General features: G+C 65.9%; 199 protein-coding genes, 5 tRNA genes and 1 pseudogene (1 of these 205 only partly in view). 78 read left to right on the plus strand and 127 right to left on the minus strand.

Features of this window, described 5'->3' with window-relative positions; genetic code table 11:
• Positions 1 to 17: 17 nt before the first annotated feature.
• Complete coding sequence (locus A7W11_RS16285) at positions 18 to 203, minus strand: hypothetical protein (protein WP_066415195.1); 186 nt, start codon at positions 201 to 203, stop codon at positions 18 to 20.
• A 252-nt stretch (positions 204 to 455) separates the two neighbouring features.
• Here A7W11_RS16285 and A7W11_RS16290 point away from each other — a divergent pair, with 252 nt between their 5' ends.
• A complete protein-coding gene (locus A7W11_RS16290; RefSeq protein WP_082887288.1) occupies positions 456 to 1,832 on the plus strand; it encodes an aminotransferase-like domain-containing protein in 1,377 nt (458 codons plus the stop codon).
• Between the two features lie 46 nt (positions 1,833 to 1,878).
• Here A7W11_RS16290 and A7W11_RS16295 read toward each other — a convergent pair whose 3' ends face one another.
• The 3 genes from A7W11_RS16295 to A7W11_RS16305 all read right to left on the minus strand — a co-directional run bounded on the left by A7W11_RS16295 (position 1,879) and on the right by A7W11_RS16305 (position 5,194).
• Positions 1,879 to 2,310 carry a DoxX family protein gene (locus A7W11_RS16295; RefSeq protein ID WP_066415204.1) on the minus strand — a complete coding sequence of 144 codons (432 nt, stop codon included), beginning with the start codon at positions 2,308 to 2,310 and terminating at the stop codon, positions 1,879 to 1,881.
• Between the two features lie 12 nt (positions 2,311 to 2,322).
• Positions 2,323 to 4,329, minus strand: a complete 2,007-nt coding sequence (locus tag A7W11_RS16300; protein ID WP_082887289.1) for an amidohydrolase — start codon at positions 4,327 to 4,329, stop codon at positions 2,323 to 2,325.
• Between the two features lie 211 nt (positions 4,330 to 4,540).
• Positions 4,541 to 5,194 (minus strand): hypothetical protein, encoded by a 654-nt coding sequence (locus A7W11_RS16305; RefSeq protein WP_218188607.1) that lies wholly within the window; start codon positions 5,192 to 5,194, stop codon positions 4,541 to 4,543.
• Positions 5,195 to 5,266: 72 nt separating this feature from the next.
• On the opposite strand from A7W11_RS16305, the gene A7W11_RS16310 reads away from it, so the two are divergent.
• Positions 5,267 to 5,467: a hypothetical protein gene (locus A7W11_RS16310; RefSeq protein ID WP_066415205.1), complete on the plus strand. Its 201-nt coding sequence runs from the start codon at positions 5,267 to 5,269 to the stop codon at positions 5,465 to 5,467.
• Between the two features lie 277 nt (positions 5,468 to 5,744).
• Here A7W11_RS16310 and A7W11_RS16315 read toward each other — a convergent pair whose 3' ends face one another.
• The 3 genes from A7W11_RS16315 to A7W11_RS16325 form a co-directional block, all read right to left on the minus strand.
• Positions 5,745 to 6,512 (minus strand): SDR family NAD(P)-dependent oxidoreductase, encoded by a 768-nt coding sequence (locus tag A7W11_RS16315; RefSeq protein ID WP_066415208.1) that lies wholly within the window; start codon positions 6,510 to 6,512, stop codon positions 5,745 to 5,747.
• Positions 6,513 to 6,626: 114 nt separating this feature from the next.
• Positions 6,627 to 7,430: an NADPH-dependent F420 reductase gene (locus A7W11_RS16320; RefSeq protein WP_066415221.1), complete on the minus strand. Its 804-nt coding sequence runs from the start codon at positions 7,428 to 7,430 to the stop codon at positions 6,627 to 6,629.
• A 76-nt stretch (positions 7,431 to 7,506) separates the two neighbouring features.
• A complete protein-coding gene (locus tag A7W11_RS16325) occupies positions 7,507 to 8,208 on the minus strand; it encodes an NADPH-dependent F420 reductase (protein ID WP_218188608.1) in 702 nt (233 codons plus the stop codon).
• Between the two features lie 156 nt (positions 8,209 to 8,364).
• Here A7W11_RS16325 and A7W11_RS16330 point away from each other — a divergent pair, with 156 nt between their 5' ends.
• Positions 8,365 to 9,267, plus strand: coding sequence for a LysR family transcriptional regulator (locus tag A7W11_RS16330; RefSeq protein ID WP_066415226.1), 903 nt, complete (start codon positions 8,365 to 8,367; stop codon positions 9,265 to 9,267).
• Positions 9,268 to 9,562: 295 nt separating this feature from the next.
• Positions 9,563 to 10,183, plus strand: a complete 621-nt coding sequence (locus tag A7W11_RS16335; RefSeq protein ID WP_066415228.1) for a glutathione S-transferase family protein — start codon at positions 9,563 to 9,565, stop codon at positions 10,181 to 10,183.
• Between the two features lie 79 nt (positions 10,184 to 10,262).
• On the opposite strand, the gene A7W11_RS16340 is transcribed toward A7W11_RS16335, so the two are convergent.
• Positions 10,263 to 11,153 (minus strand): methylenetetrahydrofolate reductase, encoded by an 891-nt coding sequence (locus A7W11_RS16340; protein ID WP_235816892.1) that lies wholly within the window; start codon positions 11,151 to 11,153, stop codon positions 10,263 to 10,265.
• A 29-nt stretch (positions 11,154 to 11,182) separates the two neighbouring features.
• Positions 11,183 to 12,094 (minus strand): LysR family transcriptional regulator, encoded by a 912-nt coding sequence (locus A7W11_RS16345; RefSeq protein ID WP_066415236.1) that lies wholly within the window; start codon positions 12,092 to 12,094, stop codon positions 11,183 to 11,185.
• A 165-nt stretch (positions 12,095 to 12,259) separates the two neighbouring features.
• Here A7W11_RS16345 and msuE point away from each other — a divergent pair, with 165 nt between their 5' ends.
• From msuE to A7W11_RS16360, 3 genes are all read left to right on the plus strand, one after another.
• Positions 12,260 to 12,841: an FMN reductase gene (gene msuE, locus A7W11_RS16350; RefSeq protein WP_066415238.1), complete on the plus strand. Its 582-nt coding sequence runs from the start codon at positions 12,260 to 12,262 to the stop codon at positions 12,839 to 12,841.
• Between the two features lie 66 nt (positions 12,842 to 12,907).
• Positions 12,908 to 13,894, plus strand: a complete 987-nt coding sequence (locus A7W11_RS16355) for a DUF1852 domain-containing protein (RefSeq protein ID WP_066415243.1) — start codon at positions 12,908 to 12,910, stop codon at positions 13,892 to 13,894.
• 28 nt (positions 13,895 to 13,922) lie between these two features.
• Positions 13,923 to 14,951 (plus strand): methionine synthase, encoded by a 1,029-nt coding sequence (locus A7W11_RS16360; protein ID WP_066415246.1) that lies wholly within the window; start codon positions 13,923 to 13,925, stop codon positions 14,949 to 14,951.
• A gap of 88 nt (positions 14,952 to 15,039) precedes the next feature.
• On the opposite strand, the gene A7W11_RS16365 is transcribed toward A7W11_RS16360, so the two are convergent.
• From A7W11_RS16365 to guaB, 5 genes are all read right to left on the minus strand, one after another.
• The gene (locus A7W11_RS16365; protein WP_066415248.1) at positions 15,040 to 16,320 is read right to left on the minus strand and encodes a type II toxin-antitoxin system HipA family toxin; all 1,281 of its coding nucleotides are present in this window, start codon (positions 16,318 to 16,320) and stop codon (positions 15,040 to 15,042) included.
• Positions 16,320 to 16,688 (minus strand): helix-turn-helix domain-containing protein, encoded by a 369-nt coding sequence (locus A7W11_RS16370; protein ID WP_066415252.1) that lies wholly within the window; start codon positions 16,686 to 16,688, stop codon positions 16,320 to 16,322. The genes A7W11_RS16365 and A7W11_RS16370 overlap by 1 nt, the downstream gene beginning before the upstream one ends.
• A 195-nt stretch (positions 16,689 to 16,883) precedes the next feature.
• The gene (locus A7W11_RS16375; protein WP_066415254.1) at positions 16,884 to 19,094 is read right to left on the minus strand and encodes an OsmC domain/YcaO domain-containing protein; all 2,211 of its coding nucleotides are present in this window, start codon (positions 19,092 to 19,094) and stop codon (positions 16,884 to 16,886) included.
• A 243-nt stretch (positions 19,095 to 19,337) separates the two neighbouring features.
• Positions 19,338 to 20,930, minus strand: a complete 1,593-nt coding sequence (gene guaA, locus A7W11_RS16380; protein WP_066415255.1) for a glutamine-hydrolyzing GMP synthase — start codon at positions 20,928 to 20,930, stop codon at positions 19,338 to 19,340.
• An 86-nt stretch (positions 20,931 to 21,016) separates the two neighbouring features.
• On the minus strand, positions 21,017 to 22,477 hold the full coding sequence (guaB, locus tag A7W11_RS16385) for an IMP dehydrogenase (RefSeq protein ID WP_066415258.1): 1,461 nt from the start codon (positions 22,475 to 22,477) through the stop codon (positions 21,017 to 21,019).
• A gap of 222 nt (positions 22,478 to 22,699) precedes the next feature.
• Here guaB and A7W11_RS16390 point away from each other — a divergent pair, with 222 nt between their 5' ends.
• Together A7W11_RS16390 and A7W11_RS16395 are read left to right on the plus strand one after the other, a co-directional pair.
• Positions 22,700 to 23,551, plus strand: coding sequence for a class I SAM-dependent methyltransferase (locus A7W11_RS16390; protein WP_066415260.1), 852 nt, complete (start codon positions 22,700 to 22,702; stop codon positions 23,549 to 23,551).
• A 272-nt stretch (positions 23,552 to 23,823) separates the two neighbouring features.
• A complete protein-coding gene (locus A7W11_RS16395; RefSeq protein ID WP_066415261.1) occupies positions 23,824 to 24,168 on the plus strand; it encodes a CCDC90 family protein in 345 nt (114 codons plus the stop codon).
• Positions 24,169 to 24,192: 24 nt separating this feature from the next.
• On the opposite strand, the gene A7W11_RS16400 is transcribed toward A7W11_RS16395, so the two are convergent.
• Together A7W11_RS16400 and A7W11_RS16405 are read right to left on the minus strand one after the other, a co-directional pair.
• Positions 24,193 to 24,756, minus strand: coding sequence for a DUF1415 domain-containing protein (locus A7W11_RS16400; protein WP_066415264.1), 564 nt, complete (start codon positions 24,754 to 24,756; stop codon positions 24,193 to 24,195).
• 33 nt (positions 24,757 to 24,789) lie between these two features.
• On the minus strand, positions 24,790 to 26,256 hold the full coding sequence (locus A7W11_RS16405; RefSeq protein WP_066415268.1) for a M20 family metallopeptidase: 1,467 nt from the start codon (positions 26,254 to 26,256) through the stop codon (positions 24,790 to 24,792).
• Between the two features lie 130 nt (positions 26,257 to 26,386).
• Here A7W11_RS16405 and A7W11_RS16410 point away from each other — a divergent pair, with 130 nt between their 5' ends.
• Together A7W11_RS16410 and A7W11_RS16415 are read left to right on the plus strand one after the other, a co-directional pair.
• Positions 26,387 to 27,550 carry an esterase-like activity of phytase family protein gene (locus A7W11_RS16410; RefSeq protein WP_082887292.1) on the plus strand — a complete coding sequence of 388 codons (1,164 nt, stop codon included), beginning with the start codon at positions 26,387 to 26,389 and terminating at the stop codon, positions 27,548 to 27,550.
• Positions 27,551 to 27,714: 164 nt separating this feature from the next.
• Complete coding sequence (locus A7W11_RS16415; protein WP_066415270.1) at positions 27,715 to 28,107, plus strand: CCDC90 family protein; 393 nt, start codon at positions 27,715 to 27,717, stop codon at positions 28,105 to 28,107.
• Between the two features lie 184 nt (positions 28,108 to 28,291).
• Here A7W11_RS16415 and purL read toward each other — a convergent pair whose 3' ends face one another.
• Positions 28,292 to 32,347 (minus strand): phosphoribosylformylglycinamidine synthase, encoded by a 4,056-nt coding sequence (gene purL, locus A7W11_RS16420; RefSeq protein ID WP_066416131.1) that lies wholly within the window; start codon positions 32,345 to 32,347, stop codon positions 28,292 to 28,294.
• Between the two features lie 922 nt (positions 32,348 to 33,269).
• Here purL and A7W11_RS16425 point away from each other — a divergent pair.
• The 3 genes from A7W11_RS16425 (at position 33,270) to A7W11_RS16435 (ending at position 36,197) form a co-directional block, all read left to right on the plus strand.
• Positions 33,270 to 33,803 (plus strand): TRAP transporter small permease, encoded by a 534-nt coding sequence (locus tag A7W11_RS16425; protein ID WP_066415275.1) that lies wholly within the window; start codon positions 33,270 to 33,272, stop codon positions 33,801 to 33,803.
• Positions 33,800 to 35,098 carry a TRAP transporter large permease gene (locus A7W11_RS16430; RefSeq protein ID WP_066415278.1) on the plus strand — a complete coding sequence of 433 codons (1,299 nt, stop codon included), beginning with the start codon at positions 33,800 to 33,802 and terminating at the stop codon, positions 35,096 to 35,098. The genes A7W11_RS16425 and A7W11_RS16430 overlap by 4 nt, the downstream gene beginning before the upstream one ends.
• Before the next feature lie 67 nt (positions 35,099 to 35,165).
• On the plus strand, positions 35,166 to 36,197 hold the full coding sequence (locus A7W11_RS16435; RefSeq protein ID WP_066415280.1) for a DctP family TRAP transporter solute-binding subunit: 1,032 nt from the start codon (positions 35,166 to 35,168) through the stop codon (positions 36,195 to 36,197).
• A 154-nt stretch (positions 36,198 to 36,351) separates the two neighbouring features.
• Here the strand turns inward: A7W11_RS16435 and A7W11_RS16440 are convergent, their stop codons facing one another.
• From A7W11_RS16440 to A7W11_RS27525, 4 genes are all read right to left on the minus strand, one after another.
• Positions 36,352 to 37,131: an alpha/beta fold hydrolase gene (locus A7W11_RS16440; protein WP_066415282.1), complete on the minus strand. Its 780-nt coding sequence runs from the start codon at positions 37,129 to 37,131 to the stop codon at positions 36,352 to 36,354.
• A gap of 145 nt (positions 37,132 to 37,276) precedes the next feature.
• Complete coding sequence (greB, locus tag A7W11_RS16445; protein WP_066415284.1) at positions 37,277 to 37,828, minus strand: transcription elongation factor GreB; 552 nt, start codon at positions 37,826 to 37,828, stop codon at positions 37,277 to 37,279.
• Positions 37,829 to 37,934: 106 nt separating this feature from the next.
• Positions 37,935 to 38,768, minus strand: a complete 834-nt coding sequence (locus A7W11_RS16450; RefSeq protein ID WP_066416133.1) for a 3',5'-nucleoside bisphosphate phosphatase — start codon at positions 38,766 to 38,768, stop codon at positions 37,935 to 37,937.
• A gap of 424 nt (positions 38,769 to 39,192) precedes the next feature.
• Complete coding sequence (locus A7W11_RS27525) at positions 39,193 to 39,936, minus strand: HNH endonuclease (protein ID WP_235816893.1); 744 nt, start codon at positions 39,934 to 39,936, stop codon at positions 39,193 to 39,195.
• A gap of 332 nt (positions 39,937 to 40,268) precedes the next feature.
• On the opposite strand from A7W11_RS27525, the gene A7W11_RS28035 reads away from it, so the two are divergent.
• On the plus strand, positions 40,269 to 40,808 hold the full coding sequence (locus A7W11_RS28035; protein ID WP_156523117.1) for a hypothetical protein: 540 nt from the start codon (positions 40,269 to 40,271) through the stop codon (positions 40,806 to 40,808).
• Between the two features lie 206 nt (positions 40,809 to 41,014).
• On the opposite strand, the gene A7W11_RS16455 is transcribed toward A7W11_RS28035, so the two are convergent.
• From A7W11_RS16455 to A7W11_RS16465, 4 genes and pseudogenes are all read right to left on the minus strand, one after another.
• Positions 41,015 to 43,687, minus strand: coding sequence for a TrlF family AAA-like ATPase (locus A7W11_RS16455; protein WP_082887293.1), 2,673 nt, complete (start codon positions 43,685 to 43,687; stop codon positions 41,015 to 41,017).
• 232 nt (positions 43,688 to 43,919) lie between these two features.
• Positions 43,920 to 44,178: pseudogene (locus tag A7W11_RS28810) on the minus strand (amidase family protein); the annotation flags it as partial.
• A 24-nt stretch (positions 44,179 to 44,202) separates the two neighbouring features.
• Positions 44,203 to 45,183, minus strand: coding sequence for a Bug family tripartite tricarboxylate transporter substrate binding protein (locus A7W11_RS16460; protein WP_066415287.1), 981 nt, complete (start codon positions 45,181 to 45,183; stop codon positions 44,203 to 44,205).
• A gap of 119 nt (positions 45,184 to 45,302) precedes the next feature.
• Positions 45,303 to 46,448, minus strand: a complete 1,146-nt coding sequence (locus tag A7W11_RS16465; RefSeq protein WP_066415290.1) for an NAD(P)/FAD-dependent oxidoreductase — start codon at positions 46,446 to 46,448, stop codon at positions 45,303 to 45,305.
• A gap of 141 nt (positions 46,449 to 46,589) precedes the next feature.
• Between A7W11_RS16465 and A7W11_RS16470 the strand changes: the two genes are divergently transcribed.
• A complete protein-coding gene (locus A7W11_RS16470) occupies positions 46,590 to 47,204 on the plus strand; it encodes a helix-turn-helix domain-containing protein (protein WP_066415293.1) in 615 nt (204 codons plus the stop codon).
• Positions 47,205 to 47,213: 9 nt separating this feature from the next.
• Here the strand turns inward: A7W11_RS16470 and A7W11_RS16475 are convergent, their stop codons facing one another.
• The 9 genes from A7W11_RS16475 to A7W11_RS16515 all read right to left on the minus strand — a co-directional run bounded on the left by A7W11_RS16475 (position 47,214) and on the right by A7W11_RS16515 (position 57,901).
• A complete protein-coding gene (locus tag A7W11_RS16475) occupies positions 47,214 to 48,155 on the minus strand; it encodes an alpha/beta fold hydrolase (protein ID WP_082887294.1) in 942 nt (313 codons plus the stop codon).
• Positions 48,156 to 48,325: 170 nt separating this feature from the next.
• Entirely contained in the window at positions 48,326 to 49,189 is an 864-nt protein-coding gene (locus tag A7W11_RS16480; protein ID WP_066415297.1) for an amidohydrolase family protein, read from the minus strand.
• A 9-nt stretch (positions 49,190 to 49,198) separates the two neighbouring features.
• Positions 49,199 to 50,284 (minus strand): ABC transporter ATP-binding protein, encoded by a 1,086-nt coding sequence (locus A7W11_RS16485; RefSeq protein WP_082887295.1) that lies wholly within the window; start codon positions 50,282 to 50,284, stop codon positions 49,199 to 49,201.
• Between the two features lie 40 nt (positions 50,285 to 50,324).
• On the minus strand, positions 50,325 to 51,962 hold the full coding sequence (locus tag A7W11_RS16490; RefSeq protein WP_235816894.1) for a phytoene desaturase family protein: 1,638 nt from the start codon (positions 51,960 to 51,962) through the stop codon (positions 50,325 to 50,327).
• Positions 51,898 to 53,571: a class I adenylate-forming enzyme family protein gene (locus A7W11_RS16495; protein WP_082887296.1), complete on the minus strand. Its 1,674-nt coding sequence runs from the start codon at positions 53,569 to 53,571 to the stop codon at positions 51,898 to 51,900. The genes A7W11_RS16490 and A7W11_RS16495 overlap by 65 nt, the downstream gene beginning before the upstream one ends.
• 1 nt (position 53,572) lies before the next feature.
• Positions 53,573 to 54,391 (minus strand): ABC transporter permease, encoded by an 819-nt coding sequence (locus tag A7W11_RS16500; protein ID WP_066415305.1) that lies wholly within the window; start codon positions 54,389 to 54,391, stop codon positions 53,573 to 53,575.
• Entirely contained in the window at positions 54,388 to 55,230 is an 843-nt protein-coding gene (locus A7W11_RS16505; protein ID WP_066416143.1) for an ABC transporter permease, read from the minus strand. The genes A7W11_RS16500 and A7W11_RS16505 overlap by 4 nt, the downstream gene beginning before the upstream one ends.
• 66 nt (positions 55,231 to 55,296) lie before the next feature.
• The gene (locus tag A7W11_RS16510; protein ID WP_066415307.1) at positions 55,297 to 56,370 is read right to left on the minus strand and encodes an ABC transporter substrate-binding protein; all 1,074 of its coding nucleotides are present in this window, start codon (positions 56,368 to 56,370) and stop codon (positions 55,297 to 55,299) included.
• A gap of 43 nt (positions 56,371 to 56,413) precedes the next feature.
• The gene (locus A7W11_RS16515; RefSeq protein ID WP_066415310.1) at positions 56,414 to 57,901 is read right to left on the minus strand and encodes an aldehyde dehydrogenase; all 1,488 of its coding nucleotides are present in this window, start codon (positions 57,899 to 57,901) and stop codon (positions 56,414 to 56,416) included.
• A 123-nt stretch (positions 57,902 to 58,024) separates the two neighbouring features.
• On the opposite strand from A7W11_RS16515, the gene A7W11_RS16520 reads away from it, so the two are divergent.
• Complete coding sequence (locus A7W11_RS16520) at positions 58,025 to 58,918, plus strand: LysR family transcriptional regulator (protein ID WP_066415313.1); 894 nt, start codon at positions 58,025 to 58,027, stop codon at positions 58,916 to 58,918.
• A gap of 78 nt (positions 58,919 to 58,996) precedes the next feature.
• Here the strand turns inward: A7W11_RS16520 and A7W11_RS16525 are convergent, their stop codons facing one another.
• Positions 58,997 to 61,423 (minus strand): DNA internalization-related competence protein ComEC/Rec2, encoded by a 2,427-nt coding sequence (locus tag A7W11_RS16525; RefSeq protein WP_066415316.1) that lies wholly within the window; start codon positions 61,421 to 61,423, stop codon positions 58,997 to 58,999.
• Between the two features lie 401 nt (positions 61,424 to 61,824).
• Between A7W11_RS16525 and A7W11_RS16530 the strand changes: the two genes are divergently transcribed.
• On the plus strand, positions 61,825 to 62,115 hold the full coding sequence (locus A7W11_RS16530; protein WP_066415319.1) for a DUF4148 domain-containing protein: 291 nt from the start codon (positions 61,825 to 61,827) through the stop codon (positions 62,113 to 62,115).
• 32 nt (positions 62,116 to 62,147) lie between these two features.
• On the opposite strand, the gene A7W11_RS16535 is transcribed toward A7W11_RS16530, so the two are convergent.
• Complete coding sequence (locus A7W11_RS16535; protein ID WP_066415322.1) at positions 62,148 to 62,831, minus strand: GntR family transcriptional regulator; 684 nt, start codon at positions 62,829 to 62,831, stop codon at positions 62,148 to 62,150.
• A 322-nt stretch (positions 62,832 to 63,153) separates the two neighbouring features.
• Between A7W11_RS16535 and A7W11_RS16540 the strand changes: the two genes are divergently transcribed.
• The 8 genes from A7W11_RS16540 (at position 63,154) to A7W11_RS16575 (ending at position 71,948) form a co-directional block, all read left to right on the plus strand.
• Positions 63,154 to 64,056: a dihydrodipicolinate synthase family protein gene (locus A7W11_RS16540; RefSeq protein WP_066415323.1), complete on the plus strand. Its 903-nt coding sequence runs from the start codon at positions 63,154 to 63,156 to the stop codon at positions 64,054 to 64,056.
• 66 nt (positions 64,057 to 64,122) lie between these two features.
• Entirely contained in the window at positions 64,123 to 65,502 is a 1,380-nt protein-coding gene (locus A7W11_RS16545; RefSeq protein ID WP_066415326.1) for an MFS transporter, read from the plus strand.
• A 34-nt stretch (positions 65,503 to 65,536) separates the two neighbouring features.
• On the plus strand, positions 65,537 to 66,070 hold the full coding sequence (locus A7W11_RS16550; RefSeq protein WP_066415329.1) for a hypothetical protein: 534 nt from the start codon (positions 65,537 to 65,539) through the stop codon (positions 66,068 to 66,070).
• A gap of 10 nt (positions 66,071 to 66,080) precedes the next feature.
• Entirely contained in the window at positions 66,081 to 67,328 is a 1,248-nt protein-coding gene (locus tag A7W11_RS16555) for a metal-dependent hydrolase family protein (RefSeq protein WP_066415332.1), read from the plus strand.
• Between the two features lie 30 nt (positions 67,329 to 67,358).
• A complete protein-coding gene (locus A7W11_RS16560) occupies positions 67,359 to 68,357 on the plus strand; it encodes a 4-hydroxyproline epimerase (protein ID WP_066415335.1) in 999 nt (332 codons plus the stop codon).
• 87 nt (positions 68,358 to 68,444) lie between these two features.
• The gene (locus A7W11_RS16565; protein WP_066415345.1) at positions 68,445 to 69,689 is read left to right on the plus strand and encodes an NAD(P)/FAD-dependent oxidoreductase; all 1,245 of its coding nucleotides are present in this window, start codon (positions 68,445 to 68,447) and stop codon (positions 69,687 to 69,689) included.
• A gap of 137 nt (positions 69,690 to 69,826) precedes the next feature.
• On the plus strand, positions 69,827 to 70,780 hold the full coding sequence (locus A7W11_RS16570) for a tripartite tricarboxylate transporter substrate binding protein (protein ID WP_066415350.1): 954 nt from the start codon (positions 69,827 to 69,829) through the stop codon (positions 70,778 to 70,780).
• A gap of 268 nt (positions 70,781 to 71,048) precedes the next feature.
• A complete protein-coding gene (locus A7W11_RS16575) occupies positions 71,049 to 71,948 on the plus strand; it encodes a LysR family transcriptional regulator (RefSeq protein ID WP_066415351.1) in 900 nt (299 codons plus the stop codon).
• A gap of 241 nt (positions 71,949 to 72,189) precedes the next feature.
• Here A7W11_RS16575 and A7W11_RS16580 read toward each other — a convergent pair whose 3' ends face one another.
• From A7W11_RS16580 to A7W11_RS16595, 4 genes are read right to left on the minus strand one after another with little or no spacing between them, the layout of a single operon-like run.
• Entirely contained in the window at positions 72,190 to 73,221 is a 1,032-nt protein-coding gene (locus A7W11_RS16580; RefSeq protein ID WP_066415352.1) for an XdhC family protein, read from the minus strand.
• Positions 73,222 to 73,260: 39 nt separating this feature from the next.
• A complete protein-coding gene (locus tag A7W11_RS16585; RefSeq protein ID WP_066415355.1) occupies positions 73,261 to 75,441 on the minus strand; it encodes a xanthine dehydrogenase family protein molybdopterin-binding subunit in 2,181 nt (726 codons plus the stop codon).
• 21 nt (positions 75,442 to 75,462) lie between these two features.
• Entirely contained in the window at positions 75,463 to 76,455 is a 993-nt protein-coding gene (locus A7W11_RS16590) for an FAD binding domain-containing protein (protein ID WP_066415360.1), read from the minus strand.
• On the minus strand, positions 76,442 to 77,254 hold the full coding sequence (locus A7W11_RS16595; protein ID WP_066415363.1) for a 2Fe-2S iron-sulfur cluster-binding protein: 813 nt from the start codon (positions 77,252 to 77,254) through the stop codon (positions 76,442 to 76,444). Before A7W11_RS16595 ends, A7W11_RS16590 begins: the two co-directional genes overlap by 14 nt.
• 254 nt (positions 77,255 to 77,508) lie before the next feature.
• Here A7W11_RS16595 and A7W11_RS16600 point away from each other — a divergent pair, with 254 nt between their 5' ends.
• The 3 genes from A7W11_RS16600 to A7W11_RS16610 all read left to right on the plus strand — a co-directional run bounded on the left by A7W11_RS16600 (position 77,509) and on the right by A7W11_RS16610 (position 81,674).
• Positions 77,509 to 78,018: a sigma-70 family RNA polymerase sigma factor gene (locus tag A7W11_RS16600; protein ID WP_066415366.1), complete on the plus strand. Its 510-nt coding sequence runs from the start codon at positions 77,509 to 77,511 to the stop codon at positions 78,016 to 78,018.
• 13 nt (positions 78,019 to 78,031) lie between these two features.
• Entirely contained in the window at positions 78,032 to 79,087 is a 1,056-nt protein-coding gene (locus A7W11_RS16605) for a FecR domain-containing protein (RefSeq protein ID WP_173678825.1), read from the plus strand.
• 136 nt (positions 79,088 to 79,223) lie between these two features.
• Positions 79,224 to 81,674, plus strand: coding sequence for a TonB-dependent siderophore receptor (locus A7W11_RS16610; protein WP_082887297.1), 2,451 nt, complete (start codon positions 79,224 to 79,226; stop codon positions 81,672 to 81,674).
• A 48-nt stretch (positions 81,675 to 81,722) separates the two neighbouring features.
• Here A7W11_RS16610 and A7W11_RS16615 read toward each other — a convergent pair whose 3' ends face one another.
• From A7W11_RS16615 to A7W11_RS16645, 7 genes are all read right to left on the minus strand, one after another.
• Complete coding sequence (locus tag A7W11_RS16615; RefSeq protein ID WP_066415375.1) at positions 81,723 to 82,298, minus strand: restriction endonuclease; 576 nt, start codon at positions 82,296 to 82,298, stop codon at positions 81,723 to 81,725.
• 43 nt (positions 82,299 to 82,341) lie between these two features.
• Complete coding sequence (locus A7W11_RS16620; protein WP_066415377.1) at positions 82,342 to 82,587, minus strand: RNA-binding S4 domain-containing protein; 246 nt, start codon at positions 82,585 to 82,587, stop codon at positions 82,342 to 82,344.
• 79 nt (positions 82,588 to 82,666) lie between these two features.
• Positions 82,667 to 83,425 (minus strand): iron ABC transporter ATP-binding protein, encoded by a 759-nt coding sequence (locus tag A7W11_RS16625; RefSeq protein WP_066415381.1) that lies wholly within the window; start codon positions 83,423 to 83,425, stop codon positions 82,667 to 82,669.
• The gene (locus A7W11_RS16630) at positions 83,422 to 84,381 is read right to left on the minus strand and encodes an iron chelate uptake ABC transporter family permease subunit (RefSeq protein WP_066415387.1); all 960 of its coding nucleotides are present in this window, start codon (positions 84,379 to 84,381) and stop codon (positions 83,422 to 83,424) included. The genes A7W11_RS16625 and A7W11_RS16630 overlap by 4 nt, the downstream gene beginning before the upstream one ends.
• 1 nt (position 84,382) lies before the next feature.
• On the minus strand, positions 84,383 to 85,372 hold the full coding sequence (locus A7W11_RS16635; RefSeq protein ID WP_066415391.1) for an ABC transporter permease: 990 nt from the start codon (positions 85,370 to 85,372) through the stop codon (positions 84,383 to 84,385).
• A gap of 27 nt (positions 85,373 to 85,399) precedes the next feature.
• Positions 85,400 to 86,347: a siderophore ABC transporter substrate-binding protein gene (locus A7W11_RS16640; RefSeq protein WP_082887298.1), complete on the minus strand. Its 948-nt coding sequence runs from the start codon at positions 86,345 to 86,347 to the stop codon at positions 85,400 to 85,402.
• Between the two features lie 23 nt (positions 86,348 to 86,370).
• Positions 86,371 to 88,386 carry a ligand-gated channel protein gene (locus A7W11_RS16645; RefSeq protein ID WP_066415394.1) on the minus strand — a complete coding sequence of 672 codons (2,016 nt, stop codon included), beginning with the start codon at positions 88,384 to 88,386 and terminating at the stop codon, positions 86,371 to 86,373.
• Between the two features lie 216 nt (positions 88,387 to 88,602).
• Here A7W11_RS16645 and A7W11_RS16650 point away from each other — a divergent pair, with 216 nt between their 5' ends.
• Both A7W11_RS16650 and A7W11_RS16655 read left to right on the plus strand, forming a co-directional pair.
• Positions 88,603 to 89,319 carry a response regulator transcription factor gene (locus A7W11_RS16650; RefSeq protein ID WP_066415395.1) on the plus strand — a complete coding sequence of 239 codons (717 nt, stop codon included), beginning with the start codon at positions 88,603 to 88,605 and terminating at the stop codon, positions 89,317 to 89,319.
• Positions 89,320 to 89,327: 8 nt separating this feature from the next.
• Positions 89,328 to 90,767 carry an ATP-binding protein gene (locus A7W11_RS16655; protein WP_235816896.1) on the plus strand — a complete coding sequence of 480 codons (1,440 nt, stop codon included), beginning with the start codon at positions 89,328 to 89,330 and terminating at the stop codon, positions 90,765 to 90,767.
• Between the two features lie 64 nt (positions 90,768 to 90,831).
• Here A7W11_RS16655 and A7W11_RS16660 read toward each other — a convergent pair whose 3' ends face one another.
• From A7W11_RS16660 to A7W11_RS16675, 4 genes are all read right to left on the minus strand, one after another.
• Positions 90,832 to 91,644, minus strand: a complete 813-nt coding sequence (locus A7W11_RS16660; protein ID WP_066416163.1) for a TatD family hydrolase — start codon at positions 91,642 to 91,644, stop codon at positions 90,832 to 90,834.
• Between the two features lie 61 nt (positions 91,645 to 91,705).
• The gene (locus A7W11_RS16665) at positions 91,706 to 92,431 is read right to left on the minus strand and encodes an ABC transporter ATP-binding protein (protein WP_066415401.1); all 726 of its coding nucleotides are present in this window, start codon (positions 92,429 to 92,431) and stop codon (positions 91,706 to 91,708) included.
• Positions 92,424 to 93,704 carry a lipoprotein-releasing ABC transporter permease subunit gene (locus A7W11_RS16670; protein ID WP_066415408.1) on the minus strand — a complete coding sequence of 427 codons (1,281 nt, stop codon included), beginning with the start codon at positions 93,702 to 93,704 and terminating at the stop codon, positions 92,424 to 92,426. Before A7W11_RS16670 ends, A7W11_RS16665 begins: the two co-directional genes overlap by 8 nt.
• Before the next feature lie 3 nt (positions 93,705 to 93,707).
• Positions 93,708 to 95,024, minus strand: coding sequence for a lipoprotein-releasing ABC transporter permease subunit (locus A7W11_RS16675; protein WP_082887299.1), 1,317 nt, complete (start codon positions 95,022 to 95,024; stop codon positions 93,708 to 93,710).
• A gap of 198 nt (positions 95,025 to 95,222) precedes the next feature.
• Here A7W11_RS16675 and A7W11_RS16680 point away from each other — a divergent pair, with 198 nt between their 5' ends.
• The 6 genes from A7W11_RS16680 (at position 95,223) to A7W11_RS16700 (ending at position 101,882) form a co-directional block, all read left to right on the plus strand.
• Positions 95,223 to 96,269, plus strand: a complete 1,047-nt coding sequence (locus A7W11_RS16680; protein WP_066415415.1) for a hypothetical protein — start codon at positions 95,223 to 95,225, stop codon at positions 96,267 to 96,269.
• Positions 96,251 to 97,951 (plus strand): single-stranded-DNA-specific exonuclease RecJ, encoded by a 1,701-nt coding sequence (gene recJ / locus A7W11_RS16685; protein WP_066416165.1) that lies wholly within the window; start codon positions 96,251 to 96,253, stop codon positions 97,949 to 97,951. Before A7W11_RS16680 ends, recJ begins: the two co-directional genes overlap by 19 nt.
• Positions 97,952 to 98,156: 205 nt before the next feature.
• Positions 98,157 to 99,261, plus strand: a protein-coding gene (gene prfB, locus A7W11_RS27535) for a peptide chain release factor 2 (RefSeq protein ID WP_156523118.1) whose coding sequence is annotated in 2 segments (ribosomal slippage) — positions 98,157 to 98,237 and positions 98,239 to 99,261 — 1,104 coding nt in all. Because the reading frame shifts where the segments join, the coding sequence is not laid out codon by codon here.
• 34 nt (positions 99,262 to 99,295) lie between these two features.
• Positions 99,296 to 100,051, plus strand: coding sequence for an SDR family oxidoreductase (locus tag A7W11_RS16690; RefSeq protein WP_066415418.1), 756 nt, complete (start codon positions 99,296 to 99,298; stop codon positions 100,049 to 100,051).
• A gap of 7 nt (positions 100,052 to 100,058) precedes the next feature.
• Positions 100,059 to 101,576, plus strand: coding sequence for a lysine--tRNA ligase (gene lysS / locus A7W11_RS16695; protein WP_066415421.1), 1,518 nt, complete (start codon positions 100,059 to 100,061; stop codon positions 101,574 to 101,576).
• Between the two features lie 12 nt (positions 101,577 to 101,588).
• Positions 101,589 to 101,882, plus strand: a complete 294-nt coding sequence (locus A7W11_RS16700) for an LPXTG cell wall anchor domain-containing protein (protein ID WP_066415424.1) — start codon at positions 101,589 to 101,591, stop codon at positions 101,880 to 101,882.
• A 27-nt stretch (positions 101,883 to 101,909) separates the two neighbouring features.
• Here A7W11_RS16700 and A7W11_RS16705 read toward each other — a convergent pair whose 3' ends face one another.
• From A7W11_RS16705 to A7W11_RS16720, 4 genes are all read right to left on the minus strand, one after another.
• Positions 101,910 to 102,737, minus strand: coding sequence for a penicillin-binding protein activator LpoB (locus A7W11_RS16705; protein WP_156523119.1), 828 nt, complete (start codon positions 102,735 to 102,737; stop codon positions 101,910 to 101,912).
• A gap of 11 nt (positions 102,738 to 102,748) precedes the next feature.
• Positions 102,749 to 103,348 carry a penicillin-binding protein activator LpoB gene (gene lpoB, locus A7W11_RS16710; RefSeq protein ID WP_082887301.1) on the minus strand — a complete coding sequence of 200 codons (600 nt, stop codon included), beginning with the start codon at positions 103,346 to 103,348 and terminating at the stop codon, positions 102,749 to 102,751.
• 62 nt (positions 103,349 to 103,410) lie between these two features.
• Positions 103,411 to 103,824 carry a YcfL family protein gene (locus tag A7W11_RS16715; RefSeq protein ID WP_162270282.1) on the minus strand — a complete coding sequence of 138 codons (414 nt, stop codon included), beginning with the start codon at positions 103,822 to 103,824 and terminating at the stop codon, positions 103,411 to 103,413.
• 26 nt (positions 103,825 to 103,850) lie between these two features.
• Entirely contained in the window at positions 103,851 to 105,221 is a 1,371-nt protein-coding gene (locus A7W11_RS16720) for a COG3014 family protein (RefSeq protein ID WP_066415435.1), read from the minus strand.
• Between the two features lie 321 nt (positions 105,222 to 105,542).
• On the opposite strand from A7W11_RS16720, the gene A7W11_RS16725 reads away from it, so the two are divergent.
• Complete coding sequence (locus tag A7W11_RS16725) at positions 105,543 to 106,682, plus strand: helix-turn-helix transcriptional regulator (protein ID WP_066415437.1); 1,140 nt, start codon at positions 105,543 to 105,545, stop codon at positions 106,680 to 106,682.
• A 126-nt stretch (positions 106,683 to 106,808) separates the two neighbouring features.
• Here A7W11_RS16725 and A7W11_RS16730 read toward each other — a convergent pair whose 3' ends face one another.
• The 3 genes from A7W11_RS16730 to A7W11_RS16740 form a co-directional block, all read right to left on the minus strand.
• A complete protein-coding gene (locus A7W11_RS16730) occupies positions 106,809 to 107,744 on the minus strand; it encodes an isocitrate lyase/PEP mutase family protein (protein WP_235816897.1) in 936 nt (311 codons plus the stop codon).
• Entirely contained in the window at positions 107,741 to 108,685 is a 945-nt protein-coding gene (locus A7W11_RS16735; RefSeq protein WP_082887303.1) for an SMP-30/gluconolactonase/LRE family protein, read from the minus strand. The genes A7W11_RS16730 and A7W11_RS16735 overlap by 4 nt, the downstream gene beginning before the upstream one ends.
• 94 nt (positions 108,686 to 108,779) lie before the next feature.
• A complete protein-coding gene (locus A7W11_RS16740) occupies positions 108,780 to 109,757 on the minus strand; it encodes a Bug family tripartite tricarboxylate transporter substrate binding protein (RefSeq protein ID WP_066415454.1) in 978 nt (325 codons plus the stop codon).
• 139 nt (positions 109,758 to 109,896) lie between these two features.
• Between A7W11_RS16740 and A7W11_RS16745 the strand changes: the two genes are divergently transcribed.
• Positions 109,897 to 110,616, plus strand: coding sequence for an IclR family transcriptional regulator (locus A7W11_RS16745; RefSeq protein ID WP_066415456.1), 720 nt, complete (start codon positions 109,897 to 109,899; stop codon positions 110,614 to 110,616).
• 114 nt (positions 110,617 to 110,730) lie between these two features.
• On the opposite strand, the gene A7W11_RS16750 is transcribed toward A7W11_RS16745, so the two are convergent.
• Together A7W11_RS16750 and A7W11_RS16755 are read right to left on the minus strand one after the other, a co-directional pair.
• Positions 110,731 to 111,456 carry a PIG-L deacetylase family protein gene (locus tag A7W11_RS16750; RefSeq protein ID WP_066415459.1) on the minus strand — a complete coding sequence of 242 codons (726 nt, stop codon included), beginning with the start codon at positions 111,454 to 111,456 and terminating at the stop codon, positions 110,731 to 110,733.
• A gap of 36 nt (positions 111,457 to 111,492) precedes the next feature.
• On the minus strand, positions 111,493 to 112,482 hold the full coding sequence (locus A7W11_RS16755; RefSeq protein WP_066415463.1) for a tripartite tricarboxylate transporter substrate binding protein: 990 nt from the start codon (positions 112,480 to 112,482) through the stop codon (positions 111,493 to 111,495).
• Between the two features lie 129 nt (positions 112,483 to 112,611).
• Between A7W11_RS16755 and A7W11_RS16760 the strand changes: the two genes are divergently transcribed.
• Positions 112,612 to 113,547: a LysR family transcriptional regulator gene (locus tag A7W11_RS16760; RefSeq protein ID WP_066415466.1), complete on the plus strand. Its 936-nt coding sequence runs from the start codon at positions 112,612 to 112,614 to the stop codon at positions 113,545 to 113,547.
• Between the two features lie 33 nt (positions 113,548 to 113,580).
• On the opposite strand, the gene A7W11_RS16765 is transcribed toward A7W11_RS16760, so the two are convergent.
• Positions 113,581 to 115,698, minus strand: a complete 2,118-nt coding sequence (locus A7W11_RS16765; protein WP_082887305.1) for a TonB-dependent siderophore receptor — start codon at positions 115,696 to 115,698, stop codon at positions 113,581 to 113,583.
• 187 nt (positions 115,699 to 115,885) lie between these two features.
• Here A7W11_RS16765 and A7W11_RS28040 point away from each other — a divergent pair, with 187 nt between their 5' ends.
• Complete coding sequence (locus A7W11_RS28040; protein ID WP_156523120.1) at positions 115,886 to 116,149, plus strand: glutathione binding-like protein; 264 nt, start codon at positions 115,886 to 115,888, stop codon at positions 116,147 to 116,149.
• Positions 116,150 to 116,207: 58 nt separating this feature from the next.
• Here the strand turns inward: A7W11_RS28040 and A7W11_RS16770 are convergent, their stop codons facing one another.
• The 11 genes from A7W11_RS16770 to uvrB all read right to left on the minus strand — a co-directional run bounded on the left by A7W11_RS16770 (position 116,208) and on the right by uvrB (position 125,923).
• Positions 116,208 to 117,095, minus strand: a complete 888-nt coding sequence (locus tag A7W11_RS16770) for a methylglyoxal synthase (protein ID WP_066415468.1) — start codon at positions 117,093 to 117,095, stop codon at positions 116,208 to 116,210.
• A 253-nt stretch (positions 117,096 to 117,348) separates the two neighbouring features.
• A complete protein-coding gene (gene iscX / locus A7W11_RS16775) occupies positions 117,349 to 117,543 on the minus strand; it encodes a Fe-S cluster assembly protein IscX (protein ID WP_066415475.1) in 195 nt (64 codons plus the stop codon).
• A 2-nt stretch (positions 117,544 to 117,545) separates the two neighbouring features.
• The gene (fdx, locus tag A7W11_RS16780) at positions 117,546 to 117,887 is read right to left on the minus strand and encodes an ISC system 2Fe-2S type ferredoxin (protein WP_066415478.1); all 342 of its coding nucleotides are present in this window, start codon (positions 117,885 to 117,887) and stop codon (positions 117,546 to 117,548) included.
• A gap of 6 nt (positions 117,888 to 117,893) precedes the next feature.
• Positions 117,894 to 119,771, minus strand: a complete 1,878-nt coding sequence (gene hscA, locus A7W11_RS16785) for a Fe-S protein assembly chaperone HscA (protein WP_066415480.1) — start codon at positions 119,769 to 119,771, stop codon at positions 117,894 to 117,896.
• A gap of 77 nt (positions 119,772 to 119,848) precedes the next feature.
• Complete coding sequence (gene hscB / locus A7W11_RS16790; protein WP_066415482.1) at positions 119,849 to 120,361, minus strand: Fe-S protein assembly co-chaperone HscB; 513 nt, start codon at positions 120,359 to 120,361, stop codon at positions 119,849 to 119,851.
• A 3-nt stretch (positions 120,362 to 120,364) separates the two neighbouring features.
• Positions 120,365 to 120,688: an iron-sulfur cluster assembly protein IscA gene (iscA, locus tag A7W11_RS16795; protein WP_066415491.1), complete on the minus strand. Its 324-nt coding sequence runs from the start codon at positions 120,686 to 120,688 to the stop codon at positions 120,365 to 120,367.
• Between the two features lie 4 nt (positions 120,689 to 120,692).
• Positions 120,693 to 121,136, minus strand: coding sequence for a Fe-S cluster assembly scaffold IscU (iscU, locus tag A7W11_RS16800; RefSeq protein ID WP_066415493.1), 444 nt, complete (start codon positions 121,134 to 121,136; stop codon positions 120,693 to 120,695).
• 33 nt (positions 121,137 to 121,169) lie between these two features.
• Entirely contained in the window at positions 121,170 to 122,381 is a 1,212-nt protein-coding gene (locus A7W11_RS16805) for an IscS subfamily cysteine desulfurase (protein WP_066415495.1), read from the minus strand.
• Between the two features lie 18 nt (positions 122,382 to 122,399).
• On the minus strand, positions 122,400 to 122,933 hold the full coding sequence (gene iscR, locus A7W11_RS16810; protein WP_066415506.1) for a Fe-S cluster assembly transcriptional regulator IscR: 534 nt from the start codon (positions 122,931 to 122,933) through the stop codon (positions 122,400 to 122,402).
• Between the two features lie 217 nt (positions 122,934 to 123,150).
• Positions 123,151 to 123,642: a low molecular weight protein-tyrosine-phosphatase gene (locus tag A7W11_RS16815; RefSeq protein ID WP_066130280.1), complete on the minus strand. Its 492-nt coding sequence runs from the start codon at positions 123,640 to 123,642 to the stop codon at positions 123,151 to 123,153.
• A 250-nt stretch (positions 123,643 to 123,892) separates the two neighbouring features.
• Positions 123,893 to 125,923: an excinuclease ABC subunit UvrB gene (gene uvrB, locus A7W11_RS16820; RefSeq protein ID WP_066415509.1), complete on the minus strand. Its 2,031-nt coding sequence runs from the start codon at positions 125,921 to 125,923 to the stop codon at positions 123,893 to 123,895.
• Positions 125,924 to 126,025: 102 nt separating this feature from the next.
• Here uvrB and A7W11_RS16825 point away from each other — a divergent pair, with 102 nt between their 5' ends.
• From A7W11_RS16825 to A7W11_RS16865, 9 genes are all read left to right on the plus strand, one after another.
• Positions 126,026 to 127,228: an amino acid aminotransferase gene (locus A7W11_RS16825; protein WP_066415518.1), complete on the plus strand. Its 1,203-nt coding sequence runs from the start codon at positions 126,026 to 126,028 to the stop codon at positions 127,226 to 127,228.
• Between the two features lie 205 nt (positions 127,229 to 127,433).
• Positions 127,434 to 128,087, plus strand: coding sequence for a transcriptional repressor LexA (gene lexA / locus A7W11_RS16830; protein ID WP_066415521.1), 654 nt, complete (start codon positions 127,434 to 127,436; stop codon positions 128,085 to 128,087).
• Positions 128,088 to 128,330: 243 nt separating this feature from the next.
• On the plus strand, positions 128,331 to 129,305 hold the full coding sequence (locus A7W11_RS16835; protein ID WP_066416186.1) for a tripartite tricarboxylate transporter substrate-binding protein: 975 nt from the start codon (positions 128,331 to 128,333) through the stop codon (positions 129,303 to 129,305).
• Positions 129,306 to 129,770: 465 nt separating this feature from the next.
• Positions 129,771 to 132,125 (plus strand): type VI secretion system Vgr family protein, encoded by a 2,355-nt coding sequence (locus A7W11_RS27540; protein WP_082887306.1) that lies wholly within the window; start codon positions 129,771 to 129,773, stop codon positions 132,123 to 132,125.
• A gap of 10 nt (positions 132,126 to 132,135) precedes the next feature.
• Complete coding sequence (locus A7W11_RS16845) at positions 132,136 to 132,558, plus strand: hypothetical protein (protein ID WP_066415529.1); 423 nt, start codon at positions 132,136 to 132,138, stop codon at positions 132,556 to 132,558.
• A 51-nt stretch (positions 132,559 to 132,609) separates the two neighbouring features.
• On the plus strand, positions 132,610 to 133,032 hold the full coding sequence (locus A7W11_RS16850) for a DUF3592 domain-containing protein (protein WP_066415532.1): 423 nt from the start codon (positions 132,610 to 132,612) through the stop codon (positions 133,030 to 133,032).
• A 5-nt stretch (positions 133,033 to 133,037) separates the two neighbouring features.
• A complete protein-coding gene (locus tag A7W11_RS16855; RefSeq protein WP_066415534.1) occupies positions 133,038 to 135,785 on the plus strand; it encodes a DUF2169 family type VI secretion system accessory protein in 2,748 nt (915 codons plus the stop codon).
• Positions 135,782 to 136,846 (plus strand): pentapeptide repeat-containing protein, encoded by a 1,065-nt coding sequence (locus A7W11_RS16860; RefSeq protein ID WP_066415544.1) that lies wholly within the window; start codon positions 135,782 to 135,784, stop codon positions 136,844 to 136,846. Before A7W11_RS16855 ends, A7W11_RS16860 begins: the two co-directional genes overlap by 4 nt.
• 13 nt (positions 136,847 to 136,859) lie before the next feature.
• Entirely contained in the window at positions 136,860 to 137,249 is a 390-nt protein-coding gene (locus tag A7W11_RS16865; RefSeq protein ID WP_066130302.1) for a DUF4150 domain-containing protein, read from the plus strand.
• A gap of 184 nt (positions 137,250 to 137,433) precedes the next feature.
• Here A7W11_RS16865 and lon read toward each other — a convergent pair whose 3' ends face one another.
• The 4 genes from lon to tig all read right to left on the minus strand — a co-directional run bounded on the left by lon (position 137,434) and on the right by tig (position 143,554).
• Positions 137,434 to 139,875, minus strand: coding sequence for an endopeptidase La (gene lon / locus A7W11_RS16870; RefSeq protein WP_066415546.1), 2,442 nt, complete (start codon positions 139,873 to 139,875; stop codon positions 137,434 to 137,436).
• Between the two features lie 259 nt (positions 139,876 to 140,134).
• Positions 140,135 to 141,439 carry an ATP-dependent Clp protease ATP-binding subunit ClpX gene (clpX, locus tag A7W11_RS16875; protein ID WP_066130306.1) on the minus strand — a complete coding sequence of 435 codons (1,305 nt, stop codon included), beginning with the start codon at positions 141,437 to 141,439 and terminating at the stop codon, positions 140,135 to 140,137.
• A gap of 150 nt (positions 141,440 to 141,589) precedes the next feature.
• Positions 141,590 to 142,243: an ATP-dependent Clp endopeptidase proteolytic subunit ClpP gene (clpP, locus tag A7W11_RS16880; RefSeq protein WP_066415548.1), complete on the minus strand. Its 654-nt coding sequence runs from the start codon at positions 142,241 to 142,243 to the stop codon at positions 141,590 to 141,592.
• Between the two features lie 3 nt (positions 142,244 to 142,246).
• On the minus strand, positions 142,247 to 143,554 hold the full coding sequence (gene tig / locus A7W11_RS16885) for a trigger factor (protein ID WP_066415551.1): 1,308 nt from the start codon (positions 143,552 to 143,554) through the stop codon (positions 142,247 to 142,249).
• Positions 143,555 to 143,737: 183 nt separating this feature from the next.
• Here tig and A7W11_RS16890 point away from each other — a divergent pair, with 183 nt between their 5' ends.
• Positions 143,738 to 144,307 (plus strand): TIGR00645 family protein, encoded by a 570-nt coding sequence (locus A7W11_RS16890; RefSeq protein ID WP_066415553.1) that lies wholly within the window; start codon positions 143,738 to 143,740, stop codon positions 144,305 to 144,307.
• A gap of 86 nt (positions 144,308 to 144,393) precedes the next feature.
• Here the strand turns inward: A7W11_RS16890 and A7W11_RS16895 are convergent, their stop codons facing one another.
• From A7W11_RS16895 to A7W11_RS16920, 6 genes are all read right to left on the minus strand, one after another.
• A complete protein-coding gene (locus A7W11_RS16895) occupies positions 144,394 to 144,600 on the minus strand; it encodes a cold-shock protein (RefSeq protein WP_066130312.1) in 207 nt (68 codons plus the stop codon).
• A 424-nt stretch (positions 144,601 to 145,024) separates the two neighbouring features.
• On the minus strand, positions 145,025 to 145,228 hold the full coding sequence (locus A7W11_RS16900; protein WP_066130314.1) for a cold-shock protein: 204 nt from the start codon (positions 145,226 to 145,228) through the stop codon (positions 145,025 to 145,027).
• 333 nt (positions 145,229 to 145,561) lie between these two features.
• Positions 145,562 to 145,882, minus strand: coding sequence for a hypothetical protein (locus A7W11_RS16905; protein ID WP_066415556.1), 321 nt, complete (start codon positions 145,880 to 145,882; stop codon positions 145,562 to 145,564).
• Positions 145,883 to 145,923: 41 nt separating this feature from the next.
• Entirely contained in the window at positions 145,924 to 146,205 is a 282-nt protein-coding gene (locus tag A7W11_RS16910) for a hypothetical protein (RefSeq protein ID WP_066415558.1), read from the minus strand.
• Positions 146,206 to 146,444: 239 nt separating this feature from the next.
• Complete coding sequence (locus A7W11_RS16915; RefSeq protein WP_235816898.1) at positions 146,445 to 148,046, minus strand: GGDEF domain-containing protein; 1,602 nt, start codon at positions 148,044 to 148,046, stop codon at positions 146,445 to 146,447.
• 10 nt (positions 148,047 to 148,056) lie between these two features.
• Positions 148,057 to 148,142: transfer RNA gene (locus A7W11_RS16920), tRNA-Leu, on the minus strand.
• Between the two features lie 45 nt (positions 148,143 to 148,187).
• Between A7W11_RS16920 and dapC the strand changes: the two genes are divergently transcribed.
• The 6 genes from dapC to A7W11_RS16950 are packed head-to-tail and all read left to right on the plus strand — an operon-like array spanning position 148,188 to position 154,663.
• On the plus strand, positions 148,188 to 149,384 hold the full coding sequence (gene dapC / locus A7W11_RS16925) for a succinyldiaminopimelate transaminase (RefSeq protein ID WP_066415570.1): 1,197 nt from the start codon (positions 148,188 to 148,190) through the stop codon (positions 149,382 to 149,384).
• A gap of 48 nt (positions 149,385 to 149,432) precedes the next feature.
• Positions 149,433 to 150,254, plus strand: coding sequence for a 2,3,4,5-tetrahydropyridine-2,6-dicarboxylate N-succinyltransferase (gene dapD, locus A7W11_RS16930; protein ID WP_066415578.1), 822 nt, complete (start codon positions 149,433 to 149,435; stop codon positions 150,252 to 150,254).
• Entirely contained in the window at positions 150,251 to 151,393 is a 1,143-nt protein-coding gene (gene dapE / locus A7W11_RS16935; protein ID WP_156523131.1) for a succinyl-diaminopimelate desuccinylase, read from the plus strand. The genes dapD and dapE overlap by 4 nt, the downstream gene beginning before the upstream one ends.
• 6 nt (positions 151,394 to 151,399) lie before the next feature.
• Positions 151,400 to 152,293, plus strand: a complete 894-nt coding sequence (gene prmB, locus A7W11_RS16940; protein ID WP_066415591.1) for a 50S ribosomal protein L3 N(5)-glutamine methyltransferase — start codon at positions 151,400 to 151,402, stop codon at positions 152,291 to 152,293.
• Positions 152,290 to 154,221 (plus strand): ABC-F family ATP-binding cassette domain-containing protein, encoded by a 1,932-nt coding sequence (locus A7W11_RS16945; protein WP_156523122.1) that lies wholly within the window; start codon positions 152,290 to 152,292, stop codon positions 154,219 to 154,221. Before prmB ends, A7W11_RS16945 begins: the two co-directional genes overlap by 4 nt.
• Before the next feature lie 49 nt (positions 154,222 to 154,270).
• A complete protein-coding gene (locus A7W11_RS16950; protein ID WP_066415594.1) occupies positions 154,271 to 154,663 on the plus strand; it encodes a barstar family protein in 393 nt (130 codons plus the stop codon).
• A gap of 61 nt (positions 154,664 to 154,724) precedes the next feature.
• Here A7W11_RS16950 and A7W11_RS16955 read toward each other — a convergent pair whose 3' ends face one another.
• The 11 genes from A7W11_RS16955 to A7W11_RS17005 all read right to left on the minus strand — a co-directional run bounded on the left by A7W11_RS16955 (position 154,725) and on the right by A7W11_RS17005 (position 164,940).
• Positions 154,725 to 156,611 (minus strand): potassium transporter Kup, encoded by a 1,887-nt coding sequence (locus tag A7W11_RS16955; protein WP_066415596.1) that lies wholly within the window; start codon positions 156,609 to 156,611, stop codon positions 154,725 to 154,727.
• A complete protein-coding gene (locus A7W11_RS16960) occupies positions 156,608 to 157,732 on the minus strand; it encodes a sensor histidine kinase (protein WP_082887307.1) in 1,125 nt (374 codons plus the stop codon). Before A7W11_RS16960 ends, A7W11_RS16955 begins: the two co-directional genes overlap by 4 nt.
• Before the next feature lie 67 nt (positions 157,733 to 157,799).
• A complete protein-coding gene (locus A7W11_RS16965; protein ID WP_066415600.1) occupies positions 157,800 to 158,471 on the minus strand; it encodes a response regulator transcription factor in 672 nt (223 codons plus the stop codon).
• 61 nt (positions 158,472 to 158,532) lie between these two features.
• Positions 158,533 to 159,015 (minus strand): ExbD/TolR family protein, encoded by a 483-nt coding sequence (locus A7W11_RS16970; protein ID WP_066415603.1) that lies wholly within the window; start codon positions 159,013 to 159,015, stop codon positions 158,533 to 158,535.
• Positions 159,015 to 159,893 carry a MotA/TolQ/ExbB proton channel family protein gene (locus A7W11_RS16975; RefSeq protein WP_066415606.1) on the minus strand — a complete coding sequence of 293 codons (879 nt, stop codon included), beginning with the start codon at positions 159,891 to 159,893 and terminating at the stop codon, positions 159,015 to 159,017. Before A7W11_RS16975 ends, A7W11_RS16970 begins: the two co-directional genes overlap by 1 nt.
• A gap of 1 nt (position 159,894) precedes the next feature.
• Positions 159,895 to 160,704: an energy transducer TonB gene (locus A7W11_RS16980; RefSeq protein ID WP_066415608.1), complete on the minus strand. Its 810-nt coding sequence runs from the start codon at positions 160,702 to 160,704 to the stop codon at positions 159,895 to 159,897.
• A gap of 452 nt (positions 160,705 to 161,156) precedes the next feature.
• A tRNA-Val gene (locus A7W11_RS16985) sits at positions 161,157 to 161,232 on the minus strand.
• Positions 161,233 to 161,342: 110 nt separating this feature from the next.
• The gene (locus A7W11_RS16990; RefSeq protein WP_003812968.1) at positions 161,343 to 161,615 is read right to left on the minus strand and encodes an HU family DNA-binding protein; all 273 of its coding nucleotides are present in this window, start codon (positions 161,613 to 161,615) and stop codon (positions 161,343 to 161,345) included.
• Positions 161,616 to 161,915: 300 nt separating this feature from the next.
• Positions 161,916 to 163,160, minus strand: coding sequence for a cystathionine gamma-synthase family protein (locus tag A7W11_RS16995; protein WP_066415610.1), 1,245 nt, complete (start codon positions 163,158 to 163,160; stop codon positions 161,916 to 161,918).
• Positions 163,161 to 163,196: 36 nt separating this feature from the next.
• Positions 163,197 to 163,934 carry a 23S rRNA (guanosine(2251)-2'-O)-methyltransferase RlmB gene (gene rlmB / locus A7W11_RS17000; protein ID WP_066415611.1) on the minus strand — a complete coding sequence of 246 codons (738 nt, stop codon included), beginning with the start codon at positions 163,932 to 163,934 and terminating at the stop codon, positions 163,197 to 163,199.
• 157 nt (positions 163,935 to 164,091) lie between these two features.
• Positions 164,092 to 164,940: an SDR family oxidoreductase gene (locus A7W11_RS17005; protein ID WP_066415613.1), complete on the minus strand. Its 849-nt coding sequence runs from the start codon at positions 164,938 to 164,940 to the stop codon at positions 164,092 to 164,094.
• Positions 164,941 to 165,037: 97 nt separating this feature from the next.
• Between A7W11_RS17005 and A7W11_RS17010 the strand changes: the two genes are divergently transcribed.
• A complete protein-coding gene (locus tag A7W11_RS17010) occupies positions 165,038 to 165,496 on the plus strand; it encodes a winged helix-turn-helix transcriptional regulator (RefSeq protein ID WP_082887308.1) in 459 nt (152 codons plus the stop codon).
• Between the two features lie 97 nt (positions 165,497 to 165,593).
• Here A7W11_RS17010 and rnr read toward each other — a convergent pair whose 3' ends face one another.
• Complete coding sequence (rnr, locus tag A7W11_RS17015; RefSeq protein ID WP_156523123.1) at positions 165,594 to 168,053, minus strand: ribonuclease R; 2,460 nt, start codon at positions 168,051 to 168,053, stop codon at positions 165,594 to 165,596.
• Positions 168,054 to 168,221: 168 nt separating this feature from the next.
• Here rnr and A7W11_RS17020 point away from each other — a divergent pair.
• Positions 168,222 to 168,306, plus strand: a tRNA-Leu gene (locus tag A7W11_RS17020).
• 153 nt (positions 168,307 to 168,459) lie between these two features.
• Here the strand turns inward: A7W11_RS17020 and A7W11_RS17025 are convergent.
• The 4 genes from A7W11_RS17025 to A7W11_RS17040 all read right to left on the minus strand — a co-directional run bounded on the left by A7W11_RS17025 (position 168,460) and on the right by A7W11_RS17040 (position 171,352).
• The gene (locus tag A7W11_RS17025; protein ID WP_066415626.1) at positions 168,460 to 169,389 is read right to left on the minus strand and encodes a phosphatidate cytidylyltransferase; all 930 of its coding nucleotides are present in this window, start codon (positions 169,387 to 169,389) and stop codon (positions 168,460 to 168,462) included.
• A 16-nt stretch (positions 169,390 to 169,405) separates the two neighbouring features.
• Positions 169,406 to 170,032, minus strand: coding sequence for a lysophospholipid acyltransferase family protein (locus A7W11_RS17030; RefSeq protein ID WP_066415630.1), 627 nt, complete (start codon positions 170,030 to 170,032; stop codon positions 169,406 to 169,408).
• A complete protein-coding gene (locus A7W11_RS17035) occupies positions 170,029 to 170,643 on the minus strand; it encodes a CDP-alcohol phosphatidyltransferase family protein (protein ID WP_235816899.1) in 615 nt (204 codons plus the stop codon). The genes A7W11_RS17030 and A7W11_RS17035 overlap by 4 nt, the downstream gene beginning before the upstream one ends.
• Positions 170,644 to 170,725: 82 nt before the next feature.
• A complete protein-coding gene (locus A7W11_RS17040) occupies positions 170,726 to 171,352 on the minus strand; it encodes a tRNA-uridine aminocarboxypropyltransferase (RefSeq protein WP_066415642.1) in 627 nt (208 codons plus the stop codon).
• A 131-nt stretch (positions 171,353 to 171,483) separates the two neighbouring features.
• Between A7W11_RS17040 and A7W11_RS17045 the strand changes: the two genes are divergently transcribed.
• The 3 genes from A7W11_RS17045 (at position 171,484) to A7W11_RS17055 (ending at position 174,022) form a co-directional block, all read left to right on the plus strand.
• Positions 171,484 to 171,568 (plus strand) — tRNA-Leu (locus A7W11_RS17045).
• Positions 171,569 to 171,982: 414 nt separating this feature from the next.
• Entirely contained in the window at positions 171,983 to 172,741 is a 759-nt protein-coding gene (locus A7W11_RS17050) for a c-type cytochrome (RefSeq protein ID WP_082887309.1), read from the plus strand.
• Between the two features lie 12 nt (positions 172,742 to 172,753).
• Positions 172,754 to 174,022, plus strand: coding sequence for a c-type cytochrome (locus A7W11_RS17055; protein ID WP_066415653.1), 1,269 nt, complete (start codon positions 172,754 to 172,756; stop codon positions 174,020 to 174,022).
• Positions 174,023 to 174,046: 24 nt separating this feature from the next.
• Here the strand turns inward: A7W11_RS17055 and A7W11_RS17060 are convergent, their stop codons facing one another.
• Positions 174,047 to 174,487, minus strand: coding sequence for a GNAT family N-acetyltransferase (locus A7W11_RS17060; protein WP_066415662.1), 441 nt, complete (start codon positions 174,485 to 174,487; stop codon positions 174,047 to 174,049).
• A 106-nt stretch (positions 174,488 to 174,593) separates the two neighbouring features.
• On the opposite strand from A7W11_RS17060, the gene A7W11_RS17065 reads away from it, so the two are divergent.
• From A7W11_RS17065 to A7W11_RS17075, 3 genes are all read left to right on the plus strand, one after another.
• Entirely contained in the window at positions 174,594 to 175,874 is a 1,281-nt protein-coding gene (locus A7W11_RS17065; protein WP_066415666.1) for an arsenic transporter, read from the plus strand.
• Between the two features lie 78 nt (positions 175,875 to 175,952).
• Positions 175,953 to 177,179, plus strand: a complete 1,227-nt coding sequence (locus A7W11_RS17070) for a YeeE/YedE family protein (RefSeq protein WP_066415671.1) — start codon at positions 175,953 to 175,955, stop codon at positions 177,177 to 177,179.
• Positions 177,180 to 177,318: 139 nt separating this feature from the next.
• The gene (locus tag A7W11_RS17075; protein ID WP_066415674.1) at positions 177,319 to 178,998 is read left to right on the plus strand and encodes an FMN-binding glutamate synthase family protein; all 1,680 of its coding nucleotides are present in this window, start codon (positions 177,319 to 177,321) and stop codon (positions 178,996 to 178,998) included.
• A 141-nt stretch (positions 178,999 to 179,139) separates the two neighbouring features.
• Here A7W11_RS17075 and A7W11_RS17080 read toward each other — a convergent pair whose 3' ends face one another.
• Together A7W11_RS17080 and A7W11_RS17085 are read right to left on the minus strand one after the other, a co-directional pair.
• Positions 179,140 to 180,510, minus strand: a complete 1,371-nt coding sequence (locus A7W11_RS17080) for a phospholipase D-like domain-containing protein (RefSeq protein WP_235816909.1) — start codon at positions 180,508 to 180,510, stop codon at positions 179,140 to 179,142.
• Positions 180,511 to 180,533: 23 nt separating this feature from the next.
• Complete coding sequence (locus tag A7W11_RS17085; RefSeq protein WP_066415677.1) at positions 180,534 to 181,163, minus strand: hypothetical protein; 630 nt, start codon at positions 181,161 to 181,163, stop codon at positions 180,534 to 180,536.
• Positions 181,164 to 181,503: 340 nt separating this feature from the next.
• Between A7W11_RS17085 and egtD the strand changes: the two genes are divergently transcribed.
• The 3 genes from egtD (at position 181,504) to A7W11_RS17100 (ending at position 184,072) form a co-directional block, all read left to right on the plus strand.
• The gene (gene egtD, locus A7W11_RS17090; RefSeq protein WP_066415678.1) at positions 181,504 to 182,469 is read left to right on the plus strand and encodes an L-histidine N(alpha)-methyltransferase; all 966 of its coding nucleotides are present in this window, start codon (positions 181,504 to 181,506) and stop codon (positions 182,467 to 182,469) included.
• A 29-nt stretch (positions 182,470 to 182,498) separates the two neighbouring features.
• Positions 182,499 to 183,842, plus strand: a complete 1,344-nt coding sequence (gene egtB / locus A7W11_RS17095) for an ergothioneine biosynthesis protein EgtB (RefSeq protein WP_082853281.1) — start codon at positions 182,499 to 182,501, stop codon at positions 183,840 to 183,842.
• A 153-nt stretch (positions 183,843 to 183,995) separates the two neighbouring features.
• A tRNA-Met gene (locus A7W11_RS17100) sits at positions 183,996 to 184,072 on the plus strand.
• Positions 184,073 to 184,128: 56 nt separating this feature from the next.
• On the opposite strand, the gene A7W11_RS28045 is transcribed toward A7W11_RS17100, so the two are convergent.
• From A7W11_RS28045 to A7W11_RS17145, 10 genes are all read right to left on the minus strand, one after another.
• Positions 184,129 to 184,341, minus strand: a complete 213-nt coding sequence (locus A7W11_RS28045) for a hypothetical protein (RefSeq protein WP_156523125.1) — start codon at positions 184,339 to 184,341, stop codon at positions 184,129 to 184,131.
• Between the two features lie 19 nt (positions 184,342 to 184,360).
• A complete protein-coding gene (locus tag A7W11_RS17105; protein ID WP_082853280.1) occupies positions 184,361 to 184,966 on the minus strand; it encodes an RNA polymerase sigma factor in 606 nt (201 codons plus the stop codon).
• A 100-nt stretch (positions 184,967 to 185,066) separates the two neighbouring features.
• Positions 185,067 to 197,684, minus strand: coding sequence for a filamentous haemagglutinin family protein (locus A7W11_RS17110; RefSeq protein ID WP_218188609.1), 12,618 nt, complete (start codon positions 197,682 to 197,684; stop codon positions 185,067 to 185,069).
• A gap of 250 nt (positions 197,685 to 197,934) precedes the next feature.
• Entirely contained in the window at positions 197,935 to 198,924 is a 990-nt protein-coding gene (locus A7W11_RS17115; protein ID WP_066416220.1) for a FecR family protein, read from the minus strand.
• Positions 198,925 to 199,008: 84 nt separating this feature from the next.
• Complete coding sequence (locus A7W11_RS17120) at positions 199,009 to 199,515, minus strand: RNA polymerase sigma factor (RefSeq protein WP_066415680.1); 507 nt, start codon at positions 199,513 to 199,515, stop codon at positions 199,009 to 199,011.
• Positions 199,512 to 200,216, minus strand: coding sequence for a secretin and TonB N-terminal domain-containing protein (locus A7W11_RS17125; protein ID WP_066133534.1), 705 nt, complete (start codon positions 200,214 to 200,216; stop codon positions 199,512 to 199,514). Before A7W11_RS17125 ends, A7W11_RS17120 begins: the two co-directional genes overlap by 4 nt.
• Before the next feature lie 428 nt (positions 200,217 to 200,644).
• Positions 200,645 to 201,427 carry a DNA/RNA non-specific endonuclease gene (locus A7W11_RS17130; protein WP_235816900.1) on the minus strand — a complete coding sequence of 261 codons (783 nt, stop codon included), beginning with the start codon at positions 201,425 to 201,427 and terminating at the stop codon, positions 200,645 to 200,647.
• Positions 201,428 to 201,564: 137 nt separating this feature from the next.
• The gene (gene blaOXA, locus A7W11_RS17135; protein ID WP_066416225.1) at positions 201,565 to 202,398 is read right to left on the minus strand and encodes a class D beta-lactamase; all 834 of its coding nucleotides are present in this window, start codon (positions 202,396 to 202,398) and stop codon (positions 201,565 to 201,567) included.
• Positions 202,399 to 202,414: 16 nt separating this feature from the next.
• Positions 202,415 to 203,500 (minus strand): AI-2E family transporter, encoded by a 1,086-nt coding sequence (locus tag A7W11_RS17140; RefSeq protein WP_066133531.1) that lies wholly within the window; start codon positions 203,498 to 203,500, stop codon positions 202,415 to 202,417.
• A 59-nt stretch (positions 203,501 to 203,559) separates the two neighbouring features.
• Positions 203,560 to 204,267: a DUF3053 family protein gene (locus tag A7W11_RS17145; protein ID WP_066415682.1), complete on the minus strand. Its 708-nt coding sequence runs from the start codon at positions 204,265 to 204,267 to the stop codon at positions 203,560 to 203,562.
• A gap of 573 nt (positions 204,268 to 204,840) precedes the next feature.
• On the opposite strand from A7W11_RS17145, the gene A7W11_RS17150 reads away from it, so the two are divergent.
• Positions 204,841 to 205,122, plus strand: a complete 282-nt coding sequence (locus A7W11_RS17150) for a hypothetical protein (protein WP_066415684.1) — start codon at positions 204,841 to 204,843, stop codon at positions 205,120 to 205,122.
• Positions 205,123 to 205,200: 78 nt separating this feature from the next.
• Positions 205,201 to 205,890: a cytochrome b/b6 domain-containing protein gene (locus A7W11_RS17155; RefSeq protein WP_066415685.1), complete on the plus strand. Its 690-nt coding sequence runs from the start codon at positions 205,201 to 205,203 to the stop codon at positions 205,888 to 205,890.
• Positions 205,891 to 205,918: 28 nt separating this feature from the next.
• On the opposite strand, the gene A7W11_RS17160 is transcribed toward A7W11_RS17155, so the two are convergent.
• On the minus strand, positions 205,919 to 206,374 hold the full coding sequence (locus A7W11_RS17160) for a c-type cytochrome (protein ID WP_066415687.1): 456 nt from the start codon (positions 206,372 to 206,374) through the stop codon (positions 205,919 to 205,921).
• A 110-nt stretch (positions 206,375 to 206,484) separates the two neighbouring features.
• Positions 206,485 to 207,861, minus strand: coding sequence for an adenylosuccinate lyase (purB, locus tag A7W11_RS17165; RefSeq protein ID WP_066415690.1), 1,377 nt, complete (start codon positions 207,859 to 207,861; stop codon positions 206,485 to 206,487).
• Positions 207,862 to 208,124: 263 nt separating this feature from the next.
• Here purB and A7W11_RS17170 point away from each other — a divergent pair, with 263 nt between their 5' ends.
• On the plus strand, positions 208,125 to 208,736 hold the full coding sequence (locus tag A7W11_RS17170) for a glutathione S-transferase (protein WP_066133513.1): 612 nt from the start codon (positions 208,125 to 208,127) through the stop codon (positions 208,734 to 208,736).
• A 183-nt stretch (positions 208,737 to 208,919) separates the two neighbouring features.
• Here A7W11_RS17170 and A7W11_RS17175 read toward each other — a convergent pair whose 3' ends face one another.
• From A7W11_RS17175 to A7W11_RS17185, 3 genes are all read right to left on the minus strand, one after another.
• Positions 208,920 to 209,720 (minus strand): sulfite exporter TauE/SafE family protein, encoded by an 801-nt coding sequence (locus tag A7W11_RS17175; RefSeq protein ID WP_412778739.1) that lies wholly within the window; start codon positions 209,718 to 209,720, stop codon positions 208,920 to 208,922.
• Positions 209,721 to 209,844: 124 nt separating this feature from the next.
• Positions 209,845 to 210,960, minus strand: a complete 1,116-nt coding sequence (gene mnmA / locus A7W11_RS17180; protein ID WP_066415694.1) for a tRNA 2-thiouridine(34) synthase MnmA — start codon at positions 210,958 to 210,960, stop codon at positions 209,845 to 209,847.
• Positions 210,961 to 211,007: 47 nt separating this feature from the next.
• Complete coding sequence (locus tag A7W11_RS17185; protein WP_066415695.1) at positions 211,008 to 211,967, minus strand: LysR substrate-binding domain-containing protein; 960 nt, start codon at positions 211,965 to 211,967, stop codon at positions 211,008 to 211,010.
• A 215-nt stretch (positions 211,968 to 212,182) separates the two neighbouring features.
• On the opposite strand from A7W11_RS17185, the gene A7W11_RS17190 reads away from it, so the two are divergent.
• From A7W11_RS17190 to A7W11_RS17215, 7 genes are all read left to right on the plus strand, one after another.
• The gene (locus A7W11_RS17190) at positions 212,183 to 213,166 is read left to right on the plus strand and encodes a Bug family tripartite tricarboxylate transporter substrate binding protein (protein ID WP_066415698.1); all 984 of its coding nucleotides are present in this window, start codon (positions 212,183 to 212,185) and stop codon (positions 213,164 to 213,166) included.
• 88 nt (positions 213,167 to 213,254) lie between these two features.
• A complete protein-coding gene (locus tag A7W11_RS17195) occupies positions 213,255 to 214,130 on the plus strand; it encodes an N-formylglutamate amidohydrolase (protein ID WP_066415700.1) in 876 nt (291 codons plus the stop codon).
• 159 nt (positions 214,131 to 214,289) lie between these two features.
• On the plus strand, positions 214,290 to 214,448 hold the full coding sequence (locus A7W11_RS28050) for a hypothetical protein (protein WP_156523126.1): 159 nt from the start codon (positions 214,290 to 214,292) through the stop codon (positions 214,446 to 214,448).
• Positions 214,449 to 214,570: 122 nt separating this feature from the next.
• A complete protein-coding gene (locus tag A7W11_RS17200; RefSeq protein WP_235816901.1) occupies positions 214,571 to 214,831 on the plus strand; it encodes a type II toxin-antitoxin system death-on-curing family toxin in 261 nt (86 codons plus the stop codon).
• Between the two features lie 134 nt (positions 214,832 to 214,965).
• Positions 214,966 to 216,084, plus strand: a complete 1,119-nt coding sequence (locus A7W11_RS17205; protein WP_066415704.1) for a Re/Si-specific NAD(P)(+) transhydrogenase subunit alpha — start codon at positions 214,966 to 214,968, stop codon at positions 216,082 to 216,084.
• 41 nt (positions 216,085 to 216,125) lie between these two features.
• Positions 216,126 to 216,449 (plus strand): NAD(P) transhydrogenase subunit alpha part 2, encoded by a 324-nt coding sequence (locus A7W11_RS17210; RefSeq protein ID WP_066415707.1) that lies wholly within the window; start codon positions 216,126 to 216,128, stop codon positions 216,447 to 216,449.
• The gene (locus A7W11_RS17215; protein ID WP_066415710.1) at positions 216,446 to 217,888 is read left to right on the plus strand and encodes an NAD(P)(+) transhydrogenase (Re/Si-specific) subunit beta; all 1,443 of its coding nucleotides are present in this window, start codon (positions 216,446 to 216,448) and stop codon (positions 217,886 to 217,888) included. The genes A7W11_RS17210 and A7W11_RS17215 overlap by 4 nt, the downstream gene beginning before the upstream one ends.
• 32 nt (positions 217,889 to 217,920) lie before the next feature.
• Here the strand turns inward: A7W11_RS17215 and A7W11_RS17220 are convergent, their stop codons facing one another.
• From A7W11_RS17220 to A7W11_RS17270, 11 genes are all read right to left on the minus strand, one after another.
• Complete coding sequence (locus tag A7W11_RS17220) at positions 217,921 to 218,655, minus strand: amino acid ABC transporter ATP-binding protein (RefSeq protein ID WP_066415713.1); 735 nt, start codon at positions 218,653 to 218,655, stop codon at positions 217,921 to 217,923.
• Positions 218,652 to 219,332 carry an ABC transporter permease subunit gene (locus tag A7W11_RS17225; protein WP_066415715.1) on the minus strand — a complete coding sequence of 227 codons (681 nt, stop codon included), beginning with the start codon at positions 219,330 to 219,332 and terminating at the stop codon, positions 218,652 to 218,654. Before A7W11_RS17225 ends, A7W11_RS17220 begins: the two co-directional genes overlap by 4 nt.
• 10 nt (positions 219,333 to 219,342) lie before the next feature.
• Positions 219,343 to 220,077, minus strand: coding sequence for an amino acid ABC transporter permease (locus tag A7W11_RS17230; protein WP_066415717.1), 735 nt, complete (start codon positions 220,075 to 220,077; stop codon positions 219,343 to 219,345).
• A gap of 104 nt (positions 220,078 to 220,181) precedes the next feature.
• Positions 220,182 to 221,078, minus strand: a complete 897-nt coding sequence (locus tag A7W11_RS17235) for a transporter substrate-binding domain-containing protein (RefSeq protein ID WP_066415720.1) — start codon at positions 221,076 to 221,078, stop codon at positions 220,182 to 220,184.
• Positions 221,079 to 221,600: 522 nt separating this feature from the next.
• On the minus strand, positions 221,601 to 222,824 hold the full coding sequence (gene glcF / locus A7W11_RS17240) for a glycolate oxidase subunit GlcF (protein WP_066415723.1): 1,224 nt from the start codon (positions 222,822 to 222,824) through the stop codon (positions 221,601 to 221,603).
• A gap of 7 nt (positions 222,825 to 222,831) precedes the next feature.
• A complete protein-coding gene (glcE, locus tag A7W11_RS17245; protein ID WP_066415726.1) occupies positions 222,832 to 223,929 on the minus strand; it encodes a glycolate oxidase subunit GlcE in 1,098 nt (365 codons plus the stop codon).
• A gap of 9 nt (positions 223,930 to 223,938) precedes the next feature.
• Positions 223,939 to 225,441, minus strand: coding sequence for an FAD-linked oxidase C-terminal domain-containing protein (locus A7W11_RS17250; RefSeq protein ID WP_066415737.1), 1,503 nt, complete (start codon positions 225,439 to 225,441; stop codon positions 223,939 to 223,941).
• A 105-nt stretch (positions 225,442 to 225,546) separates the two neighbouring features.
• Positions 225,547 to 226,956: an FAD-binding oxidoreductase gene (locus A7W11_RS17255; protein WP_066415739.1), complete on the minus strand. Its 1,410-nt coding sequence runs from the start codon at positions 226,954 to 226,956 to the stop codon at positions 225,547 to 225,549.
• Positions 226,957 to 227,024: 68 nt separating this feature from the next.
• Positions 227,025 to 228,098 (minus strand): 3-deoxy-7-phosphoheptulonate synthase AroG, encoded by a 1,074-nt coding sequence (gene aroG / locus A7W11_RS17260; RefSeq protein ID WP_066415741.1) that lies wholly within the window; start codon positions 228,096 to 228,098, stop codon positions 227,025 to 227,027.
• Positions 228,099 to 228,556: 458 nt separating this feature from the next.
• On the minus strand, positions 228,557 to 230,017 hold the full coding sequence (gene tldD, locus A7W11_RS17265) for a metalloprotease TldD (protein ID WP_066415752.1): 1,461 nt from the start codon (positions 230,015 to 230,017) through the stop codon (positions 228,557 to 228,559).
• An 11-nt stretch (positions 230,018 to 230,028) separates the two neighbouring features.
• Positions 230,029 to 230,686: the 3' portion of a carbon-nitrogen hydrolase family protein gene (locus tag A7W11_RS17270; RefSeq protein ID WP_066415756.1), read on the minus strand. 164 nt of this gene lie beyond the right edge of the window; the window shows 658 of its 822 coding nt (coding positions 165-822); the start codon falls outside the window, past its right edge — the gene reads right to left on this strand; it ends in the stop codon at positions 230,029 to 230,031.

The following is a 230,686-nucleotide window of genomic DNA, read 5'->3' on the forward strand; positions in this document are numbered from 1 at the left end:
TCGCGGCGTCGCTCCCTCTAGGGTCCTTTCATCTCCTCGGCCTTCGCCTTCGCTGCCTTCTCTTTCTCCAACCTTGCCCCATCGTAATGAGACTTGACGGCAAAGAACAAACACGTGCCCAGCACGATGAGCTTGAACGCACCTAAGACTACAGGGACCCAAAAATCCATCATTTCCTCAACACGCTGCTTCAGCAGCTTCATTCACAACCCGTGGACACAAACGACCGATCGCCGTGAGGATCACGCAAGGCATCCGCCCGATGCCGAACCACTTCAAGGATGAACGGGGCGGGCGCTATAATCCATACAAGAGTTCGAATTCTACTTCCAAAATCCATACAATAATTTGAAATTCTTAGTTTTTGTATGGACTCCGCCTCTGCGCTGAAATTGCCGAAAATCCATACATCAAGGGAAGACATGTCTCTCACGCGGCGCCTGAAAAGAGCAAACATGTCTTGGGTGCGCCCCCTTGGCGTGGGCGCGGGCGCTCGGTACCAGCAGATCACCACGCAGATCGTTACCGCGGTCGAGGACGGCGTACTTCGGCCCGGCGACCGCCTGCCCACACAGCGCGAACTGGCCCAGGCACTGGGTGTCGACCTCACGACCGTCACCCGTGCCTACACGGAAGTGCGCCAGAAAGGGCTCCTGGAAGCTCAAGGAGCCGGCGGGACCTATGTGGCCTATTCCGGATCGGATACAGCGGGGACGATCGATCTGGGAATGAACATCCCGCCGTTGCTCGGCAATGCGGAGTTTTCGCACATGCTTGCGCAGTGCAGCGGCGCGGCTCAAGCCACCGCAAGCTCGATGGATCTGATGAGCTATCACGTGGGCGCAGGGGCGAATCGGCATCGTGCCGCAGGGGCGAAATGGCTACGGCCCATGACTGGCGACACGGACCTTGACCGGATCGTGGTGTGCCCTGGCGCTCAGACCGCCATCGCGGCACTGCTGCTGGCCAAGAGCCAGTCTGGCGATGCCATCGCCTGCGATGAATTGACGTACCCAGGATTCCTGGCCGCGGCCCGCTTGCTCCAGCGCCAGGCCGTCGGGGTGAAGTCGGATGAACTTGGCATGGATCCTGCCGACCTCGAACGCGTGTGTGCGGAAAACCTCCCCGCCCTGTTGTACTTGAATCCGACGATTCAGAACCCGACCGCCCTGACGCTCTCGACCGAGCGACGAACCGAGCTGTTGCGTGTCGCAGAGAAATACGCGCTGCCAGTCATTGAAGACGATCCCTACTGGCTGTTGGCCGAACGTCCGCCGAGCACGGTGTTCTCATTGGCCGCCGGCACGTCCTCCACGCCGGTCTATTACGTCTCGACGCTATCGAAATGCATAGCGCCAGGCCTTCGAACCGCCTATTTGGTCGTCCCCACTGGCGAGCCGTTAAGCCCGGTGCTCGATGCCCTGCGTTCGCTGGCCCTGATGCCCACGCCCTGGATGACTGAAATGGCGTCGACCTGGATAGAATCGGGTGCCGCCGTTCAATGGCTGGCGCAGGTCAAGAGCGAGATGCAGCAGCGGCAAGTCATCGCGGCGTCCATCCTGCCAGGGGCGATTCAGGCCGACCCCAATGGGCTGCACCTCTGGCTTCAGTTGCCGCGCCATATCGACGTATACCGGCTCACGCAGACAGCGCTGCAACAAGGCCTGAGTGTCACCGACTCGGAGTCGTTTGCCACGGGGTCGTTCACCCCCGCAGCGCTTCGCGTCTCATTGGGGGGAGCGATTGATCGGATACGCCTGACGCAGGGCCTGACCCGGTTGGCCGAACTGCTCAAGGGCGATCTGGGCAGGCGGGTTTCAACCGTTGTCTGACTGAGCCTAGGACGGTCCACAACGGCGCGAACCCGCTGCGCCTTCCCTATTGCCGCCGCTCGTTCAGATCCTGCCAGATCACCAGCAGGAATCCTCCCACCAGGCCCAGATGTTCGAAGAACGAGTTCCCCGCGAAGAACCGGGCCTGCCCCACGGGCATCGTCCAGAACTGCAAGGCCACGAAGGTGGCCATCAAGGTGAACACGGCCAGCGCCAGCGCGCCGATCCAGCGGTACCAGCCGACAAGGATCATGACGGATGCGGCGATCTCGAGCACGATCACCACCACCGCGAAGAACGGCGCCGGCGCCAAGCCGAAATGCGTCATCTCGGCGATGGCGCCCGGGAAGTCGGTCAACTTCACCAGGCCGCCCTGCAGATACGCCGCGCAAAGCCCCAGATAGGCGATGAAGCGCGCGAGACGCCCGCCCAGCACGGGCCGCGCGACGTTGGACAAAGAGGTCGAGAGATTGGACATGGCTTCGATCCTTTACACAGCCCAGCAGGAGCAACCCAGCGCGCCGAAGAACGACTTGTGGTCTGCCGCCGGCACGCTGGACGCCCAGGCGTTCACATGGCTGTGGCCATGCAGGCCGCACGCGCTGGCGCACCCGCACGCCGCCGCGAAGCGCTTGTATTCCAGCGAGTTGCGGCCCGCGCCCTCGGGGTCGCCCCAGGCCGCATAACCGCCGAACAGCCGCGTGGGCGACCAGTCGGGCATGGCGGGCGGTGGCGCATTTTCATCCAGCGCCGCGAAGTCGCCGGCGCCGAAAACCACATGGCCGCCCACGATGGTCAGGTCCGAGGTCAGGAACGAGATTTCCTCGTCCGCCACGGCGAAGAAGTCCTTGGACGGCACGATCATGTCCGCGAACTGTCCCACCTGGATACGGCCGCGCTTGCCCTCGTCGTTCGAGAACCACGCCACGTTCTCCGTCCACATGCGCAGCGCGGTCTCACGGTCCAGCAGGTTCTTGTGCGGATACAGCGGCATGCCGCCCACCGTCTTGCCCGTCGTCATCCACGACAGCGATATCCACGGGTTGTATGAAGCCACCCGCGTGGCATCCGTACCCGCCGAGATCTTCACGCCCTTCTCCAGGATGCGCTTGACCGGCGGCGTGGCCTGGGCAGCTTTGGCGCCATATCGCTCGACGAAGTACTCGCCTTGGTAAGCCATGCGGTGCTGGACGGCGATACCGCCGCCCAATGCGGCGATGCGGTCGATCGACTTGTCCGAGATCGTTTCCGCGTGGTCGAAGAACCAATTGATGCCGGTCAGCGGCGTATCGCGATGCACCTTCTCGAACACGTCCAGCGCGCGCGAGATCGTCTCGTCATACGTGGCGTGCAGGCGCCAGGGCCACTTGTTCTGCACCAGCACGCGCGCCACCTCTTCCAGCTCGCCCTCCATCTCCGGCGGCATGTCGGGCCGCTCGACCCGGAAATCCTCGAAGTCGGCGGCCGAGAACACCAGCATCTCGCCCGCCCCGTTGTGGCGGAAGTAATCGTCGCCCTGCTTGTACTTCACGGACGATGTCCACTTCAGGAAGTCCTCCTTTTCCTGTTTCGGCTTCTGCGTGAACAGGTTGTAGGCCAGGCGCACCGTCATCTGGTCGTCGTCCGCCAGCTTCTGGATGACCGCGTAGTCGTCCGGATAATTCTGGTAGCCGCCGCCAGCGTCGATCACGCCTGTCACGCCCAGGCGGTTCAGCTCCCGCATGAAATGGCGGGTGGAGTTCAACTGGTAATCGAACGGCAGCTTGGGGCCCTTGGCCAGCGTGGAATACAGGATGGTGGCGTTGGGCCTGGCCAGCAACAGGCCCGTCGGATTGCCGTTCGAATCACGGATGATCTGCCCGCCCTCGGGATCGGGCGTGGTCTTCGTATAGCCCACCACCCGCAGCGCGGCGGCGTTCAGCAGCGCGCGATCGTACAGATGCAGCAGGAAGACCGGCGTGTCGGGTGCGACGGCATTGATCTCTTCAATGGTCGGCAGCCGCTTCTCGATGAACTGATGTTCGGTGAAGCCCCCCACCACGCGCACCCACTGCGGCGCTGGTGTGTTGGCAACCTGGCGGCGCAGCATGTCCATGGCGTCGGCCAGCGAACGCACCCCGTCCCAGCGCAACTCCATGTTGTAGTTCAAGCCACCGCGCACTACGTGCGTGTGGTTGTCGTAAAGGCCGGGCAGCACGCTCTTTTTCTTCAGGTTCACCAGACGGGTGTTCGTGCCGGCCAGGCGCAGTACCTCTCGGTCGCTGCCCACGGCCACGAAACGGCCGGCCTTGACGGCGACGGCGCCCGCGTCGGGATTGGCGCGATCCAGCGTGGTGAAGCGGCCGTTGTAGAAGATGACGTCCGGCGGACCTTCCGGCAGCGGCGCGCCGGGCGCGGTCAGCGAACCGGCGATTGCCCGGCCGCCCAGCACGCCATTCAGCGCGAATGCGGATGCCAGCGTAGATGCCGCACCCAGGACTTGTCGACGCGAAGCCATGCCACTCTCCTCATGTATTTAGCGGCATGTAGGTTTTCATGGTGGCGCGTCGCGGACAATCGCACCTTGGGTGGGCGACCCTATACCAACGGCGTATAGCGAAGCAAGGGCCGAAAAGGGTAAACCGCCCCCCACAGATGGTTTCCCTCCGACTTCCCGGGGGCAGCCCCTATGGCTTCGGCCTTTTGCCTATGGGGGAGTGTTTACCGCGTCAAGCGCAGCCTTCCACGTAAGCCAGCACAGGCATCGTGCCGACGTGTATGAAGCTCACCTTTCCGTCCTGGCCTATCTCGAACCGCAAGGCCGAACTGCCATTGGGCGCATTCGGCGCGGTCAGGTACTTGGCTGGCGCGCTTTCGTACTTGTGGGGTTCCGAGCGGAAACCGGCGAACCACTGATTCACTTCCTTCTCGGTGGCGCCGGTGCCGATACCTTCGGCCAGTTTCACATCCGATCGTTTGCCGACCGTGATGCGCTGGACCTTGCCATCGACAACCATGCCGTACACGCCGGGATAAGCAGGCGAGCTGACGGTGCGGCATTCGGCACCCGTCTGCGCGCCGCGCTCGGCCCATGACGTGCCTTTGGGCACGGGTTGGCCGATGCGCAAGTCGCCCAGGCCCTCCAGGCCGATGACTTTTGCGGAAGCGGCGGGAGTCGAGCTGGCGGCGGCAGGCGCCGGTGCGGCGGCTTGCCCGGCGGTGGACGGCGAGGCCGACCCTTGCGCGACGGGCTTGCTGCCGCTTGCCGGGGCCGCAGCCGATTTATCCGTGTCGGCTGAACACGCGCCCAATGCGAAAACCAGGGAAATCGCCGGGGCCAAGACTGCCAGGCGTCCGTGCTTCATGGGTTTCACGCTGCGCATCGGAGTGCTCCTTCAACTGATTTCAGACCACGTCATCTTAGCCGCCGCGGACAGGGCTCCTGGGGACAACGGATGACAACTGGAAAGCAACAACTGGCCGCGTTCACCCAAACACAGAAGGTCGCCATCCTCCAGTCCGGCACCCCGGAAGCGATCTTCGATGCCGGATTTTCCGGGGCTTACACGCGGACCCTGGCACGCCTGACCAAGGCGGGCGAGCAAGAACGGGAACTGACCTGCCGGCCGCTGAGGGCCATGGCCGGGCAACCTTGACACACGGTGCGCGTGCTCATCAAACGTGTGATGAGCACGATCCTATGATCCGAGCGCCCATTCGGCCCGCACGCGTTCTTCATGATCTTGGGGCTCGTCAGCCGGTGCCACGGCGGTCACCCGCCCGGCCTCTGTCCGGCAGACCTGGGCACGGTAGACGAAGGCATTCATCGCGGCATGGATGTCCAGCCGACGCTTGGGATGACTGTGCCGGACTCGCGGCCGCGCAGAAAAGTGGCCCTTGTCTACAGGCGCTCAGCCCCCCGCGCATCAAAAATCAGAGCTTATAGCCGCCGCTCGCTTCGATCACCTGGGCCGTCACCCACCGGCTTGCGTCGGATGCCAGGAACGCCACCACCGCCGCCACCTCCTCGGGCTCCCCGAAGCGACCCAGCGCGGTGTCCGATTCGATGGCCTGCACCATGCCTGCACTCTCGCGAACCGCGGCATTCATGTCTGTCCGTATCCATCCCGGCGCCACGGCATTCACCGTGATCCCACGCGGCCCCAGTTCCGAGGCGAGCGAATGGGTCAGGTTGTTGACGGCAGCCTTGGCCATGGAATAGATCGGCACGACCGACAGCGGTCGCGCGCCGGCCCCCGACGAGATGTTGATGATGCGGCCGCCATCGGCCAGACGGCCCAGCGCGGCCTGCACCATGAAAAAAGGCGCCCGGGCATGCACGGCGAACATTGTGTCCCACGCATCAGGCGTCGCGTCCGCCAAGGCGCCCCACCCTGAATTGCCGGCATTGTTGACCAGGATATCGAGCGATCCGCTTCTTTTTCTGTCGGCAAGTTCGCGATCGAATTGTTCGAACAAGGCGGGGATGGCGTGGGTATCGAGCAGGTCCGCCTGAAGCGCGAAACCGCTGCCCCCAGCCTCCTGGATGGCCGCGACCGTTTCATCAGCGCCTGTGCGGCTCTGGCGGTATGTGATGGCGACCGTCGCGCCATCGGCTGCCAGCCGCTGGGCGATCGCGCGGCCGATGCCGCGCGATCCGCCGGTCACCAGTGCCGTTTTGTCGGCGAGCGTCTTCAACATGGATGATTCCTTGAAAGCCTCCGCGAAATGGGCGGAAGAAGAGTTGGCGCCCGGCGGCGCGATGTGTCGATCATGCCGCCGGGGATGGAATGGCGGCGTCAGGTGACGCATGCCTCAGCGCTGGACGGTGGCGGCGCTGGCAAGCTCGAGGAACAGGGCCACGTGGATCGGCGGCAGCCCTTCCAGCGTTCCCCCGATGGGTGACGGGCGCTGGGTCTGGGCGATCAACGTTTGTGCTGCCTTGGCGGACAAGGGTTCGCCCGGCTGCAGATAAGCCGTCTTCGCCTCGCGATCCGTCAACCCCTCGGGAATCGACGGCGTGTACGGCCAGAAGTAGATGGGCGTATTGGGCTCGATGCGCCAGCTTTCGGCCAGCGAGCCCGCATCCACCACGTCGTAGCCCACCGCCTGGATGAAGCGCGTGACGGCCTGCTTGGCGGCCGCATCGTCACCAGCGACAGGCAGCGTCGTCCGTTCTGCATGCCCGGGGGGCCGGGCGTTGTACTGCATGTGGTGCCAGCCCAGGTTGTGCATTCCCTTGACCACCTTCGCGCCCCGAAGGCGGCGCTGCACCAGCTCGCTGGACGTCAGTTCGCCCGCATCGAGATCCGCGCGGCGGAAGTTGCCGATGCCGGGGTAGTAGTTCGTCTGATCCAGGACGACCTTGCCGGCCAGCCTGTCGGCGGGCAAGCTCTCGTACGCCGCCAGGGGGATGGCCAGCGACACGATGTCGCCCGCCGCGATCGCTTCCTCGACCAGACCTGCGCGGGCCAACGGCCCCAGTTCCTCGATCAGCCCCGCGAGAGACCCGGGGCCGCGCGAGTTGCTGATCACGACCCGATAGCCGGCCGCGACGGCCAGGTGCGCGACGGCTTTGCCGACGAGGCCCGCGCCAATGATTCCGATGGTTTGCGTCATCTTGCCTATCCTTTTGTAGAAACGCGGCGGAAAACCCGCCTATGCAATGCAACGTGCATGCGGCGCACGCCGCGGTTCAGGCGATCCGTTCGCGAACGACGGGACCAGGGTTCGCCTCGATGATCGACACGCCCAGGCGGATCAGCTCCGCATCGCCACGGAATTCGTTGAGCGCGACGTGATGCAGCAGCACGCCCAACTGCTCCAGTTGGCGGGCGGCCTCGAGTGGACCGGCATTCACCGGCCTGAAGCCCGCGTCCTCGATCAAGCCCCGCACGACCAGCCCGGCGTCGGCATCGTCCGTCGCGTAGAGCACGCTGGGCTTGACCGGAGCGGCGGTCCAGGCGGCGGCCTCGAGCACCGGGGCGGCCAGCAGGCTGAACGCCTTCACCACCCGCGCGCCGGGCAGGCGCTTCTGCAGATAGTGCGCGGTCGAGTTGTCGCGCATGAAAGCCCGATCATGGAAATGGACGAAGTCGGCAGTGACGCCCAGCGGATTCATGGTCTCGATCACCACCTTGCCGTCCAGCGCCTTGCCGACGGCGTCGATCACAGCGTCCACCCGTGGCCAATAGACCGAGAACAGCGCCGCCTCGCCGAAGGCGGCCGCCTGCTCGATGGAGCCCAGGCGGGCGCTGCCGCCCAGCTCGGCCAGCAGCGGCGCGAGCTTGCGGTCCTCGCCGTCCTTGGCCAGCACCAGGCTATGCCCCGCCGCTGCCCAGGCCCGCGCCAGGCGGCTGCCCACGTTTCCGGTATTCAGGATTCCTATCTTCAACACGTCCTCACAGTTCGATCTTTCAATTTCCAGGGGCCGGCGGCGGGCCTGCCCGGGCCGGTCTTGCGGCGGCTCGGATACAGCTGCCGCCTGATGGATCGAACTGTAGATTTGGCGTCGATATTGATAAATAGGCCGAATAGCCACACACTGTTGTCCATGAATACATCAATCGACCTGTCCGAGATGCGGGCATTCGTGGCGGTGGTGACCGACGGCTCGTTCACGACGGCAGCCGAGCGGCTGGGCACCGACAAAGCGCGCGTCAGCCGCATCGTGCGGCGCATGGAGGAAAAGCTCAGCGCCCGGCTGCTTACCCGCTCGACGCGGCGGCTGAGCGTGACCGAAGTCGGGCGCGATTACTTCGAGCGCGCCGTCTGCATCCTGAGCGCCGCGGAAGCGGCCGAGGCGGCGGTGGCGCAACAGGCCAGAGAACCCAAGGGACTGCTCAAGGTCACGGCGGGCAGCGAATTCGGCACGATGGTCGTCGACGGATGGATCGCCGACTTCCTGCGGCTGGCGCCGAAGGTGGCCGTGGAAGCGGAGTACACGAACCGTATCGTCGACATCATCCACGAAGGCTTCGACGTTGCGATCCGCGTCGGCGCGTTGCCGGATTCGGGGCTGTCGGCGCGCAAGCTCGGCGAGGTGGACTATGGGTTGTATGCGGCGCCCGGCTACCTGAAGCGCGCGCCGGCGTTATCCGGGACGAGCGACCTGAAGCACCACGATCTCATCATGAAGACGCTGCGTGGGCGGTCCAGTTGGGCGCTGGTGAACGGACCGGATACGCACACCATCGAGGCCGCGCCGCGCGCGGCGGTCAACAGCACGATTTCCGCGAAGAACCTGGCGCTGGCAGCCGTGGGCGTGGCGCAGTTGCCCAGGTTCATCGCGCGGCCGTATGTCGAGCAAGGATCATTGCGCGCCGTGCTTCCAGGATGGGCCGAAACGCCGGCCCCCGTGCATGCGGTGTTCGCGTCCAGCCGGTATATGGATCCGAAGGTGCGGAGGTTCGTGGATTACTGCCTGGAGGCGTTCACGGGCGGCGCCGAACGTTAGGGCATCGACGGGACGCACCACGCCTTCTTCGATCAGCTTTTCAAGGCTGCGCCGGGGCACGCGGGCAGCGCGTGGATTCGCCGGAGTTGGCGCAGACGGTGTTCGCGCCCCACCAAGGGGGGACGCCGTTTGATGGGGATGTGATCCGGTCGCTGTATCTGTAGAAAACAGCGCGGCGCAACAGAACAGATGGAAGCTAAGCTGGGCGCCGCGAACCCCGCACGGAAGAAGTGATCTTCCGTGCGGGGTTCGCGGATCTTTCGTCGTGTCCAAACATCCCCCTCTCACGAACATCATGCTCAAGATTCTCGGTAAACGATCATCCATCAATGTGCGCAAGGTGATCTGGACCTGCGCGGAACTGGATCTGCCGTTCGAGCAGGAAGACTGGGGAAGCGGGTTCCGTGACGTGAACACGGAGGCGTTCAAGGCGCTGAATCCCAATGCGATGGTGCCGGTGCTGATCGACGGAGATTTCGTGCTCTGGGAATCGAACAGCATCCTGCGCTACCTGGCCAACCAGTATGGCGATGGGAAGCTGTATCCTCAGGACGCCAGGGCTCGCGCAAGAGTCGATCAATGGCTGGATTGGCAGGCGTCGGATCTGAACCGGGCCTGGAGCCATGCCTTCATGGCGCTGGTCCGGAAATCGCCGGATCACCAGGATCCAGCGCAGATTCAGGCCTCGTTGAACGCCTGGACACGCTTCATGTCCATCCTGGATGGCAGGCTCGGTGAAACCGGGGCATACGCCGCGGGCCCTGACTTCAGCCTGGCCGACATCGCCCTCGGGCTGTCCGTGCATCGCTGGTTCGGGACGCCGTTCGATCATCCTCGGCTCGAAGCCGTCCAGGCGTATTACCAGAAGCTCGCCAGCCGTCCTGCCTTCGCCGCGCATTGTGCGGCCCACCCCTGACGCCCCCAGGACCGCGCCTTTCGCTTCGCGGCCATCGCCCACATCGCGAACGCTCGGCCCCGGCAAGCTCGACCCGGCCTTACGCCATGGATGTGTTGGTGAAGCGAGGCGGCTCGGCGCGAGCGCGGTACTGCTCTATCCACTTCACCGACTGCGCGATGCCCCCAAATGGAAAGAAATGCAGGCTCACCTTTCCATGCGCCGGCGTCAGACCCGCGGCCAGCCGATCGACAAAAAGATCCGGCCCCGCCGTGCCAAGCAGCTTGCCGATCGAGATGCCGTACTTGGACCACATCGATGCGCACGCGCTGACGCCGCACAACGCGGCGTAGCGCGCCAGCACCGCAAGGCTCGCCGGGCCCGGCACGCCCACGCGCACGGGATGTTCGATGCCTCGCTCGCGCAGCGCTTCCAGCCACCTCAACACGATGTCCGCATCGAAGACGAACTGCGTGAAGATCAAGGGCGCCATGCCACGCATTTCGATGCTGCGGCATTTGCGTGCCAGCACCTCCCATTGCTCGGCCAGGCTCATTGCCGAATGGCCTTCCGGATGGCCACCCACGCCGATGACCGTGATGCCCGCGCGCTCGAAGACACCCGTTTCGATCAGGGAGGCACTATCGGAAAACGGCCCGATCGGCGTAGACGGATCCCCGGCGATCACCAGGCAGCGTTCGACGCGGGCCTCGTCGGCTGCGCGCTCGACGAACGAGCGAAGCTGCCCCAGCGAGGCGATGCGGCGCGCGGAAAGATGCGGCATGGGCTCGAAGCCGAGTCCGCGCACGGCGCGCGCCGCGGCCAGTCGGACGTCATCGTCCTCGCTTGCCAGATAAGGAATGGAAACGGTCGAGGCAGGCAATATCCGGGGCGCCGCGGCGGCCAGCGCGGGAAGGTCCTTCGTGCTGGCTTCGAACGAGTAGTCCTCGGTAATGCGGCTTGCAGGTCTGGGCTGATCGGGTTGAATCAAGGGACTTGCCGTCGCTGGCGAACGTGCCATCACTTGGCACCCTGCGCAAGGGCGGCGAACGCAGGCTGACGCGCCAATTCGATGAAAGCCCGCACATAATCAATGCCGGTCTCCGACTCGCGCGCGCCCAGGAAGATCTGCTTGGCGATGCCGCGCACGCCCAGCCTCACGGGCACCACGTCCATCCTGGCCGCATACTCCTCGACCAGCCAGCGCGGCAGCGCGGCCACCCCGCGGCCGCTGGCCACCATCTGCACCATGATGTCGGTGGTCTCGATGGCCTTGTGGCGCTTCGGCGTGACGCCGGCGGGCAACAGGAACTGGTTGTAGATGTCCAGGCGCTCGATATCCACGGGATAGCTGATGAGCACTTCCTGCGTCAGTTGCTGGGGCTTCACGTACGCCGCCGACGCAAGCGCATGCCCCTTGGGCACGACCAGCACCTGCTCGTAGTCGAACACCGGCTCGAACTTCAGCCCTGGCTTGAACAAGGGGTCGGGCGTGACCAGCAGGTCGATCTCGTAGCCAAACAGCGCGCCGATCCCGCCGAACTGGAACTTCTGCTTCACGTCCACATCCACGTCGGGCCACGCGGCCAGATAGGGCGAGACCACTTTCAGCAGCCACTGGTAGCAAGGGTGGCACTCCATGCCGATGCGCAGCGCCCCGCGCTCGCCCTGCGCGAACTGGCCCAGGCGCTCTTCGGCCAGATCCAGTTGCGGAAGCACCCGGTTGGCCACCGCCAGCAGATATTGCCCCGCCTGCGTCAGGCGCAGGCTGCGCCCTTCGCGCAGCCAGATGTCGGTGCCCAGTTGCTGCTCCAGCTTCTTCATGCTGTGGCTCAGGGCCGATTGGGTGAGGTTCAGCACGCCCGCGGCGGCCGTCAGCGACCCCTGCTTCTCGACCTGCTGCACGATGCTGAGATGGATGCGCTCAAGCATTCAAATGAACCAAATTCATGGATTTGTGAAATAAAACCATTTTACTTCATCGTGACCGATCTTTACCATGCGTCCCTGTTGTGCGTTTGCTTGAGTACGAAAAGGCTCAGGGCGAGGTCGGCCGGACTTCCCGGCGCCGCACAGATCCACCCTATGAGAGCAAACATGACACGTCCACTCCGTCTCGTAGCCGTTTCCGGCGGAATGCAACGCCCCTCGAAGGCCGCGGCCCTGGCGGAACACCTGCTGGACCTGATGGCCGGCGAAGTCCCGTGCGAACAACGCCTGGTCGAACTGGGTCACCTCGCCCCGCAACTTGCCGGGGCGGTCTGGCGGTCCCAGTTGCCCGATACGGTGGAGCGCGAGCTTGCGGCGGTCGAACAAGCGGACATCCTGGTGGTGGCCACGCCGGTCTACCGCGGCTCGTACACGGGACTGTTCAAACACTTCTTCGACTTCATCCACCAGGATGCCCTGATCGACAAACCGGTCTTGCTGGCCGCCACCGGCGGCAGCGAGCGCCATGCCCTGATGATCGATCACCAGTTGCGGCCCCTGTTCAGTTTCTTCCAGGCGCGCACATTGCCGCTGGGCGTCTATGCGACCGACAAGGATTTCGTCGATTACCGCCTGCGGGACGAGGCCCTGATCCAGCGGGCCAGGCTGGCGGTCGAACGGGCCTTGCCATTGATCGGATTGACGCTGGACGCAAGATTTTCCGCCGCCGAGGAAGCGGTCGCGGCCTGAAGCAAGGCCCATTCCAAAAAACAAACAGCTCCGACTTTATTGCGGGAACCAGAGCGTCAGAACACCATGACCCAAGCATTCACCTTCAGCATCAAAAGCCTCCGCTTCGACGAAAACTACCAGCCGTCGGACAACACGCGCATCACCACCAATTTTGCCAATCTGGCCAGGGGCACGAGCCGCCAGGAGAACCTGCGCAACACCCTGCGCATGATCGACAATCGATTCAACAGCCTGGCAAATTGGGACAATCCGAACGGGGACCGCTACGCCGTCGAACTCGAAATCATCTCCGCCGAGATGACGATTGGCGCTGAAGGGGGAAACGGCGTCTTCCCGCTGATCGAGATCCTGAGACCCAATATTCTCGACAAGAAGACCAACGAACGCATCGAAGGCATCCCGGGGAATAATTTCTCGTCCTACGTGCGCGACTACGACTTCAGCGTCGTGCTGACGGAGCACAACAACAACAAGCCCGCCTTCAGCATGCCGGAGGATTTCGGCGATCTGCATGGCAAGCTGTTCAAGCACTTCCTGAACTCGGATGCCTACAAGGCGCGCTTCAGCAAGTCGCCTGTCATCTGCATCAGCGCCTCGAGCAGCAAGACCTATCATCGCACCGAGAACCGGCACCCCATCCTGGGGGTCGAGTATCTGCAGAACGAGTTTTCGTCGACGGACCAATACTTCGCCAAGATGGGGCTGCAGGTCCGCTACTTCATGCCGCCCGGCAGCGTTGCGCCCTTCGCCTTCTACTTCCGTGGCGACCTGCTGGGCGACTACACCAACCTGGAACTCATCGGCACCATCAGCACGATGGAGACCTTCCAGAAGATCTACCGCCCCGAGATCTACAACGCCAACTCGGCAGCGGGAAACCTCTATCGGCCGAGCCTGAAGAATCAGGATTACTCATTGACCCAGATTGTCTACGACCGCGAAGAGCGTAGCCAACTGGCCGTCAAGCAGGGAAAGTTCACGGAAGAGCACTTCATCAAGCCGTACCGCAATGTGCTCGAGCAGTGGGCCGCCGCCAACCCCTCCCTGTGACCAATCAATAAAACCAGGATCATCCGTCATGAAAAAATTGTTGCCCACCTCCACCGCCGGCAGCCTGCCCAAGCCCTCCTGGCTGGCCCAGCCCGAAAAGCTCTGGTCGCCCTGGAAGCTGCAGGACGAGGAACTGCTCGAAGGCAAGCACGACGCCCTGCGCCTGTCGCTGCAGGAACAGCAGCACGCCGGCATCGACATCGTCAGCGACGGCGAGCAGACCCGCCAGCATTTCGTCACCACGTTCATCGAGCACCTGAGCGGCGTGGATTTCGAAAAGCGCGAGACCGTCCGGATCCGTGACCGCTACGACGCGAGCGTGCCGACCGTCGTCGGCGCCGTCAGCCGCCAGAAGCCGGTGTTCGTCGAAGACGCCAAGTTCCTGCGCCAGCAGACCAAGCAGCCCATCAAGTGGGCCCTGCCTGGTCCCATGACCATGATCGATACGCTGTACGACGCCCATTACAAGAGCCGCGAGAAACTGGCCTGGGAATTCGCCACGATCCTGAACCAGGAAGCGCGCGAACTGGAAGCCGCCGGCGTCGACATCATCCAGTTCGACGAACCCGCCTTCAACGTCTTCTTCGACGAAGTGAACGACTGGGGCGTGGCCACCCTGGAGCGCGCGATCGAGGGCCTGAAGTGCGAAACCGCCGTGCACATCTGCTACGGCTACGGCATCAAGGCCAACACCGATTGGAAGAAGACGCTGGGCTCGGAATGGCGCCAATACGAGGAATCCTTCCCCAAGCTGCAGCAGTCGAACATCGACATCGTCTCGCTGGAATGCCACAACTCGCATGTGCCGATCGACCTGATCGAACTGATTCGCGGCAAGAAGGTGATGGTGGGCGCCATCGACGTGGCCACCAACAACGTCGAAACGCCCGAGGAAGTCGCCAACACGCTGCGCAAGGCGCTGAAGTTCGTCGATGCCGACAAGCTCTATCCGTGCACCAACTGCGGCATGGCGCCCTTGCCTCGCGCAGTGGCCAGAGGCAAGCTGAGCGCGCTGAGCGCGGGCGCGGAGATCATCCGAAGAGAACTCTCGGCCTGATGCCGATGTGAAGCCGCAGCGTGTCAGGAGGAATCCAGAACACGCGCGGCATTTTTTGCGTTGTACGCCACCAGCCTTGCAAGACGGATCACGCCAACGCCCGCCCAATCTCGGCCAGTCGCCTGACGATGGGATCGATCACTGCGGCACGCGCCCCCAGTTGCTTGGCAATGGCGCCGAACCGTGGCGCCAATGACAGCATTCCATCGATGATGCCGGACGCCTGCGCAGGTTCGATCCGATAGGAATCGGCCAGGCGCAGCAGATCGGCCCTTACCGGATCCCTCGAACTTCCGCCGGCAAAGGTAAGCGTGTGATAGCCGCCCGGCCCTTCCATGTAGGTCAGGTCATAGGCCGGCGAAATCGCCCAACGCTGCCGCCCGTCGAGGATGAAGGCGAAGTTCTTGGCGTGATCATCGCGAACACTCATGGCGGCATTGAAGACTGCACGCGTATAAGCCTGCAGGTAGTCGCTTTCAGGCACTCCCAAACGAGCCATCACCTCCGCGATATTGACGTAGTCCAGGCCAATCTCGCGATGCGAGAAGTGGATCATCCCGCCAAGCGTGTGGCAATGCGTGCGGCACTGCCCCATACGATCAAAACGGCGTGTGGCGAACGCGGGCTTCCCATTGATGTCCAGCAAGCAGCTATCCATCACATCTAGCCCCGCTTCCCGTGCGCACTCCATGTAGGCCTGCTCCAGCACAGGGGCATCCACAGGCTCATCCCTGGCCGCGAACTTGATAAGCCAGGAGGAATAGCCCGCAGGCGCAATTCCGGTGGTTACCCTTGCCCGCCGCATGCTTGCGTCCAGATCCACCATGATCTTTGGCCGAGCGCCTTGAGGGGAACTGCCCGCGGTCAAGAGGGCCCTGGAAACGTCTGCCAGCGCACCATCGATCGCGGCCTCCACCTCGTGGCCCAGCGCATCCAGGGAGATCTCACCCTCCGCGGCGCTCTCCATGACCGGCTTGAAGCTCAATGCGCCCCACGCCCGGTCGGCGATGAAAGCCAGGCGGGCCGCGGGCGAGATGAAGCGCGGATCGATCTCCTGCCGGACGATTGCCTTATCCATCAGGTACCGGCCCCAACCATCAGGAAGGGCGTCATTCAACAGCCCGGGCAAGCCTTCGAAATCCTGCGGGAGACTGCGCTGTTGCGCGCTCGACCAGACACCCTCGACGGTCGGCAGCACAAGGGGCGACAAACGGAGGTCCTGCGCGATGGCCTGATCGCTCCATTCAAAGAGGGTGCGCCGTGCAGAAACTTCATGGTTCAGGTGCCCCGCCAGCACGGGCTGCGCCAGATAATGAGCCCAGACCTGCACCCGATGAATCGGAGACGCCAACCAGGCTTTATCAAACATCAGTTCCCCGCCTTGCTTCTGACTCGTTTATGGAGAGACGTTACCGACCCACCCATCTCCACATAGCGTTGGTGGGAATCGAGGTCAGGGAAATGAGGGGATTCGAGCATCCTGATAAGGTCGGAGCCATGCCCGAATGCAAGCAGCAGGCGCAGAAGGCTTTCACCTGAGATAGGGTCTCCCTTCTCCACGGCTTTGACGGTCTGCACCGAAACGCCAGCACGCTCTGCCACGTCGGCTTGCCGCCAGTCGAACGCCACGCGCTGTCGGCGCAGGCGTTCTCCGATCTGCTGCGAGACCTCTGGCATGTCGCTCAGGGTCGGCTCGTAGCCCTGATCCGCCCGCAAAAGATCATCTAGTGTCTTCATAGACGGCATGGTATTCCCCTCAACAAGGTATTTCAACAGATACCTTATGGGGATCAAGGCTGATACCCATAGGAGCAAGAGGCAGGAGTTTGATTGAACTCGCCACTAACGTTTGATCGAGCAGACCGGACCCGCTACCGCCAATTCGATTTCCGTTCTTCTCTTTCAGCCCCTTCCACCACCCGCGCCGACTGCTCAGTCCTGCACCGCGCTCCCCGCCGCGGCGGCCCGCGCCACGTGCAGCTTCCTGTAGCTGTCGATCAGGCGGTGGTGCCTGTCCAACCCTTCCAGCTTCATGCTGGTGGGCGTCAAGCCGAAGAAGCGCACCGAGCCGTCCACGCTGCCCATGACCGCGTCCATCCGGCCGCGGCCGAACATGCGGCGGAAGTTGACCTCGTAGTCGTCCAGCTCCATCTCGTCATCGAGCACCACCTCCAGCACCACGTTCAAGGCCTGATAGAACAGCCGGCGCTCGACCGTGTTGTCGTTGTATTGCAGGAAGGCTTCGACGAATTCCTTTGCTGCCTCGAAGTCCTTCAAGGCCAGTTGGATCAGCAGCTTCAGCTCTAGAACGGTCAATTGGCCCCAGACGGTGTTCTCGTCGAACTCGATGCCGATCAGCGTAGCGATGTCCAGGTAGTCGTCCAGGTCGTTGGACTCCAGGCGTTCGAGCAGCGCGGCCAGGGCCGCATCGTCCAGACGGTGCAGGTTCAGGATATCTTCGCGGAACAACAGCGCCTTGTTGGTGTTGTCCCAGATCAGATCGTCCACCGGGTAGATCTCGGAATAGCCCGGCACCAGAATCCGGCAGGCCACGGCGCCCAGTTGGTCATAGGCGGCCGTGTAGACCTCCTTACCCATGTCCGCAAGAATGCCGAACAAGGTAGCGGCTTCCTGGGCATTGGAGTCTTCTCCCTGGCCCGAGAAATCCCACTCCACGAACTCGAAATCGGCCTTGGCGCTGAAGAAGCGCCACGACACCAGGCCGCTGGAGTCGATGAAGTGCTCGACGAAGTTATGCTCGTCCGTCACCGACTCGCTGGAGAAAGTGGGCGCCGGCAGATCGTTCAGGCCTTCGATGCTGCGGCCTTGCAGCAGTTCGGTCAGGCTGCGCTCCACGGCCACTTGCAGGCTGGGGTGCGCGCCGAACGAGGCGAAGACGCCGCCCGTCTTCGGATTCATCAGGGTGACGCACATGACGGGATAGGTTCCGCCCAGCGACGCATCCTTCACCAGCACCGGGAAGCCTTGCTCTTCCAGGGCCTGGATGCCAGCCAGGATGCTGGGGTACTTGGCCAGCACCTCTTGCGGCACGTCGGGCAAGGCGATCTCGCCTTCCAGGATTTCGCGCTTGACCGCCCGCTCGAAGATTTCGGACAGGCACTGCACCTGCGCCTCGACCAGCGTGTTGCCGGCACTCATGCCGTTGCTGACGAACAGGTTTTCGATCAGGTTGGACGGGAAATACACTGTCTCGCCGTCCGATTGCCGCACAAAGGGCAGCGAGCAGATGCCGCGCTCGGTATTGCCGGAGTTGGTGTCGTACAGATGCGTGCCCAGCAGCTCGCCATCCGGGTTGTAGATGTCCAGGCAGTACTCATCCAGGATCTCTGCGGGCAGCTTGCCCTTCTTGCCCGGCTTGAACCAGCGCTCGTTCGGGTAATGCACGAACGGTGCGTTGGCGATGTCCTCGCCCCAGAACACGCCCGCGTAGAAGTGATTGCAGTTCAGGCGCTCGATGTATTCGCCCAGGGCCGATGCCAAGGCGCTTTCCTTGGTGGCGCCCTTGCCGTTGGTGAAGCACATCGGCGAGTGCGCGTCGCGGATATGCAGCGACCATACGTTGGGGACCAGGTTGCGCCACGAGGCGATCTCGATCTTGATGCCCAGGGCCGCCAGGATGCCCGTCATGTTGGCGATGGTTTCTTCCAGCGGCAGGTCCTTGCCGGGGATGAAGGTGCGGGCTTCGGCGTCGGGCTTGATCGTCAGCAGCGATTGAGCGTCGGCATCCAGGTTCTCGACTTCCTCGATGACGAAGTCGGGGCCGGCCTGGACCACCTTCTTGACGGTGCAGCGCTCGATCGAGCGCAGGATGCCGCGGCGGTCTGCCTCTTCTATGTCCGCCGGCAGTTCGACCTGGATCTTGAAAATCTGCTGGTAGCGATTTTCCGGATCGACGATGTTGTTCTGCGACAGGCGGATATTTTCGGTGGGGATATTGCGCGTGACGCAGTAGAGCTTCACAAAGTAGGCCGCGCACAATGCCGAGGATGCCAGGAAATAGTCGAACGGTCCCGGCGCCGAGCCATCGCCTTTGTAGCGGATCGGCTGATCCGCCACGACCGTGAAGTCGTCGAACTTCGCTTCGAGACGCAGCTTATCGAGAAAATTGACTTTGATTTCCATGGTGAAACTCTGAAAGTGGTGCGGGAAGCGCCTGTCCGTATTCTGGTGCTCGGGGCGGTCAAAAATTGCCAGACGCGAGTGCTCGCAGCACCATGGCGCCCCTCTCATTCAAATCAAAAGGGCCGAGACCTGTGTGATACAGGACTCAGCCCAGTCTCGCTTAGCCTTGACTACCGAACGTTATGAGTCCGTTCATGGCACGGCTTTCATGGTCGATCCACCAGCGAGTATTGCTGCGGGAAGTTATTCCCACTCAATCGTCGCCGGCGGCTTGCTCGACACGTCGTACACCACCCGATTGATCCCACGCACTTCGTTGATAATCCGCGACGACACCTTCGCCAGCAACGCATGCGGCAACGGCGCCCAATCAGCCGTCATGAAGTCGAACGTCTGCACGGCACGCAGCGCAACCACGTACTCATACGTACGCCCATCCCCCATCACCCCCACCGACTTCACCGGCAGGAACACGGCAAACGCCTGCGACGTCATGTCGTACCAGCTCTTGCCGCTGTTCTCATCGATGGTGCTGCGCAACTCTTCGATGAAGATCGCATCCGCACGGCGCAGCAGATCAGCGAATTCCTTCTTCACCTCACCCAGGATACGCACGCCCAACCCCGGGCCCGGGAACGGATGGCGATACACCATCGACGGCGGCAGGCCCAGCGCCACCCCCAGCTCGCGGACTTCGTCCTTGAACAGCTCACGCAGCGGTTCGAGCAGTTGCAGGTTCAGCGTATCCGGCAACCCACCCACATTGTGGTGCGACTTGATGGACGTCGCCTTGCCCGTCTTGGCGCCAGCCGACTCGATGACATCGGGATAGATCGTGCCCTGAGCCAGCCACTTGGCGCTCTTGAGCTTGCCCGCCTCGGCCTGGAACACCTCGACGAACTCACGCCCGATGATCTTGCGCTTGGCTTCCGGATCCGCCTGACCCGCCAGCTTGCCCATGAACTGCTCGGTGGCATCGACGTGAATGATCTTCACGCCCATGTTCTCGGCGAAGGTCTGCATGACCTGCTTGCCTTCGTCCAGACGCAAGAGGCCGTGGTCGACGAACACGCACGTCAGCTGGTCGCCGATGGCCTTGTGGATCAGCGCGGCGGCGACGGACGAGTCCACGCCGCCCGACAGGCCCAGGATGACTTCGTCGGCACCGACCTGCTCGCGGATGCGGGCGACGGCTTCCTCGACGTAGTCGGGCATGTTCCAGTCGCCCGTGCATCCGCAGATGTCGTTGACGAAGCGGCCCAGCATCGCCTTGCCCTGGACGGTGTGCGTGACCTCGGGGTGGAACTGCACGGCGTAGAAGCCGCGGTCTTCGTCGGCCATGCCGGCGATGGGGCAGGACGGCGTGGAGGCCATCAGCTTGAAGCCCGGCGGCAGTTCGGTGACCTTGTCGCCGTGGCTCATCCAGACCTTCAGCATGCCGTGGCCTTCGGGCGTGGTGAAGTCGGCCAGGCCTTCGAGCAGCTTGGTGTGGCCCTGGGCGCGCACTTCGGCGTAGCCGAATTCGCGGTGGTCGGAGTAGCTGACCTTGCCGCCCAATTGGTGCGCCATGGACTGCATGCCATAGCAAATGCCCAGCACCGGCACGCCCAGTTCGAACACGGCGGCGGGCACGCGCAGCGAGCCTTCGTCGTAGGCCGAGGCATGGCTGCCCGACAGGATGACACCACGCACGCCGGCTTCCTTCTGGGCACGGACGAAGTTGTCGTCCACGTCGCCGGGATGGATCTCGGAATAGACGCCGGCCTCGCGGACGCGGCGGGCGATCAACTGGGTAACTTGCGAACCGTAGTCCAGGATGAGAATGCGCTGGTGCATGGTGACTCTGCCGGTTGTAAATGAAGCGCACCGGCCAGAACGGTTGTCCTGCCGGTGCGTGAGTATTGCGTAAGGATAGACTGGGATCAGTCGGCGCGGTAGTTGGGCGCTTCCTTGGTGATCTGGACGTCGTGGACGTGCGACTCGCGGAAGCCCGCGGAGGTGATCTGCACGAACTCGCTCTTGGTGCGCATGTCGTCGATCGTGGCGCAGCCGCAGTAGCCCATGGAAGCACGGATGCCGCCGACCATCTGGTAGATGATGGCCAGGACACTGCCCTTGTAGGGGACGCGGCCTTCGATGCCTTCGGGGACCAGCTTGTCGGCGTTGTTGGCCGGATCCTGGAAGTAGCGGTCGGCCGAACCGTCGGCCATGGCGCCCAGGCTGCCCATGCCGCGGTACGACTTGTACGAACGGCCCTGGAACAGCACGACTTCGCCCGGCGCCTCTTCGGTGCCGGCGAACATGCCGCCCATCATGCAGGCGGACGCGCCAGCCGCCAGGGCCTTGGCGATGTCGCCCGAGTAACGGATGCCGCCGTCGGCGATGAGGGGGATGCCGGTGCCTTCGAGGGCGCTGGCCACGTCGGAGATGGCGGTGATCTGCGGCACGCCGACGCCGGCGACGACGCGGGTGGTGCAGATGGAGCCGGGGCCGATACCGACCTTGACGCCGTCGGCGCCGTGGTCAGCCAGGGCGCGCGCGGCGGCGGCGGTGGCGATGTTGCCGCCGATGACTTCGACCTTGGGGAAGTTCTGCTTGACCCAGCGCACGCGGTCGAGCACGCCCTTGGAGTGGCCGTGGGCGGTGTCGACGATGATGACGTCGACGCCGGCGGCGACCAGCTTCTCGACGCGCTCTTCGGTGCCGTCACCCACGCCGACCGCGGCGCCGACGCGCAGCTGGCCCAGGGCGTCTTTGTTGGCGACCGGGTGTTCGGTGTTCTTGACGATGTCCTTGACGGTGGCCAGGCCGCGCAGCTCGAAGGCGTCGTTGACGATGAGCACGCGCTCCAGGCGATGCTTGTGCATCAGGGCCTGGGCTTCGGTCAGCGTGGCGCCTTCCTTCATGGTGATCAGGCGTTCCTGCGGCGTCATGATGTTGCGCAGGGGCTGGTCGAGGCGGTCTTCGAAACGCAGGTCGCGGTTGGTGACGATGCCGACCAGCTTCTTGCCCTCGACGACCGGCAGGCCGGAGAAGCCGTGCTGGCGCTGCAACGCGATGGCGTCGCGGACCTTCATGTCGGGCGACACGGTGACAGGGTCGATGACGATGCCGAACTCGTGGCGCTTGACGCGGGAGACTTCGCGCGCCTGGGCGTCGGCCGACAGGTTCTTGTGGATGATCCCGATACCGCCTTCCTGCGCCATGGCGATGGCCAGGCGCGCCTCGGTCACCGTGTCCATTGCGGCGGACACGAGCGGAATATTGAGGGTGATGTTGCGGGTGAGACGGGTAACGAGGGAGGTGTCGCGCGGCAACACCTCGGAGTAAGCAGGCACCAGCAACACATCGTCGAAGGTGAGCGCTTGTTGGACGAGACGCATGGGGAACTCCGGGCGCAAAGCAGGATTATACGCCCTGGCGATGTTTTTTCTAGGTGTTCTCCCTAAGATCGACAGGGGTGTTGCCCGGATTGCGTCGAAATGTTGGCGGGACGCATCACGCTGACGGGAGCATGAACGCCCTTCCTCCTGCCCGGCCGCCGAATCGCCCCGGTTACACTGCCAGCTTTACGCGCCCGCGCGGCGCCCCGCGTTGCGTCCCCGATGTCTTCCGATACCCACGAAATCCGCCCTGGCCAATCCATCGAGCTGCTGAAGGCGCTGCACATCCTGACGCGCGACGGCAAGATGAACCAGGACAGCCGCCGCAAGCTCAAGCAGGTCTATCACCTGTTCCAGTTCATCGAGCCGCTGCTCAAGGAAGTGAAGGACGCCCAGGGCACGGTCAGCCTGGTCGACCACGGCGCGGGCAAGTCGTACCTGGGCTTCATCCTGTACGACCTGTTCTTCAAGGACTTGAAGGACGATTCGCACATCTACGGCATCGAGACGCGCGACGAACTGGTGCAGCGTTCGCGCGAGCTGGCCCACCGCCTGGGCTTCGGCGGCATGTCGTTCCTGAATCTGTCGGTGGCGGACTCGATCGAGTCGAAAGCCCTGCCCGTCAGAATCGACGTGGTGACGGCTCTGCATGCCTGTGACACGGCCACCGACGACGCCCTGCGCTTCGCGCTGAAGAAGCAGGCGCGCCACATCGTGGTGGTGCCATGCTGCCAGGCCGAAGTGGCGGGCGTGCTGCGCCGGCACAAACAGACGGCGCTGGCCGATCCGCTGGCCGAGATCTGGCGTCATCCGCTGCACACGCGCGAGTTCGGCAGCCAGATCACCAACGTGCTGCGTTGCCTGCAACTGGAGGCGCACGGCTATCAGGTCAGCGTGACCGAGCTGGTGGGCTGGGAGCACTCGATGAAGAACGAGCTGATCGTGGCGCAGTACAAGGCGGACCGCCCGCGCCGCAAGCCAGCCGAACGGCTGGCGGAGATCCTGGACCGGATCGGGCTGCAGGAATTGAAGGATCGGTTCTTCGTGCCGCAAGCGGCGGACAAGGCTGCTTGAGAGCGCCGGGAACGGGACACCCGACGGTCCTGCCCCGTTTTGTCCACCCTGTTCTTCGCTACGCCGGGTGCATCAGTCCGATAAGTTCATTGCGACCATCGCAATGTTGTCACTGACGGCTACGCTTGGCTGATCCGTGCTTGGTGCGCGCACACCGCAGGCGACGCCGGTAGTGTCGTGAAAGTGTCCCTTGGCCGGCTGACTGCCGCAACGCTCGGCGCTAATCTGCACGCCTGCCGAATCACTTTCAGGACGTCGCCGTGCCACGAACCATGCCAGCCTTCGACACACTGCAGTATGCAAACCGTCTGTCCCAGGCAGGTGCCAGCGAACCTCAAGCCAATGCCCAATCCGATGCACTCGCGCACGTCCTGGAGACCGCCATGCAAGATCTTGCCACCCATCAAGACCTCGAATCCGCCACCGCCACGCTGCGGGCCGAAACCAAGCAGCTGGCCGCTGAACTTCGTGGCGAAATGAAGCAACTGTCGGCGGAGCTGCGCGGCGAAATGAAGCAACTGTCCGCGGAACTCCGCGGCGAACTCGGCGCGGTGCGATGGATCCTCGGCACCCTCTGCACGGGGGTCGCCGCCCTGATCGTCAAATCGTTCATCTGACGACCAGGCGACCCGACACGCCTTTCAAGCGCCCGCCATCAACTTCTTCCACCCTTCCAGGCCCAGCTGCTGCATCGTCTCGATGTTCTTCTCGTAGATGCTTTCGGGCTCGGGGAAGGCGTCCACCGCGCGTTCGACGCTGTCTTCCCGCAGCAGGTGCAGGATCGGATACGGTGAACGGTTGGTGTAGTTCTCGATGTCGTCGACGTGGGTGTCGGCGAACTGGAACCGGGGGTGGAAAGTGGCCACCTGGAGGGTGCCCACCAGGCGCATGCGCTTCAACAATCTGTCGGACAAGTCCTCGAATTCGTTGAAGTCGAGAAAGTCGTCCAACGCGTCGGGCAGGATGAGCAGCGTCGTGTCGACGGTCTCGGGGTCGGTTTCATGCAGGCGCAGCAGTTCGTCTTCCAGGTCGGTCAACACGCCTTCGGCGTCAATGGCTGCGCTTACGGCGTAGCGCACCTGGTCCTTCACGTACACCGCCTTGGCGAACGGACAGAGGTTCAGGCCGATCACGGCCTTTTCCAGCCAATGGCGGGTGGCGTCGGCCACCTCGCGGGCGGTCACATCATCGGGGGGCAAGATCATGCCGGTTCCTTGGTGCAGCGATTGAACACGGCATCAACCCGGCATGGCCGCCATGGTCTGCGCCACGGCCGCGGTCAGCTTCTTGCCATAGGGCACGTGCAGGAATTCGTTGGGACCGTGCGCGTTCGAACGCGGGCCCAGCACGCCGCACACCATGAACTGCGCCTTCGGAAAGCCCTTCTGCAGCATGCTCATCAGCGGAATGGTGCCGCCCTGCCCGATGTAGCCGCACGGCGCGCCGTAGTACTGCTGCGAAGCCTTGTCCAAGGCATCGGACAGCCATTGCGCCGAGGTCGGCGCGTTCCAGCCGGTGGCCGAGCCCTCGCGGGGGTTGAAGATCACCTTGGCGTTGTAGGGCGCATCGGCTTCCAGCAATGCCTTGATCTCTTCGGCAGCGGCTACGGCATCGACCAGCGGCGGCAGGCGCAGCGACAGCTTGAACGCGGTACGCGGACGCAGCACGTTGCCCGCCGACGACAACGGCGGCAGGCCTTCGGCGCCGGTCACCGACAGCGTCGGACGCCAGGTGCGGTTCAGCAGCGCTTCTTCCGGTTCGGTGGTCATGGGCAGCACGAAGCCGCCCTCGGCGCCGCAGCTCCACGGAAACCGGCGCCACACCTCGTCGCCCAGGATCTTGGCGGTGGCGTGCACCTGCTCGATACGGTCGGCGGGAATCTCGCAATGCAGGCTTTGCGGCAGCAGGCGGCCGGTGGCGCTGTCTTCCAGGCGGTCCAGCAGATGGCGCAGGATGCGGAACGACGACGGCACCACGCCGCTGGAGTCGCCCGAATGCACGCCCTCGTCCAGCACCTGCACTTCCAGCGTGCCGGCCACCATGCCGCGCAGCGAGGTGGTCATCCACAGCTGGTCGTAATTGCCCGCGCCCGAATCCAGGCACACCACCAGGGCCACGTTGCCCAGGCGGTCGCGCAGCGCATCGACGTAAGGCAGCAGGTCGTAGCTGCCCGACTCTTCACAGGTCTCGATGATGCCCACGCAGCGCGGGCGCGGCACGCTCTGCTTGTCCAGCGCCATGATGGCGGTCAGCGAGGCGTACACGGCATAGCCGTCGTCGGCGCCGCCGCGGCCATACAGCTTGCCGTTCTCGTACTTGGGCGTCCACGGGCCCAGGTCGTGGCGCCAGCCCGAGAATTCCGGCTGCTTGTCCAGGTGGCCGTACAGCAGCACGGTGTCGCCGTTGTCGGCGCGGGTGGCCGGCGCGTCGAAGAAGATCACCGGCGTGCGGCCCGGCAGGCGGATCACTTCCAGCTTCAGGCCGCGCACTTTCTGCGACTCGACCCAATGGGCCGCGTCGCGCACCACGCGGTCGATGTAGGCGTTCTTCTCCCAATCGGCGTCGAAGGCCGGGCTCTTGGCGGGAATGGCGATGTAGTCGGTCAGCGCGGGGATGATGCGGCTGTCCCACATGTCATCGACGAAAGCCTGCAGGGATTGCGGGTCGAGGGGCGGCAGGGCTTCTTCGGGAATTCGGGCGTTCATGGCGGCTCCGGCGTCGTGCAAGGGCGGAAAACGGCAATTTTATTACTACGCCAGCCGCCTGGGCGGCGATGCGTACCTTCATGCGTATCGCCTATCATCGTCGGTTATTCAATCGTCTTGCGACATCGCCATGGCTTTCGTGAATTTGCGCCCGCTCGTCTCGCTTTGCCGTATCGCGGCGCTCGCTTTCACCTGTGCACTGACCCTGCTTCCCGCCGGCGCGCAGGCCCGGCAGGCGCCGGATCGCACCGTCGGCTCGCTGCGTTTCATCGGCGAACAGCGCCTGGCCCACAAGCAGCCCTTCCAGGACACCTCGGTAGGCGGCCTGTCGGGCATCGACTACGACCCACGCAGCGGCACCTGGGTGATGATCAGCGACGACCGCTCCGACTTCGGTCCGGCGCGCTGGTATTCGGCCTGGCTGCGCTACGACGCACAGGGGTTCAACGGCATCGACCTGACCGGGATGACGCCTTTGCTGCGGCCCGATGGCACGCCTTATCCCAGCCGCCTGCTCGGTGGCCGCGTGCCGGATTCGGAATCGATACGCGTCGATCCCCTGGACGGCACCCTTTGGTACGCGAGCGAGGGCGACCGGCTGCTGGGCCTGGACCCGATGGTGCGCCACGTCGCGCGCGACGGCAGCCTGCTGGCGGAACTGCCCACGCTGCCCATGTTCCAGACGCATCTGTTCGGCAGCAAGGGCGCGCGCAACAACCTGTCGTTCGAAGGGCTGACGTTCGCGCCCGATGGCCAATCGCTGTGGGTGGGCATGGAAGGCCCGATCTTCCAGGACGGCGAGCCCCCCACCCCCGAGCATGGCGCGCGGGTGCGCTTCACGCAATACGACCGTGCGGGCAAGGTGCTGCGGCAGGTGGCGTATCCGGTGGACCCCATCCCTGCCCACCCCGGGCAGGGCAAGTACGCCGACAACGGCGTATCGGAAATCCTGATGCTGGATGCCACTGGCCTGCTGGTGCTGGAGCGTTCGGGCGTACAGGCGGCCGACGGCAAGTTCAGCAACTACATCCGGCTGTATGAAGCGGACGTGTCGCAGGCGACCGACGTGACGGGCATGGAATCGCTGGCCGACGCGAAGATCCAGCCCACCGCCAAGCGGCTGGTCCTGGACCTGAACGCATTGGGCCTGCCCCGGCTGGACAACATCGAAGGCATTGCCTGGGGACCGAAGCTTGCCAACGGCCACGACACGCTGGTCTTCTTGTCGGATGACAACTTCAACACCGAGCAGGTCACGCTGTTGCTGGCGTTCGAGGTGATGCCCGCGCGATGACGGGTGAGGCGTGTAGGACTCGTCTGGTTCGTGTCGAAGCGCGCTGTTTTTGCGGCATCTACGTATAGCCTGTCGATGGGGATGAAGGCACCATGAAGGTACTTCAGCGGGCCCGGCACACAATGCTGGTGCCTGTATCCCCCCCCTTCGTTGACGAGAACCGCATGACAGCCATGGCCATCAGATTCAATACCCTTGAAGTTGTCGAACGACTGGAGCGTGGCGGCTTTTCCGCCGAACAGGCGCGGGCCCAGGTTGAAGTGCTTGCTAGCGTCGTCAATACCGACACGCTGGATGCCGCCACGAAGACTGACTTGGCCACAGTGGAAGACAAGCTCGACACGCGCATCACACACGTAGAACACCGACTGGAAGCCAAGCTGGATGCCGTCGAACGGCGGCTGGACGCACGCATCACGTCGGTGGAGCACAAGCTCGAGCAGTTTCGACGAACCAGCGAAGGCCAGTTCAACCTGTTGCGCTGGATGGTGGGCTTCGTGCTGGCAGGCACCAGCGGGCTGTTCTACAAGATTTTCCTGGGCGCGGCGGGTGGGTGATGGCCCTGCATGGCCACCCTCCCCTGGCTCTGCCTGACGACAGAAGCGGTCGGGCGCGAGGCGCTCGTACGTCGGCGTAGGGCGTGGCCTCCCTCCGCCCACGACAAAAGACTGAGCCCCGCTGCCCGGACATTCGTCCAGGTCGCGGGGCTCATGTCAATCGACCGGCCTGTTCAGCGTCGGTTTAACGCAGCCACACCCGCGCGTTACGGAACATGCGGATCCACGGGCTGAACTGGCCGCCGGTATCGGCCTCGCCCCAGGTCTGCGGCGCCCAAGACATCATGGCGTTGCGCGTCACGCGCTCGGGATGAGGCATCATCACCGTGAAGCGGCCGTCGGCCGTGGTCACGCTGGTCAGGCCACCCGGGCTGCCGTTGGGGTTGAAGGGATACGTTTCGGTGGTCGCGCCGCGGTTGTCCACGAAGCGGGCCGCCGCCAGCACCTTCGCCGCATCGCCCTGCAGACCGAAGTTGGCATACCCTTCGCCGTGCGCCACCGCCACCGGAATGCGCGAGCCCGCCATGCCGGCGAACAGGATGGACGGCGAATCCGCCACTTCCACCATCGACAGGCGCGCCTCGTACTTGGCCGACTGGTTGTGGGTGAAGCGCGGCCAGTGCTGCGCGCCCGGAATCATCGGGGCCAGTGCGGCCATCATCTGGCAGCCATTGCACACGCCCAGCGCGAACGTATCGGGACGCGCGAAGTACGCGGCGAACTGGTCGGACAGGCGGCTGTTGAAGCGGATGGTGCGCGCCCAGCCCTCGCCGGCGCCCAGCACGTCGCCGTAGCTGAAGCCGCCCACGGCCACCAGGCCATGCATGCCCGACAGGTCGATGCGGCCCGACAGCAGGTCGGTCATGTGCACGTCGATGGAATCGAAACCGGCGGTGTCGAAGGCCCAGGCGGTTTCCACCTGGCTGTTGCAACCCTGCTCGCGCAGGATCGCCACCTTGGGACGGCGGCCGGTGCTGATGAACGGCGCGGCCACGTCTTCCTGCGGGTCGAAGGACACGCGCGGCTGGAAGCCGGGATCGGCCGCGTCGTTCCACATGTCCAGCTCGGCCTTCGCGCAAGCGGGATTGTCGCGGCGCGTCATGATGCCGTGGCTGACTTCGCTCCAGGCGCGGCCCAGTTCGGCGCGCGGGGCGCTCCAGACCTTGCGGCCGTCGCGGAAGAATTCGACGACGTCGTCGCCGTTCAGGCCGCCGATGACGTGCGAATGGGCCGACAGGCCCGCGCCACGCAGCACCTGCATGACGGCATCGCGCTGCGACGCCGGCACCTGGATGACGGCGCCCGCTTCTTCGGAGAACAGCGCCTTGAGCGTCAGTTCGTCGCGCTGCACGGCCACTTGTTCCGGGCGGATCTTGTAGTCGCCCCAATCGGCCGAGTTCGGATCGATGGTCAGCATGTCGAGGTTGACCGAGATGCCGGTGTGGCCGGCAAAGGCCATTTCGGTCAGGGTCGAGAACAGGCCGCCATCGGAACGGTCGTGGTAGGCCAGCACGATGCCGGCTTCGGCCAGCGTGCGGATGGTGACGAAGAACGTGCGCAGGTCTTGCGGGTGATCGATGTCCGGCACCTGTTCGCCGACCTGGCCATAGGCCTGCGCCAGGATGGAGCCGCCCATGCGATGGCGGCCACGGCCCAGGTCGATCAGGATCAGCACGGAGTCGCCCGCATCGGTGCGCAGTTGCGGCGTCAGGCTGGCGCGCACGTCGGTCACGGGCGCGAACGCCGTGATGATGAGCGACACGGGGGCCACGACCTGGCGCGACTCGCCCTCTTCCTGCCACGACGTCTTCATGGACAGGGAATCCTTGCCCACCGGAATGGACAGGCCCACGGCCTGGCAAAGCTCGCTGACGGCCGACACGGTGTCGTACAGCGCGGCGTCCTGGCCTGGCACGCCGCAGGCGGCCATCCAGTTGGCGGACAGCTTGATGTCCTCGATGCGCTGCACGTCGGCGCAAGCCAAGTTGGTCAGCGCTTCGGCCACGGCCATGCGGCCCGAGGCCGGGGCGTCGATCACGGCCAGCGGCGTGCGTTCGCCCATCGACATGGCTTCGCCACGGAAGCCTTCGTAGTCGGCCAGGGTGACGGCGCAGTCGGCCACCGGCACCTGCCACGGGCCGACCATCTGGTCACGGCTGGACAGGCCCCCGACGGTACGGTCGCCGATGGTGATGAGGAAGGTCTTGTTGGCCACGGTGGGGTGGCGCAGCACGCGGTAGGCGGCTTCGGTCAGGTCGATGCCGGCGAAATCGATCGGGCCGCTGGCGCCGGGCAGGCGCTGCACGTCGCGCGTCATGCGGGGCGGCTTGCCCAGGATGACATCGATGGGCACGTCCACCGGACGCACCTCGTCCGCACCCTGCGGACGGCCGGTATCGATGCCGGGCAGGCCCTCGCCGTCGACCACGCGCAGTTGGCGCTCCTCAGTAGCCACGCCCACCACCGCGAACGGGCAGCGTTCGCGGCGAGCAATGGCTTCGAAGCGCGCGAGGTCTTGCGGCAGCACCGACAGGACGTAGCGCTCTTGCGACTCGTTGCTCCAGATCTCGGCGGGCGACATGCCCGACTCTTCGACCGGCACGCGCTTCAGGTCGAACACGGCGCCACGGCCCGCGTCGTTGACCAGCTCGGGGAATGCGTTGGACAGGCCGCCCGCGCCCACGTCGTGGATGGCCAGGATGGGGTTGTCGGCGCCCTGCTGCCAGCAGCGGTCGATGACTTCCTGCACCCGTCGTTCGAGTTCGGGGTTGCCACGCTGCACGGAATCGAAATCGAGGTCGGCCGAGTTGCTGCCCACGCCCATGCTGGACGCGGCGCTGCCGCCCATGCCGATGCGCAGGCCGGGGCCGCCCAGTTGCACCAGCAGCGCGCCGGGCGGAATGACTTCCTTCCTGGTCAGGCCGGCGTCGATGGTGCCCAGGCCGCCCGCGATCATGATGGGCTTGTGATAGCCCCAGCGCGTGCCGCCGGCCGTTTGCTCGAAGCTGCGGAAGTAGCCCAGCAGGTTCGGACGGCCGAATTCGTTGTTGAACGCAGCACCGCCGATGGGGCCCTCGATCATGATGGACAGCGGGCTGGCGATGCGGTCGGGGATGCCGTGATGGTCGGCCTCCCAGGGCTGCGTGGCGTCGTCGAAGCGCAGGTGCGACACGGTGAAGCCCGTCAGGCCGGCCTTGGGCTTGGAGCCGCGGCCGGTGGCGCCTTCGTCGCGGATCTCGCCGCCCGCGCCCGTGGCCGCGCCGGGGTACGGCGCGATGGCGGTCGGGTGATTGTGCGTCTCGACCTTCATCAGCGTGTGCATGGTGGCCGCACGGCGGCGGTAGGCCGCCGCATCTTCCCCACCCTGCCCGCCATCGACCGGCACGCCGGCTTCGAAGCGGTGCGCATCGCCGCCTTCCATGACGGCGGCGTTGTCGGAATAGGCAATGACTGTGCCCTGCGGCTGCGCCTTGTGCGTGGCGCGGATCATGCCGAACAGGGTTTCGGACTGCGGCTGGCCGTCGATGACCCACTGGGCATTGAAGATCTTGTGGCGGCAGTGTTCGCTGTTGGCCTGCGCGAACATCATCAGCTCGACGTCGGTCGGGTCGCGCTTCAACGCGCCGAAGGACTCGGCCAGGTAATCGATTTCGTCTTCGGACAGCGCCAGGCCCAGGGCGGTGTTGGCCTCGACCAGCGCGGCGCGGCCTTGCGCGCCCACGGGCACGGTGCTCATGGGTTTGCCGGCAAGCGGGGTGAACAGCGCCTGGCCGTCGAAGCCGGCGTCGACCACGGTTTCGGTCATGCGGTCGTGCAGGCAGGCGGCGGCGCGGGCCAGCACGTCGGCGTCGAAGGACTTGGCGCCCAGCAGCCCGCGCTCGGGCGTCAGCACGTAGCGGATGCCGCGCTCGATGCGGTGCACGGCGTCCAGGCCGCAGTTGTGCGCGATGTCGGTGGCCTTGCTGGCCCAGGGCGACACGGTGCCGGGACGGGGAATGACCAGCAGTTCGAGCTGGTTCTTGGCGGCGGCGCGCTCGGTCTGGGGCGTGCCGTAGTCCAGCAGTTCGTTCAGGCGGCGCTGGGCGTCGGCATCGAGCGCGGTGTCCAGGCTGATGAAGTGTTCGTACCGGGCCGAGACGTCGGCAACCGGCAGGCCGGCCGCTTTCAGCTGGGCCAGCAGACGCTCACGACGAAAGGCGGACAGGACGGAAGAACCGGGCAGATGCTGGACAAGTGACACGATGAAAGGCAACCGGGCTGAAAGATAAACCGGAATTTTACCTTTTCGTGGCGGGGGGGACTGTCTCGGTTCTCCGGCAGGGAGATCGCTCGGGTGGTAAGTGTGCTTTTCCTGCGATCTCCCGGATGCTTTTTAGAGGAATTCTCATTTAATTCAATGATTTGAGTTCTTTAGCGCCGGGGGCACAACTGCGAATTCTCGTCCTCGCGCTGCGAGCGCAGCTTTCGCGCTCCGGGCGCGAACTCTCCGTCATGCCCCCGGCTCGAGCTGTCTCCCATCCACGAGAGATTTAAACCCCTTCTCTCTTTGAGACGCTCGCCCGCTTCGGCGAAGGTTGTCCGCTCCCCTCCAGACTGCTGCGCCACATTTCAACCACTAACGCGATAGTCAATCACGATTGTATTTTCCCAGGACAGAGCGACGAAGTGCTAAGAGAGGCATGTCGCTGAATGAGATGAAGAGAAGTGGCTAGGACGGGCTTCCGGTTCAGGTCTAGGGGAATCGGAAAACACGCTCGGATAGGTCCTGCCGCCGAATTGCGCTGCTGCGAGCCGTAGGCGTGTCGGAGAAGTCGCGCCCGCAGCGCGAGAGCGCGAGGACGAGACTTCGCAGATACGGCTACGGCGTCCAGAAGAACCCAATACGCCGCCTGCCCTGCACAGGCCCCTAACCAACGCCCCAAGTTACAAAAAAATTCCCCGACGCATCAGCACGAATGCTGCATCGCAAGAACCTTGCAGCTTCCTTTCAGCACAGCCATCTAGCCCTTGCCCCATGCCAATTCGCCGCACCGTTTATTGCCCCGCAGCATGTTGCTCCCATCCTGCACTGCGGGAAAACACGAGGTAACGGGGCGGCATGGCGTGGTTAGGATGCGTCCATTCTGTAGTCGCGCCGCGGCGCTTTCCCCATACGTTGTCTGATGCATCCCTCTGACGATCCGGCCGAACCCGTCGAACCCATCATTGCTCCGGAGCCGGAACCGGCCGTCAAGGTGCCGCTGGCCATCGAAGACTGGCTGGCCGTGATCGTGCTGGCCGCGCTGGCATTGATTACGTTCGCCAACGTGCTGGTGCGGTACTTCACCGACCAGTCGTTCGCCTGGACCGAGGAAATCTCCATTTTCCTGTTGATCGTGCTGACCATGGCGGGCGGCGCGTCGGCGTTCGTGCGCAACCACCACATCCGCATCGAGATCCTGGCGGACAAGGGACCCGCGCGGCGGCAGAAAATGATGGCGCTGGCGGCCAACGGATGCGTGCTGGGGTTCTTCATGCTGCTGACCGTGCTGTCGGCGCGGCTGGTGTACGACGAGTTCATCTACGAAGAGACCTCGCCCGCCATCGGCGTGCCGACCTGGTGGTATTCGATCTGGATGCCCATCATGGCCGGCGCCATTTCGCTGCGCGTGCTGGGCATGGTGCGCCGTCTGCTCCGTGAGCCCGCGAAGCCATGATCGCCGGGATCCTGTTCGCGCTGTTCGTTGCGTTGATGCTGATCGGCACGCCCGTGGGCGTGGCGCTGGGCATCTCGGGCACGGTGGCCATCGTGCTGTCGAACCTGGACGTGACGTGGTTCGGGTTGCTGGCCGTGCCGCAGAATTTCTATGCCGGGCTGGCCAAGTATCCGTTGCTGGCGATTCCGATGTTCGTGCTGGTCGGCTCGATCTTCGACCGGTCCGGCGTGGCGCGCCGGTTGGTGGACTTCGCCATCGCCATCGTGGGACGCGGGCCCGGCATGCTGCCGATGGTCGCCATCATGGTGGCGATGTTCCTGGGCGGCATTTCAGGTTCCGGCCCGGCCTGCGCGGCCGCCGTGGGCGCGGTGATGATCGCCGCCATGTCGCGCGCGGGCTATCCCGGGTCGTTCTCGGCGGCGGTGGTGGCGGCTGGCGCGGCGACCGACATCCTGATTCCGCCGTCGGTGGCGTTCATCATCTATTCGGTGCTGGTGCCTGGCGCCTCGGTACCCGCGCTGTTCGCGGCCGGCATGGTGCCCGGCATCCTGACCGGCCTGGCGCTGATCGTGCCCGCCGTGTGGCTGGCGCGCCGCCACAAGCTGGGCACGCTGGAAGCGCACCTGCCCCGTCCGCCGTTCTGGGCCAGCCTGCGCGACGCGCTATGGGGCCTGGCCGCGCCGGTGCTGATCCTGGGCGGCATGCGCATGGGCTGGTTCACGCCCACCGAGGCGGCCGTGGTGGCGGTGTTCTATGGCCTGTTCGTGGGCATGTGCATTCACCGCACGATCAAGGTGCGCGACCTGTTCACGATTCTGCGCGAAGCCGCCGAGTTGTCGGCCGTGATCATGATGGTGGTGACGCTGGCCGGCATCTTCGCGTGGGCGCTGTCCACGCTGAGCGTGATCGACCCGATCACCCACGCCATCGTCAACTCGGGCCTGGGCGAATGGGGCGTGCTGGCGCTGATCGTGCTGCTCTTGATGACGGTGGGCATGTTCCTGGACGGCATCTCGATCTTCCTGATCTTCGTGCCGCTGTTGATGCCCATTGCCAATGCCTATGGCTGGGATCCGGTGTGGTTCGGCGTGATCCTGACCCTGAAGGTGGCCCTGGGGCAGTTCACGCCGCCCCTGGCCGTGAACCTGATGGTGTCGTGCCGCATCGCCCGCGTGCCGATGGAATCCACGGTGCGCTGGGTGGTGTGGATGCTGGCGTCGATGTTCCTGGTGCTGGTCGCCGTGCTGATCTGGCCGCAGCTCGCGCTGTGGCTGCCGCACCGGCTGGGCTATTAGGACGAGTGGGACAACAACAACCGGACAGGCCCTCGGGCCGCGAATCCATAAGGAGAGGAGAACGACCATGAAACTCAAGCAACTGCTGGGCGCGGCCGCCATCGCGGCGATCACTTCGCTGGGCGCCCTGCCCGCCTACGCGCAGAACTACAAGTCGGAATACAAGCTGTCCATCGTGGTGGGCACGACCTTCCCGTGGGGCCAGGGCGCGGAAATCTGGTCGAACCTGGTGCGCGAGCGCACCGAGGGCCGCATCAACATCAAGGTCTACCCCGGCACGTCGCTGGTGCAAGGCGACCAGACGCGTGAATTCACCGCGATCCGCCAGGGCGTGATCGACATGGCCGTGGGCTCGACCATCAACTGGTCGCCGCAGATCAAGCAGCTGAACCTGTTCTCCCTGCCCTTCCTGATGCCCGACTACGCCGCCATCGACGCGCTGGTGCAGGGCGACGTGGGCAAGGAGATGTCCAAGCTGGTGGAAAAAGCCGGCGTGGTGCCGCTGGCCTGGGGCGAGAACGGCTACCGCCAACTGAGCAACTCGAAGCAGCCCATCGGCAAGCCCGCCGACATGAAGGGCATGAAGCTGCGCGTGGTCGGTTCGCCGCTGTACATCGACACCTTCACCGCCCTGGGCGCCAACCCCACGCAGATGAGCTGGGCCGACGCGCAGCCCGCGCTGGCCAGCGGCGCGGTGGACGGCCAGGAGAACCCGCTGTCGATCTACACGGGCTCGAAGCTGTACAGCGTGGGCCAGAAGTACCTGACCCTGTGGAACTACGTGGCCGACCCATTGATTTACGTGGTCAACCGCGACGTGTGGAATTCGTGGACGGAAAAAGACCGCGGCATCGTGCGCCAGGCCGCGCTGGATGCGGCCAAGCAGCAGATCGTCATCGCGCGCAAGGGCGTGACGCCTGAAGACTCGTCGCTGCTCAAGGAGATCGAGGGCCACGGCGTGACCGTCACCTCGCTCACGCCCGAGCAGCACGCGGCCTTCGTGGCGGCGACCAAGCCCGTCTACGACAAGTGGAAGAAACAGATCGGCGAGGATCTCGTCAACATGGCCGAGAAGGCCATCGCCGCCCGCAAGAAGTAGGCGGCGGTAAACCGGATAAGCAGCAGCCCAGGGGAGATGGCGGCGCCAGACGCTGCCCATCGCGGGCATGGAACGTAGAGTCCTGCCCATCGGCGGGTGCCAGTCAAAAGCTGGCACCCGTTTTCTTTTGGCGCGCAAGGGTCATGCCAGGCCCTTATTCGCGGAAGAATCCCTGGATCAGTTCGGCGAACTCGCGCGGCTGTTCCTGCATCGGGTAATGACCAGCCCCGGCGATGACGTGCAGGCGCGCATTCGGATGCTGCACCATGAACGTACGCAGCATCATTTCCTCGCTCAGCCCCGTCTCCTGCCCGCCGCACACGATCAGGTAGCGCGTGGGCAGGCCGGTGACCTCATCCGCGAAGTCAGCATGCACGAACATGTCCAGATACGGAATACGCGACTTGGGCGCGGTCGACTTGCGGTGGCGCCGCAGCTTGGCCTCGACCTGATCGGGCGGCATGCCCGGCGACACGAAGCCCACCAGCCGGCGGAAAGCCTCGTCGTCGGTGGTAACGCTGCGGAAGAAGGCATACGACTCGGGATCCAGCTTGTTGCCCGCCGCCGAGATCGCGCAGACGGCCACGGCGCCCGCCACACGATCCGGCGCATCGGCCGCGATGCGTTGCGTGGCCAGGCCCGTCATCGAATGGCCCACCACGTAGAAGCGTTGCCATCCCAGCCGGTCGGCCAACTCCAGGCAATCGGCGGCGATTTCCTGCACGGTGTACGCGCCCGGCAGATGGATGGACGAACCGTAGCCGCGCAAGTCGGCGAAGACGTAGGTGTAGGCGCTGCCGTCCAGATGCGGAATGACGGCATCGTAGTTGGCGCGGTCACCGAGCCAGTCGTGCAGAACCAGCACGTGCACGGGGCCGCTGCCGTATTGCACGTAGCCCAGCGCGGCGGGCGCGACGGAGGAAGGCGGGTTCATTTCAGACGTTCCTTGGTATGAGGGAGGAAGTCAAAAAGAACCGCCCTCCCGGCGGACCGGGAGGGCGTCTTCAGAGAAACTCAATCGTATTGAGGCGCGGTGGCGATGTCAACGAAATGGCCCCCACGCTGCGCTGCGGTAATCGTTACGAGGGGTATTGCACTTCGATGATGTCGAGCTCGTCGACGCCGCCCGGTGTGCGCAGCACGACGGTGTCGCCTTCTTTCGCTTTGGTCAATGCGCGCGCCACCGGAGAGATCCAGCTGATGCGGCCGGCCAGGGGTTCTGCTTCGTCCACGCCGACGATGGTGACGGTGTGTTCCTCGCCGGCACGGTCGATGTAGTTCACGGTGGCGCCGAAGAACACCTGGTCGCGGTTGGGTTGCAAGGCCGGGTCGACGACTTCGGCGATGTCCAGCCGCTTGGTCAGGAAGCGCATGCGGCGGTCGATCTCGCGCAGGCGCTTCTTGCCGTAGAGGTAGTCGCCGTTTTCGGAGCGGTCGCCGTTGGAAGCTGCCCAGGAGACGACCTGCACCACGGAGGGACGCTCGACGTTCATCAGGTGCGTCAGTTCGCTGCGCAGGCGCTCGTAGCCCTGCGGCGTCATGTAGTTGCGCGTGCCGGCCGGCAATGCCGCGGCTTCGGGGACGTCGTCCTCGTCGTCGCGGTCGGATTCTTTGACGAAAGCCTTGTTCATGAGGGAAATATATCGCGAGCCGTGGAGGACGGCGTGGAGCAAGTAATGGGCCTGGTCGGAGTTGGCGGGGGCGGATCAGACTCGGCCTGGTCAGGCTGGGTCTGGCTTAGACCCAATCGTGCCAGACCGGCTTCAGGTCGAGCGGCAGCATGGGCAGCATGCCCAGGTCGGCCTTGCTTTCGCGCTCGCTGTGGAAGTCGGAGCCGCGCGACGCCAGCATGCCGTAGTGGCGCGCGACGTCCGCGTATTGACGGGCTTCCTCGGGGGTATGGCTGCCGGTGATGACTTCGATGCCCTCGCCACCCAGTTGCATGAACTCGTCGAAGAGTGCGCCGAATTGCACGGGGGTGTATTTGTAGCGGCCCGGGTGGGCGATGACGGCACGGCCGCCTGCGCCGAGGATCCAGCCTACGGCTTCAGACAGCGTGGCCCATTGCATGGGGACGTGGCCGGGGCAGTCGTCGCCGAGGTATTTGTTGAAGACGGTTTGCACGTCGGGGCAGTAGCCGGCTTCGACCAGGTAGCGGGCGAAGTGCGTGCGGCTGATGAGTTCGGGATTGCCGGCGAAAGGCAGCGCGCCTTCGTAGGCGCCGGGCATGCCCATGGCGGCTAGGCGTTCGCCGATGCGCTGGGCGCGGCCAGCTCGGCCGGAACGGGTGGTGCGAAGGCCTTCGACGAGTGCAATGTTGGTGGGGTCGAACTTCAGGCCGACGATGTGGACGGTCTGCTTGGCCCAGGTGACGGAGATTTCCGTGCCGGTGATGAAGCGCATGCCGAGGTCTTGCGCAGCCTGCGCAGCTTCGGCGAGGCCGCCGACTTCGTCGTGGTCGGTCAATGCCCAGACATCGACGCCATGGGCGTGCGCACGCGCGGCCACCTCGGCCGGCGGCAGCGCGCCGTCGGAGATGGTGGAATGGCAGTGCAGGTCGAAGTTGAGCATTTCCATGCTCGTATTGTAGAGGGGGGTTGCAAGGCTAGCCACTGGCGATGGTTCAACAGCAGAGTAGATCTCTGCTTTACCGTTGCCAGCGACATTGAAATCCGCTAATGCCAACGTTGGACCATCAACCTTTGAACCACTACAAACGGGAGCTCCACGCACCTAAGAACCCAAGCGACCGCTATCGGCCAGAAGCGGCCGATCTACAATACCCAGTCCAGTGACCGTTATCCGTTCGATTCATATATATCGCACACCCTGTCCGCTTGAGGGCAGTCATCGGGCACCGACCTTCAATCCCATTGCAAGTACGCTCAAGAACGCGTCCCGAGCGGTTACATGCCGAGGAGTACAGACGATTCCAAACGAGTGAGCCCCAGCCAAGGCACGCTCTCGTCAACATTCTTTTTCTTTCCGCTCGCCACTACCAATGCGTCTCGCAATAGTTTGCGCCGTAGTGCCGTTCCCTATGACAATTTGGACATAGCGCTATGGCGTTGTCAATCGTGTCTGCACCGCCTTCTCCAAGCGGTTGACGATGATGCACTTCGAGATACGGGCGACCGTCCGCCCGGAGAAATGGCGCGACCTGATCGCAGCCTTGACAGACACCGTTCGCAAGAAAAAGAGCTTCCGCAATGACATCGGGATTGCGCTTGAAAACCCGCGCTAGCACGATTTGCTGTTCCGGTATCGTCCGGGCTTGCTGGAGTCGCCGCGCGCGCGACTCGGGCGCATCTGCCAACGCCTTTGTCACCTGCTCTTCAAGCGAGAGGGAAACTTCATCGAACATCGCCATTTCGCGAAGCCTGCCGACGAATTCCGCATAAACGCGGCGCAGTCCCGGTTCGTTGCCGGTGATCCCATGCAGATACGTGATGTGACTAATGACTGATTGCAGCGCGATCATTAGGTCGCCCGGGCCACCTTCAGCAATGCGGCCAAGCATGAATCGAAGCCCGTCTGCGCTAACAATGGTTTTGAACGTCTTGCCTCGGCGCAGGGCGAGAAAACAGCCGATATATCCGCTCGCCGTCCGTTCCGCAATTCCGTATTCTGCCGCAAGGGCCTTTTGCGCATCGGTCAGTCTTGCCTTTTGTTCAAGTACCTGCCTCGCAGCCTCATACGCCGCCGCGAACACTTCTGGAGTAACCATGGCGCGTGTCATGCGTGCCGATCCTTTTTTAATCTTGATTGGTAATGATAAATCGTCTGTCAGCGGATCCGGCGCGCTCAAGCTTCGCAGAACAACTCGAGCGCGAATCGCAACATGTCCTTCGCGCAAACTGCGGGAGGCATTCCGTCCAGCTTTGATCGATCGCTCCAGATCCGGTTGCGGCCGTCGGTCGGCGCAACCAGCGGATGACCGAGCAGGGTCGGTTTCAGCCCCCAAATTTTAGCTACAATCGGCCACGAGCGATTACTCGCTTGAGCCCAACTATCGGAACAACACGAATTGGTAGACCTGCTAAATACGTCAAAATAAATCGGAACTGAATAATGATTCAATGGCCACCACACTCAAAAATAATCTGCCTTGATTTTGAAGATAAAGTTATTGCAGAATCAAAGCGAAGCAGGCTGGATCTTTCCGATGCATTAATGCTTAATTATCAAGAAGAAAAACCACTAACCTGTTATATAGATATCTCAACAAAATCGACTGAGTGGAGAAGCTGGAACTCGATCAATGTGGGGCGAGTTGAATCCCGAATTGCTTATGACCTTGAGTTTGATGGCTATAAAGTAAAAATTGATCGGATAAGCAAACCGGGAAAAACATTATGCAGACGACCTTTCAGGTGGCTGCTGGAAATAAGTGCAGATTACGGAGAAGGCAGCTTATTAGAGGGAAACAAAACCATTGGCACTAGATTCAGGGTTGCCCGGGCGGATGCATCCATAAAGACGATCCAAGGGGAAATCGAAAAAATATTTGGACTACCGCGCGGATGTGTTTGCTTAATAACTCCTGAAGATAAAAAAGCCAAACCAAGCTCCTTAATAAAGAGCCTCAGGAACAAGTGGAAAAATGGCTAGTGGCCACCCGACGGTCAGCTTAGGGCGGCAACGGTCACTGGCCGACATCACACTTCCCCGCGAGCAGCCAGCTGATGGACTTGCTCAAGGCCACGGCGCGCGAGGGCCAGAAAGTATGCGTTTGAATCGCTTCCGCAAGTCGCTGTCGCAACTACGCATTCAAACTTCCCAATTCAGTTGATGACAAACAGGATCACGATGCAATGTCAGTACCCATAGACCTCTTGCCGACGTTTGAAAGCCTTCTGACTACCTTCGAGAATCGTGCAGACGATGTCTTTGGTATCGGTGGTGTCGATCGACCCACGATCCCTGATCACCGATACTTCGCTAGCGCCGCGCAACGGAATAATTAGCTCAGCGTCCCCAAGGACAGCGATGTTGGCATTGTGCGTGACGATAATAACCTGCCGGTGTTCCTTTATGCTGCGCAGCGATCGCACAACCGTTTTGTAGATGAATTCGCCATCGAGGTTGTCCTCCGGCTGATCGATAATCAAGGGCACACGGCTCTTGGAGAACAGCAGCACCGTCAAAAGGATTGCCTGCTGCTGGCCGAGCGAAAGCTTGGCGAAGTCGCGGACCCGATAGCCTTTCGTACCGTCGGCATTCTCGACGACCTGCGTCACTTTGATTTCAGGTCGGTCTTCGAATGCGATGCGCTCCAATGCACACTTCGCCTGCCACTCCGACAGCTTCGCAATGATGTCGCCAGCATCGGCCTTCGAGAACACACGGTTGCCATCGGCATCATTCAACTGTTCAAGTACCGATGTATTCTTCGCGTTGACGGCGACAAGGAGTTGAGCCGGCGAAATCCTGGCGGCAATGAGCCCTGCGCGTGGAACCTGAGAAGTGCGCCAGTTCATCGTGGTCTTGATCAGATCTTCCATCTCGGGAGAAAGCAAGCCTTCGTAGAACTGGAATTTGACCCGGTAATCGACCACCGCCGCGGCCAGATTTCCGCTCATCGTCGTCGCGAAGGCCTGACGAGCATTGAAGATCTTGGCGCGGAGGGTGGCGCGTTCCTGGATCAGACGCCTGCGCTCCTTGAAGGCTTCCTGCTGCTTCGGCTGGCTCTTCTTCAGCTCGATCAGTCGCGCCTGCAGGTCCGCGGCGTCCTTTGTGACCTTGCGGATGAACGCGATGTCCAGCTTGATGTTCTGCTTCTCCAGATCGCGGCGTATCTCCTCGATCCTTTCCTGCGTCGCTTTCTCCCGCGTTACCCACACTTGAAGCTGCGCCGCGATCTCGCCGTTCGCGGCGACGACCTTCTGCTTGAGCTCGCCGGAAAGTTTGTCGATTTCAGTCGCAAGACGCTCCACGAGCGCCTTTACCAGGTCAAACTCTGCCTTGCCGACAGCAAGGGTGTCCCCGTCAATGTCGGCCGTTAACCTGCGCAGTTCGCCACCTGCAAGGCTGCTGGTGATGGAGGTGAGAAGCTCAGACAGATTGCGCTTCAAGCCGTCGCGGAAGCGCCGCTCCTTCGCCAGCTTCTCCTCCAGCTCAACTACCTGGCTTGCGTTCTGCCTCTTCAGGGCCGCCAACTGCGTGTCGGCGATGCCTTTGGCCTTTTCCGTAGGCCCGATCTGGTCGATGCTCTGCTGCAGCGTCTCAATCAACGCTTGGTTGGCCAGGATCGCATCGCGCAGCAACTCGTCTTGTTTGCGCAGTTCGCCAAAGTCGATAAAGCCGTCCAGGAATCGGAGGAGGATCGATGGGTCGGTGTCGCAGTGCTGGATCGTGTCAGCCGTTTCGCCTTGTCCATAGCTTTCGATCGCAACGGCCGTCGGTCCTTCCGGATCGGCATTCGTCACATCGCAAAGCTTGCTGCGCGTCAGCGTATGGCGTTCTCCCACCTCGTCCTCGTACACGAGCGAGATGGCGTCGGGCCAGACCTCCGAGTCAATGATCGTGCTTTCGGCGGCGTTTCCGGACGCCGCACGAAGTGATTCCAGGAGCGTTGACTTCCCTGCCCCGCGCCCACCGATGACGCAGGTCAGATTGGGGCTGAAATGCACAATCTGATTCTTGAGGAAACCGCCCTCCAGCTTCATGCCCACGAACCTCGGTACGGACGCGGGGATAAGGTCTTCCAGTCGCACGCGCGCGGTCGCGTCCATGAGTGCGATCCGCAGCGAGGCGAACGTTAGAGCCTCCATCTTCAGCCTGGTCAGCTTCCTGTTGCCGCTCGCGTTGCGGCCGAGCGCGTTGAGTGTGTGCGCGTCCGACGACATTACCTTCGCCAAGTCTACCCCTTCCTCAAGACCGAGTGCCGCGCATCGCGCGACGGCGCAATTTCTTCGGTTTGGGTCGGCATCGTCGTGGGAGAACATCGCGCTGTTTGATGCGTTGGTGATCTCTAAGCCCAGCAGGTTCGGGCAATTGAAAACTTCCTGCTTGAATGCATCGAATTTCGGAGCCGCCTTCTCCAGGCCGCTATCCAGTTCGATGTGCGCGCAGATGCCGAAGCCGTTGTATTCGGCTGCGAATTGCAGGCACTGCGGGACGGTGTTGTGGCAGGCCTTCCCGTCATCTGAAATCGTCAGCTTGCCGAAGAAGCGTTGTAGCTGGTCAGCAGTTTCAAAGTAGACAAGTAGGTGTCCCTGCGGCGTGGAAAGCTCGACGCCGGGCACGACTAGTAGGCTTTTGCCCTGAGCATATTTCAGCGCCGACCGAACGTTCCCGATCTGGTTGTGATCTGTGATGGCGATGAGGTCGAGCCGCTCCGCGATGGACGTGTCAACGATGGCTTCAGGCGTCATCTTTGCATCCGTGACATCGTAGGAACCGTCGGGCCCGAACGAATGGATGTGAAGATCCGCACGCCGAAATAGCGCCCCGTTGGATTCCTTCTGAATTTCTTGTAGCAGGGACACGGCATTTCCTCCTTTGGAAAGTATCAGAAGGTTACCAAGTCTTCAGGCTACTTGTTTGACTACAGGTGCTCTTTGATGACTATTGCGTTTCAAAGCCGCTTGCTCGGCTATCCGTACTGTCCTTTGTCAACACCACAACGCCAGCCAGCGAGACAGATCCAAAGCTGTCTCGAAACTGAGACGCCCGGCGGGACAAATGTCGAGGGCCGCTTTGGGTCGAAGGAGGTCATTCCTCCAGGTCTTTCACCCCCAGGCGGGATGCCGTGCAACGACCCGAGCGCATCGCCCCGCATCACCCGAGCCTCAGCCGCCCGCGCCTCATCCATCGCCCGATCAAAGCACGCCGCCGTCACCGCATTCACAGCCGGATTCACCGCCTCGATTCACGCAATGCACGCCTCCAGCAATTCAACCGGCGACAACCACCGCGCACCGATGCGCCAGCGCAACTTCACGGCCGACAAGGCCAGCCAGTCTTCAGATCCCGTAATGATGTGCCCCTCCTTAACGAAGAATCACTGTGCCTTGATGCCCGCGCGGCGGGCGATCTCGGCCACGCGCGGCGCTTCCTTGGCGATCTCGGCGGCCACGCCCGCGCCGTCCATCGACGTGGGCTCGAAGCCTGCTGCACGCAGTTGCTGCTGCGTGGCCGGGTCCGACACCGCCGACTTCAAGGCGCGCTGCAAGGCATCCTGCACAGGCGCGGGCACGCCACGCGGCGCGAACACCGCGATCCAGGTGTCCATGTCCACGCCGGGATAGCCTGACTCGGCCACGGTCGGCACGTCGGGCAGAGAGCCCACGCGCTTGGCGGTCGTGACGGCAATGGGCTTGACCTTGCCCGCCTTGATCTGCGGGATGGCGGCCACGACGGTGTCGAACAGGATCGGCACCTGCCCGCCGATCAGGTCCGTCATGGCCGGCGAGCTGCCCTTGTAGGGCACGTGCGTCATGGTCGTGCCCGCGGCCTGCTGGAACATCTCGCCCACGAAGTGCGAGGTGGTGCCGATGCCGAACGACGCATACGAGAACTTGTCGCCTTCATTCCTGGCCTGCGCCACCAGGCTCTTCACATCCGAGAAGGTCGTCTTGGGATTGGCCACGATGATCAGCGCGGCGCGGCCCACCATGCCCACGGGCTGGAAGTCCTTGATCGGGTCGTACGGCAGCTTGTCGTAGACCGCCGGGTTGACGGTGAACGTGGTGCCCGAGCTGATCAGCAAGGTGTAGCCATCGGGCGCGGCCTTGGCCACGTACTGCGCCCCCAGGATGGTGCCCGCGCCGGCGCGGTTCTCGACCACGATGGTCTGCTTGAGTTCTTCGCCCAGGCGCTTGGCCAGGATGCGGCCCAGCACGTCGCCCGAGCCGCCCGGCGGAAAGGGCACGACCAGTTGGATGGGCCGCTCGGGATAGCCCGCGGCGGATGCGCTTGCCGCCATTACCGCCGCACCCGCGGCCATGCACGCCAAAATGAACAGCCTGCCCTGTTTGAACATGGTTTTTTCCCCTTGTAGAGACTACTGCTGTTGCTGCTGAAAAATCGCTGCGCCTTGCCCGGGCGTCATCAGGCTTGCGGCAATGCGCCTGCTGCCTTGAAGAACCCGTCAGGACGGCCTCATGCGGACGTCCGCAGACGGGCCGGCGACAATTGAATGGGATCCACGCCTTCGCGAACCAGCTCGTCCGGCAAGGGCTCGTCGAGCACCAGCGCACCGGCCAGGGCCGATACGCCCGCCGCGCTCTGGATGCCATAGCCGCCCTGCGCGGCCAGCCAGAAGAAGCCGGGCTGCGCGTCGTCCAGGCCGATCACCATGTCGCCGTCCGGCACGAAGGAGCGCAGGCCGGCCCACACGTGCGCGGGCCTGCGGATGGACATCGTGGTGGCGGTTTCGATGTGGTAGATGCCGGTGGCCACGTCCAGCTCCTCGGCCACCACGTCGTGCGGCGCCACCGGATCGGCGTTGGCGGGCGAACCGAGCAACTGCCCCGCATCGGGCTTGAAATAAAAGCTTTCGTCGATGCCCACCACGGCGGGCCAGGAACCGATGTCCGCGCCCTGCGGTGCGGCGAAAGTGAAGGCGCTGCGGCGGCACGGCTGCAGGCCGATGGGACGCACGCCGCACAATGCCGCCAGTTCGTCCGCCCAGGCGCCCGCCGCATTCACCAGCAGGCGGGTGCGTATCGTGTCGCCGTTGGCCAGCGTCAGCGTCCAGGCCTCGTCGGCGTAGCGCGCCTGGGCAACGGCGGCGTTGCACTGCAATTGCACGCCGCCACGCCGGGCAGCCGCCAGAAAGCCTTGATGCAGGCCGTGCACGTCGAGATCGCGCGCGTCGCCCTCGAACATCGCGCCGCTGGCCGCGGCCTCGGGACGCAGCACCGGCACCAGGTCGCATGCCTCTTGCGGCGTCAGGCGGCGCACGTTGTCGGCGCGGGCGCTCGCGGCTGCCAAGGCCTCGTCCAGCAGTTCGCCCTGCTCGGCCGTGGCGATGTACAGGCAGCCGCGCGGATGCATCAGCGGCGCGTCGCAGAAACCCTCGGGCGGGTGCTCGTAGAACGTCTTGCTGGCCCGCGTCAACGCCTGGATCTGGTCGGTGCCGTAGGTTTCCATGAACATGGCGGCCGACCGGCCCGTGGAGTGATAGCCCGGCTGCGACTCCCGCTCCAGCAGCAGCACGCGGCAACGGCCCGCCAGGCGATACGCCAGCGAGGCGCCGGCAATGCCCGCCCCGACGATCACGACCTCGTAGTCTTTGCTGTCCATTGCGCGATTTCCCTACTCTAAAATTCTCTTATGTGAGAATTCTCAAATATGAAAAAATGAACGTCAATCGGAAACCTTCAAAAATGCGGCCTGGGGGCTGCATTTAAGGGAAAATCCCGACACGACTTTGTCACCTTGACCATGCCCACCCCACCCGTCCGACCGCCTTCCGACATCCTGGCCGACCGCAAGAGCCTGGGGCTGCGCCTGCGCGCCCTGCGCAAGACGGCCGGACTGACCTTGCAGGAGCTATCCGGCCGCACCGGGGTGGCGCTGTCCACGCTGTCCAAGATGGAGCTGGGCCAGGTCTCGATCAGCTACGAGAAGTTCGCCGCCGTGGCGCGGGCGCTGGACGTGGACATCGGGCAGTTGTTCGGGCCGGGCCAGCGGGCAGCCGCCGGGCGTGCCGAGCCGTTGCATGAGACCTGGGCCGATGCGCCTGGCTATCGCACGGGGCCGTACGACTACAAGCTGCTGGCCGCGCAATATCCCGGGCGGTCGATGACGCCGATGTATGGGCGCATCCTGGCGCGCGACGCGGACGAGTTCGAGGGTTTCGTGCGCCATCCCGGACAGGAGTTCCTGATGGTGCTGTCGGGCGAGGTGGAGATCCGCTTCGAGACCGGCGAATCGATGCGGTTGGCCCCGCATCAGTCGCTGTATTTCGACAGCGGCGTCGGGCATGTGTATCTGTCGTGCAGCGAAACACCCGCCGAGGTGATGGTGGTTATGACGCCGGCGGGTGCGGGTAGCTAGGCGCGAGGCTCAGGCCTCGTCCAGAAACCGCGTCACCGGCTCGATCTGAGCGGGCGTCATCAAGGTCGGGGCATGCCCGACCCCCTCGAACGACACGGCGCGCGCCCGCGGATTGCGCGCCTGCATCTCGGCCAGCGTGGCCGCCGACAGCAGGTCGGATTCGGCCCCGCGCACGATCAGGATGGGGCAATCCACGGCATCGTAGGCCTGCCACAGCAGTTGTTCGCCAGCGGCCAGCACGTCGGGCCCTTGCGCCGCCATCGGCACCGCCAGGCCCAGGTCGTAGTGCTTGACCCAATGCCCATCGCCGCGCTCGCGGTACACGCGCCGCGTGAAGATCTCCCACTGTTCATCCGTGTGCGCACCGAAGGTGGCCGAGCCTTCGCGCACCGCCTGCACGGCCTGCGCGAACGAGGCGTACTCGCCCGGCGCGCCGACGTAGTCGCCGATGCGCTGCAAGGCCTGCGCATCCAGGCGCGGGCCGACGTCGTTCAACACCAGCTTGTCGAAACGGATGGCCCCCGTGGCCGGCAGCGCCTGCGGATGGCCGCCGGTATAGGAACCGTTGAAGCGGATCGTACGCGCCATCGTGGCCGAGCCGGACAGCGCCATGCCGATCAGCCCGCCCATCGACGTGCCCACCCAATACAGCGTCGAGGGCCGCACGCGAGCCAGCAGCGTGACCATGTCGGCCGCGTATTGGGGAATCGTGTAGAAGGCCGGGTTGACCAGCCAGTCCGACGCGCCGCGCCCCACCACGTCGGGACACACCACGCGATAGCGTCCGGCCAGTTGGCGGGCCAACTCGTCGAAGTCGCGGCCGGTGCGCGTCAGGCCGTGTACGCACACCACGACCTGGTCATTGGCGGGATCGCCCCACTCCCAGTAGGCCATGCGATGCAGGCCGGCCGGACTGGCGCAGGTGACGTATTCGAGGCGGGGTTCCAGCATGCTGACGGCTCCGGAGGGGAATGCGATGGGGCTCATCTTATCGCTATGCGATGGATTGCGGCCCGTGGCCATGCCGATGAGGGTGTGGCTAACGCCGAGTATCCGGCCAGAGGCGTGTCAGTGCACATACCGAACCTGCCGGAAACTCTCCCGCACAGAAATTGTGCGGATCAAACCGCCAACGCCTGTCCCAGAAATGCGGTCGCGTTCTCATGAAGCCATGCCCGTTGCACGGCCTCGTCCAGCCCCATCGCCTGAATCTCCTTGACGGACCGCTCGACCGGAATCATCGGATAGCCAGACCCGAAGATGATCTTCTGCTTCAACAGTCCCGCCCCGTAGCAAAGCAGGCCCTCATAGCCCGATCCCGCCTTGGTCAGCAACTTGGGACGCACGGCGCTCAACCCGATCCACAGGTTGTCGTGGCGCCACGCCATGGCCAGCAGCTCGGCGATCCACGGCCAGCCCGGCGGCGACGCGCACACCCGCAATCGGGGAAACGTGGTCAACACGTCATCCAGGGCCAGCGGATGGCCGTAGGCGGCCTTGCTGGACAAGGAAAAGTTCATGCCGCAATGGATGTTCACCGGTACTTTCAGCGCCTCGCAGCGCGCGTACAGCGCCATCAGCTTGGGATCGTTGATCGCGAGCTGATTCTCGAAACCCTGCACGTTCAACCCCTTGAGCCCCAGCCCTAGGATGGCATGATCGAACTCGGCCAGGGCCTGCTCGCCGCGATGCGGATCCACAGCGGCAAAGCCGATGAATCTCGGGCCGTAGGCCTTGCAGAATGCCGCGACAGATTCGTTGGTTACCTTGAAGCCCAGCGTGGTCTGCGCATCGCGCGCCTTCAGGACGACGTGGACGGCCCCCAGATCGTCGTACATCTTGAAGTAGGCCGCCAGGTCGGTGGCGGCGCGGTCGTCCGCGACGGCCTGCTCGCTGCTTTTGTACACCCGGCGGTAATTGCTCATGTGAACGCTGTCCACCTTGAACTCGGGAACCGGCGGACGGCTGGCGAAATCGATCAACATGATGCTCTCCTATCGGGGAAGCAGCACCGCGCTGCGTGCCAGGAACGAAACGCGCGCCGCCTCGCGCTTGCCGAACAGCCGCGTCCCCGGATGGTTGGCCTGCTGCACGGTCACCTCCTTGCCGCTGGCCAGGCGCACACGGTGTTTGACGATGCCGCCCAGGATGAGGTGGTCGATGACGACGCCATCCAGCCGTATCTCGCCATCGGCCCCCGCCGCCGAGTCCGGCGCGTCGAGCCGGATGTTCTCTGGCCGGACCAGCACCATCGTCGGCTTGCCCTGCTGGCAGCCCGGCTTCCCGGTGTGCAGGCTCCAGGTCAATCCCTCGGCCTGCACGTCGACCACTGATCCCTGCACACGCGCCACCTGCGCCTCGAAAAAGTTGCCCTGGCCTATGAAATCGGCGGCGAACACGCTGCGGGGCGAGAAGTACAGCTCGGAAGGCGCTCCGATCTGCTCGATCGCGCCGTTGTTCATCAGGACGATACGGTCGGATAGCGTCAGCGCCTCTTCCTGGTCGTGCGTGACATTGAGCATCGTGATGCCCAGTTCGGCGTGCAACTGCTTGATCTCGAACTGCATCTGCTCGCGCAGCTTCTTGTCCAGCGCACCCAGGGGTTCGTCCATCAGGATCAGCGCGGGGCTGTAGACAATGCATCGCGCCAGGGACACCCGTTGCTGCTGGCCGCCGGACAACTCTTTCGGCTTGCGCGCGGCCACGTTGGGCAGGCGCACCAGCTCCAGCACCTCCTGCACCTTGCGGCGGATCTCCGCCTCGGCCATCCGCCGGACCCGCAGCGGGAAGGCGATGTTCTCGAACACGGTCATGTGGGGCATGAGCGCATAGTTCTGGAACACCATGCCCAGGGATCGCTCGCCGGGCGACAGGCTGGCCGTGTCCTTGCCATCGATCAGCAGCCTGCCCCCGCTGGGTTTGATCAGGCCGGCGATCAGGTTGAGCAGCGTCGTCTTGCCTGATCCGCTGGGACCGAGCAGTGTCAGGAACTCGCCGCGCTCGATGCAAAGATCGATGGAACTGAGCGCATCGGTGTTGCCGTAGCGCTTGCTGATGTCGATGAACTCTACCATTGCCATAGCGTCTCTCGCCTATTCTGTACGGTGCCCGCAGCCGCGGCTATCGAAGGAATTTGTGTACGACTGTCGCGGCGTTGTGACCGGGAACGCCCGTCACGCCGCCGCCCGGATGCGTGGAGGCGCCGCACAGGAACAAGCCCTTGATGGGCGTGCGGTAGTCCGCAAAACCCGGCACGGGACGCCTGAAGAAAATCTGGTCGGCGCTCAACTCGCCGTGGTGGACGTGACCGCCGGGCAGCGAGAACTTCTGCTCCAGGTCGGGCGCCACCAGGATCTGGCCGTGCGCGACCAGGCCTCGTATACCCGGCGCGTGCCGCTCCAGAACGTCCAGGGTTATCTCGTACAGGGCATCGCGGTCGGCCTGCGTCCAGTCACCGCCCCGCAGCCGGTAAGGCGCGTGCGTGCCAAAGACACTGACGACGTGGTGGCCGGCTGGTGCCAGGGTATCGTCCAGCGCCGAGGGCGTCAGCACGGCCAGGCAGGGTTCCTTTGCGTATTCGCCGTACTTGGAACCATCGAAGGCACGCTCGATATAGTCGACGCTCGGCCCGATCTTTACCAACGCGGGATACGGGAAACCCATGCGTTCGGGATCGAACAGCCTGAACTTCGGCAACCCGGTCAACGCAAGATGAATCTTGTAGGCCGTCGAGCGGTCCCGGATGTGTTCCACCTCGTGCACGAATGCTGGCGCCAACGTGGTCCGCGGCAGCAGTTGAAGAAACGTGATCTTCGCGGGTGCGTTGCTGATGACCGCCTTGGCGTGCAGCGTTTCGCCGTTGTCCAGCCGCACGCCCGTCGCCCGGCCGCCTTCCATCAGGATCTCCTGCACCTTGGCATGGCATCGAACCTGCATGCCATGTTGCGCACCCGAGCGCATGATGGCTTGCGAGATCGAACCCATGCCGCCACGAATGACGCCGCCTCCCCCAGCCGGCGTCGTATTTTCTCGCAGGAAGCCGCGCAGCAGGATGTAGGCGGAACCGGGGGTCTTCATGCTCATGACACCGCCGGCGGCGGCGGAATAGAAGCCCAGAACGGCCTTGACGTCTTCCGACTCGAACCAGCGGCCGAGAAAGTCATAGGCACTCAGCGTCATCAGCGCGTAGATGCCCTGGAGCTGGTCCAGCATCGACCGGTTCTTCCAGCCGAACGACACCAGTTCCAGCAGCTTGCTCAGCGAGTCCGCCTTCGGATCGATCGGCACTTGCCAGAGCAGCTTGCGCACCTCGTCGGCGGCCGCGCGCATGAAGACGACGTAGCGGTCATACGCCTTGGCGTCGTTCGCGGAGAATCGCTCGAACTCCTGTCTCAGCCGATCGGCATCGGTGTGGAACGTGAATGCCTCGTCGCGCTCCAGCGGCTGGAAGGTCGGCGTAAGCGGAATCACCTCCAGGCCATGCCGCTGCAATTCGAGATCCAGCATGACCTTGGGCTGCAGCAGCCCCATGAGATAGGACGCCGTGGAAAAGCGATAGCCGGGCCAGAGTTCCTCCGTCACCACGGCCCCGCCCACCTGTTCCTTGGCCTCCAGCACGCACACCGAGTGCCCCGCACGGGCGAGGTATGCCCCGCAGACCAGCCCGTTGTGGCCACCGCCGATGATCAACGCATCAAGCTTCGCCATGGCCCGCCCCTTTCGTCTTCGATTCGAGCCAGGCGTTCTCCTGGCGGTCATAGGTCGGTTCGTCGAGGCCCGCTGCGCGCTCCCTGAGCGTGCCCTTGGCGATCTTCAGCGATGCCGTCTTGGGCAATGCATCGATGAACGAGTAGTAGCGAGGCACCTTGAACTTCGCCAGGCTGGCCTGGCAACCGGCGATGATGCTGTCCAGCGTCCCCGCATCCGGCGACACCCCGGCTGCGAGCACGATGAAGGCCTTGACCTCCTCGCCCCGGATCGGATCCGGCACAGGCACCGCGGCCGACTCCCTCACCTGGGCGATCCCATTGAGGACGGCCTCCACTTCGCGCGCGGCGATGTTCTCGGCGCTGCGACGGATCATGTCCTTGTACCGCCCCTGGATGTAGAAATGCCCCTGCTCATCCTGCCGGAAGGCGTCTCCGGTCTTGAACCAGTCGCCCAGGAAGGCATCGGCCGTGGCCTGCTCGTTCTTGTAATAGCCAAGCATGATGCCCCGGCCACGGATGCAAAGCTCGCCCACGACGCCAACGGGCACGTCGTTGCCCTGCTCGTCGATGATCCGGCACTCCCTGAAGGGCGAAGGCACGCCGCACGAACCCGATCCGACCATCCCGGTCGACTCCAGGGGCATGAACATGGCGGGCCCGACTTCCGTCATGCCGAAGGCCTCTCGCGCCACGACGTCGAACCGCTGCTCGATCTTCGCGTGCAGCTCGCGAGGCACGCCGTACACGTTCGCACGAACCAGCGCATTGGCGCCATCGTCGGGATGCTCGGGTTGCTTGTAGACCAGGTAAGGCAGCAGGCAGAAGTTGATCCGGAATTCGCGGACCCATTGCATGAAGCGAGTCGCGCTCTGCCGGTTGGCGACGAACAGCGTGCCTCGCTGGTACAGGGTCATGACCAGCAGCCATTGGGGATCCATGTAGTAGAAAGGCGTTGGCGCCAGCAGGTGGCCGAATTGGCGGGCATCACGGAACGCGTTGGCCTTTCCACTGACCAGCCAGTACTCCTGCGTCAGCATGCACCCCTTCGGAAAACCCGTCGTGCCCGAGGTGTACTGGATGTTCAACAGGTCGGACGACAGCACGCCATCGACATCCAGATCCACCGCCCTGGCATTCGCCAGCGACTGCCAATTCACAAAGCCCCGGCCTTGCTGACCATCGACGATCACCTTCTCCCTGGCCAGCTTGCAGTCCTCGGTATCGAGATAAGCGTCGATCAGATCGACCAGGCTGTCGTGCGCGACGAGATACTCGGCGTCGCTGTTGCCCAGCACGTAAGCCAACTCGCGCTGCGTATAGCTGATGTTGACCGGCACCATGACCGCGCCGATGGTCGCCAATGCCAGCCACGTCAGAGGCATCGCAGGCACGTTGGGCATCATGACGGCCACGTGGGTGCCCTTTCTTACTCCAGCGCCAAGCAGCCCCGCCGCCAGACGCTCGACCTGCGCCAGGCAATCCGCGTAGGAGATCGTCTGCTCGATCTCGAAGAAATTCCACAGCGTCTTGTCGCCGGAATCCCGTGCCGCCGCCGTCAGCAGGGCATGCAGGTTCCGTGGCAATGCCTCGGCCTCGATCTTTCGACGACGTTCCGCGACTGGCGGCATCTGGACTGCGAGGGTTTCGTGATAGGCCATGTCAGTTCTGCGATTTAGGTTGTTTTTCCTGCAATGCCACGATGCCGAGGCAGAAGACCAGGGATGCCATCGTCAACAAGCTGGAGATTGCCGTCAGCACGGGGGATACCTCCCAGCGCAAGGCGCTGTACATGCGCACGGGCAGCGTGGTGGTCTCCGGTCCCGTGATGAAGTAGGCGATCACCACCTCGTCGAACGAGATGAGGAAGGCGAAGAGCAGCCCCACCAGGATGGAGGTCTTGATCTGCGGCACGACCACCAGAAAGAAGGTGCGCAGCGGCCCTGCCCCCATCAGCATCGACACCGCCTCGAGGGCCGGATCGGTATGCTTCAGCCCCGCCGTGATGGAGATGAACATGAACGGCATCACCAGCGTGCTGTGGGACAACACCAATCCCGCAAGCGTGTTGTCCAGGTGGAAGGACGAGAAGAAGATATAGACCCCCAGCCCCAGCGACACGACGGGAATCAGCATCGGGCTGATGAAGAACAATTCGATGGCCTTGTTTCCCCGCACCTTGCTGCGAGCCAGCGCGTAGCTGGCAGGAAGGGTGACGAACAACGCCAAGGCGGCGGTCAGCGCCGCGACGAGCAGGCTCTTGATTGCCGGCTGCCACCAGGCAGGATCGGCGAAGAACTGCTCGTACAGCGAGAACGAGATATCGCGGGGCGGGAACGTGATCTCTTGCCCGCCGCTGAGCGACGCCGCCACGATGATGGCGATCGGCCCGACCAGGAACAGGTACCCTATTGCCGCGACAAGCCCCGGAATGGAAGCGGCCAGTCTGCAGACCAGACGAAGAACGGGATTGGACGTCATGCCGCCGCCTCCATTCGGTTGGACTTTCCTTGAACCTTCAGCAACAGCAGGATGAATCCGCCGGAAATGACCAGCAGCATCATGGCGATGGCCGAGGCGCCTTCCCAATCCAGGATCTGGCGGGTATAGAGATCAACAAGGTTGGCCATCATCATGTCCTGCCTGCCGCCCAGCAATGCGGGCGTGACGAACATGCCCAGGGACAGCGTCATCCCCATCAAGGCCGCCGCCATCACGCCTGGCAGGCTCAGCGGCAAGGTGACTCGCCAGAAGATCCGGATCGGACCCGCTCCCATCAGCCTGGCCGCGCGGGCCAGCACGGGGTCGATCGCCATCAGACTCGCCAGGATGGGAAATACCGTGAACGGCAGCAGGTAATTGATCATGCCCACGATCACGCCCGTGCGGTTGAACAGCATCGACGTTCGCGCCCCCTCGCCGAAGATCGAAACCAGCAAGCCGTTGACCAACCCTTGGTCCCCCAGCAGCACCGTCAGCGAGAAACTCTTGACCAGCACACTGGTCCAGAGCGGCAGCATCACCATCGTCAGACAGACGAGGCGCCTGCCGTTCGTCTGCCGCGCGATATGCGCAGCCAGGCAATAGCCGACGACCGTGCTCAACACCGTGGCCACGCAGGACACCAGCAAGGTGTTTCCCAGCACGCGGGCGAACAAGGGCGTATCGAAAAGCGCCTTGTAGGCATCCAGCGTGAAGCCGCCGGAGTAGAAACTGCGCCACGCCACGACGAGCAGTGGATAGACGAAGAAAATGAACAGAAGCAGGCACGCAGGCGTCAACAGCAACGCCGCCTGGCGCCTGCCAAGTACGCTGGTCATGGTCATGCACCCAAGAATGAGACCGGCACCCGCGGCACGCGCGGGCGCGAAAAGGACGAAGCTGCCTCAGACGAGCAACCAGCCCGTGAAGCGCTTCTGCAGCTTCTCGAAGTTGTCCGCCCACCATGCATCGTTGATGATGATGTTGTTCGGATTCTTCATGTCGGGCAGGTAGCGCTTGGTGGCATCGGCCACCTGCGCTTGTGCCGCCTTGGCATTCGGAGAGAAGAACATCCGGTTGGAGAACTCGGCTTGCCGGTCGGGCCGCAGGACGAACGCCAGATAGCGCATGGCCGCCTCGCGGTTCTTGGTGTATTTCGGCACAGCCAGGTACTCGACGGCGTTCACCGTCTGGGTCAGCGGTATGTCGATCGAATTGCCGGCCTGTTGCGAAGGAATCACCCGCGTGACGAAGCTGTACGAGAAGTCCACCTCGTTGTTCAGGACCAGCGAGATCGTCTCGGGCGTGGTCTCCGTCCATTTCCGGACGTGCGGCTTGATGCGCTCCAACGCCTTGAAGGCGCGCTCGACGTCGAGCGGGTAGAGATCAGCCGGTGCCACGCCATCGGCGACCAGGGCGATCTCGAGCATCTCACTGACGCGCGGGCGCAGCGCTCGCCGGCCGGGAAAGCGCTCGACATCCCAGAACTCCTTGAAATTGGTGGGATGCTTGCCCTCGGGGGTGCGCTTCGGATCGAACGCGATACCCGCGCCGAACAGGAAGGTGCCGATATGGTCGGCCCCGCCCGGCACGATGAGATCGGACGTATCGACGATGGACTTGTCGAGGGGCTCCCACATCTCGTCCTTCGAGCCCGACAGGATATGCGGCCCGATACTGTCGAATACATCCCACGAGACATTCTTGTTGCGCACCTGGACCTTCAGCTTGGTCAGGTCGGCATTGTTGATCAGGTTGACGGCGATGCCGGTCTCTTTCGTGAAAGGCTCGGCGAACACCGCCCTGACCGACTTTTCGTAGTCTCCGCCCCAGCACGTCACCGTGATGGACTGCGCGGCACCGGCCCTGGAGGACCAGCCCGCCAATCCGGCCAACGGCAGTGCCGCGCCCGCCTTGAGAATGGCACGCCGAGACATCTGATGCGTGGCCGCTGCGTGCTGCTCTTTCTTGATAGCCATCGTTGTTCCCCTTGCTTATTGGTGAATGGTGGGTCTGCGGGACTTAATGCGCGATCCAGATCGACTTCCAATCGGTGTACTTGTCGAACGCGTGCAGCGACTTGTCGCGGCCGAAGCCGGACTGCTTGAAGCCACCAAACGGCGCAGCCATGCTGCCCCGGTCAAAGCAGTTGACCCAGACGACGCCGGCGCGCAAGGCCCGCGAGGCATGCATGGCGCTTTTCACGTTGTCGGTCCAGATGCCAGCGGCCAGGCCATACTGCGTGTTGTTGGCCACTGCGATGGCTTCCTCCAACCCGTTGACCGTGATGGCGGAAAGCACCGGTCCGAAGATTTCTTCCTGTGCAATGCGCATCCCGGGCAGCACGTCGCCAAAGACGGTCGGCGCAACGAAGTAGCCGCCGCTTTCCTGGCGAACGCGCTGGCCGCCGACCAACAGCTTGGCTCCCTCCTGCCGGCCGGCCTCGACATAGCCCAGGACGGATTCCAGCTGCTGCGCACTGACGATGGCGCCCAGCCGCGTGGCGGGATCCAGCGGGTCGCCGGCGCTGAGCTTGCTCGCGTGCTCGACGACTTTCTCGAGAAATTTCTCGCGGACCGCCTTGTCGACGATCAGGCGGGAACCCGCATTGCACACCTGCCCTGCGTTGCCGAAGATGCCCGACGCGACGGCTTGAGCAGCGGCGTCCAGGTCGCTGCAATCGGCCATCACGATATGAGGGCTCTTGCCGCCGAGCTCCAACCCCACGCGCTTGATGTTGGACTGGCCCGCGTACTGCATGAACAGCTTGCCCACGGCGGTGGAGCCCGTGAACGCAACGGCATCCACATCCATGTGCAGTCCCAACGCCTTGCCGGCCGTCTCGCCAAAGCCAGGCACGACGTTCAGCACGCCCTTCGGCATGCCTGCATCGGTCGCCAGTTGCGCGATGCGCAGGGCGGTCAGCGGAGACTGCTCCGCGGGCTTGAGCACCACCGAATTGCCGGAGGCCAGTGCCGGCCCGAGTTTCCAGCAGGCCATCGACAGCGGATAGTTCCAGGGCACGACGGCCGCGATCACGCCGAGGGCTTCGCGGATCACCATGGTGGTCATCCCGTGGCCCGACGGCGCGACTTCGCCATAGACCTTGTCGATCGCCTCGGCATACCACTGGATCGTGGTTGCCGCGCTGACGATGTCGCCGTTGAAGGCATTGGTGATCGGCTTGCCGACGTTCAGGCTCTCGAGCAAGGCCAGTTCTTCGCGGTGCTCGAGGATCAACGCCGAGAAGCGAGCCATGATCTTCTTGCGATCCAGCGGCGCCATGCGCGACCACTCGCCCCGCTCGAAGGCGCGCCTGGCGGCCGCGACGGCGGCATCGACATCGGCGGCCTTGCACGAAGCGATGTCGGCGATCTTCGCTCCGGTTGCCGGATTGATGCAGTCGAAAGTCTCGCCCGCGATCGCGGCCACGTACGCGCCATCGATATAGGCGCGTCCCTCGATACGCAGTGCTTCAGCTCGTCGATGCCAGTCGATCAGATCGGACATGTTTTCCCTTGCGCCATAGGCGTGTCATGAAATTGTTAGGGAAAGTCTAGGGTTGCCCCTCCATGACGTCTATTAGTATTTTGTTGGCCCGGAACAAAATTTTTTTTATACAGTGATAACCCTATGCTGAGCCTGCGCTACCTCTCCGCAGTGCGTGCGGTCATTCGAACAGGGTCCATCGCATCCGCCGCGAAGATGCTCCATCTGACACAACCGGCGGTAACCAAGTCGATCCAACTGGCGGAGGAGGAACTCGGGATCAAGCTCTTCGCCAGAGTGAAGGGCCGGCTGCTGCCGACAGAGGAATCCTCGTTTCTCTATCCCGAGATCGAACGCATCTTCGGCGACATCGTTCACCTGCAGAATCTGGCTGCCGAGGTACGCCATGGGCATGCGGGCAGAATCCTGCTGTCGACCGTCTCGAACCTGTCCACGTCGATCGTCAGCGGCGCCATCACCCGTTTCAGGCTGCGCCACCCCAACGTGCGTTTCGATGTGGAAGTGCACAGCACGAAGCTGGTGCTGGAGCAGGTCAGAATCGGCCAGGTGGGTTTGGGCGTGCTGGACCTGTGCCCGAAGGATGCGGTCGCCGACACGATGGACCTGTGCGAAGTTCCAGTGGGTTGCGTCATGCAGAAAGACCACGCCTTGGCGGCGCTTCCGAGAGTCCGGCCGCAAGACCTGACCGACGTGCCGATACTGATGTTCCCCGAAGCCACCACCATTCACGGCCTGGTCAAGGACGCGTTCCGGCAAGCGGCGATTCCACTGGACATCGCGCTGACGGTGAACCACTCGTATACGGCGTGTTCGCTGATCGACCAGGGCAACGGGGTGGGCGTGATCGATCCGTTCCATCTGCACACCGGATCTTTTCCTGGATTGGTCTTCAGGCCCTTCGAGCCGCAGATCACCCTGCGGCCGACCGTGGTGATGACGGAAGGCCGGCTACCCTCCTTGATCACCCGGGAATTCATCGACGAGTTGAGACGGACGACGGCGGAACTGTTCGCGTGAACGGCTTGGGCAGCATCGCAATCGGATGACTGGCTTGGCATCTGGAGCGTTCCGGGAATTGTTCCTTGCCCAGAAGTCCTAGGGCGATGGCAATGCCGCATGCCAGTACCGCCGCGCGATATCTCGGTGGGCCTGGACGAGCAAGCCTTGCGCTGTCGACCGCACGATCACGGCCCCTTGCAGATCCGTCCGCCACAACGGCGACCCCGCCGCCCGCCACCGCGCCATCACCGCCCCCGAAGGATGGCGGAAGCGGTTCAGGTATCCCGCCTGCACGATGACGTGCGCGCCGCCCGCCGCCTTCACCAACGCCGCTCCCGACGAGGTCGCCGACCCGTGATGCGGGGCCGCGACCACGTCCACCGCGGGCACATCGCGCGCATAGACCGCTTCCTGAGCGGTTCCCGCATCTCCGGGCAGCAACGCGGAATGCAGGCTGCCTTCCACCAGCAACACACAACTGCGCGCGTTGTCGTCGCCATCCTTCGCGCCCTTGCGTACGTGGCCCGGCGGCGGGTGCAGGAAACGGAACGTGACGCCGTCGGCTTGCCACTGCATGCCCGTTTCGCAACCATGCATGCTCGCAGGCATTGCAGGCGCATCCTCCGGGCGCTCCTGCCGCAGCGCCGCCTCGCGCCGCAGATGCGCGGCGACGTCGAACGAGGCATACGACGTACCGACAGGCATGGCCCTCAGCAGACTGCCCAGCCCGCCGGCATGGTCCAGGTCTGCATGCGATACGACCAAAGTATCCAAGGCACGGATGCCGCGCGCATGCAGATACGGAACCAGCACGCGCTCACCCGCGTCGGTGCCGTCATACCGACGCGGGCCCGTGTCGTACACCAGCACCTGCGTGGCCGTCTCGATGACGAGGGCGCTGCCCTGCCCCACGTCCAGCGCCGTCATGCGCCATTCGCCCGGTGGCGGCCGATCGGGCCGCCAGCACAGCAGCGGCAGCGCGAAGACCCAGCCCAGAGGCCGCAACGGCCAGCCTCGCACCTGCATGGCCCACACGCAACCCGCCAGCGCCAGGATCATCAACGGCCAGGGCGCCGCCGCCACGTCCACGGCGGCCCACGACGTCTTGGCGATCCACGTCAACGGCACCATGGACGCATCGAACAGGACATGTCCCAACCACCCCGCCAGCCATGCCACGGGCTGTGTCCCAGGCACCGCGGCGAATGCGCCGCACAGCATCGCCAGCGGCGTGACCACCGAGCCGATCAAGGGTACGGCAATCGCATTGGCCAACGGAGAAGCCAGCGACACCTGCAGAACCAGGAAGGCCAGCAACGGGGTCAGCGCCAGCGTGATCGCGCCCTGCACGCGGACGAACTCGCGCACGATGCCGCGCACGCGCTCGCGGATGCCGTTGGGCGGCCGGGACTGCCGCTCGGCCACGCGCATCAGGATGGCCACCGCGCCGTACGACAGCCAGAAGCCAGGCGACAGCAAGGCCCACGGATCCAACGCGACCACCCCGGCACCCGCCAGGATCAGGATGCGCGACGCGCCCAAGGGCAACCGCGACCAGCCCGCCAGCGCCACGACCGCCAGCATGAAGAAGGTGCGGCGCGCGGGAATGCCCCAGCCGGCCAGCAGGCAATAGCCCAGCGCGATGCACAGCGCCAGGATGCTGCCCGCCAATTGGGCCGGCAGATGCTCGCCCAGGCCGGCGCCACGCCAGCGCGCCCGCCGCCACAGCCACGCGCCCAGCAGGCTGCTGTAGGCCGCCAGCATGGTGATGTGCATGCCGCTGATGCCGATCAGATGAGTGAGGCCCGCACGATTGAAGATCTCCCAGTCCGTGCGCGCCACGCCGGCCTGGTCGCCGATGGCCAGTGCGATCAGCACGGGCGCATAGCGCTGCCCTTCCAGCACCTGCCGCATGCCGTCTCGGATGCGGTAGCGCAGGCGCTCGATGACCACGCCGGCAGAGGCCCACGGCTGTTCCTCGACCAGCACGGGTTTGCCGCGCACGGTGCCCACGGCGCGCACGCCTTCGGCGAAATCGCGCAGTTCGGCATCCCAGGCGTGCGGATTGGCGGGGCCGTAGGGCCGGCGCAGCACCAGGGCCATGCGCCAGCGCTGGCCGGGCCGCACGTCGGGCAGCCGATCGACTTCGCCGGGGCGGGCCCGCCACGAGACGCGGATGCGGGACGGAATGCCGTCGGGGCGCTCGCCGTCCACCTGCGCGGTGAATCGTCGTTGGCCTTCATCGTCCTGCGGCAGGCTGACGACCTGCACGGTGAGCCGCGTGACGTAGTCATGATGACGCTCGGCCAGCTCGTCGGCCAGGCGCGCCTGGGCCTGCAGGCCGGTATTGGCGATACCGCCCAGCATGCCGGCAATGGCGATGCAGGCGTAGCGCGGCACGGGCCTGGCCCACTGCACGCGTGCAGCCGCCAAGCCAGCAAACAACGCCCCTGCCACGGCCGCCCACAGCCACGGCAACCCGGGCAGACGAGCCTGGGTGTGAATGGCTGCGCTGCCCAGCATGAACGCGAGGAGGAAGAGACGGCCGGCGATGGGAAGCTCCGAAAGCCAGGCAGCTTATCCAATCCGGGTCGTGTGCGGGCCAGGGGGGATGACACGAATGTCCCTCAATGCACGGGACCCTTGAGCGCCATTCATGGCACGGATTGCAGGCAGCGCCCTTCATTCCGCGCCGCCGCCCATCAGCAAACCTAGTTCGCCCTCACGCCCAACAATGCCACAGACGAACTCAATGAGAGTCAAACCACCGATTAACCACGAATTATGGAAAGTCATTTCGCAAAAATAGGGGTTAATACCCATAATTTTGCGGCGCAGAATGTCGCCACGGGAGCGCTAATCCCCCAAGCCTGGACAAACGCAACGTGCCGCGACTTGCCCAGGCATACACAAAGGAATCGACCATGAAGACGTTTATGAAACTCTCCGCTGCCGCCATTGCGCTGACCACTGCCTCGATAACGTACGCGGCCCCGCCCTCCGTAGCGGGACAAGCTAGCCCCACTCATGCGCTGACGCGGGCGGAAGTCCAGGCGGACCTCGCCATCTGGCAGCGTGCGGGAATGAGTGCATTCTGGCGTGGCCAGGAGACGCCTGACGTATACAGCGCGGGCTACCGCAAGGCCGAAGCGGAATACGTCCGGATGCGCAATGGGGCCGAGTACCAACAGGAACTCCAACGCCTTCAAAAGTAAGGGACGGTGCCCGGGCGATCTGACCGGTCAGCTCAACCCGCCAACGCCGGGGCGTGATCCAGCAAGCGATCCACGATCACCAGGATCTGCCGCGCCGCATCGTCGATGTGCTTTTCGAGCATGGCCTCGGCGCGGTCCACCTGACCCGTTCGGCACAGAGCGATCATCTCCATGTGCTCGCGGTGCGCCTGCTGCCGGATCGGCGCATTGACGACCTGGAAGCGGAAATACCGCTCCGATTTCTCATGCAAGGCCCGCACGACGCTGAGCGCCGCCGGCCGCCCCGCCGCGCGATACAGGGTCTCGTGCAGCTCCCAGTTCATCGCGCCCCACTGGCCGGGCTCTGTCGAGTCCATCTCCTGCACCAGTTGTTCCGCGCGCCGCAGATCGTCCTCGGACACGTTGGGAATGGCCTCGCGGAAGATCCAGGGCTCCAGGCGCTTGCGGATGTCGAAGAATTCGCGCACCTCGGCCTTGGACAGCATCGACACGAAGGCGCCCTTGTGCGCGATCGTGTCCACCAGGCCTTCGGCGCTGAGCAGGCGCAGGGCCTCGCGAATGGGAATGCGGCTGACGCCCAGTTCCTCGGCCAGCAATTCCTGGCGCAAGGCCGACCCCGGCGGAAACTCGCCCGACAGGATGCGGTCACGCATGGCGTCGACCACCAGCTCCGTGGTGGTCTTACGAACGATTCTTGTGCGAGAGCCAGGCTGCATAGAGATGTACGATCCGCTGAGGGATGGAATTTTACGCATGGCACTTGGGCGGCGTGGATGCGCGCCCAATGACACACCGCGCGTGACGACGGCGCCGCGAACACCGGCATCACTTCGCTAGGGAAAACCCGAGGAGACATGAAAGCGCGTCTTCGATTACTTTAATTATATTGGATCCAAGATCCTGCCACTAGATCGGTGCAGGATTCCAGGCAGACACGGCGCCATGCGCTGATTTTTTTATCGAATTAAATTGGATCCAATATAAAATGTTTTTTATCCCTAGCGCCCGGTCCGACGTGCGCTCCCAGACAGGAACATCATGACTATTCAATGGAAGGGCGTTTTCCCCGCCGTCACCACCAAGCTCAAGGCCGATTTCTCGTTGGACGTGGACGCGATCCGGGCGGGACTGGAGCGCCTGATCGAGAACGGCGTGGCCGGCGTGGTGATGATGGGCATGGTTGGCGAGAACGCCCAACTGTCGCCCGAGGAAAAGCTGACGGTGCTGCGCATCGCCAAGGAAACCGTCAAGGGCCGGGTGCCCATCATCTCGGGGCTGGGCGAGACCAGCACGGAGAAGGCCATCGCCTACGCCCGCGCCGCCGAGGAACTGGGCATCGATGGCCTGATGGTATTTCCCGGCCTGACCTACAAGTCGGACATGCGGGAAACCATCGCCTTCTACCAGGCCGTGGCGCGCGCCTCGAAGCTCGAGATCCTGCTCTACAACAACCCGCGCGGCTACGGCGTGGACTTGACGCCCGACACGGTCGAGGTGCTGCTGGCCGAACCCACCATCGTGGCCATCAAGGAAGAGTCGTACGACACGACCCGCGTCACCGACCTGATCGCGCGCTTCGGCGACCGCCTGAACGTGGTGTGCGGCGTGGACGACCTGATCCTGGAAAGCGCTGCGCTGGGCGTGACCGCCTGGGTGTCCGGCATGGCCAACGCCCTGCCCCGCGAATCCGTGACGCTGCTGGACCTGGCCATCGCTGGCGACCTGCCCCGCGCGCGCGTGCTGTACCGCGCGCTGACGCCCCTCTTCCACTTGGACACCGTGGTCAAGCTGGTCCAGCACATCAAGCTGGCGGAGAACCTCGTCAGCGGCTCGGCCGAAACCGTGAAGCCGCCGCGCCTGGACCTGGAAGGCGCCGAGCGCGAACGCACCATCGCCATCGTCAAGAAGACGCTCGCCGACCTGAAGGCGCTGGGTTACTGAGCCACACCGGGCCGGGGCGCTGGCGCCCCGGCCCGTCCGAGACACAAGACAAGGGAAAACGACATCATGTCTCACGTTGCAGCCAGATTGGAGCGCATCCCGTTCTGCCGGGTGCACTTCAAGCTGTTGATCATGGGTGGCCTGGGCTTCGCCTTCGAAGCGCTGGACGCCGGCATCATCGCCTTCATTCTTCCCGTGCTGCGCACGCAATGGCAACTGTCCAGCCTGGAAGTCGGCTTCCTGGCCAGCAGCACCTACATCGGCTTCCTGATCGGCGCGCTGCTGGCGGGCCTGCTGGGCGACCGCTTCGGACGGCGCGGCGTGATGATGTGGGCGCTGGCCATCTTCTGCGTCATGTCCATCGCCAACGCGATGACGCACGACTGGCATCTGTTCTTCCTGTTCCGCATGCTGGCCGGCATCGGCATGGGCGCGGAGGGCGCGATCATCGCGCCGTTCCTGGCCGAGTTCGTGGCCAGCCGCTACCGCGGCCGCTTCACGGGCGCGCTGGCGGGCTTCTTCTCGTTCGGCTTCGTCACCGCCGCCCTGCTGGGCTATTTCATCGTGCCGCTGTCGGACAACGGCTGGCGCTGGGTGCTGGTGATCAGCGCCGTGCCCGTGGTCGTGCTGCTATGGTGGCGCCACGCGCTGGACGAATCGCCCCGCTGGCTGGAAAGCCAGGGCCGCCATGACGAGGCCAGCGCGGTGGTCGACCGCTTCGAGGCGCGCGCCGAGGCCGCGCTGGACCAGGCGCTGCCGCCCGTACCGCCGCGCATGATCGACGACTCGCCCATCACGAAAGCGAAGACATCCTTCCTGGAGCAGTTCAAGGTGCTGTGGTCGCCGAACTGGCGTGGCGTGACCGCGATGACCTGGACGTTCTGGCTGTCCATCACGTTCTGCTCGTACGCGTTCTTCACGTGGATTCCCGGCCTGCTGGTGCAGCAGGGCATGACCATCACCAAGAGCTTCGGGTATTCCATCGCCATCTACCTGGCGCAGATTCCGGGCTATTACTCGGCCGCCTATTTCAACGACAGGATCGGTCGCAAGTACACCATCGTGATGTACATGGCGTTCGCGTGCGCCTCGGCCATGGCGCTGGTCTTCGTGAAGGATCCGGCGCACGTGCTGATCGCGTCCATCCTGCTGTCCTTCGGCATGAACGGCGTGAACGCGGGCCAGTATGCCTACACGCCCGAGCTGTATCCCACCAGCATCCGGGCCACGGGCATGGGGTCGGCATCGTCCTTCGCCCGCCTGGGCGCCATCGCCTCGCCCACGTTGGTTGGGGCGATCTATCCGGTGCTGGGATTCGGCGGCGTGTTCGGCATGACCACGGTCGTGCTGCTGACCGGCGCGCTGGTCGTGCTGATCTTCGGCGTCAACACCAACAACCGCACGCTCGAAGACATCTCCCGCACCCGCGAAGCGCGCGGCCTGTAAGCACGATACGCCACGACGAGCCCGGGACACCGACATGCTCCAACCCACTGCCTCCCCACTGCTGGACCTGGCCGAGGCGCTTGCGCACGGCGCGGACGACGCCGCGCTCTGGCAATGCCTGGACCGCACGCTGGCCGGGCTGTACGGCCACGGCCTGTTCACCCTGCTGGCCTACAACCGGCAGGCGGGCGTGATGCAGCGCCTGTACAGCAGCCGTCCCGACATCAATCCCGTCGGCGGGATGAAACGGGTGACCCGCTCGGACTGGGTGGATCGCGTGCTGGTGCGTGGCGAAGGCTATCTGGGCTCGTCGGCGCAAGACATCCGAAGCGTGTTTTCAGATCACGCGCTGCTGATCAGCCACGGCCTGGAAAGCGTGAAGAACGTCTCGGTTCGTCTGGATGGGCAGGTGATCGGCTCGCTGAACCTGCTGGACGGCCCCGCCCGTTACGACGCGCTCGACTTCTCGCACGCCCGCGTCGCCGCCCAGTTGATCGCCCCCAGGCTGCGCCAGCGCGTGGACGGCCTGGCCGGCGCGGCCTCGCTCGAAGGCCTGGAAACCGTCTGAAGGAACCCCAATGATCGTTTTGAAGAACGCACGACTGCTCGACATCCATCACAAGAACGAGGACACGCGCTACAGCGTGGTGGTCTCGGAGAACCGCATCGTCAAGATCGTGGCCGGTGAGGTGACCCAGGACGGCGCCGAGGTGCTCGACGTCGGCGGCAGGACCGTCATGCCGGGCCTGATCGACTGCCACGTGCACGTGATCGCATCCGTGGCCAGTCTGGGCTTGAATGGCAGGCTGCCGAACGCCCTGGCGATCCTGCGCGCGGTGCCCATCCTGCAGGCGATGCTGCATCGCGGCTTCACGTCGGTGCGCGATGCCGGCGGCGCCGATTACGCGCTGGCCTGCGCCGTGCAGGACGGCACCATCGAAGGCCCGCGCCTGTTCGTCAGCGGCAAGGCGCTGTCGCAGACCGGCGGGCACGCGGACTTCCGCGACCGCTTCGATTTCTCGGACCCCGACCCGTGCGGCTGCAACCGCAATGCAGGCGCCATCGGCCGCGTGGTGGATGGCGTCGATGCCATCCGCAAGGCGGTGCGCGAGGAAATGCGGGCCGGCGCGAACCAGATCAAGATCATGGCCTCGGGCGGCGTGGCCTCGCCCACCGATCCCATCGGCAATCTGCAGTTCTCGGTGGACGAGATCAAGGCGGTGGTCGAAGAGGCGCAGTCGCACCAGACCTATGTGATGGCGCATGCCTACACGTCGGCCGCCATCAAGCGCGTGGCCGCGCTGGGCGTGAAGACCGTCGAGCACGGCAACCTGGTCGACGACGAAGCGGCCGCCCTGATGGCGCGGCACGGCACCTATGCGGTGCCCACGCTGGTCACCTACGATGCCATGAACCGCTTCGGCGCCGAGCAGGGCCTGTCGAAGGACGTGCTGGCCAAGAACGAGAACGTGCGGCTGCAAGGCATCAAGGCGCTGGAAATCCTGGCGCGCCACGGCGTGAAGATGGGCATAGGATCGGACCTGCTGGGCGACATGCAGCAATGCCAGGCGGAAGAACTGAGCATCCGCGCCGAGGTGCTGGGCAATTACGAAGTGATCCGCCAGGCGACCGCGATCGGCGCCGAGATCCTGGACCGCGCGGGCGAACTGGGCGTCATCGCCGAGCGCGCCCTGGCCGACCTCCTGGTGGTGGACGGCGATCCGCTGGCAGACATCTCGGTGCTCGTGCACAACCAGGGGGAAAAGATCGTGGGCATCATGAAGGACGGCGCCTGGGTCAGGAATCCCTCGGCGGCGCTGGCCTGAGCGCCCTGTTTCATCGACTTCGGAGTCTTCATGAACCATACCTTCTTCTGCATCGACGGCCACACCTGCGGCAACCCGGTGCGCCTGGTCACGGGCGGCGCGCCGGCCCTGCAAGGCGGCAGCATGATCGAGCGCCGCGCGCACTTCGAGCGCGAGTTCGACTGGGTGCGCACGGCGCTGATGTTCGAGCCGCGCGGCCACGAGGTGATGTCGGGCACCATCGTCTATCCGCCCACGCGGCCGGACTGCGACGCCGCCATCCTGTTCATCGAGGTCAGCGGCTGCCTGGCAATGTGCGGCCACGGCACCATCGGCACGGTCACCTTCCTGATCGAGCATGGCCTGGTCGCGCCGCGCGAACCGGGCGTGCTGCGCCTGGACACGCCGGCCGGCCTGGTGCTGGCGCATTACAGGATGGATGGCCGATTCGTGGAATCGGTCCGGCTGACCATCGTGCCCTCCTTCCTGCACTCGCGGGACCTGACCGTCGACGTGGATGGCCTGGGCGAAATCACCTTCGACGTGGCCTACGGCGGCAACTTCTACGCCATCGTCGAGAGCCAGCCGAACTACCGCGACCTGGACGCCTTCTCGCCGTCGGACATCCAGCGCCTGAGCCCCATCCTGCGGCGCAAGGCCAACGAGAAGTACCGCTTCGTCCATCCCGAGACCGAGGCCATCAATGGCCTGTCGCACGTGATGTGGACCGGAAAGCCCTCCAGGCCGGGCGTGTCGGCGCGTAATGCCGTGTTCTACGGCGACAAGGCCATCGACCGCTCGCCGTGCGGCACCGGCACTTCGGCGCGCATGGCGCAACGGGTGGCCAAGGGACAGTTGGATATCGGCTCGGCCTTCGTGCACGAAAGCATCATCGGCACTACCTTCAACGGCATGGCGACGGAGCGCGTGCGGGTCGGCGAGTTCGATGGCATCCGCCCCACGGTGGAGGGATGGGCGCGGGTGACGGGACTGAACACGATCTTCGTGGACGACCGCGATCCGCTGCACAAGGGCTTTCTGCTGAAGTGACCCGGCGGGACAACGACAAGCCCTGACGGAAAGGCCGACATCCGGCCTTCCAAGCGGCGGTTTCATTGAAGTACGGAGAATGCATTCATGCCCCATGCCGTCATCGTCGGCGCCGGAATCATCGGCCTGAGCTGCGCGCTGGCCGCGCAGCGCCGCGGCTGGAAGGTCACGCTGGTTGACCGCGACTTCGAGGGCGACCGCGCCTCGCATGGCAATGCGGGCGGCATCGCCGTCTCGGAGTGCGTGCCGCTGAGCCTGGCCGGGATGGGGCTGAAGCCGCTGAAATGGCTGATGGACCCGCTGGGCCCCCTGTCTATCCGGCCACGGCACGCGCCCAAGCTGCTCCCCTGGTACATGGCCTTGCGCCGCGCGTCCTCGCCGCGCAACCATGCCCGGATCGGCGACGCGCTGGCCGCGCTGAACCGGCGCTCGCTGGCGGACTTCGAAGCCCTGCTGGCCGAGATCGGCCTGTCGGGCGACCTGCACAAGCGCGGCGCGCTGACGGTGTACGAAACAGAAAAGGGTTACCAGGACGAACAGGATGCCTGGCAGTTCAAGCGCGAGCGCGGCGTGCGCTGGCGCCCTGTCTCGCGCGATGAGCTGCGCCAACTTGAGCCGGGCCTGGCGCCGGTGTTCTCGCATGCGGTCATGCTGGAGGACTGGGCGCACATCGACGACCCCAAGCGGATCGTGGATCGCCTGCGGTCCCATGTGGCCGCGCACGGCGCCACGCTGGTGGCGGGGAAAGCCGCCGGGCTGTCCCTGGATGGCGCGGGCACGGCAGCGGCCGGCGTCGTGCTGGCCAGCGGAGAAAAGATCACGGCCGACCGCGTCGTCGTCGCCACCGGCGCCTGGTCGGCCCATCTGGCGCAATCGGTCGGCGACCGCGTGCTGGTGGAAAGCGAGCGCGGCTACAACACCACGCTGCCCGGCAGCGCTGCCCTGCTGAACCGCGAAGTCATCTTCGCCGAGCGGATGTTCGTCGCCACGCCCCTGGCCATCGGGCTACGGATCGGCGGCGCGGCGGAGTTCGCCGGCCTGGAGGCCCCCGCGAACTATCGGCGCAGCGATGCGCTGCTGGACCTGGCGCGCCGCTACCTGCCCGGCCTGGATGGCAGCGATGCCCGGCAATGGATGGGCAACCGGCCCACCACGCCGGACTCGCTGCCCGTAATCGGACCCTCCGCCCGCAGCGACCGCATCCTGTACGCCTTCGGCCATGGCCACCTGGGGCTGACGCAATCCGCGACCACCGCCGCGCTGATCGGCGACCTGCTCGACAACCGTTTTCCCGGCACGGATCTACGGCCCTACGCCGTCACGCGCTTCTGACGTCGCGGTGGACGATCGTCATTGCTCGAGCGCCCAGTTCGGCCGGGCGCCGCCGACCCGCTTTCTCTGGACGGTACCGGAACGGCACCCCGATACCGTCGACATGATCGGTGCCTCGCGTGGATGGACTCTCCATCATGAAAATCTTGCGTAAAGTCGTACTGGGAGTACTTGCCGGAACCCTCGCCGCCGCCGCGGCCGCGGCGCCCTATCCTGCCAAGCAGGTCGAGATGGTGGTGGCCTATCAGCCTGGCGGCGGCAGCGACAATACGGCCCGCGCCGTGGCGGAGGTGGCGCGCGCCCATCTGCCCGAGCCGGTCTATGTGACGAACAAGCCCGGCGCCAGCGGCTCCATCGGCTGGTCGTACGTGCTGGCCGGCAAGCCGGACGGCTACAAGGTGCTGCTGATGAACCCCGAGATGCTGTTCGTGCCGCTGATGGGTATCGGCCGCGCCACCATCGAGGACTTCCAGCCCATTGCCCGCTTCACGGACGATCCCTCGTCCATCACCGTGCGGGCGGACGCCCCGTGGAACACCATCGACGAGTTCATCGCCTACGCGCGCGCCAACCCCGAGACCGTCACCGTCAGCAATGCGGGCAACGGGACCATCCCCCACCTGGCGGCCGCGGCGCTGGCCAGCAGCATCGGCGCCACCTTCACGCACGTGCCCTATCAAGGTTCGTCGCCGGCCATCATGGGCCTGATGGCCGGTGACGTGAAGGCCACGACGGTCGCCTACGCCGAGCTCAAGCAGTACGTGGAAAGCGGCAAGCTGAAGACCCTGGCCGTCATGTCCGCGCAGCGGCTGCAGGGGCTGCCGAACGTGCCCACCTTCAAGGAAGGCGGCCACGACCTGCAATTCAGCGTCTGGCGCGGCATCGGCCTGCCCAAGGGCGCGCCCGAAGAGGCGCTGACCACCTGGCGGGAGGTGGCGCGCAAGGTCTACGACACGCCGGCCTTCCAGAAGACGGTCACCTCGCAGAACCTCACCCTGTCCTGGGCGGACACGCCGGCCTTCGCCGCGGACATCGCTCGGCAGAATGAAGCGTTCAAGGAACTGATGAAGAAGCTGGACCTGAAGCAGTGACATGAAGACGCCGGGTGCAATGCCCGGCGCCGCTCCTAGATGGGCAGCCAGGCAGCGGTCATGTTCTGGAGACGCCGCGGTACGGAAAACTGTTTTGCAGGAACCTAATGGCGCACACCCCCCTCTGTGAAAGCCATTCATCGCGGCTGGACCTCGCCGCGCGGCGGCCCCGTTGCTCTGCCCTGTCCCTTTGCGTATCGTGGATGCCCCAGGCAGGACAGCTCGCAGAAGCGGCGCCTCTCGAACGATCACATGGGGAATTTCATCGATGGCGCGTGACAACCATTACAACGGGCTGCTGGCCTTCGTCGCCGTGGTGCGCGAAGGCAACTTCACACGGGCCGCCGCGGGGCTGGGCGTCTCGCAATCCGCGCTCAGCCACACCATACGCACGCTCGAATCCCGCCTGGGCGTGCGGCTGCTGACGCGCACCACCCGCAACGTCTCGCCGACGGAAGCCGGCGAAGCCCTGTACCAGAGCATCTGCGGCCCGCTGGCCCAGATCGACGAACAGATCGACACCATGAGCCGGTTCCGCGACACGCCGGCCGGCACCATACGCATCACGGCAACGGACTATGCGATACGCAGCATCCTGTGGCCGAGGCTCATGCCCTTCCTGAGCCGCTACCCGGAGATCAAGGTCGAGCTGATCTGCGACTACGGCCTGGCGGACATCGCCGCCGAGCGCTACGACGCGGGCGTGCGCTTCGGCGAGCAATTGGGGCAGGACATGATCGCGGTCAGGATCGGGCCCAACGAGCGCTTCGCCGTGGTCGGCACCAGGGGCTATCTGGCGAAGCATCCGGCCCCAGGCACGCCCGAGGATCTGGTGAACCATCGCTGCATCAACCTGCGCCTGCCCACGCATGGCGGGCTCTATGCCTGGGAGTTCGCCAGGAAGGGAAGCCGGATCGTCAACGTGCGGGTCGACGGTCAACTGACGTTCAACGGCATCTATGAAGTCGTCGAGGCCTGTCTGGCGGGCTTTGGCCTGTGCTACGTGCCCGAGACCATGGTGGCCCCGTACATCGCCCGAGGCAAGCTGGTGCGCGTCATGGAGGAATGGTGTCCGCTGTGGTCGGGCTATCACCTGTATTACCCCAGCCGGAGGCAGCCGTCGCATGCCATGAGCCTGCTGATCGAGGAGCTTCGGTATCAGGGATAGCGTAGGCGCGCACGGGCACCGCTGTCTCGCGTCGGCTCCTTCGGCGATGAAAGTGAATTAGTGAAATGAATTCATGGCGGCCAGCACCGGACGCCCCCTTATCGAAGCGTCCGGACTGGCATCCAATAGCGCATCCAGACAGGAAGCGCTTCAATGCCGCACATCATCATCAGGCCGGACATCCTGGGCAGGCAGGACACGATCTATCAGCGGCCGGGCTACGAGCCCTTCTGGTAAGGCCCTAGCCGCAGACCGGCGACACCCGGGCAGCGTCGCCGGCATCCTTCGCCATGCCGACCGACGCGAGCCTGGGCACGCTCACGCCGTTCTTGACGGCGATCACCTCGGCCATCAGGCTGACGGCGATCTCGGCAGGGGTCTTGCTGCCGATGTAGATGCCGATCGGCCCGCGCAGGCCCTGCAAAGAGGCCTCGCTTTCGCCGAAATGCGCGATGAACCGCTCGCGCCGCGCCCGGTTGTTGCGCCGCGAACCGATGGCGCCCACATAGAAGGCATCGCTGTGGACGGCCTCCAGCAGCGCCATGTCGTCCAGCTTGGGATCATGGCTGAGCGCGACGACGCAACTGCCGGGATCGGGCCGGAACGCGGTCACCGCGTCGTCCGGCATCTCGGTCGTCGACGCCACGCCCGATCCTTCCAGCATGGCGCGGCGCTCCGGGCGGGGATCGCAGATCGTGACCTCGAAGCCGTTGAAACGCGCAATCGTCGCGACATAGAAAGCCAGGTCGCCCGCGCCGATCAGCAGCATCCGATGGGCCGGGCCCAGCGTCGCCACCACACGCCGCGCGTCGGCGTGCAGGCCCGGGGACACCTGGCGCGTGGCCAGTTCGACGTGTCCGGTCTCAACGTGCAGCGTGCGCTGCACGAGCACGCCGGCTTCGAGCAGATCGAGCAAGGCATCGATGCCAGCGCGCTCGGGCGCAAATTCGAGCACCAGCTCCAGCGTGCCGCCACACGGCAGCCCGAACCGGTGCGCCTCGTCCGCCGATACGCCGTATTCCACGAACTCCACGGGCTTGGCGGGAAGCGGGCGCCGCGCGCCGGACAGCGCGTAGCGGTGCACCAGATCGTCCTCGATGCACCCGCCCGACACGCTGCCGACCACGTGGCCCTCGCTGTTGAAGGCCATCATGGCGCCGACGGGACGCGGCGACGAGCCCCAGGTGCGGATCACGGTGGCCAGCACCACGCCCGAACCCTGCCCCATCCATTGCCGCATGGTGCGCAGCACCATCACGTCGAGCCTATCCATCGCGGTTCTCCTGGTCGATGATACGGATGGCCGGCGCCATCACAGCAGCTTGTCCGGGGTGATCGGCAGGTCGCGGACGCGCCGGCCCGTCGCATGGAACACGGCGTTGGCGATCGCGGCCGGAATGCCGACCATGCCCAGCTCGCCCATGCCCTTCACCCCCAGCGGATTGACGACCGTGTCGTCTTCCTCGACGAAGATGGTCTCGATCGTCTGCACGTCGGCGTTGACCGGGACGTGATAGTGCTGCAGGTTGGCGTTCATGATGCGGCCGTAGCGATGATCCACCTCGGTCGCTTCGAGCAGGGCCATGCCGATGCCCCACACCACCCCGCCGATTTCCTGGCTGTGCGAGGCCAATGGGTTGATGATCTTGCCGCAGGCGCTGACCTCGATGGCGCGGGTCACGCGCACCGTGCCCAGCCTGGGATCGACCTTCACCTCGATGAACTGCACCCCGTGCGCCAGGGACGCGTAGTCGTCCCGCTCTTTGGAAGGCGTGGAATCGAACACCTCGTTGATCTCTTCCATGCGATGCCGCCGCATGAGATCGGCGATGCGGACGGCGCGTTGCGGCGCCTTTTTCATGCGCAGCTCGCCATCGATCATCTCGACCTCGGCGGCGCTCGCCCCCGCCAGCGGCGACTGGCTCTCGGCATTCGCCATGCCCAGCAGCCGGGCGCCGACCGCCAGCGCCGCGCCGCGCACGGCCGACCCCACGCTGGAGGTCGTCCACGAACCGCCCTGCGACGGCGCCGTGGGCTGATTGGAATCGCCCAGATCGAACTTGACGCGCTCCAGGGCCAGCCCCAGGAACTCGGCCGCGATCATGGTCATGACGGTATAGGTACCGGGACCGATGTCGCTGGTGGCGCTGGACACGCGGGCGGTGCCGTCCGCCCGGTAGATCACCCGGGCGCTGGCCGGCATCTGCAAGGCGCCCCATACGCCCGTGGCCATGCCCCAGCCGACCAGCAGGTCGCCGTCGCGCATCGAGCCCGGCGCGTGCGTGCGCGCGTGCCAGCCGAACTTGTCGGCGCCGATGCGGTAGCACTCGCGCAGCGCCTTGCTGGAGAACGGCTTGCCGCTCTCGGGATCGACCTCGGCGTAGTTGGCCAGGCGCAACTGCAAGGGATCCATGCCCAGCTCGTAGGCCAGTTCGTCCATTGCGCTTTCCAGTGCGAACATGCCGCTGACGGCGCCCGGCGCCCGCATCCAGGTCGGCGTGGCCAGGTCCGTGGCCGCCACGCGCAGCGGCGCGTGCAGGTTCGGACAGGCATAGACCTGCTTGATGTAGCGCGTGGTGGCGTCGGAGAACGATTCGAAAGACGACGTATTGTGCCCGGCCTCGTGGATCATGACCGACAGGCGGCCGTCCCTGCCCGCGCCCAGCTTGACGTTCTGCACGGTGAACGGCCGGTAGCCGTGCCCGGTGAACATCTGGGTGCGCGTGTACACCACCTTCACGGGCCGGCGCACCATCCTGGCCGCCATCGCGGTCAGCGAGGGATAGTAGTTCGGCTTGAGCGATGAACCGAACGCCCCGCCCACGAAGGGCGATACGACGCGCACCTGCTCGGGCCTGATGCCGAAGGCGCTGGCCAGATGCCGCTGCACGCCGCCCACGCCCTGCGTCTTGTCGAAGAGGGTCAGCTCGTCGCGGTCCCAGAAGGCGATGGCGGCATGCGGCTCGATGGGGTTGTGATGCTCCATCGGAATCGTGTACCGGGCCTCGACGCGGACCTCGGCCTGGCCCCAAGCGCCCTGCGGATCGCCGCGCGGCGCGTTCTTCCCGGCATCGGCATCCTGTCCGGCCTGTTGCAGCGCACGCTCGGTATCGGTGTTGTACGGCTCGGCGTCATACGCCACCCGCACCAGGCGCGCCGCGTGCCGGGCCTGCTCGAAGGTCTGCGCCACGACCAGCGCCACGGGCTGGCCGTTGAAGAAGATGCGGTCGGATTGCAGCGGCCATTGCCAGCCGCCGCCGGCGCCGTCGCCCAGCCGCTGGGCGTTCAGGTGCGTGATGACGCGCAGCACGCCTGGCGCCTGTTCCGCCTCGGCCGTGTGGATGGCCTTTATCCGCCCTTTGGCGATCGTGCCCTGCACGATGAAACCATGGCAGACGTGCGGCACCTGGAATTCGGCGGCGTATTTCGCCTTGCCTGTGACTTTCGCAACGCCGTCGACGCGCGGCGTTTCCTTGCCCAAGTATCGGGTCATGCGGATTCTCCTGGACGGGCGTTACGCCGGACGCGATGCGAGCGTGAGCGCGCGCACCACGGCGCGCTTGCCCAGCTCGATCTTGTATTGGTTGTGCGACAGCGGCCGGGCATCCTGGAATGCCCGGTCGGCCGCCTGCTGGAAGCGGGCCTCGCCAGGCGGACCGCCGGCCAGCAGCGACTCGGCGTCTTCCACCCGCCACGGCATGTGCGCCACGCCGCCCAGCACGACGCGTGCGCTCTGGATGACGCCGTCCTTGATATCGAGCGCCGCCGCGACCGACACCATGGCAAAGGCATAGGACGACCGGTCCCGCACCTTCAGGTAGTGCGAATGCGCCGCATAGCGTTCGGACGCCGCGGGCAGGTCGATGCCGACGATCAGCTCGCCCGGCGCCAGGTTGGTGTCCTTCGCCGGATCGCTGCCGGGCAGCCGGTAGAGGCTGGCCAGCGGCATCGTGGCCTCGGTGTTGTCGCGCCGCAGGATCCTGACCCGTGCGTCCAGTGCGACCAGGGCATTGGCCATGTCGCCCGGATAGGCCGCGACGCAGGCCTCGCTCCAGCCGAAGACGGCATGGATGCGGTTCAGGCCTTCACGGGCGGCGCAGCCGCTGCCGGGCCGGCGCTTGTTGCACGGCATCGAGATGTCGTAGAAATACTGGCATCGCGTGCGCTGCAGCAGGTTGCCGCCATTGGTGGCCATGTTCCGGATCTGCCCCGAGGCCCCGGCCAGGATGGCCTGGCTCAGCAGGGGATACTGCGTGCGCACCGCATTGTGGTTCGCCGTGTCGGCATTGGTGGCCAGGGCCCCGATGGCCAGGCCGGCGTTGCCCGGCGCGATGTCGCGCAGCGCCAGGCGCGAGATGTCGACCAGATGGGTCGGCTGCTCGATGTCCTCTTTCATCAGGTCGACGAGGTTGGTGCCGCCGGCCAGGAACCTGGCGCCCTGGTGACGCGAGGCCTGCGCCACGCCATCGGCGGGGTCGCTGGCCTGCAGGTATTCAAACGGTCTCATGGCCCTCTCCTTCGATGCCCGCGTCCGCGATCTGCTGCGGCGTGGCGAAGGCCCAGGCCTGCTGGGCGCGCCGTCCCGAATGCACCTCGTGGACCGATGCCACGATGCCCGGATAGGCGCCGCAGCGGCAGATGTTGCCGCTCATGCGCTCGCGGATCTCGTCATCGGTCAGTTCGACGATGGGGATGCGCACGTCGGCGGAGACATGGCTGGCATCGCCGCGCCGCACCTCGGCCAGCATGCCGACCGCGGAGCAGATCTGCCCCGGCGTACAGTAGCCGCACTGGAACGCATCGTTGGCGATGAAGGCGGCCTGCATGGGATGCAGGCGGTCGCCTTGCGCCAGGCCTTCGATGGTGGTGATGGGCCGGCCCTGCGCGGTGGCTGCCAGCGTCAGACAGGACAACACGCGCTTGCCGTCGATCAGCACCGTACAGGCGCCGCATTGCCCCTGGTCGCAGCCTTTCTTGGTGCCCGTCAGCGCCAGGTGTTCACGCAGGGCGTCCAGCAGCACGGTGCGGGAATCGAGCGCCAGCGAGACGTCCTCGCCATTGACCTGCAGGCGCAGCTTGACGGCGTTCTGCGGACCGGACGCACTGCCCGTGCCCGGCTCGGGCACCTGCCTGGCCAGCGCGGACTCCTGGGCCAGCAGGCTGGCCGCGAAGCCGCCGATGCCGCTGGCCACGGATCCGATCATGAACTGGCGGCGGGAGTGTCCGACATCGTGGATCGCGGGCACGCCGTCGGCCGGTTCGATGGCATCGGGCCCGGCGGGCCCGTCGGGAAATTCCTGAGACATGTGCAGTCCTCTCGGTAGCGATGCCCGCGCGGCAGGCGATGCCGGCGCGCTGACTTCAATCCTGCACTTTATATTCAGTCCACCGTCAGAGTTGATGAAAGGGCTCGCATGCTCTCATGAGAAAAATTCACAATCCATTCTGGAGGGGAGACTTCGCGCGCCTTCGGATTGCGCTGCGCGCCCTGGCTGAGTTATAAATGATAAAGATTCTTATTCGATAATTACGAACGTCCGGACCGCCCTGCGGTTGCCCCATGCCAGCCGCCGATCTTCCCGCGCAGTCCGACCTGCATACGCTCTACAGCGACCATCACGGCTGGCTGTCCGGCTGGCTGCGGCGCAAGCTGGGCAACAGCTTCGACGCGGCGGACGTGGCGCAGGACACCTTCGTCAGCGTGATGACGTCCGATGCAACGGACGCCATCCGCGAACCCCGCGCCTTCCTGGTCACGATCGCGCGCCGCCTGCTGGCGCACCGCCATCGCCGCCAGTTGCTGGAAACCAGCTACCTGGAAATGCTGGCCGCGCTGCCCGAGCCGCTGGCGCCCTCGCCCGAGACCCAGGCCCTGGCCATCGAGGCGCTGCAGGAAGTGGACCGCGTGCTGGACGGCCTGCCGCCCAAGGTGAAGGAAGCCTTCCTGCTGGCCCACCTGGAAGAACTGAGCTACGCCGACATCGCCGAAAGACTGGGCGTATCCACCAGTTCGGTCAAGCAATACCTGACGCGCGCGCATCGGCAGTGCCTGTTCTCGTTGTCGATCTAGGCCGATGCCCGCCATGACCTCGGCCTCCTGTACGCCCGCGCCCCCCATCTCCGCCTCATCGGGAGGCGGCGCCACGCCCCCCTTGGCTGAGGGCCAGCCGATCAGCGAAGCCACCGCCGACGCCGCCGCCGAATGGCTGACCGTGATGATGTCCGGCGAAGCCACGGAAGACGAACACGAGCGCTGGCGGCAATGGCGCGCCGCCGATGCCGAGCATGAGCGCGCCTGGCGGCACATCGAGGCCGTCATGGCCGGCCGGCTGGGCGCGCTGCAGCGCCACGCCGCCTACCAGACCCTGTCGCCCTATGCCGGCCCCGCCGCCCGCGGCCGCCGCCAGGCGTTGCGCCTGCTGTTGTGGGGCTGCGCCGCCGGCGGCACGGCGATGCTGGCCTCGCGGACACAGACCTGGCAGCGCATCGCGGCCGACTACCGCACCGGCACCGGCGAGCAGCGCACGCTCGCGCTGGCCGACGGCACCCGGATCCTGCTGAACACCGGCAGCGCCATCGACGTCCGCTTCGACGGCCAGACGCGCCTGGTCAGGCTGATCCGCGGCGAGGCGCTGATCACCACCGGGCATTTGCGGCTGGATGGCGAGCCCGATCCCCGCCCCTTCATCGTGCAGACCGGCGAAGGCCGCGTGCGCGCGCTGGGCACCCGCTTCACCGTGCGCCAGGACGACGGGCGCACCGCGGTGGCGGTGATCGAAAGCGCCGTCGAGGTCACCCCCGGCGCCGCCCAGGGCCAGACCCGGCGCCTGCATGCGGGCGAGCGCGCGACCTTCACGCGCCACGCCGTCGACACGCCCCAGGCCGTGGCCGAACGCGACCTCGCCTGGACCCGCCGCCAGATCGTGGCCGAGGACGTCCGGCTGGCCGACTTCCTGGCGGAACTGGGCCGCTACCGGCCCGGCCTGCTGCGCTGCGATCCCGCCGTGGCGGACCTGCGCCTGTCGGGCGTCTTCCCCCTGGAAGACACCGACCGCGTGCTGGCGATGCTGCCCAAGGTACTGCCGGTGCAGGTCCGGCAACGCACCCGCTACTGGGTGACGATCGAAGGCCGTGCCTGACAGGCCGCACCTGACCCTGCCCCGCGCCGTTACAAAGAAATCGAAGAAATTCGCATTTCCGTCTGCCCGATCCGCTCGCTCGCGGCACATATCCCATGAGGACTTCATTTCCAACCGCCAAATTTGTGGGGAACCCATGCGGATCGTCGGGCGCCGTGGTGCGCGCATCAACCAACTACACAAGCCCGGCACGCCGGTGACCTCCCGCCTGCGCCCCATCGCGCTGGTCTTGGCCACGAGCGGCCTGACGCTAGCCGCAGCCACGCTGCCCGCGACCGCGCGGGCGCAGGCGCAGGTCCGTTCGGAAACCCGCGATTTCAGCATTCCCGGCGGCCCCCTGGCCCCCGCCCTGCGCAACCTGGCCAGCTCGGCCAACGTACTGCTGACCTTCACGGAAAGCCAGACCAGCGGCAAGACCACGCGCGGCATCAGCGGCCGCTATACGCCGCGCGCGGCGCTGGCGGCGCTGTTGTCCGGCACGGACCTCGAGGCCGTGCAGCAGGACAACGGCGGCTACCTGCTGCGTCCCGCGCCCGCCGGCGGCAATACGCTGCCCACGGTGCGGGTGCAGGGCGACGCCGCGAATGACGCGACGACGGAAGGCAGCGGCTCGTACGCCGCCACCACCGCCACCGTCGGCAAGGTGCCGGTGGCGATCAAGGAGATTCCCGCCTCGGTCTCGGTGCTGACGCGCCAGCAGCTGGACGACATGAACGTGTCCACCATCCAGCAGGGCCTGCGCTACGTCACGGGCGTGGGCTCGACGGACTATGGCGACGGCACGGCCTATTACCGCGCGCGCGGCAACCAGATGGGCGTCGAATTCGACGGCGTGTCCATCATGAACGGCCTGCAATACCAGCAGCAGTTCGACATGGCCATGTACGACCGCGTGGAAGTGCTGCGCGGCCCGGCCGGCGTGACCGACGACGCGCTGGGCCAGCCCGGCGGCACGGTCAACCTGGTGCGCAAGCGTCCGATGGACGAGTTCCACATGTCGGGCGAGACGCAGGCCGGCACCTTCGGCAGCATCCGCCAGATGTTCGACGTGACGGGCCCCCTGAACAAGGAAGGCACGCTGCGCGGCCGCACGGTGATCGCGGGCAACAACTCGCTGCAGTCGGTGGACGGCACGCGCAACAAGAACCTGATGATCTATGGCGCGCTGGATTACGACTTCTCGCCGCGCACCACCCTGTCGCTGTCGGCGGGGCACCAGGTCAATTCGCAGCACGGCGTGGACTACGGCGCGGCGGGCACGTTCAATTCCACCCTGACCGCGCTGGTCGGCCGCGTGCCGGGTTCGTACTCGGATAACTACAGCCCGGACTGGAACTGGTCCAACGTCAAGACCACCGAAGCCAATGCCGACCTGACGCACCGTTTCGACAACGGCTGGACCTGGGGCACGACGGCGTTCTACCGCCACGGCGAACTGCGTTCCAAGTATGCCTACTCCGGCCCCGGCGCCACCCAACAGGGCCTGGCGCGCTTCGGCGACCAGGCCCAGTACGGCGAGTTCAACTGGCTGGGCCTCGATACCCATGCGTCCGGTCCCATCCAGGCGCTCGGCCTGACGCACATCCTGACGGTGGGCGCCAACTACTCGCAGGTCAACAGCACCGACAAGCGCGGCTACCAGGTCGTGGCCGGCCCCTATCCGGGCGGCCTGTTCAGCCTGTACAGCCCCAACGACGTGCCCAATGTCGACGTGCCGTTCACCTTCGGCAGCAAGGGCCGCATGGAGCAGTACAGCGTCTACGGCCAGGCGCGCGTGAAGCTGGCCGAGCCGCTGACGCTGGTGCTGGGCGCGCGGGAGGCCTTCCTGCAGCAGCGCTCCAAGACCATCATCCCCACGCCGCAGGACTGGGAGACCACCGCGCGCGTCAACCACCGCTTCCTGCCCTCTGCCGGCATCGTGTGGGATATCACCTCCGCGACCACGGCCTACGCCAACTTCTCGCGCTTCATGACGGCGCAGACCAGCACCACCTACACCGGCGCCATGCTGCCGCCGCGCACGGGCGAACAGTACGAAGTGGGCGTGAAGAATTCGTTCTTCGACGACCGCCTGAACACCACGCTGGCGCTGTTCCGCATCAATGACGAGAACCGCGCGGTCAGCGATCCGGATCAGCCTACCGGCAGCATTCCGGGCGGCCGCGCGCGCAACCAGGGCGTGGAACTGGAGGTGACGGGCCAGCCGACGCCGAACTGGAACGTGACGGCGGGCTATACTTACCTGAACGTCAAGTACGACAACGACGAACCCGACCTGACCGACGGCACCGATCCGAAGCACCTGTTCAAGCTCTGGACCCATTACAAGTTCACGGACGGCGCGCTGGACGGCTTCAGCGTGGGCGGCGGCATGCTGACGCAAAGCGCGATCACGCGCGGCATCTCGCAAGGCGGCTATGCCATCTACAACGCGCAGGTCGGCTACCGCTTCAACCCGAACGTGGAGGTGGCCTTGCAGTTGAACAACATCTTCGACCGCGACTACTACATCCGTCCGCCCAGCCGCTTCTACAGCGTGTTCGGCGATGGCCGCAACGCCATGCTGACGCTGCGGTACCGCATGTGAGGACGGCATGAAGCCGCCGGCCCGCGCGGGGCTGGCGGCAAAGGCGCGCTAGAACGTCTGGTCGCGCAGCAATTTGGCCAGTTCCGGCGCCGTCATCAACGACACGTTCTGCGCCTTCGCATACTGGACGGCGGTGTCGGACACCTCGCCCAGCGCGATGAAGATGGCTTCTCGGGCGCCGCGCTTCTCGCGCACGGCCTGCAACTCGCGCAGGGGCTCGACACCGATGCGCGCGGCCTTCCAGCGCCTGGCGCTGACGATGGCCTCGTGGCCATCCTTGGTCAGCGCGAAATCGGCGGCCGGCAGTTGCAGGCGCCTGACCTCGCAGCCGTCGCGCCTGAAGCCCGCTTCGGCCAGGGTGGAGAACGTGGCCCAGGACATGCCGGCCACGGCGTCGGTCACGGCCTGCACGCGCGCGCCCGACGGGTTCTTCCATTGCCTGCGCAGGGCGATGCCCGCGGTGACCACGAACGGCACGGCCGCGAACATGCCCATCGCCGCGTACTCCAGCGGCAAGGCCACGAAGCCCAGCACGCTCAGCAGCAGCGCCACGCCCGCGCTCATCCACCACGGCGAACGCGCCAGCACGGCGAAGATGGAGTTCTGGAACCTCGTGCTTTTCATGGCGGCTCGCGGCGTTGCGCAGTGGGGGCTGGGAAATGGGGGGTCAGTCTTCGTCGACGGCGGCCGGATGCGCGCGCACCACGATGCGCACGTCGCCGCAGGTGACGATCTGGCCGTCGCGGATCTTGGCGGTCTTGCGCGTTTCCAGCACGCCGCCCACGCTGACGTACCCGTCGGCCACCAGCATTTTGCCCGCGCCGCCGCTGTCGCAGACGCCAGTGGCCTTCAGCAGTTGGTTGACTTCGATGTAGGGGCTGCCTTCGGCGAGCGTGAATTCGATGATGGGCATGCGTGACGCGGTTCCGGATGGACCGGTCCCCGAGCGGAACCGGCGCCAGCATGATACTCGACGACTACATGGCCCCTTTTCAGCGGTAGTAGGTGCAGATGCGCTGCCCGTCCAGTTCGTGCACGGCGATGGGCAGCTCGTACAGGTCCTGCAGCACCTCGGGCCGGATGATTTCCTGCGGTGTGCCCTGGCACGCCACCCTGCCCTGGCGCAGCGCCACGATGCGGTCGGCATGGCACGAGGCGAAGTTGATGTCGTGCAGCACCAGCACCACGGTCTTGCCCAGTTCGTCGGCGGCGCGGCGCAGGATGCGCATCATGGCCACCGCGTGCTTCATGTCCAGGCTGTTCAGCGGCTCGTCCAGCAGCACGTAGCGCGTGTCCTGGCACAGCACCATGGCCACGAAGGCGCGCTGGCGCTGCCCGCCCGACAGCTCGTCCAGGTAGCGGTCGGCCAGCGGCGTCAGGGCCAGGTAATCGATGGCGCGGTCGATGTGCTCCTTGTCGTCCAGCGTGGGACGCCCCCCCGTGTGCGGATAGCGGCCGAATGCCACCAGGTCGCGCACCGTCAGGCGCAATGGCAGGTGATTGTCCTGCCGCAGGATGGACAGGCGCCGCGCCAGCTCGCGGCTGTCGGCGCGGGCCACGTCCAGGCCGTCCACACGCACCTGTCCGGACGTCGGCGTCAGCAGCCGGCTCATCATGGACAGCAGCGTGGACTTGCCCGCCCCGTTGGGGCCGATGATGGCGGTGACGCCGCCGGCGGGCAAGGTCAGGGTGACGTCGTCCACCACCACGGTGTCGGCGTAGCGCTTGCTGACTGCTTGGATCTCTATCATCGGCGCCCCCTGCGCAAGACCAGGAAAAGAAACATCAGGCCGCCGGCGAATTCGATGACGACGCTGACGGTGGTATTCAAGGCCAGCACGCGCTCCAGCAGCGCCTGGCCGCCCACCAGGAACAGCACGCCCAGCAGCACGGCCGCGGGCACGGTGTGGCGATGCCGGTCGCTGCCCATGGCGTGATACGCCAGGTTGCTGACCAGCAGGCCGAAGAACGTGACGGGGCCGACCAGCGCCGTGGACACGGACACCAGCACCGCGATGCCGGCCAGCGTGGCCATCAGCGTGCCGCGGTAGTCCACGCCCAGGTTGACGGCAATGTCGCGGCCCATGGCCAGCACGTCGTAGCGCCGCCGCATGCGCCACATCGCCAGCGTGACCGCCAGCGCGGCGCCCGCGGCGATGGGCAAGAGGCCCGTGCGCGCGGTGTTGAAGCTGGCGAACATGCGGTCCTGCAGCACCAGGAACTCGTTGGGATCGATCAGGCGGATGGCGAAACCCGACAGGCTGCGGAACAACAGGCCGAACACGATGCCCACCAGCATCATCAGGTGCAGGCTGCGCACTTCGCCGGAGAACAGCCAGCGGAACAGCAGGCAGGCAAAGCCCGTCATCACGCCCACTTCCAGCAGGAACTTCCAGACCGGATCGTTGGTGGCCGTGGCCGACAGGCCGAAACCGAAGACGACCAACGCCTGGATCAGCACGTACAGCGCGTCGAAGCCCATGATGGCGGGCGTCAGGATGCGGTTGTGCGTGATGGTCTGGAACAGTACCGACGACACTGCCACACAGTAGGCCACCAGCAGCATCGCCAGCAGCTTGCCGCCACGGAACGGGATGACGAACGACCACTGGCCGTTGGCGCCCAGGGTCATGAAGGCCGCGCAGCAGGCCAGGGCCACGATGGCCAGCGCCGCCAGGCGCGCGGCAGGAGACAGGGAACGGAACATTTCAGCCCAGCCTTGCCTTGCGGCTGCGCAGCAGGCACAGGAACAGCGCGCTGCCGATCACGCCCACCACCGTGCCGATGGGCACTTCATAGGGATACAGGACCAGGCGGCCGATGATGTCGCAGGCCAGCACGAAGCCCCCGCCCATCACAGCCACCCAGGGAATCGCCCGCCGCAGGTTATCGCCGATCAGCAGGCTGACGGCATTGGGCACGATCAGCCCCAGGAAGGGAATGCTGCCCGCCGTGACCACCGTCATGGCCGAGATCGCGGACACGATCAGCAGCCCGCCCAGCGTCAGGCGCGCATGGTTCAGCCCCAGGTTGGACGCGAACGCGCGGCCCATGCCCGCCACGGTGTAGCGGTCGGCCGCGAGCCAGGCCACGGCGGTCAGCGCAAAGCCGATCCACAGCAGTTCGTAGCGGCCTCGCAGCACGCTGGAGAAGTCGGCGACGGTCCAGGCATGCAGCGATTGCAGCAGGTCGTAGCGGTAGGCCACGAAGGTGGTGCCCGCGCTGATCACGCCGCCCAGCACCAGGCCGATCAGCGGCACGATGAAAGGCGTGCGCAAGGGCACGCGGCGCAGCAGCGCCAGGAACAGCAGCGTGCCCGCCAGCGCGAAGGCGGTGGCGACCAGCATCTTGCCGATCAAGGGGATGTCGGGCATCAGCAGCGTCACCACCAGGATGCCCAGCGTGGCGGACTCCAGCGTGCCCGCGGTCGAAGGTTCGACGAAGCGGTTGCGCACCAGCATCTGGATGATCAGCCCCGCCACCGCCAGCGACATGCCCGCCAGCAGCAGCGCCAGCGTGCGCGGCACGCGGCTGACCAGCAGCAGTTTCCACGTGCGCGCGGCATCCGGCCCGCCCAGCAGCGCGCCGAACGAGAACTCGCTCGCCCCCAGCCCGATGCTGATCACGCACAGCACCGCGAGCAGGGCCGACACCAGCGCCAGCCCGCCCCATCCCCGCACCCACGACCGCAACGTCACCCGCCCTTCCTCGCCACCGTCACTCGACTACAGACCCTTGGCCAGCGCCTGGGTCAGGTCGTCGACATTCTGCTGCATGCCGGTCAGGCCTGCACTGCCCAGCAGATACCAGTTGTAGGCGTTCAGGTACACGATGTGTCCCGTGCGCCAGGCCTTGGTGGCGCGCACCAGTTCGTTGTCCAGCAGACGCTGGGCCGACACGCCCTCGCGGCCGATGGCGGCATCGCGGTCGATCACGAACAGCCAGTCGGGATCGGTCTGCACCAGGAATTCGAACGACACCGCCTGGCCGTGATTGGACACGTTCAGGCCCGGCGCCGCCGGCTTCACGCCGAAGGCGTCGTGGATCACGCCGAAGCGCGAGCCGGGGCCGTAGGCGCTCATCTTGCCGCCCGTGGTCAGCAGGATCAGTCCGGTACCCGCGCTACCCGCGCGGGCCTTGAGCGCCGCGATCGAATCGTCCAGCGCCTGCACCTTCCGGCGCGCCAGGTCCTGCTTGCCGTAGAGGCCGCCCAGCAGCTCGGTGTTGCGCTTGACGCTGCCCACCAGGTCCTTGGGATCGACGGTCAGGTCGACGGTGGGCGCCAGCTTGGCCAGGTCGTCGTACTTGGGCGCCGAGCGGCCCGCCACGAAGATGACCTGCGGCGCGGCGGCGTGGATCACCTCGTAGTTCGGCTCGAACATCGAACCGACCTTCAGGTAGCGCTTGTCCTGGTATTGCGCCAGATGCGGCGGCAGCTTGACGGCGGCGGGCAGGCCCGTCACCTCGACATCCAGGGCATGCAGGGTGTCCAGCACCGCCAGGTCCATCACCACGGTCTTGGCGGGATTGGCCGGCACGGCCGTCACCCCGCGGGCATGCTTGACCTGGACCGTGGCCTGCGCGGCGGCCAGCGCCGGCGCCAGCATCAGGGCGGCGCCCATTGCGGCCAGCGCGGCGGCGAACCCGCGGCGCGTACGTGCCTGCATTGTCATCGAATCTGCTCCTTGCTTCATGTTCAGAACTTCACTCCGACGCCCAGCCAGTAGCGGCGGCCGTCTTCCACATAGGCGTAGTCGTCGTAGCCCACGTCCTTGTCGAACAGGTTGTAGATGCCGGCGTAGACCGACACGCTCTTGTTGACGGCGTACGAGCCGCCCAGGTCGAAGAAGGTGTACGACGGGGCCACGACCGTCGAGGACGACGGGCCCGTGATGGGCTGGCTTTCCTTGCCACGGTAGTTCACGCGCGCCCATGCCTGCAGGGCATCGGAGGCTTTCCAGTTTACGGTGGTGGTGAACAGGTGGCGCGGCAACTGGTTCAGCGGCTCGCCCTTGTACTGGCCCGACCTCTGCTCGGAATCGGTGAAGGTGTAGCTGGCGGTGAGCGACCACGCGCGGTCCAGCGGCAGGCGCATGCTGGCCTCCACGCCGCGCGACACCGCCTTGTCCACGTTCAGGTAGGTGGTCGGGTTGGAACCGAACTGGTTCGGGCCGTCCGTGCACTGAGTCAGCGGGCACGCCACACGGGTGATCTTGTCCTTGAAGTCGTTGTTGAACACGGTCAGGCCGGCGTTGAAGCCCTCGCCGTCGTCGTACAGCAGGCCGATTTCCTCGGTGACGGACGTCTCGGGCTTCAGGTCGGGGTTGCCGTACATGTTGCCGCCACGGCTGACCTGCCCCCAGCCCGCCACGGTCTGGCGCAGGTCCGGGGCGCGAAAGCCCGTGGACACGCCGCCCTTCAGGGTCCAGCGTTCGGCCAGGTGCCACACGCCGTACAGGCGCGGGCTGAAGTGATCGCCGAAGTTCTCGTCCTTGTCCATGCGCAGGCCGCCCGTCAGCGCGAAGCTGTCGGTCAGGCGCCATTCGTCCTCGGCGAACAGCGCCCACTGGTAGCGCTCGACGTGACTCGGGCCGCCCGCCAACTGGTTGCCGGTCTGGTCGTCCAGGCTCTGCTCCAGGAACGAGCCACCGACCGACAGCATGTGACTGCCCAGCGGCAGCGTCCAGCTGGTCTTCATGTCGGTGTTCTTGATCTTCATCTGCCGCGAACGGTTGTCGAACTCTTCCTGCTGCACGTAGGAATCCGACACGGCCCAGCCCCAGCGGCCGGTATGCGACAACGCCCACTTGTTGCTGCGGTAATCGGTTTCCGACGAAGCCGGGCAACCCGTGCGTCCGCACGCGGCGCCGGGCGCCAGCGGCTCGACGGTCTTGCCCAGCGTGTTCTCGTACTTCTGGCGCGAATGCGTGGCTTCCAGGACGATGTCGTGATTGCGGGTGGGCGTCAGCGCCAGCTTGGCGGTGACGGTGTTCGCGGCGCGCTGCCGGAAACCGTTGTAGATGTTGTCCTCGTCGCGCTGCGTGCCCTGGCCGTAGATCTGCAGGCCCAGCATGTCGTTCTTGATCGGGCCGGCCAGGTAGAAGTTGCCCTGGTAGATGTCGCCAGACTTGCTGCTTTCCTGGATGGTGGTGTCCATCCGGATCTCGCCGCCCCAGGCCTGCGGCACCTTGCGCGTGATGATGTTGATCACGCCGCCCATGGCGTCGGAACCGTACAGCGAGGACATCGGGCCGCGCACCACTTCGATGCGCTCGATGGCCGAGATCGGCGGCGACCAGCCGCCCTCCACGCCCGGACCGTCGGAATTGGTGCGGGTCTCGCGGGAATTCTGGCGCTTGCCGTCGATCAGGATCAGCGTGTATTGCGAGGCCATGCCGCGCAGGCTGATATCCTGCCGGTCGGCGCCGCCGGTCACGACCACGCCGGGCACTTCGAGCAGCGCGTCGGTCACGTCGCGGTAGAACTTGTTCTCCAGGTCCTGCCTCGTGATCACGCTGATGGACGCCGGCGCGTCCTGGATCTGCTGTTCGAAACCGCTGGCGGTCACCACCACGGTATCCAGGGTCTGCGCCGCCGTGTCGGCCTGCGCCCACGCGGTGCCCGTGATGCCCCAACCCGCCGCGCACAGGGCGGCGGCCAGACGCGTGCGCGGCCCCAGGGCGCTGCGCCCGGCCAGATGCTTGCTGCTCATTCTTCTGTTTCTCCTGAATCCCAGGTCCGCATGCCCCCCGGCGCGCGGATCCCCATCGAAATGCATTTATGAATGAAAACGATTCTCATATTAGAATTTGACTGTAAGGGTTCCCGCAACGCGCTTTCCCCAACTTTTATCTTCTTCACACTTCTTCACACACGCCCGCTTGCCGGCATGGGACACACCGGCAGCCGGGCGCAGGACGTATCGACGATGGCTCACGCTCCCCTCGCTGCAACGCGCCGAATCCTGCTGATCGACGACGACGTCGAACTGGCGCAGATGCTGCGCGAATACCTCGAACCGCATCGCTACCAACTGACGCTGGCGCACACCGGCGCCCAGGCCCTGCCCCTGCTGGCACAGGACGACTTCGACCTGACGTTGCTGGACCTGATGCTGCCCGACGGCAGCGGACTGGACCTGCTGCGCCAGTACCGCTCGCGGTCGCGCCGCCCCGTCATCATGTTCACGGCCCACGGCGGCGAGACCGACCGCGTGCTCGGCCTGGAACTGGGCGCGGACGACTACCTGGCCAAGCCCTTCAGCCCGCGCGAACTGCAGGCCCGCATGACGGCGGTGCTGCGGCGCTTCCAGGAAACGCCCGCGGCGGCCACGGCAGGGCTGTCGGTGGGCGCGCTGTCGCTGGACCCGGCCACCGGCCTGGCCCGCATGGGCGCGGACGAAGTCGCGCTGACAGGCGCCGAACAGCGCATCCTGGAAGTGCTGATGCGCGCGCCCGGCCAGGTCATCGCGCGCGAGCTGATCGGCCAATACGCACTGGGCCGCGCGCCCGACCGCTTCGACCGCAGCATCGACACCCACATCAGCAGCCTGCGCCGCAAGCTGCGGCTGGACAGCCATCCCGAGGCGCCCGCCATCCGCAACCTGCGCGGCGTGGGCTACATCCTGGCCGGCGCGGCCGGATGAGCCGCTTCATGGTCCGCTCGCTGTTCTGGCGCGCCTTCCTGTCGGTCTGGTGCGCCATGGCCGTCATCGTGGCCTGCGGCATGCTGCTGACGGCCACGGCGGCCTGGTACCGCTTCAATTCGCTGGACGGCCTGAGCCCCGGCGGCCTGGCGCGCGAGGCCCAGCAGGTGGCCCGCACGCAAGGCGCCGAGGGCCTGGAACGCTGGATCCGGGCCATGTCCGACAGTTACTCGGCGCTGAAGATCTACGTGGTCGACCCGCAGGACCGGGACATCCTGGGCCGCGCCCTGCCGCGCCGCATGAGCGACTGGCTGGATGCCTACCGCGGTTCGCAGGACGCCGTGCCGATGTCGGAAGAGCAGCAGCAGATGCGCGAGCTGCCGGGCGTGCGATCGTCGTGGTGGGCGCCGCAATGGCTGCGGCTGCCCGACGGCACGGCCCTGCTGATGCTGTACCTGCCCTTCGATTCCTCGCACTGGGAATTGCTGACCTTCACTCCAGTGCTGGTGGCGCTGCTGGCTTTCGCGCTGGCGGTGACCGCGCCGCTCTGTTGGGCGCTGACCCGCCACATCACCCGGCCGCTGCGCGCGCTGCGGCAGGCCACGCGCGCGTTGGCGCAAGGCCATCTGCAGGCCCGCACGCCTGTCGAGCTGGCCCGGCGGCGCGACGAACTGGGCCTGCTGGCGCGCGACTTCGACGGCATGGCGGGACGGCTGCAAGCCCTGGTGGATACGCGCGAGCAACTGCTGCACACGGTGGCGCACGAGTTGCGCTCGCCGCTGGCGCGAATGCGGTTGGCCACCGAGCTGGCGCGCCGCAAGGACGACACGCAGGATCTGCAACTGGACCGCATCGAACGCGAATGCGAACGCCTGGACAGCCTGGTCGGCCATACGCTGCAACTGGCGCGGCTGTCTGCCATGGACAGGCCGACCGCGCCGGTGGATCTCAGCCACCTGGTGGACACGCTGGTGCAGGACGCCCGCTTCGAGGCCGGCGAGCAGCGCATCGGCATCGCCTGGACCGCGCCGGGTCCGCTGTGGGTGACCGGCGATGCGCAGACCCTGGCCAGCGCCGTCGACAACGTGCTGCGCAACGCGCTGCGCTATGCCGGGGCGGCGGCCGCCATCCACGTGGCCCTGCAGGCCGACGAAGGACGCCTGCTGCTGGACATCGAGGACAACGGGCCGGGCGTGCCGCCGGAGCACGTCGGGCATCTGTTCGAACCGTATTTCCGCGTGCCGGGCGTGTCGCGCGCCAAGGGCGCGGGATTGGGACTGAGCATCGCCCGCGCCGCGGTGGAGGCGCACGGCGGCAGCATCCGTGCCCAGAACCGCAAGCCGCGCGGGTTGGTGGTGCAGATCGAGCTGCCGCAGGCGGCCACGCAGAGTGCGGCGCCGACCGCCCTGGCCGCGCGGCGGCTTTGGCATGAGGCGCCGGCGGGATAGGCGGCGGCCAATGGGAATGGCGACGAGTTCCCGCCCAGGCATACCCGAGCCGCAGCGATAGGATCTACGACCGGATCACACCCGCCAGACGCGGCAGCACACGCAATGCCGTGGCGCCCGTCGCCGCCGTGACGATGCCGACCGGCTCACCGCGCAATTGCGCCAGCGACTCGGCAATCCGCGACACCTGATACGGCGCGTTGCGGCGATCCGGCTCGTGCAGCCAGGCCGGGGGAATGTCCGGCGCATCGGTCTCCAGCACCAGATGCGTCAGCGGCCACTCGGCAGCATGACGGCGAATCTGCAAGGCGCGCGGATACGTCATGGCCCCGCCGATGCCCAGCGCGCAGCCCTGGTCGATGAAGCCCTGCGCCTGTTGCGCACTGCCGTTGAAGGCATGGGCGATGCCGCCGCGCAACTTCGGTTTACGGCGCAGGTGCTTGAGCACGATGTCCTGCGAACGGCGCACGTGCAGCAGCACCGGCAGGCCGAACTCGGCGGCGATGTCCAGTTGGGCGGCATAGAAATGCTCCTGGCGCTCGCGCTGGGCCCCGCTGGCGATCTCTTCGACAAAGAAATCCAGGCCGATCTCGCCGATGGCGACGAAGCGCGGGTCGTCCATCGCGGCGGCCACGGCCTGGCGCAGGATGTCCAGGTCTTCCTCGCGGGCGTCCCGCACGTACAGCGGATGGATGCCCAGGGCGTAGGCGCCGCCCTGCGTGGCATGCGCCAGGTCGCGCACCACGGTGAAATTGAAGCGCGCGATCGCCGGGATGACGATGGCGCGCACCTCGGCCTGCCAGGCGCACCGCGCCACGTCGGCGCGGTCGGCGTCGAACTCGGCGGCATCCAGGTGGCAGTGGGTGTCGATCAGCATGGCGATGAGCAAGGCGGGCCGCCAGGGCACGCGCCCCGCCCGCTGCTAGCGGAAATCCGGATCAGCCCGGAACGCGATCCAGCACCAGCTTACCGCGTTCCATGTGCAACTGCCGGTCGGCCCGGGCCGCCAGCTCGCGGTCGTGCGTGACGATGACGAAGGCGGTGCCGGACTCGCGGTTCACGCGGGCCAGCAGGTCGAACATGCCGTGCGCGGTCTGGCGATCCAGGTTGCCTGTGGGTTCGTCGGCCAGCACGCAGGCCGGCCGCGTGACCAGCGCGCGCGCCAGCGCCACGCGCTGCCGCTCGCCGCCCGACAACTGGCCCGGGAAATGCCCTTCGCGCGCGGCCAGCCCCACCTGCGCCAGCACCTCGCGCGCGGCCAGGCGGGCCGACTCGCGCGGCTGGCGCCGCACGATCAGCGGCATGGCCACGTTGTCCAGCGCCGAGAATTCCGGGAGCAGGTGATGGAACTGATACACGAAGCCCAGGCTGCGGTTGCGTAGTTGGCTCTTGGCGGACTCGCTCAGGCCCTCGGCGGCCACGCCGTCCACGGTGACGTTGCCGCTGGTGGGCACGTCCAGCAGGCCCAGGATGTGCAGCAGCGTGCTCTTGCCCGAGCCCGAGGCGCCGATGATGGCGACCATCTCGCCGCGCTGCACGGTCAGCGATACGCCGCCCAGCACCTCGATGCGGGCCGGGCCCTCGTCGTAGATCTTGGCCAGGTTCTCGGCGTGCAGGGCGGGCGACGTCTTGTCGCCGTGGTGGGTCTTTTGGCTGTCAGTCATGGCGCAATACCTGTGCCGGTTGCAGGCGCGAGGCGCGCCAGCTGGGATAGAGCGTGGCCAGCAGCGACAGCACCAGCGACGTGATGCCGATGGTGACGATGTCGGCGGCCTGCGGATCGGACGGCAGCGCGCTCACGAAATACACCTCGCGCGGCATGAACTGGATGCCGAGCAGGCTTTCGATGAAAGGCACGATGACGTCGATGTTGTAGGCCAGGAGGATGCCCCCTCCGACGCCCACGATGGTGCCGATGACGCCGATCAGCGCCCCCTGCACCAGGAAGATGCGCGCGACCTCGCCCGGGCCCGCGCCCAGCGTGCGCAGGATGGCGATGTCGGACTGCTTGTCCTTGACGGCCATCACCAGCGAGGACAGCAGATTGAACGCGGCCACCGCCACGATCAGCGCCAGGATCAGGAACATCATGCGCTTCTCGGTCTGCACGGCGGCGAACCAGGTGCGGTTGCTCTGCGTCCAGTCGCTGGCCTTCACGCCTTCGGGCATCGACTTCTGCAACTGGGCGGCGATCTCGGGCGCGCGCTGCATGTCGTCGATGCGCAGCCGCACGCCCGCCGTGCCGCTGTCGCGGAACACGCGCGCGGCGTCTTCGGTGTCGATGAAGGCCAGCGTGGAGTCGTATTCGTAGTGGCCCGACGAGAACACGCCCACCACGGTGAACTGCCGCATGCGCGGCGTGAAGCCGGCCGGGCTGATGGAACCCTGCGGCGCCAGCATCAGCACCGTATCGCCCACGCGCAGGCCCAGCCCGTTGGCCAGTTCGTCGCCCAGCACCACGCCGTAGCTGCCCGGTTCGAGCGCCGCCAGCTTGCCGCGGGTGATCTGGTTCGGCAGGTCGGATACGGCGCCCTCGGTGGCCGCGTCGATGCCGCGCACCTGCACGCCGCGCAACGCCTGGCCGCGCACCAGCATGCCCTGCGCCGACACGAACGGCGCCTCGCCGACGACGGCGGGATTCTTCTTCGCATCGTCGGCCAGCTTTTGCCACTGGGCCAGCACGGTCTGCGACGACTCGCCGGGCTGCGACAGCTCGATGTGCGGCAGCACCGACAGCATGCGGTCGCGCACCTGCTTCTGGAAACCGTTCATCACGGACAACACCACGATCAGGGCAGCCACGCCCAGCGCGATGCCCACCATGGACGACCCGGCGATGAAGGACACGAAGCGGTCGCGGCGGCCCCGGCGGCCGCGCGCCGAGACCAGGCCCGCATAACGGGCGCCGATCCAGAACTCGTAGGGAATCTTGAACATGGATCAGTCCTGCCGCAGCACCTGGGCCGGCTGCAGCCGCGAGGCGCGCCAACTGGGATAGAGCGTGGCCACCAGCGACAGCGCCAGCGACGTGAGGCCGATGGAGAGGATGTCCCCCATCTGCGGATCGGACGGCAGCTCGTTGATGAAGTAGACCTCGCGCGCCAGGAAATGGATACCCAGCAGGCGCTCGATGAAGGGCACGATGATGTGGATGTTGTAGGCGATGAGGATGCCGCCGGTGACCCCCACGAAAGTGCCGATGACGCCGATCAGCGAGCCCTGCACCAGGAAGATGCGCGCGATCTCGCCCGGCCGCGCGCCCAGGGTGCGCAGGATGGCGACATCGGAGCGCTTGTCCTTGACCGCCATCACCAGCGAGGCCAGCAGGTTGAACGCGGCCACCGCCACGATCAGCGCCAGGATCAGGAACATCATGCGCTTCTGCGTCTGCACCGCGGCGAACCAGGTGCGGTTGTTGCGCGTCCAGTCGCTGGCCATGATGTAGGGCGGCAGCGTCTTCCGCAGCTCGGCCGCGATCCGGGGCGCTTGCTGCATGTCGTTCACGCGCAGGCGCATGCCCGCCGTGCCGCTGTCGGCGAACACCGCCGCCGCGTCGCGGTCGTTGATGAAGGCCAGCGAGGAATCGTATTCGTAGTGGCCCGACGAGAAGATGCCGGTGACGGTGAACTGCCGCATGCGCGGCGCGAAACCGCCCGGGGCCACGGCCAGGCGCGCATTGGCATTGTCGGGTTCGGTGCCGGCGCTGCTTTGCGGGGCCAGCATCAGCACCGTGTCGCCGGCCTTCACGCCCATGGTCTTGGCCAGTTCCTCGCCCAGCACGATGCCGTAGCTGCCGGGCTCGAGCGTATCCAGCTTGCCGCTGGTCATCTCGCGCGGGATGTCGGACACCTTGCCTTCGGCCACGGGATCGATGCCGCGCACCTGCACGCCCCGCACGGCATCGCCGCGCACCAGCATGCCCTGCGCCGCGACGAACGGCGCCTGGCCGATGATCGCGGGATTCCTGCCCAGGTCGCCGGCGAAATTCGGCCACAGCGTCAGCACGCGTTCGGGCGAGGCGCCCGGCACGTAGAGCTCGATGTGCGGCAGCACTGACAGCATGCGGTCGCGCACCTCTTTCTGGAAACCGTTCATCACGGACAGCACCACGATCAGGGCGGCCACGCCCAGCGCGATGCCCGCCATCGACGAGGCGGCGATGAAGGAGACGAAGCGGTCGCGTCCGCGCCGACCGCGCAGGGAGGCCATGCCCGCATAACGGGCGCCTACCCAGAGTTCATAGGGGATTTTCAGCACGAGCGGGATTATGGCATCAAGGATGAGGGGGCTCGTAGCGAAATGTGTGCAGAGTACGAGGGATGTTTGGCGAAAGGTTTCCGTGTAGACCAGCGGACTTTTAATCCATTGGTGCCGGGCCGCGCTCCATAGTTCCCCGACAAGGCGCCGATTCCGTCATTCCGCCCGTGACGGAAACGTCGCACTACAATCCCGCCCATGCTTATCGTCATCCCCGGCGCCCTGCCCCCGGCGTCCGTCGCGCCCGAACTGGCCAAGCGGCTGCCCAAGCAGGCGCCCGCCCTGCATGCCTGGCTGCAGGCCGGCCAGGCCCGGCCCGAGCCCTTCGACGTGCGTGCGCAGGGCTGTACGCCCTTCGAAGCCTGGCAGCTGGAACAGGCGGGCTTTCGCAGCCAGCCTGAACTGCCCTTCGGCGCGGGTCTCGGACCGCTGCTGGCCGCGCAGGCTCGAACCGACGCCAGGCGTCCTCCGGCCTCGCCGCCCGGCGCGGATGCGGCATCAGCAGACGCCTCCGCGACGCCGCCCCCTGCTGGCGCGGCATCAACCGATGACGGCATCTGGCTGGCCGACCTAGTCCACATGGCCCTGGGCACCGACCAGGCCTCGCTGCTTGAGCCGGACCAGATGGATTTGCGGCCAGAGGAAGGCCAGGCCCTTTACGACGCCGTCGCGCCGCTGTTCGAAGACACCGCCTTCTCCGCCGCCCCCCTGGCTCCCCACCGCTGGCGCGTGACCCTGCCCGACGGCCTGCGCCCCCACACCGGCAGCCCACGCGCCGTGGCCGGCCACAACCTGAATGCCTGGTGGCCGCAGGACGCCGCCATGCGCCCCTGGCGCCGCCTGCTCAACGAAATCCAGATGGCCTGGTACGAGCACCCGGTAAACGAAGCCCGCGCCGCGCGCGGCGTCGCCCCGGTCAACGGCCTGTGGCTGTACGGCGGCGCGGCGCCCTGGCCTATCCAGCAGCCCGCGCCGGACCACGCCCAGCTCATCACCGATCTGGACGCCGCCCACCGCGCCGGCGACTGGGCTACCTGGCTGGACGTCCTGGCTCGCCTGGACAAGACATATCTCGCGCCGCTGGCGGGCTCGGAGAAATCCGCCCTGCCCGCGCAACCCACCGAATTGCTGCTGCTCGGCGAAGACCGCCGCGTCCGGCTCACCCTGAAACCGCGTACCGGCCTGCTGAAATGGCTGCCGGCGCCCAAGAACGACTGGAACACCTGGTGGTCTCGCCCCGTCTGACTGTACGCCCGACCGACGCCGCAGCCTGCAGGCTGCTGGAATCCGCCGGCATCCATCCCCTGCTGTCGCGCCTGTGGGCCGCGCGCGGCGTCACGCATCCCGACCAGACCCGCCTGGCCTGGCCCGCGCTGCTGCCGCCCAGCGGCCTGACGCATTCCGCGCATGCCGCCGGCGTGCTGGCCGACGCCATCCAGCAGAACAAGAAACTGCTGATCGTGGCCGACTACGACTGCGACGGCGCCACCGCCTGCGCCGTGGGCCTGCGCGCCCTGGCCGCCATGGGCGCCGACGTCGACTTCCTGGTGCCCAACCGCTTCGAAACGGGCTACGGCCTGTCGCCCGCCGTGATCGAGCTGGCCTGCACGCACCGCTGCGGCAAGCCCGACATCATCATCACGGTGGACAACGGCATCGCCAGCGTGGACGGCGTGGCCGCGGCCAATGCCGCCGGCATCGGCGTGGTCGTCACCGACCATCACCTGCCGGGCGACACCCTGCCCGACGCGCTGGCCATCGTGAACCCCAACCAGCCCGGTTGCGGCTTCCCGTCCAAGAACCTGGCCGGCGTGGGCGTCATCTTCTACATGATGCTGGCGCTGCGCGCCGAGCTGCGCCGCCGCGGCGTGTATGCGGCCGACGGCGGCCCGCGCCTGGACGCGCTGGCCGACCTGGTGGCGCTGGGCACGGTCGCCGACGTGGTCAAGCTCGATGCCAACAACCGACTGCTGGTCACGCAGGGCCTGCAGCGCATGCGCGCCGGCCGCATGCAGCCCGGCCTGCGCGCCCTGTTCGCCGTGGCCAGCCGCGAACCGCGCACCGCCAGCGGCTTCGACCTGGGCTTCGCGCTGGGCCCGCGTATCAACGCCGCCGGTCGCCTGGCCGACATGAGCCTGGGCATCGCCTGCCTGACCACCGACGACGAGGCCGAGGCGCTGGACATGGCGCGCCAGCTCGACCAGATCAACCGCGAACGCCGCACCATCGAGGCCGAGATGCGCGACCAGGCGATGGCCGCCATGGCCGATCCCTCGGCCGCGCCGGGCGCCACCGTCTGCGTGTTCGACCCGGGCTGGCACCAGGGCGTGGTGGGCCTGGTGGCTTCGCGCCTGAAGGAAAAGTTCTGGCGCCCCACCCTGGCGTTCGCGCCGGCGGGCGACGACGAGATCCGCGGCTCGGGCCGCTCGATTCCCGACGTGCACCTGCGCGACGTGCTGGATCTGGTGTCCAAGCGCCATCCCAACCTGATCCGCAAGTTCGGCGGCCACGCCATGGCGGCCGGCCTGACGCTGGGCCGCAACGACTTCGCCACCTTCGCTCCCGCCTTCGATGCCGCCGTGCGCGAACTGACCGGCCGCGACCACTTCGAACCGCTGATCGAGACGGACGGCACGCTGGAATCCGGCTACGCCAACGCCGAAGTCGCGGGTCTGCTGAACCAGCAGGTCTGGGGCGCGGGCTTCGCGGCCCCGCTGTTCCTGGACGAGTTCACCGTGCGCGCGCAGCGCCTGGTGGGCGAGAAGCACCTGAAGCTGTCGCTGGAACGCGGCCACCAGCGCTTCGACGCCATCTGGTTCGGGCACGATCAGTCGGTGCCCGAACACGTGCAGGTGGCCTACCGGCTGGAGCAGAACGTGTGGAACGGCATGGTGTCGGCACAGTTGGTGATCGAGCACGCCGAGTAGGCCTGCCAATCCAGCCTCACGGACACAAACGCCGCCCCAGGGCGGCGTTTGCACATCCGGGCCGGGCGCCCTGCCTGCTCACCAGCCTGGCCGGCTGCAACACCGCGATCGCCGCCCCCCACACCTACAACCGCCCCCCGAACCGATCTCCCCCCAGACAAGCTAAAATGCCAGGTTTCGCAGAAAAGTCATATCAAGGATCGCCATGGAAGCCGAACGCCAGAACCAGATCGCCGCCCGCCTCGCCGACTACGCGCAGCGCGAGCTGGCGTTACGGGGGTATCTTTGACTACGATGCCAAGACTGAACGCCTGCACGTCGTAAACGCCGAGCTCGAAGACCCGGCCGTCTGGAACGACCCCAAGCACGCCCAGGACCTGGGCCGTGAAAAGAAATCCCTCGAAGACGTCGTCACCACGCTGACCGAACTGGGCAATGGCGTGGCGGATGCGCGCGAACTGTTCGAGCTGGCCGCGTCCGACAACGACGACGCCACCCTCGAAGCCATCGAGCAGGACGCCGACGGCTTCCAGGAACGCCTCGAGGGCCTCGAATTCCGCCGCATGTTCTCCAACCCGGCCGATCCGCTGAACTGCTTCGTGGACATCCAGGCCGGCGCCGGCGGCACCGAGGCGCAGGATTGGGCTTCCATGCTGCTGCGCCAGTACCTGAAGTATGCCGAGCGCAAGGGTTTCAAGGCCGAAGTGCTGGAAGAGTCCGAAGGCGAAGTGGCGGGCCTGAAGTCGGCCACCATCAAGCTCGAGGGCGAGTACGCCTTCGGCTACCTGCGCACCGAGACCGGCGTGCACCGCCTGGTCCGCAAGAGCCCGTTCGACTCCTCCGGCGGCCGCCACACCTCGTTCGCCAGCGTGTTCGTCTATCCCGAGATCGACGATTCGTTCGAGATCGAGGTCAACCCCGCCGACCTGCGCGTGGACACCTACCGTGCCAGCGGCGCGGGCGGCCAGCACATCAACAAGACCGACTCGGCCGTGCGCCTGACGCACATCCCCACCGGCATCGTCGTGCAGTGCCAGAACGACCGTTCGCAGCACCGCAACCGCGCCGAGGCCATGCAGATGCTGAAGTCGCGCCTGTACGAGCTGGAAATGCGCAACCGCATGGCCGAACAGCAGAAGCTGGAAGACTCCAAGACCGACGTGGGCTGGGGCCACCAGATCCGTTCGTACGTGCTGGACCAGAGCCGTATCAAAGACCTGCGCACCAACGTCGAAATCTCGAACACGCAGAAAGTGCTGGACGGCGACCTGGATCCCTTCATCCAGGCCAGCCTGAAGCAAGGCGTCTGACCTCCCGTTGCCACCCCGATCAGCGAGGCACAGCATGACCGACACCATTGCCATCCTTACCGGCGCCTCGCGCGGCCTGGGCGCCGCGCTGGCGCGTGGCCTCGCGCGCCCCGGCGTGCGCCTGGTCACGCTGGCGCGGCGCGACGACGCCGAACTGGCCGAATTCGCCCGCGCGCAAGGCGCCGAGCTGCAGCAGGTCAAGGTCGACCTGTCGGACCTGTCCGCCACGCAGCGCACCGCCGACCAGATCGCGCGCCAGCTCCCGCACGACGCCAGGCGCTACCTGCTGATCAACAACGCCGGCACGGTGCAGCCGGTGTCGCCCTGCGCCGGGCTGACCGACGCCGCCAGCATCACGCAGGCGTTCAACCTCAACGTCAGCGCCGTCATGCTGCTCACCGCGCGCTTCCTGCAGGCGGTGCGCGGCATGCAGGCCGACCGCCGGGTGCTCAACATCTCGTCGGGCGCCGGCCGCAATCCCAACGCGGGCTGGGGCGTGTACTGCGCCACCAAGGCCGCGCTGGACATGTACACCCGCGTGCTGAAGCAGGAACAGGGCGACGACGGCGTGCGCGCCGTCTCGCTGGCCCCCGGCATCGTCGACACCGACATGCAGGAAACCATCCGCGGCAGCGACCCCGCCAGCTTCCCCGCCCTGGCCAAGTTCCAGGAATTCAAGACCGCCGGCCAACTGGCCTCTCCCGCCGACGTTGCCACGCGCATCCTCGCCTACCTAGACCGCGACGACTTCGGCACGACCGAAATCGACGACATCCGCCATTACCGCTGAACCCGCCATGACCGACCAAACCGCCGCCCCCGCCCAGGACGAAAACCGCTTGATCGCCGAACGGCGCGTCAAGCTGGCCAAACTGCGCGAAGCCGGTGTCGCGTACCCGAACGACTTCGTACCCGACGCCCGCGCCGCCGACCTGCACGCCAAATACGACGATCAGGAACAGCCCGCCCTGGAAGAAGCCGCGGTGCAGGTCAAGGTGGCCGGCCGCATGATGCTCAAGCGTGTCATGGGCAAAGCCAGCTTCGCCACCCTGCAGGACAGCACCGGCCGCATCCAGCTCTACCTGGAACGCGGCACGCTGGGCGAAGACGTCTACGCGGCGTTCAAGCAATGGGACATCGGCGACATCATCGCCATCGAAGGCCGCATCTTCAAGACCAACAAGGGCGAACTGTCGGTGCACGCCACCGCCGCGCGCCTGCTGTCGAAGTCGCTGCGCCCCCTGCCCGACAAGTTCCACGGCGTGGCCGACCAGGAACTGCGCTACCGCCAGCGCTACGTCGACCTCATCATGACCGACGCCACGCGCCGCACCTTCGAGGCGCGCAGCAAGGCCATCGGCAGCATCCGCCAGTTCATGCTGGAATCCGGCTTCCTCGAGGTCGAGACCCCCATGCTGCACCCGATCCCGGGCGGCGCGGCGGCCAAGCCCTTCATCACGCACCACAACGCGCTGGACATGGAAATGTTCCTGCGCATCGCGCCCGAGCTGTACCTGAAGCGCCTGATCGTGGGCGGCTTCGAGCGCGTGTTCGAAGTCAACCGCAACTTCCGCAACGAAGGCGTCAGCCCGCGCCACAACCCCGAATTCACGATGATGGAGTTCTACGCGGCCTATGCGGACTACCGCTGGCTGATGGACTTCACCGAGCAGGTCATCCGCGGCGCGGCCATCGCCGCCACCGGCAGCGCCGTGCTCACCTACCAGGAACGCGAGCTGGACCTGTCCAAGCCGTTCGACCGCCTGACCATCTGCGAAGCCATCATCAAGTACGCCCCCGGCTACACGCAGGAACAGCTGGACGACATCGCGTTCGTGCGCGCCGACCTGAAGAAGCATGGCGCGGACGTCGATGGCCCCGTGCTGTCGCGCGCCGGCCTGGGCGCGCTGCAACTGGCGCTGTTCGAGGAAACGGCCGAGTCCAAGCTCTGGAACCCGACCTACATCATCGACTACCCGGTCGAGGTCTCGCCGCTGGCGCGCGCCTCCGATACCCGCGAGGGCATCACCGAGCGCTTCGAGCTCTTCATGACCGGCCGCGAGATCGCCAACGGCTTCTCCGAGCTGAACGATCCCGAAGACCAGGCCGAGCGCTTCCGCTCGCAGGTCGAGGCCAAGGACGCGGGCGACGAGGAAGCCATGTTCTACGACGCGGACTACATCCGCGCCCTGGAATACGGCATGCCCCCCACGGGCGGTTGCGGCATCGGCATCGACCGCCTGGTCATGCTGCTGACCGACAGCCCCAGCATCCGCGACGTCATCCTGTTCCCGCACCTGCGCCGCGAAGACTGAGCGGGCCGCGCCATGATCGCCAAGATCCTCGTCATCGTCGCGTTCCTGGTGCTGCTGATGTATGTGGTGCTGCCCAAGCGCGGCGTGCTGGCGGCGCCCCCCGGCGCCGACCAGCGCACCTACACGGCCTTGCTGCTGACGGCCGCCGTGATGCTGATTGCATCGCTGTGCTGCGTGGCCTTCTGGCTGGGCCAACTGTCGTCGGACACCGGCCACGAAAACAGCACCCTGCTGCCCGTGGCCGGCGTGCTGCTGGCCGTCTCGGTGGCCTGCGCGGGCGTGGCATTGCTCAAGCGGCGCCGATAAGCTAGCGCGGAAAGCGCGCCCGCCACCTCAATACCTCACCACCGCCTCGTCACGCGACTCGCGCGCACCCTGTTTCCCGTCGTGTACCGGCGCGTGTGTCAGCCGACGCCCGGGCACCCCGAACTGCGCCATCAGTTCTCCATAGGCCGCTTCGGCCAGGCTGCGCGATGCCTCTGCAATCACTTTCGGACGGCTGAACGAGGCGCCGCCAGCGCCCGACACCACCTTCACGTCCTGCCCCGAACCGAGCGCGCTGAACGCCGCCTTGACCTCATAGGTGCGCGTATCGATCAGACTGAAGGCTACCGACAGATCCAGCCCCAACGCGCGCGCGGCCGCCGTGCCGAACGCCATGCTGCTTTCGTTGAACTGGATGTCGTTCACCGTGCCGAACAGCACATAATCGGCACCCGCGAACTGGCCCCGCCGGATGCGCGAGATGACATCGAACAGCTTCTCGTCGGGCTTGCCCGGATGCGCCCTGGCCTGCACCAACCGCACTCCGCCTCCTTTCAGGATGGCGCCTTTCAGGTCGGCGGTGTATTTGCGCAGCTCGCCATGCTCGATGTACGAATACGCCCCCTCGGTCTCGAAATAGCGGCTTTCGGCCTGTGCATTCAGGCGTTCGCGCGATGAGAACGTGCGCGGCCCCTCGCGCTCGCTGGCGCTGGCCTGCACGCTGCGCTTGTCCGAGGCCGACACCACGCGGAAATATTCGCTGACCCGCTCTTCGTAGGCCAGGTCGGTCACGGCGATCCGGGGCTCGGCGCCTCGTGCGGACGGCGCCAGCGCCAGGCCGAACGCCAGCGCCGCCGCCATACGGTGAAGAAAACGGTGCATGTCTTTCTTGTCCATGGAAGTGGCCATCAGCGTCGGGTCGTCTTGCGGATTTCTTTCTCGTCCTGCCATTCGATCGTGCCCGCCGACACGTCGTACAGCTTCAGCGTCATCTTGTAGTACACGTCCTTGATGCCGCGGGTCTGCTTGACGATGGAGCCGATCTCGCCTTCCAGCGTGTACTGCGCGCCCACCATGTTGCCCATCTTCGCCTTGCCGGGGCCGCGGTACAGGCCGCTCTGGTTCTGGCGCTGCAGCTCTTGCACACCGCCCTCCATCTCGTCCATGCTGCGGGTGAAGCGCACCTTGTTGCTCTTGACCAGCTGGGTCTGGATGGTGTTCATGATCGACTTGGTGTCGATGTACTCGCTGGTCTTGTTGCGCACCGGGGCCAGCGACAGCGCCGGTCGGCCATCGAGCACCGGGCTCTGCAGCAGCGACCCGGTCATCCGCTCGGCGATCATCTGCAGGTCGGTGGAACCGAACTCGTTGGTCACCGTCTCGACCGCCTTGGCATCGCCGTAGCTCACGCCCGAGGCCGAGTCTACCGTGGGTTGCATGGTCTGGCAGCCGGACAGCGCCAGCATCGCCAGGATCGTCGCGCCGCGCGCGTACAGGCTGGAATTCATGAATGCTCCATCTATGTTGAAAACTGATGCAACGTGCCGCGCGGCACGTCGCCCCGCGTCCGTCATGGCGACTCCGCGCTCATCTCGATGCGGAAATCGACGGCCTGCGGCCCGCCGGCCACGCCGGTCACGTACCGGTTCTGCAGACCCAGGAACGTCAGCGGCTTCCACGCCTGCTCGTCGCCCTGCTGCATGCCGTCGGCATCGAGCCAGCGGAAGCGGAAATAGAGCTGCGCGTTGCTGTGGCGGGTGTTGAGGATCTCGGCCTGCACGACCATCACGTCGTTGCGCCGCTGAGAGCGCAGGCTTTCTACCCGCAGGCCGCGGACCGAATCGCGCACCATCAGCTTGGCCGCGATACCGGCCGACGCGGCATGGGAAGGCGCCTCCATGGCCTGGGCTGCCGCAGGCGGCGGACACGCCAGCAGACTCGCCGCCATCACTATGCCGGCGGCGGACAACAATATCTTCTTCATCGGGTGGCTCCAGCGGAACACGGACATCATTGCAACGACGCGGACCGGGCCGCTTTCCTGGCCCGCGGCGCCTTTTTGGCAGGCGACGCTTCGTCGGCCGTCGGCGGCTTCGCCTGCAGGCTGGCCAGGTCGCCGAAATGGCCGGCCCTGCCGTAATAGGCGACCGCCGGAAACGCCCGCACGGGAACGACCATGTGGCGACCGCTCACCTTGATCTGCTGCGCGGGCTGCAGCGTGCCCGGCAGCGCGAGCTCGTAGTCGCCCGGCTTGAAGAAACCACGCGCCACATACACGCGGCCCGGCAGCGAGCGCCACATCCGATCATCAGCCGGCGGCTCGGCCACCGCGGCCACGATGTTGCCCAGCAGGCCGGCCAGCGGCCCCATCTCGCGGTTCACCACTGCCTGCGCGGCGGCCTTGGCAACCATGCGCACTGCGGCGCGCGCCTGCATGCCGGGCAGGTCATCCTTCAAAGCGCGGCGCGCCATCACATTGAAATCCGCGACAAGGCCGGCCTGCAGCTCGGTCTCGCCGATGCGTATCGAGCCAATCTCGGGCACGTCGACGGTCGGCTCGATCACGGGATACGATATGCCGACCGTGATCAGCCCGCCTGGAGTCGGCACGGGAAACATGAACCGGCGGGATTGGCGCGCAGGCGCGTGGCCGGCCTCGATCACGAACAGCACGTCGGTGGCGCCATCGCGGAGCTGCTCGCCGGGCCGGCCGTCCAGGCCCGCCAGGGCCGACTCCAGCACCGGCGTGCCCGGCCGCAGCTCGAGCGCGGTGCGATAGCCCGGTGCGGCCAGGCCAGGCTCGTTCAACGCCTCATAGACGAAACCGGAAAGATAGTGGCTCAGCGCGTTCTGGTAGCCGTTCATCAGCGCCAGAACCTCGGGATCTTCCAGGGTTTCAATGGGATACCCCTTCAGTTCCGTGCTCTGCACCTGAGCGCCTTTTTCCTTCGCCTCCTCCTCGGCGGCGAGCGTCAGGCGGCTGCGGTACTCGGCGATGATCGCCTCGCGCTCGTGGGTGCGCTTGATGTCCACCCGGGCGTTCTCCAGGTCGCCGGCCGACAGGCGGTTCAACGCCATCACCGTGGTCAGCATGACTTTCTCGTAGTCCTGCACCTCGTATTCGCGGCTGCCGTCGCCCATCAGCGTGGCGCCCGCCTGGCGCAGGACCTCGGTAGTGGCGCCGCGCGCGGCATCCTCCCAGGTCTTGACCGCGGCGTCGGCGATTCCCAGCGCAGCCAGGCTTTGGTCCGGGCTGGACGCCATGCGCAGCAGTTCGCCCTTTTCCAGGTTCAGCAGCACGTCGTTGGCGTTCTCGCCCTGCAACTGGGCGTCCACGTGAGCCAGTGCCTGCGGCAGACGGCCCTGCTGGGCGTCGTCCATGCTCTGGCCGACCTTGCTCTGGTGCGTCGCGGCGCATCCAGCCAGAAATGAAATCAATCCAAATAATGCAAATATTCTCGTTTGAAACAATACGGCACGTATTGAATGGACCTCTCGGTCCCGCGACAGAAGGCCACCCTTAGTGTTGCTCATCGCACTTTCCCCAGTGATCTCAGGAGGTTGCAAGTCTCTTGATTGCGGCGGGGTGGGTCATCCTCCGAATGGGTGATATGCTTTTGTCTTCAGCGCAAGGAAAGGTTTTTTTCTTTTGGTTTCATAATTCCGGGACGGCTTGTCCGCTCCCCGCATGGACCGGACACCATGGATGCCACCGCCAAGACCGTGCAGGCCATCGAAAGCAATCTCTACGAAGGCGTGCTGGACGATACGAGCTGGAAGCAGGCGCTCACGGGCATTGCCGAACTGGCCGGCGCGCCCTATGCCTGCCTCATGTCGCGCAATGCAAATTCGGGCTATTTCGAATTCCTCGAAACGGTCGATACGCCCGAGGCCGCCATCAGGGCCTACAACGAAGAATTCCACGCCCTGAACCCGATCAACACGCTGCCCGTGCTGCGGCGTCCCACCGAGCAATACCTCGATCGCCAGGTACTGGGCGAGCGGCTGGAGAAATTGCCGTTCTACCAAGAGTTCCTGCGTCCCCACGGCATTTCTTTCATGATGGGGCACAAAGTCGGCATCTTCGAAGGCGTGGACTGCAACCTCTCCATCCACCGCACCCTTGGCGAACAGCCGTTCGACGACATGGCGGCCGCACGGGTGGCGCACCTGCACACTGCCCTGGAACGCGGATTCAAGCTGCGTTTCCGCCTGCGCGCGCTCGAGCAGCAGAACCTCTGGAACCGCGGCGCGCTCGACCGGCTGGGCTGTCCCATCCTCATCGCGGACGCGCAGGCGAACATGCTGCAAACCAACCAGGCCGCCGACGCCTGGCTGCGCGGGCGCGACGCCATGTTCGATCGCATGGGCCGCACCCGCTTCGTACTGCCGAAAATCCAGCGCATCCTGCGGCAGGCCTGCGGCCTGGACGGCCCCGTACGCAGCGCAGCCGTGCAACTGCCCGATGGCCGCGGCTCATCCACCGTGCTGATGATCGCCCTGCCGCTGCCCGAGGCCCAGGCCGAGGCGCGCGCCCTGTACGGCCGCGCCGCCATGCTGGTGGTGCTGGGGGCGGGCCTGTCCACCAACATGCCGCGCGCCGTGCTGCAGTCGGTCTTCCACCTGACCCCGGCCGAAATCCGCCTGCTGTCCCTGCTGGCCCGCCAGGACAGCCTGCGCGAGGCCGCCGAGACCCTGTCGGTCTCGCACGAAACCGCGCGCACCCAGTTGAAGTCCATCCTGCACAAGACCGGCGCGCGCCGACAGCAGGAACTGATGCGCCTGACGACCGAACTGGGCCTGCTGCCCGACGATCCGCCACCGGCCCGCGGCCTGGCCTAGGCTGAATCGACATAAGGAAAGAAGCGCACAGAGAGGAGATGATTCGGATCTGCCGCTGCGCTACGGCAAGTAAAGGCCGCTCCACAAACGTTTCGCCCGCTGGGCGGCAGCCGGGGATACATGGCCTTACGCCTCCCCGTCCTTGCCGCTGTAACGATCTTCCAACGCGGTCCACTGCGGATAATCGAACAGGTTCCACAGCGCGCGGTGATCCAGCATTGCATCGCGCTGCGCATGGGTCGAGCCCTGCTCGGCCAGGCTGGCCAGCATGCGCGCGCCAGCGAACGACAGCGCACGCGTCAGCGCATTCGGATAGATGGCATAGCGATAGCCCAGCTCGCGCAGCCGCTCGCCCGTCAGGATAGGCGTGCGCCCCCCTTCCACCATATTGGCCAGCACCGGTGCGTCCACCGACTGTGCCACCTGGGCCAGTTCCTGTTCGGATTCCGGCGACTCGACAAAAATCACGTCGGCTCCGGCCTCGCGATACCGATTGGCGCGATCGATGGCCGCGGCCAGGCCCTGCGTGGTGCGCGCGTCGGTGCGCGCCACGATGTGCAGGTCCGCATCGGCACGGTTATCTACCGCCGCCTTGATGCGATCGATCATCTCGCGTTCGGGCACGACGGTGCGGTTGGGTTCGTGGCCGCACTTCTTGGGCCAGGCCTGGTCTTCGAGTTGAATGCCAGCCACCCCGGCACGCTCCAGCTCGCGCACCGTGCGAATGACGTTCAAGGGTCCGCCATAGCCGGTGTCGGCATCGGCGATCACGGGGATGTCGACCACGTCGCAGATCTGCCGGACGCGATCCAGCACCTCGGAGAACGACATCAGCGACACGTCCGGCGCCCCCAGCGCGCTCATGGAGATGCCGGAGCCGGTGACATAGACCGCCTGAAAACCGGCACGCTCCACCAGCCGCGCGGTGATGCAGTCGTAGGCGCCGGGCACGATGTTCAGCGCATCGCCTTGCGTCAGGGCCGACAGCAGGCGCGTGCGCGCCGGTTTGACGCGCAGTACGCCGGGAACCGCGTTGGCGGGAATTTCACGAGAGAGGGTCAAGATGCTTCCTTGGAAACGGCCTGCGGGCCGGAATGCGAATAGAGGGACCGGCCTGCCTGAGGCAAGTCGGCGCACAGCACCGAACCGCTGGATGATTCGGTGATGAACAAACGATTAGGCTGATCGACGCCGAACGCTACATTGGTGGCGAACGGGCCCGTGCTGGGCTCGATACGGGCGATGGGTTCGCCCAGCCTGCTGAACTGCCAGACGGTCAAGCCCGAGTGCGCCACCACAAGGTTGTCGTCCACGTCCATGGCCAAACCATCGGGCCCGCCCAGGCTGCCCGACAATTGCAGGAACACCCCCACCTTCGAGACGCCCCCATCCAGCATCAGCGGTACACGCCACACCGCATTGGCGCGCGTCACAGCAAGGTAGAGAATGGATTGCTCGCGGTTGAGCACCAGGCCGTTGGGGCTGGGCACGTTGGAAAGCAGGCATTCCAGCCGTCCGTTGGCATTCAGGCGATAGACGCGGCCAGTGGCGTCATGCAGGCCGGTCTGCCCCTGGTCGGTGAAATACAGATTTCCCTGCATGTCGAACGTCAGGTCATTGCAACCCCGGAAATGTTCGCTGCGTGCGCGCTGGACCACCGGCTCGACCCTCCCGCGCGCCACGTCCAATTGCAGAATGCCGTTGCGGTAGTCGGCGACGAACAGCCGTCCGTCCGCATGCATGGCCAGGCCGTTAGGCTCGCCGTCGTACTCGATGATCAGTTCCCACTGGCCCGCGGGCGTGATGCGGAAGATCCGGCCAAACGGGATATCGGTCACATACAGATTGCCCTGGCGATCGAAGGTGGGGCCTTCCAGAAACGAATGGACCGTCTGCCCATGCTTGTTGGCGTCTGTCCAGGCGGAACGCACACCCTTCTTGCGGAACGCGTCGGGCATGGACGTGAACACTTGCGTGGCGATCACTGGCGGTGGAGCGAACATGGAACACCTGCTTGGGAAAAGTCGGGAAAGGCGCTGCCGGGCACGCATGCATGCCTGAAGCGACGCCGGATATTCAAAGAGATACTGGGTCCGATCACTGAGGTTTGATGCCGGCTGCGTGGCTCACCTCGGTCCAGCGGCGGGTCTCGTCGCGCACGACCTTGCCGAACGCCTCGGGACTGGACGGCGTCACCTCCGCGCCCTGCTGGGCAAAGCGTTCGACCAGCGCCGGATCGGCAAGAGCCTTGTGGATCAGCGCGCTCATGCGGGACACAATGGCCGGATCGGTGCCGCGCGGCATCGCCACGCCATACCAGTTGTCGACAGCGAAGCCCGGCAAACCACTTTCGGCGACGGTGGGAACATCAGGCAAGGCGGCGACCCGCCGCGCGCTGCTGACGGCCAGGATCTTGATCTTGCCCTGCCCTCTCTGCGGCAGCGCCGTAGGCACGGCGGTGAACAGCAGGTCCGCGCTGTCCGCCATCACCCCCAGCAAGGCTTCGCCGCCCCCCTTGTACGGAATGTGGGCGATGTCGATGCCAGCATCGCGCTTGAACAGTTCCGCGGTCATATGCGGTGAGCTGCCATAGCCGCCCGAACCGAAGTTGAGCTTGCCCGGATGGCTGCGGGCGTAGGCGATCAGATCACGCACCGAGTTGAATGGCGAGCGCTCGGGCACCACCAGCGCCATGGGCGTGCTGATGGCCGCCCCCACCGGCGCCAGGTCTCTGGCCTGATCCCACGGCAGCTTTTCGTACAGCCCGGGCAACATCGCGTAGCTGGACTCGAACAACAGCGCGGTATAGCCATCGGGTGCCGCCTTGGCCACGTAGTTGGTGCCGATGGTGCCGCCCGCACCCGGCTTGTTTTCCACGATGAACGGCTTGCCGGTCTGCACCCCCAGGCTCTGAGCCAGTTGGCGAGCCGTGAAATCCACCGTGCCGCCGGCGGCCCAGGGCACCACGATCTTGACCGGCTGACTGGGCCATGCGGCCGCATCCTGCGCGGCCACGCCGCGGGCAATGCTCATGACGGCCAAGCCAAACACTGCTGCCAGGTAAAGTTTTTTCATTGTTTCGTGTCTCCTCATTGGTGTCGGTCGTACTCGCACTACTTTTTTCTATCTGATAGAATTTAATTCTATTTAATAGACTATCAGTGCCGCGCTGCCCCGTCAATTGCGGACAACACTTGGGATATAGTTCGCACAAATGCCTCGCTATCCTGTTCGCCCCGCCGATGCCGCGTTTTCCGCCGAAGGCGGAGTCACCGCCGTAGACCGCGCCCTTACCGTGCTCACCGCATTCCGCGACGACGACAGAACCCTGTCTTTGGCCGAATTGAGCAACCGCACGCAGATGGTGCGCAGCACCACGCTGCGCCTGCTGGCCTCGCTGGCGCACTTCGGATTCGTGCAGAAAACAGTTGATGGAAATTACGCGCTGGGACCGTCGGTAGCCCGGCTGCACCGGGTCTACTCAGCCTCGTTCAGCCTGGAAGCCCTGGTACCCGAGGCACTGCGCCAGTTGGTGGAGCGCACCCAGGAAAGCGCGTCGTTCCATGTCCGCCAGGGGGATCAACGCCTGGTGCTGTACCGTGTCAATTCCCCTCAGCCCCTGTCGGACCAGAGCCGCGTGGGCGACCTCTTTCCGCTGGATCGCGGCACGGGCGGGCACGTCCTGCTGGCCTTTGCCGGCGCGGTCGGCGACCGCTACGACCGTATCCGCGCCGAAGGCATTTCCGCCATGCCCGTCAGCGACCGCACTCCCGATCTGGCTGGCATCTCGGTGCCGGTCTTCGACGCACGCCAGGAGGTGGTGGGCGCGGTCACGCTGACCATGCCCGCGCAGCGCTACGCCGTGCGGCACTGCGAGACCGTCCGGGAAACCGCGCGCGCGCTGACGCTCAAGCTGGGTGGCGCGGTGGACTGACGCAGGATGCGCGCAAAGCAACATGGCCCGCCCTCCGGATCGAGAGCAGGCCATCGGAAAAACTTACTACGACTTATCCAGGTCATCCCACAAGTTCGGGATCATCGCCGCCCATCAGGCCAGTTCGCCCGTGACCTGCGGGAACACGCGCTGGTAGCCCTCGCCGTACCGAATCTTCAGATCCGAATTGCGCGCCGCCTGCACGCCGCGCTGCAAGGCCACGCGGGTGTAGTACTCCCACAGATGCTCCTGCGCAGCCATGGTCTCGAATGCGCGGCGCTTGGTCTCCCAGACCGGCGAGATGTCCAGCAGCACATCGGGCTTCCATTCGCATTGCTCGGGCTGGTGCGGCTCGAACAGGAACACCGGTGGCGCCCCCAGCACGCCTTGCTGCGGATGGTGTCCATGCGCTTGCGCAATCACGCGCGCTTCCTGGGCGACGTGCGTGGCCAACGGATGGTCGAAGTTGTACGGATCACGCTGCGAATGCGTCAGCACGAAGGCCGGCCGCAGTTCGCGGTAGATATCGACCAACTCGAACAGCGCCTGGTCGGGCACACGCAAGGGGTAATCGCCGCAATCCAGGAACCGGACCGAAGCGCCCAGGATGCCCGCCGCCTTTTCCGCTTCTTCGCGGCGGGCGGCTTTCACGCGTTCCAGCGTCATGCCCGGTTCGCGCCACAGCTTGGCCGACTCGCCGCGTTCGCCGTAGGACAGGCAGACGACGACCATGTTCCAGCCCCGGCTGGCATACAGCGCGATCGCGCCCCCGGCGCGCCAGACGAAATCCGCCGAATGCGCGCTGACGACCAGGCCGGTCTGTTGCTTGGTGCTGCTCATGAATTGCTCCCTTGAATTGGCCGGCTGGGCATGCACTCAATCGGCGTGCACGCCAGCCTGCTTGATGACGCGTTCCCATTTGGTGGTTTCGGCGGCGACGAAGCGGCTGAAATCGGCAGCGCTGCCTGGCGTCAGTTCAGCGCCCATCTCCGCCATGCGCTGCCGCACATTCGCGTCGGCCAGCGCCTTCTGCAGCGCCTGGTTCAGGCGCTGCACCACCTGCTGCGGCATGCCGGCCGGCCCGATCAGGCCCCACCACACCGCGGCCTGCGCGCCCGGCATTCCCTGGTCAGCCACGGTCGGCACCTCGGGCAGCAGGGGCGACCGCCTGGCATCGAGCACCGCCAGCGCGCGCAGCTTGCCCGACTGGACATGCGGCACGACCTCCAGCGGGTTGATGGCCATGAAACCGATACGCCCGCCCAACAGATCCGTGACGGCGGGCGACCCGCCCTTGTACGGCACATGCAGCGCCTGGAACTTGCCCTCGCGCTTGAGCAGTTCGCTGGCCAGATGCCCCGAACTGCCGTTGCCGGCGGAAGCGTAGGTCAGCTTGTCGGGATGGGCGCGGCCGTAGGCCACCAGATCCTTCAGGCTCTTGAATGAAGCATCGGAAGGCACCACCACGACCAGCGAGGCATAGCCGATGGCGCCCACCGCCGCGAAATCCTTGGCGGGGTCGAAAGGCAGCTTGGAGAACAGCGCCGCGTTGGCGGCCAGGGTGTTCGAGGCCGTCAGCAGCGTATAGCCGTCCGGCTGCGCACGCGCCACCGTCTCCATGCCGATGTTGGTCGCGGCGCCGGGCCGATTGTCCACGATGATGGGTTGCCCCAGGTCCTCCGACATCTTCTGCGTCACCAGACGCGTGACGATATCCACGCCACCGCCCGGCGAGTAAGGCACGACCACGCGTATGGGTTTGTCGGGGAACGCCTGCGCGCCCTGCGCGGCGCCGGCCCCCGCCAGCGCGACCGCCAGGCCGCAGGCGCGCAGCAGGCGTACCAGGACATGTGAAGTCCGTTGCATCGATGTCTCCTGTTTACAGGAACGCCGGTGGCGTCCCATTTTTGGTATGAAGGTGACAATGATCGCGCCGGATCATTAATATGATCCAATACTTTTCAGACCAACTTTTTATTTTGATTCCAAATAACCATGGAATTTCGCCAGCTACGCTACTTCGTGGCGGTTGCCGAAGAACTGAGCTTCAGCGCTGCCGCCCGGCGGCTTCACGTCAGCCAGCCGCCACTGAGCCTGCAGATCAAGGCATTGGAAGAAGAACTGGGTTCGGTGCTGCTCGAACGCACCAAACGCCATGTCGCGCTGACTGAAGCCGGCGCCCTGTTCCTGGAACAGGCCCGCGCGGTCCTGCGGCACATGGACCGCGCCGGGGAAGTGGTGCGGTTGGCCTCGCGCGGCCTGGCCGGCGAGTTGCGCCTGGCCTTCACGGCGTCGGTGCCCATGTTCGATGCGTTTCCCCGGCTGATCCACCGTTTCCGCAGCGCGCATCCACAGGCACGCGCCGACCTGGCCCACATGTCCACGGGCCAGCAGTTGCGCGCCTTGTCGGACAAGACCATAGACGTGGGCTTCCTGCGCCCTTCCCTGTTGTTCTGCGCGCCAGCCAGCGTTGCCACGCTGCCGCTCTGGAGCGACCGCCTCGCCGCTGTCCTGCCCGATCATCACCCGCTGGCGCAAGCTGCGCAGCCCCTTCCCTTGACCGCGCTGAAGGACGAACCCTTCATCCTGTTTCCACGTGGACTGGGCTGCGGCCTGTTCGAGCATGTCATGGTGTTGACCAGCCGCGCGGGTTACGCTCCCCGCCTGGTGCAGGAGGCCCGTGAAGGCGCCACCATCCTGGGCCTGGTGGCCGCGGGCATGGGCATCTCCATCCTGCCGGAAACGTATGCGCGCAGCGGCGTGCCCGGCGTGGCGTACCGGACGATCGACACCCCCGACGCCGCCAGCCAGTTGCTGTTGGCCTACCGCCCCGATGACGATGCACCGCTGCTGCGGCGGTTTCTCGATACGGTCCGGGAGAGCGCCCTGGCGGAGAACGCCTCCACCATCGCGGCTTCCGTGCCTGCCTGAAACCGGCCTGCCGCAGCCATCCTGCCGGGCACCTCAGAACTTGTACGTCGCGCTGACCACCGCGCTGCGGCGTGCGCCATACCAGCAATCCCCGCGCGACAGGCACGTCGCCACATAGGTCTTGTCGGTCAGGTTGTTCACGTTCAGCGCGTAGCGCCATTGGCTGGACTCGTACGACAGCATGGCGTCGACCAGCGTCACGGATGCGATCTGCGGTCCCGCCCCGTCGTGGAACGACGACATCCAGCGCGTGCCCGCGCCCACCGCGAAGCCGTCCAACCCGCCCACCGCGAAGCGGTACTTGCCCCACACCGCCGCCTGGTGGCGCGGAATGCCTTCGAGCTTCTTGTCCAGGTCCAGGTAGTTGTAGTGCGCCACCACGTCGAACGACGAGCCCAACTGGCCGCGCCACTCCAGCTCCAACCCCTTGGTCGTGGTCTCGCCGGTCTGCACGTTGTTCAGGCCGCCCGAAGGATCCGGCACCAGTTGGTTCTCTTCCTTCAAGTGGAACACCGACGCGGTGAACATGCGGCGGCCATCCGCCGACTGGTGCTTCACGCCCGTTTCCCACTGCTTGCCGCGCAGCGGCTTGTACACCTCGGGCACGTCGCCATCGGGCGTGCTGCGCGTGGTGCCCGCCACCGGCGTGAACGACTCGCTGTAGCTGACGTACGGCGACCAGCCATTGTCGAAGGCGTACATCAGGCCGAAGCGCTTGGTCGTGGCCTGCGATTTTTCGACGTCGCTGCCTTCCTGCTCGCTGCGGGCCCGGTCATGCCGGATGCCGGCGGTCACGATCCAGTTGCGGTCGATCTTCATCTGGTCCTGCAGATAGATACCGGTCTGGCGCTGCTTGTACAGCGGATCCTGGCTCAGTTCGGGCGCGGTGTAGTTGCCGTACACCGGCGCGTACGCATCGATGGAGTCGTAGCCGAACCCGCTGCGGCGCTCGCGGCGGTAGTTCGACCAGTCCAGGCCCACCAGCACCTGGTGCTCGACGATGCCCGTGCGCACCTTGCCCAGCAGGTGCTGGTCCAGCGTGTTCATGCGCACCTTGGTGATGGAGTCGTCGGCATAGCGGCCGATGATGCGCTTGTCGACCGGGTCCAGCGACCAGCCGCCCGGCTCCGAGAACGAGTCCGCGTAATGGGTCAGGTAGTCGACCCTGTTGTTCGCATGGCGGAATCCCTGGCTGAACGACCACTGGTCATTGAATTGGTGCTCGATCAGCCAGCCGAAACTGCGCCGCTCGGAATCGTACTTGTCGTGTCCGGGCTCGCCGATGAAGCGGTAGGTCGGGATCCTGCCGTTCGGATTGCCCAGCCGCATGCCTTCCCACGGCATGAACTGCGCGCTGGAGCCCGATTTATCCTTCTGATAAAGCGCCTGCAGGGTGATGGAGGTGGCCGCGCTGGGCTTCCACGTCAGCGACGGCGCCACCAGCGTGCGGTCGTCCGGCACGTAGTGCACCTGCGTATCGGCATCGCGCTTGACCGCCACCAGGCGGTACAGCCATTGGCCATCTTCGGTCACCGGCCCGGTCAGGTCGATCTGCGCCTGCTTGCGGTTGTGGCTGCCCAGTTGCACGCCCACCTCGCGCTGCGCTTCTTCCTGCGGGCGCTTGCTGACCATGTTGATGATGCCGCCCGTGCTGCCTTGCCCATACAGCATGGCCGACGGACCGCGCAGCACTTCGATGCGCTCCAGCATGTAGGGATCGGTGCGCGTGGTGCTGGTGTAGTAGTCATAAGCCTGGCGCAGGCCGTCCAGGTAGATCACCGGATCGGTGCCGCGCACGCGCATGCCGTCCGAGCGGGAATCCACGCCATAGGCATCCGAACGCACGCCGGCCGCATATCCCAGCGCTTCCTGCAGGCTGGTGGCGCCCTGGTCCACGATCTGCTCGCGCGGCACCACGGTGACGGACTGGGCCGTCTCGATCAGCGGCGTATCGGTCTTGGTCGCCGTGGCCGATCGGCGCGCCGAATAGCCGTAGACGGGACCGGTCGCCGTTTCCTCCCCCGCCCCTTCCACTTTGATGGCCGGCAGCGTGGACGTCGTCGCGGGGGCCTGTTGCGCGATCAGCACGGTCGGCAGCAATCCGAGCGCCGCAGCCAATGCGGCGCGGCGATAGCGTGGGGGGGAATGCACGGGAACGTCTCCTGGATAGGGATTCTTGGAGCAAAAATGTTAATCGTTCTCGTTATCAACAAAATAAGTGACGGATGGATTTATCATCCAAACGGGTGATGAGTGTCGGATTCAGGCAACATGCGGAGCATCGCGATGCTCGCAAGCCGCTCGGCCTGGCAGGCCGTACCTCTGGGTTGGCTGCGTGTTGGCGGCCAACATCCGCAATGGCGTCGCGGTGCTGGATGCACACCTCGAAAACCGGCCGTTCATCGCGGGTGACGCGTTGACGCTCGCCGATATCGACATCGCGGCCGTTTTCCCAATACCGACGGGCCGGCGCGCCCTACGACGAATTCCCTCACCTGGCCGCCTGGCAGGAGCGCCTGCTCCAGACCGTGCCGGCATGGCCGCAGACGCGAGAGATGAAGTCGAGCAACGCATGGGGGCAGCCCTGCAGGCCACACGCTGAAGCGCTATCCGCAGAATCCGGGGCCACCGGGACACGTTCCGCGGAGAAACCGGGCGGCTTACACCCGCTCGGCACGCAACCGCGCCGCCTGCGCCCAGCGCCGCGCCACCACCGGCGAGGTCGCGCAAGCGGCGTGCGCCGTCGCCACGCGCACGGCGCGCTCCAGCAGTTGGATGTCGGCCTCATGCTGCCGCGCCACGTGCGGGTCTTCAAAGAACACCACCCGCTGGCATTGCTGCTCCAGCACCAGTTCGGCGATCTGCGCATCGCCGCCCAGCGGCCCGCTCAGATAACGCCGCACCCACGGTTTGTCCGCGGGCCAGCCCCGTGACCACGCGAGGTCGTTCAGCAGCCCGCCCGTGGTGCCCGTCGCCACCCGGCTGGCGAATTGCGACAACAGGTCGAAGTGCTCGGCCGCGAACGTCAGCATTTCGCTTTTCAAGGCATCGTGCGCGATCAGCGCCAGCGTCTGGCGGCCGAAATCGAAATGGCGCGACACCGCCGGATCGGGCGCCAGCCCGGCCAGCACACGCTCGGCCTCGATCCATTCGATGGCGCCGGCCAGCGTCGAGATGAACGGCCGGCCGTGCGTGATGCACTGGCGCTTGAGCGCCAGCGCCTCGGGAAAGATGGAAGAAGGGTCCACCGGATCGATCAGGTAGATGGCCCCGTCGAACGGTTCGGCGCCGTCGCGTCCTTCGGTCACGCGCGCCACCAGCTTCATCAGGCCGCCCTCGCGGCCATAAGGGTAGCGGATCAGCCCGCGATATCCCCGCAGCATCTCTTCGCGCTGGATGGCGTCGTAGGTGCGCCCGACCGTGTGCAGCTCCATGCCCAGTTCACGGATGCCCGCCGAACTGGCGCGCAACCAGTCGAACAGCGCGGCATCGGGGGTCTCGTGATGCAGGCGGTTGGCGGCAAGTCCGAAACGCAGGCGAGCGGTCATCGTGGGAGCACCGGAAACAGGGAGGTATCCGATATTACTGTGCCGCATCGGGATACGCCGGCGCCCGGTCGGCGACGCCCGAATGGCATGCCCCCCGCGCTGGCCTGCGCGGCGCTGGCGGCCGTATCCGACCTGCCAGCCCGGACAGCCCCGCTTCCGCACGCAAGACACCCACCTCAAACAAAACGGCCCCATCATTCCTGATGGGGCCGCCTGGCTTGCACAAGCGCATGTTGGACGGGCTTGCCGCGCCCTATTCCGCCTCGTCGATCCAGGCCATCTGGATGGCCTCGAGGATCTTCTCGCCGCTGCGCGCCGGATCATCGTTGAACCCCGGCAGCGCCATCACCCATTCGCGCAACTGCGTGAACCGCACCGCCTTGGGGTCGGCGTCGGGATGGGCGTCGGCCAACGCGGCGGCAATGTCGTAGGTGTCGGTCCACTTCATGGTCAGTGCGCCTCTTTGGCGTGGTTGATCGTGTACTTCGGAATTTCCACGGTCAGGTCCTGGTCGGCGATCTTCGCCTGGCACGACAGGCGCGAGGTGGACGTCAGGCCCCACGCCCGGTCCAGCAGGTCTTCCTCGGCATCGGTGGCGTCTTCCAGCGACGCATAGCCCTGCTTCACGACGACGTGGCAGGTGGTGCAGGCACAGGACAACTCGCACGCATGCTCGATATCGATGTGATTGTCGAGCAGCACGCGGCAGATGGAAACGCCTTGCGGCGCGTTTTCAATGACGGCCCCTTCGGGGCAGACGTCGGGATGAGGCAGTACAGTCAGCTTCGGCATATCGGGTCAGGCGATTTCGTCCAGTTTACGGCCAGCCAGCGCGCGCCGGATACTGCGATCCATGCGGCGTGCGGCGAAGTCTTCGGTTGCATCGGACAGGGCCTGCACCGCGGCGCGCACGGCTTCCACGTCGTCCAGTTGCGGGGCCGCTTCGGCCTGCGTCAGGCATTGCTCGACACGCTCGCGCTCGTCGGCTTCCAGCAGGTCGCCATCGGCCTGCAGCGCCGCGCGCACGGATTCGGCCAGTTGCCGGGCCTCGACCTGCTGCTCGCGCAGCATGCGGGCGCGTGCATCGCTATCGGCCTCGCGCACGCTGTCGGCCAGCATGGTGGCGACCTCGTCGTCGGACAGGCCATACGAGGGCTTGACCGTGACGGCGGCCTCGATGCCCGTGCTCTGCTCGCGCGCGGTCACGCTGAGCAAGCCGTCGGCATCCACCTGGAAGGTGACGCGGATACGGGCCGCCCCCGCCACCATGGGCGGAATGCCGCGCAGCTCGAAGCGCGCCAGCGAACGGCTGTCAGCCACCAGGTCGCGCTCGCCCTGCACCACGTGCAGGCTCATCGCGCTCTGGCCGTCCTTGAAGGTCGTGAATTCCTGCGCCCGCGCCACGGGAATGGTGCTGTTGCGCGGGATGATGCGCTCGACCAGGCCACCCATGGTTTCCAGGCCCAGCGACAGTGGCGTCACGTCCAGCAGCAGCCAGTCTTCGCCCGGCGCGCGGTTGCCCGCCAGCAGGTTGGCCTGCAGGGCCGCGCCCAGCGCCACGACCTGATCGGGATCGAGGTCGACCAGGGGCTCGGTGCCGAACAGGTCGCCCACGGCACGGCGCACGACGGGCATGCGCGTGGCGCCGCCCACCATCACCACGCCGCGCACGTCGGCCGGCGCCAGGCCGGCATCGCGCAATGCGCGGCGCGCGCTGTCCAGCGTGCGCTCGACCAGTTCGCGGGCCCATTCCTCGAATTGCGCGCGGCTCAGGTCGCAGGCCACGGCCGTGCCATCGGCCAGCGTGACATCCAGGCGAGCCCGCTCCTGCGAACTGAGCGCCTCGCGCGCGGCACGCGCGGCCACCAGCAGGCGGCGGCGGTCGGCGCGCGCGCCCTGCACGTCGGCGGCTTGCGCGGCGGGCTGCCCAGCCAGCACGCGCTCGACGATGAGCGAATCGAAATCGTCCCCGCCCAGCGCGGTGTCGCCGCCCGTGGCGATGACCTCGAACACGCCGCGCGTCAGGCGCAGGATGGACACGTCGAACGTGCCGCCGCCCAGGTCGTACACTGCATAGACGCCCTCGGCCGCATTATCCAGCCCATAGGCGATGGCGGCGGCGGTGGGTTCGTTCAAGAGGCGCAACACGTTCAGGCCGGCCAGGCGCGCGGCGTCGCGCGTGGCCTGGCGCTGTGCATCGTCGAAATACGCCGGCACGGTGATGACCGCGCCGACCAGGTCGTCGCCCAGCACGTCTTCCGCACGCTGGCGCAGCACCGCCAAAATCTGCGCGGACACTTCGACGGGGCTCAGGTCGCCCTGCACCGTGCGCACCCGCACCATGCCGGGCGCATCGATGAATTCGTAGGGCGCGCCGCTGGCCTGCGCTTCGGCCAGCGTGCGGCCCATGAAACGCTTGACCGACACGACCGTATTGGCCGGATCGTTGGCCTGCTGCGCCAGGGCGTCGTAGCCGGTGATGGCGCGGCCGCCCGGCAGGTACTGCACGGCGGAAGGCAGCAACGGCCGCCCGGCATCGTCGTTCAGCACCTCGGCAACACTGCTGCGCACCGCGGCCACCAGCGAATTGGTCGTACCCAGGTCGATCCCCACCGCCAAGCGGCGCTGGTGCGGTGCGGGCGATTCACCGGGTTCGGAAATCTGCAATAAAGCCATATCTCGCTTGAATTTCTTGGAAGTATGGAGGGGCGGACGGGCATGGAACCGGCGCATTCCAAGCGCCGGCCGGGGCGCTATCGCAACGGCTGCAGCTGGGCCAGCTCCTGCGCCAGGCGCTCGATGAACATCCACTCGCGCACCTTCTGCCCCGCTTGCGCGGTGTCGCCGCGCGCGTCCAGCAGATCGGCCATCGTGCGGCGCATGCCGTCTCGGGCATCGCCCAACTCGGCGCGCAGCACGTCGGCCTGGGCGGGATCCTGGCGCGCGTCGTCGAGCATCTCGCGCCATTCCATCTGCTGCATCAGGAAAGCGGGATCCATCGAGGTGTTGCTTTCGGTCTGCAAATCGACGCCCGCCTGCTCGCACAGGTAACGCGCGCGCAACAGCGGATCACGCAATTGCCGGTAGGCCTCGTTGGCGCGCGCGGACCACTGCATGGCCACGCGCCGCTCGGCGGGGCTGGCCGTGGCGTAGCGGTCGGGATGCACCCGCGCCGCCACGTCGCGCCAGGCGCGCTCCAGGGCGTCCGTGTCGATGTCGAACCGCGCGGGCAATCCGAACAGGCTGAAGTGATCGTCCGCCGCCAAGACCTACACCGTGAACGACTCGCCGCAGCCGCAGGTCGCCTTCTCGTTGGGGTTGCGGAACTTGAAGCCTTCGTTCAGGCCTTCGCGCGCGTAGTCGAGCTCGGTGCCGTCCAGGTAGGACAGGCTCTTGGGATCGATGAACACCTTGACCCCGAAGCTCTCGAACATCTGGTCGGCCGTGTCGGCCTCGTCGACGTATTCGAGCTTGTAGGCCATGCCCGAGCACCCCGTGGTACGCACGCCCAGGCGCAGGCCAATGCCCTTGCCGCGCTTGGTCAGGTAGCGGCTGATGTGATTGGCCGCTTGCTGGGTCAGGGTGACTGCCATGATCTCAACTCGCCGCGGCGGCCGTTGCCGTAACGGCCTCGGATTGCGCCGCGGCCGCTTCGGCCGACTCGCCGTGCTTGGCACGGTAGTCCTGCACGGCGGCCTTGATGGCGTCCTCGGCCAGGATGGAACAGTGAATCTTGACGGGGGGCAGCGCCAGTTCTTCGGCGATCTGCGTGTTGCGGATGCTCATGGCCTGGTCCAGCGTCTTGCCCTTCACCCATTCGGTGACCAGCGAGCTGGAGGCGATGGCGGAACCGCAGCCGTAGGTCTTGAAGCGCGCATCCTCGATCACGCCCGACGGGCCGACCTTGATCTGCAGCTTCATGACGTCCCCACAGGCGGGCGCGCCGACCATGCCGGTGCCGACCGTGTCGTCGCCCTTTTCGAACGAGCCCACGTTGCGGGGGTTTTCGTAGTGATCCAGAACCTTGTCGCTATATGCCATGATGTTTCTCCACTGCTTGTTCGTAGTCGGGGCTCAGTGAGCGGCCCACTGCACGGTGTTCAGGTCGATGCCGTCCTTGGCCATTTCCCACAGCGGCGACATGTCGCGCAGCTTGCCCACCCGGCTCTTGATCAGTTCGACAGTGAAGTCGACTTCCTGCTCGGTGGTGAAACGGCCCAGGGTGAAGCGGATGGAACTGTGCGCCAGTTCGTCGTTGCGGCCCAGCGCGCGCAGCACGTAGGACGGCTCGAGGCTGGCCGACGTGCAGGCCGACCCGCTGGACACGGCCAGTTCCTTGATGGCCATGATCAGCGACTCGCCCTCGACATAGTTGAAGCTGATGTTGAGGTTGTGCGGCACGCGGTGTTCCATGCTGCCGTTGACGTAGACCTCTTCGATCTGCGACAGGCCGGCGTACAGGCGATCGCGCAGCATGCGCAGGCGCTCGTTCTCGGTGCCCATTTCCTCGCGGGCCAGGCGGAATGCCTCGCCCATGCCGACGATCTGGTGCGTGGCCAGCGTGCCCGAACGGAAGCCCCGCTCGTGGCCGCCACCGTGCATCTGCGCCTCGATGCGCACACGCGGCTTGCGGCGCACGTACAGCGCGCCGATGCCCTTGGGACCATAGGTCTTGTGCGCCGAGAACGACATCAGGTCGACCTTCAGCTTCTGCAGGTCGATCTCGACCTTGCCAGTGGCCTGCGCCGCATCCACGTGGAAGATGATGCCCTTCTCGCGGCAGATCTCGCCGATGGCCTCGACGTCCTGAATGACGCCGATCTCGTTGTTCACCATCATGACCGACACCAGGATGGTGTCGGGACGCAGCGCGGCCTTGAACGCATCCAGGCTGATCAGGCCATCTTCCTGGACATCCAGGTAGGTGACCTCGAAGCCTTGGCGTTCGAGTTCGCGACAGGTGTCCAGCACCGCCTTGTGCTCGGTCTTGACCGTGATGATGTGTTTGCCACGCTCGGCATAGAAGTTGGCCGCGCCCTTGATGGCGAGGTTGTCCGATTCGGTGGCGCCGGAAGTCCAGACGATTTCACGCGGGTCGGCGTTGACCAGCTTGGCGACTTCCTCGCGCGCCTTCTCGACGGCTTCCTCGGCATCCCAGCCGAAGGCATGGCTGCGCGAGGCCGGGTTGCCGTAGTTTTCGTACAGCCAGGGCACCATCTTGTCGACCACGCGGGGGTCGACCGGCGTGGTGGCCGAATAATCGAGGTAGATGGGACGGGTGGTCATTTGTGCAACTCCTGCTTTTTATACGGTGGCGTTGGCCTCGACAGCGACCGCCGGCGCATTGGCCGCGGTCCCCGTGCGGTTGACCCGCACCGAGCATTCCTGGGCTTGATTAGCCGCTTCCTGCAACTGGCGCACGCGCTGCTGGTCGACCAGATCTTGCAGGGAGACCGAATCGAGGTAGTCCACCATCTTGCGGTTCAGCGTAGCCCAGAGTTCGTGCGTCATGCACTTGCCCGAACGGCCGTCGTTGCCGCTGGTGCAATCGCGCTTGCCGCCACAGCTGGTGGCATCCAGGGGTTCGTCCACGGCGAAGATGATGTCGGCGACGGTGATGTTGCGGGCCAGGCGGGCCAGCGAGTAGCCGCCGCCCGGGCCGCGCACGCTGTCCACGAGTTCGTGGCGGCGCAGCTTGCCGAACAGCTGTTCCAGGTAGGACAACGAAATGTTCTGCCGCTGGCTGATGGCCGCGAGCGTGACCGGGCCGCTGTGCTGCCGCATTGCCAGGTCGATCATGGCCGTTACGGCGAAACGCCCTTTGGTAGTTAGCCGCATGGTGGGTTTCCTGTGTATCCGTAAAATCGCCTGAAGGTGACCCAGAGGATCGTTTCAGACGGCCTAATACTTGAGTAATTGCCTCAAGTATAGCAAATACCCGAGTAATTTGCTAGGTATCCTGGCCGGAAAAAACCGCGCCTGGGCGCGGTCTGAGGATGAGCGACACGGTTTGCCGGCGCCACCCAGGGGAGGCGCGGCACGACTTCGGAATGGCTTACGCGGCCTGGTACTGCGTGGCGCGCTTGCGCACCAGCTCAAGCACGCCCTGACAGGCGTCTTCGATGTAATCCAGTACCTTGCCGAAACCTTCGGGACCGCCGTAATACGGATCGGGCACGGTGGCTTCCTCGAACTCGTTCGCGAAGCGCATCAGCAGCATCAGCTTGTGCTGGTAGGCCTTCGGGCACTGCTGCTGCATGGCGGACAGGTTGTCCCAGTCCATCGCCAGGATGAGGTCGAAGTCGCGGAAGTCTTCCGCGGTGACCTGGCGGGCCTCGCAGTGAGTGATGTCGTAGCCGCGCTTGCGGGCCGCGGCCAGGGCCCGGGCATCGGGCGCTTCGCCGATGTGATAGGCGTGGGTGCCGGCAGAGTCGATCCGCACGACGTCACCCAACCCGGCGTCATTCACCAGATGGCGGAAGACGCCTTCTGCGCTCGGCGAGCGACAGATATTGCCCATGCAAACGAAAAGTACCTTGGTCATCATGGCGTCAAGTGTGCGGGAAAACCCGGAACATAGCAAGTTTTTTTTGCAGTTCTGTTATATGAATATCCATCATTTAAAAGATCAATTTTCCCAATAAAATCAATCAATTGAATGACGTTTCAAATACATGACACAGCACCTTTTCAACCGCTGAACGGGATGCGGCGAATCCGCCCCCGATTTAAGCGCACGCCACGCCGGGCGGCACGCATTTGTAACGATAGGACGCCATCCGCTACGACCCTATTTACTACACCGCACCGTCCAGCAGCACCCGCTTCTTCAGCGCATTCAGTGCGTCGCGCGCCGCGGCGGCCTGTTCGAACTCCAGGTTGCGGGCATGATCCATCATCTGCTTTTCCAGGCGCTTGATCTCGCGGGCCAAGGCCTTCTCGTCGGTCAGCGCCTCGACCGGCACCGCGGCCTCGAGCGTATCGTGGCTGGCCGGGGCCACCACGCCGTCGATCAGCTCTCGCACCGCCTTGTTGACGCCGCGCGCGGTGATGCCGTGGTCCGCGTTGTGCTGCAGTTGCTTGTTGCGGCGCCGCTCGGTTTCGTCCATGGCGCGCCGCATCGAATCCGTGATGTGGTCGGCATACAGGATCGCATAGCCGTTCAGGTTGCGGGCGGCGCGGCCGATGGTCTGGATCAGACTGCGCTCGGAACGCAGGAAACCTTCCTTGTCGGCGTCCAGGATGGCCACCAGCGACACCTCGGGGATGTCCAGGCCCTCGCGCAGCAGGTTGATGCCCACCAGCACGTCGAAAGTGCCCAGGCGCAGGTCGCGGATGATCTCGACGCGTTCGACGGTGTCGATGTCGGAATGCAGGTAGCGGACCTTGATGCCGTGCTCGGTCAGGTAGTCGGTCAGGTCCTCGGCCATGCGCTTGGTCAGCGTGGTGACCAGCACGCGCTCGCCCACGGCGATGCGTGTCTTCAACTGGCCCAGCAGATCGTCGACCTGGGTGCGCGCGGGCCTCACCTCGACGATCGGATCCACCAGGCCGGTGGGACGCACCACCTGTTCGACCACGTTGTCGGCGTGCTCTTTCTCGTAGGCGGCGGGCGTGGCCGACACGAACACGCACTGGCGCATGCGCGCCTCGAACTCTTCGAGCTGCAACGGCCGGTTGTCCAGCGCCGACGGCAGGCGAAAACCGTACTGCACCAGCGTTTCCTTGCGCGCCCGGTCGCCGCGGAACATGCCGCCCAACTGGCCGATGGTGACGTGGCTCTCGTCGATGAACATCAGCGCGTCGGCAGGCAGGTAGTCGATCAGCGTGGGCGGAGGATCGCCCGGCATGGCGCCCGACAGATGCCGCGAGTAGTTCTCGATGCCCTTGCAGAAGCCCAGCTCCTGCAGCATTTCCAGGTCGAAACGCGTGCGCTGCTCCAGGCGCTGGGCCTCGACCAGCTTGCCGTCCCTGGTCAGGAACGACAGGCGCTCGCGCAGCTCTTCCTTGATGGTCTCGATGGCGCGCAGCACGGTTTCGCGCGGCGTGACGTAATGCGACCCCGGATACACGGTGAAGCGCGGCAGCTTCTGCCGCACGCGCCCGGTAAGGGGATCGAACAGTTCCAGCGTTTCGATCTCGTCGTCGAACAGCGTCAGGCGCAGCGCCAGCTCGGGGCTTTCCGCGGGGAAGATGTCGATCGTCTCGCCGCGCACGCGGAACGTGCCGCGGGTGAAGTCGGCATCGTTGCGGGTGTATTGCATGGCCACCAGGCGCGCCAGGATCTCGCGGCGCGAGATGCGGTCGCCGGCGCGCAGGATCAGCACCATGGCGTGGTAATCGCCCGGATTGCCGATACCGTAGATGCACGACACGGTGCCCACGATGACGGTGTCGCGCCGCTCCAGCAGGCTCTTGGTGGCCGACAGGCGCATCTGCTCGATGTGCTCGTTGATCGAGGAGTCCTTCTCGATGAACAGGTCGCGCGTCGGCACGTAGGCTTCGGGCTGGTAGTAGTCGTAGTACGAGACGAAGTACTCGACCGCGTTGCGCGGGAAGAACTCGCGCATCTCGGCGTAGAGCTGCGCGGCCAGCGTCTTGTTGGGCGCCAGCACCAGGGCGGGACGGCCCATCTGCGCGATGACGTTGGCCATCGTGTAGGTCTTGCCGGAGCCCGTGACGCCCAGCAAGGTCTGGTACATCAGGCCGTCCTGCACGCCCTGCACGAGCCCCTCGATCGCGCCGGGCTGGTCGCCCGCGGGGGGATAAGGTTGGTGCAGGTGGAAGGGGCTGCCGGGGTAATCGACGAATCCGGAATCGGGCGGCATGCTAGACTTTTCCAAGATGTCTTTTTCAAGACATTCTGTCGGGGGTAAACCCCCCATTATCCACAGCACCCGGTAGTGCGTCCACCCAGCCATTCAACGCCCATGAGCAACCTCTTCGCTTCCGTCGAACTCGCGCCGCGCGACCCCATTCTTGGCCTGAACGAGCAGTACAACGCCGACACCCGCCCCGGCAAGGTGAACCTCGGCGTCGGCGTGTACTACGACGACGAAGGGCGTATTCCGCTGCTGGGCGCCGTGCGCAAGGCCGAAGTCGCCCGTGTCGAAGCCGCCGCCGCCCGCGGCTACCTGCCCATCGAAGGCATCCCCGGCTACAACAAGGGCGCGCAGGCCCTGTTGCTGGGCGCCGACTCGCCTCTGGCCGCCGCCGGCCGCGTGCTGACCGCCCAGGCCCTGGGCGGAACCGGCGCACTGAAGATCGGCGCCGACTTCCTGCGCCAGCTGCTGCCGAAATCCAAGGTGCTGATCAGCGACCCCAGTTGGGAAAACCACCGCGCCCTGTTCGAGCGCGCCGGCTTCCCGGTCGGCACCTACACCTACTACGATGCCGCCACGCACGGCCTGAACTTCGACGGCATGCTGGCCGACCTGAAGTCGGCTCCGGCCAACACCATCGTGGTGCTGCACGCTTGCTGCCACAACCCCACCGGCGTCGACCCCACGGCCGAGCAGTGGCGCCAGATCGCCGACGTGGTCAAGGCCAATGGCCTGGTCCCGTTCCTGGACATCGCGTACCAGGGCTTCGGCGATGGCCTGCAGGAAGATGCCTCGGTCGTGCGCATGTTCGCCGACCTCGACGTCACGATGCTGATCAGTTCGTCGTTCTCGAAGTCGTTCTCGCTGTACGGCGAGCGCGTGGGCGCCCTGACCGTGGTGGCCGGCGACAAGGAAGAGGCCGGCCGCGTGCTGAGCCAACTGAAGCGCACCATCCGCACCAACTATTCCAACCCGCCCACCCACGGCGGCACGCTGGTCTCCACCATCCTGAACGACGCCGGGCTGTTCGCGGAGTGGGACCGCGAACTGGCCGGCATGCGCGACCGCATCCGCCTGATGCGCAAGCAGCTGGTCGACAAGATCAAGGAACACGGCGCCACGCAGGACTTCAGCTTCGTGCTGAAGCAGCGCGGCATGTTCTCGTACTCGGGCCTGACCAGCCAGCAGGTCGATCGCCTGCGCGAAGAGCATGGCGTCTACGCCATCAGCACCGGCCGCATCTGCGTGGCCGCGCTGAACAGCCGCAACATCGACGTGGTGGCAAAGGCCATCGCCGCCGTGTTGAAGTAAGCCTCACCGCTGTTCGGCACGCGCGGAACGGAGCCCACGGGCTCCGTTTTTCTTTGGTGCCTGGGCCAGTACGTGCTTTTGCCGCGGCGCACGCCGCCCTTGCAGCATCGCGTTTCATACGCGTGTCTTGCATTTTTCCGCTGCGTCCCCCAGAATGCCGCTGTATATACATACAGTCCGCGTTCAGCGCACACGGATCATCGCCATGGCCACGAAACTCACGGAACGCCAACAGGAAATCCTGGATCTCATCCGCCAGACGGTTGCCCGCACCGGCTTTCCGCCCACGCGCGCCGAAATCGCGCAGGCACTGGGCTTTCGCTCGCCCAACGCCGCCGAAGACCACCTGAAGGCGCTGGCCCGCAAGGGCGCCATCGAACTCACCGCCGGCGCCTCGCGCGGCATTCGGCTCAAGCCGTCGGCCGATGCGCCTGCCGAGGCTCCCGCCGCCATCGCCTCGGCCCTGTCCCACCTGCTGCTGCCGCTCATCGGCCGCGTCGCCGCGGGCAGCCCCATGCTGGCCGCCGAGCACGTCGAACGCGAAGTCGGCGTCGATCCAGGCCTGTTCGCCCAGGCGCCCGATTACCTGCTCAAGGTGCGCGGCATGAGCATGCGCGACGCCGGCATCCTCGAAGGCGACCTGCTGGCCGTCAAGAAGACCGCCGAAGCGCGCAACGGCCAGATCGTCATCGCCCGGCTCGACGACGAGGTCACCGTCAAGCGCCTGCAACGGCAAAACGGCCGCATCGAACTGCTGCCCGAGAACCCCGACTTCTCGCCCATCATCGTGCAGGCCGGGCAGGACTTCTCGCTCGAAGGCATCGCCGTCGGACTCATCCGTACGCAGCCGCTGCACTGAGCGCTTCACCACCGGGCGCCTGCCCGAACGCAGGCCCCGCTTCGCGGCCTGCCGTGCCATCCATGGCAAGCCGCGCTCTCCATGCCTGGTTCATGCAGCCTTACATGATCCCGCGCAAGTCCCCTCTTCCAAGCCGGTTATGCATATTGCCGATCGGTCTTTGTCGCGGCGGCAACGTCCCCATAAGATCGCGTGTCGGTCGCCCACCGCGGCGCCAGCAGCAACGCTTTCCAGGATGTCTTCATGAAGTTCTTCCCCCGTGTCCGCAACCTGCAACTGGGCGGCGCCGTCGCCGCGCTGGTCATGGGCCTGTCCGGCCCCGCCCACGCCGACCGCGTCATCCGCATCATCGTGCCGTACGGGCCGGGCGCCACACAGGACGCCGTCGCCCGCACCTTCACCAATGAACTCGGCCAGGCGCTCGACGCCACGGTCGTGGTGGAGAACCGCGCGGGCGCGGGCGGCAGCGTGGGCACCACGCAAGTGGCGCGCGCCGCCCCCGACGGCAATACGCTGGTGATGGCCGCGGCCAGCCACTACCTGGCCGCGCACCTGTATGCCAAACTGCCGTACGATCCGGTGGCCGACTTCGCGCCGGTGTCCTACGTGGGCCGCACGGGCTACGTGGTGGGCGTGTCGGCGCCGTCCGGCATCGACAGCCTGCAGGCGCTGATCGCGCGCGCCAAGGCCGAACCGGGCAAGCTGAATTATGCCTCGGCCGGCAACGGCAGCGCCTCTCATCTGGCAACAGCTCTGTTGGCCGCGCAAGCCGGCATTACGCTGCAGCACATCCCCACCAAGTCGACGGGCGACGCCGTGACCGAACTGCTGGCCGGCCGCGTCGAAGTCGTCACCGGCGCCAGCATCGGCATGCTGGCCTACCGCAACGATACACGCGTCAAACTCCTGGCCTACTCGGGCGAGAAGCGCTCGCAATTCCTGCCCGATCTCCCCACCGTGGCCGAAGCCGGCCTGCCCGGTTATGTATTCGACTCCTGGCTGGGCCTGCTGGCGCCCGCCGGGACGCCCGCCGCCGAGATCGAACGCATCAACGCCGCCGTGCAGAAGGTGCTGCAAGACCCCGTGGTGCAGAAGCGCCTGTCCAACCTGGGCGTAGAAGCCGGCTCCTTGCCCGTGGCGCAATTCCAGGCCTTGCTGCGGCAAGACTGGAAGAAATCCGCCGAGGTCGTCAAGGCGGCCGGTGCGCGCATCGAATAATCGCCAGACGAGCACTGTCCGCCTGCCTCCATGCAGGGGGCGGACACGCCGGGCGACAGAGGCAACCGGCATTCCTGTAAAGAAAATGCAATAAAAAGTATTGCGAGATCAGGCCAAGCTCCACGCCCTGCGCCCCGACCGTCCAGGCACACGGTTTGCTCGCTACCTCGCCCCCACCCTCTCGCCCCACCCGCCCATAGGCGCAATCGCCCTGCGGCGCCCCATCCCGCCGGCTGCGCTCGCGCGGCGTTATCCGCCGGAAAACGGGCATTCATGTTTATTAACAAAATGGCTCATTCGCACATATGGGCCGCTTTTCCCCAGGTTATTAATGTCGCCTTAAAAGAAAAGGGGCGGCATTCGTGCTGCTCCGCGCAAGCGCGCAACCCCCAATAACAACAGCCATCGCATGATGGGGCAGCCGTCCGGTTTCGAGATGGGCTGCGTTGGCACACGAGGGATGTCATGGACGTACCGGATTCCATCCAATATCGCGCCATCGTCGCGCACACGCCCCTGGAGGGCCAGGTCGCCTTCCGCAGCATGACCGGTTCGGAAGGCCTGTCGCGATTGTTCGAGTTCGACGTCGAGCTGATCGCCGACAACTACAACCTGGATCTGGACGCGTTGCTGGGCAAGCCGCTGACGCTGGAGATGGAAACGCAGTCGGGCTCGCGCTTCCTGGATGGCCACGTGACGCGTTGCGAGATGATCGGCCGCGAAAGCGGCACCTCGCGCCACTACATCTATCGGGCCACGGTGCGCCCGTGGCTGTGGTATTTGACCCAGACCTCGGACAGCAAGATCTTCCAGAAGAAGACCGTGCCCGACGTGATTGCCGAAGTGCTGGGCGAATACGGTTTCGCGTTCGAGTCGAAACTGACCGGCGCCTACCGAACCTGGGAATACTGCGTGCAGTACCAGGAAACCGATTTCGCCTTCCTCAGCCGCCTGATGGAACACGAAGGCATCTATTACTACTTCAAGCACGGCAACGGGCAACATACGCTGGTCATGGTCGACGACGTGGCCTCGCACGAAGAACAGCCGGGTTACGAAGACATTCCGTATTACGGCCCGGATCGCCTGGTCACGCCGCAGGATGAATACATCTCGATGTGGGAAGTGGCCTCGGCGATTACGCCGGATAGCTACGCCACGGTGGACTACGACCCGATCAAGCCGGGCGCCAGCCTGGATGCCGTCTCGCGCCAGCCGGGCGGCTCGCAAAGCGGCAACCTGGAGATGTACGAATGGCAAGGCGGCTTCCAGGAGCCCGATCAGGCCGAGCAATATTCGAAGGTGCGCCTGCAAGAGCTTCAAACCCAGCGCAAGCAGGGCCGCGGCATGGGCTCCGCGCGCAAGATCGCGCCGGGTTATCTCTTCACGCTGAAGAACCATCCGCGCTCGGCCGAGAACAAAGAGTATCTGGTGCTGTCGGCCAACTACCGCATGAACTCCGGCGGGCATTCGACGGGTTCGGGTTCCGAATTCTTCTGGGAAACCTCGTTCGTCGTCCTGCCCACCAGCCATCAGTACCGCGCCCCCCGCACCTCGCCGATTCCGCATACCCACGGCCCGCAGACCGCGCGCGTGGTGGGCCCGGCCGGCGAGGAGATCTGGACGGACGAATACGGCCGCATCAAGGTGCAGTTCCACTGGGACCGCTACGGCCAGAAGAACGAGAACAGCTCGTGCTGGGTGCGCGTTTCCAGCCCCTGGGCCGGCGGCGGCTTCGGCGGCCTGCAGTTGCCGCGCATCAACGACGAGGTCGTGGTGGACTTCATCGGCGGCTGCCCGGACCGTCCGCTGATACTGGGCCGCGTCTACAACGGCAACAACATGCCGCCCGTGGACCTGCCCGCCAGCGCGACGCAAAGCGGCTTCCGCAGCCAGTCGGTACATGGCGACCCGTCCATGTCCAACCGCATGATCTTCGACGACAAGCTGGGCCTGGAGCTGTTCCACACCCGCGCGCAGCGCAACATGCTGAACGACGTGGTCAATGACCACGACCACCACGTCGGCAACAACCACTGCCAGAACGTGGGCGTGGATCACACGCATACGGTGGGCAAGAACCACACGCAGACGATCGGCTGCAACCATACCATCGAGGTGGGCGAGGATCTGAAGACCACCATCAAGCGGATGGAGGAACGGCTGGTGCAGGCCGAGCAGAAGATCACGGTGATGAAGGATGCGACGCAGCGGTTCGAGGGGCAGTTCACCAAGACGGTCATCGGCCTGGAAAAGCGCATCACCACGGCCAGGCAAGAGATCACGGTGCAACAGGCCGCCCTGCACAAGTACAACACCACGCTGACGCAACAGGTGGACGCCAATCATGAATTGAAGGTGCAAGCCGACCAAAGCACGAAGATCCTGGGCGAAATGAAGGTCGAGGCAGGCAGCTTCTGGAAGTCGGTCAAGGGCAGCGTCTGGGACCATACCAATGGCTTCAAGTTTGGGTCCGTATTGGGTACTAACACGTCTATCTACGCGGCGCTGAACACGACACTGTCGGCGGTTAGCTTTTCCTGCAACGGAATGAGCACTACCGTTAACGGTCTCTCGGCGACCATCGTGGGCAAGACCTTGCGCACGGCGGGCCAGAAGGCCGACCTGGTGGCGGCGGAGGATAGGCTGGTGGCCATGAAGAACAGCATAAATGCCGTTCGCTCCAACACCGCCGTGCTGTCCCGGATCACGCGCGGGGTGAAGGCGACGCAAAGTGGTCTCAAGCAAGACCTGAATGGCGTGAAGAACAACATCAGCACCTTGGACAACCGGGTCTCGGCGCTCGAGAGCCACGCATAGGAACCCATTCATGCAGTGGATCAAATACCTCATGCCAGGCATGGGGATCGTTTTTCTGGTCTTGATAGCCTGGATGATCTACACCAAGGACTACAACACGGCTGCCGCCCTGGCGGTGTCCGTGGTGCTGACCGCCATCATGTACTTCGTCTTCTTCCATCCCTACTTTCGCCAGGAGGCGCTGGCCAACCGGTTGGAGCAGGAAGGCTCGGCCACTCAGGCTCTCATCCTGAGCGTGAAAGACACCGGCAAGTACCTGAATGAAGTGCCGATCATGCGCGTGAGCGTGCGATACACCGTGAACGGCCAGGAGCGCACCGGCGAAGTGAAGCAGCCCATCCCCTACCAATCCCTGGCTGCCGTCCAGGCAGGAAAGCGTATCGGCATACGCCTCGATCCGAGAAAGGAAGGCCGGTTCGTGCTGAAGCTCTGAGGCGTCACGCGCCGCCCCGTCCTTGCATGAAAACCCGACAGAGGAGACGGCATGCAGTGGGTGAAGTACCTGTTCCGCATCCCGTTGTGCGTATTTCTGGTCTGGTCCGCTTGGTCGTTGCACGCGCAGCGGTATGAAGAGTCGGTCGCCATGCTTCTGACCGCCTTGTTCTTGGCCGGGATGTATCACTTCGTTCTTAGCGCTCACATCCGCCAGGAAGCGCTGATGAAGCGCCTGGATACGGACGGTCTGCGCGTTCAGGCGACGATCCTCGGCGTGGAAGCGACGTCCACGTACCTGAATGAAGTGCCTGTCATGCGCGTGAAGGTCAAGTACGTCGCCGCGGGCAAAGAGCACATACACGAGATACGCCAGCCCATTGCCTATCAGGCCCTGTCCTATCTGCAACTGGGCAAACGCATCCCCATACTGGTCGACCCAAAGCGCACCGAGCAGTTCGTGCTGCAGTTCTGAAGCCCATGAAAACGATCAAACCGTTCCGACTGACCTCGCTGCATCGGCCCTATTCGTGGCGCAGACGCAATTTCCTGTCCGTGGCCATCTACGCGCTGGCGGACCTGCGCGAGCCAGGCAACCCCAAGCTGCTGTCCGACATGGAAGTCTGGCGCGAGGTGATGCCCGAGCTGGACTGCGACGGCGTGATCGACCACATCCTGCCCAAGACGGTGCCCGAGTTCCTGGTGGGCGGCCATGCCTACACCAGCCATCAGGACGACAAGACCAAGGTCATGGTGCGCGCGCAGGTGGGCGAACTGGAGAAAGAGCTGGTCGTATTCGGCGACCGCTACCTGATCGGCGACCGCCCGACCGACCCGGTTCCCTTCGACAGCATGCCGATGACCTGGAGCCGCGCCTTCGGCGGTCCGAACTTTCCGGAAAACCCCGGCGGCACGGGCATAGAACCGGTGGACGCCCACGGGCAGAAGCTGGTGCGCTATCCCAACATCGAGCACGGCATCGATCGCTACCAGCGCGGACAGCGCAACGGCACGCCCTACAGCTTCGGCCCCATCAACATGATGCTGCCGCGCCGCTTCGGCATGATGGGCACGTATTCCGAGCGCTGGAAGAAGGAAGAGTTTCCGGGTTTCTTCCCGGACATGAACCCGTTGATCTTCAACGCCGCCGAACCGGACCAGCGCTGGCCGAATCGCAGCGAACTGCCGTTGGGCGAGGCCTTCAGCATCTGGAACATGCACCCCACGATTCCGTGCTGGGAAGGCGAATTGCCCAAGTGGCATGCGCGCGCCTTCATCCGCCGCAAAGCGGTGGATGGCGAGGCCTCCCCGATCGACGAAGTCGACATGCGCGCCACCACGGCCTGGTTCGTGCCTCACCAGGAAAGAGTGTTGCTGATCTATCACGGCAACATCGAAGTGCAGGAGGACGATGCCAGCGACGTGCTGAGCCTGATGTCCGCGCTGGAAGCGCAAGGCGCCGAGCGCTCGGCCGAGCACTATGCCCAGATCATGCGCCTGCGCGAGGACCCTGAAACCGGCGGCGTGCGCGTGATGTGCGACGACGAACTGATCACCGAGGCCATCCTCGGCGCGGTCAACATGGATACCGACGCGGTCTTCCAGACTCCCACCTGGATCAAGTCGCAGCTCTACAAACACAAGGTGATCGCGGAACGGCGCCAGGAACTGGTCGACTACGGCCAGAACCCGGACGAGATCGTGCCAGACCTGCACGGGCCCGAAAGACGCTACGGCCCCGGCGACCTGCCCGAGCTGGCGCGCGACATGGCCCGTCACAAGGAAGAATCGCAGAAGCTGAAGGAAGCGTTGGAACGCCAGAGCGCCGAGCTGAAGGCCCACTATGAAAAGCAGGGCGTACCCATGCCCGATACAGACAGCCGTCCCTCGGGACCGCCCACGCAATTGCTGGCGTTGCTGGCGCAGCCGGAAATGCTGGGATCGGTGATGAATCCCTCCACCGCCGAGGTCGACTTCACGCTGCTGGGCAAGCTGATGGGCGAGGCGGAACCCCTGGCTCCTGGCCAGGACTACAAGCAGGCGCCCCAGTACGCCGCGTTCATCAAGGACAATCCGGAACTGCCCGGCAAGGATGCGACCGCCTGGGCGCAGGAGCCGGCCTTCCAACGCCAGATGCGGTCGATGAAGCCGCTGCTGCACAAGAGCTATCTGTATTCCGCGCACTGGCAGGACGCGGCCCTGAAACTGGACACCGAACAGAACCGCGTGATCCGGCAGTTGGTGATGGAAAGGCACCAGCGCGGCGAATCGCTTTCCGAGCTGGACCTGACCGGCTGCGCCCTGCCCGGCCTGAGTTTCGGCAATGCCGACTTCAGCCGTTCGTTCCTGGAGAACAGCGACCTGTCCGACAGCACCTTCCAGTACTGCAACTTCACGGAGTGCGTGCTGGCGCGCGCCGACCTGTCGAACAGCAAGTTCGTGAACTGTACGTTCGACCGCGCCAACCTGTCGCTGGCCAAGCTGTACAACGTGTGCTTCGAGAACTGCTCGTTCAAGGAGTCCGTGATCGAAAACGCCGATTTCGAGGAATGCGTGATCCAGGGCGGCGTGTTCGATTCGGTGATGCCCAACAAGATCCGCCTGCTGAAATGCCGGATGCTGGGCGGTGCGCATTTCCGCATGAGCATCTTCAACGACGCGGAACTGTCGGATTGCCGCCTGGAGGAAGTCCGGTTCGAGAAGGTGTCGTTCCAGAACGCCAAGCTGGCCAATACAGCCTTTGAGAATGCCAACCTGGACGGCGGCTCGTTCTTCATCACTACGATGACCAGCGTGTTCTTTCACCGCTGCCAGATCAGCAATACCGCGTTCGTACACCAGACCGAACTGGATGCGTGCTCGTTCGAGGGCTCCAGCCTGACGCAGTGCAACTTCCGCGAAACGCCGATGCCATCGGTGAATTTCGAGAATGCCCGCATCGAGCTTTGCGACTTTTCGCTGGCCGACCTGAGCCACGCCAATCTGCACAAGGCCCGCGCCACGAACACGCAGTACACGCGCGCGACCCTGGTGCATTCGGATCTGTCGAAGGCCAATCTGATGGGCAGCGACTTCAAGGCCGCGGACCTGCGGCACGCCGACCTCAGCGTCGCCAACCTGTTCCGCACCAATTTCGCGCTGGGCAAGATGGACGACAGCACGGCGCTGGACGGCGCCTACAAGAAGGAAGTGAACCTGTACCCCCTGCGGCAGGCAAAGGCCTCATGATGACGCTGGAAGATCTGCTGGAAAAAACCCGATACGGCGAACCGGTCTCGGACCAAAGCTTCGCCGGCCTGCGCCTGACGGGCGCCGACCTGTCGGCCACCACGTTCGACCACGTCGATTTCTCGGGCTGCACCTTCGAAGGCAGCAACCTGACCGAAGCCACGTTCACGGGCTGCGACTTCACGGATGCGGCCTTCCAGGACTGCGTGCTGCAGAAGACCATCTTCAACGAATGCCGCTTGGAAGGCAGCCGCCACATTCGCAGCACCATGACGCATGCGATCCTGAACGACTGCGATCTGAATGCCATCCGCGTGTCGGACAGCGACATCCGTTTCAGCACGATCCGCAACTCGACGCTGGTGGATGCGGTGTTCGATGAGATCGTGACCGACCATGCCGTATTCTTCTGCTCGCGGCTCGACCGCACCCGCTTCGAATCAGTGAAGTTCTCGCAGTTCACGTTCCATCAGGCCGACCTGAGCGCCTGCGAATTCGAAGAAGTGACCTTCGAGAAAACCGTCTTTTTCGAATCGGATCTGCATGCCATGAAGATGCCGCGCGCATCCATGATGATGTGCCAGTTCATCGACGCGAACCTGCACGGCGTGGACCTGACCGGCAGCGACCTGACGCAAAGCAGCTTCAAGGGCTGCGACCTGATCGGCGCGAAACTGGACATGGCCAACGCCAACAACGCGCTGTTTCCCTACGCCCGCGTGGAAGGTGCGTCTTTCCGGAATGCCCGCATGGACGCCTCGCTGTGGGTCGAATGCCAGGCGGATCAGGCCGATTTCACGGGCACGACGTTGAAGCAGGCGGTGTTTCACAGGGCCTTGCTGAAGAACGCCCGCTTCGACGGCTGCGACCTGGAATACGCGGATTTCTCGTATGCCGACGTCAACGGCAGCAGTTTTTCCCAATCGGCTTTCAGCCGCACCAAGTTCCACAGTGCATTGATGGAATCGGATGCCCTGCTCAGGCATCCAGGCGTACTGGCCAACGACCCGGCCCTGTACGACGCGCAACTGTGGAGCACGGACCACGGCAACAGCCTCTAGGAGGACACAACACATGTTTACCAATACACAGATGTTCGGCGTGGACCTGGGATTTCCCGACGTCTGCCTGACGCCACCGGCGATGATCCCGATCCCCTACCCCGACATCGCGCTGGGCCCGACGGCCATTCCGGTCTGCTTCAACATCCTGCACTGCTTCGCGCCGGTCCATAACCTGTTCACGATCACGCCGATCACCAACGGCGACAACCCCGGCATCGCCACCGGCGTGATCTCCCACCTGGTGATGGGACCTTCCACGCCGCGCACGGGCGCATTCACCTACCTGAACCGCTGCGCGCCGACCACGCGCCTGACCTCGATCAACACCCAGAACGGCATCAACACGATCGGCATGCGCATCGTGCCCAGCCAGCCGAAGATATTGGCATTGGGCGCCTGATAGGGCTGCAGCGGACCACGCCCGGCCCTCGCCGGGCACACGCCGGAACCGCCCCCATATCGGCAAGAGGTCACCGCCGTGAAGTAAAAATAGCCGCTCGATGAGCGGCTATTTCGTGAGCGCCACAGCCAGGCTGCGGCGTTCATGCTGCAAGCGCGGCGGAGGACCCCCGCGCCGTCAACGATCAGTGCTTGATCTGATCGCCGGCGCTGGCGGGTTCGGCCGGCTTGGCAGCCACCAGGGAGTCCTTGACGGCTTCCTCCTCGGACAGGGGCTCGGGAAGGCGCTCCAGCGCCAGCTCCAGCACCTTGTCGATCCAGCGCACCGGCACGATCTCGAGGAAGTTCTTGACGTTGTCCGGAATGTCGGCCAGGTCTTTCACGTTTTCCTCGGGAATCAGCACCGTCTTGATGCCGCCGCGGTGGGCTGCCAGCAGCTTTTCCTTCAGGCCGCCGATGGGCAGGACCTCGCCGCGCAGCGTGATCTCGCCCGTCATGGCCACGTCGGCACGCACCGGGATGCGCGACAGCGCGGACACCATCGCCGTGGTGATGGCGATACCGGCCGACGGACCGTCCTTGGGCGTGGCGCCCTCGGGCACGTGCACGTGCATGTCGTGCTTCTCGAACACGCTGTCGGCAAAGCCCAGGCGGCGGGCGCGCGAACGCACCACCGTGCGGGCCGCCTCGACCGATTCCTTCATCACGTCGCCCAGCGAACCGGTGCGTTGGATGACGCCCTTGCCGGACATATCGGCGACTTCGATGGTCAGCAGATCGCCACCCACTTCCGTCCACGCCAAGCCGGTGACCTGGCCGATCTGGTTTTCCTTCTCGGCCATGCCGAACGTGTAGCGCCGCACGCCCAGGTAGTCATTCAGGTTCTCGGCGTCGACCGTGACCGGCATGGCGACCGCTTCTTCGCCCTTGTCCGTCAGGGTCAACAGCTTCTTGATGACCTTGCGGCAGATCTTGCCGATTTCGCGTTCGAGCGCGCGCACCCCGGCTTCGCGGGTGTAGTAGCGCACGATGTCGCGCAGCGCGCTGTCATCGACTGCCAACTCGGCTTCCTTCACGCCGTTGTTCTTCATCAGCTTGGGCAGCAGATGGTCGCGGGCGATGTGGATCTTCTCTTCCTCGGTGTAGCCGGACAGGCGGATCACTTCCATGCGGTCCAGCAGGGCCGGCGGAATGTTCAGCGTATTGCTGGTGGCCACGAACATGACGTCGGACAGATCGAAGTCGACCTCGATGTAGTGGTCCTGGAACGTGTGGTTCTGTTCCGGATCCAGCACCTCGAGCAGCGCCGACGACGGATCGCCGCGGAAGTCCATGCCGAGCTTGTCGATCTCGTCGAGCAGGAACAGCGGGTTGCGCACGGCGACCTTGCTCATGTTCTGCAGGATCTTGCCGGGCATCGAACCGATGTACGTACGGCGGTGGCCGCGGATCTCGGCCTCGTCGCGCACGCCGCCCAGGGCCATGCGCACGAACTTGCGGTTCGTGGCGCGGGCGATGGACTGGCCCAGCGAGGTCTTGCCCACGCCCGGAGGCCCGACCAGGCACAGAATGGGTGCCTTGACCTTGTCCACGCGCTGCTGCACCGCGAGATATTCGAGGATGCGTTCCTTGACCTTCTCCAGACCGTAATGGTCGTCGTCCAGCACCTTCTCGGCGTTGACGATGGAGTTGTTGATCTTGCTCTTCTTCTTCCAGGGAAGATTGATGAGCGTATCGATGTAGTTGCGCACCACGGTGGCTTCGGCCGACATGGGCGACATCAGCTTGAGCTTCTTGAGCTCGGCATCGGCCTTCTTGCGCGCTTCCTTGGGCATGTGCGCGGCGATGATCTTCTTTTCCAGCTCTTCGAGATCCGCGCCCTCTTCGCCTTCGCCCAGTTCCTTCTGGATGGCCTTGACCTGTTCGTTCAGGTAGTAGTCACGCTGGCTCTTCTCCATCTGCTTCTTGACGCGCCCGCGAATGCGCTTCTCGACCTGCAGGATGTCGATTTCAGTCTCGAGCTGCGTCAGCAGGCCTTCGAGGCGCTGCGACGTGCCCGTGATTTCGAGCATGGCCTGCTTCTGTTCGAGCTTGAGCGGCAGATGCGCGGCGATGGTGTCGGCCAGGCGCCCGGCGTCGTCGATGCCGGCCAGCGAAGTGAGGATCTCGGGCGGAATCTTCTTGTTGAGCTTCACGTACTGCTCGAACTGGGCCACGATGGCGCGGCGCAGGGCTTCGGTCTCGGAGCCCTGGTTGGCATCCGGCTCGATGGGCGTGACCTGGCAGGTGAAGTGGGAATCGACGTCCTGGATGCTGTCGATGCGGGCGCGCTGCGTACCCTCGACCAGCACCTTCACGGTGCCGTCGGGCAGTTTGAGCATCTGCAGGATGCCGGCGACGCAGCCGATCTCGTAGACGTCTTCCGGCGTGGGATCGTCTTTGCCGGCCGACTTCTGGGCGACCAGCATGATGCTCTTGCCCGCCTCCATGGCGACCTCGAGCGCGCGGATGGAGCGCGGGCGGCCGACGAACAGCGGGATGACCATATGCGGAAACACCACGACGTCGCGCAGCGGAAGCAGCGGGAGGTCGATGGGTTCGGAAGGCAGGGTCTGGCTGGCAGACATAGGAATTCCTCGGTTGACTCGGCGTATCGGGGACGGGCCTATCAGACTCGACAGGCTCATCGGTTACGTCTGATATGGGAACAATAGCTGAAAATTCAAGCGACGGTCGGCGATGCCGGGCCTGGATGCAAAAAAACCCGTCCATGACGGGTTTTTGAGCGGTTTTTGCTGCTTTGGAGGCCCTAAAACCCTTATTTTTGGGTTTCAAGCCCATGCCCTCAGCGTGGGTATAACCGGGATGCGCCGAGCATCCGTCGGATCAGGCGGCGGCGTTGCGGACCTCGCCGCGCGACGGCTTGGCCTCGGTTTCGCCGCCCTGGTCGTCTGCGTAGATCAGAAGGGGCTTGCCCTCGCCCTCGACGGCACCGTCGTCGAGCACCACGCGCTTGACGTTGCCTTGCGACGGCAGGTCGTACATGGTGTCCAGCAGCGCGCCTTCGAGGATGGAACGCAGGCCGCGCGCGCCGGTCTTGCGCTTGAGCGCCTTGCGGGCGATGGCCTTCATGGCCCCCGGCCGCACGTCGAGCTCAGCGCCTTCCATGGCGAACAGCTTCTGGAACTGCTTGACCAGCGAGTTCTTGGGCTCGGTGAGAATCTGCACCAGGGCGGCCTCGTCGAGTTCGTCCAGCGTGGCGACCACGGGCAGGCGGCCCACCAGTTCGGGGATGAGACCGAACTTGATCAGGTCTTCGGGCTCGACTTCACTGAACAACTCGCCCACGCCGCGTTCGGACTTGGCCCGTACGGCGGCCGAGAAGCCGATGCCGGATTTCTCGGTGCGGTCGCGGATGACCTTTTCCAGCCCGTCGAAGGCGCCGCCGACGATGAACAGGATGTTGGTGGTGTCGACCTGGACGAAGTCCTGGTTGGGATGCTTGCGGCCACCTTGCGGCGGCACCGAGGCGATGGTGCCCTCGATCAGCTTCAGCAGCGCCTGCTGCACGCCCTCGCCCGAGACATCACGCGTGATGGACGGATTGTCGGACTTGCGCGAGATCTTGTCGATCTCGTCGATGTAGATGATGGCGCGCTGCGCCTTCTCGACATCGTAGTTGCAGTTCTGCAGCAGCTTCTGGATGATGTTCTCGACGTCCTCGCCCACGTAGCCGGCTTCCGTCAGCGTGGTGGCGTCGGCCATGACGAACGGCACGTTCAGCATGCGCGCCAGCGTCTGGGCCAGCAGCGTCTTGCCCGAGCCGGTGGGGCCGATGAGCATGATGTTGCTCTTGGACAGCTCGACCTCGTCGCCCTTGATTTCGCCGTGGCGGATGCGCTTGTAGTGGTTGTAGACAGCCACGGCAAGCATGCGCTTGGGCGAAGTCTGGCCGATGACGTACTGGTCGAGGAACGTCTTGATTTCGGCCGGGGTGGGCAGCTCGGAGCGAATCGCCGCGCGCGCGGTGGCCTGGGCCTCCTCGCGGATGATGTCGTTGCACAGGTCGATGCATTCATCGCAGATGAACACGGACGGACCTGCGATCAGCTTGCGGACTTCATGCTGGCTCTTGTTGCAGAACGAGCAATGCAGCACCTTTGCGTCTGCCGATCCCTTTTTTTCAGGCATAAGTATTTCGTTTCTCTGGGAGCCGGATACGCCCGCCGCCTGGGCGGCCGACGCATCCAACGCTTAGTCGAAAAAATGACGGCAGTGCGGACCGGGGGCCAGTTGCAGCCCCCGAGGACTCAAGCGTCCTGGGTTGGGACTTCCTGGCTATCAGACGTCCGCACGGGTCGTCAGGACCTTGTCCACCAGACCATACGATACCGCATCTTCGGCGGACATGAAGTTGTCACGCTCCGTGTCCACCGCAATGCGCTCGACGGGCTGGCCGGTGTTCTCGGCCAGGATGCGGTTCAGGCGCTCACGCAGATCCAGGATCTCGCGAGCCTGGATCTGGATGTCGGTGGCCTGGCCCTGGGCGCCGCCCGAAGGCTGGTGGATCATGATGCGGGAGTTGGGCAACGAGAAACGCTTGCCCTTCTTGCCCGCCGCCAGCAGGAACGCGCCCATGCTGGCCGCCAGACCCGTGCACAGCGTCGACACGTCGGGCTTGATGAACTGCATGGTGTCGTAGATGGCCATGCCCGCATACACCGACCCGCCAGGCGAATTGATGTAGAACGAGACGTCCTTGTCGGGATTCTCCGATTCCAGGAACAGCAGCTGCGCCACCACCAGGTTGGCGGTAGCGTCGTTGACCGGACCGACCAGGAAGATCAGCCGCTCGCGCAGCAGGCGCGAGTAGATGTCGTAAGCACGCTCACCGCGTCCCGACTGCTCGATGACCATGGGGATGTACCCCAGGCCGGTCGGCGTGACCGACGAACCGCCGTGCATGGACGCGTAGAAATCGGTGAATCTCTGCATGCTTTACATCCCCATCAACTGATCGAAAGGCACCGTTTCCTCGGTGACCTTGGCCTGGCCCAGCACGTGGGCAACGACGTTGTCCTCCAGCACGATGGCCTCGATTTCGGCACGGCGCTGGCGGTCGGACAGATAGTAGCTGACCACCTGGGCCGGCTGCTCGTAGTTCTGGGCGAACTCTTCGATGCGCTCACGCACCTGCTCGGGCTTGGCCTGCAGTTGCGCTTGCTTGACCAGTTCGGAGATCAGCAGGCCCAGACGCACGCGGCGGGTCGACTCTTCCGTGAAGGCGTCGGCCGGGATGGGCATCGAATCGGCGTTCGGCACGCCGCGCTGCTTCAGTTCTTCGCGAGCGGCGGCCACGCGGTCCTGCGCGTCGTTGTCGATCAGCGACTTCGGCACGTCGAACTGGGCGGCGCCGACCAGGGCGTCCATGACGCTGGCCTTGGTACGGCTCTGGGCGCGGTTCTTGACCTCGCGCTCGATGTTCGAGCGGATGTCGGCGCGCAGCTTTTCAACGTCGCCTTCGGCCTGGCCGAGCGATTTGGCGAACGCGCCGTCGACTTCGGGCAGCACGCCTTCAGCCACTTCCTTCACGGTGATGGTGAATTCGGCCGTCTTGCCGGCGACTTCGGTGCCCTGGTAGTCATCGGGGAACTTCAGCGGGAAGACCTTGGTTTCGCCAGCCTTCAGGCCGCGAGCGGCGTCCTCGAACTCGGGCAGCATGCGGCCCTGGCCCAGCACGAAGGGGAAGCCTTCGGCCTTGCCGCCTTCGAACGGCACGCCGTCGATGGTGCCGGCGAAGTCGAGGGTGATGCGGTCGCCGTCGGCGGCGGCGCGGTCTTCGCGCGCTTCGAACGTGGCGCGCTGCTTGCGCAGGACGTCGATGGTCTTCTCGACTTCGGCGTCCGACACGTCGGTGGCGGTGCGCGTGACGGCCAGGGTCGACAGGTCGGGCACGGCGACCTCGGGATAGACCTCGAAGGTGGCCGTGAAGGCCAGCGTGTCGTCAGCCACGCCTTCGGTCTTGGGTTCGAGGGTGGGAGCGCCCGCGACGCGCAGCTTGGCACCGTCGACGGCCTGCTCGAAGGCGCGGCCGACCTGGCTGTTGATCACGTCGTAGCGGATGCCAGGGCCATGGCTGCGCTCGAGCATGCCGATGGGAGCCTTGCCGGGACGGAAGCCCGGCACCTTGGCCGTGCGCGCCACGCGCTGCAATTGCGCCTGGACTTCCTTTTCGACGTCGGCGACCGAGACGGACAGATCAACACGGCGCTCGAGGCCGGAGAGGGTTTCAACCACAGGCTGCATTAAAAGACCTATTTTCCGAGAGGTAGAAAGAAGAGATGCGGATAAACGAGTCATTTTACCGGAAACCGCCGAGCCCCCACCCGGGGGGCTTGCGCCTCGGGTGATGCAACGCAACATTCGTCTTGCCGGATTGCTAGAATCTCCCCTCGCATCACCCATAACAACCGGCTCGCACCCACCATCATGTCGCACCCCACACCCCGCCCCCTGCAGCCCCTGCCCGCGCTGATCTTCAGCTCGCGCTGGCTGCAGTTGCCCCTGTACCTGGGCCTGATCATCGCCCAGGGCGTCTACGTCCTGCTGTTCCTGAAAGAGCTCTGGCACCTGGTCACCCACGCCACCAGCTTCGGCGAACTCGAGATCATGCTCATCGTCCTGGGCCTGATCGACGTCGTGATGATCTCGAACCTGCTGGTGATGGTCATCGTCGGCGGCTACGAGACCTTCGTGTCGCGCCTGCGGCTCGAAGGCCACCCCGACCAGCCCGAATGGCTGAGCCACGTCAATGCCAGCGTGCTCAAGGTCAAGCTGGCCATGGCCATCATCGGCATCTCGTCGATCCACCTGTTGCGCACCTTCATCGAGGTCGGCAACCTGGGCACCGCGGGCTCGCGCGTCACGGAACAGGGCGTGATGTGGCAAGCGATCATCCACGCATTGTTCATCCTGTCGGCCATCGGCATCGCCTACGTCGACCGGCTGACCGCCATGCCCCATTCCTCCCGTCAGGACGACAAGGCGGCCCGCCACTGACACGGTGGAAATAAAAATCCCGGCACAGGCCGGGATTTTTTTTCGTATGGCGCGAGGCATGCCCGCACCCTCCTCCGTCCATCCGCTCAGGAAGCGACCTTGATGTTCTTGGCGCTGGGTCCCTTGGGGCCCTCGCCGATCTCGAAGGTGACGCGCTGGTTCTCCTGCAGCGACTTGTAGCCCTCGCTGCGGATCTCGGAGTAGTGGGCGAAGAGATCCTTGCTGCCGTCATCGGGCACGATGAAGCCATAGCCCTTCTCGGCGTTGAACCATTTGACGATGCCTGTTGCCATGATTTGTCCTTCAACCTAGTAGCGATTGCTCGCGGAAGCGCCAGATCATCAAGTAGGGAAAGACGCCCGACGAAGCGGGTACAGACAACCGGCACAAAACAGCACACAGCCGCACTGCTTGAAAATCTCGCTGACTCAGTTTAGGAGCGTCCTCGGCGGGGGTCAACGGAGGCGGGAATAGGTATGCAACCATGTGTTTTGTTACATAAACACACAACTTTTTCAACCACTATCGAGCTGCGGGATATGCCGCATTGCCCGGCAGGCCATCGACCGGTCGATTAACCTAGGGTTTATACCAATCCGCGTGCAACGCCGGTTTACCCAAAAATGCGCCCCGCAAAATAGAAAACCGGCAGAAACTAATAACCCCGGAAAATAAAAAAGCCCCTTGCGGGGCTTTTTCAGCACTTCAGGTCTCGCCTTACAGGGGCGTGATCTTCGTGGCCTGGGGACCCTTGGGGCCCATCGCCGTCACGAAGCTGACGCGCTGGTTTTCTTCCAGCGACTTGAAGCCCTGCGATTGGATTTCCGAGAAGTGCGCGAACAGGTCCTTACCACCCGATTCCGGGGTGATGAAGCCATAACCTTTTTCCGCGTTGAACCATTTAACGACGCCGGTTTCCATACTGTATTTCCTAGAGATATAAATTGGGCTTGCGCCCGGGACCACGAATCAAGCAAGGAGGGGACAGTAGAACAAGAACGGTCGCCGATAAGGCAAGGTACTGTACAAGCATCAACACCCTGGATCGTGTGCCGACACTATCGTCAGGTTCCCCTCTCAAGTCAACATAATCCTCAAAAATGCGTGCCCATAATGCAACAAAGAGAAACAGGGACACATATCGAGCAACAAATGCCCATTAATGCAAAACGCCACTGCTCCCACCCCGCGAAAGGCGTGGGGGACAGATGGTAACGCAGGTCGAGGATTACACCAAATCAGTAAGAGCAAATATTAGTCATCAATCGGTAATCCGAGCAGATCCAAAGCCGCCCCGAAACTGTTCTCGTCAGCGCAGAAAAACACCACGACATCGCCGGGATTGATGTTTTCAAGCACCTGATCGATCTGATCTTGCGCTTGATCAATGCCGTCGATGCCCGCCGCGTGTATGGCGGCGCCCGCTTCAACCAATTCCGGCGGCACGATGGCGGGAATCGATTCCAGATCGGCGTCGCCCAGCATGACGTAAACCGTCAGGCCGGCGCCGTCCAACGTGGTTTCCAGACAAAGCCCGTGTTCGAGCGTGGCCTGGCGGCGGCTGAGGATTTCCATGATCGGTATCGCCTTGTTTGAATTGAAAAAACGCGAACGCCCTATCGCGCCCGCATGCGCAGCAGCACTTTGCGCGCCACCAGCGTGGCCGCAATGCCGATAACCGAGCAGAACAGGAAGGAGGCGACGGCGAGCAGCCACGCCTGGCTGGCCAGCTCGCCCTCGCTGGACGAAACCAGAACCAACACCAGCACGCCCAGGGCGCCCACCAACACGCCCGCCACGCTGTGCGTGGCCGAACGCAAGCCGGCCAGCAACGTGCCACCTACGAGCGCTAGCGCAACGAGGGCCGTCATGGACCAGAACAGGGATTCGTACTGCATGGAGAGTCGTGCGGCCTGGCGGGCATGGCCCGTGGCAGGGGTGTCTTGCGGAGTGATGGCTTGCTGGGGATCTTGAGGCGGCAACCGAGGATACGGCTGCCTGTTACCCGCCTATTATGCACGTTTCCTGGAATGTTTGCTGGCGCCTTGCAAAGGACGTCGCGCAACGAGGGAGGCCCACCCGGCATGGCATGGCCGATACCCCGCCGACCTTGTCGCCGCCCTCCCTCTCCCAGCCCCTACACCGCGGCAGGCTCCTGGCCAGGCCCGGCCTGCGCCGCCGTGGCCGACTGGACGCGGTTGCGCCCGTTCAGCTTGGCCTCGTAGAGCAGCGCATCGGCCACGCGCAACAGGTTCTCCACGGACCCGCCCGCCGCCGGCATGCAACTGGCCGCGCCGATGCTGACCGTGACCTCGCCATGCACGCTGTGCTGGTGCGCCACGTGCAGCGCCTGGATCTTCTTGCGCACGCGCTCGGCCACCGCCGTCGCCTGCCCCGCGATCAGTTCGGGCAGCACCATCGCGAACTCTTCGCCGCCGTACCGCGCGGACATGTCCGCGGGCCGGCGCGCGCAGGAACTGATGCACTGCGCCACCGCGACCAGCACCTCGTCACCGGCGCCGTGGCCGTAGGTGTCGTTGAACAGCTTGAAGTGGTCCACGTCGATGAACAGCACGGCCAGCGGCGTGCCGGCGCGGTGCGCGCGCGCCCACTCCTGCTCGAGACGGGCATCGAGCGCCCGCCGGTTGCTCAGGCCCGTCAGGCCATCCGTGACGGCCAGGCGTTCCAGTTCGATCTGCGCGCGCAGCTTGTCGCGCAGGCTGAAGGCCAGCAGCCACGACAACAGGATGAACAGGCCGACCAGTCCCGCCGTCAGCCCGCCGACCACGATGCTGCGGTCGCGCCAGTCGACCAGCACGTCCTCGACGGCGGGCGCCACCACGGCGATCAGGGGGCTGCCAGGCACGCGCGCGAAGGTGAAGATGCGCTCCACCCCATCGACGCGCGAGCGGGCGACGTAGGAGTCGGGAACATGGGTGGCCATCACGGCGAACGCGGGCAGGCGTGGCTGGCTGTTGCTGACATCGGCGCTCACTGTAGGCTTGCGCGCCAGCCAGGTGCCGTCGGACAGCGCGATGAAGGCCGAGCCCGCACTGCCCGTGTTGACGCGGTCGACCAGCCGCTGGAAGAAATCGACCGGCACAGCCATCAGCGCAACCCCGTCGAAACTGCCATCGGGCGCGTTGATACGGCGCGTCAAGCCGATGGACAGCGCCCCGCCACGCAACCGCGATCGGTACGGATGAGACACATACAGGCCGACAGCGGGACTGCGCTGGTGCACCAGGAAATAATCGCGGTCGGAGAAACGCACCGTGCGATCGATCAATTGGCTCTGCGACGCCACCACGGCGCCGTTGGCATCGACCACGTAGGCGCCGCTGACGTAGCTCGCGGTGGTGAATCTGTCGAACAGCAGGTTTTGCCGCAGGTCGGGCGGCAATTCCCAGATGCCGGGCCGCTGCGCGCTTTCGACAACGCCCTGCAGCGACAGGTTGTAGGTCTCGATGTTGCGCTCGAGATCGCCGGTCATGATGGAAACGAGGCTGGCGGCCGAATCGCGGGCGCGCGCCAGCGCGTCGGTACGGCCGAGGTAGAGGATGCTGCCGATGAGGCTGGCCATGGCCAGTGCGATGAGCGTGCCGGCGAACCCGGCGACATAGGGATGCCCGCCGATCATCTGTACGACGCGATCGGCTGCGATTCCGACCAGCTTGCGCACGCGGCGGCGCAAGGGCAATCCGAATTGCGGCATGCTTTCCTCCTGGAAAGAGGACATGCGGCGATCTTGGTGCGAGGGAGGGGACTCGAACCCCTACACCTTAACGGCGTCTGGACCTAAACCAGGTGCGTCTACCAATTTCGCCACCCTCGCAAAGCCAAGCCCGCTATTGTAGCTTGCTTGGTAAAATCTTGGGCCATGAATCCCCGCCTCGATATTTTGCACCCCTATCCGTTCGAGAAGCTGCGTGCGCTGCTGGCCTCGGCGCAGGTGGTGCCGCACGGATCGACGCCGATCAATCTGTCCATCGGCGAGCCCAAGCATGCCGCGCCCGAGCCGGTCGTGCAAGCCCTGCGCGACGGCCTCGATGGGCTGTCGGTCTATCCGGCCACCCATGGCGACCCTCGCCTGCGCCAGGCCATCGCCCAATGGCTGGCGCACCGCTACAGCATTCCCGCGCCGGACGCCGACACGCAGGTGTTGCCCGTGCTGGGCTCGCGCGAGGCGCTGTTCGCCTTCGCCCAGGTGGTGCTCGATCCCACCGGCAATCAGCGCGTGGTGTGCCCGAACCCGTTCTACCAGATCTACGAAGGCGCCACGCTGCTGGCGGGCGGGCGGCCCTACTTCCTGAACGCCGACCCGGCGCGCGATTTCGGCTGCAACTGGGGCGACGTGCCCGAGGACGTGTGGCGCCAGACGCGGCTGGTGTTCGTGTGTTCGCCGGGCAATCCGGCCGGCAACGTCATGTCGCTGGAAGACTGGCGCGAGCTGTTCGCGCTGGCCGACCGGCACGGTTTCGTCATCGCCTCTGACGAGTGCTATTCCGAGATCTATCACGACGAAGGCGATCCGCCGCTGGGCAGCCTGCAGGCCGCGCGCCGGCTGGGCCGCGACGACTACCGGGGCGTGGTGGCCTTCTCCAGCCTGTCCAAGCGTTCCAACGTGCCGGGCCTGCGCTCGGGCTTCGTGGCGGGCGACGCCACGCTGATCGCGCCCTTCCTGCGCTATCGCACGTATCATGGCAGCGCCATGAGCCCGGCGGTGGCCACGGCCAGCATCGCCGCCTGGCGCGACGAAGACCACGTGCGCGACAATCGCCGCCAATACCGCGAGAAATTCGACGCCGTGCTGCCCATCCTGCAATCCGTGCTGGACGTGCGCCGGCCGCAGGCCTCCTTCTATCTTTGGGCGCCCACGCCGGGCCCCGATACCGCGTTCGCCCGCGACCTGTACGGCAGCACCGGCGTCACCGTGCTGCCGGGCAGCTTCCTGGCGCGCGAGGCCCGTGGCGCCAATCCCGGTTGCGGCCGGGTGCGGCTGGCGCTGGTCGCGCCGCTGGCGCAATGCGTGGAAGCCGCCGAGCGCATCGCGCGCTTCGTGCGCACCCACGCCTGAATCCATTCGAATCCTCATCTCATCAACCCGTCTAGATATCGGATCACCATGACTCTCGACCTGCAGACCACCATCGAAACCGCCTGGGAGAACCGCACCAGCCTCTCCCCCTCCGACGCCAGCGCCGAGATCCGCGAAGCCGTCGAGCACACGATCGACGCCCTGGACATGGGCCGCCTGCGCGTGGCCGAGAAGACCGGCGCCGACTGGGTCGTGCACCAGTGGATCAAGAAGGCCGTGCTGCTGTCGTTCCGCCTGCAGGACAACGTCGTCATGGGCCAGTCGCCCGTGCAGTTCTACGACAAGGTGCCGCTGAAGTTCGCCGAGTACGGCGACCACGCCTTCAAGGCCGGCGGCTACCGCGTGGTGCCGCCCGCCGTGGCCCGCCGCGGCGCCTTCATCGCCCGCAACGTGGTGTTGATGCCCTCGTACGTGAACATCGGCGCCTACGTCGACGAAGGCACGATGGTCGACACCTGGGCCACCGTCGGCTCGTGCGCCCAGATCGGCAAGAACGTGCACCTGTCGGGTGGCGTGGGCATCGGCGGCGTGCTGGAGCCGCTGCAGGCCAACCCCACCATCATCGAGGACAACTGCTTCATCGGCGCCCGTTCGGAAGTCGTGGAAGGCGTGGTGGTGGAAGAGAACTCGGTGCTGGCCATGGGCGTGTACCTGTCGCAAAGCACCAAGATCTATGACCGCGCCACGGGCAAGATCACCTACGGCCGCGTGCCGTCGGGTTCCGTCGTGGTGCCGGGCTCGCTGCCCTCGGCCGACGGCTCGCACAGCCTGGCTTGCGCCGTGATCGTCAAGCGCGTCGACGCGCAGACCCGCGCCAAGACCAGCATCAACGACCTGCTGAGGGCCTGATGAGCAACGCCGTCCTCGACCTGGTCCGCGACCTGATCGCCCGTCCGTCGGTCACGCCCGACGATCTGGATTGCCAGCAGTTGCTGGCGCAGCGCCTAGCGCGCATGGGCTTTCGTTGCGAGACCATCTCGCGCGGCGGCGTCACCAACCTGTGGGCGCGGCGCGGAGACACCGCGCCGCTGACCGTGTTCGCGGGCCACACCGACGTGGTCCCACCCGGTCCGCGCGACCACTGGGAAAGCGATCCGTTCGTGCCCACCGAACGCGATGGCTTCCTGTATGGCCGCGGCGCGGCCGACATGAAAAGCTCGATCGCCGCCTTCGTGGTGGCGGCCGAGGAGTTCGTGGCGGCCAATCCGCAACACGGCGGCTCGATCGCGCTGCTGTTGACCTCCGACGAAGAAGGCCCCGCGGTCGACGGCACCGTCATCGTCTGCGAGGAACTGACGCGCCGCGGCGTGCAGCTCGACTACTGCATCGTGGGCGAACCCACGTCCGGCGACGTGCTGGGCGATACCTGCAAGAACGGCCGCCGCGGCTCGCTGTCGGGCAAGCTGACCGTCAAGGGCGTGCAGGGCCACGTGGCCTACCCGCACCTGGCGCGCAACCCCGTGCACCAGTTGGCGCCCGCGCTGGCCGAACTGGTTGCCATCGAATGGGACCAGGGCAACGAATACTTCCCCCCGACCACATTCCAGGTGTCCAACCTGAACGCGGGCACGGGCGCCACGAACGTGGTGCCGGGCACGGCGGTGGCGCTGTTCAACTTCCGCTTCTCCACCGCCAGCACGCCGGATGGCCTGAAGGCGCAGGTGCACGCGGTGCTGGACCAGCACGGCCTGGAGTACGAACTGGACTGGAACCTGGGCGGCGAACCCTTCCTGACGCCGCGCGGCACCCTGACCGACGCGCTGGTGCGGGCCATCGCCGACGAGACCGGCGTGACGGCGGAATTGTCGACCACCGGCGGCACGTCGGATGGACGTTTCATCGCCAAGATCTGTCCGCAGGTGATCGAGTTCGGCCCCTGCAACGCCACCATCCACAAGGTCAACGAGCGCATCGAGCTGACCAGCCTGGCCCCCCTGAAGAACATCTACCGCCGCACGCTGGAAAACCTGCTGCCGGCGGCTCGCTGAGGCCCCATGGTCCCTGCAAACGCCCGAACCGAACTGCTTACCGTGCGCGACCTGGTGCGCTACGCCGTATCGCGCCTGAATGCCACGCACGCGGTGCTGGGCCACGGCACGGACGACCCCTACGACGAGGCCGTGTACCTGGTGCTGCATGCGCTGCACCTGCCGCTGGACACGCTCGATCCCTTCCTGGACGCACGCGTGCTGTCCAGCGAGCGCGAGCGCGTGCTCGACTTGATCGACCGCCGTGTCACCGACCGCCTGCCCGCGCCCTACCTGACCCACGAGGCCTGGCTGCGCGGCCATCGCTTCTACGTGGACCAACGGGTGATCGTGCCGCGCTCGCCCATCGCCGAACTGCTGGAAACCGGCTTCGCGCCCTGGGTGGCCGATGCCGAAGCGGTGCAGTACGCGCTGGACATGTGCACCGGTTCGGGCTGCCTGGCCATCCTGACCGCGCTGGCGTTCCCGAACGCACAGGTCGACGCCGTCGACCTGTCGCCGGACGCCCTGGAAGTGGCCGCCCGCAACGTGGCCGACTACGGCCTGCAAGACCGCCTGGCGCTGCACCAGGGCAACCTGTTCGACGCCCTGCCCGCGCGGAGGTACGACGTCATCGTCTGCAATCCCCCCTACGTGAACAGCGGCTCGATGGACGCGCTGCCGCAGGAATACCGCCATGAGCCCACGATGGCGCTGGCGGGCGGCGCGGACGGCATGGACCTGGTGCGCAACATCCTGGCCCGCGCGCCGGATTTCCTGGCGCCGCACGGCGTGCTGGTGCTGGAGATCGGCAACGAGTACGAGAACTTCGCCGCGGCCTTCCCCGAACTGGATCCGGTCTGGCTGGACAGCGCCGAGACCTCGAACCAGATCCTGCTGCTGACCCGCGAACAATTGTGATACGTGCTTCTGGACTGACCCTGCGCCGCGGCACCAAGGTGCTGCTGGACGGCGCTGAATTCGTCGTGCATCCCGGCGAGCGCGTCGGCATCGTCGGCAAGAACGGCGCGGGCAAGTCTTCGCTGTTCGGCCTGCTGACGGGCACGCTGGACGCCGATGCCGGCACGCTGGACCTACCCGCGGGCTGGCGCATCGCCAGCGTGAAGCAGGAAATCGCGGCCGACACGCAACCCGCGCGCGAGTTCGTCATCGACGGCGACCGCCATCTGCGCAACCTGCAGGCCCAGCGCGAGGCGCTGTCGCCCGAGCAAGGCACGCAGATCGCCGAGGTCGAGGCCGAGCTGGCCGAGGCCGGCGCCTGGGACGCCGCGTCGCGCGCCGAACAGTTGCTGGCCGGCCTGGGCTTCGCGCCCGACGAGTGGATGCGGCCCGTGGAGAGCTTCTCCGGCGGCTGGCGCATGCGCCTGGCGCTGGCCAGCGCGCTGATGGCGCCGTCCGACCTGCTGTTGCTGGACGAGCCCACCAACCACCTGGATCTCGACGCCATGCTGTGGCTCGAGAAGTGGCTGGGCGCCTACCCCGGCACCGTGCTGCTGATCTCGCACGACACCGAGTTCCTGGATGCCGTCGTCCGTGCCGTGCTGCACTTCGACCACGCCAAGCTGATCCGTTATCGCGGCGGCTACGAAGACTTCGTCACGCAGCGCGCCGAACGGTTGCGCCAGGCCAACGTGGCCTACGAGCGCCAGAACCGCGAGGCGGCGCGGCTGCAAAGCTTCATCGACCGCTTCAAGGCCAAGGCCTCGAAGGCCAAGCAGGCGCAGAGCCGCGTGAAGGCCCTGGCCCGCATGGAGGCCCGCGCGCCGCTGCATGCCGAGGCCGGCATCGACATCCGCATCCCTTCTCCCGAGCACACGCCCGATCCCCTGCTGGTGCTGGAACATGCCTCGGCGGGCTATCCCGAAGCGCCCATCCTGCGCGACGTGACGCTGATGGTGCGCGCGGGCAGCCGCATCGGCGTGCTGGGCGCCAACGGCGCGGGCAAGAGCACGCTGATCAAGACCCTGGCCGAGGAAATCCCGGTGCAGGCCGGCGAACGCCGCGCCTCGCGCGGCCTGGCCATCGGCTACTTCCATCAGCACCAGCTCGACATGTTGGACCTGGACAGCACGCCGCTGCAGCATCTGGCGCGCATGGCGCCCGAGGTGCGCGAACAGGAACTGCGCAACTACCTGGGCGGCTTCGGCTTCTCGGGCGAAACGGTGCTGAGCAAGGTCGGCCCCATGTCGGGCGGCGAAAAGGCGCGCCTGGCGCTGTCCCTGATCGTCTGGCAGAAGCCCAACCTGCTGCTGCTGGACGAACCCAGCAACCACCTGGACGTGGAAACCCGCGAGGCCCTGGCCGCCGCACTGGCCGAATTCTCGGGCAGCATGCTGCTGGTCTCGCACGACCGGCACCTGCTGCGCACCACCGTCGACAGCTTCTGGATCGTGGCCGACGGCCAGGTCCGCGAATTCGACGGCGACCTGGAAGACTACCGCGACTGGCTGGCCAGCCGCACCGCCGCCGAACGCGCCGAGAAGGCCGAAGCCGCGCGCGCGGCCGGCGGTGCCGCGGCCGCGCCGGTGGTCGACCGCAAGGCCCAGAAACGCCTGGAAGCCGAACAGCGCCAGCGCCTGTCCGCCCTGCGCAAGCCGCTCGAGACACGCCTGGCCAAGGTCGAAACCGACATGGAAAAATCGCGCCAGCGCATCCAGGTCCTGGATGCCCTGATCGCCGACCCCGACTTCTATTCCGACGCCCGCCGCGCCGAGCGCCAGCAGGTCATGGCCGAGCACGGCGAACTGGGCAAGAAGGTGGACGAGCTGGAAGAACAGTGGCTCGACATCCAGGAATCCCTGGAAGGCATCGACAAGTCACCGGCTTGACCGGACAACGGCACGGCACCTGTGCGGGCATCGCGACGGAAGCACGATCATGACGAAAACGCTGATCCTGGACGGCGGCCGCATCCACGACATTCCCAGCCTGTACGCGGAGATCAACCGCGTGTTCATGGCCGACGAAACCTGGCAACTGGCGCCCAGCCTGGACGCGCTGGACGACCTGCTGTATGGCGGCTACGGCGCGATCCAGGGCAAGGAACGGGTCACGCTGATCTGGCTGCACCACGACAAGAACCGCGTCGACCTCGGCGAGCAAGCAACGCGGGCCTTCTACGAAGACAAGCTACGGAATCCGCGGCGGTACAATCAGGAATGGGCCCGCCGATCACTGGCGGAACTGGAGGAAGGCACCGGCTCGACGTACTTCGAGACCGTGCTGGAGATCATCGCCGGCCACCCGAACATCTCATTGGACGCGCGCTGAACGACATCCCGGCACGAGCCATTCGGCGAATCCCCAGGTGGCGCACCCGAGCGCGAACCGGCTACAGCTCGACCTGCATCCCCATCTCCACCACCCGATTGGGCGGAATCTTGAAGAACTTGGTGCTGCGCGTGCCGTTGCGTGCCATGAAGGCGAACACCGCGCGGCGCGAGGCCCACATGGCCGGGCGACGGCCCGCCACGACGGTCTGCCGCGACAGATAGAACGAGGTGCGCATCGGCTCCAGATCGAGTTCGGGATAGGCCTCGGCCACGTCGCGCAACGACTCGGGAATATCGGGATCTTCCTTGAATCCGTAGAACACCGTCAATTGCCAGCTGGAGGTGCTCAGGCGCTTCAACGTGAACCGCTCGTCGGGCGCGACGTGCGGCACGTCGGCCACGCGTATCGTCAGGAACACCACCTGGTCGTGCAGCACCTTGTTGTGCTTGAGGTTGTGCAGCAGCGCCGGCGGCACATAGCCCGAATTCATCGTCATGAAGATGGCCGTGCCGTGCACGCGCGCCGGCGGGTACTCTTCCAGCTGCACCATGAATTCCTGCAGCGGCTGGCGATCGCGCGCCTGCAGGTCGGCCAGCAGCTGGCGGCCGCGCCGCCACGTCATCATCAGCCCGTAGATCACCACGCCCACCGCCAGCGGCAGCCAGCCGCCCTCGTGCAGCTTGAGCACGTTGGAACTGAACAGCAGCACGTCTACGACCAGCAACACGCACAGCAGGGCCAGCCACAGCGCCCGGCGGCCGCCCATCACCGTGGGCAGCACGCAGAACGCCAGGATGGAAGTGGTCAGCATCGTGCCCGTGACGGCAAAGCCGTAGGCCGCGGCCAGGTTCTCGGAATTCTGGAACAGCAGCACCAGCACCAGCACCGCGCACAGCAGCAGCGCATTGACCTGCGGCAGGTAGATCTGGCCCTTTTCGAGCGCCGAGGTGTGCAGGATCTGCATGCGCGGCCAGAAGCCCAGTTGCACCGCCTGCCGGGTGACCGAGAAGGCGCCGGAGATGACGGCCTGCGAGGCCACCACGGTGGCGACCGTGGCCAGCGCCACCAGAGGCACCAGGCCCCAGTCGGGCGCCATCAGAAAGAAGGGATTGCGCAAGGCGGACGGGTCGCGCAGCAGCAATGCGCCCTGCCCGAAATAGCAGGCCGTCAGCGCCGGCAGCACCATCCAGAACCAGGCCGTGCGAATGGCCGGGCGGCCGAAGTGGCCCATGTCGGCGTACAGCGCCTCGGCGCCGGTCAGCGCCAGCACCACCGCGCCCAGCAGCAGGAAACTGGCGCCGGGATAGTCGATGACGAAGCGCACGGCCAGCAGCGGATTCAGCGCGGCCAGCACCTCGGGATTCTGGATGATCTGCCACACGCCCAGCGCGGCCAGCGTGCCGAACCACAGCGCCATGATGGGCCCGAACAGCTTGCCCACGGTGCCCGTGCCGTGCGACTGAATGGCGAACAACAGCACCAGCACCACCAACGCCAGGGGCACCACCCAGTGGTCCAGGCGATGCGAGACCACGCCGATGCCCTCGAGCGCCGAGAGCACCGAAATGGCAGGCGTGATCATGCTGTCGCCGTAGAACAGCGCGGCGCCGAAGATGCCCAGGCCCACCAGCACGGCGCGCGTGCGCCCCTGGCGGCCGCGCACGGCCAGTTCGAGCAGGGCAAGCGTGCCGCCCTCGCCGCGGTTGTCAGCGCGCAGCACCAGGGTGACGTACTTGAGCGACACCACCAGCATCAACAGCCAGAACAGGATCGACAGGATGCCCAGCACGTGGCCGGGCCGCACTTCGTCGAAGGCGGTCAGACAGGCGCGCAGCGTATACAGCGGGCTGGTGCCGATGTCGCCGTACACCACGCCCAGCGCGCCCAGCACCAGCACGCGCCGGGACGAGGTTTCGCCATGGCCAGGATGGGATGTTGCGCTCATGAGGTACGTTCGTTACGGGTCAGTTGCGTGCCCTTGCGCGGGCCGGGAAACACCACGGAAAGCCGGGTGCCAGGATACTCGGGCCGGCTGGCCAGCTTCCACCAGGCGCCGTGCGCGTGCGCGATCTCGCGCACGATGGCCAGGCCCAGGCCCGATCCGCCCGCCGCCGCGGTGGGCGAACGGTAGAAGGCCTCGAACACGCTTTCGCGTTCATCGAGCGTGATGCCGGGGCCGTCATCCTCGACGGTCAGCGACGGCGGGTTGGTGCCGACGGTCAGCGTGATGCGGCCCTGCGGCTTGCCGTAGCGCAAGGCGTTGTCGATCAGGTTGCCCAGCAGTTCGTCCAGCAGCAACGGATCGCCATCGACCCACACCGGCAGGTCGGGCGCGGCCAGGTCGATGTCGACCTGCTGCGCGCGGGCGCGTGGAATCCATTCGGCGCCGCTGGCTCGTACCCACTCGCACAGGTCGATGCGCACGAAACGGTCTTGCGGCTGCGCATCGGGGTCGGCGCGCGCCAGCACCAGCAATTGCTGGCCCAGGCGGATCATGCGGTCGCTGACCACCTTGATGCGCTCGGCCCGCACCCGCACGTCGTCGGGCAGCGGGCGGGCCAGCATCAGTTCGGATTCGAGGCGCAGGCCGGCCAGCGGCGTGCGCAACTGATGCGCGGCGTGGCCGATGAAACGGCGCTGCGCCTTCAGCGAGGCATCCAGGCGGCCCAGCAGATCGTTGATGTGCGTGACCAGCGGCGCGATCTCGGCGGGCAGGTCCGCCACTTCCATCGGCTGCATGTCGTCGATGGAGCGCTGGCGGATTTCCTCGGACAGGTCATTGACCGAGCGCAGCCCGGAACGCACGCCCTGGATGATGACGCCTGCGAACAGGATGATCAGGAGAACCTGGCACACCACCATGAGCCAGAAGAAATCCTCCAGCATCCATAGCGAGAGCTCGATCTTGTGGGTGATGACCCAGGTGGCCGCCAGGTCGAGCAGCACCAGGACCAGGATCGGCGGCATCAGCCGCACGACCAGGTGGCGCGCCAGCGAGCCCGTGGGCAGCCAGCGGCGATCGAGCGCAGGCTCGACCGGCGGCGTGGCGGAAGGATGCTGGGGCATGTCGGATCAGGATCGGCAGGCGAAGGGGCCTACCGGGTGGCCGCGGCGTTGCGGGCCAGGTGGCGCGTCACGCCGCTTCCACGTCCAGCAGGTAGCCGAAGCCGCGCACCGTCTGGATGCTGGCGCCGGTGCCCTCCAGGCGCTTGCGCAGACGGTAGACGTAGACTTCGACCGCGTTCTCGCTGAAGTCGGCGTCCCAGGCGGACAGGGAATTGACGATCTGGCGCTTGGTGACCACGCGGCCGACGCGCGCCATCAGCATCTCGAGCACCGAGAGTTCGCGCACGGACAGCGACAGGCGCTGGCCATTGACGCGCACTTCGCGGCCGACGGTGTCGAACACCAGCGGACCGACTTCGATGAAGGGCTGGGCCTGGCCGCTGCGGCGGCGGGCCAGCGCGCGAACGCGGGCGGCCAGCTCGGGCAGGTCGAAAGGCTTGGTGACGTAGTCGTCGGCGCCGGCATCCAGGCCCGCCACGCGGTCGTCGAGACCATCGCGCGCGGTGAGGATGAGCACCGGCACCTGATTGCCGTCCAGGCGCAGCTGCCGCAACACCTCGAGGCCGCCCAGACCGGGCAGATTCAGATCCAGAAGGATCAACTCGTACGACTGGCCGACCATGGCGCCCTGGACTTTATCGCCCTCGGTCAGCCAGTCGACCGCGTACCCCTGGTCGGACAGGAACTCCTGGAGAGCATGCCCCAGGGTGGTGTCGTCTTCGATGACTAGTACTCGCATGGCGCGATTCTAGCGCGATCCCGGCCCGCGTGGGGCCGGTTTCTCGCATGTCAGGATGCCGTCAGCGCGGGGCGCTTGCGGCGCCCTGCCCCGCAGGGGCGGCGGGCGCAGGGATGGGCGGCACGCCAGGCGCCGGCGTGGTCACGAAACCGATGCGCCCCATGCCCGAACGGCGCGCCGAGGCCATGACCTTGGCCAGCGTTTCGTAGCGGGTGGCCTGATCGGCGCGGATGCGGATCTCGGGCTGCGGTTTGTCGTGCGCGACTGTCAGGAAACGGTTCGGCAGGTCATCGATGTTGACCGGCTGCTCGTTCCAGAACAGGCCGCCGTTGGCGTCGATGGCCAGGTCGATCGTCTTGGGATCTTCCTGGATCTGCTCGGCGCTGACCTGCGGCATGTTGATCTTGATCGAGTGCGCCAACAGCGGCGCCGTGATGATGAAGATCACCAGCAGCACCAACATGACGTCGATCAGCGGCACCATGTTGATGTCGGATACCGTGTGACTGCCCGAGCCTTTATTGTCGAAGCCGCCGAACGCCATTATTCGCTCCGTGCGCCGGCAGCCGGCGCGGCGCGGTGCAGCGGACGCACCTTGCCGCTGGGCATGGCGACCTGCTGGCCGGTGGTCAGGAACGCGAACAGGTCATGCGCGAAGGCATCCAGGCGCGACAGGTAGACGCGGTTGTTGCGCACGAAGGCGTTGTAGGCCAGCACCGCGGGAATGGCGACCGCCAGGCCCAGGCCCGTCATGATGAGGGCTTCGCCCACCGGACCGGCGATGCGGTTGATGGTGACGCCGTCGGACAGGCCGATGCCCACCAGCGCGTGATACACACCCCACACCGTACCGAACAGGCCCACGAACGGCGCGGTGGAGCCCACCGACGCCAGCACCGTCAGGCCGTTTTCCAGCTTGGCGGTTTCTTCGTCGATGACCTTGCGCATGGTGCGCGTGACGAACTCGCCGTTCGAGCCGACTTCCTCCAGCTTGGTGGCGCCGAAGCGGGCATGATGGCTTTGCGCGTGGATGGCGTGGCTGGCCAGGTGCGAGAAGGGATCGCGCGCGCCGTGCGTGGCGATTTCATTCTCGACCTGCGCCAGCGAGGACGCGTTCCAGAACTTGTTCAGGAAGGCGGCCGTGCGGCGGCGCATGCTCATGTTGCCGAAGGCCTTGACCACGATCAGGTACCACGTGACCAGCGACATGACGATGAGGATGATGAACAGCGTCTTGCCGACGAAGTCGGCCTGCGTGACGAAGTGCATGAAACCCATGTCGGGCACGGGCAGCGGCGCGGTCGCAGCGGCCGCGGCAGCGGGCTGCAGGGGGGCAGCGGCGGCTGCCGTGGCTGCGGGCGCCGCGGGTGCGCCGGTCGTCGCCTGGGCCACCAGGGTGGCGGTTTGGATGGCGTTGGACATCTCAGTTCCTCATCGTGAAATCGAACGGAATTCGGGCGCGGGCCGGCAGGGCCACCCCGTTTCGCATAAGTGGTTTGAATCGGGCCTTGCGGACTGCGGCCAGCGCGGACTCGTCCAGGCGGGGATAGCCTGACGACGTATCGATGCGCACGGTTTCGGGCAGACCTTGGGTATTGATGTCGACCAGCACCACGACGCGGCCTTCCTCGCGCATGCGCGCCGAGATGGCCGGATAGTTCGGCTTGGGTTGGCCGCCGAGATACTCGACGTTGGTCATCGTCTCGGGCTCGCTGGGCTGCGGCGCCTGGCGCGGCGCCTGCGTCACCTTCTGCTCGCCCACGGGGCTGGGCGGCGGCGGCGTTTCCGGCTGCGGCTTGGGTTCCGGCTTCGGCTCGGGCTTGGGCTGCGGTTTGGGTTGCGGCTTGGGCTTGGGTTTCGGCTTCGGTTTGGGCGCAGGCTCGGGCGGCTTCTCGATGATGGGCTCGGGCTCGGGTTCCGGCTCGACCTCGGGCTCCGGCTCGGGCGGAGGCGGCTCTTCGACGGGCGGCGGCGGAGGAGGTTCTTCCACCGGGGGCGGCGGCGTTTCGGTCTCGGGCTGGACTTGCGCCAACTGGGGCTCAGGCGCTTCGATCACGCTGACCATCACCGGCTCCTGCTCGAGCATCTGCGGCTTTTCGGTATCGCCGAAATAGTATGCAACGGCGACAACGCCTACGTGCAGGGCAAGGATGACCACACCCGCCGCGCCACGCCACAAGAAGGAAGACAGGGAGGAAGAGGAAGCGTACCGACCGTATTGAGGGCTAGGCATGAATCAGCCGAGGAACTATCTATGGACTATCAGCCAGCCCGCCACGCATCGAACAAACGCGCGCAGCCCGCCGGCGGCTTCGGAATCCGATACGATATATTAAATGCGAATTATTCGCAAGTTAAGTTATAGCAACGTTTCCGGGCGGATCGGCGTCGCCGCGGGCCCGCTGGATCAGGACGAGCCCCGGCCGCGGCGCAATACATTGCGGCCCCAGGCCCTGGCCATCAGCGGGCCACATGCCGGACGCAGACGAACGACGGCCAGACGACGCGTACGCGGCGATATCTTGAGACGCAGGGGGAAAGAGAATGGAGGTGCGACGCAGACCGGAACCGTGGATCCGATGCCTGCCGCGACAGGAAGCTGCTTCAGGGAAAATCTGGAGACACCGCGGGATTCGACGAGATGCGAATGCGATGGCGGGCGCATGCGGTGGTGGGTGCATGCGGTGGTGGGTGCTACAGGGGTCGAACCTGTGACCTACGCCTTGTAAGGGCGCCGCTCTACCAACTGAGCTAAGCACCCCTTGTAGCGGGGAGCCACTGCGCAATGCGGACCGCAGTATAGCGGAGCGCCTGAGGGTCGGCAAATCGAGGGCAACGCCCCCGCCTTTGCCGCGCCCGTCATGCCGTCTATCAGTTGACGGCGTCCTTCAGGGCCTTGCCCGGACGGAACTTCGGCACCTTGGCCTTCTTGATCTTGATCGTTTCGCCCGTGCGCGGATTGCGGCCGGTGCGAGCGGCGCGGGCCGAGACGGCGAAGGTGCCGAAGCCCACCAGCGTAACCGTGCCGCCCTTCTTCAGGGTGGTCTTGACGGCACCGATCAGTGCATCCAAAGAACGGCCGGCAGCCGCCTTGGAGATGTCAGCCTTGCTAGCGATGTGATCGATGAGTTCGGTTTTGTTCATGCAGGAGTACCCCTCACAGAATATAGGCCGGCCGCACGCAGCGAAGACGCAAGCCGTGCGCCAGTGGCCGGTAGAACGAGTGGATGTCTGATTCTTGCGCTGCAAAGCACAACTTGTGAACTGCTACGCCATGGATGATGCGATTCAGCGCCGTGTTGGCCGCTGCGGCGTAGAGACGTATTAGGCATCCGGCCCGGGCGACTGTCAAGCCCAAACCGGGTTACAAGCCGCGCCAGCATTGGGTTTGGCACAATGGTGAACCGCGCGCGAACGCGATCGGCGTTCGCGCGAGCCACTTGCTCATCCCTTCATGCTGCCTTGCAGGGCCTGGTCGAAATCATGCAGCAGATCGGCTTCGTCCTCGATCCCCACGGACACGCGGATCAGGCTGTCGGCGATGCCCATCTGCTTGCGGCGTTCGGGGCCCATTTCGTAGTAGATGGTGTGCGCCGCGGGCAGCGCCAGGCTGCGCGTGTCGCCCAGGTGCGTGGCCATCAGCACGATGCGCAGGCGATTGAGGAAGTCGAAGCAATCGATGCCGTCGGCCAGTTCCACGCCCAGCAGGCCGCCGAAACGGCCCTTGAACAGGCCTGCGGCGCGCGCGTGCTGCGGATGGGATTCCAGGCCCGGGTAATGCACCTTGGCCACGCCGGGGTGCTTTTCCAGGAAGCGCGCCAGCGCCAGCGCATTGGCGCAATGGCGGTCCATGCGCAGCGCCAGGGTCTCGGCGCCGATGGCGATACGGTGCGCAGGCTCGGCGGCCAGCGTGCCGCCCATGTCGCGCAGGCCTTTCTTCTTGATCTGCGTCAGGCCCCAGCCGGTGGACGGGCCTTTCTTGTACGAGTCGTAGATATTGCCGTAGTTCGCCCAGTCGTACAGGCCAGTGTCCGTGATCGAGCCGCCCAGCGCATGGCCGTGGCCCGCGATGTACTTGGACAGCGAGTTCATCACCAGCGAGGCGCCCATCTCGCGGCCCTGCAGCAGCCAGGGCGAGGTCAGCGTGTTGTCGATGAGGTAGACCAGGCCGTGCTCGCGGCACAGATCGCCCATGCCCTTCAGGTCGGCGATCTGCGTGCCGGGGTTGGCGATGGTTTCCGTGAACACCATGCGCGTCTCGGGACGCAGCGCGGCGCGCACCTGTTCGATGTCGGTGGCGTCGACGGTGGTGACCTGCACGCCCAGATCGGCCAGCGTGCCCAGCAGGCTGTTGGTGTTGCCGAACACGTACTGGCTGGACACCAGGTGATCGCCGCGGCGCAACAGCGTGCAGAACACCGCGGCCAACGCGGCCATGCCGGTGGCGAAGCTGACGGAATTCCTGCCGCCTTCCATCAGCGTGATCTTGGCTTCCAGCGCGTTGGTGGTCGGCGTGCCCTGGCGCGCGTACGTGAAACCCGCCTTGCCCTGGAATACCGCGGCCAGCTCGCGCGCGTCTTCGTAGGCGAACTCGGACGACGGGTGCATCGGCTTGTGCACGGCGCCGTGCTCGACGGACTGGCTGCGGTCGGAATGGAGAATGCCGGTGGTAAAGCCGTTCTGATGCATGGTCTCGGTGTTTCAGGAAAGAGAAGAGGAAAAGGCTCAGGCCTGGCGCTGGCGCACGGCTTCGTACAGGCACACGGCGCTGGCGACGCTGACGTTCAGGCTTTCGACGGAACCCAGCATGGGGATGTTGACCAGTTGGTCGCAGGTCTCGCGCGTCAGGCGGCGCATGCCCTCGCCTTCCGCGCCCATGACCCAGGCCATGGGCTGGCGCGCATCGACGGCATGCATGCTGTCGGTGGCCTGGTCGTCGGTGCCGACCAGCCAGACGCCACGCTCTTTCAGGCTGCGCATGGTGCGCGCCAGATTGGTGACGGTGATGTAGGGCACGGTGTCGGCCGCGCCGCAAGCCACGCGCTGCACGGTGCTGGTCAGGCCCACCGCGCGGTCGCGCGGCGCAATGACCGCGTGCACGCCAGCCGCGTCGGCCGTGCGCAGACACGCGCCCAGATTATGCGGATCGGTGACGCCGTCGAGGATGAGCAGGAAGGCCGGACCTTCGATGACGTCGAGCACTTCGTCGACATCGACGGCCAGTTGGCGTTCGTCGGCCAGCGCCACCACGCCTTGATGGCGCGTGCCGCGCGACAGGCCATCCAGCCGGTCGATCGCGACGGGGTGCACGCGCCGGCCGGCGCGTTCGGCCGATTCGATCAAACTTTGCATGCGCTTGTCGCGCCGCGAAGCCTCGACGTAGATTTCCTTGATCGATTCGGGAGCATGGCGCAGGCGCGCGATGACCGCATGAAACCCGGCGAGGACTTGGGCCGAAGCCATAGAGCGTAATACCTTTTGATGAGCGAAGAGCGCACTGGCCGCGGATCTGCATGGGCGGACGACGGCGGCGCCGATCCCGCCATGTTACCGCCGCCCGCCCCGCGATGGGGCCGGCAGGGCCGCCGCCCTGCCCCGCTTCACGCTGATCGCCGCCCTCTCAAGCCTTCAGCGTGGCGTCCACCGAGGCTGCCAGCGGCGTGGTCGGACGGCCGATCAGCGTCGACAGGACACGGCCATCGTCGAACAGCGCGCCCTGCGAGGCGCCCACGTCCCACGAGGCAATGCCTTCGGCCAGGAAGTCCGGCAGGCCGAGCTGCTTCAGGACGGCGGCATACTCGGCCTGCGGCAGATCGTTGTACGGGATGTCGCGGCCGGCATGGCGCGACAACAGCGCGGCCAGATCGGCCATCGTCCATGCCGTGTCGCCGGCCAGTTCATAGGTCTTGCCTTCGTGGCCCGCGCCCATCAGCACGGCCACGGCGGCCTCGGCATAGTCTTCACGCGTGGCGGAAGAGATCCTGCCGTTGCCCGAGCAGCCCACCAGGGCGCCATGCGCCACGGCGCCGCCGAACGACCCGGCGTAGTTCTCGGTGTACCAGCCGTTGCGCAGCACGGTGTACGCGATACCCGATTCCTTCAGCAGCTTCTCGGTGGCCACGTGCTCATCGGCCAGGCTCAGCGGCGAACGGTCGGCATGCAGCAGGCTGGTGTAGGCGATGCGCTGGACGCCGGCGCGGCGGGCAGCGTCGATCACGTTACGGTGCTGGGCGATGCGCTGGCCGACTTCGCTGGACGAGATCAGCAGCAGCGTCTGCACGCCGGCCAGGGCGGCATCCAGCGAGGTGGGGTCGGCATAGTCGGCGGCACGCGCGGCCACGCCCAGGTCGGCGGCCTTTTCGGGACTGCGGACCAGCGCGACGATGTCCGCGGCGGGCACTTTCTGCTTCAGTCTGTCGACGACGATGCGGCCCAGTTGGCCGGTGGCGCCGGTGATGGCGATGGTCATGGCGGAACTCCTGTTCTTGGTTTCCAGGGGAAGGAGCGCTAGACTCTACGCCACATACTAATTTTTTGTAAGTACGCACAAAAAGGTAAGTATTGATATGACTGCCGATCCCTCCTCCTCCGGTCCGGACGAACGCCCGGCTTCGCTGTCGGAAATACTCCAACGTGGCGACCTCATGACGGCCGCCTGTCCGTCACGCGAAGTACTCAAGCACATGACCAGCCGTTGGGGCGTACTGGTGCTGATTGCACTGCTGCCTGGCACGCAACGTTTCAGCGAACTGCGCCGCACCATCCGCGGCGTCAACGAACGGATGCTGGCCCAGACGCTGCAATGGCTGGAAGGCGACGGCATCGTGCAGCGGCGCGCCTTCAAGGTGGTGCCGCCGCACGTGGAGTATTCGTTGACGCCGCTGGGGCGCGAGGCGGCCCAACGCGTGCAGGGCCTGGCCGACTGGATCGAAGCGAACATGCCGGCCATTACCGCGCATTGGAATGCCGCCGGCGTGCGGCCCGAGCAGGAAAAAAGCCGGCCCACAGACCGGCTTCCTGGCTAGGCCTGCCCGCGGCGTATCGCACGGGCGGGCCCTGGCGGCGCCTGGAGCAGCGGAATCGAATCGGACTCCGCCAGGCCCGCCGCCTGGGGGATACACGCTATCGCGCGCGCGGCGCCTTCTTCGCGGGCCGCGCCGCCGTCTTGGCCGGCTTGCTGGCCCGCTTGGCTTCGGCGCGGCGCTGCTTGGCCGTCTGCCCCTTCAAGGCGGCAGGCTTGGGCGCGGCGGCGCGCTTGACGCGGCGCGGCGGCTCGTCGGGGTTCTTGGCGGCCTGCTTGCGCAGCGCGTCGAAGCTGGTGCCCTTGACCAGGCGGAACTCGATGCGGCGGGCTTCCAGGTCGACACGCGCCACCTGCACCTGGACCTTGTCGGTCAGGCGGTAGCGCATGCCGGTGCGCTCGCCGCGCAACTCGTGCAGCCCGTCGTTGAACTGGAAGTACTCGCCGCCCAGTTCCGAGACGTGCACCAGGCCCTCGACGTGCAGCGTATCGAGCGTGACGAAGATGCCGAAGCTGGCCACGCCGGTGACGGTGCCGCTGAAGTCCTCGCCCACGCGTTCCTTGACGAACCAGCACTTCAGCCAGGCCTCGACGTCGCGCGAAGCTTCGTCGGCGCGGCGCTCGCGGGACGACAGCAGCAGGCCCATCTTTTCCCAGATGTCGTGCTCGTGCTCTTTCTGGCTGGCGCCCACGGCCACGGGCTGGTCTTCCAGCTTGGGCACGTAGCGGTCGCCCGCCAGCAGGGCCTTGATGACGCGGTGCGTCAGCAGGTCGGGATAGCGGCGGATGGGCGAGGTGAAGTGCGTGTACCCGGGATACGACAGGCCGAAGTGGCCGACGTTGTCGGGGCTGTAGATGGCCTGCTGCATCGAGCGCAGGCACATGGTCTGCAGCAGCGGGAAATCGGGGCGGCCGCGCACGCTGTCCAGGAATTCGCCGTAGTCGCTGGCCGTGGGCTCTTCGCCGCCGCCCAGGGACAGGCCCATGGTGCGCAGGAATTCGCGCAGCGATTTCAGGCGTTCGGGCGTCGGGCCTTCGTGCACGCGGTACAGGCCAGGGTGCTTGCTGCGCAGCATGAAGTCGGCGGCGCAGGTGTTGGCCGCCAGCATGCATTCTTCGATCAGCTTGTGCGCATCGTTGCGCACCGAGGGCACGATCTGTTCGATGCGGCCCAACTGGTTGCAGACGATCTTGGTCTCGACGGTATCGAAGTCGATGGCGCCGCGCTTGCGGCGCGACTGCACCAGCAGCTGGAACAGCTCGTACAGGTGCTGCACGTGCGGCAGCACGCCGCCCAACGCCGCGGCAGCCGGACCGGTGGGCTGCTGCAACGCCGCCCAGATGTTGGTGTAGGTGGTTCGGGCCTGCGAATGCATGACCGCGTTGAAGAACTGATAGGCCGTGACCGTGCCGGCCTTGGCGCCGGTGGCCGGAATGACCATGTCGCACACCAGCACCAGCCGGTCGACGTTCGGGTTCAGCGAGCACAGGCCGTTGGACAGCGACTCGGGCAGCATGGGAATCACGCGGCGCGGGAAATACACGCTGGTGCCGCGCTCGAAGGCATCCACGTCCAGCGGGTCATCGCTGCGCACGTAATGGCTGACGTCGGCGATGGCCACCAGCAGACGCCAGGCGGGACGCTTGCGCGTGCCGGTGCCCAGGTCCACGGGTTCGCAATAGACGGCGTCGTCGAAGTCGCGGGCGTCCTCGCCGTCGATGGTGATCAGCGGCACGTCGCGCAGGTCGACGCGGCCCTTCAGGTCGTTCTTGCGCACCACGTCGGGCAGGCGCGCGGCCTGCTTGGCAGCGGCCTCGCTGAAATCGACCGGCACGTCGAACTTGCGCACGGCGATCTCGATCTCCATGCCCGGATCGTCGATCTCGCCCAGCACTTCAAACACCCGGCCCAGCGGCTGGGTATGGCGGGTGGGCTGCGCCATGATCTCGACCGACACCACTTGCCCATGCTGGGCACCGTTGGTGTCGGCCGGAGGAATGAGAATGTCGTGCTTGATGCGCTGGTCTTCCGGCACCACGATGGACAGGCCATGTTCGTGCAGGAAGCGCCCTACCAGCCTGTTGGTGCGGCGCTCGATGACCTCGACGATGGTGCCTTCGGGCTTGCCCCGGTACTCGCCCGTGGGTTTGACCAGCACGCGGTCGCCATGCAGCACCTTGGACATCTCGCGGGCCGCCAGGAAGATGTCCTGGCCGCCGTCTTCGCGCTGCAGGAACCCGAATCCGTCGCGATGGCCCAGCACCTTGCCGGCGACGAAATCCAGCTTGGAGGCCAGCAGCAGCACGCCCTTGCGATTGGGCATCAGTTGGCCATCGCGCTCCATGGCCGCCAGACGGCGGTCGAAGCCGACCAGCGTGGCCTCGCGCTCGACGCCCATGCGCTGCGCCAGTTCTTCCGGCGACAGGGGCGTCGCGGCCGAACGCAGGGCCGTCAGGATGGCTTCGCGCGAGGGGACGTCGGGATCGAAATCGGGCGGCGCATCGGGCAAGACAGACGTGGATCGGTTGTTATTCGAGTCGTTATTCGGTCGTTTTGCCAAAGGTGAAAATCCCGTATATAATGCACAGCTTCTGTTCGCCGTAGCGATTTTTTGACTCCGGCAGCTTTTCCGGTAATCAGTTCGGAAAAGCGTATCACAAAGCCAGTGCAAGCCTTATTGCACAAGGCCTCGGATAAACAGACACAGCAGTGAATGTAGTAGTGCAGTGCCCAGGTGGCGGAATTGGTAGACGCGCACGGTTCAGGTCCGTGTGCCGCAAGGTGTGGAGGTTCGAGTCCTCTTCTGGGCACCACAAGCTTCAAGTCGACAGGCGGCTACCAACGGTTCATGAATATGCGCCGCGCCTCTCGAAAGCCAGTTAACTGGCTCGCCACCGACAAAGCCCGCCAACGCGGGCTTTTTGTTTTTCAGCGGGTGCTTGTCTGTTCTGCTTCGGTACGCCCCCTCAGGCATACCAGAACCGCGTCAGATGGAAAAAGATCGGCGCGGCGAACGCGATCGAATCCATGCGGTCCAGCATGCCGCCGTGGCCCGGAATGCTCGCGCCCCAATCCTTGGCGCCCAGCGACCGCTTCACCGCCGACAGCACCAGCCCGCCGATCACACCCGACACCACGATGGCCAGGGCCAGCAGACCCGCCTGCCAGGGCTGGAACGGCGTGAACGAATACAGCGCCGCGCCCACGCCGGTCGCCAGCATGCCGCCGCCGATCACCCCTTCCCAGGTCTTGCCGGGACTGAGCGCCGGCGCCAGCTTGTGCCGGCCGAACAGCTTGCCGCACACGTACTGCAGCACGTCCGAGATCTGCGTCACCAGCAGGAAGAACAACAACAGCACGCCATCGGCCGCGTCATAGCCGGGAATCTGCAGGGACATCAGCGCGGGCGCATGGCTGATGCCATACACGCACACCATCACCGACCACTGGATCTTGGCGGTGCGCTCCAGATAGTGCTGGGTATCCTGCGCCACGGCCGTCATCGCCGAGATCACCAGGAAGCCATACACCGGCAGAAAAATCGCGAACAGCCCATACCAGTTGATGCCCACCAGCCCGTACTGCACGGGGATCGCGACGAAGAACGCCGCGAACAGCGCGGGCCGGTCGCCTGGACGCGTGGGCGTCAGCGACAGGAACTCCCGCAGCGACAGGAAGGACGCAAAGGCGAACAGCACAATGGCGGGCACGCGCCCCGCCGCGATCACCGGAATGCCGATGCCCACCAGCAGCCACCACGCATCCACGCGTTCGGCCAGGTTGCGGATGGTGGCGTTGTCGCGCCCCACGCGCCAGACCAATATATGGCTGATGACGGTGGACGCCGCCAGGAAAGCGATGATGCCCAGGGCCAGGCGCCAGAAATCGAGGTTCATGGATGGCGTTCCTGCATCAATGGCCGGGCGACAGGCGGCTGACCGCCTGGTGGGCACGCGCCAGGAAGTCGTCCCTGGTCTCGTCGCCGACACGGGCCAGCACCGGACCGAAGTGCACCTTGTTGATCAGCGGCAGCGGCAGCAGCGCCCCCTTGGGCAGGATGCGGTGCAGGTTCTCCAGATAGACCGGCGCCAGGTTCAACGAGGGAAACTCCTGCGCCAGCCGGAACAGCCCGCTCTTGAAGGCGCCGGGCAATTCCTGGTCGCCGCGCGTGCCCTCGGGAAAGAAGATCAGCGACGCCCCCTCTTGCAGCGCCTGGCGCACCGGCGCCAGCGGATCGCCGCCACCGCTGCGCTGCCGGTCGATGAAGACCACGTTCAGGATCTTCTCGGCCACCCAGCGCCGGCTCTCGGTCTTGCACCAGTAGTCGCGCGCGGCCACCGGCCGCACCCGCGACCGCGCGCGCAGCTTCAGCGCGGCCAGGATCACCAGGGTGTCCAGATGGCTGGTGTGGTTGGCGAAGTACAGCGTCTGCCGATGGCCCGGCGGCATGTCGCCGTTCGGATAGGCCCCGACCAGAAACCGCACCAGCCCGCACAGCAACTCGCGCAGCACGCGATAGGTCCGCCCACGTTGGATCATGACGCCTCCGGCTTCGCCAGGCCGATGGCGATGGCACGCGTGCGCGTCCAGCAGGTCCAGGCCGAGCCCACGGCGATGACGATCAGGCCGACACGCAATGCGGCCGGATCCAGCGGGAACGACGGCGCCAGCGGGGCGCAAGCAGCCAAGGCCAGCGCCACCGTGGCCACCGCCATGCGATGCTGCTTGGCCATCGGCCCCAGGAAGCGCTGCGGCTGCCCCAGCGCGCCGCCCGCGACGCGCACATAGGCCGTCAGCGCGGCCAGCAAGGCGCACAGCCAGCCCAGCTCGATGCTGTGCGCGGCATGGCCGATGGAAACCAGGATGATCGAATCGGCCAGGCGATCCGGAAACTCGTTGTAGAGCGCGCCCAGCGCGGAGCCCTTGCCGCCCTCGACGGCGACCAGGCCGTCCAGCACGTTGGCCAACAACCGCAACTGGATCCCCGCGATGGCCAGCACGGCGCCGGCCGGCCCGCCGACCGCCAGCAGGCCCAGCGGCGCCAGCAACGACGCCACGACACTGAACGCGGATATTTGATCGGGGGTGACGCGCGTGGCGGCCAGCCGCCGGGCCATCCCCTGGATGAGGCGGTTAGACCGTGAAGACACTGCCCTGCGTTCCATGCCCGCCACCTCCTCCGTAACGACGGATTCGCGGAGCATTATGCCGATGGCGGCGCGGCCTCACAAATCACGAGGACCGCGGCCCCTGCCGGCGCACATGATGACGTTCGTAGACATCCTGGCCCATCGCGGCGATCTGCGCCTGGACCAGCGCCTCGAACGGCCGCAGCAGCGCATCGAACGCCGCCGGCGCCTCCAGCGCGTTCAGCGCCTGCACGATGGCTTCCAGCGTGGACAGCGCCCCCGGCTCACGCGCCTGCCGCACGCGATAACGCGACGCCGCCCCCTCGGGCAAGGCCAGGCGTGGCAGCTCGGCCAGGCCGGGATTGTGGCGCAACAGGCTGCGGGCGTGGCGCCAGGTGCCATCGGGCACCACCAGCAGGCAAGGCACGCCGGAAGGCTGCGCGGGCGCCAGTACGCCATCGGCCGCCAGTACGCGTGCCTCGGGACCGGGAAACAGCAGGTGCGGCGCATAGCCTGGCGCGTGCCACTGCCCGGGCGCGAAACGCTCGCCGATCAGCAACTGGGCGTTGGGCAGGCCCAGCACCGCCAGCCGCGCCGTGTTCAGGGCATGGCGCGCCTCGTCGGGATGCTGCAGCACCACCACCCGCGTGGTGCTGGGCAACGTGGGAATCAGAGGACAAAGGCAGTGGGCCAGGGGCCTCGTGCAGCGGGGGCAGACAGGTCGACTCATGGGCGAACTATAAATATTTTAGAAAAAGTCGCCATGGACTTGCACAAACCCAAAAACATATGCATAATCTCGTTCCTCTGCTGCTGACACAGCGAATCGCGAAAAACGAGACGCTTGCGGAAACAGACAGTGCCCAGGTGGCGGAATTGGTAGACGCGCACGGTTCAGGTCCGTGTGCCGCAAGGTGTGGAGGTTCGAGTCCTCTCCTGGGCACCACCGCTTTAGTACTCGCAGCATGGCTGACACTACCAAGTCAGCAAACGCAGGAAGCCACGCAATCGCGTGGCTTTTTTGCTTTCGGGCTTGGATCTTTCCGGCTCGGATATTCAGCAGTGGCCAGGGCCCGCAAAGCCAGCCCCAAGGCCGATAAGCCGCACACGTATCCCATCCGGCATCGACCGCGCCACACGAGTCGCCGCTCCATGTTCGCGAGCCACCGGGGCTGCGCGCGCCACGCTGTGCAAGACAGACCAGGGTCGAACGCCGCTCGCGCAACCGGCGCGTGATGCGAAGCGCGGCTTTCCGCCACGCCCTCTCTTCTGTACCACGGCCGGTCCGTCGTCGTATGCTTGCAGGCGGCAGATCCCCATTCCAAGTCCGCTCCCCGCGGGTGCCATAACGATAAAGCCGATGCCGAACGCCTCCTGTACGCCCCGCGCCGCGCGCCGTCGCGGCTGCACGCCGCGAGTGGGCTGCGCGCTTGCCGCGCTCGCCATCCTCATACTTTGCGCCCCCGCGCACGCCGCGGAACCCACCGCCTTGCAGCCCGGCACCATGGCCGCCCGCGTGGCGGCCTGTACGGCCTGCCATGGCGAACAGGGCCGTGCCGGCAACGACGGCTACTACCCCAGGCTGGCCGGCAAGCCGCAGGACTACCTCTATCACCAACTGCTGAATTTCCGCGATGGACGCCGCCAGTACCGGCCCATGCAGCATCTGCTGGCCAACCTGCCCGATGCCTATCTGCACGAAATCGCCGGCTACTTCGCCGAGCAGCACGTGCCCTATCCGCCGCCCTCGCCCGCCAGCGTGCCCGCGGCCCAACTGGAACGGGGCCGGATGCTCGCCATGCAGGGCGATCCCGCCCGCGGCCTGACCGCCTGCACGGCCTGCCATGGCGCAAGCCTGGGCGGCATGCTGCCTGCCATCCCCGGGCTGCTGGGCTTGCCGCGCGACTACCTCGTCTCGCAGATCGGGGGCTGGAAGAATGCCCGCCGCCAGGCCGCCGCGCCGGATTGCATGGCCGACGTAGCCGACAAGCTGACGCCTGAGGACATCAGCGCGGTATCCGCCTGGCTGTCCTCGCAGCCCGTGGGCGGCGCCTATGCGCCGCAGCCCGCCGGCTCGGCGTCCCTGCCCGCCCGCTGCGGCAGCCAGCCACAACGCTGAACGGGATCGCTCATGAGACGGATTGCACGCATTCTGCTGGTCTTGCTGCTGCTCTGCGTAGCGGCGGGCGGCATGACGTATTGGCTGGGGACACGTGACGACGCCGGCCCACCCGCTGCTGCAGCCACCGACCCCGCCGCCCAGCTCGACCGTGGCCGCTATCTGGCCCAGATCGGCAACTGCATGACCTGCCACACTGCCCGCGACGGCAAGCCCTACGCCGGCGGCACCCCGGTGCCCACCCCCTTCGGCACGCTTTACGGCCCCAACATCACCCCCGATCCCCAGACCGGAATCGGCGCGTGGACGGCAGACGATTTCTGGAACGCGCTGCACAACGGCAAGTCGCGCGACGGCACGCTGCTGTATCCGGCCTTTCCATTCACGGAATACACGAATGTCACGCGAGCGGACTCGGATGCGCTCCATGCCTACCTGCGCACCGTGCAACCCGTGAACCAACCCAGCCGCGCGCCCGAGCTGCGCTTTCCATACGATCAACGGCCCTTGTTGGCGGCATGGCGCGTGCTGTATTTCACCCCCGGCGCGCCGACAGAAGACACCGGGCAGTCGCAGCAATGGAATCGCGGCCGCTATCTGGTGCAGGGCCTGGGCCACTGCGCGGCCTGCCACGCGCCGCGCAACGGCCAGGGCGCCACAGTGGACGGCGCCAGCCTGGGCGGTGGCCTGATTCCGATGCTGGACTGGTATGCGCCACCGCTGAATGGCGCGCCCGCCACCGGCCTGGGAAACTGGCGGGCCGAGGACATCGCCGCGCTGCTGCGCACCGGCATGGCGGCGCACTCCACCGCCAGCGGCCCCATGGCCGAAGTGGTCCAGCGCAGCACGCAACACCTGAGCGCCGACGACGCGATGGCCATCGGCGTCTACCTGAAAAGCCTGCCGTCCACCGCCCCGCCGGCCCGGCTTCCCCCACCGCCGCAGGCGTCGCTGGATGCCGGAGGCAAGCTGTACGCGCAGCATTGCGCGCAATGCCACCAGGCATCGGGCGAAGGCGGCACGCAGGCCTGGCCGCCGCTGGCGGGCAACCCCACCGTGACCGCGGCCTCGCCCATCAATGCCATCCGCATGGTGCTGGACGGCGGCTTCGCACCGGCCACCAAGGACAATCCACGACCGCACGGCATGCCGCCGTTCGGCCAGATACTGAACGACAACGACGCCGCGCTGCTGGTGACCTACATCCGCAATAGCTGGGGCAACGCGGCCGGACCGGTGACGTCACTCGAAGTGAAGCGGGCCAGGGAATCGGCGAATTGAAGACCGCCGCGCACGGCGCATGGCTCAGTGCAACGCCATGCGCATCGATACATGCGGGATGCCCGCGTCGATGAATTCCTCGCCGCACGCGGCAAACCCGTGCGCTTCGTAGAATGCGCGCGCATGGGTCTGGGCATTGAGCATCAACACGGACTGGCCAGCCTCGCGTCCTTTCTCGATCAATGCCCGCAGCACCTGCCCGCCCAGCCCCGTGCCGCGCATGCGCGCCAGCACCGCCATGCGGCCGATGTGCCCGTCGGGCAGCAGCCGGCCGGTGGCCACGGGCTCGCCCGCGGCATCGTAGGCCACCGCATGCACGCACACCGCATCCATGTCATCCATCTCGATCTCCAGCGGCACGGATTGCTCGACCACGAACACGGCATGGCGCACCTGGCTGGCATCGTCGCGCAGGCGTTCCCAGGTATCGATGACGAGGCGCGGAACTGACGGATTGCTGGACATGCGGCTTCCTTCCAATGCGGTGACAAGGGTGCGATTCTGACAGCGATCCGCGGCCCGGGAAACAGGCTACCATCGCGGCTTTCCCTCCCCCCAAGCACGCCGCACCATGCCGCTCGCCGTCGCCATCTTCGCCCTGACCCTGGTGCTCGTCATCGCCCAGCCGCGTGGCCTGGGCATCGGCTGGAGCGCCTGCATCGGCGCGGCGCTGGCCCTGTTGAGCGGCGTGGTGCACTGGACCGACATCGGCGCGGTCTGGCACGTCGTCTGGAACGCCACCGCCACCTTCATCGCCATCATCGTCACCAGCCTGGTCCTGGACCGCGCCGGCTTCTTCGAATGGGCCGCGTTGCACGTGGCCCGTTGGGGCGGCGGCAGCGGCAAGCGCCTGTTCGTGCTGGTCGTGCTGCTGGGGGCCCTGGTCACCGCCCTGTTCGCCAACGACGGCGCGGCGTTGATCCTCACGCCCATCGTCATGGAAATGCTGCTGGCGCTGGGCTTCGCGCCCGCCGCCACCCTGGCTTTCGTGATGGCGGCGGGCTTCGTGGCCGACACCGCCAGCATTCCGCTGATCGTCTCCAACCTGGTCAACATCGTCTCGGCCGATTTCTTCGACATCGGCTTCGGCCGCTATGCGTCCGTGATGGTACCGGTCAACTTCGCCGCCGTGGCCGCCACGCTGGCGGTGCTGATGTGGTTCTTCCGGCGCGGCATTCCCGCGCGTTACGACGTGTCGCGATTACCCGAACCGGGCAGCGCCGTGCGCGATCCCGTCACGTTCCGCGCCGGCTGGGTGGTGCTGGCGCTGCTGCTGGCGGGCTTCTTCGTGCTGGAACCCCTGGGCATCCCCATCAGCGCCATCGCGGCCGCCGGCACCGCCGGACTGCTGCTGGTGGCGGGACGCCAGCACATCGTCGGCACGCGCCGCATCATGCGCGAAGCGCCCTGGCACATCGTGGTGTTCTCGCTGGGCATGTATCTGGTGGTGTACGGCCTGCGCAACGCCGGCCTCACCGCCCACCTGACCACGCTGCTGGACCGCTGCGCCGAATACGGCGTGTGGGGCGCGGCCCTGGGCACCGGCCTGGTCACCGCGTTTCTTTCTTCGGTGATGAACAACCTGCCCACCGTGCTGGTCGGCGCGCTGTCCATCGCCGACACGTCGGCCACCGGCCCCGTGCGCGACGCCATGATCTACGCCAATGTGATCGGCAGCGACCTCGGCCCCAAGATCACGCCCATCGGCAGCCTGGCCACGCTGCTGTGGCTGCACGTGCTGGCGCGCAAGGGACTGGCCATCGGCTGGGGCTATTACTTCCGCGTGGGCATCGTGCTGACGCTGCCGGTGCTGCTGGTGACGCTGGCCGCGCTGGCTTGGCGGCTCGCCTGATTTTCATATTTCCATTGGAAATTAAAAAATCAAGATTGATTATTTTGAGAAATTAACCACGATCAGTAGACTGCCGCGATGAGTCAAACCGCCCCCACCCTGCCCTTCCCCTCGGCGCTTGCGCCGATCCGTATCAATCGCAAGCCGCTCTGGATCGCCCTGCTGCTGATCCTGGCCGGCGCGGCCTATCTGCTGGAAACCGTCGGCTGGCGCCAAAGCGCGCTGTGGATCACCGGCGCGCTGCTGGGCGTCACGCTGTATCACGCCTCGTTCGGCTTCACCCAGGCCTTCCGCGTCTTCGTTTCCGACCGGCGCGGCGCCGGGCTGCGCGCGCAGATGATCATGCTGTCGGTCGGCGTGCTGCTGTTCTTCCCCTTCCTGGCGGGCGGCACGCTGTTCGGCCAGCCCGTCAACGGCCTGGTGTCGCCAGCGGGCGTCTCGGTGCTGCTGGGCGCGTTCCTGTTCGGCGTCGGCATGCAACTGGGCGGCGGCTGCGCGTCCGGCACGCTGTTCGCGGTGGGCGGCGGCAACACCCGCATGGTCGTCACGCTGCTGTTCTTCATCATCGGCTCGGTGCTGGGCACTGCGCATTTCCCCTGGTGGTCAGCCCTGCCTGCGTTGCCGCCCACGTCGCTGGTCAAGTCCTGGGGCGTGCCGGCCGCGCTGGCCGCCAACCTGGCCGTGTTCGCCGCCATCGCCTGGATCTCGACCGTGCTGGAGAAGCGCCGCCACGGCCGCCTGATTTCCACCGCCACCGGCACCGACAAGCCCGCCTCGCTGCTGCGCGGCCCCTGGCCGCTGGTCTGGGGCGGCATCGCGCTGGTCGTACTGAACTTCGCCACGCTGGCCCTGGCCGGCCGGCCGTGGGGCATCACCTCGGCCTTCGCGCTGTGGGGCGCCAAGGCGCTGGACGGCCTGGGCATGGACGTGGCCAACTGGACCTACTGGACCCGCCAGCAGGCCTCGCTGGCCGCGCCGTTGCGCCAGGACGTCACCTCCGTCATGGACATCGGCCTGATGCTGGGCGCACTGGCCGCTGCCAGCGCCGCCGGCAAGTTCGCCCCCGTCTGGAAAGTCCCCGCCCGCCAACTGGCCGGCGCGGTGGTCGGCGGCCTGCTGCTGGGCTACGGCGCCCGCCTGGCCTATGGCTGCAACATCGGCGCGTACTTCAGCGGCATCCTGTCCGGCAGTCTGCACGCCTGGCTGTGGCTGCCCGCCGCCTTCGTGGGCAACGTGGCCGGCGTGAGGCTGCGTCCCGCCTTCGGCCTGGCTGTCGAGAAGACCCCGGCGCCTTCGGGCTGCTGACCTTTCTGGCGGCACGCCAGCCGCCGCCCATCGTCATAGGCGGGCTGGCGCTTTCCGAGTGCTGAATGGCGCCGCGCCGCAGTATCAGCGGTGATGCGCTTCTGGTATGGTGCCCCCATCCTCGTTCAGGAGAGATGGGATGAGCTGGATTGCCGGCCGCTTCACGGCCTTTGCATTGATGGTGATGGGCGCCGCGATCACGCTGGCGCTGAGCGCGGCGGTATCGGCCTGGTGGCTGCTCGCCGCCCTGCCCTTGACGGCGCTGGCGCTGCTGGGCATCTACGACATGATCCAGACGCGCCATGCCATCCGGCGCAACTACCCGGTGCTGGGCAACCTGCGCTTCCTGTTCGAATTCATCCGGCCCGAGATCCGCCAGTACTTCCTGGAAGACGATACCCAGGCCGCGCCCTTCTCGCGCGCGCAGCGCTCCATCGTCTACCAGCGCGCCAAGGAAGAGATCGACAAGCGCCCCTTCGGCACGCAGGAAGACGTCTACGGCGACCGCTACGAGTGGATCAACCACTCGATGACGCCGGCCCACGTGGCCGATGCGGATTTCCGCGTCAGCGTCGGCGGCCCCGATTGCAAGCAGCCGTACTCCATGTCGGCCTTCAACATCTCGGCCATGAGCTTCGGCGCGCTGTCGGCCAACGCCGTGCTGGCGCTGAACGAAGGCGCGCGCCAGGGCAACTTCGCGCACGACACCGGCGAAGGCGGCATCAGCCGCTACCACCGCCAGCCGGGCGGCGCGCTGGTCTGGAACATCGGCTCGGGCTACTTCGGCTGCCGCGATGAACACGGCGCATTCTCCGAAGAAGCCTTCGCGCGCAATGCCAGCCTGCCGCAGGTGAAGATGATCGAGATCAAGCTGTCGCAGGGCGCCAAGCCCGGCCACGGCGGCATCCTGCCCGCGGGCAAGGTCACCATCGAGATCGCCGAAGCGCGCGGCGTGCAGCCCTGGCGCGATTGCAATTCGCCGTCCAGCCACGGCGCCTTCAATTCGCCCATCGGCCTGATGCACTTCATCGCGCGGCTGCGCGAGCTGTCCGGCGGCAAGCCCGTGGGCTTCAAGTTCTGCATGGGCCACCCGTGGGAGTGGTTCGCCATGGTCAAGGCCATGCTGGAGACCGGCATCACGCCCGACTTCATCGTGGTCGACGGCGCGGAAGGCGGCACGGGCGCCGCGCCCGTCGAATTCGTCGACCACGTCGGCACGCCGCTGCGCGAAGCCTTGCGCCTGGTGCACAACACGCTGATCGGGGTGAACCTGCGCGACCGCATCCGCATCGGCGCATCGGGCAAGATCATCACCGCCTTCGACATGGCGCGCGCCATGGCCCTGGGCGCCGACTGGTGCAACGCCGCGCGCGGCTTCATGTTCGCCATCGGCTGTATCCAGGCGCAGGCCTGCCACACCGGCAAGTGCCCCACCGGCGTCACCACGCAGGACCCGCTGCGCCAGCGCGCGCTGGTGGTGCCGGACAAGGCGCAGCGCGTGGCGCACTTCCACCGCAACACGCAGCATGCCCTGGCGGAACTGATCGGCGCGGCTGGCCTGACGCATCCCAGCCAGCTGCGCCCGCATCACATCGCGCGGCGCGTGTCCTCTTCCGAAGTACGGCTGCTGTCGGCGATCTTTCCCGAACTGGCGCCGGGCGAACTGCTGCGCGGCGAGTTCCGCCACGACGTCTATCGGGTGGGCTGGGGCATGGCGCGCGCCGATTCGTTCCAGCCGGCGACCGACATCACGTCGGCGCTCGCGGAACTGAACCGGCCCGACGAGCCGACTGAGCCATTGCAGCCGGTGGCTGCCTGAGCTTGAAAACACCGGGAGGCCAGCGCCTGCCTTCTTGCACGGCGCGCCGTCCGGGCCAGGCGCGGCGCGACCGCTCGCGGTGGATGCCGGCAGCCCGCGACGCGGTTTCCGCCAGGCCCGGCATCCCGGCCGCAGGCGCCGTCACAGCCAGCGCTCGAACAGGCGCGATACGCCTTCCATCACGCGCTCGCCCACGCCACGGTCTTCCCATGCCTGCAGATCGACCGGGGCGGCATCGGCCACGTCCTGCTCGAACATCGCTTCCATCTGGCTGCCGAACGCGCTGCCCAGGATGACCGCATTCACCTCGTAGTTCAGCGCGAAGCTGCGCCAATCCATGTTGCTGGACCCGACGGTGGACCAGACCCCGTCCACCACCGCCGTCTTGGCATGCAGCAAGGCATCGCGCCGCTCGTAGATCTTCACCCCCGCGCGCAGCAAGTCGCCGTAGTGCGATTGCCCCGCATACAGCACCAGCGACGAATCGCTGAAGCCAGGCAGGACCATGCGTACGTCCACGCCGCGCCGCGCCGCATCGGCCAGCACCTCGACGAACGCAGGATCCGGCGCGAAATACGCCATGGTGATGTGGATGGATCGCCGCGCGCTGGCGAACGCCGACATCATCGTCAGATACACCGTATACCCACCGGCATCGTCGGGCTGGTTGGCCAGGATACGCACGGTCAGTTCGCCCTGCCTGGCGGGCGGCGCCAGCGTGATCCACTCGGTGAGCGGCGGCCCCTTCTGCGAGGCCCAGCCCTCGCGGATCACCTGCTCCAGCTGCATGACACCAGGCCCGCGGATCTCGACGTGCGTATCGCGCCACGGCGCATCGCCCCGCTTGCCCTCGCCCGACACCGAGGCGCTGCTGGCGCGCGACGAATACACGCCGCTGATGTTCATGCCGCCCAGATACCCCACCTGGCCGTCCACCACCAGCACCTTGCGATGGTTGCGCTGATTCGGCGACCAGCCCGCGCGCGCCTCGACAGGGTTGAGCGGATTGAACACCGCCACCTGCACGCCCGCGTCGCGCAATTGCTGGAACATCGCGTCCGAGGTATCCATCGTGCCCACCGCGTCCACCATCAGCGCCACCTCGACGTGGCGCCGGCTGGCGGCGACCAGCGCCTGCACGAAGCGTTGCCCATCCTCGTCGTCGTCGAAGATGTAGCTTTCCATGTGAACGTAGCGTTGCGCCTGGCCGATGGCGCGCAGCATGGCGCCGTAGGCAGTGGGACCGTCCTCCAGCAGCCTTACCTGGTTGCCGGGCGACAGCGGCGTGCCGCTGACTGCCTGTTCCACTTCCAGGTGATAGGCAAGGAAATCCGCTTGCGAGGCATGGCGCGCTGCCAGGTCCTGGCCGCGCTTGTAACTCTGCCAGCCGACGTCGGCCGAGCGCGCGGCCTGCTGCCCGCGCTCACGCAACAGGGTGGTGTCGGGAACGCTGGCGCAGGCGGCGAGCAGGACCACCAGCCCCGCCGCGCCGCCGCGCGCCAGCAGCGTCAGGAAAGGATAAAAGCGTCTCGCATTCAAGGCTGCCACTGCGTGCGGCGCGCAGCCGTGGCGGGCCGCACCGCCGCCGCGCGCGCGGCCGCCACGGGCAGCCACGTACGGGGCTGCGCAGCGGGCTTGGGCGCGGGCTCCCAATGGTCGGACACCTGCCACGGCCCACGCGCCCGGTCCACCTGCACGCCCCCCGCATCACGCAGCAATGCCGTCACCATCGGCACGCCGGCCGTATGCACCTGCACCGCCACCAGGATAGTCTTGCCGAACAGGCCGCTGTCCAGGCCGCCGGCCTGCCCCGGCAGGCCGCCCACCATCCACAACCCCCCAAGCAGCGCACCGAGGTATCCGCCCGCCGCACCGCCCGCGACCAAGGCCATGCCATCGCTCCAGGCGGGCAGCGACAACAGCGCGGCGCCGATCAGGGCGCCGAGCGCCGACACCGCGGCCAGGACGGAAACGGCACCCTTGCGCCCCATCACCGACCCCAGTTCGGGCCCACCGCGCAAACCATGCTCGCCAAGATCTCCAAGGGAGGAGTTCCCATGGAACATGCTGACCGCCTCTTCCGCGAAGCCATCCGCAACCAGGGCATGCGCCGCGCTGCGAGCGGACGCAAGGCTATCGAACCGGGCAACGACAATGGTGGACATACAAGCCTCCTGGCAAGTGCTGCTGCATCAGTCAGGCTGGTGCAACACGACGGCTCTATTCTTACCGATGCGGGTTTTGCGCGCCCTGGTGATTGGCAACGAGCCGTAGCACGGTATTTCTAGGGGGCGAAACACCGGGCTGCGTGCCGCATTTCGTAAAAGTCCTTTGCAATCCGGCAAGGCTTGCTTGACATCCCGAACACCCCGGCAGGCACAATAAGAAAAAAGAATAAGAAACCACCCACAGGGCATGAAAGGTCAGTCCGTCAGGGTAGAACAACAAGCCGAATGGCTCGCACAGCGCTTCCCTTCCCCCTCTCCTCAGGATGGACCCGAACGCATGGCACGCTCCCTGACCTCACTGGCCCCGGCTTCGGCCGCCCCCGCCGGCCGCACCGGCACCGCCGCCGACGAACTGCGGGCCGGCCTGACCGCCGCCACTCCCACCATCAGCCCGAAATACCTGTACGACCAATTGGGCTCCAGCCTATTCACGGCGCTGACCCTGCTGCCCGAGTACTACCCCACGCGCTGCGAAGCCGAGATCCTGCGGGAGCAGGCATCCCGCATCGCCCGCCACGCGGGCCGCGTCGAATCGCTGATCGACCTGGGCGCGGGCGACTGCGTAAAGGCAGAGAGGCTTTTTCCCGTCCTGGAGCCCAGGCGCTATGTCCCCATCGACATCTCGGCCGACTATCTGAACGATGCCGTGGCCAGGTTGCGCCATGCCCATCCAGGGCTGGAGATCTGCGCGCTGGGCCGCGACTTCTCGCACGCCTTCGAGCTGCCGGACACCGTGCCCGCCGAGGGCCGGCTGTTTTTCTATCCCGGCTCCAGCATCGGCAACCTGACGCCCGACGAAGCGCTGGCCCTGCTGCAACGCATTCGCGCGCTGTGCCCGGGCGGAGGCCTGCTGGTGGGCGTGGATCGCGTCAAGCCCCGTAGCGTGCTGCAACCCGCCTATGACGATGCGATCGGCCTGACCGGCGCCTTCAACCTGAACATGCTGCGGCACGTGAACACCCTGCTGGGCAGCAACTTCCGCGTCGAGGACTGGCGCCACGAAGCGACTTTCAACGAGACCGAATCCCGTGTGGAAATGCACCTGCGCGCCGCCTGCGACGTGCTGGTGAAGTGGCCGGGCGGTGAGCGCCGTTTCGCTCGCGGCCAGAGCATCCATACCGAAAGCTCGTACAAGTACACCGTGGAAGGCTTTGCCTCGCTGCTGCGCGAAGCGGGCTTCGATGAAGTGCAACACTGGTCCGACCGGCGCGACTGGTTCTCCGTCTTCAGCGCGCGCGCCTGATGCGAGTCTTACCCTTTCCAGGAGTCCCGATGGACCCCTCCTGCCTGTTGACTCATCCGGGCGCGGCCGCGTCCGCCCTGCCGCGCGCCGAACGCACGGCCTCGCAGCGCTACGAGGGCGTGCGCGGCCAGAGCGTCGCACTGGCCGCGCCGCTCAGCCCGGAGGATTGCCAGGCGCAATCCATGCCGGACTGCAGCCCCGTCAAATGGCACCTGGCGCATACCACGTGGTTCTTCGAGACCTTCGTCATCGGCCGTTTCGATCCTGGCCGCGCGCCCTTTCATCCGCAATACCGGATGCTGTTCAACTCCTATTACAACGCCATCGGCGACAAGCATCCGCGTCCGCAGCGCGGCCTGCTGACGCGCCCGCCGCTGGCCGACGTGCTGCGCTACCGCGAACACGTCGATGCGGCGATGCACACGCTGCTGGCGCGTCACGCCGGCGATGCGGAATTCGAGGCGTTGGTCATCCTGGGGCTCAACCACGAGCAGCAGCACCAGGAATTGATCCTGACCGACCTGAAGCACCTGCTGTCGTGCAATCCCCTGCGGCCGGCGTACCGCGAGGAATCCCCCGCCGGCAGCCTGCCGCCTGGCACGCGGGCAGGATGGACACGCTACGACGGCGGCATCGTGCGGCTGGGCCACGAAGGCGCGGGCTTCGCGTTCGACAACGAAAGCCCCGCCCACGACGCGTTGCTGCGCCCCTATTGCCTGGCCAACCGGCTGGTCACGCAGGGCGAGTATCTTGAGTTCATGCTGGACGGCGGCTATCGGCGTCCGGAGTTCTGGCTGTCGCTGGGCTGGGACATGGTCAACAGCGCCGGCTGGCGCGCGCCGATGTACTGGGAAGGGCAGAAGCGCGACTGGCAGGCTTTCACGCTGCATGGCATGCAGCCGATCGATCCGCACGCGCCGGTCACGCATGTCAGCTATTTCGAGGCGGACGCGTATGCTCGCTGGGCTCGCGCGCGATTGCCGCGAGAAGGCGAATGGGAACACGCGGCGCGACTGCGCGACGCGGCCTTGGCGGGTACGGGCAGCGCGCAGTCCGAAGGACGCGCCAACATGCTCGAAAGCGGCCATCTGCAGCCCCGCAGCGCCCCGGCGGGCGACGGCGCCGGCCCCAGCCAGATGTACGGCGACGTGTGGGAATGGACGAGCAGTTCCTACGATGCCTATCCCGGCTTCATGCCGCCGGAAGGCGCCGTGGGCGAATACAACGGCAAGTTCATGTGCAACCAGTACGTGCTGCGTGGCGGATCGTGCGCCACGCCCAGGGACCACATCCGTGCGAGCTACCGGAATTTCTTTCCGGCGGATGCGCGGTGGCAGTTCTCGGGGATCCGGTTGGCGTTGGATGCCTCGTAGCGGCCGAGGCGAAGATCGATGTTCTTTTTGGATGACGCTTGCGCGACAGAAATTTATTGTGCTAGAATTTCGTTCTTCGCTTGACGCAGCTTAGCAAGACAAAGCGCGCCAAACGAAGCAGCATCGACGAAAAAGCAATCTTTTAGATGCGTTGGCGCATTAGCTCAGCCGGTTAGAGCGACGGAATCATAATCCGCAGGTCCCCTGTTCGAATCAGGGATGCGCCACCAGGAATTATCAAGGGCTTAGCGATGACTCGCTAAGCCCTTTTTCACATCTGGCGGCCTCAAATTCGACTGCTGTCCGAATCGGACCGGCAGGCGGAATGGACCGAGGCCTGACCGATGCCGCTGCCGGCCGCATCAAGACCTTTGATGCGGCTCATCGCACGGGGCGCGACAGCGGCGACGGGTCGATGTGGACGCGCTCGGCGGCACGGCCGAAGTGCAGTGAGTGCTTCGGCCAGGGCGAGGAAGTCGCGCAGATGGCGGATGTCCATGCCCAGGCCCCTCCAAGGTTCAGACTGCCCGCTCGCGGTGCGGGCGTCCCCGCGCGCCGGACTCGGCCATCGCGCCGGCGCAGCAGGCCAGCGCCTGGCGCAATACGGTGTCCAGGGTGTGCAGGGAAAGGCCATAGGTCGCCGCCACCTGGGCGCGTGTGCGGCCTTCGGCGTGCAGGTCGAACAGCACGCAGCGGTGCCGGAACGGCAGGCCGTGCAGGGCCTCGTCCAGCCGTGCCAGCAGAGAGCGTGCCTCGGCGGCCCGCTCCGGCCCCGGCTGCTGGTCAGGCAGATCAACGTCGCTGTCCACGACGGACAGCGCCACGGTGCGCGTCTCGCCGCGCAGGCGGTCCACCGCCGCGTTGCGCGCAATGCGGTACACATAGGCGTTGGGATTCTGCACACGCGCCGGCAGCGCCATGTTGCCCAGCCGCAGCCAGGCCTCGTGCAGGCTCTCGCTGGCCAGGTCGGCGCAGCCCAGATCATGCGCCAGACGGCGGTGCAGCCCGCCGTAGTGGCGCACCAGGTGATGGCGCAGCGCGGCCGCGCTGCCGCCTTGGGACGCGCCGACGGCATAGCCTGCCTCGGCGGCGAACTCGGCGTAGAACGGAACACTCATATCCATGCGGATACCCTCGTCGGTACTGGCGTTGCCGATTGTTCGGCGTAAGCCGTCCCTGCCTGTCCCGCAAGGGACAGGCAAAGGGAGTAACGGGAATGGACTGCTATTGGGCTTGCTGCAAATCGCGCCGCTGGCCGTCGGTCACGTACCGGGACTGCCGCGGGTAGACTTGCCGCTGTTCGCCGACGACCTGCAACACGTCCGGCGACTCGCCTGGCAGGCTGCTTTGCGGCATTCCCGGCAAACTGGGAGCGGGCCTGTAGCTGCCGTCATCGTGCAAGGCTTCGTTGCCGAAGCCGACGATCCGTACCGTAATGATCGCCGGCAGAGCATCACGCGCTGCCGCGCGCTGCTTCTGGATCGTCTGCTGCGCCGCCGTGGCCGCCGACGACGATGCAGCGCTGGCACTCGTCAGGGCCGAAACATTGACCGCCGCGATGGTGGGCACGCCAATCGTCTCGCCCTGCGCCTGAATGTTGGCCGCATTGACCACCTGCAAGGCCGCGACGTTGACGCTGCCCGAAGACCGGATGCCCGCTTCACCCGCGTCGATCGTGCCTAGCGGTGCGATCAGGTCGATGTCGCCAGCCGGCACTTCGGCGATCGGCGCCAGCGTGGCGATGCCCGCGCCGGTGCTGGGTACGTCCGGTGAGATCGTCACATTGGCCCAGGCGTCGTAGACGCGACGCGGTGGGGTATAGATTACCGTCGTCCGCGCCCCCCTGCCCGCGTTGATGTCGCCTTGAGCGGACCAGGCAAAGACGTTGCCACCGAAAGTCGTCATGATGCGGCTTTGGCCCAGCAGGATGCTACCCGCTGCATAGAGTTGAATGCTGCCTCGCCCCTGGGTGATGACACCAGCCGTGGACGGCGGGGCCTCGCCTTCGATGCCGAACACCTGCTGGCCACCCGGAGTGAGCAACTGGATGTCACCGCCGAAGTTGGTATGCACTCCGGCGCCGCCATACATGATGATGTCACCGCTGTAACGGATTGGATTACCAGCGGCATCGTGCTCGGGGAACAGCGCAGCGATAGCGTTGCGCCCGCGCAGGTAGCTGCCCTGGCGCAACCCACCGGCCTCGTTATACTCGCGGCCACCGGCCCTGAGCTCGGCGAAGTACACCTCGCGGGCAAAGATCCGCTGCTGCTCGGCCGGCAAATCGGCGAGGAATTCCCGCGCCTGCTGGCCGTCGCCGCTGAAGCCGTAACGCCCGGCCAGCCATTCGACCAGATCGCTTTCATAGGTCCGCACTACCTTGCCGGGCTGCTCGGCCAGGGGCGCTCCCGCCCGCGCCAGGCTGGCGGCGTCCAGGTAGCGCTGGAGGAAGCCGGAAATGTCCGCCTGGTTGGCGCCTGCCTGCAGGACCACGCTGGCGCCAGAGCGAGCGTCGCCCGGGGCGACCGCCCCCAGGCTGGTGACCGCCACCTCGTCGTCCATCAGCAGATTGCGTCCGGCGCTGATCTCCAGGCTGCCCGGCCCGGCGACGTTGAAGTTGCCGTAGAGGATGTCGCGCCCCGCCCGCACCAGCGACACGTCGGTAGCCGAGGTATTGACGAACAGATTGCCGCTGCTGGCGTAGCTCCCCATGCTGTCAAACACGGGCCGCTCGACGCCCAACCCGGTGCCACTGCTGACGATGTCACGGCCGGCGATCATGCGCACCGCGCCATGGCCCTCGTAACGTAACTGGCCGAAACGCATATCGCTCGTCTCGGCGTAGCGCAGCAGCCGGCCACTGTCGACACCGACCAGATCGCCCGCAAGGGCATAGAAGCGCGACGGTTCCAGCGCCGTGCCCCTTTCGCCAGAGACGCTGTTGGCGCCGAAAGCGAACAACGGGAAGTGATCCTGGTTGGCGCGGCTGCCGTCGCTGGACAGATTGTCGACCTGCCGCGTGATCCCGGTGTAGCCCTGGTAGCTCGGATTCAGCGGCGTGGCCAGGCTGCCGGTGCTGGCGCCGGAACGGCTGATGCTGTAGCCGCCGGCGTAGATGGAGTCGCCGGCCAGCAGGTCGAGACGGCCCTGACTCGACGGCGCCAAGACCAGCGCGGTTCTGTCGCTGCGAGCGTTTGAGCGGAGTGTCGCGTTGCCATAATAGAGGCTGCCGGTCAGCGCCACGGCCGACAGCTTCGCCGGATAGACCAGCGCGGAATCGGTCTCCTGTTCCGTCCTGCCTAGGGAAACCGGGGTCAGGTTGCCTCCCGCCGACGTCAGGTCGATCGCCGTGCGTTCGGTCCACAACGAGAAACCGCTCAGGCCGTACCCGTCGACACCGCTGGCGCTGGTATAGGGGGTGCCGTTCATCAACGGCGTCCGCCCGGGATCGACCACCCCCTGCAGCACCAGGTCACTCAGGCTGTTCAGGCTGAAGGTGGCGTCGCCCGGCACCAGCGTCGGCCCGCCGTTGGCCAGGCCGAGGGTCGAGACGAAGGGATCGTAGGCGCGCCGTTCGCCCGGAACCTGCAGGTCATCCAGACGGCCATAGATCAGATCGATACCGCCCAGGCTCGTCGCCCGGATCTGGGCATTGCCGCGCAGGTTGACCATCGCGCCGTACAGCGAACTGCCCTGATCGAAGGGCGTCAACGGGTTGAGCGCGCCGCCGATGCGTACGTCCATGTCGCCGCCGCCGCTCAGGGTCAGTTGGCCATCGGCGCCCACCCGGCCGCTACCGCCCACCGCCAGCACCAGCCCCTGACTGCGAACGCTGGACGTGCGCGCCTCGATGACGCCCGCATCGCCCGCGACCTTCAGGCTCAGGTCTCCACCACCCAGAGTGCCGATGCCGGTGAAGCCCACCTGCTGCGTGGCGGCAGCCACTCCATCGCTGCCTTGCTGGCGGGCATAGGTACCGAAATTGATCCACCAGGCGGTGGCGTCGGCCGTACCGGCGGTCGAACCGCTGCCCTGGCGCCAGAGCCAGTTGCCGGCGGCGACCGAGTCGTAGCCGGTGTTGGGTACGGCGCCGGACAACCGGCCCAGCACATCGCCACGCAGATCGCCACCGACCGCCAGCGTCAGGTTGCCGCCCAGGGTCGGGTACCAGGCGCTGTAGAGGCTCTGTTCGCCGCCGTCCACCCATTGCTCGTAGCCGCCCAGCGCCGAATCGCGCAGGACGCTGCCGCCGTCCCTGGCACGCGGCAGGTTGTAGCGGGAATCGACCGCGCTCGCGGTACCGGCGGTGTAGACCCCGAACGGCGAATCCATGCGCAGGTTGCCGGCGGCGAACAGATCGAGATCGCCGGTGCCGGTGCGCAGCACGCTGAAACGTGAATCGTATGGCCCTACCTCCAGAGCATAATCCTCGCTAGCGGCAGCACACCATGTGGGGTTTTCATCGCACATCGTTGGCCAACCCAGACTTTCGGGATCGACTGGCGCTCCGGGATAGACGCTGGTGTCTCCAGGGTCACCCCACCCATCCACCCCTTCCTGGGTCCATACCATGCCGCCCGAACTCGCTGCACACCAGGTTGGGAAATCATCGCAGATAGTCGGGTAGCCCAAAGCCTCCGGATCCAGTGGGTCACCAGGTTTGATGCTGGGGTCGCCCCATTCATCCACCCCTTCCTGGGTCCATACCAGCCCACCACCTGCTGCCGGTATGCGGCGCATGCCGTAGTGCGTATCGGCGAGGCGCATCTGTCCGCTGGAGCGCGGATCGGTCAGCCGCGGATCGGCCGCCTGCAGGTCGGCGCCGGCCACCAGGCGCAGGTTCCAGGACTGCGAACCGGCCGCCAGCATCGGCGCGATGGCCCAGTTGCGCGACACCGCGCCGGCCGGGCGTACGTCCACCGAGGCGGCACCATCGGGCAGGCGTATGTCGCTGCCGGCCGGCAGGAAAGCCCCGGCGCGCAAGGCCAGCCCGCCAGCCAGGCGCACGCCGTCGGCTTCGCCGTTGGCCAGCGTCGCACGGCCAGGTAGCGGCACGCCGCCCGGCCAGGTCATCCCCGTCACGGGCACCGCCAGCGGCAGACGGCTGCCGGCGCCGAGGCGAGTGCCGGCGGGCAGGCTCAGAGCCTCGCCGAGCAGGCTGCCGGCCGGCCGGAGCAGGTTGCCGGCGGCATCCCGCAACGCCCCCTCGAGCACCGTTCCCGCCGGCAGTTGCAGCGGCTGGCTGAGCACCGCCTCGACCGGCAGCCGGGTACCGGCGGCCAGGGTCATGGCCTTGATCGGCAGTTCGAAGTTGAGCGTCTTGCCGGCCGGGAAGAAGCTGCCGTCGTCCAGGCGCACGCCAGCCCTCGGCACCACCCGATCGCCACCCAGGCGATCCTGGCCGGCTAGCAGCAACCAGCCCTGGTCGTCGTCGGTTTCCGGGGGCGGGGCGAAACCGTCGGTGACGCTGCCGTAGATGTTCAGGTCGCCGCCGGCGCGGATCGCCAGCGAACCTGCCTCGCCGGAGCCGTACACCGGGGTTTTCGCCGTCCGCGGATTGAGGCTGGCATAACGATAGCCAGACAGGTCCAGGTCGCCCTGCACCACCAGGTCGCCATCAGCCGTAGCGCTGACGATTTCCATTCCCGGGCGCAGATGGAAAGCTTCCGCGTAGGTCGCATTGTTCAAGCCGGCCAGCTTGCCGTCGAGCAACGCGGTATTGGCTAGCGCCGCCTGCATGAACCGTTCGCTCTGCTGGTGCTTGCCATCCAGGTAGGCCTGGGTGATCTCCTGGTACGGCCGGCCGTTGCTCGCCGGCTGCGCGGCGCTCGGCGCGTCGTCGTAGCGCTGCACGGCGCTAAGGGTGATGGCACGGGCACCTAGGATCTGCAGCGCCCCCCCGGCGTCGATGGCGATGTCGCCCGCCGTCGCCCCGCCCAGACGCGGCGCGTACAGGTCGAGGGTGCCGCGGGCGACGCCGTCGTTCTGCCCGGGCGCGCTTCCCGCGGCCACCTCGGTGCCGTGGCGCAGGTCGATACGGGCGCCGACGCCGAGGCTGAGCAGCCCGTCTCCGGCGTTCAGTTCGATCAGCGCGCGGTTCGGGGAATCGATGATCTTGCCGTAGCTGTCCACCCGCAGACGCCGCCCATGGGCATCGAGTAGCGCCTCACTGCCGATGCGCAGGCCCTGCTTGCCGGCCAGGCGGATGCTGCCGACCTGCTCGCCGCTGGCGTCGAGGACGCCATTCACGCTCAGGTGGCCGCCATCCAGCGACACCTCGATCGTCGAGGCCTTGACGTCACTGCCGATGTTCAGGTCGCCCTGCTTGATCTGGAAACTGCGCGCGCCGAACACCTGGCCGGCATTCAGGCGCTGGTTGAGAGCGGCGAACCGGCTGTCAGGCGTACCGTCCTCGCCCAGCCGCTGGGCACGGATCTCGACGCTGCCCGTGGCATACGGCACCAGCGTCCCGCCGGCATCGTACTCGCCGCTGCTCGCCGCCAGGATCTGCCCTTGCAGGTCGACCACGCCGGCCGCGCTGTCCAGCGCGACCGCCGTCAGGCGACCGGCCTGGTTGTGGCTCGCCGACAGGTCGATGCTCGAAGCGCCGGCCTGGCGGATGTCGCCGCCGTGGCTCAGCAGGTTGACTTCGCCGCCCCAGCTGTAGCGGGTCACGTCGTCGAAACGCAGCGCGCGCCCGGCCAGATCGAGCTGGGCGCCGGCACCCAGTTCCAGATCCTGCTGCGCGGTCAGGTTCAACTTGCCGCTGGGCAGGCCGACACGGGTGTCCAGCAGCAGGCTGGCGCCTTCCAGAGACAGCTCCGCCCCCAGGGCGCCACTGGCCAGTCCGACCGGCATAGAAGCCGCGCCATCTGCCCCGGCACGAACCTGCAACGCACCGCCCGCCACCAGGCTGTTGCGCGAGCCCGCTTGGCCGGTGAGCAAGGGAGTGATCAGGTTGAGGTCGCCACCGCTGTATGCGTAGCCACTGCCGGCCTGGTACTCGCCCCTGCTTTGGTAGACCGAGAGGCTGCCCTTGTGGTTGGCGGTGATCCGCTCGCTGGCCGCCAGGTTGACCGTAGAGAAGCCCAGCACCAGACGCTGGTAGCTGTTGATGGAACTGGGCTGGCTGAAGGGACCGTAGCCAAACTCCAGGCGTTCACTGCGGATATCCAGCGTGCCCCGACCAGTGCCTGCGCCGCCAGCGACGACTCCCAAAGGTGGGGTCTGCGCCCCGTTCCAGATCAAGTTGGAGGTACGGATCGAGGCAACGCTGCCGCTATCGCCGTAGCCATAGATCGCCGGCGTGCCCAATACCAGGCGCGACAAGCGGGAACGGCCTGTCGCCGGATCGTAGGAGTCGAGGCTGACGTCGCCATAGAAGCTGAACGCATCGCGGGCGTTCAGCACCAGCGTTTCCAGGGCCGGAGCGCCCACCGAGGTATCGCCCTGCAGCAGGCGGTCGAGCAGCCCCTGGTCGAACGCCAATCCTGTCGGCAGCACACCGCGCTGGGCCAAGTCGGTCAGCAGCGCCTGATCGCCCACATTGAAGCCGCCCGCCGCCAGGGTAAGGTTGCGCGTGCCGTAACGCACGCTGCTGTCGAGCACGAAGCGCTTGTCGGTGGCCGCGACCAGCGTCCCCTCGGAATACAACCGGGTTTCGCCCTCGACAGCGCCGGCAGCCGGAACGCCAAGCAGGATGTCGCCGGGACCCTCTTCCGGCGTTCCGGCTGTCGGCGGCAAAACGTTCAGCACGCCGTTCGACAAGGCGAGCATGGAACGGCTCCCCGGCGCATACAGGAAGCCATCCCGCGCATCGTAGGCCGCGGCCCCCTTCCCCAGGGTGACGATGGCGGCGCCTTGTTCAAGGCTGATCGCCTCCTCCCCCGGCCGGCTCGCCAGGAGAAACACCTCGGGTGCGGCCAGTTCGGCGCCGTTGCGCAGGACGATGCTTCGGACGGTATTGGTGATGTCGAAAGTGACATAGTTGCCGTCCTGCCCGTAGAGAACCGTTGGCGTCGAGCCGATCACCATGCGTGCCGCACCGAAGGCATTGAGATCGTCGGCCCGCAGCGTTACGCCCTCGAAGCCCTCGCTGGCCTGCGCGCGGGCGCCGACAATCTCGATTCGCTGCCTATCCGCCGTTACCACCAGGCTACCGCCGTAACCGCCGCTGGCGGCTTGGAACAATGCCGTGCCGTCGAACGCCAGCGCATCGGCGCCGCCACCTGCGCTCAGCTTGAGACGCAGGCTGCGCGCATCCACCGGCAGCATCGGCCGTGGGATGCCGCGGCGGGCGGCATCGGCCCTGGCAAAGTCGCTGTAGCTCGTCTCGTTGTACTGGGAATGACGCCGCAGCGCATCCGCCGGGGTCAGCAGTACCTGACGGTACAGCTCGTCGCGCACCCCAGTGCCGGCCAGGGACAACTGCCCGGCCAGGGACCAGGAGCCGCTGCGCATGAGCTGGGTGGGTGCCGCCCGGCCCAGCCCGGCCTCGCCGTTGAGTTCGACCCGGTACGCGCCGGGCAGCAGAGCGTAGGTCGACGGCAGCAAGGTGTAGGTCCCGGCCGGCAGGCCGGGCACGCCGCTGCCGATGCTGATCTGCTGGCCGACCAGCGGGTCGACAGCCCCCTCTTCAGCGGCCACCGGCGAGGTGCGCTGGACGCCGGGTACGATGGCGTAGATCGGGTTGTCGGCCAACCCCGGCAGGCTGAAGCGGCCGTCCTTGTCGACACGCACCAGCGGGTTGTAGCGCGCGTCCGTGGAGCCGCCGCGACCAGAGATAAAACCTGCGCCGCGCAGTTCGCCGCCGCCGGAAAGATCCAGCGTCGCGCCGGATGCCACCCGCACGGATACGCCGCCCAGATCGACTCCGGTTTCCAGCACTCTGCCGTTGGAACTGCCGCCCACGCCGGTCAAAACAACGTCCTTCCCGGCATAGCGCCAGGCCTGCCCATCCACCGTGCCACCGTAAGGCAGCGTCAGGCCAGCGCCGCTGACCGAGGTAAGGCTGCCGGGCAACAACTCTACCCTGCCGGTCGTGCCGGTGGTTCCACTGTTCTGGCCGATTTCCAGATAGCCCAATGGGGCACGCACGACGCCGCCCTGAAAGACGCTTGCCGCCCCCAGCGACAAGCGTCCGAAGACCGCCAGGGGTTGCTCCGGCGTCATCGCGCCGTTGCGCTCGATACGCAGGCTGCGCGCCGGGTCGAACGCCGGCGCGGCGCCATCGGCCTGGTATCCGTAGCCGGCGAAGATGCGCGCGCCCGCCCCCGTGCCGGGATAGAGTTGCGCCACGCGGATCAGTAGATCGCCAGCGCTGAGCACCTGGGTATCGATGCGCTCGACAGGCATCGCGTTCCCCGCCAGCATGCGCATGTCGCCCGTGCTGGACAGCTCGACACGGTCGAAGCCACGCCGGTCGATCGTCTGCGTCCCGCCCTCGGCGTCGCGGAAACTGCCGCGCGAGCCGAAGACCAGACTGTCGCGAATATCCAGCACCTGCCCGCTGGCTTCGAAGAGCGCCTCGCTGGGCTGCCCGGAAACCAGGAACAAGCGGGTTGGCAGTGGCCGTGTTTCGTTGTTCTCCGTAATGTCGTCCCAGGCGAACGCTCCGGCCAGCAGCAAGGAAGGCGCAGACAATCTGACCCGGCTGTTGCCAGCGGCATGTTCGCTCAATCCCAATGCGCCGCTGTAAAGGCGCAGACGCTGTCCAAGGCTCAAGTCCAGGTCGCCGGCGAAAGTCAGCAGGCCGTCGCTGAAAAGGGTGAGGTCACCGAAGCCGCCGCCCTTCACTTGGCTCGCCGCCAGGCGGCCATGGCCATAGACATAAGAATCCGGGCCGCCCTCGACGACATCGCGCTGCTGGCCCACGATCAGTTCGCGTGGCCGCAGCACCTTATTGGTCGCCAAGTTGGCCAGATAGTTGGGCGTGGCCAGCGCCACGGTCAGGCTGCCGGCCGCTGCACCGTCACCTCCTGCGAAGGCGCGCAGGTCGCCGTCCAGGTAGAGTCCGTTGGCCGACGCGAGGGAAATACTGCCGCCGGCGCTATTGACCAGGGTTCGCCCCAAGCCAGGCACATCCAATTGCGCCTGGGCGCCGGAAGCATCCAAGAGGCTTCCCGGCCGCAGGTCGATGAACAGTTCGGCGGCATCGGCCTTGCCGATGGCATGCTCGACCGAGCCCCCGATGACAATGCTGCCGCCATCGGCCACCAGACCGTAGCGTCGTCCCCGGAAGTCCAGCGCGGTCTCGGCGCGCGCCGCGACATCGAGTACGCCCCGCTCGCCAACGCGGATGGCGCGCTGGTGCCCCACGCTTTCAGTCTGATCGCGCACCGGATCGGGTAACGCCACGCTGCCCAGTTCGATCGATCCGCCCCAGGCATTCAACCGTCCGTCCACGTTCAACTGGCCGACGCTGCGCAACTCGATGCGCTGCCCGGGATCGACTTCCAGCAGGCTCCCGCGGGCGATGTCGAGCACGATGCCGGTTTCTTGCCCGGCGCCGGTCTGACGTGTGCCGGCCTGCAGAAACAGGCTCGCACCAGGACGCTTCGCCAATTCGCCGCTGACCGGCCGTTCCTCGTACAACGGCGCCAGCCAGGGCTCCAGCGCGAGCTGCCGGCGAATTCCGCTGGCCGTACGGAGGACGTCTTCATGGAAACGGTACAGCGGGCGTCGTACCTTCACCTCGGTACCTTCAGCCACTTCCAGCCCCTGTTCCCCGATCACCCGGTAGCTGGCGAAACCCGTGTCGAAGAAATCCGCTGACAACACCAGCGCATTGTCCCGTGACTGCGAGCCGATGCTCACGCGTGGTGCCTGGATGGTCAGAGTACCAGCGTCAATGACGCCGTATCCGGCCAATGCTCCCTCCAGTTGCAACCGGGCGTCCGCAGTCGCCGACGCGGTCTCGACTGCCAGCATCAAATCCCCCCCCGTTCCTGCGGCTATGCTGCCGTCGGCCTGCAGGGTCACGCCCGATGAAACATCGATCAGCGATCCCGTTGCGAGTACCGCTCCCTCGCTTGAACGAATGGCTACCGTGCCGCCATCGACATGGGCTGAATCGCCGTTGCTGCCGGCACCGCCGCGCAGATCCGTCATCAGGCCCTTAGCGTCCAGTACGGCACCTTCCCGCACCAGCACGCCGCCCCGGGCGCCAGGGGGCACGGACACGCTCACATCCCTGAGCCCATACGTCACGCCGTCTGCCGACACCGTCGCGTACGGTTGTGCCAATACATTTCCCAATCGGATCGTGCCGCTGCGCGCCGTGAGGTCCGCTGTCACTTCCACCTTCGGCGCGTACAGCAAGATCTCGCCGCCTGGCGCCACCGTCAATGCACTCTCGACGGAAACGCTTTCCTTGGCGGCGATGCGCACCGCGCCCAGCCCTCTGTCGTTCAGCATGCGGGCATCCAGCACCAGCTTTCCCTGGCGGTCCTGCGTCACCGCATCGTTCAACTGCAAGCCATCCGCGATGCGTTCGTCCACTTCCGCCAGCTTTACACTGTCGAGCATGGGCGTCAGTCCAAATTGCAATAGCCTGGCATCTGCGTCGTAGATCGGGTCGTATTGCCCCACGATCAACTGCCCCGCCCGCGCGACCGCCCACTGCGACTGGTAGTACCCGTCCAGGCCCACCTGCACGGCCTGCGCTTGGCGCGGGCCTTGGTATACGTCGCTGGCGATGTTGCCTTCGAGTACGGCGTTGCGGGTGGCGGCCACCAGCTTGCCGGCATCGCGGCCCACCGTGTAGCCGCCTTCCCTTCGCCGAGCCGGCCCGATCAGCGGGCTGTGGAAGTATTGGGTCGCGCCCCAGCGCTGGCTGGTCAGTTCGTAGCCACGATAAACACCGGTGTACAGCAAGTCCCCCGGCGCGCGGGACACTTCGTACAAACGCCCGTCCGCGCCCCTCAGCCAACTCTGGTTGATGTAGCCGGTCGCCACGTCCAGTGTGCCGCCGGACAGGTTGATGTTCGATCCCGCGCGCGTGACCAGATCGTTGCCCGTGACGGTGACCGTGCCGCCCTGGGCCATCCATTCGCCTACGCCGCGGCCATCGGTCGCCAGGTAGCCGCTGACTTCCAGCAGGCCGCCAGCGGTGTACCAACGGTCTGCCTCGTACCCGTTGGTGCCAGCCGGTACCAGGACCAGGCCGCGGCGATCAACCCAGATATCCAGGTTGTTCAGGTTCCCGCTCTCGCGATTGACCGGCGCATCTCGTTGCTCGTTGCCCTGGACATTGATCTTGAGGTTGTTCGCCTCCATCGCCACCTGCACGCCCACGGCGCCGGACACGTCCAGCGTTGCGCCCGCATCGACCAGCGTGCGTTGCCGGGCGTGCACAGCGATTTCGCCGCCGGTGGCCAGTGTCGTGGAATCGCCCTGGAAAGCCACGGTGTTGCCGCTGACGATCTCGATGCGCGAGAGGTCGGTACGGTCCGTGATCGTGCTCAGGTTGTCATAGACGCCGGTGACGTTGTTGGTCATCGTCGTACCCAGCTTCTCCAGGGCGGCATCGCGCTGGCTGTCGAGCGCGGTGGTGTCCGACAGGTCCAGCAGCGCGGCGGTGGTGCTGCCCTCGGCCAGCGTCACGGTGCCCGTGGCGTCGCTGGCGCGCGTGGACAGATGAAGGGTGCCGCGCTGGCCGATCGAAGTCGTCACCACGGCCACGCCGGCCTGAGTCACGTCGTGGCCCGTCATCGTGATGTCGCCCGTGGCGGCGGTAATCAGGCCGGTATTGAGGACCGTGCCGGCAGCGCTGTCTGCGGCGCGGGCGGTGGAGATTTCGCTGCCGGCCGTCGTGGAGGTAGCGTTGCCGTTCGTGCCTGCGCCCCTGCGGATATAGAAGCTGTCGCCGGCGGCCAATGCCGTCTGGCCCTTGGGCGTGGCGATCTCGCCCGCGTTATGCACCTCGCCGCCGAGCAGCAGCACGTAGCCGCCGCGGACGGTGGACGACGCCGGTGCGGCGGTGGCGATCTGCGCGCCTGCCTGCACCTCGACCTTGCCCAGCGCCCCGGTGAAGGTCGGCTGCGTGCCGTTGCTGTCCACGTACAGGCCGCGGTTGGTGAACTGGTCATCCGTGATCGTGGCCGCGGCCACCACCAGGTTGCGCACATTGGCCTGGCTGCTGCCGGTAAATATCACGCCGTTGCGGTTGGCGATCATCACCGTGCCGTCGGCCTTGATCTGGCCCTGGATCTGGCTGGGGCGCGCCTGCGGATCGTTGACGCGGTTGAGCACCGCCCAGTCCCGGTTCTGCTGGAAATTCACCGTGGTGTTCTTGCCCACGTTGAAGGTTTCCCAGTTCAGGATGGCGCGGCCGGCGGTCTGTTCGATGTTGACGTGGGTGCGGCCGCCAGACGTGCTTTGCACAGGCGACCTGGCGTTGAGCCAGCCGGCGGTCAGGGAGTTCGTATCGACCTTCAGGCCGCCTTCGGCCAGGCCATCGGGCACCGAAGCGCCGCCCGCCAGCGCCGATTGCCGTGCCTCGCGCTGGATTGCCTGCTGCGCGGCGATGGCCTGGGCCGCGCGGTTCAGGTTGCCGATCGAGGTCTGGAGTTTCTGCCGGGCCGCAGCCGACTGGCTTGCCGGGCTGTTGCGATTCGCCAGGGCTGCAGCCCCCGGCGACGGGCCGTTCTGGCGGACGGCCTGCTGTGCGCCCTTGGCGGCGAACCAGGCGCCACCGAATGCTTGTTGAGCATGGACGGTCCCGATCATGCCGGTGGCGGCCAGCGCCAGCGCCACGGGCGCCAGCGCAAAACGCCCCGGTTTGTTCCTACGCTTTGCTTGGTATCCCTGCCCCTGCGTGCTCATCGCTATCTTTTCCTTCATCGCGCGTGTCCCGGGCCGCCTACGGACGACCGCATCCATGATCCATGCAGAAGGCTTGCTGGCGGAAGCGGTCGGCCACCCCGCCAGGATCCCTCTGATATAGATACACGTATGAGCAGGCCAAGCTATGCAGCTTTTTTTTACCGCCGGCCCCCAAGGCGGATAGCGCACTGCCGGGATGGCAACGGCCCGTTGGGCCTGCGTGCAGGGCGATGAGCAGAGCCCGAGCCGGCGGGGGTACGCGGCCCGTCTAGCTCAGGATCAGCACGCCGCCCAGGGATCGGGCGCGTAGATGAAACATGTATTGCAACTGAGCGATCGCCTGGTCAGGTGCGCTGATCTGGAAGTTGCCGCTGACCCGTTGGCTTCGCAGCGCGTCGTTGGCGAGGACCACGCGGCCGGGCCGGTAGCGGTTTATCTCGGCAATGGCCTCGTCCAGCCGGGTCTGGTCGAAGATCAGCAAGCCGCGGCGCCAGGCCGATACCACCTTGGGATCGATCCGGGCGACACCGCCGATGGCCTGGTCGTCGTAGACGGTCTGCTCGCCCGCGGCCAGTTGCCGGGTGGCGGCGGAGTGCTCGACGGCGACGGCGCCTTCCAGGCAGGTGACGCAGACCTTGTCGTACAGGTACCGCACTTCAAGCCGGCTGGCCTCGGCCACGCTGCTCCCGGCGCCGGCGCGTACCGTGAAGCGGTGGCCGCCGGCCAGGTCAATGGCGGTCTCGCCCGAAAGCAGATTCAGCCCTACAAGCTGTCCGCCTGCGGTCTGCCGGCGCACACTGGTGCGGGTATTGAGCGTCACATCCACACCCTCGGCCAGGGCCAGGGTGCGCTGCTCGCCTGCGTCGGTTCGATAGTCGGCGCCCCATTCGGCAAGCGAAGGCCAGAGCCCCAGGGGCGGATGCAGAACGGCGACGCCAGCGCTGGCCGCGGCAGCCGCGCCCAGGCCCAGCACGGCGCGGCGCGTGCGCCGGCGGCTGCGCTGGGCGCCTTCATAGTTGGCGACGATACCCGGATGGGCGCGCGCCACTCTGCCGGCAGAGGGCTTGAACGCGTCCCAGACGGCCTTGGCCCTGCGGTAGGCCGCGCGGTGCGCCGGGCTTGCGGCCACCCACTGCTCGAACTCGCGCAGTTCGGCCGCCGTCGCCTCGTTCGAGGTCAGCCGGCGCAGCCACGCCAGGGCCTGGCGCTCCAGCGCCTCGGCCGAAACCGCGTCCTCGTGGTCGGAATAGGAAGCCATCGTCAGGGGCATGCGCGGCAGACGGCGCGTTCAAGAACCTTGTCCATATACACGTATGACGGGCGGCGGCTATGCAGGTTATTTTCAGGGTTCACGGAAAAACTCGGCTAGGCGCTCGTGGGCGCGCTGCAATTCTGTCTCCAGCGTACGCCGCGAGATGCCCAGGCGCTGGGCGACTTCGTTGCGCGCGATGCCTTCCCAATGGACCATGATCATGATGACACGCCGCCGCTCGGGCATCCGTTCGACCAGTCGCGTCAGGATGTCCAGGTCGATGCGTGCCTGCGCGGCCTGGGCCGGGTCCGGGCCGGAGTCGGCCAGGCGCTGCAGCGCGGCCTCGACCTCTTCACCGGAGACGGTGTGACTATCCTTGCGCTGCATGTCCCGCGCGATATTGGTGGCCACTCTGACCAGGTACGCCCCTGGCTGCTCCCGCTCGGGCAGCGCGTCCATACCCTGCAGGCGGATATAGGTGTCATGCAGCGCGTCGCTGGCCAGGTCCGGGTTGCCCAGCCGGCGGGTCAGCAGGGTTTTCAGGCTGGCGTAGCGTTGGGTCAGGTAATCCAGCACGGTGGGCCGCGGGAAGGTCATGGCGCGCCGCCCGCAGCAGACAGACAGGGCGATGGGGCGCCGGCGGGCGCCGGCCGCAGCGTGAACAGGTACGGCACATGCGCCGAGGCCGGCGGCGGCGGGCCGGTCCGCACCTGGCGCAGCCCCGCCAGCAATGCCGCGTCACGGCGCGCATCGCCCGAGGAACTGATCACCGCCACGGCGGCAGCGCCGCCCGTTTCATCGACGGCTACCTCGAACATCGATCCATAGCTGCCGGGCGCGGTCCGCCCATCGCCGCAAAGAACCTGCATCACCGCAGCCTGCAGCCGGGGCAGGTAGCCGGCTGCGCCGTTTGCGCCAGCCGCCGCGCGATTGCCCGTCTTCTGGGCGGCGACCGGACGGGTCAGGCGGAATACCTCCCCGTGCGGGGTGGCCGCCTTGGCCAGCACCAGCCCCGTGCCGCGCAGCAGGCGCCGCAGCGCTTCTTCCGGGGCATAGCGTCCATGCACAGGCGAGGAGCGCAGGCCCAGGGGCAGGTCGCTCGGATACAGGGCAGAGAGTCCGGCGGTTTCCCCGTAGCGGTTGAGGGCCTGGTCCAGCGGCTGCGCCGGGATGTCGAAGTCGATCAATTGGCCAACGGGTGTCTGCGCGCAGGCCGCGGCGCTGGCCCAGAAAACCAGTGCCAACGTCCACCACGCCAAGCCGCCGGCCTGGCGGCCATCGTTCAGCCGGGACGCCACGAATCGCGTCCTTTGCCAGACCGCCGGGTATCGCAGGGCGCGCGCCGTCCGCCGCGAGCCAGTATCTCGCGCCAGGCGATTGATCGGCAGATTAGGACGGCGGGACGCGGCACTAAACAGGCACCAAGTGGGGAGGGATGCATGATGACGGCGTGACGTGACATGAAAGTTACCAAGGCGTGACAGACTGAAATACAGACAGCCGCCGGCGCCGGCTTATCGCCCGATTCCCCGTTCCCACTCGAACTCCCAGGCCCCCCTGCCCGGACCGCCGCCGCTACCGGCTGGCCCCGGCGATGCTCGACGACGGGCCGACACCGCACCAAGGTGAAGCCCCAAGCCGTCGTCTCTTACTGGGACGACGCGGACGAACCGCAGGCATGACGCCGGGCCGAGGCATCAGGCCTCAAAGCTGAAATTCTGGTCCATCAGCGAGGCGGCACGCCAGGCAGCACCTTCAATCCCGTCCTGCGCACGAACTCGCCATAACTGATCGGCGCCCCCGCCCGCGCATCCGCCTGGTTCTCCTGCCAATGCACCCATGCCTTGCGCGTCGTGGCGTCGTACACCACCTTGTAGACGTAGCTCGGCACCGCCACGCCCGCGCCGATGGTCTTCGGCCTGCCCTCATACACCGGCCCGGTGATCACGTACACATCGCCCGCCGCGCGCATCACGTACTTGCGCGTGTCCTGCTCGATGTGGTTCCACGGCCCGGAGTTCTGCGTGGGGTTCTGCGGCACGATGTTGGCCAGCGAGAAGCTCTGCGCCATGGCCTCTTCCGTGGCCATGTCTGCCGCCGGCGCCATGTGCCCGCGCGCATAGCCCGACCCGCGGTAGTCGTCGAGCTGCGCGCGCTCCCATGCCGGCAGGCGCGCTTCGGCGTAGAAGCGGTCGGTGCGCTCCAGGTCCTGGCCCCTTGCCAATGACTTGCGGTTCAGGCGCTCGGCCACGAACACGGGCGTCTTGCGGCCGCCGTCGTAGAGCACGGCGAAGCCGGAGAAGCACAACTCCCGCCGCCCGCCCGCTTCGGGCACGATGGGCGGCGTTTCGGCGGGGAAGAACTGGCGGCAAGACGCAAAACGGGTCTGCGCCTGCGCACTGACCGGTGCATCGGGGAAGGACGATCCCGGGACGGGAAACCAATCCGGAAACCCTGAATTCAGGTAGTACGTTGCCGCGCTGAAGGAGACGGTCGCGGAGGCGACCAAGGCGCGCAGGAACCTTGCGGCGGAGCCTGCCTTGCGCGAGCGGGGCTTTCGGGTGGGACGACGTCTGGACACGGGGACGGATTGTACGGGAGCCGCGCGCATCGGTCCGTGCGCCTGGCCAACCCGCGCCCCCTGCGCTACGGCCTGGCGGAAGCGGCCATCATGCCCGCCCACTGGCTCAACATCTGATCCCTCGCCCGCAGCCCCGCCGCCGGCGCCGTCGCCTTCTCGTCCTGGATCAGGCGCGCGAACACCACCTGGCGCCCGTCCTTGCGCGCCCAGCCCACGAACCAGCCATAGGCATGCTCGCGGTCGTATCTGCCGTTATCGCCCGGAGATCCCGTGCCCGTCTTGCCGTAGACATGCCATCCCTCGCGCGACGGATCGATCTCGAACAGCGGCTCGACCATGCCATAGACCTCGGGCCTGACCGGCAACCGCCGGTTCACCAGCTTGCGCAGGAAACCGATCTGCTCCATCGGCGAGACGCGCAGCGACGATACGATCCACGCGCCATCCAGGCCATTGTGCTTGCCGGCGTCGCCTGACACGTCTTCGTTGCCGTACTGGAATGCCGTGGCGTATTGCTGGAAGCGCTTCTGACCCAGCCGCCTGGCGACCTGCTGCGAATACCAGACGATGGAGTATTTGATCCAGCGTTCGGGATCGGCGGGCTTGCGCCATTCCTCGCCGCCCCAGTCGGGGTACGTCGATTCGTATGACCACGTCGGCGTGTGTGCGTCTTGCAGGATGCCCGCGTCGAAGCCCATCAGGGCGATGGGCAGCTTGAACGACGAGGCGGGCGTGTAGCGCGACGTGCAATCGCCCTGCGTACCCTGCTGGACCAGGATGCGGCCATCGGAGGCATCGGCGACGAGGGTGCACAGCATGCGCGCCGATGCGGGCAAGGCGGTCAAGGCGGAGCAGGACAGCGCGGCAGTCAATGCATGGCGCAGATAGCGTCGGATCATGGCCAACAACCCGATATCACGACACGCCCGGCGGCGGATTCGTCTGGTCGCCCACCTCTTCCGGCGGCGAGAACAGATCCCAGCACGCCACGAACAGCGCGGCGATCAACGGTCCGATGACGAAGCCGTTCAGGCCGAACAGCGCCATGCCGCCCAGCGTGGAAATCAGCACCAGATAATCAGGCAGCTTGGTGTCCTTGCCCACCAGGATGGGGCGCAGCACGTTGTCGACCATGCCGATGACCAGCACGCCGAACAGGATCAGCACGATGCCCTGCCAGGTGTCGCCCGTCAGCAGGAAATAGATGGCCACCGGCGCCCAGATCAGGCCCGCGCCGATGGCCGGCAGCAGCGACAGGAACGCCATCACCACGCCCCACAGCAGCGCGCCCTGGATGCCCAGCACCCAGAAGATGATGCCGCCCAGCGTGCCCTGCGCGGCGGCCACGGCGACGTTGCCCTTGACCGTGGCGCGGATCACCGTGGTGAACTTGCGGAACAGATGCTGCTTGTGCATGTCGGACAGCGGCACGGCGCGGCGCACGCGGCGCGACAGGGCCGAGCCGTCGCGAAGCAGGAAGAACAGCAGATACATCATCACGCCGAAGCTGATGAGGAACTGGAACGTGTCCTGGCCGATGTTGAACGCCTGGGTCGCCAGGAACTGGCTGGCCTGCATGGCGCCGGACGTGAGCTTGTCCTGGATGCTCCTGACGTCGCCGACGTCGAAGCGCGCCAGCATGTCGTGCACGGGTTCGGGCAGCGCGCTGATGGCCTGCTGGAAGAACTTGCCGAAATCCAGGTTGCCGGAACGCATGCTTTGATAGAGATTGGCGCCTTCCTGCACCAGCGCGCCCGCGATCATGGCCAGCGGCAGGATGACCAGCAGCAGCACCATGGCCAGCGTGAGCAACGCGGCCAGATTGCGCCGTCCGCCCACACGGTTGATGATGCGGCGCTGCACCGGCGCGAACAGGATCGCCAGCGTGCCGCCCCAGAACACGGCGCTCCAGAACGGCAGGAGCACCCACGCGAAGGCAAGGGAAACCACGATCAGCAGGTAGTGGAACGTTCTGCTGTGCATCAAGCTGATCTTGCTCATGAGCCATCCATAGGGCCGCGCCCTGCGCGAGGACCGGCCATTGTACGAGTTACAAAGAATCAAGGAGTGGGCGGCTTCAGCGCGCTCAACTGGCGCTGTGCCGCGTCGATGTCGCCCGATCGGCCATTGAGCCGCGCCAGAAGCGTATTGAATTGCGCCTGGACCGAGGGATCCCGCACCTGCGCCAGCACGCCATCCACCAGCAGTTGCTCCTCATGCGATTGCGCATAGGCGGCCACGCGCCCCGCATCGCCCAAGGTGTCCTCCATCGTGGGATACAACGCCAGCAAGGTGCCGGCAGGCTCGGTCACCGCCTTGTGATACGCCGGCGTGAAAGCCTGCTTCAGATCGTCCGCCTGCAGCAACGCCGCGCGCGCCTCGTCGGCCCGCGCACGCGCCTTCAGCAGGGCCTGCCTCGATTGCGCCAGGCGCGTCTGCAATGCCTGGAACCGCCTGCCGCGCGCCGCGACCTCGGCCAGGCTGTGCAGCGTCAAAACGCGCACCGCCTCGCCCATGTCCGCCATGCTGTCCTTCAACGTCTCCTGGAAATCGCCGATGACCTCGTACTGGCGGGTGTAGCCGCCCAGCGCCTCGCGCTCAGGCTCGGACGGCGGGCGCACCAGCGCGCCGGGCGCCGCGGTCACGCGGGTCTGCAGGAACAGGATGAAGGCGGCGCGCTGCTGCGGCTCGCGATCCACGCAGCCGGCCAGCGCCAGCAGGCACAGGCCAAGCACACAATAGAACGGGCGGTACAAGGAGGGTCGCATCGGCGGGCAAATTCAAGCGGCGCTGCGCAGCTTATCCCACGGCAAGCCTGGCGGCGCGCTGGCGTGGAAATTGTTGCCATCGAAGCGGACTGTGACAGAGGCGCGACAAAACATCTTGACAAAACAAGTGGTTACGCATATAGTGTTGAAAGTTTGCCTCAGCAGCCACAGAATAATCACGCAAAACAGCTGCGGCCCCCGTCTGGTATCGACCTTCCCCAAGATCCATCCAACGTCCTGACCGAGCCATTCATCAAGTCAGGCGGTCGAACCTTTATCGGGTTTCCGATGCGCTAATCGGCAAACCAGTTCTCGTGCCCTTGGGCCGAGTCACCCTGCGTCGAAAAGTGCATCCCAGGTGCCTTGCATCGGCGTATTCACCCCGGCGATGCCTCGCATTTCCCCGGCATGGCAGGCGCCTTTGGCCCTGGCTTCGGAACGCAGCCGTCTTGTCACGTCATCGCGATTTTGCGGTCACGCTGTTGCAACGCGTTCGGGCCATATTGGTCCGTTCTTTACGCTCGGGTTCGCCCGCGCATGGCAGTCCCCATAACAACTCAAAAAGAGAATCCCATGAAAAAAACGATCACCCCCATGTTGCTGCGCCGTCCGCAGCACACCTCGCTGGACGACACGCCCATCCACGTCGGCGACATCGTCTATCTGCAGCCGGCGGAAGGCCCGTCCATCCGCGCCCAGGTCATCTACAACGCGCCGTTGAACGGCACGGTCACCTACACCACCGACCTGGTCCGCTGCAACGGCAGCGACGCCGGCAAGCAGACGCGCATCCGCTTCCGCCACGAGCACGTGCATCGCATCGAACCGGTGCAGCGCCACGCGGCCGCCTGCTGATACCTTGTCACCGCATGGGCACGAGCACGTGCCCATGCGTGCTAGAGTGCCCCGGTTCCCCACTCCAGCAGCCCCGCCATGCCCTATTCCCGCCACTCGGTGCGCATCTGGGATGTGCCCACCCGACTGTTCCACTGGGCGTTCGCCGCCTGTGTCGTCGGCGCCTACGTCTGTGTGAAGCTGGGCGGCCTATATATGGACTGGCACGTGCGCCTGGGCCTGGCGGCCTTCGGCCTGGTGGTGTTCCGCGTCATCTGGGGCTTCATCGGCCCGCGCCATGCCCGTTTCTTCAACTTCGTGCGGGGGCCGGGCGCGCTGATGGCCTACCTGCGCGGCGCCTCGGCGCAAGGCGGCCACAATCCCCTGGGCGCGCTGTCGGTGCTGGCCATGCTGCTGGCCATCGGCGTACAGGCCGCCTCGGGCCTGTTCATCACCGACGACATCATGGTGCAGGGCCCGTTGTATGGCCGGATCGACGAGTCCTCGTCCAGCTTCCTGGCCTGGCTGCATCACAACAACGAGTGGATCATGGTGGCGCTGGTGGCGCTGCACTTGGCCGCCATCGCCTGGTATGCGCTGGTGCGCCGCCAGAAGCTGGTGCGCGCGATGATCTCCGGCGACATGCCTGCCGGCCAACTGGCCGACGACGCCCAACCCAGTGAAGATGGTCCCGCCGTATGGCTGCGGGGCCTGGTGCTGGCCGCCTGTGTGGCCGGCCTGGTGTGGTGGATACAGTCGCTGGAAGTGACGGCCTCGATGTCGTACTGACACCGGGCCGCCCCGGGGGCCGGAAGCCTCAGCGCTTCTGGCGGTAGGAGTCGTGGCAGGCCTTGCAACTGGCGCCCACGTCGCCATAGGCGGCGCGCAGTTGCGCCAGATCGCCCGAATCGGCGGCCGCGGCCAGCTTGTCCACATTGGCCCGGAAGGCGTCCTGCTTCTGCTTGAAGTCGGCCGCGTCGCTCCAGACCGCGGGCAGCGCGTGGCCGCCTTCGGTGCCGGGACCAAAGGCCGCCCACGGCAGCGCGGACAGCGTCTGCAGGACTTGCACGTTGGCCTTGACCTGGGCGGCGTCGAACGGCGCCTGGCCGCGCACCACCGGCTGCATGCGGCCGAAGTGCGACGCGATCAGGGACAGGGCCGATTGGCGGTACTTGACGGCGTCTTCAGGCTTTGCGAATTGCGCTTGCGTCGGAGCCGCCCAGAAGGCGGCCCCCGTACAGGCCACCAGAGCGGCCGCAAACAATTTCTTCATCAGTCAACTCCTGGAGTGAATCGAAAAGTGCGCGCCCGCGGCACGCACCGCATCGACGACTACCCGGAGTGGACGTGAGCGGCGCGCGCGTTCCTCGCGCCCCGCTTGGACTATACCTGCCGGGCGAGGTTCGCGGCCAATCCGAGATAGGAACGCGGCGTCATGTCGAGCAGGCGCTGCTTGGCGTCCGCCGGCAGGGCCAGGCCCGTGATGAACTCGCGCAGGGCCTCTTCGGTGATGCCCTTGCCACGCGTCAGCGCCTTCAATTGTTCGTAGGGCTGCGGCAGGCCATAGCGGCGCATGACGGTCTGCACCGGCTCGGCCAGCACTTCCCAGCACGCGTCGATGTCGGCATCGATGGCGGCCGTGTTGACCTCGAGCTTCTCCAGGCCGCGCAGGCAGGCGTCCCAGGCCACCAGGCAGTAGCCCAGGCCCACGCCCAGGTTGCGCAGCACGGTGGAGTCGGTCAGGTCGCGCTGCCAGCGCGACACCGGCAGCTTCTCGGACAGATGGCGCAGCACGGCGTTGGCCAGGCCCAGGTTGCCTTCGGAGTTCTCGAAGTCGATCGGGTTGACCTTGTGCGGCATGGTCGACGAACCGACCTCGCCCTCCTTCAGGCGCTGCTTGAAGTAGCCCAGCGAGACGTAGCCCCAGATGTCGCGGTCCAGGTCCAGGATGATGACGTTGGCGCGCGCGATGGCGTCGAACAGCGCGGCCATCCAGTCGTGCGGCTCGATCTGGATGGTGTGGCGGTTCTGGGTCAGGCCCAGGCCGGCCAGCACGTTGCGGCTGAACTCGGGCCACTCGATTTCCGGGTAGGCCGACAGATGGGCGTTGTAGTTGCCGGTGGCGCCGTTCAGCTTGGCCAGCGGCTCGACCTTTTCGATGGCCTCGATGGCGCGCAGCAGGCGCGCGGCCACATTGGCGAATTCCTTGCCCAGGGTGGTGGGGCTGGCGGGCTGGCCGTGCGTGCGCGACAGCATGGGCTGGTCGGCCTGGACGGCGGCCATGTCGGTCAGCTTGGCGGCCAGTTGGCGCAGGCGCGGCACCACCACGTCGGTGCGGGCGCGGCCCAGCATCAGCGCATGCGAGGTGTTGTTGATGTCTTCCGACGTGCAGGCGAAGTGGATGAACTCGGCGGCGGCGGCCAGCTCGGCATGGTCGGCCACCTGCTCTTTCAGCCAGTACTCGACGGCCTTGACGTCGTGGTTGGTGGTGCGCTCGATTTCCTTGATGCGGCGGGCATCGGCTTCGGAGAAGTCACGTACCAGGGCGGCCAGGCGTTGGCGGGCCTCCTGGGTGAAGGGCTGGAGCTCGGGCAGGCCTGCGTCGGACAACGCCACCAGCCAGGCCACTTCGACCTCGACGCGGTGCGCCATGAAGCCGGCCTCGGACAGCAGCCCCCGCAACGCATCGCCGCGCGACGCGTAGCGTCCGTCCAGTGGCGAAAGCGCATTGAGTTGGGTGAGCTGGTCGGCGATCTGCATGATTTGTCTGGAGAAAATAAGGGAAGAAGAAAACAGGCGCGAAAGACTCAGCGCGGCGGCAAGTCGGGGCCGATGGCAACGGCGCCGTCTTCCGAGGTCGGGATGAAGCGTTACAGAGGCTTCATGAAACGGGCCCGATTTTATCATTGCACCCCCTGTAACACTGTCGCACCCGCGCATCGCCCGCGGCCCGCCCCGATCGGTCGGGCCTTTGGGCCTGCTATACTTCGGCCGCTTTCCGACTATGCCTTTTCCGTGACTCCATGAAACTGATCGGCTCGCTTACCAGTCCTTACGTCCGTAAAGTACGTGTCGTCATGGCCGAGAAGAAGCTGGACTACAAGCTCGAGCTCGAGAACGTCTGGGCCGCCGACACGCAGATCCAGAAGTTCAACCCGCTGGGCAAGGTTCCGTGCCTGGTCATGGAAGACGGCGGCGCGCTGTTCGACTCGCGCGTCATCGTCGAGTACCTCGACACCCTGTCTCCCGTGGCCCGCCTGCTGCCGCAATCCGGCCGCGAGCGCGCGGCGGTCAAGTGCTGGGAAGCCATCGCCGACGGCGTGCTGGATGCCTGCGTGCTCATCGTCAAGGAGCGCCAGCGCCCCGAGGCCCAGCAAGGCGCCGACTGGATCGAACGCCAGTACGGCAAGATCGAGGCCAGCCTCGACGCCATGGACAAGAGCCTGGGCGACCATCCCCACTGCATGGGCGTGAACTACAGCCTGGCCGACATCGCGCTGGGCTGCGCGCTGGGCTACCTGGACCTGCGCTTCCCCGACCTGAACTGGCGCGCCAACCACGCCAACCTGGCCCGCCACTACGACAAGCTGTCGGCGCGCCAGTCGTTCATCGACACGGCGCCGCAAACGGCCTGACGCTCGGTCGCGGGTCGCGGCATCCAGAAACGCGAAGGCGGACCACGAGGGTCCGCCTTTTTGTCTGCCGCGCGTGCGGTGCGCCATGCCGCGCCAACCCGTCGCGCCAACCCGTCGCGGCATGCCGGTGGCATGAGATCCCGAGCGCCCTCGTGATGAGGGCTCGGCGGACGCCGTCCCGGCTCAGGCAAACGCCTGCCAGGCCTTCACCAGCATGTACGCCGACAGGGCGAACAGCAGGCAGGCGAACACCCGCTTGAGCGTGGCCACCGGCAGCTTGTGCGCCATGCGCGCCCCCGCGGGCGCCGTCAGCACGCTGGCGCAGACCAGCGCCAGCAGCGCGGGCCAATAGATGAAGCCCAGCATGCCGGGTTGCATGCTTTCTTCCCGGATGCCCGACAGCACGTAGCCCACGCTGTTGGCCAAGGCGATCGGAAAGCCCAGGGCGGCGGAGGTCGACACGGCGCTGTGCAGCGCCACGTTGCACCACACCATGAACGGCACCGACAGGAAGCCGCCGCCCGCGCCCACCAGGCCCGAGATGAAGCCGATGCCCACGCCGGCCGCGCTGGTGCCGGCGAAACCCGGCATCTGGCGGCTGGGCTTGGGCTTGGTGTTGCGCAGCATGTTGAAGGCCGAATAGCCCACGAACAACGAGAAGAACAGCGACAGCCAGGCCGTGTTCAAGGCGGCGAACGCCGCGCCGCCCGACAGCAGGCCGCCGACGATGATGCCCGGCGCCATCGCGAACACGATGCGCCACTGGATGGTGCCCTTCTTCTGGTGCGCGCGGATGCTGGACAGCGAGGTGAACAGGATCGAGGTCATCGACGTGGCGATGGCCGCGTGCACGACCAGATCCCGGGGCATGCCCTGCAGGGTGAAGATCATGGTGAGGAACGGCACCAGCAGCATGCCGCCACCGATGCCCAGCAAACCCGCGGCGAAGCCGGCCACTGCGCCCAATGCCAGCAGGCACAGCATGATCGAGATATCCACGCGAAGCTCCCCTTCCCTTTATATGAGCGGCAGGCCGCTACCTGGCGCCGCGCGCGCCTGTGCTGATGATGGCCGTGGAAAATGCGTGCGCATCCCCACCGCCGCGCGATCACGCGATGATACCGCCCCCCAGGCACACATCGCCGTCATACAGCACGGCCGACTGGCCGGGCGTGACGGCCCACTGGTCCTGCGTGAAGGCCAGCCGGAAGGCGGCCTCGCCGGCGTCCGTCAGCACGCAGGCGGCATCGGCCTGCCGGTAGCGGGTCTTCGCGCCGTACGTGGCGGCGGCGGGCGCATGACCGGCGATCCAGCTGGCGTCCTGCGCCTTCAACTCATTGGACAGCAGCCACGGGTGATCGTGGCCCTGTACGACGTACAGCACGTTCTTTTCTAGGTCCTTGCGCGCCGCATACCAGGCATCGGCGGTGCCATCGTCGTTCTGGCGTCCCTTCACGCCGCCCACGCCCAGCCCCTTGCGCTGGCCCATCGTGTAGAAGGACAGGCCATGGTGCGTGCCGACCTTCTGCCCCTCGGGCGTCAGGATGGGGCCGGGCGCGGTGGGCAGATAGCGGTTGAGGAATTCGCGGAACGGGCGTTCGCCGATGAAGCAGATGCCGGTGGAGTCTTTCTTGGCCGCGTTGTGCAGGCCGATCTCGTGCGCGATGCGGCGCACTTCGGTCTTGTGCAGCTCGCCCAGCGGGAACAGCGTGCGCGCCAGTTGCGCCTGGTTCAGGCGGTGCAGGAAGTAGCTCTGGTCCTTGCTGGCGTCCACGGCCTTCAGCAGCTGGTGCTCGGGGCCGCCGGGGCCGTCGATCGTGCGCCGGCGCGCGTAATGGCCCGTGGCGATGTGCTCGGCGCCCAACGCCATGGCGTGGTCGAGGAAGGCCTTGAACTTGATTTCGGCATTGCACAGCACGTCGGGATTCGGCGTGCGGCCGGCGGCGTATTCGCGCAGGAAGTCGGCGAAGACGCGGTCTTTGTACTCGGAGGCGAAGTTGACGAATTCGAAATCCACGCCGATGCGGTCGGCCACGCTGGCGGCGTCCAGCAGGTCTTGCCGGGTGGAGCAGTATTCGGAATCGTCATCGTCTTCCCAGTTCTTCATGAACAGGCCGACGACCTCATAGCCTTGTTGCTTGAGCAGCCAGGCGGTGACGGAGGAATCGACGCCGCCGGACATGCCGACGACGACGCGGCCAGGCTTGGTGGGGGATACGGACATGATGGCGATATTTTATCTGTAGGGCATGGCGGCGGGGTGCGGTGGCGTCAGGCGGCGGCGCCCGGCGCAAGCACGAGGGCGTGTGCGGCCCCGGCGTGGCCTTGCGCGTCGGGCCGCGGCTCGGCCGCCAGCGACACCTCCATCAGCCAGGCCCGGAACGCCTGCAGCATGGGCAGGCTGGCCTTCTGCTCCGGGTAGCACAGGTAATAGCCCTGCCGAGCGCGAATCGGCAACTGCGCTGGCACGACCAGCGTGCCGTCCAGCAGCTCGTCGCCGATCAGGCAGCGCGGGATCAGCGCGATGCCGAAGCCCGCGGCAGCGGCCTGCGACAGCAGTGCGTACTGGTCGAAGCGCGCGCCTTCGCGGGCGCGGCGCGTATCGCAGCCGGCCTGTTCCAGCCAGTCCAGCCAGCCTTCCAGCGCGGAGGTATGGTGCAGCAGCGGATAGTCCAGCAGTTCGGCTGCCTGGGCGCCTTCGTGCGGAATCAGGCGGGGGCTGCATACCGGCACCACGTCTCGGCCCACGATGTAGTCCGCCCCGCTGCCGGGCCAGATGCCCTCGCCGAAGCGCACGGCGGCGTCCAGTTCCGGGGTGGAGAAATCGTAGCCCTGGCGATGCGGCAGGAATTCCACATGGATGTCGGGCCGCAGGCGCATGAAGGCCGCCAGCCGGGGAATCAGCCACCGGGCGCCGAACGTGGGCATGCAGGTCAGGTGCAGCGTGCCGCCGCGCCCCTGGTGCGCCATCAACTCCACCGTGGCCGCCTCGATCTGTCCCAGACCCGCCTGGATTTTCTTCAGATAGGCCTGGCCGGCCTCGGTCAGCACCAGGCCTTGCCGGATCCGCAGGAATAGCTGGACGCCGACGAAATCTTCCAGATGCTTGACCTGCTTGCTGACCGCGCCCTGCGTGACGCACAGCTCCTGCGCCGCGCGCGTGAAGCTGCTGTGGCGGGCGGCGACCTCAAAGGCCTGTAAATCAGTAAGGGAGGGGCAAAATCGACGCATGGGGGCACCCGGCGCCCGATGCGCACGGGAGGAATGGGAAACGGAGGGATCGCCGGGCGATGCCGGGCGCGATGCCGGCCAGCCATGACCAAACGGAATAGATTACGGAGAATCTTTCGTTTGCGCAAATCGTGCGCGTCCCGCCAGAATCGAGGGTCGTGCCGATCTTTGCGGCCTTCCTTCTTAAAACAGCTATCCCCCCAAGGAAAGAAATCATGCAACGCCGTTCCGCCCTGCTGGGCCTATCGCTGGCCGCCCTGGCCACCCTGCCGCTGTTTTCCGGTGTGGCCCACGCCCAGGACTACCCGAACAAGCCCATCCGCTTGATCGTTCCCTTTCCTCCCGGCGGCACCACCGACATCGTCGGCCGCCTGTTCGCCGACAAGCTGACGCGCGCCCTGGGCCAGACCGTGGTCGCCGAAAACCGCGGCGGCGCCGGCGGCTCGATCGGCAGCGCCTTCGTGGCCAACAGCGCTCCCGACGGCTACACCCTGGGCATCGCCACCGTCAGCACGCACGGCATCAACCCGGCCATCTACCCCAACCTGCCGTTCGACGTCACCAAGGACTTCACGCCGATCTCGAACCTGGCGTCGGTGCCGAACATCATGTCGATCAACCCGAAGGTGCCGGCCAAGAACATGGCCGAGTTCATCAAGCTGGCCAAGAGCGAGCCGGGCAAGCTGACCTACGCCTCGGCCGGCAACGGCTCGGTCTCGCACATGATGGGCGAGATGTTCAAGATGGCCTCGGGCACCAACCTGATGCACGTGCCCTACCGTGGCGTCGGCCCCGCGCTGAACGACACGTTGGCCGGCCAGGTCGACATCCTGTTCGACAACCTGCCTTCGACCCTGCCGCACGTGCAGGCCGGCAAGCTGGTGGCCATGGCCGTGGCCGCGCCCAAGCGCGTCGCCGCCCTGCCCGACGTGCCGACCTTCGCCGAAGTGGGCCTGGGCCCGGTGAACGATTCGTCGTGGTTCGGCCTGGTGGGCCCGGCCAAGCTGCCGCAGCCCATCCTCGACAAACTGTACAAGGCCGTGGTGGAAGTCAGCGCCGATCCCGAAGTCAAGAGCAAGCTGCAAGGCCTGGGCGCCGAAACGGTGGCGAACACGCCGGCCGAGTACGCCAAGCAGATCAGCGATGAAGTCGCCAAGAACAAGCGCATCGCCAAGGAAGCCAACGTCAAGATCGACTAAGGCCCGCAGTACCTTCAGGACGCCAGCCCCGCGCCCGCGCGCGGGGCTGCGATCCCAAACGGCAGTACCCAAAGCAGCACCCCAAGCCATGCTTATTCAGCAACCTCTTTCCTACCGCTTCGAACTGCCGGCCGACTATCCGACCGCCCCCCTTTCCGCGCCGCTGGTGCTCGATTCGCCGCACAGCGGCACGACCTATCCGCCCGATTTCAAGTCGGTCATCGAAGCCGGCGTGCTGCGCACCGCCGAAGACACCTGGGTAGACGATCTCTGGAGCGACGCCATCGCGCTGGGCGTCCCCCTGCTGGCCGCCACGTTCCCGCGCGCCTACATCGACGCCAACCGCGGCGAGCAGGACATCGACCCCGACATGCTGGACGCCCCGTGGCCCGGCCCGGTGTCGGCCTCGCCGAAGATCAAGCTGGGCAAGGGCCTGATCTGGCGCATGATGGACGACGGTACGCCGCTGTACGACCGCAAGCTCAGCGTGGACGAAGTGCGCCATCGCCTGGAAACCTGCTGGCGCCCGTATCACCAGGCGCTGGGCCGTGTGCTCGACCAGGCGCATGCGCGCTTCGGCCGCGTCTGGCACATCAACTGCCATTCCATGCCCAGCGTGGCCGGCGCGTTCGCCACCGACAAGCCCGGCCTGGTCCATCCCGACTTCGTGCTGGGCGACCGCGACGGCGCCACCAGCGATCCGGCCTTCGCCCGCTTCGTGGCCGATTTCCTGCGTCCGCGCGGCTACGACGTCGCCATCAACGATCCCTACAAGGGCGTCGAGCTGGTGCGCGAATTCGGCCGGCCCGCCGAAGGCCGCCACAGCCTGCAGATCGAGATCAACCGCAAGCTGTACATGGACGAAGTGTCCCTGCGTCCGACCGAAGGCTACGGCAAATTGAAGAATGATCTGCGCGAGCTGACCATCGCACTGGTCGAGTGGACACGCGCGCAGACGTCATGACACGCGCGTAGTGGGCCGGACGCTGGCTCGTCCGGACCTGCCCAAGCCCCCATGGATTCACGGTCATGGGGGCTTTTTTGTGCAAGAACCGCCGATGTAAACTCGCGTAGTAGACGCGAATGCTCCTGCTCGCGACCAGACTCTACGGTGATGAATATCATGAACAAGTACGGCATCGTCATCAAACCTTGCACAGAGAAGACCCTACCCGCCGACATCAAGTTGGTCGGAAAGGAGGATTCCCGGGTGGTCATCAGCGCTGCCAAGCGTATTTTGGTAACGCATGAGAAGGTTATCAAGGCCTTGGCCAATCGATGAAATAACGCGATGTCCGCCATTACCCCGCAGATGGTCACGGAGATTCACGACCTCATCCTGAGTACGGAATCCGGGCTTGCAGGAGGGCATGGTTCCGGCCCGCTCGAAGGTGCCTGGGACGCGTGGCCAATCACATTGAATATGCAGGCGTAGAAGACGTCTATGAAATCGCCGCCTTGTACGCGGTGGCACTGGCGCGAGGCCATGTGTTCAATGACGCGAACAAGCGCACCGCATTGGTTACCACGCTGACCTATCTACAGATTCATGGCGTCGATATTCCTCGCAGCGACCAACTCGAAGAAATCATGGTCGACGTCGCCGAGGGTACGCTTGATGCCGTATCCTTGGCTGAGATTCTTTACACGCTGGCTCCAGCCTGATAAATCGCGGATCACGGCGCTCAACCTCGCGATACTGTCAGCGGCAGGCCACGATATCCGACCTAGTAGTTCCCCTCCTCGACCTCGGCAGGCGTTTATGTATAACTATGCGCAGCCTTCCGAGGAGGAGCGTGATGCAGATCGGGATACCAAGAGAAACCCGAGACGGGGAAGCCCGTGTCGCAGCAACGCCGGAGACAGTCAAGCGCTATGCCGCGGCCAAGCACCGCGTCTGCGTCGAGCGCGGCGCGGGCATGGCCGCGCGGTTTCCGGACCAGGCTTATGAAGAGGCGGGCGCGCAGCTATGCGATGCCGCCGACGCACTGGGCAGCGAGCTCGTCCTGAAGGTGCGCGCGCCGTCACCGGACGAACTGCCTCGCATGAAGGCCGGCAGCGTCGTGGCGGGCATGCTGGACCCCTACGATACCGACGGCCTCGCCGCCATGGCGCAGGCGGGCCTGACCGCCTTCTCGCTGGAGCTCGCGCCGCGCATCACGCGCGCGCAGAGCCTGGACGTGCTGTCGTCGCAGGCCAACCTGGCAGGCTACAAGGCGGTGCTGCTGGCCGCGCACTACTACGGCCGCCTCTTTCCGATGATGATGACCGCGGCCGGCACGATCAAGGCCGCGCGCGTGGTGGTGCTGGGCGCGGGCGTGGCGGGACTGCAGGCCATCGCCACCGCGCGCCGATTGGGCGCGGTGGTGGAGGCGTCGGACGTGCGGCCCGCCGCGCGCGAACAGATCGAATCGCTGGGCGGCAAGTTCATCGACGTGCCCTACGAAACCGACGAGGAACGCGAGATCGCGCAAGGCACGGGCGGCTATGCGCGCGCCATGCCGCCCGCGTGGATGGCGCGGCAGGCCGTGCTGGTGGCCGAACGCTGCAGGCAGGCCGATATCGTCATCACCACGGCGCTGATACCGGGGCGGCCTGCTCCCATGCTGTTGTCGGCAGAGACGGTGCAGGAAATGAAGCCAGGCTCGGTCGTGGTGGATCTGGCGGTGGAGCGCGGCGGCAACTGCCCGCTCAGCGAAAAAGGACTGGTGGTCCACAAGCACGACGTGACGCTGGTGGGGCTGACCAACCTGCCCGGCCTGGTGGCCACCGATGCGTCCGCGCTGTATGCGCGCAATCTGCAGGACTTCCTGAAGCTGATCGTGGACGCGGAAGGCAAGCTGGCGATCAACCGCGACGACGAGATCGTGGCCGCCTGCCTGGTGTGCGAGAACGGCGACCTGACGAGGAAAATCTAGGATGACGACTCTCACGTCCACTATCTCCGAGCGGAGCTGATATGGAAGGCATCGACCACACCCTGATCAACCTGATCATCTTCGTGCTGGCCATCTATGTGGGCTACCACGTCGTCTGGAACGTGACGCCGGCGCTGCATACGCCGCTGATGGCCGTCACCAATGCCATCTCGGCCATCATCATCGTGGGCGCCATGCTGGCCGCGGCGCTGACCGAAGGCGGGCTGGCACGCACCATGGGCGTGGCGGCCGTGGCGCTGGCGGCCGTCAACGTGTTCGGCGGCTTCCTGGTCACGCGGCGCATGCTGGAGATGTTCAGGAAGAAAGACCGCAAAGCCGCCCCCGCCGGGGAGAAGCATCCATGACGATCTCGATGAACCTGGTGACGCTGCTGTACCTGGTGGCGTCGGTGTGCTTCATCCAGGCGCTCAAGGGCCTGTCGCATCCGACCACGTCCCGGCGGGGCAATGCGTTCGGCATGGCCGGCATGGCCATCGCCGTACTGACCACCGCCGCGCTGATCGTCAGCCTGGCGCGCCCGGGGCAGGCGGGCATCGGCCTGGGCTGGGTGCTGCTGGGCCTGCTGGTGGGTGGCAGCGTGGGCACCTTGATGGCCCGGCGTGTCGAGATGACCAAGATGCCCGAACTGGTCGCCTTCATGCACAGCATGATCGGCCTGGCGGCGGTGGCCATCGCCGTGGCCATCGTGGCCGAACCCCATGCGTTCGGCATTGCGGCGGCAGGCATGCCGATTCCGCCGGGCAACCGGCTGGAACTGTTCATCGGCACCTTCGTGGGCGCCATCACGTTCTCGGGCTCGGTCATCGCCTTCGGCAAGCTGTCCGGCAAGTACAAGTTCCGCCTGTTCCAGGGCGCGCCGGTGGTGTTCGGCGGGCAGCACATGCTGAACCTGCTGCTGGCCCTGGCGATGCTGGGCTGCGGCTTCTGGTTCATGGCCACGCAGGCCTGGCTGCCCTTCGTGCTGATGACGGCGATCGCCTTCGTGCTGGGCGTGCTCATCATCATCCCGATCGGCGGCGCGGACATGCCGGTGGTGGTGTCGATGCTCAACAGCTATTCGGGCTGGGCGGCGGCGGGCATCGGGTTCTCGTTGAACAACCCCATGCTGATCATCGCGGGCTCGCTGGTGGGCTCGTCGGGCGCGATCCTGTCGTACATCATGTGCAAGGCGATGAACCGCTCGTTCTTCAACGTGATCCTGGGCGGCTTCGGCGGCCAGGCGGGAGCAGGCGCCACGGCGGGCGATGCGCAGCAACGCAGCGTGAAGTCGGGCAGCCCCGAGGACGCGGCTTTCCTGATGGCCAACGCCGAAAGCGTGGTGATCGTGCCCGGCTATGGCCTGGCCGTGGCGCGCGCGCAGCATGCCCTGAAGGAGCTGGCGGCCAAGCTGGGCGAGAAAGGCATCACGGTGAAGTATGCGATCCATCCCGTGGCGGGCCGCATGCCGGGCCACATGAACGTGCTGCTGGCCGAGGCCGAGGTGCCCTACGACCAGGTGTTCGAGATGGACGACATCAACGGCGAGTTCGGCCAAACCGACGTGGTGCTGGTGCTGGGCGCCAACGACGTGGTGAACCCGGCCGCGAAGAACGATCCGCAATCGCCGATCGCCGGCATGCCGATCCTGGAGGCCTACAAGGCGCGCACGGTGATCGTGAACAAGCGCTCGATGGCGGCGGGCTATGCCGGGCTGGACAACGAGCTGTTCTACCTGGACAAGACGATGATGGTGTTCGGCGACGCAAAGAAGGTGCTGGAGGAGATGGTGAAAGCGGTGGAGTGACGCGCGCCCCGGCAAAGGCGGGGCGCGTCCGCTCAATGCTGCAGGATCTTCGACAGGAACTGCCGCGTGCGTTCGTTGCGCGCCCCCAGGTCGCCGAAGAACTCGTCCTTGGCGCAATCCTCGACGATGCGGCCGCCGTCCATGAAGATGACCCGGTCGGCCACCTTGCGCGCGAAGCCCATCTCGTGGGTCACGCACATCATGGTCATTCCCTCGTGCGCCAGTTCGACCATCACGTCCAGCACCTCGTTGACCATCTCCGGATCCAGCGCCGACGTGGGCTCGTCGAACAGCATGCAAATCGGGTCCATGGCCAGCGCGCGGGCGATGGCCACGCGCTGCTGCTGACCGCCGGACAACTGCCCTGGATACTTGTCGATGTGCGCCAGCAGGCCCACGCGCTCCAGGCCCTCGCGGCCCTTGCGCTCGGCCTCGTCGCGGTCGCGGCCCAACACCTTCATCTGCGCCAGCGTCAGATTGCGCCTGACCGTCAGGTGCGGGAACAGCTCGAAGTTCTGGAACACCATGCCCACGCGCGAGCGCAACTTCGGCAGGTCGGTCTTGAACTCGCCGACCGACACACCGTCGACCATGATCTTGCCGGCCTCGAACGGTTCCAGACCGTTGACGGTCTTGATCAGCGTGCTCTTGCCCGACCCCGACGGCCCGCAAACGACGACGATCTCGCCTTTCTGGATGGCGGTGCTGCAATCGGTCAGCACCTGGAACGCGCCATACCACTTGGACACGCGATACATATTGATCATGCGGATTTTCTCCGGACCATGCGCCCCACCAGGCGGGAGGCGCAGAAGCAGATGACGAAATAGACGGCGCCGGCGATCAGCATCATTTCGGCGATGCGGCCATCGCGCTGGCCGATGTTGGCGCTGCTGGTGAAGAAATCCGACAGCGAAATGACGAACACCAGCGCGGTATCCTGGAACAGCACGATGAACTGCGTCAGCAGCAGCGGCGTCATCTTGCGGAACGCCTGCGGCAGCACGATCAGTGCGAAGGCCTGGCGCGGCCGCATGCCCAGCGACGCCGCCGCCGCATACTGCCCTCGCGGCACGCTCTGGATGCCGGCGCGGATGATCTCCGCGTAGTAGGCGGCCTCGAACAGCGAGAAGCCCACCAGCGCCGACGCCATGCGGGTGTCCCAACTGCCGGCGCCCCAATACAGCGATTGCAGCAGTTGCGGCACCACCAGGTAGAAGCCCAGCAGCACCATGGGCAGGGGCAGCGCGCGGAACACGTTCACGTAGGCCTTGGCGAACAGGCGCAGGGGACGCCACCGTCCCAATCGCATCAGGGCCAGCACCGTGCCGAACAGGATGCCCGCCAACACCGCGACGAGCGACACCCGCAGCGTGATCAGCATGCCCGTCCACATGGTATGGAACACCTCGGCGGTGAGGAAATCGAAATGCAAGGGAATCATCGCCGTGCTCCTACTTCGCGCCCAGCGTGCCGGGCAGCCGCATGCGGCGCTCGACGCGCGTCATGACGAACATGATGGAAGCGTTGATCAACAGATAGCAGGCCGCCACAGTCAGAAACGACTCGTAGGGCTTGTTGGTGTAGTCGTTGAGCTGGTTCACGCGCGCGAACAACTCATAGACGCCCACTGTGCCGGCGATGGAGGAATTCTTCACCAGGCTGAGCGACTCCGATGTCAACGGCGGCAACAGGATGCGATAGGCCAGCGGCAGCAGCACGTGGCGATATACCTGCGGCTGCGTCATGCCCATCGCCAGCCCCGCATTGCGCAACCCCTGCGGCAGCGACTCGATGCCCGCCCTCACCTGCTCGCAGATGCGCGACGCCGTGTAGGCGCCCAGGCCGACCGCTGCGGTCAACAGTGCGGAATCCTGCGGCGGCAGCGCGAACAGCCAGTTGCGCACGCCCGCGGGCAGGAAATTCGGCATGAGGAAATACCACATGAAGAGCTGTACGATCAGCGGCACGTTGCGCATCACGTCCACGTAGGCCATGGCGACACCACGCATCAGGCGCGACGAGGTGGTGCGCATGATGCCAAGCAACGAGCCCAACACGAAAGCCAGCACCCACGCCATCAGACTGATTTCGACCGTGGTCAGGAAGCCTTGCCACAACCAGTCCAGATAGGTGTCGGCGCCATTGGGCGACTGCAGGAATACCGCCCAGTTCCATTCATAAGACATGCGTGCTCCTACGCGTTGCGGGCCGCGATGGCAGCGGCCACCCAAGCGGAACCGACGCGGCGCGCCTCACGCGCCGTTCGGCTCCGTCCAGCTTGCGCGGGACGCTACTGGAACGCCTTGTCGTTGGGATTCGCGTACGTCTGCTTCACCGCATCGGACATGGGGAAGTCCAGCGAGACGTTGCGCGGAGGGATAGGCTGCTCGAACCACTTGGCGTAGAGCTTGGCCATTTCGCCGGACTTCTGCATCGAGGTGATGACGCCGTCGATCAGTTCCTTGATCGGCTTGTCGTCCTTCTGCATCATGCAGCCATAGGCTTCATAGGACTGTGGCGTGCCGACGATCACCCACGGCTTGGTGTCGACCGCCGATGAGCGCGCGCCGTACAGCACCGCGTCGTCCATCATGTAGGCGGCCGCGCGGCCCTGCTGCAGCGTCAGGAAGGCCTGGTTGTTCTCGGGCACCCCGATGATGTGCATGCCCATCTGCTTCTCGACGTTCAGCGTGTTGATGAGCTTCTCGGACGTGGAGCCGGCCACCGTCACCAGCGTCTTGCCCTTGAGGTCCGTGAAGTCCTTGATGCCGGAGCTCGCGTTGGTCATCAAGCGGGTGCCGATGGCGAAGATCGTCGTGGAGAACGCCACCTGCTGCTGGCGTTCCAGGTTGTTGGTGGTCGATGAACACTCGAAATCCAGGGTGCCGTTGCGGATCAGCGCGATGCGGTTCTGCGAGGTGAACGGCAGCAGGCGATGCTTCAGGTCGGGCATGCCGAGCTTCTGCTTCAGCGCCTCCAGCACCTTCAGTTCGATCTCGTACGAATAACCGGTGTATTGGCCCCCGCCGATGGCGTAGTTGAACGGCGGCGACGATTCGCGCACGCCCATCGTCACCATCCCGGCGTCCTTGATCTTCTTGAGTGTTCCTGTCAGCTCCTGGGCCTGCGCGGTGCCGATGGCGGAGCAAACCAGGGCCACGGCTCCAAACAACTTGGTCAGATTCATTACGATGATCTCCGTGCGTTGAGGGTAGGCTTCCTGTCGGCAAGCAAGATGCATGCCATTTTTTGCCCATCGCAACGTGCGGGATGTCTGGATGCTCCCACTTTCCCAGGCAACGCGCCGTGCCGTTCTCACGAGAGGATCATCGCCCCGGCCGTCCCGGGCTCACGGGATGGGCGATCTCGGTGCGCGCTGCACAACAAGAAGGCCCGACGCGGTCGCCCGCATGAAGCATGGCGCGCGCCCACCGCACAATCAGGCGGCACCGCCCATGCACGCGAATGCACAATGCTCGCTAAACCATGCAGACGTGGCGTCTGGCCCGGCCACGTCCACCGCGCGCGGAACCAGCATGCCGATGTCGCCACCCGGCGCGATGCGCACGCCTTCTCCGATCTCCAGGCTGCTCAGGCCATTGACCGTATAGCGCGAGAAGCGCAGCCGGAGAAGCGAGGCGACAGGAACAGGCGTCTATCCGGCACGCGCGTGATCAATGCCCCCGCGCGGACGGCACCCGCGCGCCTCTCAGCCCGCCAGCGCCATATCCACCGCCTCGATCCAATGCCGCACCGGCGTATCGGTGCCGCCTTGCAGATGCCCGATGCACCCCATGTTGGACGACACGATCATCTCTGGCCGGGCCTGCGCGATATGGCCCAGCTTGCGATCCCGCAGCGTCTGCGAAATCCCGGGGTTCAGCACCGAATACGCCCCCGCCGACCCGCAGCACAGATGCGTTTCGCCAAAAGGCTGCAGATCGAACCCCAGCGCCACCAGCATCTGCTCCGACAGCGGCCGCAGCCCCTGCCAATGCTGCAGCGTGCACGGCGGATGGAACGCCGCGCGCGGCCCCGGCTTCAAGCGCGCCTTCAGTTGCGCCGCATGCGGCGCGACGATCTCGGCCACGTCCTTCACCAGCGCCACGATGCGCGCGGCGCGCTCGGCATATTGCGGATCGCGCCGCAGATGATGCGCGTAGTCCTTCACCATGGCGCCGCAACCCGAGGCATTCATCACGATGGCCTCGACGCCGCCCTGCTCCACCAGCGGCCACCAGGCATCGATGTTGGCGCGCATCTGCGCCAGGCCGTCCTCTTGCGCGTCCAGGTGGAAATTGATCGCGCCGCAGCACCCCGCGCCCGGCGCCACGCGCGTGCCGATGCCGATGGCGTCCAGCACGCGCACCGTGGCCGCGTCGATGGTCGGCATCATGGCGGGCTGCACGCAGCCGGCCAGCATCAGCACCTGCCGCGCATGTCCCGCCCCATCGGGCACGCGGCCCGGCGCGCGGCGCGCGGGCACCTTCAGCCGCAAGGCCGCCGGCAGCATGGGCCGCAATGCCTGGCCCAGCCGCATGGCGGGCGCGAACCACGGCGAATTCATTGTCTTGCGCAGCAGCAGGCGGCGCAGGCGGTCGGACCAGCGGCGCGTCACGCGTTCGTCCACGATCTGGCGGCCGATGTCCACCAGATGCCCGTACTCCACCCCTGACGGACAGGTCGTCTCGCAATTGCGGCATGTCAGGCAGCGGTCCAGATGCTGTTGCGTCGCCTGCGTGGGCTCGACGCCTTCCAGCACCTGCTTGATGAGGTAGATGCGGCCGCGCGGCCCATCGAGCTCGTCGCCCAGCACCTGATAGGTCGGGCACGTGGCCGTACAGAAGCCGCAATGCACGCAGCGCCGCAGGATGGCGTCGGCATCGTCACCCAGGGGCGTCTCGCGCGCCCAGCTTGCCAGGTTGGTCTGCATGATTGGTCTATAGCTCCAGGTACAAGCGGCCTGGGTTGAACAGGCCGGCTGGATCGAGCTCTTGCTTCAGGCGCCGCGTGAGCGTGGCCACGCCGGGCGCCAAGGGATGGAACACACCGTCGGCGGGTGCGGCCGACGACGCGGTGCGGAACAGCGTGGCATGGCCGCCGGCACGCGCCGCGGCATCCCGCACTTCCCCCACATCGGCCTGGCCGCTGAACCAGCGCTGCCCGCCTCCCCATTCGATCAACATGGGCGCCAGCGCCAAGGCCGGCGCCGTGGGCGGCACGGCCACGCGCCACAAGGGCCGAGACGGGTCGAAGAACGGATGCGTCTGCTCGCGCAGCGCGTACCACCAGGCATCGGCCTCTTGCAGTTCCTGCCCGCCGATGCGCGCCGTGGCGGCCTCGATGGCGGGCGGCGCGCCGGACAGGCGCACCGCCAGTTGCCCGTGCCCGTCCGCTTGCGGCACCCAGCACGACGCCGAGATCGGCATGGGCCGGCTGCGCCACTGCGAGAACAGGTTCAACGCTTCGTCCTGCGTGGCCTCCCGCAGCAGCGTGCGTTCCTGCATGGGACGTGGCAGCACCTTCAGCGACACTTCGATGATCGCCCCGAAGATGCCCTGCGATCCGGCCAGCAGGCGCGACACGTCGTAGCCGGCCACGTTCTTCATCACCTCGCCGCCGAAGGCCAGCAGGCGCGCATGCGAATCCAGCAGGCGGGCGCCCAGCACGAAGTCGCGCACCCCGCCCGCCGCCATGCGGCGTGGACCGGCAAGTCCGGCGGCCACGCAACCGCCCACCGTGGCATCGGGCCCGAAGTGCGGCGGTTCGAAGGCCAGCATCTGCCCGCGCGCGGCCAATTCGGCCTCGAGCTCGGCCAGCGGCGTGCCGGCGCGCGCCGTCACCACCAGTTCCGAGGGCTGGTAATTGATGATGCCGCGGTAGCCCGTCATGTCCAGCAGGCAGTGCCCATCCTGCGGCGTCAGCGGCCGATGGTTGCCATAGAACGACTTGCTGCCGCTGCCCGCGATGAACAACGGCTTCTGGCCCGCACGGGCGGTCAGGACCTGCTCGCACAGTTCCGACAGGACGAATTCCATGATTCGCCTCTAGAAACGGGACAGGTCGGGGAAACGCATCTCGCCGCCGTGCACGTGCATCTTGCCGTACTCGGCACAGCGCACCAGCGTGGGAATGACTTTTTCAGGATTCAGCAGCAAGGGCGGATCGAAGGCCCGCTTCACGGCAAGAAAGGCGTCCAGCTCGTCACGCGAAAATTGCACGCACATTTGATTGATCTTCTCCATACCCACACCGTGCTCGCCTGTCACGGTGCCTCCGACCTGCACGCACAGTTCGAGAATGGCGGCGCCGAACTTGTCGGCGCGTTCGATCTCTTCCGGCTTGTTGGAATCGAACAGGATCAACGGATGCAGGTTTCCGTCGCCCGCATGGAACACGTTGGCGCAGCGCAGCCCGAACTCGTCCTCCATCTGCTCGATGGCGTTGAGCACGCGGCCCAGGTGCCGGCGCGGAATCGTGCCGTCCATGCAATAGTAGTCGGGCGATACCCGGCCCGCCGCGGGAAAGGCATTCTTGCGGCCCGCCCAGAAGCGCAGCCGCTCGGCCTCGCTGCCCGAGACCTGGCAGCGCGTGGAACCGGCCTGCCGGCACACTTCCTCGATGCGCGCGATCTCGTGCGCGACCTCTTCGGGGGTGCCATCGGACTCGCACAGCAGCAGCGCCTGGGCGTCGAGGTCGTAGCCGGCTTTCACGAAGGGCTCGACCATATGCACCGCGCGGCGGTCCATCATCTCGAGCCCGGCCGGAATGATGCCCGCGGCAATGATCTGCGCCACGGCGTTGCCCGCGGTCTCGACACTGGGAAAACTGGCCAGCACCACCTGCGCGCACAAGGGCTTGGGCACCAGCTTGACCGTGACTTCGGTCACGATGCCCAGCATGCCCTCGGAGCCGACGAAGACGGACAGCAGATCCAGTCCCGCCGCATCCGGCGCCTCGCTGCCCAGCTCGACGATCTCGCCCTCGATGGTGACCATGCGCACGCGCAGCACGTTGTGCACCGTCAGGCCGTACTTCAGGCAATGCACGCCGCCCGAGTTCTCGGCCACGTTGCCGCCGATGGTACAGGCGATCTGGCTGGACGGATCCGGCGCATAGTACAGGCCGTGCATGGCCACCGCCTCGGAGACGGCCAGATTACGCACGCCCGGCTCGACCACGGCCGTGCAGGCGGCGGAATCGATGTGCTTCACGCGATTGAATTTGGACATGCCCAGCAGCACGCCGCGCGCATGCGGCATGGCGCCGCCCGACAGGCCCGTGCCCGCGCCGCGGGCCACCAGGGGCACGTTCATGCGCTTGCACAGGCGCATCACGTCCTGCACCTGCGACTCGGATTCGGGCAGCACCACCGCCACCGGCAGGCAGCGGTACAGCGACAGGCCATCGCACTCGTACGGACGCGTATCCTCTTCGCGGAACAGCACGCAGTGCGCCGGCAGGATGGCGCACAGAGCATCGATCACGGCTTTCGCGAAAAAGGCGTCCTGGCTGCTGACGGCCAGGCCGGTATCGGCCAATGTATTCATCCATCAACGATAACGCGACCCCGGGCCGCGCACACGACGGGACTTACCCGCATCCAAGGGACGGATCGCCCGCGACGCCTGCACGGACGGTCCGTCCACCGGTCGTCACCAGGCGATGATCTTGCCCGGATTGAGGATATTGTTGGGATCGAACGCGTGCTTCAGGCTGCGCATCAGCGCCAGCGCGTCGGCGCCGTGCTCGCTTTCCATGAACTGCATCTTGTGCAATCCCACGCCGTGTTCACCGGTGCAGGTGCCGTCGGCCGCGATGGCGCGCTCGACCATGCGATGGCTGATGGCCTCGGACTCGCGCCATTCTTCCTGGCTGTCCTGGTCCAGCAGCATCAGCACGTGGAAGTTGCCGTCGCCCACGTGGCCCACGATGGTGTAGGGAAAACTGGCGCGATCCAGGTCCTCGACCGTCTCGCGCACCACATCGGCCAGGCGCGAGATCGGCACGCACACGTCGGTGGTGCTGGCGCGGCAGCCGGGGCGCAGCTGCAGGCCCGCGAAATAGGCGTTGTGCCGCGCCGTCCACAGGCGGCTGCGGTCTTCGGGGCGCTCGGCCCAGTCGAAGTCCATGCCACCATGCTCGGCCGTGATGGCCTGCACCGTCTGGGCCTGCTCCTGCACGCCGGCCGGGCTGCCGTGGAATTCGAACAACAGCAGCGGCGATTCGTTCAGGTCCAGCTTGCTGTGCAGATTGACCGAGCGCACGGCGGCCGTGTCCATGAACTCGACGCGCGCCACCGGCACGCCCATCTGGATGATCTCGATGACGCTCTGCACCGCATCGTCCAGCGTCGGGAAATTGCACACCGCGGCCGAGATGGCCTCGGGCTGCGGATACAGCCGCACCGTCACTTCCGTGATGATGCCCAGCGTGCCTTCGCTGCCCACGAAGATGCGGGTCAGGTCGTAGCCCGCCGACGACTTGCGCGCGCGGCCGGCGGTGCGCACGATGCGGCCGTCGGCCGTGACCACCGTCAGCGACATCACGTTCTCGCGCATCGTGCCGTAGCGCACGGCATTGGTGCCCGAGGCGCGCGTGGCGGCCATGCCGCCCAGGCTGGCGTCGGCGCCCGGATCGATGGGGAAGAACAGGCCGGTATCGCGCACTTCCTCGTTCAACTGCTTGCGCGTCACGCCGGCCTGGACGGATGCCGTCAGGTCTTCGGCATCGATGGACAGCACCGCGTTCATCTGCGACAGGTCGATGCTGATGCCGCCCTGCACGGCCAGCAGATGGCCTTCGAGCGACGAGCCGGCGCCATACGGGATCAGCGGCACGCCATGCGCGTTGCACTGCCGCGCCACCTCGGCGACTTCCTCGGTGGTGCGGGCGAAAACCACCGCGTCGGGCAGCATGGCGGGATAAGGGGATTCGTCGCGGCCGTGATGTTCGCGCACGGCGGCGGCCACGGACAGGCGGTCGCCGAAGCGGGCGCGCAGTGCATCCAGACAGGCGTCGGGCACGGGCCGGCGCAGGGTTTCGGCTTCCAGGGGAGCATTCATGGCAAAGGGCGTTCGGGTGGACGACGCAATGATTTTACGCCTGCGCCGCCCCACGCCCTCTCAGGACCTTACTTGCCCGTGGTCATGGTCACGCGGCGGCGCTCCTGCACGGCGTCCGCCAGGCGCTGCAGCACCTTTTCCGAGGCGTCCCAATCGATACAGCCATCGGTGATGCTCTGGCCATACGTCAGCGGCTTGCCCGGCACCAGATCCTGGCGCCCGGCCACCAGGTGGCTTTCGACCATCACGCCCACGATGCGCGACTCGCCCTGCTCCATCTGGCGCGCCACGTCGTCGATCACCAGCGGCTGGTTCTCGGGCTTCTTGCTGCTGTTGGCGTGGCTGGCGTCGATCATCACGCGCTGCGCCATGCCCGACTTGCTCATGTCCTGGCACACGGCCTCGACGCTGGCCGCGTCGTAGTTCGGCGCCTTGCCCCCGCGCAGGATCACGTGGCAGTCTTCATTGCCGGCCGTGGACACGATGGCAGAATGGCCGCCCTTGGTCACCGACAGGAAATGGTGCGGCTGCGAGGCGGCCTTGATGGCGTCGACCGCGATGCGGATATTGCCGTCCGTGCCGTTCTTGAATCCCACCGGGCACGACAGGCCCGACGCCAGTTCGCGATGTACCTGGCTTTCCGTCGTGCGCGCGCCGATCGCGCCCCACGACACCAGGTCGGCCATGTACTGCGGCGTGATCATGTCCAGGAACTCGCAGCCCGACGGCAGACCCATGCTGTTGATTTCCAGCAGCAGCTCTCGGGCCATGCGGATGCCCTTGTTGATATTGAAGCTGCCGTCCAGGTCCGGATCGTTGATCAGGCCTTTCCAGCCCACGGTGGTGCGCGGCTTCTCGAAATACACACGCATGATGATCTCGAGCTCGCCGGCGTAGCGCTTGCGGGCTTGGACCAGCCGCTGGGCATATTCCAGCGCGGCGCGCGTATCGTGGATCGAGCAAGGCCCGATCACCACGATCATGCGGTCGTCCATGCCGTGCAGGATGCGATGCGCGCCCTGGCGCGCGGCATACACGGTCTCGGACGCCTCGCGGGTGCACGCGAACTCGCGCATCACGTGCGAAGGCGGCGTCAGTTCTTTGATTTCGCGAATGCGAAGGTCATCGGTATTGTGCGACACGGGACTGCTCCTGGTATGACCCGCCTGCTTCTTTCCGGCAGCAACAAAAAAGCCGCCAGGTTCGCTGGCGGCTTTTTTGAGGGATTCTGCGACTTTTCAGTTTGAACGCAACCCTTCCTCCGCCAGCGGCTTCAGAAAAGCATAAAAATAAAAGAAAAAGGCGGGGTGTGCGAAGTTCATGAGAGGCACTCTAGCACAAAAAATCTGACCGGGTCATGACAGGCTTTCCGGCATGAGGAAAAAGATGCGGCCGGGATGACCGCCAGCAAGACGCTGTCAGCCAATTGAACCTGACGCCAGCCTGCGCAGGGCGTGCCGGAGTGCGGCGGCCAATTGGAGGAAGGGCAGCCCCCGAAAGGGGGCCGAGGGCGCCTGCTGGCGCGCCCGAGCCGACCGACTTGGCCGACGCACTCCGGCACGCCCTACGCAGGCGACTCAAGAACCAAAGTCCTCCAGAATCAGGCAGTACCACCAACGGTAAGCCCATCCATCCGCACCGTCGGCATCCCCACCCCCACAGGCACGCTCTGCCCATCCTTCCCGCACGTGCCCACGCCCGAATCCAGCTTCATGTCGTTGCCGATCAGGCTGACCCGCGTCATGGCATCCGGTCCATTACCGATCAACGTCGCACCCTTCACCGGATACGTGATCTTGCCGTCCTCGATCATGTAGGCCTCGGACGCCGAAAACACGAACTTGCCATTGGTGATATCCACCTGCCCGCCGCCGAAATTGGCGGCATACAGCCCGCGCTTGACCGAGGCGATGATTTCCTCGGGCGCCTTGTCGCCGCCCAGCATGTAGGTATTGGTCATGCGCGGCATCGGCAGGTGCGCGAACGATTCGCGGCGGCCGTTGCCGGTCGCCGAGGTTTTCATCAGGCGGGCATTCAGCGTGTCCTGCATATACCCGCGCAGAATGCCGTCCTCGATCAGCACATTGCGTTGCGTCGCGTTGCCTTCGTCGTCGACATTCAACGAACCGCGACGATCCGGCAGCGTGCCGTCGTCGACCACGGTGACACCGGGCGACGCCACGCGTTCGCCGATGCGGCCCGAGAACACGCTGGAACCCTTGCGATTGAAATCGCCTTCCAGACCGTGGCCCACGGCTTCGTGCAGCAGGATGCCGGGCCAACCCGAACCCAGCACCACCGTCATTTCGCCAGCGGGCGCGGGACGCGCTTCCAGATTCACCATGGCCTCGTGCACGGCGCGATCCACGTATTCCTTCAGCAGATCGTCCGAGAACAGATTCAAACCGGTCCGGCCGCCTCCACCGCCGTGGCCCATCTCGCGGCGGCCATTGCGTTCGGCGATGACCGTGACGGACAAACGCACCAGCGGCCGCACGTCGGCGGCCAGGCGGCCGTCGCTGCCGGCGATCAGCACCACGTCGTATTCGGCGCCCAGGCCGGCCATCACCTGGATGACGTGCGGATCCGCGGCGCGCGCCATGCGCTCGACGCGCTCGAGCAGCGCCACTTTCTCGGCGGCCGTCAGCGTGGTCAGCGGATCGATGTCGGAATACAGGCTGCGGGCATCATCGGGCGGCACGTGCGCCGCCACCTTGACGCGGCCCGCGCCGCGGCGGGCGATACCGCGCACCGTCTGGGCAGCGGATTGCAGCGCCTCGACGGACAGGCTGTCGGAATAGGCGAAAGCGGTTTTCTCGCCACTGACGGCGCGCACGCCCACGCCCTGGCCGATGGAGAAGCTGCCGGTCTTGACGATGCCTTCTTCCAGGCTCCAGCCTTCGCTGCGCGTGTACTGAAAATACAGGTCGGCGTAATCGACCTTGTGCGTGAAGATTTCGCCCAGGGCGCGGGCCAGGTCGGCCTCGGTCAGGCCCCAGGGGTCCAGCAACAACGATTTGGCGGTGGCCAGGGACTGGATAGCGGGATCGATCAATTTCATGGATGGTCGGTCTACAGGACTCGGTGACGCAGGGCGGGCAAGGCGGCCCGCACCTCGGACAGGCGATCAGCCTCTATCGTACCCCCGATCACGCCCGGCTCTTCGGGCAGCACGTCCACGATCTCGCCCCAAGGGTCGATCAGCATGGAATGGCCCCAGGTTCGACGGCCGTTCGGATGTTTGCCCCCTTGCGCGGGCGCCAATATGTAACATTGATTTTCGATGGCGCGAGCCCGCAGCAGCACTTCCCAGTGCGCTTTTCCGGTGGTGTAGGTGAACGCCGCGGGCACCAGAATCAGGCTGACCGGCCCCATCGCGCGATACAGCTCGGGAAAGCGCAGGTCGTAGCACGTGGACAGCCCGACCGGGCCGCACGGCGCGTCGAACGTCTGCACCGTCTTGCCGGCATGAATAGCCACTGACTCATCATAGGACTCGGCGCCGCGCTGGAAATTGAACAGGTGGATTTTGTCGTAGCGCGCGCGTTGCTTGCCGTCCGGACCATATACGAAGGCGGTATTGAACACGCGATCGGGATCCGGGCAGGCCAGCGGCAGCGTGCCGCCCACGATCCAGATACCGAGACGGGCCGCCAATCCGCGCAGGAAATCCTGTATCGGACCGTGTCCTTCGGTCTCTTTAATCGCAAATTTGTCAATATCCCGCTGC

Origin of the sequence: Bordetella ansorpii (assembly GCF_900078315.1) — a bacterium.
Taxonomy (GTDB): Bacteria; Pseudomonadota; Gammaproteobacteria; order Burkholderiales; family Burkholderiaceae_B; genus Bordetella; species Bordetella ansorpii.

Coding starts and splice junctions, on each gene's coding strand:
- A7W11_RS16285 (WP_066415195.1), bottom strand. CDS start 203: ATGAAGCTGCTGAAGCAGCGTGTTGAGGAAATGATGGATTTTTGGGTC.
- A7W11_RS16290 (WP_082887288.1), top strand. CDS start 456: ATGTCTTGGGTGCGCCCCCTTGGCGTGGGCGCGGGCGCTCGGTACCAG.
- A7W11_RS16295 (WP_066415204.1), bottom strand. CDS start 2,310: ATGTCCAATCTCTCGACCTCTTTGTCCAACGTCGCGCGGCCCGTGCTG.
- A7W11_RS16300 (WP_082887289.1), bottom strand. CDS start 4,329: ATGGCTTCGCGTCGACAAGTCCTGGGTGCGGCATCTACGCTGGCATCC.
- A7W11_RS16305 (WP_218188607.1), bottom strand. CDS start 5,194: ATGCGCAGCGTGAAACCCATGAAGCACGGACGCCTGGCAGTCTTGGCC.
- A7W11_RS16310 (WP_066415205.1), top strand. CDS start 5,267: ATGACAACTGGAAAGCAACAACTGGCCGCGTTCACCCAAACACAGAAG.
- A7W11_RS16315 (WP_066415208.1), bottom strand. CDS start 6,512: ATGTTGAAGACGCTCGCCGACAAAACGGCACTGGTGACCGGCGGATCG.
- A7W11_RS16320 (WP_066415221.1), bottom strand. CDS start 7,430: ATGACGCAAACCATCGGAATCATTGGCGCGGGCCTCGTCGGCAAAGCC.
- A7W11_RS16330 (WP_066415226.1), top strand. CDS start 8,365: ATGAATACATCAATCGACCTGTCCGAGATGCGGGCATTCGTGGCGGTG.
- A7W11_RS16335 (WP_066415228.1), top strand. CDS start 9,563: ATGCTCAAGATTCTCGGTAAACGATCATCCATCAATGTGCGCAAGGTG.
- A7W11_RS16345 (WP_066415236.1), bottom strand. CDS start 12,094: ATGCTTGAGCGCATCCATCTCAGCATCGTGCAGCAGGTCGAGAAGCAG.
- msuE (WP_066415238.1), top strand. CDS start 12,260: ATGACACGTCCACTCCGTCTCGTAGCCGTTTCCGGCGGAATGCAACGC.
- A7W11_RS16355 (WP_066415243.1), top strand. CDS start 12,908: ATGACCCAAGCATTCACCTTCAGCATCAAAAGCCTCCGCTTCGACGAA.
- A7W11_RS16360 (WP_066415246.1), top strand. CDS start 13,923: ATGAAAAAATTGTTGCCCACCTCCACCGCCGGCAGCCTGCCCAAGCCC.
- A7W11_RS16365 (WP_066415248.1), bottom strand. CDS start 16,320: ATGTTTGATAAAGCCTGGTTGGCGTCTCCGATTCATCGGGTGCAGGTC.
- A7W11_RS16370 (WP_066415252.1), bottom strand. CDS start 16,688: ATGAAGACACTAGATGATCTTTTGCGGGCGGATCAGGGCTACGAGCCG.
- A7W11_RS16375 (WP_066415254.1), bottom strand. CDS start 19,094: ATGGAAATCAAAGTCAATTTTCTCGATAAGCTGCGTCTCGAAGCGAAG.
- guaA (WP_066415255.1), bottom strand. CDS start 20,930: ATGCACCAGCGCATTCTCATCCTGGACTACGGTTCGCAAGTTACCCAG.
- guaB (WP_066415258.1), bottom strand. CDS start 22,477: ATGCGTCTCGTCCAACAAGCGCTCACCTTCGACGATGTGTTGCTGGTG.
- A7W11_RS16390 (WP_066415260.1), top strand. CDS start 22,700: ATGTCTTCCGATACCCACGAAATCCGCCCTGGCCAATCCATCGAGCTG.
- A7W11_RS16395 (WP_066415261.1), top strand. CDS start 23,824: ATGCCAGCCTTCGACACACTGCAGTATGCAAACCGTCTGTCCCAGGCA.
- A7W11_RS16400 (WP_066415264.1), bottom strand. CDS start 24,756: ATGATCTTGCCCCCCGATGATGTGACCGCCCGCGAGGTGGCCGACGCC.
- A7W11_RS16405 (WP_066415268.1), bottom strand. CDS start 26,256: ATGAACGCCCGAATTCCCGAAGAAGCCCTGCCGCCCCTCGACCCGCAA.
- A7W11_RS16410 (WP_082887292.1), top strand. CDS start 26,387: ATGGCTTTCGTGAATTTGCGCCCGCTCGTCTCGCTTTGCCGTATCGCG.
- A7W11_RS16415 (WP_066415270.1), top strand. CDS start 27,715: ATGACAGCCATGGCCATCAGATTCAATACCCTTGAAGTTGTCGAACGA.
- A7W11_RS16425 (WP_066415275.1), top strand. CDS start 33,270: ATGCATCCCTCTGACGATCCGGCCGAACCCGTCGAACCCATCATTGCT.
- A7W11_RS16430 (WP_066415278.1), top strand. CDS start 33,800: ATGATCGCCGGGATCCTGTTCGCGCTGTTCGTTGCGTTGATGCTGATC.
- A7W11_RS16435 (WP_066415280.1), top strand. CDS start 35,166: ATGAAACTCAAGCAACTGCTGGGCGCGGCCGCCATCGCGGCGATCACT.
- A7W11_RS16440 (WP_066415282.1), bottom strand. CDS start 37,131: ATGAACCCGCCTTCCTCCGTCGCGCCCGCCGCGCTGGGCTACGTGCAA.
- greB (WP_066415284.1), bottom strand. CDS start 37,828: ATGAACAAGGCTTTCGTCAAAGAATCCGACCGCGACGACGAGGACGAC.
- A7W11_RS16450 (WP_066416133.1), bottom strand. CDS start 38,768: ATGCTCAACTTCGACCTGCACTGCCATTCCACCATCTCCGACGGCGCG.
- A7W11_RS27525 (WP_235816893.1), bottom strand. CDS start 39,936: ATGACACGCGCCATGGTTACTCCAGAAGTGTTCGCGGCGGCGTATGAG.
- A7W11_RS28035 (WP_156523117.1), top strand. CDS start 40,269: ATGATTCAATGGCCACCACACTCAAAAATAATCTGCCTTGATTTTGAA.
- A7W11_RS16460 (WP_066415287.1), bottom strand. CDS start 45,183: ATGTTCAAACAGGGCAGGCTGTTCATTTTGGCGTGCATGGCCGCGGGT.
- A7W11_RS16465 (WP_066415290.1), bottom strand. CDS start 46,448: ATGGACAGCAAAGACTACGAGGTCGTGATCGTCGGGGCGGGCATTGCC.
- A7W11_RS16470 (WP_066415293.1), top strand. CDS start 46,590: ATGCCCACCCCACCCGTCCGACCGCCTTCCGACATCCTGGCCGACCGC.
- A7W11_RS16475 (WP_082887294.1), bottom strand. CDS start 48,155: ATGCTGGAACCCCGCCTCGAATACGTCACCTGCGCCAGTCCGGCCGGC.
- A7W11_RS16480 (WP_066415297.1), bottom strand. CDS start 49,189: ATGTTGATCGATTTCGCCAGCCGTCCGCCGGTTCCCGAGTTCAAGGTG.
- A7W11_RS16485 (WP_082887295.1), bottom strand. CDS start 50,284: ATGGCAATGGTAGAGTTCATCGACATCAGCAAGCGCTACGGCAACACC.
- A7W11_RS16490 (WP_235816894.1), bottom strand. CDS start 51,962: ATGACCGCCAGGAGAACGCCTGGCTCGAATCGAAGACGAAAGGGGCGG.
- A7W11_RS16495 (WP_082887296.1), bottom strand. CDS start 53,571: ATGGCCTATCACGAAACCCTCGCAGTCCAGATGCCGCCAGTCGCGGAA.
- A7W11_RS16500 (WP_066415305.1), bottom strand. CDS start 54,391: ATGACGTCCAATCCCGTTCTTCGTCTGGTCTGCAGACTGGCCGCTTCC.
- A7W11_RS16505 (WP_066416143.1), bottom strand. CDS start 55,230: ATGACCAGCGTACTTGGCAGGCGCCAGGCGGCGTTGCTGTTGACGCCT.
- A7W11_RS16510 (WP_066415307.1), bottom strand. CDS start 56,370: ATGGCTATCAAGAAAGAGCAGCACGCAGCGGCCACGCATCAGATGTCT.
- A7W11_RS16515 (WP_066415310.1), bottom strand. CDS start 57,901: ATGTCCGATCTGATCGACTGGCATCGACGAGCTGAAGCACTGCGTATC.
- A7W11_RS16520 (WP_066415313.1), top strand. CDS start 58,025: ATGCTGAGCCTGCGCTACCTCTCCGCAGTGCGTGCGGTCATTCGAACA.
- A7W11_RS16525 (WP_066415316.1), bottom strand. CDS start 61,423: ATGCTGGGCAGCGCAGCCATTCACACCCAGGCTCGTCTGCCCGGGTTG.
- A7W11_RS16530 (WP_066415319.1), top strand. CDS start 61,825: ATGAAGACGTTTATGAAACTCTCCGCTGCCGCCATTGCGCTGACCACT.
- A7W11_RS16535 (WP_066415322.1), bottom strand. CDS start 62,831: ATGCAGCCTGGCTCTCGCACAAGAATCGTTCGTAAGACCACCACGGAG.
- A7W11_RS16540 (WP_066415323.1), top strand. CDS start 63,154: ATGACTATTCAATGGAAGGGCGTTTTCCCCGCCGTCACCACCAAGCTC.
- A7W11_RS16545 (WP_066415326.1), top strand. CDS start 64,123: ATGTCTCACGTTGCAGCCAGATTGGAGCGCATCCCGTTCTGCCGGGTG.
- A7W11_RS16550 (WP_066415329.1), top strand. CDS start 65,537: ATGCTCCAACCCACTGCCTCCCCACTGCTGGACCTGGCCGAGGCGCTT.
- A7W11_RS16555 (WP_066415332.1), top strand. CDS start 66,081: ATGATCGTTTTGAAGAACGCACGACTGCTCGACATCCATCACAAGAAC.
- A7W11_RS16560 (WP_066415335.1), top strand. CDS start 67,359: ATGAACCATACCTTCTTCTGCATCGACGGCCACACCTGCGGCAACCCG.
- A7W11_RS16565 (WP_066415345.1), top strand. CDS start 68,445: ATGCCCCATGCCGTCATCGTCGGCGCCGGAATCATCGGCCTGAGCTGC.
- A7W11_RS16570 (WP_066415350.1), top strand. CDS start 69,827: ATGAAAATCTTGCGTAAAGTCGTACTGGGAGTACTTGCCGGAACCCTC.
- A7W11_RS16575 (WP_066415351.1), top strand. CDS start 71,049: ATGGCGCGTGACAACCATTACAACGGGCTGCTGGCCTTCGTCGCCGTG.
- A7W11_RS16580 (WP_066415352.1), bottom strand. CDS start 73,221: ATGGATAGGCTCGACGTGATGGTGCTGCGCACCATGCGGCAATGGATG.
- A7W11_RS16585 (WP_066415355.1), bottom strand. CDS start 75,441: ATGACCCGATACTTGGGCAAGGAAACGCCGCGCGTCGACGGCGTTGCG.
- A7W11_RS16590 (WP_066415360.1), bottom strand. CDS start 76,455: ATGAGACCGTTTGAATACCTGCAGGCCAGCGACCCCGCCGATGGCGTG.
- A7W11_RS16595 (WP_066415363.1), bottom strand. CDS start 77,254: ATGTCTCAGGAATTTCCCGACGGGCCCGCCGGGCCCGATGCCATCGAA.
- A7W11_RS16600 (WP_066415366.1), top strand. CDS start 77,509: ATGCCAGCCGCCGATCTTCCCGCGCAGTCCGACCTGCATACGCTCTAC.
- A7W11_RS16605 (WP_173678825.1), top strand. CDS start 78,032: ATGACCTCGGCCTCCTGTACGCCCGCGCCCCCCATCTCCGCCTCATCG.
- A7W11_RS16610 (WP_082887297.1), top strand. CDS start 79,224: ATGCGGATCGTCGGGCGCCGTGGTGCGCGCATCAACCAACTACACAAG.
- A7W11_RS16615 (WP_066415375.1), bottom strand. CDS start 82,298: ATGAAAAGCACGAGGTTCCAGAACTCCATCTTCGCCGTGCTGGCGCGT.
- A7W11_RS16620 (WP_066415377.1), bottom strand. CDS start 82,587: ATGCCCATCATCGAATTCACGCTCGCCGAAGGCAGCCCCTACATCGAA.
- A7W11_RS16625 (WP_066415381.1), bottom strand. CDS start 83,425: ATGATAGAGATCCAAGCAGTCAGCAAGCGCTACGCCGACACCGTGGTG.
- A7W11_RS16630 (WP_066415387.1), bottom strand. CDS start 84,381: ATGTTCCGTTCCCTGTCTCCTGCCGCGCGCCTGGCGGCGCTGGCCATC.
- A7W11_RS16640 (WP_082887298.1), bottom strand. CDS start 86,347: ATGACAATGCAGGCACGTACGCGCCGCGGGTTCGCCGCCGCGCTGGCC.
- A7W11_RS16645 (WP_066415394.1), bottom strand. CDS start 88,386: ATGAGCAGCAAGCATCTGGCCGGGCGCAGCGCCCTGGGGCCGCGCACG.
- A7W11_RS16650 (WP_066415395.1), top strand. CDS start 88,603: ATGGCTCACGCTCCCCTCGCTGCAACGCGCCGAATCCTGCTGATCGAC.
- A7W11_RS16655 (WP_235816896.1), top strand. CDS start 89,328: ATGGTCCGCTCGCTGTTCTGGCGCGCCTTCCTGTCGGTCTGGTGCGCC.
- A7W11_RS16660 (WP_066416163.1), bottom strand. CDS start 91,644: ATGCTGATCGACACCCACTGCCACCTGGATGCCGCCGAGTTCGACGCC.
- A7W11_RS16665 (WP_066415401.1), bottom strand. CDS start 92,431: ATGACTGACAGCCAAAAGACCCACCACGGCGACAAGACGTCGCCCGCC.
- A7W11_RS16670 (WP_066415408.1), bottom strand. CDS start 93,704: ATGTTCAAGATTCCCTACGAGTTCTGGATCGGCGCCCGTTATGCGGGC.
- A7W11_RS16680 (WP_066415415.1), top strand. CDS start 95,223: ATGCTTATCGTCATCCCCGGCGCCCTGCCCCCGGCGTCCGTCGCGCCC.
- A7W11_RS16690 (WP_066415418.1), top strand. CDS start 99,296: ATGACCGACACCATTGCCATCCTTACCGGCGCCTCGCGCGGCCTGGGC.
- lysS (WP_066415421.1), top strand. CDS start 100,059: ATGACCGACCAAACCGCCGCCCCCGCCCAGGACGAAAACCGCTTGATC.
- A7W11_RS16700 (WP_066415424.1), top strand. CDS start 101,589: ATGATCGCCAAGATCCTCGTCATCGTCGCGTTCCTGGTGCTGCTGATG.
- A7W11_RS16705 (WP_156523119.1), bottom strand. CDS start 102,737: ATGGACAAGAAAGACATGCACCGTTTTCTTCACCGTATGGCGGCGGCG.
- lpoB (WP_082887301.1), bottom strand. CDS start 103,348: ATGAATTCCAGCCTGTACGCGCGCGGCGCGACGATCCTGGCGATGCTG.
- A7W11_RS16715 (WP_162270282.1), bottom strand. CDS start 103,824: ATGAAGAAGATATTGTTGTCCGCCGCCGGCATAGTGATGGCGGCGAGT.
- A7W11_RS16720 (WP_066415435.1), bottom strand. CDS start 105,221: ATGGACGACGCCCAGCAGGGCCGTCTGCCGCAGGCACTGGCTCACGTG.
- A7W11_RS16725 (WP_066415437.1), top strand. CDS start 105,543: ATGGATGCCACCGCCAAGACCGTGCAGGCCATCGAAAGCAATCTCTAC.
- A7W11_RS16735 (WP_082887303.1), bottom strand. CDS start 108,685: ATGTTCGCTCCACCGCCAGTGATCGCCACGCAAGTGTTCACGTCCATG.
- A7W11_RS16740 (WP_066415454.1), bottom strand. CDS start 109,757: ATGAAAAAACTTTACCTGGCAGCAGTGTTTGGCTTGGCCGTCATGAGC.
- A7W11_RS16745 (WP_066415456.1), top strand. CDS start 109,897: ATGCCTCGCTATCCTGTTCGCCCCGCCGATGCCGCGTTTTCCGCCGAA.
- A7W11_RS16750 (WP_066415459.1), bottom strand. CDS start 111,456: ATGAGCAGCACCAAGCAACAGACCGGCCTGGTCGTCAGCGCGCATTCG.
- A7W11_RS16755 (WP_066415463.1), bottom strand. CDS start 112,482: ATGCAACGGACTTCACATGTCCTGGTACGCCTGCTGCGCGCCTGCGGC.
- A7W11_RS16760 (WP_066415466.1), top strand. CDS start 112,612: ATGGAATTTCGCCAGCTACGCTACTTCGTGGCGGTTGCCGAAGAACTG.
- A7W11_RS16770 (WP_066415468.1), bottom strand. CDS start 117,095: ATGACCGCTCGCCTGCGTTTCGGACTTGCCGCCAACCGCCTGCATCAC.
- iscX (WP_066415475.1), bottom strand. CDS start 117,543: ATGAAGTGGACCGACACCTACGACATTGCCGCCGCGTTGGCCGACGCC.
- fdx (WP_066415478.1), bottom strand. CDS start 117,887: ATGCCGAAGCTGACTGTACTGCCTCATCCCGACGTCTGCCCCGAAGGG.
- hscA (WP_066415480.1), bottom strand. CDS start 119,771: ATGGCTTTATTGCAGATTTCCGAACCCGGTGAATCGCCCGCACCGCAC.
- iscA (WP_066415491.1), bottom strand. CDS start 120,688: ATGGCAGTCACCCTGACCCAGCAAGCGGCCAATCACATCAGCCGCTAC.
- iscU (WP_066415493.1), bottom strand. CDS start 121,136: ATGGCATATAGCGACAAGGTTCTGGATCACTACGAAAACCCCCGCAAC.
- A7W11_RS16805 (WP_066415495.1), bottom strand. CDS start 122,381: ATGACCACCCGTCCCATCTACCTCGATTATTCGGCCACCACGCCGGTC.
- iscR (WP_066415506.1), bottom strand. CDS start 122,933: ATGCGGCTAACTACCAAAGGGCGTTTCGCCGTAACGGCCATGATCGAC.
- A7W11_RS16815 (WP_066130280.1), bottom strand. CDS start 123,642: ATGATGACCAAGGTACTTTTCGTTTGCATGGGCAATATCTGTCGCTCG.
- uvrB (WP_066415509.1), bottom strand. CDS start 125,923: ATGCCGCCCGATTCCGGATTCGTCGATTACCCCGGCAGCCCCTTCCAC.
- A7W11_RS16825 (WP_066415518.1), top strand. CDS start 126,026: ATGAGCAACCTCTTCGCTTCCGTCGAACTCGCGCCGCGCGACCCCATT.
- lexA (WP_066415521.1), top strand. CDS start 127,434: ATGGCCACGAAACTCACGGAACGCCAACAGGAAATCCTGGATCTCATC.
- A7W11_RS16835 (WP_066416186.1), top strand. CDS start 128,331: ATGAAGTTCTTCCCCCGTGTCCGCAACCTGCAACTGGGCGGCGCCGTC.
- A7W11_RS27540 (WP_082887306.1), top strand. CDS start 129,771: ATGGACGTACCGGATTCCATCCAATATCGCGCCATCGTCGCGCACACG.
- A7W11_RS16845 (WP_066415529.1), top strand. CDS start 132,136: ATGCAGTGGATCAAATACCTCATGCCAGGCATGGGGATCGTTTTTCTG.
- A7W11_RS16850 (WP_066415532.1), top strand. CDS start 132,610: ATGCAGTGGGTGAAGTACCTGTTCCGCATCCCGTTGTGCGTATTTCTG.
- A7W11_RS16855 (WP_066415534.1), top strand. CDS start 133,038: ATGAAAACGATCAAACCGTTCCGACTGACCTCGCTGCATCGGCCCTAT.
- A7W11_RS16860 (WP_066415544.1), top strand. CDS start 135,782: ATGATGACGCTGGAAGATCTGCTGGAAAAAACCCGATACGGCGAACCG.
- A7W11_RS16865 (WP_066130302.1), top strand. CDS start 136,860: ATGTTTACCAATACACAGATGTTCGGCGTGGACCTGGGATTTCCCGAC.
- lon (WP_066415546.1), bottom strand. CDS start 139,875: ATGTCTGCCAGCCAGACCCTGCCTTCCGAACCCATCGACCTCCCGCTG.
- clpX (WP_066130306.1), bottom strand. CDS start 141,439: ATGCCTGAAAAAAAGGGATCGGCAGACGCAAAGGTGCTGCATTGCTCG.
- clpP (WP_066415548.1), bottom strand. CDS start 142,243: ATGCAGAGATTCACCGATTTCTACGCGTCCATGCACGGCGGTTCGTCG.
- tig (WP_066415551.1), bottom strand. CDS start 143,554: ATGCAGCCTGTGGTTGAAACCCTCTCCGGCCTCGAGCGCCGTGTTGAT.
- A7W11_RS16890 (WP_066415553.1), top strand. CDS start 143,738: ATGTCGCACCCCACACCCCGCCCCCTGCAGCCCCTGCCCGCGCTGATC.
- A7W11_RS16895 (WP_066130312.1), bottom strand. CDS start 144,600: ATGGCAACAGGCATCGTCAAATGGTTCAACGCCGAGAAGGGCTATGGC.
- A7W11_RS16900 (WP_066130314.1), bottom strand. CDS start 145,228: ATGGAAACCGGCGTCGTTAAATGGTTCAACGCGGAAAAAGGTTATGGC.
- A7W11_RS16905 (WP_066415556.1), bottom strand. CDS start 145,882: ATGGAAATCCTCAGCCGCCGCCAGGCCACGCTCGAACACGGGCTTTGT.
- A7W11_RS16910 (WP_066415558.1), bottom strand. CDS start 146,205: ATGCAGTACGAATCCCTGTTCTGGTCCATGACGGCCCTCGTTGCGCTA.
- A7W11_RS16915 (WP_235816898.1), bottom strand. CDS start 148,046: ATGTCCTCTTTCCAGGAGGAAAGCATGCCGCAATTCGGATTGCCCTTG.
- dapC (WP_066415570.1), top strand. CDS start 148,188: ATGAATCCCCGCCTCGATATTTTGCACCCCTATCCGTTCGAGAAGCTG.
- dapD (WP_066415578.1), top strand. CDS start 149,433: ATGACTCTCGACCTGCAGACCACCATCGAAACCGCCTGGGAGAACCGC.
- prmB (WP_066415591.1), top strand. CDS start 151,400: ATGGTCCCTGCAAACGCCCGAACCGAACTGCTTACCGTGCGCGACCTG.
- A7W11_RS16950 (WP_066415594.1), top strand. CDS start 154,271: ATGACGAAAACGCTGATCCTGGACGGCGGCCGCATCCACGACATTCCC.
- A7W11_RS16955 (WP_066415596.1), bottom strand. CDS start 156,611: ATGAGCGCAACATCCCATCCTGGCCATGGCGAAACCTCGTCCCGGCGC.
- A7W11_RS16960 (WP_082887307.1), bottom strand. CDS start 157,732: ATGCCCCAGCATCCTTCCGCCACGCCGCCGGTCGAGCCTGCGCTCGAT.
- A7W11_RS16965 (WP_066415600.1), bottom strand. CDS start 158,471: ATGCGAGTACTAGTCATCGAAGACGACACCACCCTGGGGCATGCTCTC.
- A7W11_RS16970 (WP_066415603.1), bottom strand. CDS start 159,015: ATGGCGTTCGGCGGCTTCGACAATAAAGGCTCGGGCAGTCACACGGTA.
- A7W11_RS16975 (WP_066415606.1), bottom strand. CDS start 159,893: ATGTCCAACGCCATCCAAACCGCCACCCTGGTGGCCCAGGCGACGACC.
- A7W11_RS16980 (WP_066415608.1), bottom strand. CDS start 160,704: ATGCCTAGCCCTCAATACGGTCGGTACGCTTCCTCTTCCTCCCTGTCT.
- A7W11_RS16990 (WP_003812968.1), bottom strand. CDS start 161,615: ATGAACAAAACCGAACTCATCGATCACATCGCTAGCAAGGCTGACATC.
- A7W11_RS16995 (WP_066415610.1), bottom strand. CDS start 163,160: ATGCATCAGAACGGCTTTACCACCGGCATTCTCCATTCCGACCGCAGC.
- rlmB (WP_066415611.1), bottom strand. CDS start 163,934: ATGGCTTCGGCCCAAGTCCTCGCCGGGTTTCATGCGGTCATCGCGCGC.
- A7W11_RS17005 (WP_066415613.1), bottom strand. CDS start 164,940: ATGACCATCGCCATCACCGGCGCCACCGGCCAACTGGGCCGCATCGTC.
- A7W11_RS17010 (WP_082887308.1), top strand. CDS start 165,038: ATGACTGCCGATCCCTCCTCCTCCGGTCCGGACGAACGCCCGGCTTCG.
- A7W11_RS17025 (WP_066415626.1), bottom strand. CDS start 169,389: ATGAACCTCGATTTCTGGCGCCTGGCCCTGGGCATCATCGCTTTCCTG.
- A7W11_RS17030 (WP_066415630.1), bottom strand. CDS start 170,032: ATGATCCAACGTGGGCGGACCTATCGCGTGCTGCGCGAGTTGCTGTGC.
- A7W11_RS17040 (WP_066415642.1), bottom strand. CDS start 171,352: ATGAGTCGACCTGTCTGCCCCCGCTGCACGAGGCCCCTGGCCCACTGC.
- A7W11_RS17050 (WP_082887309.1), top strand. CDS start 171,983: ATGCCGAACGCCTCCTGTACGCCCCGCGCCGCGCGCCGTCGCGGCTGC.
- A7W11_RS17055 (WP_066415653.1), top strand. CDS start 172,754: ATGAGACGGATTGCACGCATTCTGCTGGTCTTGCTGCTGCTCTGCGTA.
- A7W11_RS17060 (WP_066415662.1), bottom strand. CDS start 174,487: ATGTCCAGCAATCCGTCAGTTCCGCGCCTCGTCATCGATACCTGGGAA.
- A7W11_RS17065 (WP_066415666.1), top strand. CDS start 174,594: ATGCCGCTCGCCGTCGCCATCTTCGCCCTGACCCTGGTGCTCGTCATC.
- A7W11_RS17070 (WP_066415671.1), top strand. CDS start 175,953: ATGAGTCAAACCGCCCCCACCCTGCCCTTCCCCTCGGCGCTTGCGCCG.
- A7W11_RS17075 (WP_066415674.1), top strand. CDS start 177,319: ATGAGCTGGATTGCCGGCCGCTTCACGGCCTTTGCATTGATGGTGATG.
- A7W11_RS17085 (WP_066415677.1), bottom strand. CDS start 181,163: ATGTCCACCATTGTCGTTGCCCGGTTCGATAGCCTTGCGTCCGCTCGC.
- egtD (WP_066415678.1), top strand. CDS start 181,504: ATGGCACGCTCCCTGACCTCACTGGCCCCGGCTTCGGCCGCCCCCGCC.
- egtB (WP_082853281.1), top strand. CDS start 182,499: ATGGACCCCTCCTGCCTGTTGACTCATCCGGGCGCGGCCGCGTCCGCC.
- A7W11_RS28045 (WP_156523125.1), bottom strand. CDS start 184,341: ATGGACATCCGCCATCTGCGCGACTTCCTCGCCCTGGCCGAAGCACTC.
- A7W11_RS17105 (WP_082853280.1), bottom strand. CDS start 184,966: ATGGATATGAGTGTTCCGTTCTACGCCGAGTTCGCCGCCGAGGCAGGC.
- A7W11_RS17110 (WP_218188609.1), bottom strand. CDS start 197,684: ATGAAGGAAAAGATAGCGATGAGCACGCAGGGGCAGGGATACCAAGCA.
- A7W11_RS17115 (WP_066416220.1), bottom strand. CDS start 198,924: ATGGCTTCCTATTCCGACCACGAGGACGCGGTTTCGGCCGAGGCGCTG.
- A7W11_RS17120 (WP_066415680.1), bottom strand. CDS start 199,515: ATGACCTTCCCGCGGCCCACCGTGCTGGATTACCTGACCCAACGCTAC.
- blaOXA (WP_066416225.1), bottom strand. CDS start 202,398: ATGATCCGACGCTATCTGCGCCATGCATTGACTGCCGCGCTGTCCTGC.
- A7W11_RS17140 (WP_066133531.1), bottom strand. CDS start 203,500: ATGAGCAAGATCAGCTTGATGCACAGCAGAACGTTCCACTACCTGCTG.
- A7W11_RS17145 (WP_066415682.1), bottom strand. CDS start 204,267: ATGCGACCCTCCTTGTACCGCCCGTTCTATTGTGTGCTTGGCCTGTGC.
- A7W11_RS17150 (WP_066415684.1), top strand. CDS start 204,841: ATGAAAAAAACGATCACCCCCATGTTGCTGCGCCGTCCGCAGCACACC.
- A7W11_RS17155 (WP_066415685.1), top strand. CDS start 205,201: ATGCCCTATTCCCGCCACTCGGTGCGCATCTGGGATGTGCCCACCCGA.
- A7W11_RS17160 (WP_066415687.1), bottom strand. CDS start 206,374: ATGAAGAAATTGTTTGCGGCCGCTCTGGTGGCCTGTACGGGGGCCGCC.
- purB (WP_066415690.1), bottom strand. CDS start 207,861: ATGCAGATCGCCGACCAGCTCACCCAACTCAATGCGCTTTCGCCACTG.
- A7W11_RS17170 (WP_066133513.1), top strand. CDS start 208,125: ATGAAACTGATCGGCTCGCTTACCAGTCCTTACGTCCGTAAAGTACGT.
- A7W11_RS17175 (WP_412778739.1), bottom strand. CDS start 209,720: ATGCTGTGCCTGCTGGCATTGGGCGCAGTGGCCGGCTTCGCCGCGGGT.
- mnmA (WP_066415694.1), bottom strand. CDS start 210,960: ATGTCCGTATCCCCCACCAAGCCTGGCCGCGTCGTCGTCGGCATGTCC.
- A7W11_RS17185 (WP_066415695.1), bottom strand. CDS start 211,967: ATGCGTCGATTTTGCCCCTCCCTTACTGATTTACAGGCCTTTGAGGTC.
- A7W11_RS17190 (WP_066415698.1), top strand. CDS start 212,183: ATGCAACGCCGTTCCGCCCTGCTGGGCCTATCGCTGGCCGCCCTGGCC.
- A7W11_RS17195 (WP_066415700.1), top strand. CDS start 213,255: ATGCTTATTCAGCAACCTCTTTCCTACCGCTTCGAACTGCCGGCCGAC.
- A7W11_RS28050 (WP_156523126.1), top strand. CDS start 214,290: ATGAACAAGTACGGCATCGTCATCAAACCTTGCACAGAGAAGACCCTA.
- A7W11_RS17205 (WP_066415704.1), top strand. CDS start 214,966: ATGCAGATCGGGATACCAAGAGAAACCCGAGACGGGGAAGCCCGTGTC.
- A7W11_RS17210 (WP_066415707.1), top strand. CDS start 216,126: ATGGAAGGCATCGACCACACCCTGATCAACCTGATCATCTTCGTGCTG.
- A7W11_RS17215 (WP_066415710.1), top strand. CDS start 216,446: ATGACGATCTCGATGAACCTGGTGACGCTGCTGTACCTGGTGGCGTCG.
- A7W11_RS17220 (WP_066415713.1), bottom strand. CDS start 218,655: ATGATCAATATGTATCGCGTGTCCAAGTGGTATGGCGCGTTCCAGGTG.
- A7W11_RS17225 (WP_066415715.1), bottom strand. CDS start 219,332: ATGATTCCCTTGCATTTCGATTTCCTCACCGCCGAGGTGTTCCATACC.
- A7W11_RS17230 (WP_066415717.1), bottom strand. CDS start 220,077: ATGTCTTATGAATGGAACTGGGCGGTATTCCTGCAGTCGCCCAATGGC.
- A7W11_RS17235 (WP_066415720.1), bottom strand. CDS start 221,078: ATGAATCTGACCAAGTTGTTTGGAGCCGTGGCCCTGGTTTGCTCCGCC.
- glcF (WP_066415723.1), bottom strand. CDS start 222,824: ATGCAGACCAACCTGGCAAGCTGGGCGCGCGAGACGCCCCTGGGTGAC.
- glcE (WP_066415726.1), bottom strand. CDS start 223,929: ATGGAATTCGTCCTGTCGGAACTGTGCGAGCAGGTCCTGACCGCCCGT.
- A7W11_RS17250 (WP_066415737.1), bottom strand. CDS start 225,441: ATGAATACATTGGCCGATACCGGCCTGGCCGTCAGCAGCCAGGACGCC.
- A7W11_RS17255 (WP_066415739.1), bottom strand. CDS start 226,956: ATGAATGCTCCCCTGGAAGCCGAAACCCTGCGCCGGCCCGTGCCCGAC.
- tldD (WP_066415752.1), bottom strand. CDS start 230,017: ATGAAATTGATCGATCCCGCTATCCAGTCCCTGGCCACCGCCAAATCG.